At 45.8% G+C, this 230,686-nt stretch carries 190 protein-coding genes and 3 pseudogenes (1 of these 193 cut by a window edge); 116 read left to right on the top strand and 77 right to left on the bottom strand.

Features of this window, described 5'->3' with window-relative positions; genetic code table 11:
* The 4 genes from L4C42_RS10430 to L4C42_RS10415 all read left to right on the top strand — a co-directional run.
* A protein-coding gene (locus L4C42_RS10430) for a ParA family protein (protein WP_353500034.1) crosses the window boundary here: on the top strand, positions 1 to 512 show its 3' portion. It extends 706 nt beyond the left edge of the window; only the last 512 of its 1,218 coding nucleotides appear in the window; its start codon lies beyond the left edge, outside the window; the stop codon is at positions 510 to 512.
* Between the two features lie 8 nt (positions 513 to 520).
* Entirely contained in the window at positions 521 to 1,492 is a 972-nt protein-coding gene (locus tag L4C42_RS10425) for a ParB/RepB/Spo0J family partition protein (RefSeq protein WP_353500033.1), read from the top strand.
* Between the two features lie 78 nt (positions 1,493 to 1,570).
* Positions 1,571 to 3,658 carry a tRNA(Met) cytidine acetyltransferase TmcA domain-containing protein gene (locus tag L4C42_RS10420; protein ID WP_429760411.1) on the top strand — a complete coding sequence of 696 codons (2,088 nt, stop codon included), beginning with the start codon at positions 1,571 to 1,573 and terminating at the stop codon, positions 3,656 to 3,658.
* A gap of 310 nt (positions 3,659 to 3,968) precedes the next feature.
* Positions 3,969 to 5,642 (top strand): flagellar assembly protein A, encoded by a 1,674-nt coding sequence (locus tag L4C42_RS10415; protein WP_429760409.1) that lies wholly within the window; start codon positions 3,969 to 3,971, stop codon positions 5,640 to 5,642.
* A gap of 50 nt (positions 5,643 to 5,692) precedes the next feature.
* Here the strand turns inward: L4C42_RS10415 and soxR are convergent, their stop codons facing one another.
* A complete protein-coding gene (gene soxR, locus L4C42_RS10410; protein ID WP_353500030.1) occupies positions 5,693 to 6,130 on the bottom strand; it encodes a redox-sensitive transcriptional activator SoxR in 438 nt (145 codons plus the stop codon).
* A 95-nt stretch (positions 6,131 to 6,225) separates the two neighbouring features.
* Between soxR and L4C42_RS10405 the strand changes: the two genes are divergently transcribed.
* Positions 6,226 to 7,467, top strand: coding sequence for an MFS transporter (locus L4C42_RS10405; RefSeq protein WP_429760407.1), 1,242 nt, complete (start codon positions 6,226 to 6,228; stop codon positions 7,465 to 7,467).
* A gap of 8 nt (positions 7,468 to 7,475) precedes the next feature.
* On the opposite strand, the gene L4C42_RS10400 is transcribed toward L4C42_RS10405, so the two are convergent.
* The gene (locus L4C42_RS10400; RefSeq protein ID WP_353500028.1) at positions 7,476 to 7,838 is read right to left on the bottom strand and encodes a hypothetical protein; all 363 of its coding nucleotides are present in this window, start codon (positions 7,836 to 7,838) and stop codon (positions 7,476 to 7,478) included.
* A 194-nt stretch (positions 7,839 to 8,032) separates the two neighbouring features.
* On the opposite strand from L4C42_RS10400, the gene lpdA reads away from it, so the two are divergent.
* Positions 8,033 to 9,442 carry a dihydrolipoyl dehydrogenase gene (gene lpdA, locus L4C42_RS10395; protein ID WP_429760405.1) on the top strand — a complete coding sequence of 470 codons (1,410 nt, stop codon included), beginning with the start codon at positions 8,033 to 8,035 and terminating at the stop codon, positions 9,440 to 9,442.
* Between the two features lie 47 nt (positions 9,443 to 9,489).
* Here the strand turns inward: lpdA and L4C42_RS10390 are convergent, their stop codons facing one another.
* On the bottom strand, positions 9,490 to 10,536 hold the full coding sequence (locus tag L4C42_RS10390) for an alcohol dehydrogenase family protein (protein ID WP_353500026.1): 1,047 nt from the start codon (positions 10,534 to 10,536) through the stop codon (positions 9,490 to 9,492).
* Positions 10,533 to 11,078: a TetR/AcrR family transcriptional regulator gene (locus L4C42_RS10385; protein WP_353500025.1), complete on the bottom strand. Its 546-nt coding sequence runs from the start codon at positions 11,076 to 11,078 to the stop codon at positions 10,533 to 10,535. The genes L4C42_RS10390 and L4C42_RS10385 overlap by 4 nt, the downstream gene beginning before the upstream one ends.
* 231 nt (positions 11,079 to 11,309) lie before the next feature.
* Here L4C42_RS10385 and L4C42_RS10380 point away from each other — a divergent pair, with 231 nt between their 5' ends.
* Together L4C42_RS10380 and yegD are read left to right on the top strand one after the other, a co-directional pair.
* On the top strand, positions 11,310 to 12,110 hold the full coding sequence (locus tag L4C42_RS10380; protein ID WP_353500024.1) for an acyl-CoA thioesterase: 801 nt from the start codon (positions 11,310 to 11,312) through the stop codon (positions 12,108 to 12,110).
* 178 nt (positions 12,111 to 12,288) lie between these two features.
* The gene (yegD, locus tag L4C42_RS10375) at positions 12,289 to 13,641 is read left to right on the top strand and encodes a molecular chaperone (RefSeq protein ID WP_429760402.1); all 1,353 of its coding nucleotides are present in this window, start codon (positions 12,289 to 12,291) and stop codon (positions 13,639 to 13,641) included.
* A gap of 65 nt (positions 13,642 to 13,706) precedes the next feature.
* Here yegD and L4C42_RS10370 read toward each other — a convergent pair whose 3' ends face one another.
* Positions 13,707 to 15,725 (bottom strand): alkyl/aryl-sulfatase, encoded by a 2,019-nt coding sequence (locus tag L4C42_RS10370; protein WP_353500022.1) that lies wholly within the window; start codon positions 15,723 to 15,725, stop codon positions 13,707 to 13,709.
* 107 nt (positions 15,726 to 15,832) lie between these two features.
* Here L4C42_RS10370 and L4C42_RS10365 point away from each other — a divergent pair, with 107 nt between their 5' ends.
* A complete protein-coding gene (locus tag L4C42_RS10365) occupies positions 15,833 to 16,732 on the top strand; it encodes a LysR family transcriptional regulator (protein ID WP_353500021.1) in 900 nt (299 codons plus the stop codon).
* Between the two features lie 20 nt (positions 16,733 to 16,752).
* On the opposite strand, the gene L4C42_RS10360 is transcribed toward L4C42_RS10365, so the two are convergent.
* The 4 genes from L4C42_RS10360 to L4C42_RS10345 all read right to left on the bottom strand — a co-directional run bounded on the left by L4C42_RS10360 (position 16,753) and on the right by L4C42_RS10345 (position 22,782).
* Positions 16,753 to 18,093, bottom strand: a complete 1,341-nt coding sequence (locus L4C42_RS10360; protein ID WP_429760399.1) for an MATE family efflux transporter — start codon at positions 18,091 to 18,093, stop codon at positions 16,753 to 16,755.
* 99 nt (positions 18,094 to 18,192) lie between these two features.
* The gene (locus L4C42_RS10355) at positions 18,193 to 19,029 is read right to left on the bottom strand and encodes a helix-turn-helix domain-containing protein (protein ID WP_353500019.1); all 837 of its coding nucleotides are present in this window, start codon (positions 19,027 to 19,029) and stop codon (positions 18,193 to 18,195) included.
* Positions 19,030 to 19,219: 190 nt separating this feature from the next.
* Positions 19,220 to 19,924 (bottom strand): DUF445 domain-containing protein, encoded by a 705-nt coding sequence (locus L4C42_RS10350; protein ID WP_418642692.1) that lies wholly within the window; start codon positions 19,922 to 19,924, stop codon positions 19,220 to 19,222.
* A 98-nt stretch (positions 19,925 to 20,022) separates the two neighbouring features.
* Entirely contained in the window at positions 20,023 to 22,782 is a 2,760-nt protein-coding gene (locus L4C42_RS10345; protein WP_429760396.1) for a hybrid sensor histidine kinase/response regulator, read from the bottom strand.
* A gap of 141 nt (positions 22,783 to 22,923) precedes the next feature.
* Between L4C42_RS10345 and L4C42_RS10340 the strand changes: the two genes are divergently transcribed.
* The 4 genes from L4C42_RS10340 to L4C42_RS10325 all read left to right on the top strand — a co-directional run bounded on the left by L4C42_RS10340 (position 22,924) and on the right by L4C42_RS10325 (position 26,130).
* The gene (locus tag L4C42_RS10340; protein WP_418642693.1) at positions 22,924 to 23,364 is read left to right on the top strand and encodes a hypothetical protein; all 441 of its coding nucleotides are present in this window, start codon (positions 22,924 to 22,926) and stop codon (positions 23,362 to 23,364) included.
* Positions 23,365 to 23,366: 2 nt separating this feature from the next.
* Positions 23,367 to 24,479: a porin gene (locus L4C42_RS10335; RefSeq protein ID WP_418643021.1), complete on the top strand. Its 1,113-nt coding sequence runs from the start codon at positions 23,367 to 23,369 to the stop codon at positions 24,477 to 24,479.
* A 116-nt stretch (positions 24,480 to 24,595) separates the two neighbouring features.
* On the top strand, positions 24,596 to 25,027 hold the full coding sequence (locus L4C42_RS10330) for a hypothetical protein (protein WP_418643022.1): 432 nt from the start codon (positions 24,596 to 24,598) through the stop codon (positions 25,025 to 25,027).
* Between the two features lie 2 nt (positions 25,028 to 25,029).
* On the top strand, positions 25,030 to 26,130 hold the full coding sequence (locus L4C42_RS10325; protein ID WP_353500015.1) for a porin: 1,101 nt from the start codon (positions 25,030 to 25,032) through the stop codon (positions 26,128 to 26,130).
* A 63-nt stretch (positions 26,131 to 26,193) separates the two neighbouring features.
* Here the strand turns inward: L4C42_RS10325 and L4C42_RS10320 are convergent, their stop codons facing one another.
* The 3 genes from L4C42_RS10320 to L4C42_RS10310 form a co-directional block, all read right to left on the bottom strand.
* Positions 26,194 to 27,117, bottom strand: a complete 924-nt coding sequence (locus L4C42_RS10320) for a polyprenyl-phosphate transporter (protein ID WP_353500014.1) — start codon at positions 27,115 to 27,117, stop codon at positions 26,194 to 26,196.
* 208 nt (positions 27,118 to 27,325) lie between these two features.
* The gene (locus tag L4C42_RS10315) at positions 27,326 to 28,657 is read right to left on the bottom strand and encodes a pyridoxal phosphate-dependent decarboxylase family protein (RefSeq protein WP_418642694.1); all 1,332 of its coding nucleotides are present in this window, start codon (positions 28,655 to 28,657) and stop codon (positions 27,326 to 27,328) included.
* Positions 28,658 to 28,666: 9 nt separating this feature from the next.
* Positions 28,667 to 29,620 (bottom strand): arginase family protein, encoded by a 954-nt coding sequence (locus tag L4C42_RS10310; protein ID WP_418642695.1) that lies wholly within the window; start codon positions 29,618 to 29,620, stop codon positions 28,667 to 28,669.
* A 124-nt stretch (positions 29,621 to 29,744) separates the two neighbouring features.
* On the opposite strand from L4C42_RS10310, the gene L4C42_RS10305 reads away from it, so the two are divergent.
* On the top strand, positions 29,745 to 30,770 hold the full coding sequence (locus L4C42_RS10305; RefSeq protein ID WP_429760393.1) for an AraC family transcriptional regulator: 1,026 nt from the start codon (positions 29,745 to 29,747) through the stop codon (positions 30,768 to 30,770).
* A 54-nt stretch (positions 30,771 to 30,824) separates the two neighbouring features.
* Here L4C42_RS10305 and L4C42_RS10300 read toward each other — a convergent pair whose 3' ends face one another.
* Entirely contained in the window at positions 30,825 to 32,315 is a 1,491-nt protein-coding gene (locus L4C42_RS10300) for a UxaA family hydrolase (protein WP_353500010.1), read from the bottom strand.
* Positions 32,316 to 32,651: 336 nt separating this feature from the next.
* Between L4C42_RS10300 and L4C42_RS10295 the strand changes: the two genes are divergently transcribed.
* From L4C42_RS10295 to L4C42_RS10280, 4 genes are read left to right on the top strand one after another with little or no spacing between them, the layout of a single operon-like run.
* Entirely contained in the window at positions 32,652 to 34,091 is a 1,440-nt protein-coding gene (locus L4C42_RS10295) for a tagaturonate reductase (protein WP_429760391.1), read from the top strand.
* 44 nt (positions 34,092 to 34,135) lie between these two features.
* Positions 34,136 to 35,128 carry a C4-dicarboxylate TRAP transporter substrate-binding protein gene (locus L4C42_RS10290; RefSeq protein ID WP_353500008.1) on the top strand — a complete coding sequence of 331 codons (993 nt, stop codon included), beginning with the start codon at positions 34,136 to 34,138 and terminating at the stop codon, positions 35,126 to 35,128.
* A 49-nt stretch (positions 35,129 to 35,177) separates the two neighbouring features.
* Positions 35,178 to 35,708: a TRAP transporter small permease gene (locus L4C42_RS10285; RefSeq protein WP_353500007.1), complete on the top strand. Its 531-nt coding sequence runs from the start codon at positions 35,178 to 35,180 to the stop codon at positions 35,706 to 35,708.
* 2 nt (positions 35,709 to 35,710) lie between these two features.
* On the top strand, positions 35,711 to 37,000 hold the full coding sequence (locus L4C42_RS10280) for a TRAP transporter large permease (protein ID WP_353500006.1): 1,290 nt from the start codon (positions 35,711 to 35,713) through the stop codon (positions 36,998 to 37,000).
* A 28-nt stretch (positions 37,001 to 37,028) separates the two neighbouring features.
* Here L4C42_RS10280 and L4C42_RS10275 read toward each other — a convergent pair whose 3' ends face one another.
* Positions 37,029 to 37,937, bottom strand: a complete 909-nt coding sequence (locus tag L4C42_RS10275) for a GntR family transcriptional regulator (protein WP_042500034.1) — start codon at positions 37,935 to 37,937, stop codon at positions 37,029 to 37,031.
* A gap of 150 nt (positions 37,938 to 38,087) precedes the next feature.
* Here L4C42_RS10275 and L4C42_RS10270 point away from each other — a divergent pair, with 150 nt between their 5' ends.
* A complete protein-coding gene (locus L4C42_RS10270; protein WP_353500005.1) occupies positions 38,088 to 39,107 on the top strand; it encodes a zinc-binding alcohol dehydrogenase family protein in 1,020 nt (339 codons plus the stop codon).
* Between the two features lie 80 nt (positions 39,108 to 39,187).
* On the opposite strand, the gene L4C42_RS10265 is transcribed toward L4C42_RS10270, so the two are convergent.
* From L4C42_RS10265 to msrP, 3 genes are all read right to left on the bottom strand, one after another.
* Entirely contained in the window at positions 39,188 to 39,499 is a 312-nt protein-coding gene (locus tag L4C42_RS10265) for a DUF2244 domain-containing protein (RefSeq protein WP_353500004.1), read from the bottom strand.
* A 172-nt stretch (positions 39,500 to 39,671) separates the two neighbouring features.
* On the bottom strand, positions 39,672 to 40,277 hold the full coding sequence (msrQ, locus tag L4C42_RS10260; RefSeq protein ID WP_353500003.1) for a protein-methionine-sulfoxide reductase heme-binding subunit MsrQ: 606 nt from the start codon (positions 40,275 to 40,277) through the stop codon (positions 39,672 to 39,674).
* A complete protein-coding gene (gene msrP / locus L4C42_RS10255) occupies positions 40,277 to 41,284 on the bottom strand; it encodes a protein-methionine-sulfoxide reductase catalytic subunit MsrP (RefSeq protein ID WP_353500002.1) in 1,008 nt (335 codons plus the stop codon). Before msrP ends, msrQ begins: the two co-directional genes overlap by 1 nt.
* 228 nt (positions 41,285 to 41,512) lie before the next feature.
* On the opposite strand from msrP, the gene L4C42_RS10250 reads away from it, so the two are divergent.
* The gene (locus tag L4C42_RS10250; RefSeq protein ID WP_418642697.1) at positions 41,513 to 41,875 is read left to right on the top strand and encodes a permease; all 363 of its coding nucleotides are present in this window, start codon (positions 41,513 to 41,515) and stop codon (positions 41,873 to 41,875) included.
* A pseudogene (locus L4C42_RS10245) lies at positions 41,808 to 42,098 on the top strand (permease); the annotation flags it as partial. The gene L4C42_RS10250 and the pseudogene L4C42_RS10245, both read left to right, overlap by 68 nt.
* Here the strand turns inward: L4C42_RS10245 and L4C42_RS10240 are convergent.
* Positions 42,042 to 42,536: a hypothetical protein gene (locus tag L4C42_RS10240; RefSeq protein WP_353500167.1), complete on the bottom strand. Its 495-nt coding sequence runs from the start codon at positions 42,534 to 42,536 to the stop codon at positions 42,042 to 42,044. The pseudogene L4C42_RS10245 and the gene L4C42_RS10240 overlap by 57 nt on opposite strands.
* Positions 42,537 to 42,859: 323 nt before the next feature.
* On the opposite strand from L4C42_RS10240, the gene ahpC (L4C42_RS10235) reads away from it, so the two are divergent.
* The 5 genes from ahpC (L4C42_RS10235) (at position 42,860) to L4C42_RS10215 (ending at position 50,313) form a co-directional block, all read left to right on the top strand.
* Positions 42,860 to 43,417, top strand: coding sequence for an alkyl hydroperoxide reductase subunit C (gene ahpC / locus L4C42_RS10235; protein WP_353500001.1), 558 nt, complete (start codon positions 42,860 to 42,862; stop codon positions 43,415 to 43,417).
* Between the two features lie 510 nt (positions 43,418 to 43,927).
* Complete coding sequence (locus L4C42_RS10230; RefSeq protein WP_429760386.1) at positions 43,928 to 46,894, top strand: polysaccharide lyase family 8 super-sandwich domain-containing protein; 2,967 nt, start codon at positions 43,928 to 43,930, stop codon at positions 46,892 to 46,894.
* A gap of 211 nt (positions 46,895 to 47,105) precedes the next feature.
* Positions 47,106 to 47,663: an alkyl hydroperoxide reductase subunit C gene (gene ahpC, locus L4C42_RS10225; RefSeq protein ID WP_429760384.1), complete on the top strand. Its 558-nt coding sequence runs from the start codon at positions 47,106 to 47,108 to the stop codon at positions 47,661 to 47,663.
* 216 nt (positions 47,664 to 47,879) lie between these two features.
* A complete protein-coding gene (gene ahpF / locus L4C42_RS10220; protein ID WP_429760382.1) occupies positions 47,880 to 49,472 on the top strand; it encodes an alkyl hydroperoxide reductase subunit F in 1,593 nt (530 codons plus the stop codon).
* A gap of 163 nt (positions 49,473 to 49,635) precedes the next feature.
* Positions 49,636 to 50,313, top strand: a complete 678-nt coding sequence (locus tag L4C42_RS10215; RefSeq protein ID WP_353499997.1) for an SDR family oxidoreductase — start codon at positions 49,636 to 49,638, stop codon at positions 50,311 to 50,313.
* Between the two features lie 136 nt (positions 50,314 to 50,449).
* On the opposite strand, the gene L4C42_RS10210 is transcribed toward L4C42_RS10215, so the two are convergent.
* Together L4C42_RS10210 and L4C42_RS10205 are read right to left on the bottom strand one after the other, a co-directional pair.
* Entirely contained in the window at positions 50,450 to 51,415 is a 966-nt protein-coding gene (locus L4C42_RS10210; protein ID WP_429760379.1) for a chromosome partitioning protein ParA, read from the bottom strand.
* A complete protein-coding gene (locus L4C42_RS10205) occupies positions 51,412 to 52,737 on the bottom strand; it encodes a sphingomyelin phosphodiesterase (protein WP_353499995.1) in 1,326 nt (441 codons plus the stop codon). Before L4C42_RS10205 ends, L4C42_RS10210 begins: the two co-directional genes overlap by 4 nt.
* 263 nt (positions 52,738 to 53,000) lie before the next feature.
* On the opposite strand from L4C42_RS10205, the gene L4C42_RS10200 reads away from it, so the two are divergent.
* Both L4C42_RS10200 and L4C42_RS10195 read left to right on the top strand, forming a co-directional pair.
* Positions 53,001 to 53,897, top strand: coding sequence for a lipase family alpha/beta hydrolase (locus L4C42_RS10200; protein ID WP_353500166.1), 897 nt, complete (start codon positions 53,001 to 53,003; stop codon positions 53,895 to 53,897).
* Positions 53,898 to 53,899: 2 nt separating this feature from the next.
* On the top strand, positions 53,900 to 54,748 hold the full coding sequence (locus tag L4C42_RS10195) for a lipase secretion chaperone (protein ID WP_429760377.1): 849 nt from the start codon (positions 53,900 to 53,902) through the stop codon (positions 54,746 to 54,748).
* Between the two features lie 61 nt (positions 54,749 to 54,809).
* Here L4C42_RS10195 and L4C42_RS10190 read toward each other — a convergent pair whose 3' ends face one another.
* The 3 genes from L4C42_RS10190 to L4C42_RS10180 form a co-directional block, all read right to left on the bottom strand.
* Complete coding sequence (locus tag L4C42_RS10190; protein WP_353499993.1) at positions 54,810 to 55,574, bottom strand: hydratase; 765 nt, start codon at positions 55,572 to 55,574, stop codon at positions 54,810 to 54,812.
* 99 nt (positions 55,575 to 55,673) lie between these two features.
* A complete protein-coding gene (locus L4C42_RS10185) occupies positions 55,674 to 55,919 on the bottom strand; it encodes a LysR substrate-binding domain-containing protein (RefSeq protein WP_429760375.1) in 246 nt (81 codons plus the stop codon).
* A gap of 106 nt (positions 55,920 to 56,025) precedes the next feature.
* Positions 56,026 to 56,544, bottom strand: a complete 519-nt coding sequence (locus L4C42_RS10180; protein ID WP_353499991.1) for a phosphoribosyltransferase — start codon at positions 56,542 to 56,544, stop codon at positions 56,026 to 56,028.
* A 253-nt stretch (positions 56,545 to 56,797) separates the two neighbouring features.
* On the opposite strand from L4C42_RS10180, the gene L4C42_RS10175 reads away from it, so the two are divergent.
* Positions 56,798 to 57,271, top strand: a complete 474-nt coding sequence (locus L4C42_RS10175; RefSeq protein WP_353499990.1) for a peptide-methionine (S)-S-oxide reductase — start codon at positions 56,798 to 56,800, stop codon at positions 57,269 to 57,271.
* A 41-nt stretch (positions 57,272 to 57,312) separates the two neighbouring features.
* Here the strand turns inward: L4C42_RS10175 and L4C42_RS10170 are convergent, their stop codons facing one another.
* Positions 57,313 to 58,518 carry a multidrug effflux MFS transporter gene (locus L4C42_RS10170; RefSeq protein ID WP_429760372.1) on the bottom strand — a complete coding sequence of 402 codons (1,206 nt, stop codon included), beginning with the start codon at positions 58,516 to 58,518 and terminating at the stop codon, positions 57,313 to 57,315.
* Positions 58,519 to 58,896: 378 nt separating this feature from the next.
* On the opposite strand from L4C42_RS10170, the gene L4C42_RS10165 reads away from it, so the two are divergent.
* Complete coding sequence (locus tag L4C42_RS10165) at positions 58,897 to 59,568, top strand: Qnr family pentapeptide repeat protein (protein WP_429760370.1); 672 nt, start codon at positions 58,897 to 58,899, stop codon at positions 59,566 to 59,568.
* A 79-nt stretch (positions 59,569 to 59,647) separates the two neighbouring features.
* Positions 59,648 to 60,124 (top strand): hypothetical protein, encoded by a 477-nt coding sequence (locus tag L4C42_RS10160; protein ID WP_429760368.1) that lies wholly within the window; start codon positions 59,648 to 59,650, stop codon positions 60,122 to 60,124.
* A gap of 86 nt (positions 60,125 to 60,210) precedes the next feature.
* Here the strand turns inward: L4C42_RS10160 and malT are convergent, their stop codons facing one another.
* Positions 60,211 to 62,919, bottom strand: a complete 2,709-nt coding sequence (gene malT, locus L4C42_RS10155; protein ID WP_429760366.1) for an HTH-type transcriptional regulator MalT — start codon at positions 62,917 to 62,919, stop codon at positions 60,211 to 60,213.
* 542 nt (positions 62,920 to 63,461) lie between these two features.
* Between malT and L4C42_RS10150 the strand changes: the two genes are divergently transcribed.
* The 4 genes from L4C42_RS10150 (at position 63,462) to L4C42_RS10135 (ending at position 71,420) form a co-directional block, all read left to right on the top strand.
* On the top strand, positions 63,462 to 65,915 hold the full coding sequence (locus tag L4C42_RS10150) for a glycogen/starch/alpha-glucan phosphorylase (RefSeq protein WP_353499985.1): 2,454 nt from the start codon (positions 63,462 to 63,464) through the stop codon (positions 65,913 to 65,915).
* Between the two features lie 114 nt (positions 65,916 to 66,029).
* On the top strand, positions 66,030 to 68,204 hold the full coding sequence (malQ, locus tag L4C42_RS10145; RefSeq protein WP_353499984.1) for a 4-alpha-glucanotransferase: 2,175 nt from the start codon (positions 66,030 to 66,032) through the stop codon (positions 68,202 to 68,204).
* 323 nt (positions 68,205 to 68,527) lie between these two features.
* The gene (gene glgB / locus L4C42_RS10140) at positions 68,528 to 70,711 is read left to right on the top strand and encodes a 1,4-alpha-glucan branching protein GlgB (protein ID WP_353499983.1); all 2,184 of its coding nucleotides are present in this window, start codon (positions 68,528 to 68,530) and stop codon (positions 70,709 to 70,711) included.
* 76 nt (positions 70,712 to 70,787) lie between these two features.
* Positions 70,788 to 71,420, top strand: coding sequence for a TetR/AcrR family transcriptional regulator (locus L4C42_RS10135; RefSeq protein WP_353499982.1), 633 nt, complete (start codon positions 70,788 to 70,790; stop codon positions 71,418 to 71,420).
* Between the two features lie 184 nt (positions 71,421 to 71,604).
* Here the strand turns inward: L4C42_RS10135 and L4C42_RS10130 are convergent, their stop codons facing one another.
* From L4C42_RS10130 to L4C42_RS10115, 4 genes are all read right to left on the bottom strand, one after another.
* On the bottom strand, positions 71,605 to 72,204 hold the full coding sequence (locus L4C42_RS10130; RefSeq protein ID WP_418642719.1) for a fructose PTS transporter subunit IIA: 600 nt from the start codon (positions 72,202 to 72,204) through the stop codon (positions 71,605 to 71,607).
* Between the two features lie 10 nt (positions 72,205 to 72,214).
* Positions 72,215 to 73,912, bottom strand: a complete 1,698-nt coding sequence (locus tag L4C42_RS10125) for a sugar phosphorylase (RefSeq protein ID WP_353499980.1) — start codon at positions 73,910 to 73,912, stop codon at positions 72,215 to 72,217.
* 9 nt (positions 73,913 to 73,921) lie between these two features.
* Positions 73,922 to 76,549 (bottom strand): glycoside hydrolase family 38 N-terminal domain-containing protein, encoded by a 2,628-nt coding sequence (locus L4C42_RS10120; RefSeq protein ID WP_353499979.1) that lies wholly within the window; start codon positions 76,547 to 76,549, stop codon positions 73,922 to 73,924.
* A 68-nt stretch (positions 76,550 to 76,617) separates the two neighbouring features.
* Positions 76,618 to 78,024 carry a PTS fructose transporter subunit IIC gene (locus L4C42_RS10115; RefSeq protein ID WP_353499978.1) on the bottom strand — a complete coding sequence of 469 codons (1,407 nt, stop codon included), beginning with the start codon at positions 78,022 to 78,024 and terminating at the stop codon, positions 76,618 to 76,620.
* 172 nt (positions 78,025 to 78,196) lie between these two features.
* Between L4C42_RS10115 and L4C42_RS10110 the strand changes: the two genes are divergently transcribed.
* Positions 78,197 to 78,844 carry a MurR/RpiR family transcriptional regulator gene (locus L4C42_RS10110; RefSeq protein WP_353499977.1) on the top strand — a complete coding sequence of 216 codons (648 nt, stop codon included), beginning with the start codon at positions 78,197 to 78,199 and terminating at the stop codon, positions 78,842 to 78,844.
* 67 nt (positions 78,845 to 78,911) lie between these two features.
* Here L4C42_RS10110 and L4C42_RS10105 read toward each other — a convergent pair whose 3' ends face one another.
* Positions 78,912 to 79,517: an oligogalacturonate-specific porin KdgM family protein gene (locus L4C42_RS10105; protein WP_429760361.1), complete on the bottom strand. Its 606-nt coding sequence runs from the start codon at positions 79,515 to 79,517 to the stop codon at positions 78,912 to 78,914.
* Between the two features lie 268 nt (positions 79,518 to 79,785).
* Here L4C42_RS10105 and L4C42_RS10100 point away from each other — a divergent pair.
* The 7 genes and pseudogenes from L4C42_RS10100 to L4C42_RS10070 form a co-directional block, all read left to right on the top strand.
* Positions 79,786 to 79,914, top strand: a pseudogene (locus L4C42_RS10100) (multidrug transporter subunit MdtL); the annotation flags it as partial.
* A 51-nt stretch (positions 79,915 to 79,965) separates the two neighbouring features.
* The gene (locus L4C42_RS10095; RefSeq protein WP_429760423.1) at positions 79,966 to 80,415 is read left to right on the top strand and encodes an HAD family hydrolase; all 450 of its coding nucleotides are present in this window, start codon (positions 79,966 to 79,968) and stop codon (positions 80,413 to 80,415) included.
* Positions 80,416 to 80,833: 418 nt separating this feature from the next.
* The gene (locus L4C42_RS10090) at positions 80,834 to 81,736 is read left to right on the top strand and encodes a hypothetical protein (protein ID WP_042500209.1); all 903 of its coding nucleotides are present in this window, start codon (positions 80,834 to 80,836) and stop codon (positions 81,734 to 81,736) included.
* 87 nt (positions 81,737 to 81,823) lie between these two features.
* Entirely contained in the window at positions 81,824 to 82,990 is a 1,167-nt protein-coding gene (locus L4C42_RS10085; protein WP_429760359.1) for a DUF5692 family protein, read from the top strand.
* 59 nt (positions 82,991 to 83,049) lie between these two features.
* Positions 83,050 to 83,910, top strand: coding sequence for a hypothetical protein (locus L4C42_RS10080; RefSeq protein ID WP_353499974.1), 861 nt, complete (start codon positions 83,050 to 83,052; stop codon positions 83,908 to 83,910).
* A 59-nt stretch (positions 83,911 to 83,969) separates the two neighbouring features.
* Complete coding sequence (locus L4C42_RS10075; protein ID WP_429760357.1) at positions 83,970 to 84,530, top strand: chalcone isomerase family protein; 561 nt, start codon at positions 83,970 to 83,972, stop codon at positions 84,528 to 84,530.
* Positions 84,531 to 84,587: 57 nt separating this feature from the next.
* Positions 84,588 to 85,418, top strand: a complete 831-nt coding sequence (locus L4C42_RS10070; RefSeq protein ID WP_429760355.1) for an alpha/beta fold hydrolase — start codon at positions 84,588 to 84,590, stop codon at positions 85,416 to 85,418.
* A 306-nt stretch (positions 85,419 to 85,724) separates the two neighbouring features.
* Here L4C42_RS10070 and L4C42_RS10065 read toward each other — a convergent pair whose 3' ends face one another.
* Positions 85,725 to 86,369, bottom strand: a complete 645-nt coding sequence (locus tag L4C42_RS10065) for a hypothetical protein (protein WP_429760353.1) — start codon at positions 86,367 to 86,369, stop codon at positions 85,725 to 85,727.
* A gap of 149 nt (positions 86,370 to 86,518) precedes the next feature.
* On the opposite strand from L4C42_RS10065, the gene L4C42_RS10060 reads away from it, so the two are divergent.
* The 3 genes from L4C42_RS10060 to L4C42_RS10050 all read left to right on the top strand — a co-directional run bounded on the left by L4C42_RS10060 (position 86,519) and on the right by L4C42_RS10050 (position 89,186).
* On the top strand, positions 86,519 to 87,046 hold the full coding sequence (locus L4C42_RS10060) for a DNA mismatch repair protein (protein ID WP_429760351.1): 528 nt from the start codon (positions 86,519 to 86,521) through the stop codon (positions 87,044 to 87,046).
* A gap of 40 nt (positions 87,047 to 87,086) precedes the next feature.
* Positions 87,087 to 87,968, top strand: a complete 882-nt coding sequence (locus tag L4C42_RS10055) for a LysR family transcriptional regulator (protein WP_429760349.1) — start codon at positions 87,087 to 87,089, stop codon at positions 87,966 to 87,968.
* Between the two features lie 126 nt (positions 87,969 to 88,094).
* Positions 88,095 to 89,186 (top strand): alkene reductase, encoded by a 1,092-nt coding sequence (locus L4C42_RS10050; RefSeq protein ID WP_429760347.1) that lies wholly within the window; start codon positions 88,095 to 88,097, stop codon positions 89,184 to 89,186.
* A gap of 38 nt (positions 89,187 to 89,224) precedes the next feature.
* On the opposite strand, the gene L4C42_RS10045 is transcribed toward L4C42_RS10050, so the two are convergent.
* From L4C42_RS10045 to L4C42_RS10030, 4 genes are all read right to left on the bottom strand, one after another.
* Complete coding sequence (locus tag L4C42_RS10045; RefSeq protein WP_353499967.1) at positions 89,225 to 90,271, bottom strand: S66 family peptidase; 1,047 nt, start codon at positions 90,269 to 90,271, stop codon at positions 89,225 to 89,227.
* A 117-nt stretch (positions 90,272 to 90,388) separates the two neighbouring features.
* Positions 90,389 to 92,428 (bottom strand): heparinase II/III domain-containing protein, encoded by a 2,040-nt coding sequence (locus tag L4C42_RS10040; protein WP_418642726.1) that lies wholly within the window; start codon positions 92,426 to 92,428, stop codon positions 90,389 to 90,391.
* The gene (gene uxaC, locus L4C42_RS10035) at positions 92,425 to 93,858 is read right to left on the bottom strand and encodes a glucuronate isomerase (protein WP_353499965.1); all 1,434 of its coding nucleotides are present in this window, start codon (positions 93,856 to 93,858) and stop codon (positions 92,425 to 92,427) included. Before uxaC ends, L4C42_RS10040 begins: the two co-directional genes overlap by 4 nt.
* A gap of 95 nt (positions 93,859 to 93,953) precedes the next feature.
* Complete coding sequence (locus tag L4C42_RS10030; RefSeq protein WP_353499964.1) at positions 93,954 to 95,720, bottom strand: sodium:solute symporter family protein; 1,767 nt, start codon at positions 95,718 to 95,720, stop codon at positions 93,954 to 93,956.
* Between the two features lie 592 nt (positions 95,721 to 96,312).
* Here L4C42_RS10030 and L4C42_RS10025 point away from each other — a divergent pair.
* The 5 genes from L4C42_RS10025 (at position 96,313) to L4C42_RS10005 (ending at position 103,927) form a co-directional block, all read left to right on the top strand.
* Complete coding sequence (locus tag L4C42_RS10025; protein ID WP_353499963.1) at positions 96,313 to 98,079, top strand: sodium:solute symporter family protein; 1,767 nt, start codon at positions 96,313 to 96,315, stop codon at positions 98,077 to 98,079.
* 112 nt (positions 98,080 to 98,191) lie between these two features.
* Positions 98,192 to 100,186: a glycosyl hydrolase family 28-related protein gene (locus L4C42_RS10020; RefSeq protein ID WP_353500165.1), complete on the top strand. Its 1,995-nt coding sequence runs from the start codon at positions 98,192 to 98,194 to the stop codon at positions 100,184 to 100,186.
* Positions 100,187 to 100,397: 211 nt separating this feature from the next.
* Positions 100,398 to 101,576 (top strand): alginate lyase family protein, encoded by a 1,179-nt coding sequence (locus tag L4C42_RS10015; RefSeq protein WP_429760343.1) that lies wholly within the window; start codon positions 100,398 to 100,400, stop codon positions 101,574 to 101,576.
* A 13-nt stretch (positions 101,577 to 101,589) separates the two neighbouring features.
* A complete protein-coding gene (locus L4C42_RS10010; protein ID WP_353499961.1) occupies positions 101,590 to 102,264 on the top strand; it encodes an oligogalacturonate-specific porin KdgM family protein in 675 nt (224 codons plus the stop codon).
* 73 nt (positions 102,265 to 102,337) lie between these two features.
* Positions 102,338 to 103,927 (top strand): methyl-accepting chemotaxis protein, encoded by a 1,590-nt coding sequence (locus L4C42_RS10005; protein WP_353499960.1) that lies wholly within the window; start codon positions 102,338 to 102,340, stop codon positions 103,925 to 103,927.
* 19 nt (positions 103,928 to 103,946) lie between these two features.
* Here L4C42_RS10005 and L4C42_RS10000 read toward each other — a convergent pair whose 3' ends face one another.
* From L4C42_RS10000 to kdgR (L4C42_RS09990), 3 genes are all read right to left on the bottom strand, one after another.
* Entirely contained in the window at positions 103,947 to 104,666 is a 720-nt protein-coding gene (locus L4C42_RS10000; RefSeq protein ID WP_353499959.1) for a 3'-5' exonuclease, read from the bottom strand.
* Position 104,667: 1 nt separating this feature from the next.
* Complete coding sequence (locus L4C42_RS09995; RefSeq protein WP_353499958.1) at positions 104,668 to 106,536, bottom strand: DUF294 nucleotidyltransferase-like domain-containing protein; 1,869 nt, start codon at positions 106,534 to 106,536, stop codon at positions 104,668 to 104,670.
* Between the two features lie 87 nt (positions 106,537 to 106,623).
* On the bottom strand, positions 106,624 to 107,406 hold the full coding sequence (gene kdgR / locus L4C42_RS09990) for a DNA-binding transcriptional regulator KdgR (protein ID WP_353499957.1): 783 nt from the start codon (positions 107,404 to 107,406) through the stop codon (positions 106,624 to 106,626).
* 258 nt (positions 107,407 to 107,664) lie between these two features.
* Here kdgR (L4C42_RS09990) and kduD point away from each other — a divergent pair, with 258 nt between their 5' ends.
* From kduD to L4C42_RS09960, 6 genes are all read left to right on the top strand, one after another.
* Positions 107,665 to 108,426 carry a 2-dehydro-3-deoxy-D-gluconate 5-dehydrogenase KduD gene (gene kduD, locus L4C42_RS09985; protein WP_268678337.1) on the top strand — a complete coding sequence of 254 codons (762 nt, stop codon included), beginning with the start codon at positions 107,665 to 107,667 and terminating at the stop codon, positions 108,424 to 108,426.
* A 15-nt stretch (positions 108,427 to 108,441) separates the two neighbouring features.
* On the top strand, positions 108,442 to 108,966 hold the full coding sequence (locus L4C42_RS09980; RefSeq protein ID WP_353499956.1) for a YgjV family protein: 525 nt from the start codon (positions 108,442 to 108,444) through the stop codon (positions 108,964 to 108,966).
* A 10-nt stretch (positions 108,967 to 108,976) separates the two neighbouring features.
* Positions 108,977 to 109,297, top strand: a complete 321-nt coding sequence (locus L4C42_RS09975) for a cupin domain-containing protein (protein WP_353499955.1) — start codon at positions 108,977 to 108,979, stop codon at positions 109,295 to 109,297.
* A gap of 39 nt (positions 109,298 to 109,336) precedes the next feature.
* Complete coding sequence (locus tag L4C42_RS09970; RefSeq protein ID WP_112477805.1) at positions 109,337 to 109,972, top strand: RpiB/LacA/LacB family sugar-phosphate isomerase; 636 nt, start codon at positions 109,337 to 109,339, stop codon at positions 109,970 to 109,972.
* Between the two features lie 303 nt (positions 109,973 to 110,275).
* The gene (locus tag L4C42_RS09965; RefSeq protein WP_429760338.1) at positions 110,276 to 111,298 is read left to right on the top strand and encodes a LysM peptidoglycan-binding domain-containing protein; all 1,023 of its coding nucleotides are present in this window, start codon (positions 110,276 to 110,278) and stop codon (positions 111,296 to 111,298) included.
* Between the two features lie 441 nt (positions 111,299 to 111,739).
* Positions 111,740 to 112,114: a hypothetical protein gene (locus tag L4C42_RS09960; RefSeq protein WP_429760336.1), complete on the top strand. Its 375-nt coding sequence runs from the start codon at positions 111,740 to 111,742 to the stop codon at positions 112,112 to 112,114.
* A 220-nt stretch (positions 112,115 to 112,334) separates the two neighbouring features.
* On the opposite strand, the gene L4C42_RS09955 is transcribed toward L4C42_RS09960, so the two are convergent.
* The gene (locus L4C42_RS09955; protein WP_429760334.1) at positions 112,335 to 112,640 is read right to left on the bottom strand and encodes a ferric iron reductase; all 306 of its coding nucleotides are present in this window, start codon (positions 112,638 to 112,640) and stop codon (positions 112,335 to 112,337) included.
* Between the two features lie 67 nt (positions 112,641 to 112,707).
* Between L4C42_RS09955 and L4C42_RS09950 the strand changes: the two genes are divergently transcribed.
* Positions 112,708 to 112,905: a hypothetical protein gene (locus tag L4C42_RS09950; protein WP_429760332.1), complete on the top strand. Its 198-nt coding sequence runs from the start codon at positions 112,708 to 112,710 to the stop codon at positions 112,903 to 112,905.
* 72 nt (positions 112,906 to 112,977) lie between these two features.
* Here the strand turns inward: L4C42_RS09950 and L4C42_RS09945 are convergent, their stop codons facing one another.
* Both L4C42_RS09945 and kdgK read right to left on the bottom strand, forming a co-directional pair.
* Positions 112,978 to 113,601, bottom strand: a complete 624-nt coding sequence (locus tag L4C42_RS09945) for a bifunctional 4-hydroxy-2-oxoglutarate aldolase/2-dehydro-3-deoxy-phosphogluconate aldolase (protein ID WP_418642729.1) — start codon at positions 113,599 to 113,601, stop codon at positions 112,978 to 112,980.
* Between the two features lie 14 nt (positions 113,602 to 113,615).
* Positions 113,616 to 114,545, bottom strand: a complete 930-nt coding sequence (gene kdgK / locus L4C42_RS09940; RefSeq protein ID WP_429760330.1) for a 2-dehydro-3-deoxygluconokinase — start codon at positions 114,543 to 114,545, stop codon at positions 113,616 to 113,618.
* 411 nt (positions 114,546 to 114,956) lie between these two features.
* On the opposite strand from kdgK, the gene L4C42_RS09935 reads away from it, so the two are divergent.
* The 4 genes from L4C42_RS09935 to L4C42_RS09920 all read left to right on the top strand — a co-directional run bounded on the left by L4C42_RS09935 (position 114,957) and on the right by L4C42_RS09920 (position 120,748).
* Positions 114,957 to 116,714 carry a sodium:solute symporter family transporter gene (locus L4C42_RS09935; RefSeq protein ID WP_429760328.1) on the top strand — a complete coding sequence of 586 codons (1,758 nt, stop codon included), beginning with the start codon at positions 114,957 to 114,959 and terminating at the stop codon, positions 116,712 to 116,714.
* A gap of 182 nt (positions 116,715 to 116,896) precedes the next feature.
* Positions 116,897 to 118,009, top strand: coding sequence for an AI-2E family transporter (locus L4C42_RS09930; RefSeq protein WP_353499947.1), 1,113 nt, complete (start codon positions 116,897 to 116,899; stop codon positions 118,007 to 118,009).
* Between the two features lie 401 nt (positions 118,010 to 118,410).
* Entirely contained in the window at positions 118,411 to 119,262 is an 852-nt protein-coding gene (locus L4C42_RS09925; protein ID WP_429760326.1) for an ABC transporter substrate-binding protein, read from the top strand.
* Between the two features lie 13 nt (positions 119,263 to 119,275).
* A complete protein-coding gene (locus L4C42_RS09920) occupies positions 119,276 to 120,748 on the top strand; it encodes a methyl-accepting chemotaxis protein (RefSeq protein ID WP_353499945.1) in 1,473 nt (490 codons plus the stop codon).
* Between the two features lie 69 nt (positions 120,749 to 120,817).
* Here the strand turns inward: L4C42_RS09920 and L4C42_RS09915 are convergent, their stop codons facing one another.
* Genes L4C42_RS09915 through L4C42_RS09905 form a run of 3 tightly spaced genes read right to left on the bottom strand, consistent with a single transcriptional unit; the run spans position 120,818 to position 124,798 of the window.
* Positions 120,818 to 122,380 carry a hydantoinase/oxoprolinase N-terminal domain-containing protein gene (locus L4C42_RS09915; protein WP_353499944.1) on the bottom strand — a complete coding sequence of 521 codons (1,563 nt, stop codon included), beginning with the start codon at positions 122,378 to 122,380 and terminating at the stop codon, positions 120,818 to 120,820.
* Between the two features lie 2 nt (positions 122,381 to 122,382).
* The gene (locus L4C42_RS09910; protein WP_429760323.1) at positions 122,383 to 123,510 is read right to left on the bottom strand and encodes an S-methyl thiohydantoin desulfurase family protein; all 1,128 of its coding nucleotides are present in this window, start codon (positions 123,508 to 123,510) and stop codon (positions 122,383 to 122,385) included.
* On the bottom strand, positions 123,497 to 124,798 hold the full coding sequence (locus L4C42_RS09905) for a cytosine permease (protein ID WP_353499942.1): 1,302 nt from the start codon (positions 124,796 to 124,798) through the stop codon (positions 123,497 to 123,499). The genes L4C42_RS09910 and L4C42_RS09905 overlap by 14 nt, the downstream gene beginning before the upstream one ends.
* A gap of 117 nt (positions 124,799 to 124,915) precedes the next feature.
* On the opposite strand from L4C42_RS09905, the gene L4C42_RS09900 reads away from it, so the two are divergent.
* The 4 genes and pseudogenes from L4C42_RS09900 (at position 124,916) to L4C42_RS09885 (ending at position 129,637) form a co-directional block, all read left to right on the top strand.
* Positions 124,916 to 125,842, top strand: a complete 927-nt coding sequence (locus L4C42_RS09900) for a LysR family transcriptional regulator (protein WP_418642734.1) — start codon at positions 124,916 to 124,918, stop codon at positions 125,840 to 125,842.
* Between the two features lie 88 nt (positions 125,843 to 125,930).
* Positions 125,931 to 126,681 (top strand): annotated as a pseudogene (locus L4C42_RS09895) (LysR family transcriptional regulator).
* A gap of 120 nt (positions 126,682 to 126,801) precedes the next feature.
* Positions 126,802 to 128,712, top strand: coding sequence for a TonB-dependent receptor domain-containing protein (locus L4C42_RS09890; protein ID WP_429760320.1), 1,911 nt, complete (start codon positions 126,802 to 126,804; stop codon positions 128,710 to 128,712).
* A 61-nt stretch (positions 128,713 to 128,773) separates the two neighbouring features.
* The gene (locus L4C42_RS09885) at positions 128,774 to 129,637 is read left to right on the top strand and encodes an alpha/beta hydrolase fold domain-containing protein (protein WP_429760318.1); all 864 of its coding nucleotides are present in this window, start codon (positions 128,774 to 128,776) and stop codon (positions 129,635 to 129,637) included.
* Between the two features lie 50 nt (positions 129,638 to 129,687).
* Here L4C42_RS09885 and L4C42_RS09880 read toward each other — a convergent pair whose 3' ends face one another.
* Positions 129,688 to 131,382, bottom strand: a complete 1,695-nt coding sequence (locus tag L4C42_RS09880) for a phospho-sugar mutase (RefSeq protein ID WP_429760316.1) — start codon at positions 131,380 to 131,382, stop codon at positions 129,688 to 129,690.
* Between the two features lie 316 nt (positions 131,383 to 131,698).
* Here L4C42_RS09880 and L4C42_RS09875 point away from each other — a divergent pair, with 316 nt between their 5' ends.
* Positions 131,699 to 131,941 (top strand): YfgJ family double zinc ribbon protein, encoded by a 243-nt coding sequence (locus L4C42_RS09875; RefSeq protein WP_353499939.1) that lies wholly within the window; start codon positions 131,699 to 131,701, stop codon positions 131,939 to 131,941.
* A 91-nt stretch (positions 131,942 to 132,032) separates the two neighbouring features.
* Here L4C42_RS09875 and L4C42_RS09870 read toward each other — a convergent pair whose 3' ends face one another.
* Complete coding sequence (locus L4C42_RS09870) at positions 132,033 to 132,434, bottom strand: MaoP family protein (RefSeq protein WP_353499938.1); 402 nt, start codon at positions 132,432 to 132,434, stop codon at positions 132,033 to 132,035.
* 275 nt (positions 132,435 to 132,709) lie between these two features.
* Between L4C42_RS09870 and L4C42_RS09865 the strand changes: the two genes are divergently transcribed.
* Positions 132,710 to 134,068 carry a DNA-3-methyladenine glycosylase 2 family protein gene (locus L4C42_RS09865; RefSeq protein WP_353499937.1) on the top strand — a complete coding sequence of 453 codons (1,359 nt, stop codon included), beginning with the start codon at positions 132,710 to 132,712 and terminating at the stop codon, positions 134,066 to 134,068.
* Positions 134,065 to 134,541 (top strand): methylated-DNA--[protein]-cysteine S-methyltransferase, encoded by a 477-nt coding sequence (locus L4C42_RS09860; protein WP_353499936.1) that lies wholly within the window; start codon positions 134,065 to 134,067, stop codon positions 134,539 to 134,541. Before L4C42_RS09865 ends, L4C42_RS09860 begins: the two co-directional genes overlap by 4 nt.
* A 481-nt stretch (positions 134,542 to 135,022) precedes the next feature.
* Here the strand turns inward: L4C42_RS09860 and L4C42_RS09855 are convergent, their stop codons facing one another.
* Positions 135,023 to 136,570 carry a DUF3612 domain-containing protein gene (locus L4C42_RS09855; RefSeq protein ID WP_418642738.1) on the bottom strand — a complete coding sequence of 516 codons (1,548 nt, stop codon included), beginning with the start codon at positions 136,568 to 136,570 and terminating at the stop codon, positions 135,023 to 135,025.
* 156 nt (positions 136,571 to 136,726) lie between these two features.
* Between L4C42_RS09855 and L4C42_RS09850 the strand changes: the two genes are divergently transcribed.
* Positions 136,727 to 137,299 (top strand): aldolase/citrate lyase/malate synthase family protein, encoded by a 573-nt coding sequence (locus tag L4C42_RS09850; RefSeq protein ID WP_353499934.1) that lies wholly within the window; start codon positions 136,727 to 136,729, stop codon positions 137,297 to 137,299.
* A gap of 74 nt (positions 137,300 to 137,373) precedes the next feature.
* Here the strand turns inward: L4C42_RS09850 and L4C42_RS09845 are convergent, their stop codons facing one another.
* Both L4C42_RS09845 and L4C42_RS09840 read right to left on the bottom strand, forming a co-directional pair.
* On the bottom strand, positions 137,374 to 138,396 hold the full coding sequence (locus L4C42_RS09845; RefSeq protein WP_353499933.1) for a GGDEF domain-containing protein: 1,023 nt from the start codon (positions 138,394 to 138,396) through the stop codon (positions 137,374 to 137,376).
* A gap of 221 nt (positions 138,397 to 138,617) precedes the next feature.
* Positions 138,618 to 139,868: an NADH:ubiquinone reductase (Na(+)-transporting) subunit B gene (locus L4C42_RS09840; RefSeq protein ID WP_353499932.1), complete on the bottom strand. Its 1,251-nt coding sequence runs from the start codon at positions 139,866 to 139,868 to the stop codon at positions 138,618 to 138,620.
* 142 nt (positions 139,869 to 140,010) lie between these two features.
* On the opposite strand from L4C42_RS09840, the gene L4C42_RS09835 reads away from it, so the two are divergent.
* From L4C42_RS09835 to L4C42_RS09825, 3 genes are all read left to right on the top strand, one after another.
* A complete protein-coding gene (locus L4C42_RS09835; protein WP_353499931.1) occupies positions 140,011 to 141,357 on the top strand; it encodes a DASH family cryptochrome in 1,347 nt (448 codons plus the stop codon).
* 91 nt (positions 141,358 to 141,448) lie between these two features.
* The gene (locus L4C42_RS09830) at positions 141,449 to 142,999 is read left to right on the top strand and encodes a cryptochrome/photolyase family protein (protein ID WP_353499930.1); all 1,551 of its coding nucleotides are present in this window, start codon (positions 141,449 to 141,451) and stop codon (positions 142,997 to 142,999) included.
* A 41-nt stretch (positions 143,000 to 143,040) separates the two neighbouring features.
* On the top strand, positions 143,041 to 143,796 hold the full coding sequence (locus L4C42_RS09825; protein WP_353500163.1) for an SDR family NAD(P)-dependent oxidoreductase: 756 nt from the start codon (positions 143,041 to 143,043) through the stop codon (positions 143,794 to 143,796).
* Here the strand turns inward: L4C42_RS09825 and L4C42_RS09820 are convergent.
* Positions 143,779 to 143,931, bottom strand: coding sequence for a DUF2256 domain-containing protein (locus L4C42_RS09820; RefSeq protein WP_353499929.1), 153 nt, complete (start codon positions 143,929 to 143,931; stop codon positions 143,779 to 143,781). The two genes, L4C42_RS09825 and L4C42_RS09820, sit on opposite strands and share 18 nt — an antisense overlap.
* Positions 143,932 to 144,088: 157 nt before the next feature.
* Here L4C42_RS09820 and L4C42_RS09815 point away from each other — a divergent pair, with 157 nt between their 5' ends.
* Together L4C42_RS09815 and L4C42_RS09810 are read left to right on the top strand one after the other, a co-directional pair.
* Positions 144,089 to 144,889, top strand: coding sequence for a PhzF family phenazine biosynthesis protein (locus L4C42_RS09815; RefSeq protein ID WP_353499928.1), 801 nt, complete (start codon positions 144,089 to 144,091; stop codon positions 144,887 to 144,889).
* A gap of 78 nt (positions 144,890 to 144,967) precedes the next feature.
* Positions 144,968 to 145,204 carry a GNAT family N-acetyltransferase gene (locus tag L4C42_RS09810; RefSeq protein ID WP_353499927.1) on the top strand — a complete coding sequence of 79 codons (237 nt, stop codon included), beginning with the start codon at positions 144,968 to 144,970 and terminating at the stop codon, positions 145,202 to 145,204.
* Positions 145,205 to 145,296: 92 nt separating this feature from the next.
* On the opposite strand, the gene L4C42_RS09805 is transcribed toward L4C42_RS09810, so the two are convergent.
* On the bottom strand, positions 145,297 to 147,135 hold the full coding sequence (locus L4C42_RS09805; protein WP_429760310.1) for a heparin lyase I family protein: 1,839 nt from the start codon (positions 147,133 to 147,135) through the stop codon (positions 145,297 to 145,299).
* Between the two features lie 552 nt (positions 147,136 to 147,687).
* On the opposite strand from L4C42_RS09805, the gene L4C42_RS09800 reads away from it, so the two are divergent.
* Positions 147,688 to 148,530, top strand: a complete 843-nt coding sequence (locus tag L4C42_RS09800) for an alpha/beta fold hydrolase (RefSeq protein ID WP_353499925.1) — start codon at positions 147,688 to 147,690, stop codon at positions 148,528 to 148,530.
* A gap of 24 nt (positions 148,531 to 148,554) precedes the next feature.
* Here L4C42_RS09800 and L4C42_RS09795 read toward each other — a convergent pair whose 3' ends face one another.
* On the bottom strand, positions 148,555 to 149,649 hold the full coding sequence (locus tag L4C42_RS09795; RefSeq protein WP_429760307.1) for a DUF3541 domain-containing protein: 1,095 nt from the start codon (positions 149,647 to 149,649) through the stop codon (positions 148,555 to 148,557).
* Positions 149,650 to 149,945: 296 nt separating this feature from the next.
* Here L4C42_RS09795 and L4C42_RS09790 point away from each other — a divergent pair, with 296 nt between their 5' ends.
* A complete protein-coding gene (locus L4C42_RS09790; protein ID WP_353499923.1) occupies positions 149,946 to 150,101 on the top strand; it encodes a hypothetical protein in 156 nt (51 codons plus the stop codon).
* 686 nt (positions 150,102 to 150,787) lie between these two features.
* Positions 150,788 to 152,044: an MFS transporter gene (locus L4C42_RS09785; RefSeq protein ID WP_353499922.1), complete on the top strand. Its 1,257-nt coding sequence runs from the start codon at positions 150,788 to 150,790 to the stop codon at positions 152,042 to 152,044.
* 93 nt (positions 152,045 to 152,137) lie between these two features.
* Here the strand turns inward: L4C42_RS09785 and L4C42_RS09780 are convergent, their stop codons facing one another.
* The 3 genes from L4C42_RS09780 to L4C42_RS09770 all read right to left on the bottom strand — a co-directional run bounded on the left by L4C42_RS09780 (position 152,138) and on the right by L4C42_RS09770 (position 154,283).
* Positions 152,138 to 152,863, bottom strand: coding sequence for a sulfite exporter TauE/SafE family protein (locus L4C42_RS09780; protein WP_429760304.1), 726 nt, complete (start codon positions 152,861 to 152,863; stop codon positions 152,138 to 152,140).
* A 252-nt stretch (positions 152,864 to 153,115) separates the two neighbouring features.
* Positions 153,116 to 153,256, bottom strand: coding sequence for a hypothetical protein (locus L4C42_RS09775; RefSeq protein WP_353499920.1), 141 nt, complete (start codon positions 153,254 to 153,256; stop codon positions 153,116 to 153,118).
* A 307-nt stretch (positions 153,257 to 153,563) separates the two neighbouring features.
* A complete protein-coding gene (locus L4C42_RS09770) occupies positions 153,564 to 154,283 on the bottom strand; it encodes an SDR family oxidoreductase (RefSeq protein WP_353499919.1) in 720 nt (239 codons plus the stop codon).
* A gap of 302 nt (positions 154,284 to 154,585) precedes the next feature.
* Between L4C42_RS09770 and L4C42_RS09765 the strand changes: the two genes are divergently transcribed.
* The gene (locus tag L4C42_RS09765) at positions 154,586 to 155,062 is read left to right on the top strand and encodes a L,D-transpeptidase family protein (protein WP_353500162.1); all 477 of its coding nucleotides are present in this window, start codon (positions 154,586 to 154,588) and stop codon (positions 155,060 to 155,062) included.
* 119 nt (positions 155,063 to 155,181) lie between these two features.
* Here L4C42_RS09765 and L4C42_RS09760 read toward each other — a convergent pair whose 3' ends face one another.
* Positions 155,182 to 156,312, bottom strand: a complete 1,131-nt coding sequence (locus L4C42_RS09760) for an OmpP1/FadL family transporter (RefSeq protein WP_429760301.1) — start codon at positions 156,310 to 156,312, stop codon at positions 155,182 to 155,184.
* A 709-nt stretch (positions 156,313 to 157,021) separates the two neighbouring features.
* Between L4C42_RS09760 and L4C42_RS09755 the strand changes: the two genes are divergently transcribed.
* On the top strand, positions 157,022 to 158,803 hold the full coding sequence (locus L4C42_RS09755) for an SgrR family transcriptional regulator (RefSeq protein WP_418642743.1): 1,782 nt from the start codon (positions 157,022 to 157,024) through the stop codon (positions 158,801 to 158,803).
* Here L4C42_RS09755 and L4C42_RS09750 read toward each other — a convergent pair.
* Positions 158,773 to 159,423 carry a hypothetical protein gene (locus tag L4C42_RS09750; protein ID WP_353499916.1) on the bottom strand — a complete coding sequence of 217 codons (651 nt, stop codon included), beginning with the start codon at positions 159,421 to 159,423 and terminating at the stop codon, positions 158,773 to 158,775. The genes L4C42_RS09755 and L4C42_RS09750 overlap by 31 nt on opposite strands.
* A gap of 116 nt (positions 159,424 to 159,539) precedes the next feature.
* Entirely contained in the window at positions 159,540 to 160,439 is a 900-nt protein-coding gene (locus L4C42_RS09745; RefSeq protein WP_418642744.1) for a DMT family transporter, read from the bottom strand.
* Positions 160,440 to 160,583: 144 nt separating this feature from the next.
* On the opposite strand from L4C42_RS09745, the gene L4C42_RS09740 reads away from it, so the two are divergent.
* Complete coding sequence (locus L4C42_RS09740; protein ID WP_418642745.1) at positions 160,584 to 161,066, top strand: GNAT family N-acetyltransferase; 483 nt, start codon at positions 160,584 to 160,586, stop codon at positions 161,064 to 161,066.
* 29 nt (positions 161,067 to 161,095) lie between these two features.
* Here L4C42_RS09740 and L4C42_RS09735 read toward each other — a convergent pair whose 3' ends face one another.
* From L4C42_RS09735 to L4C42_RS09720, 4 genes are all read right to left on the bottom strand, one after another.
* Positions 161,096 to 161,572, bottom strand: a complete 477-nt coding sequence (locus tag L4C42_RS09735) for an SRPBCC domain-containing protein (protein WP_418642746.1) — start codon at positions 161,570 to 161,572, stop codon at positions 161,096 to 161,098.
* A 68-nt stretch (positions 161,573 to 161,640) separates the two neighbouring features.
* Entirely contained in the window at positions 161,641 to 162,405 is a 765-nt protein-coding gene (locus tag L4C42_RS09730) for a hypothetical protein (protein WP_418642747.1), read from the bottom strand.
* Positions 162,405 to 162,971 carry a hypothetical protein gene (locus L4C42_RS09725; RefSeq protein ID WP_429760297.1) on the bottom strand — a complete coding sequence of 189 codons (567 nt, stop codon included), beginning with the start codon at positions 162,969 to 162,971 and terminating at the stop codon, positions 162,405 to 162,407. The genes L4C42_RS09730 and L4C42_RS09725 overlap by 1 nt, the downstream gene beginning before the upstream one ends.
* Positions 162,972 to 163,229: 258 nt before the next feature.
* Positions 163,230 to 165,860 (bottom strand): PAAR domain-containing protein, encoded by a 2,631-nt coding sequence (locus L4C42_RS09720; protein ID WP_429760295.1) that lies wholly within the window; start codon positions 165,858 to 165,860, stop codon positions 163,230 to 163,232.
* A 262-nt stretch (positions 165,861 to 166,122) separates the two neighbouring features.
* Here L4C42_RS09720 and L4C42_RS09715 point away from each other — a divergent pair, with 262 nt between their 5' ends.
* On the top strand, positions 166,123 to 167,187 hold the full coding sequence (locus tag L4C42_RS09715) for an MBL fold metallo-hydrolase (protein WP_418642750.1): 1,065 nt from the start codon (positions 166,123 to 166,125) through the stop codon (positions 167,185 to 167,187).
* 49 nt (positions 167,188 to 167,236) lie between these two features.
* Here L4C42_RS09715 and L4C42_RS09710 read toward each other — a convergent pair whose 3' ends face one another.
* Positions 167,237 to 168,682 (bottom strand): sucrose-specific PTS transporter subunit IIBC, encoded by a 1,446-nt coding sequence (locus tag L4C42_RS09710; protein WP_429760292.1) that lies wholly within the window; start codon positions 168,680 to 168,682, stop codon positions 167,237 to 167,239.
* 310 nt (positions 168,683 to 168,992) lie between these two features.
* On the opposite strand from L4C42_RS09710, the gene L4C42_RS09705 reads away from it, so the two are divergent.
* Positions 168,993 to 169,982, top strand: coding sequence for a LacI family DNA-binding transcriptional regulator (locus L4C42_RS09705; protein WP_353499909.1), 990 nt, complete (start codon positions 168,993 to 168,995; stop codon positions 169,980 to 169,982).
* A 194-nt stretch (positions 169,983 to 170,176) separates the two neighbouring features.
* On the top strand, positions 170,177 to 171,814 hold the full coding sequence (locus L4C42_RS09700; RefSeq protein WP_429760289.1) for a glycoside hydrolase family 32 protein: 1,638 nt from the start codon (positions 170,177 to 170,179) through the stop codon (positions 171,812 to 171,814).
* An 82-nt stretch (positions 171,815 to 171,896) separates the two neighbouring features.
* Here L4C42_RS09700 and L4C42_RS09695 read toward each other — a convergent pair whose 3' ends face one another.
* Positions 171,897 to 172,547, bottom strand: a complete 651-nt coding sequence (locus tag L4C42_RS09695; RefSeq protein ID WP_353499907.1) for an HAD family hydrolase — start codon at positions 172,545 to 172,547, stop codon at positions 171,897 to 171,899.
* A gap of 465 nt (positions 172,548 to 173,012) precedes the next feature.
* On the opposite strand from L4C42_RS09695, the gene L4C42_RS09690 reads away from it, so the two are divergent.
* The 3 genes from L4C42_RS09690 to L4C42_RS09680 all read left to right on the top strand — a co-directional run bounded on the left by L4C42_RS09690 (position 173,013) and on the right by L4C42_RS09680 (position 176,772).
* Positions 173,013 to 174,908 carry a PTS mannitol transporter subunit IICBA gene (locus tag L4C42_RS09690; protein ID WP_418642752.1) on the top strand — a complete coding sequence of 632 codons (1,896 nt, stop codon included), beginning with the start codon at positions 173,013 to 173,015 and terminating at the stop codon, positions 174,906 to 174,908.
* Positions 174,909 to 175,039: 131 nt separating this feature from the next.
* Positions 175,040 to 176,188 carry a mannitol-1-phosphate 5-dehydrogenase gene (locus L4C42_RS09685; RefSeq protein ID WP_418642753.1) on the top strand — a complete coding sequence of 383 codons (1,149 nt, stop codon included), beginning with the start codon at positions 175,040 to 175,042 and terminating at the stop codon, positions 176,186 to 176,188.
* Positions 176,189 to 176,238: 50 nt separating this feature from the next.
* The gene (locus L4C42_RS09680) at positions 176,239 to 176,772 is read left to right on the top strand and encodes an MltR family transcriptional regulator (RefSeq protein WP_353499904.1); all 534 of its coding nucleotides are present in this window, start codon (positions 176,239 to 176,241) and stop codon (positions 176,770 to 176,772) included.
* An 82-nt stretch (positions 176,773 to 176,854) separates the two neighbouring features.
* On the opposite strand, the gene L4C42_RS09675 is transcribed toward L4C42_RS09680, so the two are convergent.
* The 3 genes from L4C42_RS09675 to aguB are packed head-to-tail and all read right to left on the bottom strand — an operon-like array spanning position 176,855 to position 180,239.
* Positions 176,855 to 178,258 carry an APC family permease gene (locus tag L4C42_RS09675; protein ID WP_353499903.1) on the bottom strand — a complete coding sequence of 468 codons (1,404 nt, stop codon included), beginning with the start codon at positions 178,256 to 178,258 and terminating at the stop codon, positions 176,855 to 176,857.
* Positions 178,259 to 178,266: 8 nt separating this feature from the next.
* Positions 178,267 to 179,352: an agmatine deiminase gene (aguA, locus tag L4C42_RS09670; RefSeq protein ID WP_353499902.1), complete on the bottom strand. Its 1,086-nt coding sequence runs from the start codon at positions 179,350 to 179,352 to the stop codon at positions 178,267 to 178,269.
* Positions 179,349 to 180,239 (bottom strand): N-carbamoylputrescine amidase, encoded by an 891-nt coding sequence (gene aguB, locus L4C42_RS09665; RefSeq protein ID WP_429760284.1) that lies wholly within the window; start codon positions 180,237 to 180,239, stop codon positions 179,349 to 179,351. The genes aguA and aguB overlap by 4 nt, the downstream gene beginning before the upstream one ends.
* Positions 180,240 to 180,294: 55 nt before the next feature.
* Here aguB and L4C42_RS09660 point away from each other — a divergent pair, with 55 nt between their 5' ends.
* The 4 genes from L4C42_RS09660 (at position 180,295) to L4C42_RS09645 (ending at position 185,635) form a co-directional block, all read left to right on the top strand.
* Positions 180,295 to 181,254, top strand: coding sequence for a LysR family transcriptional regulator (locus L4C42_RS09660; protein WP_353499900.1), 960 nt, complete (start codon positions 180,295 to 180,297; stop codon positions 181,252 to 181,254).
* Positions 181,255 to 181,425: 171 nt separating this feature from the next.
* Positions 181,426 to 182,193: a DeoR/GlpR family DNA-binding transcription regulator gene (locus L4C42_RS09655; RefSeq protein ID WP_353499899.1), complete on the top strand. Its 768-nt coding sequence runs from the start codon at positions 181,426 to 181,428 to the stop codon at positions 182,191 to 182,193.
* Positions 182,194 to 182,265: 72 nt separating this feature from the next.
* Positions 182,266 to 184,098 carry a glutamine--fructose-6-phosphate transaminase (isomerizing) gene (glmS, locus tag L4C42_RS09650; protein WP_353499898.1) on the top strand — a complete coding sequence of 611 codons (1,833 nt, stop codon included), beginning with the start codon at positions 182,266 to 182,268 and terminating at the stop codon, positions 184,096 to 184,098.
* Between the two features lie 370 nt (positions 184,099 to 184,468).
* Positions 184,469 to 185,635, top strand: coding sequence for a hypothetical protein (locus L4C42_RS09645; protein WP_418642755.1), 1,167 nt, complete (start codon positions 184,469 to 184,471; stop codon positions 185,633 to 185,635).
* Between the two features lie 168 nt (positions 185,636 to 185,803).
* Here the strand turns inward: L4C42_RS09645 and L4C42_RS09640 are convergent, their stop codons facing one another.
* Entirely contained in the window at positions 185,804 to 186,763 is a 960-nt protein-coding gene (locus L4C42_RS09640) for an AraC family transcriptional regulator (protein ID WP_353499896.1), read from the bottom strand.
* A 338-nt stretch (positions 186,764 to 187,101) separates the two neighbouring features.
* On the opposite strand from L4C42_RS09640, the gene rhaB (L4C42_RS09635) reads away from it, so the two are divergent.
* Complete coding sequence (gene rhaB / locus L4C42_RS09635) at positions 187,102 to 188,478, top strand: rhamnulokinase (protein WP_353499895.1); 1,377 nt, start codon at positions 187,102 to 187,104, stop codon at positions 188,476 to 188,478.
* A gap of 298 nt (positions 188,479 to 188,776) precedes the next feature.
* Here the strand turns inward: rhaB (L4C42_RS09635) and L4C42_RS09630 are convergent, their stop codons facing one another.
* Positions 188,777 to 189,373 carry a DJ-1/PfpI family protein gene (locus L4C42_RS09630; RefSeq protein ID WP_418642756.1) on the bottom strand — a complete coding sequence of 199 codons (597 nt, stop codon included), beginning with the start codon at positions 189,371 to 189,373 and terminating at the stop codon, positions 188,777 to 188,779.
* Between the two features lie 714 nt (positions 189,374 to 190,087).
* Here L4C42_RS09630 and rhaB (L4C42_RS09625) point away from each other — a divergent pair.
* The 5 genes from rhaB (L4C42_RS09625) to L4C42_RS09605 are packed head-to-tail and all read left to right on the top strand — an operon-like array spanning position 190,088 to position 195,298.
* Positions 190,088 to 191,461: a rhamnulokinase gene (rhaB, locus tag L4C42_RS09625; RefSeq protein ID WP_429760279.1), complete on the top strand. Its 1,374-nt coding sequence runs from the start codon at positions 190,088 to 190,090 to the stop codon at positions 191,459 to 191,461.
* A gap of 12 nt (positions 191,462 to 191,473) precedes the next feature.
* Positions 191,474 to 192,739 (top strand): L-rhamnose isomerase, encoded by a 1,266-nt coding sequence (locus tag L4C42_RS09620; RefSeq protein WP_353499892.1) that lies wholly within the window; start codon positions 191,474 to 191,476, stop codon positions 192,737 to 192,739.
* Entirely contained in the window at positions 192,739 to 193,551 is an 813-nt protein-coding gene (gene rhaD / locus L4C42_RS09615) for a rhamnulose-1-phosphate aldolase (RefSeq protein ID WP_353499891.1), read from the top strand. The genes L4C42_RS09620 and rhaD overlap by 1 nt, the downstream gene beginning before the upstream one ends.
* A gap of 11 nt (positions 193,552 to 193,562) precedes the next feature.
* Positions 193,563 to 193,877 (top strand): L-rhamnose mutarotase, encoded by a 315-nt coding sequence (rhaM, locus tag L4C42_RS09610; RefSeq protein ID WP_353499890.1) that lies wholly within the window; start codon positions 193,563 to 193,565, stop codon positions 193,875 to 193,877.
* A 47-nt stretch (positions 193,878 to 193,924) separates the two neighbouring features.
* A complete protein-coding gene (locus tag L4C42_RS09605; protein ID WP_418642758.1) occupies positions 193,925 to 195,298 on the top strand; it encodes a sulfatase family protein in 1,374 nt (457 codons plus the stop codon).
* A gap of 171 nt (positions 195,299 to 195,469) precedes the next feature.
* Here L4C42_RS09605 and L4C42_RS09600 read toward each other — a convergent pair whose 3' ends face one another.
* From L4C42_RS09600 to L4C42_RS09585, 4 genes are read right to left on the bottom strand one after another with little or no spacing between them, the layout of a single operon-like run.
* Complete coding sequence (locus L4C42_RS09600; RefSeq protein WP_353499888.1) at positions 195,470 to 196,756, bottom strand: anaerobic sulfatase maturase; 1,287 nt, start codon at positions 196,754 to 196,756, stop codon at positions 195,470 to 195,472.
* Positions 196,757 to 196,766: 10 nt separating this feature from the next.
* Positions 196,767 to 197,036: a DUF202 domain-containing protein gene (locus L4C42_RS09595; RefSeq protein ID WP_353499887.1), complete on the bottom strand. Its 270-nt coding sequence runs from the start codon at positions 197,034 to 197,036 to the stop codon at positions 196,767 to 196,769.
* Positions 197,033 to 197,398 carry a YidH family protein gene (locus tag L4C42_RS09590; protein ID WP_353499886.1) on the bottom strand — a complete coding sequence of 122 codons (366 nt, stop codon included), beginning with the start codon at positions 197,396 to 197,398 and terminating at the stop codon, positions 197,033 to 197,035. The genes L4C42_RS09595 and L4C42_RS09590 overlap by 4 nt, the downstream gene beginning before the upstream one ends.
* Positions 197,395 to 198,024 carry a Crp/Fnr family transcriptional regulator gene (locus L4C42_RS09585; RefSeq protein WP_353499885.1) on the bottom strand — a complete coding sequence of 210 codons (630 nt, stop codon included), beginning with the start codon at positions 198,022 to 198,024 and terminating at the stop codon, positions 197,395 to 197,397. The genes L4C42_RS09590 and L4C42_RS09585 overlap by 4 nt, the downstream gene beginning before the upstream one ends.
* Before the next feature lie 150 nt (positions 198,025 to 198,174).
* Between L4C42_RS09585 and L4C42_RS09580 the strand changes: the two genes are divergently transcribed.
* The 4 genes from L4C42_RS09580 (at position 198,175) to L4C42_RS09565 (ending at position 203,960) form a co-directional block, all read left to right on the top strand.
* On the top strand, positions 198,175 to 198,993 hold the full coding sequence (locus tag L4C42_RS09580; protein ID WP_353499884.1) for a sulfite exporter TauE/SafE family protein: 819 nt from the start codon (positions 198,175 to 198,177) through the stop codon (positions 198,991 to 198,993).
* Positions 198,994 to 199,123: 130 nt separating this feature from the next.
* Positions 199,124 to 200,275, top strand: a complete 1,152-nt coding sequence (locus L4C42_RS09575; protein ID WP_353499883.1) for an iron-containing alcohol dehydrogenase — start codon at positions 199,124 to 199,126, stop codon at positions 200,273 to 200,275.
* 426 nt (positions 200,276 to 200,701) lie between these two features.
* Positions 200,702 to 202,486, top strand: a complete 1,785-nt coding sequence (locus L4C42_RS09570; RefSeq protein WP_418642759.1) for a sodium:solute symporter family transporter — start codon at positions 200,702 to 200,704, stop codon at positions 202,484 to 202,486.
* A 259-nt stretch (positions 202,487 to 202,745) separates the two neighbouring features.
* Complete coding sequence (locus L4C42_RS09565) at positions 202,746 to 203,960, top strand: right-handed parallel beta-helix repeat-containing protein (RefSeq protein WP_429760273.1); 1,215 nt, start codon at positions 202,746 to 202,748, stop codon at positions 203,958 to 203,960.
* A gap of 71 nt (positions 203,961 to 204,031) precedes the next feature.
* On the opposite strand, the gene kdgR (L4C42_RS09560) is transcribed toward L4C42_RS09565, so the two are convergent.
* Together kdgR (L4C42_RS09560) and L4C42_RS09555 are read right to left on the bottom strand one after the other, a co-directional pair.
* On the bottom strand, positions 204,032 to 204,814 hold the full coding sequence (gene kdgR, locus L4C42_RS09560; protein WP_353499880.1) for a DNA-binding transcriptional regulator KdgR: 783 nt from the start codon (positions 204,812 to 204,814) through the stop codon (positions 204,032 to 204,034).
* Between the two features lie 449 nt (positions 204,815 to 205,263).
* Positions 205,264 to 205,761: a DUF3299 domain-containing protein gene (locus L4C42_RS09555; RefSeq protein WP_429760271.1), complete on the bottom strand. Its 498-nt coding sequence runs from the start codon at positions 205,759 to 205,761 to the stop codon at positions 205,264 to 205,266.
* Positions 205,762 to 206,046: 285 nt separating this feature from the next.
* Between L4C42_RS09555 and L4C42_RS09550 the strand changes: the two genes are divergently transcribed.
* From L4C42_RS09550 to L4C42_RS09510, 9 genes are all read left to right on the top strand, one after another.
* Positions 206,047 to 206,787 carry a hypothetical protein gene (locus tag L4C42_RS09550; protein ID WP_353499878.1) on the top strand — a complete coding sequence of 247 codons (741 nt, stop codon included), beginning with the start codon at positions 206,047 to 206,049 and terminating at the stop codon, positions 206,785 to 206,787.
* Positions 206,788 to 207,035: 248 nt separating this feature from the next.
* A complete protein-coding gene (locus L4C42_RS09545; protein ID WP_353499877.1) occupies positions 207,036 to 208,601 on the top strand; it encodes an amidohydrolase family protein in 1,566 nt (521 codons plus the stop codon).
* Positions 208,602 to 208,781: 180 nt separating this feature from the next.
* Positions 208,782 to 209,423 carry a trimeric intracellular cation channel family protein gene (locus tag L4C42_RS09540; protein WP_418642760.1) on the top strand — a complete coding sequence of 214 codons (642 nt, stop codon included), beginning with the start codon at positions 208,782 to 208,784 and terminating at the stop codon, positions 209,421 to 209,423.
* Positions 209,424 to 209,510: 87 nt separating this feature from the next.
* Complete coding sequence (locus L4C42_RS09535; RefSeq protein WP_353499875.1) at positions 209,511 to 210,701, top strand: BamA/TamA family outer membrane protein; 1,191 nt, start codon at positions 209,511 to 209,513, stop codon at positions 210,699 to 210,701.
* Positions 210,702 to 210,876: 175 nt separating this feature from the next.
* A complete protein-coding gene (locus L4C42_RS09530; RefSeq protein ID WP_429760268.1) occupies positions 210,877 to 212,865 on the top strand; it encodes a carboxylesterase family protein in 1,989 nt (662 codons plus the stop codon).
* Between the two features lie 289 nt (positions 212,866 to 213,154).
* The gene (locus L4C42_RS09525; protein WP_353499873.1) at positions 213,155 to 213,358 is read left to right on the top strand and encodes a DUF1656 domain-containing protein; all 204 of its coding nucleotides are present in this window, start codon (positions 213,155 to 213,157) and stop codon (positions 213,356 to 213,358) included.
* Between the two features lie 9 nt (positions 213,359 to 213,367).
* Complete coding sequence (locus L4C42_RS09520) at positions 213,368 to 214,228, top strand: HlyD family secretion protein (protein ID WP_353500161.1); 861 nt, start codon at positions 213,368 to 213,370, stop codon at positions 214,226 to 214,228.
* A 25-nt stretch (positions 214,229 to 214,253) separates the two neighbouring features.
* Positions 214,254 to 215,588, top strand: coding sequence for an FUSC family protein (locus tag L4C42_RS09515; protein WP_353499872.1), 1,335 nt, complete (start codon positions 214,254 to 214,256; stop codon positions 215,586 to 215,588).
* Between the two features lie 204 nt (positions 215,589 to 215,792).
* Positions 215,793 to 217,238, top strand: a complete 1,446-nt coding sequence (locus L4C42_RS09510; RefSeq protein ID WP_353499871.1) for an amidohydrolase — start codon at positions 215,793 to 215,795, stop codon at positions 217,236 to 217,238.
* Positions 217,239 to 217,341: 103 nt separating this feature from the next.
* Here the strand turns inward: L4C42_RS09510 and L4C42_RS09505 are convergent, their stop codons facing one another.
* Positions 217,342 to 218,256, bottom strand: coding sequence for a LysR family transcriptional regulator (locus L4C42_RS09505; RefSeq protein WP_353499870.1), 915 nt, complete (start codon positions 218,254 to 218,256; stop codon positions 217,342 to 217,344).
* Between the two features lie 1,073 nt (positions 218,257 to 219,329).
* Between L4C42_RS09505 and L4C42_RS09500 the strand changes: the two genes are divergently transcribed.
* From L4C42_RS09500 to L4C42_RS09480, 5 genes are all read left to right on the top strand, one after another.
* The gene (locus tag L4C42_RS09500) at positions 219,330 to 220,970 is read left to right on the top strand and encodes a hypothetical protein (RefSeq protein ID WP_353499869.1); all 1,641 of its coding nucleotides are present in this window, start codon (positions 219,330 to 219,332) and stop codon (positions 220,968 to 220,970) included.
* 66 nt (positions 220,971 to 221,036) lie between these two features.
* On the top strand, positions 221,037 to 222,194 hold the full coding sequence (locus L4C42_RS09495; RefSeq protein WP_353499868.1) for a patatin-like phospholipase family protein: 1,158 nt from the start codon (positions 221,037 to 221,039) through the stop codon (positions 222,192 to 222,194).
* Positions 222,195 to 222,255: 61 nt separating this feature from the next.
* The gene (locus L4C42_RS09490; protein ID WP_353499867.1) at positions 222,256 to 222,471 is read left to right on the top strand and encodes a hypothetical protein; all 216 of its coding nucleotides are present in this window, start codon (positions 222,256 to 222,258) and stop codon (positions 222,469 to 222,471) included.
* A gap of 245 nt (positions 222,472 to 222,716) precedes the next feature.
* Positions 222,717 to 223,898 (top strand): C45 family autoproteolytic acyltransferase/hydrolase, encoded by a 1,182-nt coding sequence (locus L4C42_RS09485; protein ID WP_353499866.1) that lies wholly within the window; start codon positions 222,717 to 222,719, stop codon positions 223,896 to 223,898.
* Positions 223,899 to 224,036: 138 nt separating this feature from the next.
* Positions 224,037 to 225,494 carry a phospholipase D family protein gene (locus L4C42_RS09480; RefSeq protein WP_418642766.1) on the top strand — a complete coding sequence of 486 codons (1,458 nt, stop codon included), beginning with the start codon at positions 224,037 to 224,039 and terminating at the stop codon, positions 225,492 to 225,494.
* A gap of 564 nt (positions 225,495 to 226,058) precedes the next feature.
* Here L4C42_RS09480 and L4C42_RS09475 read toward each other — a convergent pair.
* Entirely contained in the window at positions 226,059 to 226,979 is a 921-nt protein-coding gene (locus L4C42_RS09475) for an IS5 family transposase (protein WP_353499865.1), read from the bottom strand.
* Positions 226,980 to 227,160: 181 nt separating this feature from the next.
* On the opposite strand from L4C42_RS09475, the gene L4C42_RS09470 reads away from it, so the two are divergent.
* On the top strand, positions 227,161 to 230,686 hold a 3,526-nt coding region (locus L4C42_RS09470), incomplete at its 3' end, for a VCBS domain-containing protein (RefSeq protein WP_429760263.1).

Here is a 230,686-nt window from a genome sequence, read left to right as displayed (position 1 = left end):
TTCTAAAAGAGAAGCTGATCGACAAGATTGCTGAAGACTTCGATGTCATTATGATTGATACCGGTCCTCACGTAGATCCATTAGTATGGAATGCAATGTACGCATCGAATGCACTGCTAATTCCATGTGCCGCAAAGCGCCTTGACTGGGCGTCGACAGTCAACTTCTTCCAGCATTTGCCAACGGTTTATGAGATGTTCCCTGAAGACTGGAAGGGGTTAGAGTTTGTTCGTCTAATGCCTACTATGTTTGAAGATGACAACAAGAAGCAAGTGTCGGTACTAACTGAAATGAATTACTTACTTGGCGACCAAGTGATGATGGCCACCATCCCAAGAAGCCGCGCATTTGAGACTTGTGCTGACACCTACAGCACGGTTTTCGATTTGACGGCGTCTGATTTTGAGGGTGGTAAGAAAACGTTGGCGGTTGCTCAAGACGCTGTTCAAAAAAGTGCACTAGAGTTAGAAAGAGTATTGCACAGCAACTGGGCTTCACTGAATCAAGGGTAATGTAAGAAATGGCAATTAAAACTTCAGAATTAAACGCCAAGCTATTTGGTAAAGCAAATAAACGACGTGCAACGACACCACAAGAAGCACAAACGGCTGCAAAAGAGCAGGCACAAGTGATTGAACTGTCTGTAGCGGGTGAAGAACTTGTGTCGTTTGAATTGGTTCGCGTTCCAGCAAATGAAGTAGAAGCTAACACGTTTGTTTTCCAAGAAAATGCGCGTGAGCAATCCTTTCTAAACGAGCATGCACTGTCAGATGTATTGGCAACATTGCGCGACAAAGGTCAGCAATACCCAGCAGTTGGTCGCCGTCAAGCTGACGGTACCATCGAGGTATTGGATGGTAGTCGCCGTCGTATGTCATGTATTTTGGCGCAAAAAGAGTTTTTGATTTACGTTGCGGAAAACATTAACTCTGAACACGCTAAGTTCCTTTCTGACGTCGCAAATGCTCATAAGCCTCTTTCACTTTATGAGAAAGGAAAAGAGATGCTTGCTAAACTTGAAAATGGTGAAGCAGATGATCAGAAAGCATTAGCAAAAATGTTCCAGTGTAGCGAAGCACTAGTCAGTGGTGCTCTAAAGGCCGCCGACTTGCCATTAGAACTACTTCAAGCGTATCCAAATGTGAGCGACTTGGGTCGCCCAACGATTGTTAGACTACACAAGCAATTCAGTGAACTCGACAAAGACAACCAGACTAAACTCATTGATCGTTGTCAGCAGTCGGATGGTTTCGTTTGGCAAACTAGCCACGCGCAGGGCGTCGCTCGTATCACTAAAGATGTGTCTGAAACACTAGAAAACTGGATCCATGAGCTGTCGCCACCAAAGCGTGCCAAAGTGACTAAGATTGATTTAGTTAAAGGCCGTGCAAGCTATACGCGCAAGGGGCCAAACCTAGCGATTAACCTGAAAAAGGTCGATGACCAGACCATGGAACAAATCCTAGAGTTTCTGAAACAAAAGATGCAATAAATTCAACAACAATACCCCGCAAGAGCGGGGTATTTTTTTGTGCTAAGATTGGCCAAGGTTTTTAACAATGACTTCGCCATGGCAAATCACTCTTTATCCTATCGTATTAACTCACAGCTAAGCTCGATAACTCAATTACAGCAGCTCGCTCAGGCTCAATTTGTACGCGCTGTAACGGTATTAAAAGGCGAGTCACAATGGCAGCAAACTTTGCTCTCCCATTTTGTTGACCACTTTCCTTTGCCATCTCGATTCCATATCGGTTCAACGAAAATTGATGGGCTAGTTAATATTCCTCCCAATCAAGGTAAACGTCTTTTAGGGCAAGATACGCAGCTGTTAGTGGTCACCATTGATAAGCAGTTTGACGCTAACAGTTTTAATGCTGCGCTTGGGACTTTGGTTGGCGGTGGATTGCTTATTTTGCTTCAGTCTGAACAGTCGTCACTCCATCCTTGGCTTGTAGGTGCAATATCTGAGTTGCCAACGCTTGAAGAAAGCAGCTTAGAAGTGGCACAGCCGAGTTGTTTTTGTTTAGACGATGAAACCCGTCTTACATCGCTTGCATCTAAAAGCGCTATTAATCGATTCGAACAGCAAGAAGAAGCCGTTGAGCTTATTCATCATGTTGTCTCGGGACACAGAAAACGCCCGCTTGTTCTAACGGCAGATCGCGGCCGCGGGAAAAGCAGCGCCCTGGGTATTGCTGCTGCAAGGTTCAATGGTTACCGGCCTCTTCGCGTTTTGATTACCGCACCAAGCAAATCGGCGGTGGTATCGGCGCTAGCGCATTTTAACAGTGAGTTGGCTGGACAGAGTTTATCTGCTTCTAGCGTTACACTTGAGTTTATCGCGCCAGATGAACTGCTACAGACTAAGCCAAACTGTGATTTGTTGTACGTGGATGAAGCTGCTGCACTACCCATCTCGATGTTAAAGCAGATGGTGGAGCACTATCACCGAATGGTCATTAGTACCACCATACATGGGTATGAAGGATGTGGTCGCGGTTTCAGTGTTAAGTTTCTGCCGTGGTTAACTGAGAATCGAAAAGGGACTAAGAGCTACCATCTCGACACGCCAATCCGTTGGAGCCAGTTTGATTTGTTGGAGCCGTGGGCTTCATCAACGTTTTTGCTAAATGCAGAGCTTACTTCTTTGCCAAAGCCTATGGTTACAGAACCGATCCGACGAGAAGCTCTAACTTGGGAATCTTTCGATTCAGCAAGCGCGTCTTCTAATCGTAAGTGTCTCGATGCGGCTTTCGCTTTGCTGGTTAATGCACATTATCAAACTTCGCCGAATGACCTAATGTGGTTGCTAAACAATAAAACCATGAAGCTGTATATCATGAGCTACGATGATATCGTTGTTGGCAGTCTCTTGGTGAACAGGGAAGGGGAGCTAGACACCGAACTCATCGAGCGTGTTCAGTTAGGTCGAGCTCGTCCGGCCGGGCACCTGGTTCCAATGGAATTATCAAACCACCTAGGACTATCGGCTGCTGCGTTGCAAACTTGCTTTCGCGTAATGCGTATTGCGGTTCACCCATTGTTGCAAGGTAAAGGGTTAGGAACCGAAATGTTGAGCGCCTTGTCTCAAGTGGCGAAAGGCGATGTTGATTATCTAGCTACAAACTTTGGCGCGACAACAGAGCTTGTCCGTTTCTGGAAAGCAAATGAGTTTGGCCCTGTTCGAATTGGTAGCGCGAAAGATAAAGCAAGCGGCACTTTCAGCAGTACTTTCATTCGGCCTCTATCTGCAGATAGTGTTGAATGGATAGATGAAGCTCGCAATCAGTTTAATGGCTCCCTATATTTTGCTCTTCGCTCGCATGCCCAAGATGTTGAACCATCGCTTGCACTATCTTTAATGAATAGCGCAGAGTCTAAGTCTTTGTCGTCTATCTCTGTTTCCCCTTTGGTATCAAACTATGCAAGAGGAGGGAACAGTTTTAATTCGGTTCGGCCGTTCTTGGCGCCGTTGCTTCCGTTGGCATTGTCATTTAACGCTGGTCATCTGAGTCTGCTCATTGTCGCAGTTGTTGCTCAAGAGTGGAGCTGGACTGCGATTGCGGAGTATTTTGGTTTTGCTGGCAAGAAACAAGCCGAGCAAGCATTTCGTGAAGAGCTCTCTCAACTGTTGACTGTTTTACAGTGTAAATAGACTCAGTGCTTTCGACCGCCAGATTTACACTGTAAACGACAAGACTGTTTACAGTGTAAATTCATCATTGCTCATTTTTACACTGTAAATTGCATCAAACAATCTACACAGTCCTATTCGATAGAGCATCTCATTCTAGAATCACGTTCAAGTTATTGAACAATTTACCGTGAGCACTCCCGAAGTTTTCGTTGATAAAGGTAGTCTCAGTAGTGAGACTTCACTAAGATAGAATGAGTTATTGAAGCATGATCACACTCGCAACTAGTTTCTGCGAGCGTGAGTTCGCATAAGGAAGTGGTCGTCAGTCATGTGGAAAAGTGTTCTATCTCTCTCTTCAGATAAGCAACAAATTATCGCTCGATTGCCTAAAGAGTACGAACAAGGTTTGGCGTTGGAGTTCACTTTGCTTGGCAATGCGCTGCAGGAAATCAACGCACAAGATTTCTGGGTAGATGACAGCGCTGTGAACCAATTTATCAAATCGGCGCAAGCGGCAAAGGGGGAAGCATTCTCGGGCATGACGCTCGCGGAAATACGTAACGCAACCGCAGAAGTGGTACTCACTGAGCAAGATATGCTGGCGAGTATTAAGGTAACTGGTGCGTACGCAGGCGAAGCTTTAACCCCGAATGACATTATCTCTGCTTTAACCAACGCTCGAGTCGTGAAAGGCCTCAATAAGAAAGCGCTTAAAAAGGTACTGTTGCTCAGTCAGCAGTTGAAAAAAGGCGAAACGTACACCCAGCCCGTTGCGATAGGTAAGCGTCCCAAAGAAGGCAAAGATGCCCAGTTCATTCCTTTGGTTGCCGATCCCAAGCAGCGAGTTTTAAAACCTCAACAAGCAGGCCCCAACGGCAAAGTCGATATGCGTGACTTGGGCGCTGTCGTCACCGTTGGTGAAAATGAACAAGTGATGCGACGTATTCCTGCGATATCTGGAGAAAATGGCTATACCGTCACTGGCGCCATTATCCCACCAAGGGCGGTAAAAGACTTACCTCTAAAACCTGGTGCAGGCACTCGTTTCTCACCAGACAACCCGAACACTTTATTGTCTACGATGTCCGGTATGCCAATCATCAAAGCCTCCGGTGTTGAAATAGACGAGGCGCTTTGTCTAAGTAACGTTGATATCTCAACAGGCCACATTAAGTTTAAAGGCAGCGTCGTGATTTCTGGCAATGTAGAGCCTAACATGGAAGTGACAGCCACTGGCACAATCACCGTCGGCGGTTTTGTTGAATCGGCATTTCTTAAAGCAAAAGGCGATATTACTGTCGCGAAAGGTATTATCGGCCACAATGTTAATGATGGTGAGCAGAAATCTTGTAGACTGGAGTCTGGAGGTGACGTCGTTGCCAACTACGCACAGTTTGCGGATATCACGGCCAAGGGCGACATTCACTTCACTGTACATAGTCTGAATAACGACATACGTTGCTCTGGCGATTTGTTGGTGATTGGTAGTAACAAGAAGCAGGGCACATTGAGTGGCGGTGAGGCAAAAGTTGGCGGTAAGGTTCAATGTCATCACCTTGGTGTTGAAGGCGATACAGCAACCTACATTCAAGCGTTTGCTAACTATGAACATTACGCTAAGAAGCTTGAGCAATTGCAAGATCGCTACACAGAGCTACAAGAGCGTAAAATGATCGCCATCAGGCGTGAGATTGAGCTTAAGAAAATCCCTAAATCTAGCCGAAGTGATGAGCAAAATGCCGAGCTTGCAGCGCTTAATAGTGCCGATACTGAGGCATTAGATGCGCTAAATGAAGAGAAAGAACGCATCGAGCTCGAGCTGTATGCGAAACTAGAGCTAAATACCGTCGAGTCAATGATGCAAACTCATACCCGCGTTACTGTTCAGTTTGATGACGAGAAGGTGACGACTCGCTCCACACACGGGCCGGCAACTTTTAGCTTTAACAAACAAACCATTACCTTCGCGCCTAAATTGAAAGAAGAAGATATCTTGGTGTAACTTAATCAGATGCGAATGCGTAAGACTTCTGCAATTCAGTCAAGCGCATCTCACTTTTGCTGCTTCCATAGCGTGGCGCCGTTCCCTAACGTATCAGCTAGGGCATCTTGTGGGTTGCGCAGTCGACACTTAGACAATGATAAGCAGCCACAGCCAATACATTCGCCAAGCTCATCTCTGAGTTTTGTCATTAGCCAAATCTTTTCATCCAGTATGGATCGCCAGACTTGTCCCATTTGTTGCCATTCTTCCTGACTCGGTGCTCGATTGAGCGGTAAACTGGATAGCGCCTGTTTAATTTCTTCCAAACTAAGCCCTAATTGCTGACCCGTTTTTATCACGGCTATTCGCCTCAGTACCGAACTGTCATACCGTCTTTGATTGCCTTGATTACGCCAACTGGTGATCATCCCTTTTTGCTCGTAAAAGTGCAGCGCAGAAACGGCGACTTCCGCGCGCTTTGCAACTTGTCCTACGGAAAGCTCCATAATTACTCCTTATCTTTTAGGTAATTATAGCTTGACCTCAAGTTATATTGAGCTTTTAACCTTGAGATCAGTCACAAGGTTAGGGAAGAAACAGAATGGAAAAGAATAGAAGACTACACCTACTAGGGTTGATGTTTGATGGTATCGCATCGGGAATGATGTTGATGGCGTTACCATGGTTTATTCTCAAGCAGGGAAGTAATGGAACGTTTTTGGCTGTCGTGACCTTGGTCTGTACGATAATGTCATTTGTACTAACCCCGCTTATTGCTACGGCAATAGACCGTTATCCCCGAAAGCGTATTTTAGCGCTGACCCAATTGATACAACTGCTTGCGGGCAGCAGTGTCGTGATAGCTGGTACTGTGATTAGCCGTTCGCATTTAGGTAATGACCACAGCGTATCTTCAGTTTGGGTACTCGCTTTTTGCCTAGTCGCGTTTTGGATCGCGAGCGATCTTGCATGGGCAACAAATGGTGCGTTTACTCAAGAGCTTTATGTTCCGAGCGAATATGGCCGTATCTCCAGTCAGCAAGAGATCGTCATGCAGATCACGACCTTGAGTGCTGGCGGTATGGGTGTTTGGTTGTTGGAACTGTGGTCACTGAAGAAGTTTGCTCTGCTAGCTGCATCGTTGTCCCTCGTCGCCTTGATGTGTTTTGTTGCTATCCGGCATCGATCTTTTTCGTCGAAGCAGAAAAGGACTCCGTACCACCTGCAACTGCGTGAATCAACGAGTATATTCCGCCAATCTCCGCGATTCTTCGCTTTCATTGCATTATCGTGTGTGGGCTATCCCATGATGACGTATTTGGCAAAATTGGTTCCTATCTACCTTTCAGAGAATCAACAATCCGGTGAGTGGTTTGCTTGGTGGCAGATAAACTACGGCGTAGGAGCCATGGTTTGTGGACTGATGATCGTCAAAGTAATGAATAAAGTAAGCCATCAACAGCTTATGTTGGTGAGTATGGCATCCATCAGCGTGCTGCTTTGTGTGATGACAATGACATTGTCACCGTTATCCATTGTGTTAGTGGCTCTGCTTATCGGAGTGTTTAACGCGACTAACCGTATTGCAAGAGTCAATAAACTCCATCATGAGGTTGATAATTCAGTCAGAGGCCGAGTTGATGGCGGAATGAAATTGTTTTCGACCGCTTTGCAAAGCGCGAGTTACGTTGTTATTGCGTATCTAGCGAACTATCAACTTACAGAGCTAGGTTTTGCCATCGGCGCACTGGTCATCATGCTTGCAACATTCGCAATGTGGTTGCTACGTCGCACAATTATCGTAAGCACAAGCCAACCTCGTTTCATTAAACCTGCATCTTGACAATGGCACTATTGAGGTTTGGCTACGGGTTGTGGTAGAGGCTTGGCTGGCAGAGGTGTCGGGACGGGCTCTGCTGGCGTTTCTGGACGGGTGATCTTAATGCTCTTAATGAAACGGCTGAAATAGAGTTCTTTGACTAGTTCGTCACAACGATCATGGGTCAGTCCTCGCTTTGATTGTTCGCTTCCTACCGAAACGATGGTTTGGTTGGTAGGGCGGTAACCGTTCGCGACCTCACAAAGCTCAATCGTATCCATATAGTTTGGGTAAACATTAACGGGAGATGATCGAAACCCTAGTTGGTTCATTTGATAGGAAGAGCAACCAGAAAGGGTAAGCGCCGCAATAGTGATGAGTGCTTTGATTCGCATTGTTAATCGTGTGATTCTTTTGCCATTGATGGGAGCGCTAATACTAGCGACTATTTATGACAGATAAAGCGAAGTTTGAAACCTAGGTCACTTAGCCGAAAGATTTAACACTGCTCAGACATTTAACCAGTCTATACTGGGGCTCACTTAGCAAATTCCCAGCAAATCCAACCAGATATTCAAGGAGAAACAGCATGACGGAATCTATCAACGTAGATGTTGCAGTACTCGGTGGTGGACCCGGCGGTTATACCGCAGCCTTTCGAGCCGCAGATTTGGGCTTGTCAGTGTGTATTATCGAAAGTAGAGAAACTTTGGGTGGCGTGTGCGTCAATGTGGGCTGTATCCCGTCAAAGGCTCTATTGCATGCGACATCACTGATTGAGCAAGCGAAACTTGGTCAATCTATGGGGATAACCTTTGCCGAGCCCCAAATCGACCTCGGGGCGTTACGTGAACATAAGCAATCAAAGATCAACGAACTTACCAAAGGCATCGCTGGCCTAGCAAAAGCACGCAAAGTGACGCGACTTCAAGGGCAAGGGCAGTTTACCTCTACCAATACACTCGCGGTTACGGGGGAGAACGATCAAATTGTTGAGTTTAAGCACGCCATCATTGCGACGGGATCCCACTCGATCTCACTGGCTATCGCGCCAAATGATCCGCGTATCTGGGATTCAACCGATGCTCTGGCAATGGAGTCTATTCCAGAACGTTTGCTTATCGTAGGTGGCGGCATCATTGGACTTGAAATGGCACAAGTCTACGCAGCGCTTGGATCGAACATTACAATCGTAGAAGCACAAGACCACATCATTCCAAGTGCGGATAAAGATCTAGTCCAACCTTTGCAACGTGCAACTAAGAAAACGTATCAAACGCTAACCAAAACTTTAGTGACCCAAATGGACGCTCAACCAGATGGTATCTTAGTGTCATTCGAAGGAAAAAAAGCCCCAGAACCTAGCTTGTTTGATGCAGTGTTGATTGCAGTAGGTCGAGCACCGAATACAGGCAACCTTGGTTTAGATCTGCTTGGTGTTGAACTTGACGCAAAAGAGCGCGTTAAAGTTAACGATAGAATGCAAACCAATGTGGGTCATGTGTATGCCATTGGCGATATTGTTGATGGACCAATGCTTGCACATAAAGCCACTCATGAAGGCAAGGTTGCAGCTGAAAACATCGCTGGCTTAGATTCAACGTTCTGCCCTGCGGCCATTCCGTCTGTTGCTTACACACACCCAGAACTTGCTTGGGTCGGTTTAACCGAGACAGAGGCCAAAGAACAAGGTGTGCAATACAGTGTGGGCAAGGTGCCTTGGTTGGTGAGCGGGCGTGCCCAGAGTGTGAATGCTACCAATGGTGTGACGAAAGCGTTGTTTGATGCAGAGACAGGGACACTAATTGGTGCTGGTATCTGCGGCGAAAACGCGGGTGAGTTGATTCACGAAGCCGGCGCAGTGTTAGAACTAGGCGGTCGAGCGAAAGATATTGCCCATACGGTTCATGCTCACCCTACACTGGCCGAGACGTTTGCTTTTGCGGCTGAAGTTGTGGAAGGCTCTATGACGGATATGCTTCCAGCCAGAAAGAAATAATTAAATAAAGAGGGCGCAGAAGCGCCCTTATGTACTCTTAGACGCGATTAAGATGCACTCACATTGAGAACAATCTTGCCAATGTGGTTTTTTTCAACAAACTCAGTTTGTGCCTGCTTAATCTCTGCAAGCTCAAGTGTTTTGCCGACAAGTGGCTTAATCTGCTCCTCTTCGATGCGGCTGATTAGATTCGGGAACACTTCATCTTCGAGTCCAGTGCAGCCAAAGAATGACAAATCCTTGAGGTACAGGGTACGAACATCGAGCTCAACCAGAGGGCCTCCGATCGCACCAGAGACGGCATAGCGTCCTTTTGGTGCCATGACTTCTAGAAGCTCAGGCCATTGTGGTCCCGCAACAAGGTCAATCACGACATTAACACTGTTATTGCCAAGCGCTTCCACTAAGTTTTGACCCCGAGATACCGTCTTGTCCGCGCCAATCTCAAGCAGTGTCCCAGCTTTGGATTCACTCGTAACTGCAACAACGGTTGCCCCCCGCGCTTTGGCTAGCTGAACAGCTGCGGAGCCCACCCCACCAGAGGCACCAGTAACTAATACAACATCGCCTGAGGTAACATTTGCACGCGTTAGCATGTTCTCAGCAGTGGAGTATGAACATGGAAATGAGGCAAGCTCAATGTCCTTGTAGCTTGAATTTACACTGTAAGCCTGGCGGGCATCTACGGTCGTATACTCCGCAAAACCGCCATCACACTCAGAGCCAAAGTACCAGAAATGCTCAAGCTTTTGACCGTCGACATAACGCAAACATGGGTCAATCAGTACGCGTTCGCCGATGCGACTAGCGTCGATATTAGAACCTACTGCGACGATATGACCACACACATCAGCACCTTGAATACGAGGTAAACTGAGCGCATTGCCAGCCCACCCAGCATCTTCACTGTCGTTGTCGCCTTTTGAGTACCAGCCGATACGCGTATTGATATCGGTATTATTCACGCCAGCTGCACTGACTTTAATTAAAACCTCATCTTCTTTTGGCGAAGGTAACGGAATATTGCTGCGGAGTTCTAGCTGGTCTAGATCGCCATGACCAATCAGCTGTACGCCTGTCATTACCGTGCTCATTGTTGAATTCCTTTCTTGTTGCTTGTTGAATGGGTAGAAAACAAAGTAGTGATAGCTACTTTGGCAGCGGTAATCGCCGATTCACCTAAAATGGGATAAGCGGTTGTTGTTCCCTCATGCAGAACAAATAGAGCATCTGAAAGACCCTCGTGTCCACTCAGTTTGGCAAGAGAGTCGATAACCTGTTGTTTGTGTTGTTCAACGGTTGAATTTATCTCCACGTTGTCAGGAAAAGCAGCAAGCGCGTTGACCGATAGGCAACCTTTCGGCGCGTGCTCTTTCATCCAGCCACCAAGAACGTCAAAGGCAGAAAGGGTAGCATCTAGCCCACTTTGCTGTGCGCACTCTTCTAACAGTGCGATGTAGCGTTGGTGTCGATGGTTTAAAGCACCAACGACCATACTCTCTTTGGAAGGGAAGTATTTGTATAAGGTGCGCATACTCACACCAGACAGTGTTTTTAGCTCAGCGACACTTGGCTCTGCGAATCCTTTTTGCGCAAAAGCAAGTTCAAGGTTTTCTGCGATTTGTTGTTGTGACATTACAAGTCCTATACAGGTAGAATGTTTATACTACCTGTAGTGTAGAATGATTGTTCTACTCTCGTCAATAAAGAGCCGCCTATTGATTCTTGTTAATGGATTGTTTGTTGTGGTAACGGAATGTTATTTCCTTTTGTGTGTAAAATGTAACAAAATCAGGTAACACCTCTTGCAGCAACCCATCCGACCAGTTATTGTTAAGTAACAAGGTGTTAACATAAGGTGGTAGGGATGCACTTCGACGAATTAATCGCAACAGCCAAGCTGTGTGCGAAAACCAGTGAACATATGTCGATCCCGGCGTCATGGGGACAGGGGAGAACCGTTTTTGGTGGGTTATCCGCTTCATTGCTGTATACCGTGATGCAGTCTCACTTGACTGGCGAGCGTGTGCTGCGCTCGCTTAACACCAATTTTGTTGGCCCGCTTTTGGTGGATGTGCCGTTCACTTTTGAAGTCGAGGTTCTTAGGGAAGGCAAAAGCGTTTCTCAGCTCAGTGCGCGTTTGGTGCAAAATGGTCAAGTGGCGGTGTTCCAACAGGGCTGTTTTGGTGCCGATCGTGAGTCCAAAATTGTAGTGAACAACAACGATAACCACATCATGCCAGTACCCGATGACCTACCAAGATTTCCATCGATTGAGCAAGGTGCACCGAACTACACGTCACACATTGACCTAGCACTTGCCCGTGGCCACCTGCCTTTTACTGCAAGTAAAGACTCACATACATGGGGTTGGATGCGATTTAAGGTTTCTCCTGAATCCATCTCAGACGCGCATTTAATCTGTCTGGTTGATGCCTGGCCTCCCGGCGTATTGCAGATGATGGGAACGCCAGCACCAGCCAGCACCATGATGTGGAACTTGGAGTTTATTCATCCCCACCGCTCAGTGCAGCCTGAAGATTGGTTTGCATATCAGTCCCACACAAGGCAAGCCGCAGAAGGCTATGCTCACGCGCAAGCCAATATTTGGAATAATCGCGGCGATCTTGTTGCGGTTAGTCGTCAAAGTATCGCTATCTTTGACTAGGTACTTTGGCTAAGCGCGTTTTACAGTGTAAACAAAGCGAATGGGGCTCCGACGACAGATCGTAGCCCCATTTTTGTGTTTGACCTGTCTATTGGTGCAGGGTTTACGGTTTGGCGCTTGAAGTTCATTGTCAGGCTGCTATTCTTTGCGGCCTTTTTCACGTGTTGAGGTAATTCTTATGGCTATCGGTTTTGATTACGGAACCGCAAACTGCTCCGTAGCGCATTTAAACAATGGCAGCGTTGAGCAAATCCCGCTTGTAGGGGATAACTGCTACATTGCATCAACACTCTGTGCACCAACAGCAGAAACCGTATCAGAATACTTATTTCGCTGTTTAGACATTCGTCCATCCAATGACATTGGTGAGTCTGTATTGCGCCGTGCCGTCAAGATGAACCGTGAAGAAGGTATTGAGGTGATCCCAAGCGATGTGCTGTTTGGTGAGCAAGCTCTGAATCTCTATTTAGAAGATCCGAAAGATGTCTATTACATTAAGTCCCCAAAATCCTTCTTAGGTGCAATGGGGCTGCGTGATATGCAGCTTTCATTCTTTGAAGATCTGGTTTGCGCCATGATGAGTAACGTCAAACGTAAAGCGGAAGCAAATCTAGAGAGGACAATTGAGCAAACTGTCATCGGTCGCCCGGTGAACTTTCTAGGACGAGGTGGCGATGCATCTAACTTCCAAGCAGAAGGAATTTTGCTGCGAGCGGCAAATCGCGCTGGCTTTAAAGATGTCGAATTTCAATATGAGCCAGTCGCCGCTGGGCTTGAATTCGAATCTACCCTGACAGAGAACAAAAACGTACTGGTAGTTGATATTGGCGGTGGTACAACTGACTGCTCTTACATTCAGATGGGACCATCCTGGGTTGGAAAAGACGACAGACAGCAATCGCTGATTGCCCATACAGGTCAGCTCGTCGGCGGTAACGATTTGGATATTTACATCGCATTTCGCCGTTTTATGCATGCCTTTGGTATGGGGACGAAACGTCTTTCTGGCTTAGATATCCCCGTGACTCAGTTCTGGAATCCTATTGCAATCAACGACGTACAAGCGCAAAGAAAGTTCTATGCTCACGACAACTTGAAAGAGCTAAGGTTACTGGCAAAAGAGGCGTTGGAGCCTGAAAAAGTGAATCGGCTGATTGCTTTGCACCAAGAAACTTTAGGCTATGCGGTGATTCGTGAGGCTGAAAAAGCCAAGATTGCGCTCGAAGAAAATGCCGAATACAAAGCGATGCTCGATCTCTACAGCGAACATGTAGGTATTGAAATCAACCAATCAGATATGGCGGCGGCGATTGATAATCCGACCAAGAAAATTCAAGATCTAGTTAAAGAAGCGGCGCAACAAGCGGGCACGTTACCGGATGTGATTTACATGACGGGAGGATCGGCACGTTCTTCTGTTCTTCGCAAAGCGGTTCAAGATGTGCTGCCAAATATTCCAGTAGTCTCGGGTAACTACTTTGGCTCGGTTACAGCAGGGTTGGCACGATGGGCAGATGTTTGTTTTAGATAACAAGAGCCCTGCGCAGATAGACAAAACCCAGAGCGTTGCTCTGGGTTTTTCGTTTGTGATTCGTCTTACTTATTCGGCATAGGTAAGATTTCAAACATGCCATCAAACTCATCGAGTGAAGCCGCGAGCTTGCCAATGAGTTCAGCGTCGCCCTTGATACCGGCTTGACCTGATTTCAGCAGCTCATCAAGTGATGTCTGGCCAAGTGCCACTCGGGTAAGATCCGATTTGTGGATGATAAGTTCTACATTGGTTTCCGGTAGAGTATCGACTTCGATGTTACTCATATTGGCATTAGACACTTCGCCGTAGTATCGCTCTTCCACATCTGGATGATACAAACCAAAGTTAAAGTCTAAACCTGCTTGCTCGGCTTTTTCTGCATTAAGCCTAACAGCAATGAAGTCTAGGAACATTCCCGTTGGTGTATTGGCAATCACGTCTGCTGAGGCCAGCTTGATAGAAGGTTGGATCTCGCCAGTTCTAAGCTCAACCGCACCTTGTAGGTAAGAGTTTCGCCAAGCCATGGTTTCAGATTGATAGCCTTGCTGCTCGAAGCTGTCTGCAAGCGCATAGCGGTAGGTCACATTGTTTGGGTCACATTGCACCAGGTCGTTAAACAGCTGAGAAGCTTCTTGATACTCCCCATGTTTAAAGTGCTCCATGCCCGCGTTGAATAGAACATCTGCCCCGGCTGCTTGCACATACACACATGACTTGTCTTGTGTTTGCAGTGGGTTGGTGTTCACTGGGTTCATGTCATGATATCCCAGGTATAGGTTTACAACGGCACGAGCGTTATGGCTGTATGAGCCGTGATAACCGTTAGTGTGCCAAGTTTGCTTTTGAGACTCAGGAACCAGATTTTCTATTTCGCGTCCCACATCGTGGATAGTTACCCCGTGGTTTGCGAGACGCATGGCTTGGTTATGAATAAAGCCGTAGTTGTCACGCTGGAGTGTCATGTAATCGGCAATTTCATTTTGCGGCGTATTCGCATCATTCCAAACTGGCGCAGAGTGCGCAGCGTGGATGTTGTCGACCAGACCCGTATCAACGTAACGCATTTTTAGTTCTGTCAGGTATTTAGTCCACACCAGCGCGTCACGAACTTTAGCGCCGCGGAAGGTGTAGATATTGTGCATACCATCGTAAGTCAGCTCAGCAGTGTTTAGAGAGCGATATTGAGGCACATAAAGCACGATCTCAGCTGGTGCTTCTGCGCCAGGCATGTTGATGGCATGGAAATCGAGACCATCGATTGTGATCACTTTCTCGCGTTCTTGGATTTCAGTGGTAGGTGCTACCAACGTGACCTCTCCACGTGATGTACCCAGACCAAGTGCGTTGTCGACAATGCCTTTTTCGTCGTTATCCAACGTTGTGCCGTACTGATAGTTGGCGCGGCGTCCCATCGCGGTACCTGCTATCACGTTCTCGTCAGCAAGTTCCTTGATGAAATCTTTTGGCGCATAGATTGGCGCACCTTCGCTGAAGTCACCAGACTCATAGACACCACGAGAGCCTCCAAAGTGATCCGCGTGCATGTGAGAGTAAATCATGCCTGTGATTTTGTGCTCACCGTTGATTTTTGGTAGATGCTGTTTGGCAAAGTCCCAAGAGGCCGCAGCCGCTTCCTTCGATAGTAAAGGATCGTGAATCACATAACCATTGTCTGTACGGTAGATGGTCATGTTGGAGAGATCAGCGCCGCGGATTTGGTACACGCCATCAGTCACTTCATAAAGGCCGCCAGCTGCATAGTTGAGCATACCTTGGCGCCAGATTGATGGATTGACTGTCGGTGGAATCTCATCGACAGAAAGCTCTGCCATAAACTCAAATCGGTTTTTAAGCTCACCCGCAGCATGGGTACCAAATTCAGCGATAAGGCCACGTTTGGTGCGGTCAAATGCAGACGTGTCTTGCCACGGTAGTGTAGAAGCAAGCGTCTGATTGGCCTCCAGCGTATGGGAGCTTGCAGGTTTACCTTGGTAGTCCTCAAGGCCTGCATAATCAGCGTTAGCAGCGAATGACGCCATAACAGCGATAGCGATAGTTGAAGGAGTAAGCGTTCGAAGCATAGAAAACCTCATCACAGTATTAACAGGAAACAAGGTCACTATATCGGCTTGACTCATAACCAAACATGCATATAAATTTAGTTAAAACATAACTATTGGCTATATATATGAAACTGTCTGATTTTGATCTCAATCTAATGCGCGTGTTTTTAACTGTGTATCGCTTTCAATCCATTACCGTAGCGGCAGAAGTACTCGACCTTACCCAGCCTGGTGTTAGCGGTGCTCTTAAGCGGCTGCAGAACCAGTTAGGCCAACAACTGTTTGTTCGAGATGGGAGAGGAATTGCCCCAACGCATTTGGCGCATGAGATGGCTCGTCAAATAGAACCTGCATTGGAAGCCATCGAAAACACATTGAATGACGCCCAAGAGTTTTCTGTTGAGGGAAAGCGTCGTTTCGTGGTGTACGCCACGGAACCTGTGATGCTTAATCTAGTTCCGAAAATCGAAGCCGATAAAAGTTTAGGGAACTGTGAAATTGTGCTGTCTCCGACAACTGTTACCGAAGCGCAACTACGTGAAAAGCTCAATCTAAGGCAGGCCGATTTAGCGATTGAGTTTTCTGAGTCCTCGACATCAAGCTATTTTACTCAGCCGTTCTTCTCAGACCAGATTTGTGTGATAGCCAGCAAGCAGCATCCTCGAATTCAGGGGGCGATCAGTGCTGTGGAGTATTACCAAGAAAAACACATCACACTAAAACTGCGCCGCGAAGAGATTTTTCTGGTGGACTATTTTACCAAGGAACATATTCAGCCGCGCAAAGTCGCCGCAGAATGTGAGTCGCTTCTCGCTCTAATGGCGTTAGTCGGGAGCAGCGAAAGCATTGGTATGACAAGCTTGAATATGGCTAAGCAGTTTTCCGAGCAGTTTGGATTGCAGATCTTGCCGGTTCCATTTAGCTCATTGCCGGTAAGCTATGTTCTGATGGGGCATAAGAGAGAGCAGAATAGCAAAGCCAATTTATGGCTACGTGAAAAATTGCTCTCTTACGTTCAAGGTTGATAGTAAGAGAGCTGCACTCGTTATGCTTCAGACAGGTTCATCTGTTGCCTTTTAAGGAAGGCAAACAGTAAGACTAAACTGATTAGTGCTGTAGCGGCCTCGGCAAACAGGATACTTGCCCAAATACCATTGGCAGGAAACAGACCTGGCAGAATAACCACCCCTAGCGCGACAAACACAAAACCGCGTGCCAGCGAAATAATGGTGGCTTGATTCGGTTTGGCAATGGCTTGAAATAGATTGGCAACGACCAGGTTAAGCCCCATAAGCGGCGTGGCATAAAAGAAAAACAGCAGAGCTGTGGCGGAAAGCTCTAGTAATTCACTCTCTGCACCCAAATAGAACTGTGCCACGTCTTGCGCTGTGAACCAGATAATCGACAGGAATAACAGTCCACTGCCAATGGAAGTTACCAGTCCAAGCTTGAGTGTGCTGTATACGCGCTCGGTTTTGCTGGCACCGTAGTTAAAACTGATGATTGGCTGACAAGCTTGGTTGATACCAACGATGACAAACAGCGCAAACACACCGACGTTAGCTGTTAAGCCGTAAGCGATGATATGACTCTCGCCAAACTGGCTAAGTAGCACATAGTTAAATAGCAAAATGGTCAGTGCAGAGGTGATCTCGATAAAGAATGTCGGAACGCCGATTTTCAAGATTTGACCGACTTTATCTAGCCCTAAACCTTCCAAGCTCAAGCGTAGCTGTCCTTTTTGCTGCCAAAAATGCGTCAGTAGAACAATTGCAATGACACCTTGTGAAATAGCCGTCGCGTAGGCGGCACCTTTCATGCCCCAACCAAACTCAAGTACAAAGAAGTAATCAAGAACTAGGTTTGTTACTGCGCCCAGTGACATGGCATACATGGCCAGTTTCGGGTTGGTATCGTTGCGCACAAAGCAAGACATGACCCAAGCCAACGCATAGAGCACGAAGAACTTAAGCATAACGTCTAAATAATCGTGCGCGAGCTGCGCCATGTAGCCGCTGGCACCCATGAGCGCAATGATCTCATCTAGCCAAATCAACGCAGACACGACAGTAATCGTGGTAATAATTGCCGTTGCTAGCATCGATTGGCTAAACAAGGTTTGACCGATTTTGAGGTTGCCCTTGCCAAATTCAATCGACATCAGCGCTGCGCCACCAATACCAATCATCATGGCGATAGCAGAAAAAAGAGAGTACGCCGGAATTGTGAGAGCGATGGCACCCAGACCTTCAGCACCAACGCCTTTGCCCACAAACCAAGCGTCACCCATTATGAAGATGGATTTGATGACCATGCCCGATAATGCAGGCAACAAATACTGAATAAACGATTTCTGAATCGGATCAGACTTTAGATTTATGCTCATGGATAACCAAAATACGTTGAAAGTAATACAAACACTATTACTGGTATTATCGTTACCAAAACTGGGCTAAGAAAGGGATATACTGACCTTTATCTGGTACTATTTTGACGTCCGTTTTCGAAATTCTGCCGGAGACTCACCCATTAGACCTCGATAAAAGCGTCCAAAATAAGAAGGATCATCAAAGCCTAAGTCCAAAGCGATGGTTTTTACCGTTTTAGTGGAAAATAGTAGGTCTCGGTTCGCTTCTAATAGGATTCGGTCATGCAAAAGGCGGGTAATGGTCTTACCGACATGCTTCTTGGTTAACTCGTTGAGGCGTTTGCTGGTAATGGATAGTTCGTCGGCATAAAACTGAACGTGGCGTTGTGAGCGATAGTGGCTTTCAATCAGCCCAAGTACCTTGGTAATACGAGCATCTTTTACCACCTGTGTGTCTTCGGTGTCGATGGAAAATCTTAGCAAGTAGCGCAAAAAACTGGTAAGCAGTGACTCAATCAGATCCCAATCGGCTTGTGGTTGGTGGAATTCATCCAGTAGCAGGCTAAAGAGTGGCTCGAAATAGGCGAGTCCTTCATCAGAGGTATCAAAGTAGGGCTGTTGGTCATCGTGAGAGCGAAAGACGGCATTGAACATACGCTGGTGGCGCGGACGGTTCTCAAGAAAATCGGTTGAGAAAATCATCATACGATAATTGTCAGTGAGCTCGGCTGTCTCGTGAACTTGTCCCGGTGCGATGGTGAAAAAGCGCCCTTTTTTACTCGGATACTCGACAAAATCGATGCCCTGTTTGCCTACATCATCTAAGCACCAAATGATTTCAAAGTAGTCATGTCGATGAGCACCAATAATCCCGCCTTCGTCATCGAAGGCACTGTCGATGATCTGACAGGGGTTTCCCTTAGGGAGGGTGATGACGTTTATCTTATTGCTCATGTTGATTGACCAAGTGCACTAGTTTCTCAATTATGGCAGTCATGATATGTGAATGCTATGGCTATGTATTTATTCAAACAACGTGACTGGTAATCTATTACGTCGTCGTTGATAGGTTATCGAAAATAAAAAAATTCGAGCCATTTCTAGCTCGAATTTTTTTATTTTCGATAACTGATTTGAAGCTGCGTTACATCATCAACGAAGAAATAACGCCTATCACACCACCAAATACGCCGCCCCAGACGACAAGCCAGCCTAGATGCTCTTTAATCATCTTCTGAACGATTTCTTTTACTAGCTTTGGTGTTAGCTCGCTAAGGCGTTGGTCGATAATGGCTTCTACATTGCCTTTTACTTCATCAAGCATAGCTGGGGATTCAAGTTGCTCAATCAGCGCCTGTTTGACCGAGTCACTTTGGCTAATGTCGATGACAGCTTGCTGCATTTTCTCGACGAATGGCTCTTTCATTGGCTGAAGCGCTTCTGAGCCGCCAAGCATGGCGAGCATGCCGCCAAATTGAGAGTTTTCGATAACTTCAACCAGTGAATCAAAGGCAGGGTTGAAGTCGACTTTTTCTAGTACTGGCTCAAGGTTGATATTGATTCCCGAGCCCATCTCTTTATTAAGAAAGCGGTCGATGTTCTCGCTGGTAAAAAACTGCTCCATCATTAGGTTCTTGATGGCCAGTTTGAAATCTTCAAAGCGAGCTGGGATGACGCCTGAGCCATAAAGCCCGGGCACCTTCTCAAACAGCATGTGAATGGCTAGCCAATTGGTAACGGCACCGGAGAACGCGAAAAGACCCGCGTATAGCAGTAGGCTATTATCCAGTTGATAACCCGCGCCAAGTAGCGCAAGTGCGATGACATTAGTAATGAAGCTCTTGTTCATGATTTGATCTTGATAGAAAACGTTGCGCTGATTTTAGAGAAAAAGTCAGCGCATAAAAAGCCTCATGTTGAATCGATGTGTTAGATAAGAATCAAGTGCTACTCTGGTTGCTCTCGAATGGTTTTTATTTTCTCTAGCAGCACAGACTTGTTGAAGGGTTTAGAGACGTAATCGTCCATCCCGCTATTGGTACAGCGTTGTATGTCGTCATCGAGCACGCTAGCCGTGAGTGCGATAATAGGCGTTCGAGCCTTATTATACTGCTCTTCATACAGTCGAAACTCTTCTGACGCGGTAAAACCGTCCTTCACTGGCATCATGCAATCCATCAGCACCACGTGATAGTAATTGCTGTCATCGCATAGGAAGTTCAAGGCTTCTTGTCCGTTGTTGGCGATATCTACGTGATAGCCGGATTTTTTGAGTAGTAACGAGGCCACCTTCTGGTTAACCAGATTATCTTCTACCAGCAAGATGGATTGGTTATCGGGACTTTTTGCCATCTCTTGCAGTGTCGGTTGTGTCGGCTTGACCCTGATATGTTCTGCTGGGTTACCGTTTCCGACTACCTCGAGTTTTGGCTCCCTCGTTTTGCCCAGTGCTTGGTGTTGTTTTGGCGCGTTAGAGAGTGCATCAATTAATCGAGCGCCGAGTAGCGGATAGGTGACAAGCCCGGCTATAAGCCCTTGATAATCCCCTGCGGGAGCATTTTGTGGTTGAACCAAAACAATAGGGGTTGAAGACCAGGTGACGCCAAGTTTCATCAAGTCAGTACGAGCATTTTGGCTATCATCCATGCAATAGATGATGATGCTGTTGCTTGTAACATCCGTAATTTCACCCAACTGCGTGTGTATCACATGGTGCTGTAAACCAAAATGGGTGAGCTCATCGGTTACCGATTGCGCGAAGCCTTGTTGATTGGTGATGACAACAAACTGAGTTTGATTCAATAGTGGTGACGTTGGCGCTTTCTCTTGAGCAATACCTGACTCTATAGTGAAGAAGAAGCGGCTGCCTTTGCCTTTTTCTGAGTCGATCTCTATTCGTCCTCCCATAAGCTCAACCAGTTGAGAGGAAATCGCCAATCCTAAACCGGTTCCTCCGAACTGGCGGGTGACTGAGCTGTCTTCTTGAGTAAAGGGCTTAAAGATTGAATCTTGTTTTTCTTTATCGATACCAATCCCTGTGTCCTCGATAGACATCGTCAGCGCACATCGCTCCCCACCAATATGCTCAACATCGATGCTAATACCCACATGACCCTCGCTAGTAAATTTGACGGCATTGGACATGAGGTTCATTAAAATCTGGCGCAGACGGTGATCATCGATAATGAGCATATGTGGCATGCCACGTTTGAAGCGCACTTGAAGATCGAGATCTTTTTCCTTGGCTTTTGACATCACGATGGCGATCGTGTCGTAGGCGATCTCACGTAAGTTTGAGCTGTGAAGCGAGATGAGCAGGTTACCAGACTCGATCTTAGATATGTCTAAGATATCGTTGATCAAGATCAGCAGCGTCTGTGATGAGGTTTCTATGGTGTTGAGATAGTCGCGTTGCACGGGATCGAGCTGGGAATCCGACAAGATCCCTGACATGCCGATAATGCCATTTAACGGGGTGCGTATTTCGTGGGACATGTTGGCTAAGAAAGAGCTTTTCGCGACATTGGCGCGTTCGGCTTCATCTTTGGCCGCTATCATGCGGCGCTCGTTTTCACGTCGCTCTTCTATTAGACGATTCATCTGTCCGCCAAAATGGCTAAATTCGTCGTGTCCTTCTGTAGAAGCTAGTACGTTAGCACCATCATGTTTCTCAATCTTCTCAAATGTCTCTAGAGTATTGTTCAAGAAAAAGATGATGCGGCGAGCGATGTTAAAGCTAAGGATAAGTAGCGCTAGCATCACAGATAAGGTAATCCCTATGGTGAGCCATAACCGAGTTTCGAGAGCACTGATGTCCATGCTCATTTCATTGGAAAGTTGCTGGTTGATCTGTTCCGTGGCTTGTTGAATAAGCTCTAAGCGACGATCCAGGGCTTCCACTCCTTCTACGATCTCTACAAGTTTGGGCTTTGGTCCCGATTCGCTCAGTACACGGTCTCGAAATTGAATGCTCTTGATGAAGGATTCATCAGAGAAGGTTTTAAGAAGTAAACTGACTTGCGAAGCATCAGCATTGATGTTCAAGAATCGGTCGATGAGGTATTGTTGCCTCTCGAACAGCGTACTGAGTGTTTGATGGTTTCCCTCTTGGTGTTCATGGCTAGAACCATGTCCTTCATAGATGTCGATGTGAATAAGCCAGTTTTCTTCGGTTGCCCAAAAACGTATCCATTCCAGAGTGAATAGTGCGCTAAGGTGAGATTCAATCGAGCGTGAACCTGTATCGACTTTGACGCCTTCAAGCTTGGCAATAAGAACAGAGACCAACTCCTCAACCCAAGAACTCCATTCCTCGAGCTCCTCAATATCCGCAACAAACTCTATTTCTGCCTGTGCTTCTCTAAGTTCATCAAGTGTATTTTGGACGCTTTCTATATCGGTCAGGTAATAGGCTTTGCCGAGTACAAGTTGTAATTTATCGAGGCATTCATCTAACTTGGGAAATATGACAGTTTTGTTGCTGTTAAATGTTCGTTGGAGCTTCTCCAAGCGCGCATTGTGGAGGATGGCGCTGTATTTTTCTAAAAAGCCAAGTGCCTGTGATTGATGAGAAAGTACCGACATTTGTTGCAGGTTTCGCTGTGTTCGGAACGCTTCCCAAGCGGAAAAGACTAAAATCACAATTAAGGGCAAAACAGCCATTAAAATGATTCGAGTTTTGATCGACATCTTGTTTAACGCATTCATATCCCGGATTCCTAGCGAATATTCTTGAACATCACTGTTCGTAAACTAATCTAACCTAAGTCTAGGAAAGGAATTCGCTAGAGTGTAATAATAATGATTAAAAAACGTCATTCGCTAAAATGCACAAACCTTGGAAATATCATGGGCTTGCTAGTGGTAGCCTTAATGATATTCGCAGCCTCTTTTTACACGCCCAAAGTGAGCGCGTCAGACTCTTACGCCATCTTTTCAATGAACTCAAGCTTCAGCGAGCTTAGCCGAAGTAAAGCGCGCATGCTTTACCGAGGTAAAACCAAGTCACTGCAAGGCAAACGGGTTGAGTTATCGGACTGGCCTGAAAGCTCATCTGAACGTGCAGATTTCTATCAATCGCTACTAGGAAAAGATGTGGCGCAGATGAACGCTTACTGGGCAAGCCTCTCATTCTCCGGTAAAGCCCGCCCTCCGAAAGAAATCGATGCCGCTAATATTGATGCTATGGTTGAATGGGTAAGCCAGAAACCTGAGCGTATTGGCTATGCACCTCTTGGCGCGCTGCCAGATGGTGCCAATGTGTTATACGTGGTCGAGGGGGGCAAGTAATGATGAAGAAACTGTCTCACACGCTTATTCTAGCCGCACTTTGCGCACCGGCTCACGCTGTCATTGAACTCACCGATACGCTTTCATTTAGTGGCTTTGGCTCTGCGTCATGGGCTCGCTCTGATAACGATACTCCACTATTTATCAATCGCTTCATCAAAGATGAGAATTGCTTTGATTGTGACACCACCTTTGGTTTGCAGCTGGACTATTACAACAGCGGGTTTAAAGCATCGGTTCAAGGCGTCAAACGACCACAGGATAATTGGAGCAACCCTTCCCTAGAGTGGGCGTACGTTGGTTATGAAGTGGGGGATTTTGATATCCGAGCTGGCCGCCAGCGTCTTCCGCTGTATTTAGCATCTGAATACTTCTATGTAGGGCAAGCCTACACCCTTGCGAGGCTGCCTACTGAAGTGTATGGCGCCTTTCTCGGCATAACCGGCTATAACGGCTTCGCTGTTACTTGGAATCATTACTTAACGGATGAACTCCAGCTCTCCTTAACTCCTTATGTAGGTTTTAATGACAACAACAAGGTCGAGTTTAGCCCAACCTTTGCGTTAGATTTTGAAACCGATCGTCTTTACGGATTGAACGCCAAGCTGATTGGTGATTTTTATCGCTGGAACTTTTCGGTGATGGATGGCGAGTTTGATGTGACCTCTTCGGGTACGGGGTTTGTATCCATACCATTTCCTCCTTTCGAGTCTACATTTCCGATAGAGGGTACCGATCGGAACACCGTTAAAATATATTCTATCGGTACTGAATATGAGTTCGGTGCTCTCAAAACAACCTTTGAATTCCAAAAGACAGAATCGCGGCGTATGGATTGGTATGGCTTGGCTAGCTATCGAATGGCGCCGTTTACTCCTTACATAGCATACGGACAGCTGTATCAAGATGGAGAGCGCTCAAATATGACGTCGACACTGGGCGTTAGATACGATTTGTTGAGTAATGTGTCTATTAATGCCGAATATCAGTACGTCCAAGTACTGAACGATGGCACAGGTCCATTCGCTCCAGAAAGAACGATTACTATTCCGTCTACACCATTACCTGATAACAGCGCCAGCGTGTACACGTTAATGGTTAACTTTGTGTTCTAACGTCATTTAGGTTGTAAGAAAGCGCAGCCCTATTTGAGAAATAGTCAACTTACGAGGTGATGATGCGGTTAGTCAGTTCTTCTCCAAAAGCTCGGCCAATTAGAGTACTGGTCACCATGACCATGCTCTTTGTTGGTCTTGCACTTGTCCCACCGGATAGTCGTGCTTTTGCTGCGACTGACTACGCCGTTTTTACTTTCAATCAAGATTTTGATGAACTTAGCCGCAGTAAGGCAAGGATGCTGTATCGAGGCAAGGCCAAGTCACTGCAAGGCAAACGGGTGGAACTCTCTGACTGGCCAGAGGCCTCTAGCGAACGCTCTGAGTTCTATCAATCCTTACTTGGCAAAGATGTGGCACAAATGAATGCCTATTGGGCAAGTCTATCTTTCTCTGGTAAAGCAAGACCGCCAAAAGAAATCGGCAATGCTAACGTCATCACGCTGGTGGCATGGCTGACTGAAAAGCCGAATCGAATTGGTTATGCGCCGCTGGATGCAGTACCGAGTGAAGCGAAAGTACTCTATGTGGTGAGTGAGGATAAATAATAATGAAAAAACAACTTCTTACAATGAGCTTAGCAGCGGTATCAATACCAGCATTCTCCGCGGTGGATATTACCGAAAACTTTTCGATTAGTGGGTTTGGTTCCACTTCTTGGGCACGCTCTGACAACGATATGCCAGTGATGATCAATCGTAATGTCAGTGATGAAAACTGCTTTGATTGTGATACTACGTTTGGCGTGCAGTTAGATTATTTTTACGAGGCTTTCAAAGCGTCGGTACAGGTTGTTAAACGCCCTCAAGATCACTGGAGCGAACCTCAGTTGGAGTGGGCCTATTTAGGTTACTCAATTGGAGACTTTGAGTTTAGAGGAGGACGCCTTCGGTTGCCTCTGTTTTTGGCGTCTGAGTATTACTATGTCGGTCACGCTTACACAATGGCCAGACCAAATGAAGAGGTATACAACAGCATACTCGGTATCACCGCGTTTAATGGCGCTAGTGTGACTTGGAACTATGGTATTAATGATGAGTTGCAACTGGCTCTCACGCCGTTTGTTGGGTTTAAAGACAATAATGAAGTTGATTTTAATCCTTCCGTGACGTTGGAGTTTGAAACTAAAAATATGTGGGGGGCAAATCTACAGCTTATTGGTGATAGTTTTAGAGTGAACTTTGCTTATCTAGATTCCAATTTTGACCAGATAATAAAGCTCCACCAGGTTCCAGCGCCATGGAATGAGCAAAGGCAGCCGGATCAAAATATAAAGCTCTATTCACTCGGTGGTGAGTATGACTTTGGTCAGTTGAAGTTAACGGCTGAAGGGCAGCAAAATGACTTAGGCTCGTCTTGGTATGGCAGTGCTGCTTATCGAGTGCAGAAATTTACGCCTTACATAGCTTACGGTCAGACTTATCGTGAGGCTTCTGATGACAACGCTTATGATGGAAAGACAGGCGATAGTTGGACTCTCGGCCTGAGGTACGATGTTTTATACAACGTATCGATTAATGCAGAATGGCAGCGATTTGAGAGTTTTGGGTTGGATAATAACGGTCGACCGATCAGTGGACCATTTATCGACTCACCAGGCTCGGACACCGACGCGAACATGTACACCATCATGGTTAACTTTGTGTTCTAACTTACGTTCCAATACGATCAAAAAAGGCTCACTAAGTGAGCCTTTTCTTTCTAGCCGGTGGGATTATTTCTCACCTTTCTCCGCAACCTTTTCAAGCGCTAGTACTAGGCCAATACCCACTAACATTAGAACAACGGCAGTTGCCAGTTGCGAAGGTTGACCTGTCACAGATTCAAAGTTGAATGGTGATAGGTTTTCTTGGATTAGTGGTACTTGCTCACCTTTTGAGTTGGTACGCCATGAAATGGTTTCTTTCCAAGGCCAAAGCTTAGGTAAGGTGCCAAGCATTAGACCCGTAAGGAACACTAGAGCGAAATCACGGAAACGCTTCAGTAACCAAGACAGCACGTGTGAGAACGATAGTAGACCAATCAAACAGCCCATCGCAAAGATCACCATAACGTCTAGTTGAAGACCTTTAACCGCACCTAATACAGGTGTGTACATGCCAAGCAATAGAAGAATAAAGCTGCCCGAGATACCAGGTAGAATCATCGCACAAATCGCGATACAGCCCGCGAAGAAGATGTTTAGGCTGGTTGGATCCATTTGCAGCGGTTTAAGAACCGTGATGCTGTAGGCAAAGACCGCGCCGAGTAGCAAGAACACGAAGCGAGACAGCGTCTTTTGCTCGACCTGTTTAATCATGTGGTAGACCGAGACCAAGATAAGGCCGAAGAAGAATGACCATACTGGAACAGGGTGGGTTTCTAGAGCCCAAGAGATGAACTTCGCCAATGACAGGATTGACGTTAGGATGCCGCCAAATAGAGCGATAAGGAAAAAGCCATTGATATGGTCAAATGCCGCTTTAAAGCCATCACGTTTCCAGATGCCCAGTATACTTGGGTTTACGCGGCGAATACTCTCAAGTAGCGTATCGTAAATACCAGTAATAAAGGCGATCGTACCTCCCGATACCCCAGGTACAACGTCCGCTGCACCCATCGCCATTCCTTTTAAGAATGTAGTCAGATAGTTCTTCATGGTTTCTTCTTGGTTTAAAAAGTTGATGCAGAGTATATATGCATGCAGGTAGAAGTGCACTAGTCATTCGTGAGTGTGTTCGCAAGGGCTTTCAGCTCATACTAATAGCTAGTAAGGTGTCACTACGGCCTGTGTCAATTTAAACCGTTATGGAATCATTTGAGGCAAAGGCAGCTCACTGCACTTGAGCTACCTTTAACTTTAGGGGTTACTTAGAGAGCTTTTTAGGTAGTATCTCCAGCACTTGTCTCACCCACTTAGGTGTGTAGCTTTGCCCATGGCCTCCTGAATACGAAAGGGAGCCTTGCTGTTCCCCCTCCCCAGATCTCACCTCTTCGACCACATCATAAAAGTCGATAAGCATACGTTCGACTTGTTCATCCGAAATTGGATCAATAGCCAGATGAATAGCTGGTGGCTGAGCGTTGCCTAGCAAACTCCAACCTCGCTGAGACATACCAGCAACGACTTTAGTGATGTCCAAGGTAGGAGAGTCAATAATGAGCAGTGACAAATCCGTGTTGGCGGTGCGAAGATCATTTGACTGCGCTAAGCCATCAATCATCATTTGCTTAATGGTCATAATGCGTTTCGCATTTTCGACATAGCCATCTTCACCTAGGTAGTTCATCACTGCCCACGCACCTGCGGTTGAGGCGAAGGTACGGCTACCCCCCAATGACTGGGTAAAGTACGCACCACAAGGCCAGTCATCAACGACGGTATAGTGATGAAACTGCTCATCTCCCCCGCGATACATCACAGTCGACATTGGTTTAGGAGCATAGCCATATTTGTGCATATCAGCAGAAATAGAGCGCACGCCCGGTACGGTAAAATCCCAGTTCGGAAGCTCGTAGCCTGCTTTCTTAACGAAGGGGGCGAGATAGCCACCCACACAGGCATCGACGTGAAGCCACAGACCTTTCTCTGCTGCTAGCTCAGATAACTCTTCAATACGATCGTAAACACCAAATGGCCAGCAAGGTGCAGAGCCAACAAGACCGATGGTGTTTTCGTTGATCGCGGCTTTGGTGGCTTCGATATCAACGCGATTGTCTGCTGCGACTGGAGTTCGAACAATCTTGATGCCGAAGTACTTGCCTCCGCGCGAGAATGCGGAGTGTGCGGAATACGGCATCACTAATTCGGGCTCTTTGATGTGCGGCATGGTTTCACGAGCCCAATCTCGCATTGCTTTCATTGCACAGTAAATGGACTCAGACCCGCCGGTGGTGAAGTTGGCGCGCATGTCGTCACTGCCATGGAATATTTCACGAATCATTTCAATGAGCTCGTCTTCGATTTGTCCCGCTGGCTTGTTCATAAATGTAAAAAGCGCGTTGAACGAGAAGAATTTCAGCGCGGCTTGCTCCACGATATCTTGGATATCCTCATTGCCTTTTAGTGAATACATACCAAAACGACCGCCCTCAACAGGTACCATGCCTTGCTTGAGTTCATCGAGCTTGTTGAGTACGTCCTCTTTGCCGTACCCAGTCTTAGGAAAATAGGATTGGCTGAGTTTCATGATTGGCATAATGTTGACCTACTTATTCAAAAAATGGCTGCGGTAGCCCATCATCAGGGCCGTGAGTTTAGATGCGGTGAGGGCGGTGATGTGATTGACGTCATTAGCAGGACAAAGCTCGACAATATCAAAACCACAAATATTGCCCTCTGCGGCCTTGTTGAGTTCGAACAGTAGATCTTTTTGCTGTTTGAACGTTATTCCGCCAGATTCTGGGTGGGTTGTGCCCGGAACGTAAACCGCGTCCATACCATCGATATCGAGTGATACATAGGTTGGTACATTGGCATCAATCACTTCTTGCATGATCGCCTTTGCGCCGCACGCGTCGACTTCGCTAACGGGTATGATTCGAATCCCCGCCTGTTTCGCTCGCCTAAATTCTGCGGCGGTAGAGTTACGTGCACCTATAACGGTAATGTTTCGCACAAAAGGGAACTTACGGATATGTGTGGTTTGAGTACCGTGATTAAACTCAGACTGCAGCGGCATGTCCGCAAAGTCGAGGTGAGCATCAAAGTAGACAAAATCGATTTGGTGCCCGCAGTCTTCAAAACCACGAACCAGCGGGTAAGTGATGGAGTGATCGCCTCCTACAGTGATAGGTACGGCACCTGACTTTAAAATCTCTTTGACGCTATTTGTGATGCGGTTTCTGTTTAACTCTCCCTCTCCTGGGCTAATTACGACGTCACCGATATCGCCGATTTTAATGCCTTCAAGTAGGGTTAAATCGGTATCGACGTCGTAGAGCCCGACATCACCAATATCAAAGAAAATGGTCACAGGGTTATCACGAAGGGCATTAGGCATTTCTGCTTGTCCCGCCTGAATATAAGGGGCGAATGTACCTTCAGCGTAAGGAACGCCAAGCATCGCATAGTCGAGATTGTGTTCAGCTAAGTTGTGAATGCGTTCTGCGCCCATAAAGGTGCGCCGAGAGGCATAGAAATTAGGGATCTTCTCAGACATAGAATAGCCTATAGTGTTGTCGCGCTTTAAAGCCCTAATCGTTGCAGTTTCCGATGTTCAATAATTGACTTTTTTAAATGAAATTGACATTTTAGACATGAAGAGATTGATTTATGAGACATGGATGAACTTACGCGAACAGAACCACTATTTTGCTAAAGTGATCGTTCAGTACTTAATAGAAGTGCTTGAAAGCGAGCGCCCGTCAATGGCTCTGTCACTTAAACGCCAACTGACAGAGCGTGTTACCAAGCAGGCGGATATGGACTTAATACAAGCTGAGCAGTGGGCGCGCCATTACAATAAATTCATACCTGGCCTGTATTTAAAGCTGTATGAGCGCGTAACCGTGCAAGACTTTGGTTTATATGGCTACGTCGTTGCTGCCAGTTCAAGTGTTCGTATGGGGTTGACACTTTCTCAGCAGTTTTTGGCGATGACGACGACATACTATGAAGAGTCGCTGGTGGAAGCGTCTGACTATTTAACGATAGTGCCAGGTATTAATGCTGACGATGATGCGGTGCAGCTACTCAGTGAAGACTTTGCCGCTGGATATTGGGCTTTGCTGATCCGCATCATCATTGGTCATCGGGCGGATATGGATAAGCTGGTGCTCGATTTTTGCTATCCCGCGCCGCATTACGTTGCGCAGTATCGAGCTCTCTTTTCAGGTTGCACTCTGCGTTTCAATCAGCCGCAAACACTCATCAAACTACCCACTAGTTGGCTTAATGAGCCGATTTCACTCGAACATTCATGTATCGATCTTTTACTATCAAATCAACTGATATCGAATGATGGCCTTGAGGGTGATAAGTTGAGTGATATTGAACGAAAGGTGTCTGAAGTTGTGATTAGCTCGCACTTTACTAAAAGTACGGTGCCAGATGTTGCTATGGAGTTTTCTATTACTTCGAGGCAACTGCGTTTTTACCTCCAACGCAATGGACTTAGTCTTCGAGATATCGTACTGCGCGCACGTATGGCGGTGGCATCCAAATTGCTGGAAAATACTGAACTTGATATCGGCACCATTGCTGAAACTCTCAACTACAGTGAGGCGAGCGCTTTTGTGCGTAGCTTTAAGCGCTATTACGTTATTTCTCCGTTGCAATATCGTCTGCAAAAGCTCGATCCATTTACCTAAAGGTCACAAGGCTCTACCAAATGGTTGAGCCTTGTTTTGATGGGCGGTTAATGGCTATAGCGTCACGCCAGACTTAAATATCGCCAACTCACGAATACCATTGCGCTCATTGTTGGTTTTCTCACCGCTGGCGATCGTAATCACTTTATCGATAAACTGCTCAACCAAGGCGTCCATAGAAATCTCTTCCACTAATTGACCGGCATTAAAGTCAATCCAATGCGGCTTATTGGCAGCAAGCTCTGAGTTGGTCGAGATTTTCATGGTAGGGACAAAACCGCCATAAGGGGTGCCGCGACCTGTGGTGAACAGCACCATATGACAGCCGCTTGCCGCCAAGGCAGACGTTGCAACCGCATCGTTGCCTGGTGCACTTAATAGGTTAAGGCCAGGTTTTGCCAACACTTCTCCATATTCAAGTACGTCAATGACTGGGCTGGTGCCTGCTTTTTGAGTACAACCCATGGATTTATCTTCCAGCGTAGAAATGCCGCCTTTCTTGTTGCCCGGTGATGGGTTCTCGTAGATTGGCTGATTGTGGTCGATAAAGTACTGCTTGAATCCATTGACCATCTCGACGGCTTTATCAAAGGTTTGTTTATCAATACAGCGCTCAAACAAGATGTGTTCTGCTCCAAACATCTCTGGTACTTCGGTGAGTACAGAGGTGCCACCAAAGTGGATGAGAAAATCTGAAAATTCGCCCAGCATTGGGTTGGCGGTGATGCCAGATAAGCCGTCGGAGCCACCACATTCAAGGCCAACTTTGAGTTTGCCTAATGGAATATCAAAGCGTTGGTCTTGGCGAACTGTGTCATAAATAGCCTCTAGGTGCTCAAGGGCGACGGCGACTTCATCTTGCTCATTTTGGGCAATCATGTATCGGATACGGCTATCGTCGACGTCACCGACTAGCTCCTTGAAAGGGGCAATTTGGTTGTTTTCGCAACCTAGCCCAATGACCAACGCGCCTCCCGCATTTGGGTGGCGAACCATATTGGCGAGGATTTGGCGAGTGTTTTCATGGTCGTCGCCAAGCTGTGAGCAGCCATAGTTATGCGGAAACAAAAACAGGCCATCGCAATCAACAGCAGGGTGCTTTTGTTTAAAGCAGTTAATCGCTTGCTGAGCAATACCATTGACGCAACCAACGGTAGGAATGACCCAGATTTCATTGCGGATCGCCACATCACCATTGGCTCTTTCGTAGCCTTTAAACGTTGGCATGGCTTGCTCATAGCGGCGCGGACGAACGAAGTTCGGGGTGTATTGGTAGTCATTGGTGTCAGATAGCGTGGTCTTCATGTTGTGAGTATGTACCCACTCGCCACGCTTAATAGGCTGAGTCGCTGTACCTATGATGCTGCCGTATTTGTATATGGCATCGCCAGTATTCAGATCGCTCAGAGCAACCTTACTGCCGCGATCCATGTCTTGCTTCAACGTGAGTTCGGTTGTGTCGACATCTAACGTGAGATTGCTCGTTAGTGCTTGTAAGCAAACAATAACATTGTCTGTTGAGTGAATTTTGATAAAAGCTTTCATGGGTATCCCAGTCATGTGATTCCCGTCCGACGCAAACATTCTAACGCTAGAGTTGTATTTTAATCAATTAAAAACAGCGCCTCCCCCAACGATATATAAAATAATCAGTCATCAGGCCTGATATAGAGAATGTGTTGTATTAATGAACGGGTGTTTGAAATGAAATAGCAAATAAAAAACAGATAAAAAACAGATAACGATGATCACTTACACGTTTGCGATTAATTTGTCGCGTGTTAGTGAAAAGCCCGGCTTACACTCAATCCCACAATCGATAACACCTGTCCGACAACAGCGTTTACCTATCGTTTATTACCTATCGTTTAGGGACTAAGAATGACACTACTCACAAGAGATCCATCCATCCACGCCATCAGACCTGAAAAAGTGGTTCAGTTTGGCGAAGGCAATTTTCTACGCGCTTTTGTAGATTGGCAATTTGACTTACTTAATGAACACACTGACTTTAATGCGGGTATTACCGTAGTTAGACCAATTGATGCTGGCCACCCAAAACTGGATACCCAAGGAGGCGTTTACACAGCGCTTATCCGAGGCATCAACGAACAAGGTGAAAGTGTTGCCGAGCCTCGTGTGATCACTTCTGTTAATCGCGAAGTGATGGCGTACGGTGAGTATGAAGAAGTCCTAAAGATTGCTGAAAACCCAGAGCTTGAGTGGGTGGTCTCGAACACCACGGAAGCGGGTATCGTTTACAACGATCAAGACACCTTTGATGCGTTTCCTCCCGTTAGCTTCCCTGCCAAAGTGACGCAGTTTTTGTTTAGACGTTTTGAGTTCTTCAATGGCGCGCAAGACATGGGACTTATCTTCCTACCTTGTGAGCTGATTGATGCCAATGGCGAAGCGCTAAAGGAGATTGTGCTGAAATACGCTAACGAATGGCAACTTGGCGAAACATTTTGTGATTGGATTATGACAGCCAACACATTTTGTTCCACGTTAGTTGATAGAATAGTCACCGGTAACCCAAAAGACGAACTCAGCGAACTTGAAACGGCATTGGGCTATCAAGACAATTTCGTCGTTGCTGCAGAGTATTTCTACTTGTTCGTTATCCAAGGTCCGAAATGGCTTGAGAGTAAACTCAAGCTAGACCAACTCGATCTCAACATAAAGGTCGTTGAAGACATTACCCCTTACAAACAACGTAAGGTTGGCATTCTTAATGGTGCACACACCGCAATGGTGGCGGTTGCCTATCTATGCGGTATTGATACCGTTAGCGAAGCCATCAATGATAACGACGTCTATCCATTCCTAAATCGCTTGCTTGAAGACGAAGTGATTCCATCTCTGGATATGGATAAAGATGAGCTGCTTGCGTTTAAAGACAGCGTTATCGACCGTTTTAAAAACCCATACATCAAACACTACCTACTTTCTATCGCGCTGAACTCAATGACAAAGTTCAAAACGCGCTTATTACCACAGCTTCTAACGTTCACTGAGCAAGAAGGCACGGCACCTAAGCACCTTAGCTTTAGTTTAGCGGCGCTGTACTGCTTCTATCTTGGTAAGCGTGGTGATGAAGAGATTCCACTCAGTGATGACCAACATCTTCTAGACCCTTTCACCGCATGGCGTGCTCACCCTGAAACGCAGGCGAGCAATGTGAAGGCATTCTTGTCGATGAGTCAGCATTGGGGATGCGACCTAACTGAGTTACCAAACCTTGAGGCCATGGTGACAGGTTATGTAAGCAACATCCAAACGCTCGGTATGAGAGCCGCGATTCAGCAGCTTTCGAAGTAAACAGCCGGCCACTAAAAGCAAAAATATAAAAAGGAACAAAAGCAATGACTACCCTACAAACCACTGTGAAAAAACTCTCTTGTGCTGTCGGTATGACGCTAGCGATGGCGTTTGGCGCCAACGCAGCGACGGAAGTGATGATCGCTTACGGCAACCAACCGGGTGAGCCTATCGACAAAGCGATGCACTACTGGGCTGACCAAGTAAAAGAGAAATCAAACGGTGAAATCCAATTCCGTCTGTTCCCATCGAGCCAATTGGGCAGCGAAACAGAGGTGATGGAGCAAGCGAAATTTGGTGCCAACATCATTACCATCAGCTCTTACGGCTACCTAATGGATACGGTGCCAGATCTTGGCATCATCAATGCGCCTTACCTGTCTCAATCTTTCGAGAAGAAATCGAAGCTGCTTCACACCGAGTGGTTTGAAGGCTTGAACGATGATTTGGCGGATAAAGGACTGAAAATCGTAGTGCCAGATGTGGTGTACGGTACCCGCCATCTGCTTTCTAAAGGTTCGGTGAAAACACCGGCTGATTTAGATGGTGTGAAAGTGCGTGTTCAACACTCTCGCTTGTTTGTTGCAACGGTGAAAGCGATGGGCGGCGTTCCAACGCCAATGTCTCTAGCGGATGTCTATCCAGGTCTTTCTCAAGGTGTGATTGAAGGGGTAGAGAATCCAGCCGTGGTGCTACATGGCGGTAAATTCCATGAAGTAGTGAAAAACCTCAACCTAACAACACACACTAAGCATATGTCGCCATTTGTGGCCGGCACTATGTTCTGGGAATCACTCTCTGATGAAGAGAAGCGCATCATCCTTGAAACCAGCCGCGATATGGTGAGCTATGGCGCGACACTGATTGCCGAGAGCGAGCAGCAAGCGATTGACCAGCTAAAAGCTGAAGGCGTGACGATCAACGAAGTGGACATCACTGCGTTTGAAGAATCAGCACGTAAAGTGGTGCAAAGCGAGTTCCCTGAGTGGACTCCAAATCTATATCAAGACGTTCAAGACAAGTTAGAACAGCTGTAACCAATGTGGGGCTCTTTGAGCCCCCTTATTTCAGCTTTTGGAGCACATCATGGAAACTCAAGTTTCACTCAATCACACCGAGCTGTCGCCAAAAAACAAAATCATGGCAACACTTGACCGAATCAGTCAGCTCGACACCGCTGTTGCAGCCTCATTCTTAGCCATTATCGTTGTACTGATGAGCTATGGCGTGGTGACACGATACGTATTTAACGCGCCAAGTGCCTGGGTTGAAGAAGTCTGTCTAGCCCTATTTGTTTGGATGACCTTTATGGGCGCGAGCGCCTTGATGCGTACAGATGAAGTGGTCAGAATCGATTTTCTGGTTCACAAAATCCCAGCGTCGGCGGCGAACGTGTTGGATAACTTAATTAGACCGCTATTGGTGATTTTTGCATTAGTGTTCATGGTGTATTGGGGTTGGAAACTGCTGCCGTTTTCTCAAGTGAGATTTACACCTGCGCTTAAAATTCCATATATCTATATCTACGCAGCAGTTCCTGTGAGCGGCATGTTTATGCTTTATCACCAACTTAAGCACCTTTACTCGTTCTTCGCTTCTCGCAATAAGGAAGACTAATCATGTCAGTCATTCTGCCGATTTCCGCCCTGCTTTTCCTATTTACATTGGGTATTCCTGTCGCATTTTGTATTTTCCTTGCGACCTTGGCTTATTTCCTTCTTAACGACCATTTGCCAATGATGATGATGGTTCAGCGACTGGCTGGTGGTTTAGAATCAGTGACATTGCTCGCTATCCCATTCTTTGTTATGGCGGGTGTGTTCATGAACCACTCTGGCATCAGCCAGCGCTTGCTGAAGTTCTCTGAAGTACTGACGGGTCACATGAACGGCGGACTAGCACAGGTCAACGTTGTGTTGAGTACTTTGATGGGCGGCCTTTCCGGTTCTAATATCGCCGATGCGGCAATGAGCTCGAAACTTCTAGTACCTCAAATGGTGGCTCGTGGTTACAGCGCGTCATTTTCTTCTGCGGTAACGGCAGCATCATCACTGATCACACCAATCATTCCACCGGGTATTGCTCTTATTATCTACGGTTACGTCAATAACGTATCGATTGGTAAGTTATTCTTAGCCGGTGTGGTTCCTGGGGTCATGTTGTGTGGGATGATGATGGGGCTGGTTTCGGTCATCTCGAAAAAACGCAACTATGCGCCAATCCGTGAAAAGCGTGCCTCTGCGAAGGAAATCGCTATCTCTGCGAAAGATGCGTTCTTGGCACTGTTGCTGCCTGTCATCATCATCGGTGGTATTCGCTTTGGTGTGTTTACGCCAACAGAAGCGGGCGCAGCTGCAGTGCTTTATGCGCTGGTATTGGGTATGTTTGTTTATAAGCAGATGAATACGTCTTTGCTTTGGAGTGCGACGAAAGAGTCGGTGCTTGCTTCTGCAAACGTCTTGTTGATCATCTGTGTGGCAGTGGGTTTCTCTAAGTTCCTGACTTGGGAGCGTGTACCGCAAAACCTAGCGACATGGCTGACTGGCGCCGTTGAAAGTCCGTTTACCTTCTTACTGCTGGTTAACCTTTTCCTACTGATCATTGGTATGTTCCTAGAAGGCAACGCGGTGATGATTGTATTGGCTCCGCTGCTAGCGCCTGTGGCTGCGTCTTACGGCATCGACCCTGTACACTTTGGTATTATCTTTATCTTCAATAGTGCGATTGGCACTATTACCCCGCCACTCGGTACGGTGATGTTTACGACCTGTTCGATTACCAAGGTGTCGATAGAGGACTTTGTGAAAGAAGTGATGCCATTCTGGATGTTACTGATTGTCGCCTTACTAATGATTACTTACATCCCGATGATTTCGATTGGTCTGCCAAATATGGTGTTTGGCTCGTAATCAAGATGACGAAATAATTAAGCCAGCATTACGCTGGCTTTTCCATTATTAGACTGTTTTCCATCGTTCGCTTGGCGGTTTGAAGGTGCCGTCTTAGCTCGCCCATCGCCCCAATGTCATCTCGGCTCAGCATCTTGCTTAAGATGGCCATGTGCTCTTCAATCGCCACCATGTTACGTTTGCGCAAGTCAGTATTATCCCATTGATAATGGTAGTGAAATATCATCGAGATGATGTCATAGAACTGATCCATAAATGGATTGTTGGACGCTGAAAGCAGCAGCGAGTGAAACTTCTGGTCGAGCTCGGAAAACGCGCGAAATTCACTGACCATAGTATCGCGAAGCTCTCTATGCTCATGCAGTAAATATTGCGCTTTTTGCCATCGTTCATCACTTAAAGGCAAGTTCATAAAGCGGCTTAAGGCATGGCACTCCAACATCTCGCGCAGCTCAAATAAGCTAGCCGCATAACCTTTTTCAAACTGAACCATGCGCCAGCGGCCGCGGTGGATGTTCTCAATCAGACTAAAGCGTGAGAAGCGAATGAGGTGTTCACGTACCACAGTGGTCGAGCATTTGGACTGTTTTGACAGCTCTAGCTCGGTAAATTCCTGCCCTGGCATCATCTGCTTGGATTTGATGGCGTTATTAAAGAACACCTCGAACTGTGCCCGCTGGAGCTCGTTCTCTGATAGCGGAGTGTTGTAGCCATCTTGCTCAGAAGGTGAGCGTTTAATTGTCCATTCAGCGTCCTCTTGCTCAAGCACGCCTTTATCACACAAGTCATTCATAACGTGTCGAATCGTGGTTCGGCTAACGCTAAACAGATCGGCCAGCGCTGCTTGTGACGGTAACGGTGAATCGATGTGGCCAAGCTTGATTGCATCGAGTAACTGGTTGGTGGTGGTTTCGCGAAGATTCTTATTGCGCGCCATGATTGACGTCCTAGTCGTTGCCTTGATTGCAATAAAATACCATTAAAAACCCATCAACATTGATAGAAAGCACATATTTTAGTGAAAAAAAACCAATAAAAACCCGTTTAAATACAATTGAGCTATTCAAAATACGTAAGAGACAAGACAATGAAAACACTAGTATGTGAACAGCCTCATCAAATGCGCTATACCGAAAAAGCGATGCCAACAGTGCTCCCTAATGAGCTATTGGTTAAGGTGGCTGCAGTGGGAATTTGCGGCACGGATATTCACGCATTTACTGGTAACCAGCCTTTCTTCAGCTATCCGCGCGTTTTGGGCCACGAGCTTTGTGGTGAAGTGACTGAAATGGGCGCGAGCGTCTCAGGCGATTTCCAAATTGGCGATAAAGTTGCGTTAATCCCTTATGTGGCTTGTTTTGAGTGCCCATCGTGCCTGAGCGGCAAAACCAACTGCTGTGAAAACATTTCTGTGATTGGTGTGCATCAAGATGGTGGCTTCTGTGAGTACCTTTCAGTGCCGCAATCGAACGTGCTAAAGGTCAATGGCGTTGATAATGAAACCGCAGCCTTGATTGAGCCGTTTGCAATCAGTGCTCATGCAGTCAGACGTGCTGCGCTATCGGCAGACGATGCTGTCTTAGTAGTCGGCGCAGGGCCAATTGGTCTTGGCGCAGCTGCTATCGCAGCAGCGGATGGTGCACGTGTTGTCGTGGCAGATACGCAAGCTGAGCGTCGCGCGCATGTGGAAAGTGAACTTAAGCTAGCAACGCTTAACCCGATGGATGCGGATTTCCATGAGCAGCTCAAAGCGCAATTTAACGGTGCGTTGGCTCAAGTAGTGATTGATGCCACAGGTAACCCTCATGCGATGAACGGTGCGGTGAATCATATTCGTCATAGTGGCAAGATTGTTTTCGTTGGTTTGTTTAAAGGCAACCTAGAGATCAGCGACCCTGATTTCCATAAAAAAGAAACCACACTGATGGGCAGTCGCAATGCGACCATGGAAGACTTTAGCAAAGTGCAGCAGTTGATGGAGCAGGGTAAATTGACGGCCAATATGATGCTTACACATCGCTTTGACTTTGCCACAGTCGGATTGGATTATCAGAATTCCGTTGTCGACAACAAAGAGTTACTAAAGGGTGTTATCCACTTTGAATAAGAGGAAGGTCTTCACCTTCAAGCGTCATTAAATATAACATCAAAGGTTCAAACGCAGTGTTTGAACCTTTTTATAAGTGACTACTTAACTAAATATAGATTTGGTCGTCTACGTGGCGGCGCTTTTTGTGGCGGCGTTGGTTGCTCAGTGACAGTGACGCTTTCAACGGATCCGGTGGTCACTTTGATTTCTTCAGTATCTGTTTTTGGCTGAACAAACAGATGGCGTAAGTTCGCGATGCAAGCGACTGACGCGACAAGAGCAAAGAGTATTGATGGGGTGCCACCCATTATATCCATAAAGAAGATTGCGACTGCGACCACGACGAGAGAGCCGAGAGCGGCATTGATGTGTGCTTGGCGAGGCGTACAGCTTGTACTTATTAATTCCATTTTCTATCACCATCTGTGTCAGTGTTAAAACGACTGCGGACAACGCAATGTTAAAACATTTGATTCACAAAAAACTCCTGGCTAATCAACAAATACAGAATTCAAATGGCTCGATCGCACACTTTAGCCAAACGGTCATCGTTTTTGTTCAAACCATCCGATAAGTACTCAGTCAAGCCTTTACACCAAGCCGCTTTTTGAGCACTTTCCACCGCGCCGCTAAGAGTAATACAGCGATGAGCATGTAGACGATTGGCTCTGCCACCTCTGATTTAACTGACCAATAAAAGTGTATAGGCGCTAGTATCGCCGCCAAATAAACCCAGTTGTGCAGCTTTTGCCACTTTGAACCGAGCTTGCGCATCATGGCTTGGGTTGATGTAACCGATAGCAGTAGCAAAATAACCCAAACAGCAGCACCGACAGTGAGGTACGGTCGTTTTACTATTTCTGAGGCGAGTAGGCTCCAGTCTAGCCCAAGATCTAGCGTCGCAAAGGCGATGAGGTGCAATACAGCCCAAAAGAAACAGTAAAGGCCGAGTAGCCGTCTCACTCGTACTAATAGACCTTGTTTGCTCCATCGTGCTAACGGTGAGACGAGAAGGGTTATGAACAGAGTATTAAGCGCACTGATGCCAGTGAAATGAATAATGCTCTGCACTGGATCGCCACCCAAGCTGTCATTGTTGATGGCTATGACTAGTAGAGCAAAAAAGCCAAGTGACACGGTATGAATGAGTACCTTTAGCGCGACTATGGATTTAGGAGAGAGCTTCATTAATAGAACTTCCTCAAGTCCATATCTTTATATAGGTGCGCGACCTCTTCTTCATAACCATTAAACATCAAGGTAGGCTGCCTGCGACTGCTCAGTAGGCTTCCTTCACCAATAAAGCGCTCGCTCGCTTGGCTCCATCTTGGGTGATCGACTTGTGGGTTGACGTTGGCAAAGAAGCCATACTCACTTGGTGCAGAACGATTCCAGGTTGTTGGCGGCTCTTTGTCAGTAAGGCGAATACGAACAATCGACTTAATGCTTTTAAAGCCGTATTTCCATGGCACGACAAGCCTTAGTGGTGCGCCGTTTTGTGGGGCGAGCGTTTTGCCATAAAGCCCAACTGAGATGAGCGCGAGTGGGTTCATTGCTTCATCGAGTCTTAGCCCCTCAACATAAGGGTAATCAATACTGCTCCACGAGCGCTGTGCTGGAAACTGTTTTGGATCGTAAAGCGTTTCGAATGCCACGTATTTCGCTCCGCTTTGAGGGTCTGCCATTTTAATCAGGTCGGCAAGCGGAAAACCAATCCAAGGGATATTCATCGACCAAGCTTCTACACAGCGCAGTCTGTAGATGCGCTCCTCAAGCGTATACTTGTTAAAAATGTCATCGTAGTCGAGCTTGATTGGGTTGTTAACCAAGCCGTCGATCTCAACTGTCCATGGATCAGTGATAAACTCAGAAGAGTTGTTAGTAGGGTCGCCTTTGTCAGTGCCAAACTCGTAAAAGTTATTGTATTTTAGTACCTTACTTTCTGGAGTGAGTGAAAGGCTAGCTTGATATTGCTCGGGTTTGGTGGCATCAAGATTTACCCTAGGGTCGGTTGTTGCTGTCGTCTCTTTAGAGGAGAAGATATCAAATATCCCAGCTTGAGCATTGGCAGCTAGTGGCATTCCTACAACAGCAATCCCAAGCTTTTTTAAGATCTCTCGTCGTTCTTTGTAAACCGACTCTGGCGTCGCGTCGTTCTCAGATAATGCCCAGCGATGATTCTTCTTGATTAACATACTCTTCCCCTGATGATGCCTGCGTGTTCGCAGGCGACTAACTTGTCGTTTATAGAGTTAATCAGACCGAGTTAGAGCAAAATGTCTTTCATTTTTTGTGGCGCCTATCGAATTAGAGTGCAGCTGATAGATGTTTTTTAGGTCGCGACGAGTTTTTTTGAATTAAAAAAGCATCCTTTTTGCACCTCATACGTGATGTCTATAGAGACTTATCTATAGGATCACATAATGTTGGATGTTTTCACCCGGCTAGCAGACTGGCTTGCCTATTCTTTACTTGGACTTTCTCCATCGACCTCGGTAGGTATTGGCGTTCATTTTTTCATTGAAGACACCAGTAAGATTTTGGTGCTTCTTGTTGTGCTGATTTACGTTATCTCTCTGATACGGGCTGCGCTAAGTACAGAAAAAGTCGGAGATTACCTCCAAGGTAAACATAGAGGAGTGGGGTATGGTTTAGGGGGGATGTTTGGCGCTGTGACGCCTTTTTGCTCCTGCAGCTCAATTCCACTGTTTATGGGGTCTGTATCTGCTCGCATACCCTATTGGTATCACTATCGCTTTTCTGATCACCTCACCGCCTATCAATGAAGTGGTCGTCATCATGCTTGGCAGCATTCTTGGTATTAAGTTTACGGTGCTTTATGTCGTGACTGGACTCTCTCTAGGCATTCTCGCAGGCGTTCTGGTGGACGCCCTAAAAGCGCACCGCTGGCTGCAACTTTTTTTCTCACAGGTTTACCTTCAAGAGGGGCCATCAATTGAACCCAATAGCACAGCTCAAAGTACGCCTAAGATGACCTTTCAACAGCGACATCAGTTTGCAGCCAATGAGACCGGCACCATCGTTAAACGCATTTGGAGCTTGCTTTTGCAGATAGCGATGAAGTTCATGAGTACGCTGCCCAAATGGCCCCATACCTGCTGCAATACTATTAAACTCAATAAGTTGCGGCCCTAGCTCTTGGTCATCCATAAAATCTGTACGCATCATGAGCAGCGGCGTACGTTTGGCATTGCCTTTCTGGTGAATGACTTTGTGCATCGCAAGTAGCTCACGGAAAAACGCATCTCCTTGGGCAACGGGCTCAATTGCTTCTTGAAGAAACTGATGATTTTCAGCCACCGCGTTGATCAATTGACCAAAAATAGGCACTGATTTACGAAGTGCATTGAAGCGGGCTTCGGAAATCGTTGCTGGCGTGAGGCTAATTGCGGCGTGTTTGCTGCTTCCTGGTGTCGCTTTTAACATGACATTGTGGGTCATCATCCAGTTGATGGCATCTTGGATAGCAAGTGTTGGGGTGTTCATTATTCGTACCTATAACCTGGCAGTGGTTGACGGCGCCAGTCGAGAAACTAAGGTTGACCATACTTCCAATAAAGTCGAAATAACACTTCCAGTTTTTATGTTGTCAACATCGATAGGTAAAGCCAATCGCTATTGATAGAAAATACCAATTGAATAGATAGGCACAGACGAATTTTCAAAAACGCGCTCGCATTGCAATATGTATCCATCGGCGCAGGACAGTGTCACACCAGATAACAAGACCATATTGAGAGAGTAAAATTATGATCAACACGACTATCAAGCCATTTTCAGCAACTGCATTCAAACAAGGCGAATTCGTAGAAATCACAGAGCAAGACGTGAAAGGCAAATGGGCTGTATTCTTCTTCTACCCAGCTGATTTCACATTCGTTTGCCCAACAGAGCTTGGTGACCTTGCTGACCATTACGCAGAGCTTCAAGAGCGCGGTGTTGAAGTTTACTCAGTATCAACAGACACGCACTTTACGCATAAAGCGTGGCACGATAGCTCAGACACTATCGGCAAGATCAACTACTACATGCTTGGCGACCAAACAGGTACTATCACTAACAACTTCGGTGTAATGCGTGAAGGTCAAGGTCTAGCAGACCGTGCGACGTTCTTAGTTGACCCAGAAGGTGTCATCCAAGCAATGGAAATCACAGCAGAAGGCATCGGCCGTGACGCAGAAGACCTAATGCGTAAAGTGAAAGCAGCACAATACGTAGCGGCTAACCCAGGTGAAGTTTGCCCTGCGAAATGGAAAGAAGGTGAAGAAACACTGGCACCATCTCTAGACCTAGTGGGTAAAATCTAAGCGTATCGCTTGATGTAAACCGGATTATCGAGTCCGTGTTGCACGCCCCAATAGCTCTATATTGCTTCTACCATTGGCAATTTAGAGTAGGGGCGTGCAACCTTTTGTACCTCTGAAATTCTCACTTCCTCAGTATTGATGTCTATTCATTAGATTGATGCATTATGAATTGTTCACCTTTTGTAAAATCGGGACTTGGCTTCCGACTTAGCATGCAATTTATCAGCTTTCTTTGGTAAATTGAGCTGGTCATATCTGTTACTTATTGATGTTCGTAGGCTGGTAACTTTTTCCTTACAGCGACGGGTAGCTTTCAAGTTAGAAATCCATAAACTCTATGAATAGTGACCTTTACAATAAAAAGTTAACTTAAATCTTCACCTATGAGCCATTAGATTCGTCGCTCCTGTTCCTCCTAATTAGAGAATCTCAATGCTCAACAAAACTCGATTGACATGCCTTGTCTTGCTCGGTTTCAATTCCCCTCTTCATGCTTCTGATCTGCCTTTTATGGAATTACTTGAAGCGCGAACGTCAGTGTCGTCCCAGACCCAAGCTCTCGCAGTTGCCAGTTATGATCATGAATACTTTGATATTAGCGTCGACGCCAAGGCTGGCGACATGGTCGTTGGTCGCCTCAATCACCCACTGAACTACAAGCCAAGCCAATTAAGCGACGCTCTGCACTACGAAATTGCAGGAGGTCAACATTCACCATTTATGCTAAGAAATCAGCGTGATGAAAACGGTAGATTGTTTGGTGAGTTCGTACTTAGTGAAGACGCAGGTTTGTCTATGGGTCAATATCCTATTGACGTGGTGTTGAAACATGGAGAGGCTCAAGTAGAGAAGCGGACTATTACGATTAATGTGGTTCATCAGACGCAGTGGGATCTTTTGCATCAACGTGCCATGTCTTTCCTTGAGGGCAGCAGGCGTCTGCAAGGCGCTTTTGTGTATACCGACGGCGAGATAGAAGATTACATTCAAGAGCTCAACGACAACGATGGTGCGTTTGAAGGTATGGAGTTCTACCATGCAAGAAACGAAGATGAGCTTTTGGATATTCGACCGCGCGTGCTTGGCAAGGAACTGATGCTAGCAGCTAATCAAATTAATGCGTTGGCTTATGCGTTAACTTACAGTGACCAGTTCGGCTATCAAGGGGAAGCGTTTGAACGTCAGCGTTTACTGAGCGCGCTATACAAAGCGATCAGTCGTTACACGGCGCACTTCCCGCTGAAGGATTTCGCGAATACGCCTACTCTGATGCACAATATGGTGACCCACCAATGGCGATTTACCGATCCTATCAGTGCTGCGGGCTTTGTGATGTCACCCGTGATGAATCGAGATATTTCTCGAGGCGATACCCAAGCGAAGCAAGCTAAAGAGAGCTTTCAAGCGCTGCTGCAAATCGCATTTGATCTTCCCTATCGTCAGCGCCAACCAGAATATAACCGCTACTATCTACAACAGGATTTAAAACACAGCCCTGGTGCTTGGGCGGATGCAAACCGTCATCACCGTATGCGAACTTGGCTCATGATGAGTGTATTGTGGAGTGATTATAATCAGCCGCTGACGTACCAGCCTTGGTGGTATGGCGACTATGCTCCGTTTGCTGCGCAAAACACCTCATTGTTACCGGAATGGACACCCAAAGGAGCCTTGTACGACCTAAAAATGTGGCTAGAGACCAATACTCGTTATGCCTTTAAATACGGTCAATCGGGGATTTTACCTGATGGTACGGTCTCCCATCACGTTGGGGCGAGACAAGACATGGCGTTCTTTGCGTATGGCTTTGAGTGGATGGCGGGAACGCCTTCGGAAGTGGTTGGTATCCTTGCTGACACGCCGTGGAAGCTGAGCAATGCCACTTACAATCAGTTGGCAGATTTCGTACTCGATAGTTACCCAAATTTCGTCTATCGCGGTGGCCTAGATTTTCAGACGGCTGGTCGTAGTCATGCCTCGGATATCACGCCTATTTTCGGATTTACCAAGCTTATCAAAGGGATTGATACCGTTTTGGAGGCGAAAAGCAGTGATACAGAGATCCGCCGCGAAACAGAACTGGTGAACTTTCGCAATAACCTAGAAAACAATACCCATGAAGCGACGGTGAATCGTGCTTACTGGAACAGCGATTTCATGGTGCAAAGACAGTCTGGACAGCAAACGCCGGCGTACTATATGTCGTTCAAAATGAATTCATCGCGTTCTATGGGGGCAGAGAGTTTTGAACCGGATGTCGGTTATCACAATGGTGGTGGTGTTCTGCAATTGCTTGTTGATGGTGATGAGTACTCTAAGGTCATGGACAGCTGGGATTGGCATGCTTTACCTGGTCTAACAGAGGAGCTTAGAGTCAATGAACTGCCAATGAAGAGTGATTTCAAACTCTTTAACCCTAAACATTACTCCGGCGTGGTCTCTAATGGCAATCATGGTTTTGCCTCATTTAAGTACGACAGCGAAGCGCCTTATAACTCTGCCTCTGCGAATAAGTCGGTAGCGTTTATCGATAACATGGCAGTGGCGCTGGGATCTAAGGTGACAAGAACCAAAAATGGCGACGGCTGGGAAGTCGGCAACATCATTACTACCTTAGATCAGGCGGCATGGGATACGCCACTGACCTATCAAATTGATGGTGGCGATCAACAAAGCGTTGATGAAGGCGACTACCTCGACGACACATTGTCGGTTCAAGATAGCGCTTGGTTCCATCAGGATAAAATGGGTTATGTAGTTCTAGCGAGCTCAGAAACGTCTGTGATGCTGCGTGGTGGCGATGCCATTAATAGTACTCATGGTGACGGTGAGCCGGTGTTCCATATTGCGATTGACCATGGTCAGCACCCAAGTGGCGAAGGCGTCGGTTCAAGCTATCAATACATTGCGATTCCGAACGTCTCTGCTGAGCAAATGCCAGAGTTGGTCGAGCAGCTTAAACATCAATTGTTTGTTAGAACTAATGAATCGAGCCATGTGGTTTACTACTCACAAGATGCGAGTAGAGAAATCGTCGCTATGGCCTTTCATCAAGCAGGTAGCGAAAGTGTCGCAACACAAGGTGGTGAGCCACTTAACGTGAGCGTCGACAAACCGGCGTTGGTTCTCCTAGAGCGCAATGGTGATAGCTGGTCTGTATCGGTGCAAGATCCGCTGCATCATGTTGATCGCAATGCGATGGAAGAGAATGATAGACGCCGTTTGCGCTTCTTCACTCGCAATGACCGTAATACGTTAAACCTTACCATCAATCGCGGTCTTCGCTCTGGTCAGTATGATTACCAAACTCAGGGTCATCGTATCGAGCATTTAGCGGGGCAAACCGTGACAGTGAATGGTTATGGCAATCAATCGGAGTTGACTATCGAACTCCCAGACCAGCAGGACAAAGCGTATCAAGGCAGGCACGACCTTTTCACAGGGATGCCAGCAACGGTAGTGATTGCTGCCGAGTAACCTCTTCAGCTTCGTTTAAACATATGAAATATCAGCCCCCTCAACTCTGGAGGGGGCTTTTTTATGTCGTTGATAATACCCGCACAAACTTAATAGGAATCTCCTATCAAATGAATAGGAAAGGACGAATTTTCAAAAACAAGCGGCTGTTGCAAACTATCTACATCGGCGCAGGACAGCGCAACACAAACACTTTGAGAGAGTAGAAATTATGATTAACACCACTATCAAGCCATTTTCAGCAACAGCATTCAAACAGGGCGACTTTGTAGAAATCACAGAGCAAGACGTGAAAGGCAAATGGGCAGTATTCTTCTTTTACCCAGCGGACTTCACGTTTGTTTGTCCAACAGAGCTTGGTGACCTTGCAGACCACTATGCAGAGCTTCAAGAGCGCGGTGTTGAGGTTTACTCAGTATCAACAGATACGCACTTCACGCATAAAGCGTGGCACGACAGCTCAGACACTATCGGCAAAATCAACTACTACATGGTTGGCGACCAAACAGGCACTATCACTAGCAACTTCGGTGTAATGCGTGAAGGTCAAGGTCTAGCAGACCGTGCAACGTTCCTTGTTGACCCAGAAGGCGTTATCCAAGCAATGGAAATCACAGCAGAAGGTATTGGCCGTGACGCAGAAGACCTAATGCGTAAAGTGAAAGCAGCACAATACGTAGCGGCTAACCCAGGTGAAGTTTGCCCAGCGAAATGGAAAGAAGGTGAAGAAACACTAGCACCATCTCTAGACCTAGTTGGCAAAATCTAAGGGCTCGTAGAGCTTAATAAAACGCAGCAATAAACGGCATTCGTGTCCGTGTTGCACGCCCCGTAGTCACTTTTATGGCTTCTACCATTGGCTTGTAAAAGTGGGGGCGTGCACCCTTTAAATACATTATTAATTCAACATCAAAAGGGTTCCCTTTTCGTTATCCCTTTTTAAATTCCTTCTGATGTTAAGCAGTCTTATAGAATAGGTATCAGTATGTTAGATCAAGCAATGAAGCAGCAATTAAAAGCGTATCTAGAAAACGTTAAAACCCAAGTTCAATTGGTTCTAAGTCTTGATGACAGTGATACGGCAAGCAAGATCGAACCTCTTGCTAATGATATCGCATCACTTAGCAGCAAAATTGACGTCGTTCGCGACGACGCTGCAAGCCCGCGCAAGCCAGTCATGCGCGTTGTAAACCCAGAGAAGGGCACTGCAATCGGTTTTGCCGGCCTGCCAATGGGTCACGAATTTACATCACTGGTGCTAGCGCTACTGCACACAGGTGGTCACCCAATCAAGCTAGAATCCGAAACCATTGAGCAAATCGCACAGCTGAACTCACCATTAGATGTTGAGATCTTTATCTCGCTGTCATGCCAGAACTGTCCAGAAGTGGTTCAAGCCTTCAACATGATGGCAGCAATTAACCCACTGGTAAACGTCACTATGATCGACGGTGCTGCATTCCAAGATGAAGTAAAACAGCGCGATATTATGGCGGTACCAAGCGTGTTCATTAACGGTGAACTGTTCGGCCAAGGCCGCATGTCACTGAATGAAATTCTAAACAAAGTCGACACAGGTGCAGCGGAGAAAAAAGCCAATCAGCTAAACGAAACCGCACCGTTTGATGTACTGGTTGTAGGCGGTGGCCCTGCGGGCTCTTCTGCCGCTATCTATGCAGCGCGTAAAGGTATTCGCACTGGTGTAGTTGCCGATCGTTTCGGTGGTCAGGTGATGGATACCATGGCAATCGAGAACTTTATTTCAGTGAAAGCGACCACAGGACCTAAGCTGGTGGCTAGTTTAGAAGAGCACGTTAAAGAGTACGGTGTTGAAGTCATTACTGAGCAGCGTGCAGCAAATATCATTGACGCAGAAGACACCGATGACGGTTACACTCACGTAGTTTTAGAAAGTGGCGCGGTGCTAAAAGCTCGCTCTGTCATAACAAGTACTGGTGCACGCTGGCGTGAAATGAACGTTCCTGGTGAGCAAGAGTACCGCAACAAAGGCGTGGCTTACTGCCCACACTGTGATGGCCCACTATTCAAAGGCAAGCGCACAGCCGTTATCGGTGGTGGTAACTCAGGCATTGAAGCAGCGATTGACTTAGCGGGTATTGTTGAGCACGTTACGGTTCTGGAATTTGCGGATGTACTTCGTGCAGACCAAGTGCTTATCGACAAAGCCAACAGCATGCCAAACATCGATATCATCACGATGGCTCAAACCACGAAAGTGTTAGGTGATGGCACTCGAGTGACAGGTCTTGAGTATAAAGATCGCAACACAGATCAAATCAAGCAAATCGAGCTTGCTGGTATCTTTGTTCAAATCGGTCTAGTGCCAAACAGTGAATGGCTAAAAGGTACAAAGGTAGCACTATCGCCACGCGGTGAGATTGAAGTCGATGCCCACGGCGCAACCAGCTTGAAAGGTGTGTTTGCTGCAGGTGATGTGACGACTGTGCCTTACAAGCAAATCATCATTGCGATGGGTGAAGGGGCGAAAGCGAGCTTGGGCGCTTTTGACTTCTTGATTCGTAATCCGGCGCCAGTGAAGGAAACTGAAGTTGCTTAAGTAGTATTCAACCTTAAAAGCGCTACCAGAACGGTGGCGCTTTTGTATTTTCGGTGCTTAGAGGATTTTCGAGCCTTTACAGGTTCAGTTACAGTAAATAACTACTGATTTGAAACTAACTTTGTTATGTTGGTCTTAACATAGGCTATCACTGGAACTGACAATGAAAACTATCCTAATTACAGGCGCGACGAGCGGCATTGGTTACGAGCTTACTAAACAACTGTCTGAAAAGGGCTTTAAGGTTGTTGCGTCAGGGCGCAGCGAAGACAAGCTGGCTCAGTTGAAACAGCAAACCGGTTGCGAGGTTGTTGTTGCGGATCTCAGTGACGCAAGTGAAACGGTAGCTCTGTTTGACAAAGCAATCGCACTTGTTGGTGGTGTTGATGTACTGATCAACAATGCGGGCATGATTTCTCGTAAATGCTCGATTGAAGAGTTCACGTTAGAAGAGTTTGAAGAGCAATACGCTATCAACCTTCGTGCGCCGGCACTACTAAGCCGTGAAGCGCTTAAAGTGATGAAGCCAAAAAAATCAGGTCAAATCATCAATGTAGTGAGCACAGCTGCGAAACGTGCCAACGAAACCATGAGTATCTACTCAGCAATGAAACAAGGGTTCGCAGGTTTTAGCGCCATCTTGATGAAAGAGGCGCAGCCTCATGGCATTAAAGTAACCTCACTGTTCCCTGGTGGCACCGATACGAATTTCCGCGAGGCAGAGCGCCCTGAGTATATGCATCCAGCAAGTGTTGCTAAAGCGGTGATTCAGGTACTAGAGCTGCCAGCTGATGTAGTGATGCATGAAATGACGTTTAGACCTATGGTTGAAATCGAGTAACAAAGCCACTTAAAAAAACGAAGGCACGACCCAAAGTAGTGCCTTCGTTGCGTATAGCAGGCAATATCACTCATATCCGTTCGTTTCTTTCCTTGCTTTATAGACTTCATCAAGACCAAAACCTATCGCTTACTCGCTAAAAGCTATCAAAAAATTCGTGTCGAAACTCACTGACTTTTTGTTGGTAGAGCGTTTGCCATTGAGCGTCAGTTAGCCCTGCATAGTCAGTTTTTCTTTGCTGCGAAAGACTATTTTCAAGCTGATTCAATTCAACGTGATAGTCTCGGACCATGTTTTGCTGCGTGGTGACTTGCCGATCTCTGGCTCGAATTTCCTCGCTCTGTGCCGGCGACAAATAGGTGTGTTCAAGCTCGTCAATAAATGCGCTTTTTTCGTCCTGGTTCATTATGTCTGGTAAGGAGCTTACCGCTTTTTCGAACTTGGCTACATCGGTATTTAAGCCTAAATCATGTTCTTGGGACGCCTCTAAAAGCACCTCAAACGCCTCACGATATTGCTCTGGACTTTCTAGTGGTAGGTTTTGCTGATTTAGTTCGAAATCATAAGCCGCAAATTCATCGCTCAACAAAACCTCTGCCCACTCTCCCCAAACAAGTTTCGCTTGGTGTTTAAATTGAGCGATACGTGATATCAGTGACTGTTCGTTTTCAAAGAGCAAGGTGCCAAGCCTTTGTTGCCAAAGACGACTAAGCTCTGGGTAGTTTTTTGTAAGCTCGAAGTAGTTTGGGGTTATGATTTGCTTTAGGGCGATAAGGCTGTCCTCGCAGTTACTCTGAGACAAGCAGCTGCGCCAGAATGACTCGAGTGAATCAATAAGTCTTTTACCTTTTTCAGATTGAAGCTGATGAGCGTAATGTTCAAGGCTTGTAGTTAGCCCATCTTTTTTTCTAGTCATTGGTAATGCAGATCTGCCAGCAGAGACCCTACTCGTTGAATCAGTAATCAGAACGGCATTGTTTGTGTCTGCTTCTGCCTTTTCTGGAGTCGCGTCTTGCACTTGGGACGGGGTATTACCGCTAACATACAGCATCACGGTGCCCGCCAAAATGACGGACACAGTTAATAAGGTCAGGCGCTTCATGGCTTAATCGCCGCCACAACTGGAAAGTGGTCCGACAGATTGTAGTGTTTCCACAAACTATCATCGGTTGAGCGAGAGACATCGACTCGGTTGTCGTTAGAGGCACGCTGACCAAACTCGCTACTCACCATGACGTAATCGAGGTATTCGACATTCTCGCCACCAGATAGCGCTTCACCCGCAAAGTCATTGATGCGCGGATCAAATGTCGATTCGGTGTAGCCAGAATACGCGGGCTCGATAGCGCTCAGGTTGGTAATCATCTGCTGGTAATCTTCTGGGAACTTGAGCTTGTTAACGTTGAAGTCACCGCTGTAGACCACGGTCTCGTGAGCGGGAATTTGTAATGAATGCGCGAGAGCCTTGATTTGCTGAAACTGCTTCTGTCTAAATGCACGCGCCGTGTCTGTGTCAAACGAAGCGGTGTGCGTAGCGAAGACATGGTATGCCTCACCGCCTTTAATGATTTCGGCATAGTTGACCCCTTTGTCTGCGAAGCAATCGGTGCCAGAACAATCCGGAAACACATATTGTGCCTCATTGACGATAGGGTAACGGCTGACAATGATGACGCCACCGTCGTAGATGTTGATGCCTTCCTTATCCAACATCTTGGTTTGGTAAGGGTACTCTTTGGCCAACTCCCTCAAAAAAGCATCGCGGCCACTGGCAAATACCTCCTGCAGTGCGAGCACATCATAACCTTTGACATAATTGGGCAGTAGCTCGTAGCGATCGCCGATATGTGAAGCGATAGCCGGCAGAGCCCAAATGTTGTAGGTCATCAGTTTTAAGTGCTGATCGTTGTTGTCGATAGTTTCATCGACCTTTTTTGGGGTAATGGTGTAATACAAATCGTCGTAGCGTGCGGTTTTGACGGACTTAAATGCGAGCTCGGTGCCGCTATCAAAGGCGTCGGTCATTGATCTGTGTATGTCGCGATCCTCTTTGAGTACGAGACCAACATCCGCCGAAGATACTCCATATTCGATGGTTGAATTGTACCAATGACCTTTCATCACCTGACTTAGGGTGACACTCTCCCCTTTTGGGTTAGAAACCACGGTTTCAAACTGATAAGTGTGATTGGATTTCACGCCCTCCCAGCGATTAAAACTGAGCACAGACTTGGTTTCCCAAGGCCCCAGTGTTTCGATGTGCTGCTGCCATTCTTCACCGTAATTCAGCTCTGCTGTTCCCTGATGTTGTACCTGAATGGTCAATGGCTTATCGGAGTTATTAGTGAGGTAGACGTCTGTGTCTGCGACGCTTGGTAGTGCGAATAAGCTACCAACTAAAAGGATTAACTTGTTGTAATTCATTTTGATATCCGTGGTTTAGGGTGGAGTAATTATTCTTATTTATCTTTATGACTTGCACGTTAAAACCGTATGACAATAGTTGCTTATTCGATGGATGTGATCATTGCAAATGAGGTTGATATGCAAATATGGGCACAAATTCACATTTTTTAAATGCACTTTGGCGACCTCAAATTTGCTCTACTACGCTAATCGACTCATCGGAGGTCTGACAAGGAAAGATAACAATGAAACACATGTCACTGGTTTTTTTGTGCGCGGCTATGGCGCTCAATGTTCAAGCTAAACTGTTTGGTCATCAGTCTGGATACACACAAACCCAATACCCCATCGTGTTGGTTCATGGGCTGTTTGGTTTTGATTCTCTAGCGGGTTTTGATTACTTCTACGGCATTCCGCAAACCTTGAGTAAGGATGGAGCAACAGTGTTCGTCGCGCAGATTTCAGCAACCAACAGCTCTGAAGTTCGAGGTGAGCAACTACTTACTCAGGTAGAGAACGTACTCGCAGTCACTGGCGCGAAAAAGGTCAATCTTATCGGTCATAGTCACGGTGCGCCGACTGCCAGATATGTTGCTTCGGTAGCGCCGGAAATGGTGGCCTCCGTGACAAGTATTGGTGGTGTAAACAAAGGCTCTAAAGTGGCAGATCTGGTGCGCAGCACCGTCCCTGAAGGCTCTGCCGCTGAAGCAATCGCAGTAAAACTGGCGGGTGGATTGACCACACTGATTGGTTTGCTCTCTGGTGGCTCCGATTTACCTCAAAACGGACTGAGCTCACTTGAAGCGCTCACAACACAGGGGTCACTGGCGTTTAATGCCCATTATCCAGAAGGTGTGCCTACCGCCACTTGTGGTGATGGTGACTGGCAAGCAGACAATGGCGTTTATTATTACTCTTGGACAGGCACTTCAACCTACACTAATGTGCTCGATCCCGCTGATCCGGCAATGCTTATCCTAGGGCTTGCCTTTGATGAGCCTAACGATGGCCTGGTGGGTCAGTGCAGCACCCACTTAGGCAAGGTAATTGGCGACGATTACAAAATGAATCACCTTGATGAAATCAATGGCCTGCTTGGTATCCACCACTTATTCGAAACCGACCCGAAAACCTTATACCGACAACATGCTAATCGACTCCAACTTCAAGGACTCTAGCCATGCGAATGACAACCAAAGGGCTGATGCTCTTGTCCGTAGTTAGCATTGTTGCTGCGGGCGCTTGGATTTGGACGGTAGCCCGAGATAGTTCGAATTTGGCAATACAGGCGTCCTCTCAACAGGACACTCAAGTTGATGAGGCGTCACTTCGTGATACCTTCGATTACTTTCTGTCTGATGCTAGTCAAACAGACGTGAAGACAATCGAGCAAAGATTTGAACACTATAGCGACAGCTCAACTGGTATGGATCCTGTGCTCTTTAAGAAATTCATCCAATACAAAGCAGCATTGGCAGAACTGGGTGCAACCGATGACTTTAGTGCTTTGCATCAGCAAATATTAGCACTTCAAGCGCACTTTTTTACTGTTGAGGAGCTGCAAAGATTATTTGCAGAAGAAAACCAAATGCGAGAGCTTGCGCTTAGGCAAAAAGAGCTAAAACAGATAGCTCAAAGCCCAGCAGAGTACCAGCAGATGTGGCAACAAGAACTAGCACAACTGTCCCCGGAGCTTCAGGAAAGCTATCACAACGCCAACTTACTGACAGCGCTCAATGAGACAAACTCTATGGATGCGCAAAGTCAGTTTTTAGTTCGAGAGTCATTAGTTGGTGCTGAAGCGAGCCAAAGGTTGGCGGCACTGGATGAGAAAAGGGCGCAGTTTGAGCAAAGCGTTCAAAGCTATATGTTGGCGCGAGCCGAGATCATCGAGAATGAGTCGTTGTCGGAGTATGACAGAAAGCAAGCCATCGCCGAACTCAGAGAGCCTTTGTTTGACAGCCGTCAGATCCGTCGAGTCGAGGCGTTGGAGCGAATACATGATCAGAAAAGTGCGTTGACCCCTTAAAATAGAGAGCTATGGAGTCGTTCAAGCGCGCAGAGCTGCGCGCATTCACTCTTGCTAAGGCTTAACCTTTAGCCTTAAATGTGACTTGGTATTCACCAAAACCTTCATACTGAATCGTAGTAGGCTTATCAAACGCCACTTCAACGATGCCACAGTAAGAACCTGTGATGATTGCTTCACCTGCTTGGAAGTCAACACCACGACGAGTCATGGTATTGATTAGCCAGTAAATTGGCGTTTGAGCGAGTTTGTTTGGGTGCTCACCTGCGAAGGTTTGCACATCGTCGCCTTGAGAGACGTTAATGTTGATATTTGCTGCATCAAATGCCTTCTCACGAGGAAGCTCAGGACCAATGAATAGCCCTTGGTTAACCAAACAGTCAGCCAGCTTTTCATAGAACTCAGCACCGCTGTCGTCCGCAAAACGTGACTGCATTAGCTCTAGCGCCATGTGGCAGGAGCCGATAGCATCGTTGATTTGCTCTTCGCTATAGCCTTCAGGGTTAGCGGGCAGCGCTTTGTTGAGTACGAAGGCGATTTCTGGCTCGACTCGAGCGATATTATTGTCCGCAAACAGCTTACACACTTCACCAGTTTGCACACTGTCGGCAAAAATCGGCGCAACGACGAACTTATCGTCTGCGAGAGGAAGTAAACACTTCCAGCCACCCACCTTGTCACTGTGGATATCAATCATCGATGATTGAATTTGCAGTGCATCGTCGAGTGTTTTCGGGCGCTGCGATTCATCAAGGCGTGGCGCTTTAGTGCCTGGCACTCTGCGCCCTAGTAGCTCAGAGGCCGCTAACTTAAAATTACTTGTCATACAATATCACCTAAATTGAATTTTGGACGATAATAGCTGATTTTTGGGTGATTGGATAGTGGTCGAGATTAGTGAATGAGATGCCTGTCACTCACCGCTTTAAGTTTGGGAAATCCCTGACAGTTTTTCTCTAAATTCGGCGCGCTTCTCTCTTATGAACTCGATAAATAACTGAGACTTAAGCGGTAAATGTCGTTTGTCTGAGTAGACAAGTAGCATGGTTCGATCTTGGGGGATCCAAGGCTCAAGTATGGGTGTGGCATCGCCCGTATTTAGCTCATCACGCAACAGGGAGTAGGGTAGATAGCAGATGCCCACATGGCTTAGATCGAGTGCTTTTGTCACAGGTCAAAAGCCAAGAACCTTTAGAGCGTTTGCAGAAGAGTTCGCCGCAGTCGTTGAAAAGTAAAGGACAAAACAAAGGGGCTATACACGCCCCTTTGTGTTTTGGTTATTTTACAAGCTTGGAGACGTAAGGAACGTTTCTTAGCTTGTCGTTCCAAGGCAGTCCGTAACCGACGAGCAAATCATCGTTTTCCATCTCATAGGCATAAAGCTGCGGGAATGGGATATCCGCTCTGCCCGGTTTGACAAATAGGGTGGCGATAGACAGAGATTTCGGTTGATAGTTTTTGGACAAATACTCAACCAGACGTTTCATGGTACCGCCGGACTCAATGGCATCATCAATAACGATGACATCTTTGCCTTCAATTTCGATATTCTGATGATAAACAATTTCGGATTTGTTGTTGCGATCACCCGGTGTATGAGGGCATGAGATGGTATCCATACTCACATCAATCGTCAGCTGTCTTACCAGGTCAGCGGTGAATAAGATACCACCCGGCACTACAGAGATGACGACCACCTCTTGGAATTGATTGCTGATAAGCTCAGCAACTTTCTTTGTGCCAGCTTGGATCTGCGCTTCACTCAATACGAGCTCGCCTAAATGCCGATTACGCATAGTTTTTCTCCATTAAGCCGCGATTCCCATAATGCGGAATACATTTGTGTCTTGATATCCTAGCACCGAGAGCATTTGTCTTCGTTCGCTTTGTCTCGAGTTTGAATCAAAATTTTTGACTACATCTCATATCCGACCTTGATTTAGCGACCGAGTACCTTCCATTCATGTTAGACCTTGTCAGCATAGTCCCATCTTGTCCTAAACTGTGATACCTTGCTTGCCTTCAAGTGTGTTTTGGTTGCGATACAAGATGGAAAAGATCTACTTTGCTGGTGGCTGCTTATGGGGTGTACAAGAATTTATGCGCCACTTACCCGGTGTGGCAAAAACCCAAGCTGGCAGAGCCAATGGCACAACGGATACCACTACAAGCGACTACGATGGCTATGCTGAGTGTGTTCTCACTGAGTTTGACCCAGATAAAGTGACCTTCGAGCAACTGATGGATTTCTTTTTTGAAATCATCGACCCGTACAGCCTCAACAAGCAAGGAGACGATGTTGGGACTAAATACCGAACTGGAGTTTACAGTGTGAATCCTAAGCATCTTGAACTTGTTAGACAGTATATCGCGGCGCGTCCAGACTCAGGTAAAATCGCGGTTGAAGTACTGCCGCTCAGCAACTATGTCAAGAGCGATGAAGAGCATCAAGATCGATTGACGCTACATCCGAATGACTATTGCCACATTCCTAAAAACATACTCCATAAGTACAAGAGCTAATTTGCGTAATTTTTTAAAGGGGCAAGACGCCCCTTCACTGGTCAATGCGCCTTTACAAGGTTATCGACAACAAAACCTCGATTTCTCACCATCAGCCACATCAAGCCGCCAATCACGCCAATACACAATTGAATCATGCCAAGATTGGCAATCAGCGATTCTGGTCTAATCGATACCAACAACATGCCCGCAGAGCCACAAATCATGGCAAAGAACTGAATTAACGCGACAGCGGAGCCGGTGTCTTTGTCTTGTTGATCAAGCATTAGGTTGGTCGCTGGAACACGCATCATAATTACCATGAGCGTTGCAGGGGCGCAAAGTAGCGCGAATGCCCATGGAGACGTATCTCCAAAGGTGACTGTCATTACGCCGACGGCAACCAATACAGCAAAGCATCCTGAGATGACGTTCTGCACCGCGATGTGGCGTGAAAGCTTCATATAAATGGTTGGGCCAAAAGAGGCGACGATGGCATTGAACGAGAAGAAATAGCTAAACTGCTGCTCGGTCAGACCAAACCCGTTGATGTAGATGTAAGAACCCGCCGCGAGAAAACCCATCAAAGCCATAGGTGCGATAGAAAAAATGCACAACAGAATCACAAAGCGCGGGTTTTGAATCACGACACCAAGACGAGTCCAAGATCGCACTAATGAACCTGTGTAGCGGCTTTCTAAGGTCTCTTTGTAGCAAAACGCTAACAGTGATGCACATGCACCAAAAATCGCGAGCGTAACAAACATCATTCGCCAAGAGGCGATTTGCAGCAAAAATGCCCCTAATACGGGCGCTACCATAGGAGCGATGATCACTAGCGACATAATGGTGGCCATAATGCGCTCGCGCTCGCGGCCTTCGAACATATCTTTAACGATGGCGGTCGATACCACGGTGATGGCGCTTCCAGCAAAGGCTTGCACAACGCGTGAGGCGATAAGGTGTTCAATGCTGCCAGAAAACGCACACAGAATACTGGCCAGCATATAGCTACCAATACCAACCAGCAAAATGGGCTTGCGGCCAAACTTTTCACTCAGTGGTCCCCAAAACAGAAGACCAACGGCGTAGGTGATGAAATAGCTACTTAATGTCAGGTTGACCATGGACTCGGTGGTATTAAAGACATCGACCATAGTAGGCAGGGCAGGCAGGTACAAATCAATCGTCAGAGGGGGAAAGGCGCTGATAATAACGAGGAAAAATAGGGTTCCTTTTGATCCCAGCACGGGTTGAGGTTGTTTCAAGCTTAAATCCTTCAAGTTGAGAATATATTGAAGAGCGATAGAACGCATGCGTCAACTAAGGCTGTGAAAGGAATTTAGTTGACTAAGTCAACCAATTCTATCGTTATTCATTGTTAAGTCAACTAACGTATTGGAAAGCTTATCTATCGCTCTCTCCGGCTCTAAATTATTTTTTTGATATGAGCGTGCGCTCATCGAAGTTTGTTGGGGTTAGCATGCTGAAATGACCCCTTAAATTCGCTATTTTGCTTGTGTTTAAATTGTTGTTTTTAATGGATATTTATTGTTAGTTTCAGGTTGCCCTCAATGTTATGCTCCGTAAACCAATCGTGAGGAACACAGTGCCTTTTGGGGCAGCAGCACATATATCGAGAAACTATGTATCAAAGTAATTCGCACTACCAAGACAAAACCTTTCATCAACACGACTTTTCACGGCAGGATTTATCGCAGTCTTCGTTTTCCAACTGCCAGTTCTACCAATGTGACTTTTCTCGTGCTGACTTATCTGATGCGAGCTTCGAGCATTGTAAGTTTATTGATCGTAGCGACTTGGAAGGCTGTCACTTCGATTACGCTAACCTCAAGGATGCCAGTTTCAAGAACTGTCAGTTGGCGATGAGCAATTTTGAGGGAGCGGAGTGTTTTGGAGCCGAGTTTAGAGAGTGTGACCTCAAAGGTGCTAATTTTGCGAGGGCGAGATTTGCCAATCAAGTCAGCAATACCATGTATTTTTGCTCGGTGTTCATTACTGGTTGTAACTTGTCTTACACCAATTTTGAGCGTCAAGTCATTGAGAAATGTGATTTGTTTGAGAATCGTTGGATTGGCGCAAATTTGCAAGGTGCGTCGCTGAAAGGTTCCGATTTAAGTCGCGGCGTATTTTCGCCTGATTGCTGGGATCAATGTCGCCTCCAAGGTGCCGATCTATGCCATGTGGATCTAGAGGGACTCGATCCAAGGCGCATCGATTTAACCGGTGTAAAGATCTGTGATTGGCAGCAAGCCCAGTTGCTCGAACCGCTCGGTTTAATTGTGATGCCAGCCTAAAAGCCTTGAAGCAAATCAGCCAATAAACAATGGATTAACTACAATTATAGTGACAATCGGTCCAGTACAAGGATGCAGTATGAAAAGAGTGATCGTCGCGGCCATCACCGCATTGACGGTAGCGGGGTGCAGTCAGCCAGAGAGCCAAGCCAAGCAGTCGCTAGCCATTACACCGCAAAATATCGCCGGAGCGTGGCAGTGCGAATATAAGCTAACGGACATCAAATCCAAGGTGCATGTCGCATATGGAGAGAATGGTGAGTTTAGTGGTCGGGTGTTCCTAAATTATCCTGTGACGACAGGCAAGGGAGCGGTTAAGGTTGAACTGGTTACAGGGGGCTCATGGCAACTTGACGGGACAACACTGACCGAGCACTTTGAGGTGCTTAGCATGGCGACAGCCAACGCCAACGGTAATGAGCTATCTGAGCCATTGGCAGAGGCACTACGAGAGTATCAACAACTGACTACCGAAGTGCTTGAGCTGTCGGCGACCACCATGACACTCAAAGAAGTGACGGGTGAACACACTCGGTGTACTCGACGTGCAAGTTAGTTGGGTTTTGAGTTAGGTAAGTTTGATAAGTGAAAAGCCCGAGCGTCTGAGACTTTCGGGCTTTGTTTTTGGTTGATAATCTTGAACTAGTAACCCATCAACTGCAACAAGTTCTCGGCGGTGCTGATCGCCTCTTTACGGTTAGCAATGTTGAGCTTTTGGTACAGGTTACGAATGTGGGTTTTAATCGTTGTGCCTGCAACATCCAACTCTTGAGCAATTTGCTCGTTGCTGAATCCAGAGTAAATCAACCCTAGAACCTGCCATTCACGCTGGGTCAGTGGGCTAGTGCGTACTAACTCAGGGATGTTCGGGTGGTTGACCAGCTTCTCAACAAACTCTTCGTTAAAGTGCACTGAGCGGCTACGCTGAGTGGTGTTGATGTCTTTCATTAGCAGTTGAGCACGGTGACGCTCAAGATCGCCAAGATCGGACTTCGACACTAGATTAGCCAGCAAGTGCCCAATGGTTGCGCCATCAATCAGGAAGTTGCCAATCATGCCTGTTTGGTTAGTCAGTACTAACGCTTCTTTCAGAAGTTGTTTGGCCTGGTCTTCATTCTTGCTGTGCACATTGAGGATCGCTTCGACAATCAGGTTACGATTGCGATCGGTCACCAATTGATGCGTACTCGCTTCTTGCTCTAGGAAGTTCAGCGTGCTTTGCGCTTGATCATACTGTCCCAACTGAATCTGCGCACGGGCAATATTGCGCCACTGCAACTGAGAGAAGTGATTGCATGCTTCGTCTGGACGAGTAGCGGTTTCTAGCCACTGTTCAATCGATTCCATGTCGTTTCGTGCTTGCCAGTACAGCAGTAATGACAATGAAGCATTCGCCGTCCAATCAACGTGATAGGTAGATTGTTTGATGAGGTGTTGAATTTGCTCAATCACCTTCGAGGCTTTGTCTAGCTCACCACGACCGATAGCAATACGCGCAATCATGGAGTAGCTGTGCAGATGTTTACTTGGGTCGATGTTACCCAGTACGTCAATGCCCTTGTAAGCACACTCTTCGGCCTCATCAAGGCGATTCCAACACCAAAGCACTTGTGCACGAACGCGCAATAGAAACTCGTGCAGTGGGACTTGGTGCAGTTGCTGCTCTTCAATGAGTTTAAAGGCGCTTTCTTGGATCTCGAACGCGGCTTGTACATAACCTTGAGCGATCAAGATTTCACTTTGTTGTAGCTGCGCCCACAAGGCTTGATGATACACGTGATATTGACGCGCCAGCTTTTCAGTCTGCTGCATCATCGACAGTGCGCGGCTGAGATTACCAATCACGTGGTTCACCTCACCAACGACTGAGGTAGCGACAATACGACTGCGATATTCCGAATGGTCGAGCTCGCTCAGTGCGAGTTCAGCTAGCTCGATGGCTTGGTCTGGTGAGTTTTGGTTGATTGCCACCTGAGCACGAAGCGCGTGGAATTCGCCTTCTTCTTTTTTGCTCAAATTGACTTTGCGCGCGGCCATTTCTTCACCAGCTTTGGCAATCAGCTCGCCCACTTCATTGTATCGGTGTTGGCTCTGTGCCAACCAAGCTTGCAATACACATAGCTTCGGCTGACTGTAAAGCTGATCAGCACTTAACACACCAATGGCATCTTCCAGGGTGGTTAATTCACCGTGGTTAAACATCTTCCAGCCAAACTCCAGCAAGATACTCGCCACCAAATCTGCGTTGTTAGCAAGGCGCGCGTGGCGTAGTGCTTGGTGAGGGACTTTCTGTTCTAGCCAAGCGTTAGCCGCGGCTAGGTGCAAGTCGTGCTCTTGCTGTGGAATTCGTGCTTTACGTTCGTGCGATAAGAACTCAGCAAATAAGTTATGGAACCTAAACCAGTTGTTCTCTCCCTCTAATGGATAGATGAACAGACCAAAGCGGTTGAGTGACTCGATCATACTGAGTGCGTCGTCACGTTTGGTCAGTGCGGTGACTAAGTTGTCATTGAAGTGATCAAGCACCGAGCACTGCATTAAGAAATGACGGGTTTCTTTATCAAGTAGATCAAACACTTCTTCAACAAGGTAGTCCCAAAGGTGTGCGTGATTGAACTGAGAGATAGTCTCTACCGATTGGGCCAGTGTGCGCTTTTGATGTTGTGCTTGAAGGGCGAAAAGCTGCAGTGCCGATGGCCAGCCTTCCACATAGGTGCGAAGCGTATTCGCGGTTTCGTTATCGATCTCACTGGCAAGGCGCTGGCTAAAGAAACGCGTGGTTTCTTCAGTATCGAAGGCAAGCAACTCGTTACCAATTTCAATCATGAGATCGCGAACGCGCAGGTTCGCTGTACCCAGTGGTGGGTTACCTCGGCTGGTGACGACCAAAGTAATGTTGTCTGGCATGTGCTTTAGGAAAAAGCGCATTGCTTCATGGATGTCTTCGTCGCTGATGAGGTGGTAGTCATCCAGAACGATATAACACTCATGGTGGTAGCTGGTTAGTTCAGCGAACACCTCGCTAAACAGGGAATGCAAAGAAGAAAACTGTCGGCGCTCTGCCAACTTTTGCGCATTTGGGCAACTGTTGCTGGTGGCTTTGTTGATGGCTTGCAGCAGGTAGTTGACGAAGCGAAATGGGTCATTATCACTTTCATCAATGCTGTACCAACCTACATGAGGTTTGTCCGAGAGCCATTGAGCGGCCATGGTGGTTTTGCCGTAACCGGCTGGCGAGCGAAATAATACCAGTTTATAGAAAGGCGCCTGTGCAAGCAGGTCTAAAACTCGAGGACGAACAATGGCATTGTGTAAGCGGCCAGGTCGAGTCAACTTTGAAGGAATCCACATGAGTTATTTCCTACGATTATTATTTTCAATGCCCTTGGGGTGGAGGGCGTGTTTACCACAGCTTTGTTGAGCCAGCTCGAAGATATAAAACAGTAGGTTATACAGTTTTTGATCAAGCGCTCGGTTTTGATTATTGTGTGGTCAATCCCTCGACTACGCCTTGGATTTGTGATCTTTGTCACTATATCCTTGATGTGGAAGGGGAGATTGGTCTGCCATGTATACAAAATTTTGGGAAATTTTGATTCTTTTTTGCGGGTAACTGTGATCTTCACAACAATTTTTGTAATTAGTTATCCGCCGGATAGTATTTCTTTCTTAGTTCGTGGCTAGATTAAAAACTGAGCTTGGCGTGATCGCAATCACCTGAAAAAACCGAATCAGAGAGCGGAATGGGAGATCGATCACTAAGTGGAGGGGAGTACGCCCTCTACGCCCTCCTCACTCATCCTCCAGGGAGTCGGACTTAGGAGGATGTTTATGGATACGTCACCATGCACGATATGTGACAGATGGATAAAACTTGAAAGTGAGATTTCGTAATGAAACCTGCGCAACAGAAAAAATTTGATAAAGCTTCTTTCCAAGAAAGTGTTAAAAAACACCTATCAGCAACGTATGCAACGACAGTAGAAACTGCGACAGAACGTCAGTGGTATCTAGCAATGGGTCGTGCGCTTGCTGAGCTAACGACTTTTGACCTGCTTGAAACTGAAGCGGACGAGCGCATCAAGGGCGCGAAAAGTGTTAACTACCTATCTCTAGAATTCCTAATCGGTCGTCTAACAGGTAACAACCTAATCAGCATGGGTCTGTACGAGCAAGTGACAGATGCAATGGCTGAACTAGGTCACAACCTAACTGACCTTCTAGAAGAAGAGCGTGACCCATCACTTGGTAACGGTGGTCTAGGTCGTCTAGCAGCATGTTTCATGGATTCATGTGCAGCTCAAGAATTCCCAACTGTAGGCTATGGTCTTCACTACGAATACGGTCTATTCAAGCAGTCATTCGAAGATGGTCGTCAAAAAGAAGCGCCTGATGCATGGCGTGCTGTTGAAGGCTACCCGTGGGAAGTCGCTCGTCCAGAGCTTGCACAAGAGATTGGTTTCTTTGGTCACGTTGAAGTTGTAAACGTTGATGGCAAAGAAGTACGTCAATGGGTTCCTGGTATGTCTGTAAAAGCAATGCCTTGGGATCTTCCAATTGTTGGTTACGAGTCAGATACAGTTTACCCACTGCGTCTTTGGGAATGTCAGGCAATTGCTCCATTCTCTCTAGAGAGCTTCAACAACGGTGATTACTTCGAAGCACAGCACGCGCTAATCGATGCGGGTAACATCACTAAGGTTCTATACCCGAACGATAACCACGAGAAAGGTAAGACTCTGCGTCTAATGCAGCAGTACTTCCACTCAGCGGCGTCTGTACGTGACATCCTACGTCGTCACGAAGCAGCAGGTTACACGCTAGCGGATCTTCCTAAGCAAGAAACCATTCAGCTTAACGATACGCACCCAACCATTGCTATCCCTGAACTCATGCGCATCCTTCTAGATGAGAAAGGTTTGAGCTGGGATGAGGCGTGGGCGATTTCTTCTAAGACTTTCGCATACACAAACCACACTCTACTTCCAGAAGCACTAGAGACTTGGTCTGAGTCGCTAATCCAGCGTCTACTTCCACGTCACATGGAAATCATCTTTGAAATCAACCACCGCTTCCTACAAGAAGTACGTGCAATGTGGCCTGGTGATGGTGAGAAACAAGCGAAGCTTTCTATCATCCAAGAAGGTTTCCACCGCATGGTTCGTATGGCTAACCTATGTGTTATCGGTTCATACGCAGTGAACGGTGTAGCAGCACTTCACTCTCAGCTAGTGAAAACAGATCTGTTCCCTGAATTCCACGAGATGTACCCAACTCGTCTACATAATGTAACGAACGGTGTGACACCACGTCGTTGGTTGAAGTTCTGTAACCCAGGTCTATCGGCTCTTATCACTGAGAAGATTGGTTCTGAGTGGCCAGCTAAGCTTGAGCAGCTGGAAGGTATCGCGAAATTCGCTGATGACGCTAAGTTCCAGAAAGACTACATGGCTGTTAAGAAGCAGAACAAACAGCGTCTAGCTGACTGGGTTAAAGCGAACATGGGTATCGAGCTAGATACGAATGCTATCTTTGATGTGATGATCAAGCGCCTACACGAGTACAAGCGCCAGCAGCTTGATTTGCTACACGTGTTGTCTCTGTACCACCGTTTATTGAATGACCCAACATTTGATATGACGCCACGCGTTGTATTCTTCGGCTCTAAAGCTGCACCGGGTTACCACCTAGCGAAAGAGATCATCTTTGCGATTAACAAGGTTGCTGAGAAAGTAAACAACGACCCACGCCTAGGCGGTAAGCTGAAAGTGGTATTCATTCCTGACTACCGTGTAAGTATGGCTGAAATGTTGATTCCAGCTGCTGACGTTTCTCAGCAAATCTCTATGGCAGGTAAAGAAGCATCAGGTACAGGTAACATGAAGATGGCGCTTAACGGCGCACTAACTATCGGTACGATGGACGGTGCTAACGTTGAGATCCGTGAAGAAGTCGGTGACGAGAACATCTACATCTTCGGTCTAGAGGTTGATGGTGTGAAACGCACGCAAGCGGCAGGTTACAACCCATACGACTTCTACAACGCTGATCCACTACTGAAGGCATCTCTAGATCTACTGCTAGGTGAAGAGTTTACTCCAGGTCAACCAGGTCTACTACGTGCAACATACGACAGCCTACTAGATGGTGGTGACCCGTACTTATGTCTTGCTGACTTCGCATCTTACGTGAAGGCACATGAAGACATGGACGCGCAATACCGTGACCAAGCGGGTTGGGCGAAGAAAGCGATTCTAAACACGGCGCTAGTTGGCAAGTTCAGCTCAGACCGTTCGATTCGCGATTACGTGAATAACATTTGGAAGCTTGAATCAGTTTCACGCTAACAAATTTAACCAAGGTACCTCAGTTCCTCAAGGGATAGAGGTACCTTGGTTTTTACTTGAATTAATAATAACCCTACCGATTTGAAGGTTAAGAGAAGTCCTTCGGAGAGAGCGATGACAGAACAAACAGCATTAAAACAAGTTGCTGAGATGGCAAGAATAGCCGACAGCTACGTAAGTGCGTGGGGCGATGAAGCCAAAGTTGAGGACGAAACCATTCTTCGTCTGCTTGCGTCTTTAGGCTACGACACGACAAATGATGAATCACTACTAAAATCTGCCGAGAAAAAGCACAAGAAAGAAGTGCTGGATCCAGTACTGGTTGTTAAAGACGGTGATGCAGTAGAAGTAGAACTTCATTTAGGTGTGAGCGCGAGAGAAAGCGATTTCAGCTGGCGTCTAGAGACCGAGCAAGGAGAAGTACTTGAAGGCTATCTTCAATCTCAGATCGTTCGTGATGAACGTGCTGAGGGTGGCCCTTTAGTATTTGCGTTACCAAACAACCTTCCATGGGGTTATCACAAGCTTTACCTAGAGCGTAAGCGCCGCAAAGCGCCTTACGAGATGACACTTATTCGCACACCTCGTGCATGTTACAAGCAAAGCGCATTTGACGAAGGCAAAAAGCTTTGGGGTCCAAGTATCCAGCTTTACACGCTTCGTACTCAGCACAACTGGGGTATCGGTGATTTTGGCGACCTTAAACAGTTGGTTGCTGATATCGCTGCACGCGGTGGTGACTTTGTGGGTCTTAACCCAATTCACTCGCTTTTCCCTGCGAACCCAGAAGGCGCGAGCCCATACAGCCCATCTTCACGTCGCTGGCTAAATATTCTTTATATCGACGTAAGCTCTGTCGCGGAGTTTGCATTGAGCGCAGACGCACAACAAATCGTTGGTGGTTCTGAGTTCCAAGTACGTCTACAAAAAGCGCGTGAGTCACACTGGGTGAACTACACCGAAGTGGCTGAGCTTAAGATGAACGTATTGCCGCTGCTTTTCGATGAGTTCAAATCTCGTCATCTAGACAAACAGTCTGAGCGCGCGAAACTGTTCCTAGACTTCATTGAAGCAGGTGGTGAGAGCCTACTGCATCAAGCCGCATTCGATGCGATCCACGCTGAGCTTCATGCAGAAGACAGCAACATGTGGGGCTGGCCAGTATTCCCAGAGAAGTACCGCCGTTTCGAAAACGCAGCAACACAGAAGTTCATTGCAGATAACCAAGACAAAGTTCAGCTTTACATGTACTTGCAGTGGATCGCTGATGTTCAAATCAATGAAGCTCAAGCACTAGCTGAAGAGAAGGGTATGGCAGTAGGTCTGTACCGTGACCTAGCTGTAGGTGTTGCGGATTCTGGCTCTGAAACTTGGGCAGACAATGGCAACCTAGTGATGGATGCGAGCATCGGTGCGCCACCAGATATCTTGGGTCCTCTGGGTCAAAACTGGGGTCTACCTCCACTAAACCCACAGGTATTGCAAGCCACATCGTACGATGCATATATTCAGTTGCTACGTGCGAACATGAAGCACTGTGGTTCACTTCGCATTGACCACGTTCTTGGTCTTCTGCGCCTTTGGTGGATTCCAAAAGGTGAGAACGCAACGAAAGGTGCTTACATCTACTACCCAGTAGAAGACATGCTAGCAATTCTAGCGCTTGAGTCACACCGTCATCAATGTAGCGTTATTGGTGAAGACTTGGGTACTGTGCCAGATGAAATCGTAGAAATTCTGCGTGACGCTGGCGTGCACTCCTACAAGGTGTTCTTCTTCGAAACAGCAGAAGATGGCGGCTTTATCTCTCCTGAGCACTATGCGGATCAATCAATGTCTGCACTATGTACTCACGATATGCCAACGCTACGTGGCTTCTGGCACTGTGATGACCTGAAGATGGGCCGCGAGATTGGTCTGTATCCAAATGAAGAACAGCTAGCGGGTCTATTTGATGACCGCCTAGTGTGCAAACAAGGCATTATTGATAGCGTCGCATGGCATGGTTATCTACCTGAAGGTGTGGGTCGCGATGCAAGTCTTGTCCCTATGGACGCGCATTTGAGCGAAGCGCTACAGCTTCACGTAGCCGCGGGTTCTTCTGCACTACTCAGTGTTCAGCTAGAAGACTGGCTAGAGATGGATAAGCCAGTAAACATTCCTGGTACGGTTAATGAGTACCCAAACTGGCGTCGTAAACTGTCGATGAATCTTGAAGAAATCTTCGTTCAAGAAGGGGTGAATCGCATCGCTAAACGCCTTACGGAAGTACGCGCGAAAGCCAGCTAATCATAGATTATTGAATCGCTAACAAAGCACGACTCTTTTGGATATTTGTTCTGTCATTTCCAAAGAGTCGTGCTTTTCTTCGTTTTGGCGGCTGGGTTATATCATTCTCAAATTTATATTGTAAATTGTCGGTGAAATAGGCCGATTGCAATGCAAAATTGGGCGCTTGTCACTTCCCGTACAGGATGTTTCCAGTACAATGAAATCTTAAAGATAGCCCGCATATCGCGGGCTTTTTATTTTGTGCCTCCGACGTCTTTGCCATTGGCTGGGACTCAACAATAAAAAGGGGGGGTACAGTGTTAGGTCGAGGGAGATGAACGTTGAACAAAAAAGGGCTTAAAAGACAACAACAGGCGTACGATCGACTCTCGAGTGCATCGTTTGCTGACCCATTCTCATTCCTAGGTCCATACCTACAAGATGAGACTCATGCGCTAAGGGTTTGGATGCCCGGTGCGGACGCCGCTGCGGTTGTTTTAAAAGATGGCACCAGAATGCCAATGGTTCGAGACAAAGCATCTGGATTTATCCTTGAATCGGATCTCGATTTACGATTTACCCACTATCAGTTGGCTGTTGACTGGAATGGTACCGAGCAGATGCTCGATGATCCGTACCAATATCACGGTTTGTATGCGGAATATGAAGAACTGCATACACCAAAAGAGATGTATCACCACATGGGGGCGCAATTTATTACCCAAGAACGTGATGGTGAAAACATCGAAGGTACGCGTTTCTTAGTGTATGCACCGCATGCAACAGCGGTAAGTATAGTCGGCGACTTTAACGCTTGGGATGGTCGTCGTAACCCAATGCAGCGACTTGATTACGGTATTTGGGGACTGTTTGTTCCAAACCTACCAGAAGGCACTCAATACAAGTTTGAGCTCAAAGGACCTGATGGTGAAGGTCTGCCGCACAAAGCGGATCCATGGGGCTTTTATTCTGAACAATACCCATCGTTTTCTTCTGTTACCTATAACCATGACCGCTATGACTGGCAAGATACCAACTGGCAGCAGCGTCCGGTAACAGAAAAACGCAAAGAAGCACTGTCATTCTACGAACTGCACGCAGGCTCTTGGAAACGTAATGACAATGGCGACTTCCTAAATTATCGCGAACTTGCTGATGAACTTATCCCTTACTTAACCGATATGGGCTACACCCATGTTGAATTGATGCCAGTTTCTGAGCACCCGTTCTACGGTTCATGGGGCTATCAGCCAGTAGGTTTGTTTGCACCGACTAGCCGTTTTGGCTCACCCGATGACTTCAAGTACTTTGTTGATCAGTGTCACCAAGCTGGCCTTGGTGTTGTGCTTGACTGGGTTCCGGCGCACTTCCCATCGGACGATCACGGCTTAGCGAACTTTGACGGCACGCCGCTGTTCCACGATCCAGATCCACGTCGCGGTTGGCACCAAGATTGGAACTCTTACATCTACGATCTTGGACGCGAGCACGTTCGTCGCTTCTTGGTATCTAACGCCCTTTACTGGTTTGAGCAATTCCATATCGATGGCATCCGCGTGGATGCGGTGGCTTCTATGCTGTATCTCGATTACTCACGTAGTCATGACCAGTGGATCCCGAATGTCGATGGCGGCCGTGAAAACTACGATGCGATTGCAACTTTGAAATGGATGAACGAAGAAGTGTACAAACACTTCCCGAATGCCATGACGATCGCCGAAGAATCGACGGCCTTCCCAGGTGTTTCTGCGCCAACCTTTGCTGGTGGCTTAGGCTTTGGGTTTAAGTGGAATATGGGTTGGATGCATGACAGCTTGTCCTACATTCAAGAAGATCCAATTAATCGTAAATACCACCACGATACCATCACGTTCCCGCTTGTTTATGCACATAGTGAAAATTATGTTCTGTCGCTATCACACGATGAAGTGGTATACGGCAAACACTCTATCCATAACAAAATGCCGGGTGATGAGTGGCAACAAACAGCGAACCTTCGTGCTTACTTGGGTTACATGTATGCTCAGCCGGGTAAGAAGCTGAACTTCATGGGTGCGGAATTTGGTCAAACGGGTGAGTGGAACCACGATGACCAGCTTCAATGGTTCTTGCTTGATTTTGAACGTCACCAAGGTGTGAAAGCACTGACTAAAGACTTGAACTTATTGTATCGCAGTGAAAAAGCGTTGTTTGATCAAGACTCAGATCCGCAAGGTTTTGAGTGGCGATTACAAGATGCCGCAGAAGCGAGTATTTTGGCGCACGAGCGCATTAGTGAAGATGGCGAACGTGTGCTGGTTGTCAGCAACTTTACACCAGTACCACACGAAGCATTCCGATTGGGTGTGCCGTTAGCGGGTCGTTATGAGCTATTGCTAAATACCGATGACAGCCTCTATGCCGGCAGTGGTTTTGGTGTCGCTCAGGTAGCAGAAACGGAGACTGTTGAGAGTGAAGCGCAACCTCAGTCTCTCTCGCTGCGTCTGCCGCCGCTTTCAACGGTATTCTACAAGTACCAAGGCTAAATGAGTTGAAGCCCCAGCATTTTGCTGGGGCTTTTGTTTATTAAGCTCTTCGATAGAGGTAGATTCGTTAACTAGTATGAAGACCCGAGATAAAATCATTCAAGCCAGCTTGAAGCTATTTAATGAGAAAGGCGAACGCGCCATTACTACTAACCATATTGCTGCCCACCTAGGGATGAGTCCTGGCAATCTCTATTACTACTTTCGCAATAAAGAAGACATTATCAAGTCGATATTTTCCGACTATATCGCTTACGTCCGTGAGTCCTTTGTTCCGGTATCCAGTGACACTCCGGCGGAGGTGTACCTGCAGCGCTATTGCGAAGAAGTGTTTGGCAGTATCTGGCGTTTTCGTTTTTTCCACGCCAGCATGCCCGAAATCGTGATGCGCGATAAAGCCCTGCATCAAGCCTATTTGCAAGCGCATGATGTATTGGTTGCCAGAGCTCACGAGTCGGTGCTCAATCTGCGCCGCGACGAATTTATTGTCATCGACGACGATCAAATCGATGAGCTAATTGAATTGATGCGCGTAGTTGGTGGCTTTTGGGTGAGTTACTTAATGGCAAACTCAGTGGGCAAGTCGATAACCAAAGCTGATGTGAATCGCGGCGTGGGTAAGTTTATCGTTTTATTGTGGCCTTATAGTACCGATAAGGGTAAAGAAGTGCTGACTAAGTTGAAATTGAAGTATAAGACGGTGGCGTAGTAGTACCGACGCACCCAACTTGAGAGTCGCAGCGATATTTCTAGCACCACCGTCGTTAGTTGTACTTCCACCTAGGCTCCCTCGCCAACATCGGCGAGGGGAAGGTGTTTGTATTAATCCTGCGGATATACTTGAGCAAAGCCTTTCTCAATGCACCCACAAACCTGCTTGGCAGTGCACCAATCTAAAGCAGTAAGAACAAAAATGCTGAGATGATGACACCAATGCCGAGCACTGCCGGGTAAGCAATATGGCTGATGTCTTTTGCGACGTTGTCTTGTTGCGCTGATTCAGTTTCTGATTTATCAACTTGGGGCTCGCTAGCAGCATCACCTTTTTCAAATAACGCCATGATCTCTTCAGTATTTCGCGCAGCGAGTAACTGGTCACGGAAATCGTCATCAACCAGCGATGACGTCAACGTAGTCAGAACCTCCATGTGTGTCGAACCTGCCTCTGCTGGCGGTATCGCTAACAAGAAAATCATGTTGACTGGCTCATCGCCATCTAGGCCTTTCCACATCAGCTCATCTTTCACAAATGCACATGCGAAGACAGGCTCTTTCACTGCCTCTGATTTACCATGAGGCACGGCTAAGTATTCGCCAAGGGCAGTCGGTCCCTCTTCTTCGCGCTTTAATACTGCCTCAAGAAATTGTGCTTTGTTAGTAAGTTTGCCTGTTTGTTCAAGCTTGTCCGTCAGTGCATTGATGGCGTCGAAGCGATCTCCAAACACAGCATCAAGCATGATCAGCTCAGGAGTTGTAAGTTGGGCAAGTTTCATGATGTGCTCCTTATTTTTGCTGTGTCAGCCAAACAAATTGGTATGGTGCCAACTCAAATTCTGTTGGCATAAACTGTTCACTAATGAGGTCAAAGCCGGAATCCGCTAACACTACAGCTTGAGCTTGTGATGTCAGGTTAACCGCAAATCGAATGGCTTCTTCACCATCGCCACGCTGCAATGCAAAGATACCATCACCCAAATTCAGGACTTGTTGAGAAGCCTGTGGTGAGAACGCGACGTACTGCTGACGAAGGCTCAATAAGCGCGTCATTGGGTTGAATACTTTTGAACGCAGTGAGTCTTCGTCTGCCAGCTCACTTTCTAGCTTCGCTAAATCCAATTTTTCACGGTTGATGCGTCGGTTAATCCCTGAATCGAGCATACCTTGTACGTCATTTTCGCTACCCAACAAGCTGTGGTAATAAATCGCTGGAACACCTATGAATGACAGCAAGATAGATTGAGCTGCGATGAATTTCTTCGCTTTGTCGTCAATGCTATCGGTCGGCTCTGTAATCGCGCTGAGGTAGTTAATATTCAGCTCATAAGGTGATTGGGTACCATCACCGTTATTTTTGTAGTTCACTCGACCGCTTTTGCGTTCGACTTGCGCGCACATCATTTGGCGGTCTTCGTCCGTCAGGATGCCTTCTGTTGGACGAACCCCGATCCCATCGTGACTGGCAAGGAAGTTAAAGTAGGTAGTTTTATCACCTTGAGCGAGTTGCGCCATTGCTTCATTTGTCAGCGAAGTCGCCCATTGCGTCAATGTCTCGCTATTTTCGCTCATCAAGGCGTGCAGCGTTAATGGCGGTAGTGGGAACTGATAAACCATATACGCTTCATCGCCGCTCCCAAAGTAAGATACGTTCTCTTTGTGCGGCACATTGGTCTCAGTGATCAACAGCGTCCCTGGCATCACTTCATCCAAAATGATTCGCCACAGCTTGATGATTTCATGTGCTTCTTCTAAGTGGATACATGTAGTTCCGAGCTTTTTCCAGATAAAACCAATCGCATCAAGGCGAATCGAACGTCCACCATTTGCCGCGTACATCAACAAGATATCGATGCTTTCCAAAAGCACTTTCGGACTGTGAAAGTTAATGTCGATTTGATCGTCCGAGAAAGTCGTCCATACATGTACAGCCTCACCCGATGCCTTGCTAAACCGAGTGTGGAGCGGCAACGCACGGGGGCGCGTTACACTTGAATAGTCAAGGCTCGGATCCGACTCTACAAAGTAGTCTTGATATTTCGCATCACCTGCTAGGTAACCTTGGAACCAATCACTGCTCTTCGAGATATGGTTGATGACACAGTCGTACATCAGGTCAAAGTTCTCAGATAGTGCATTCAATTGCTCCCAATTACCGAGATTAGAATCCACTTGACGGTAGTCGACCACACTAAAACCATCATCCGAGGTATAAGGAAACATTGGCAAAATATGAATGTTGCTCAATGCCGCCTTCAAGTGGCGATCAGCGAATGTCTTCATCGTCGTTAGCGTCGGTTCTCCTTGATTAGAAAAACTGTCGCCATAAGTGATCAAGTAAGAGGTACGTTGATCAACCCAATTCTGATATTGCGGTGCTTTGTCTTGCCACTTTTTCATTAGAGCAAGAATATCATCGGTAATTTCTGTCGCGTCGGCGTTGCCATATAGCTTGGCAACTTTGTTATAAATCGCATTAGCAATCATGACTCTCTCCTACTTCTCTTTGTGACCAAGCGTTAAACGCACATCTAAGCTGTTGTTAGGGCGCACAATGTAAGCGCCATCGAGTGGCTGCTCTCGATAGTTCACCAATTCAACGTCAGCAAAGTGCTTTAGCGAATCAAGGTCAAGCTCGATTGGGCTCCCAGTTGGGTTGAACACGCGTAGAATGATCGCATTATCGCGGTAGAAGGCGTGTCCTAAGCTAGATAGTTCCAGCGCTTGCGGTAATGAGAACAGACTGAATGAAGATGAATGCTGTCTCGGCTCAAAGCGAACTTGGAAGCGTTCAAGACGATTTTCAAAGCTGTTCAGCGATTGTTTTTGGTACCCAAAAGGTTGGTCTAAATACCGGCGCTCTAACTGACGAATGGTCTTGTGCTGTGCGTTATCACACAGAGCCAGAGCAAAGCTAAAGCTCATCGCTTTTTGCAGTTGAGCATCGGGTGTATATACCACTGTGTTGTTGATGCCAGATGCACGCCCTGGACGCCATAACAAGTCATCCTTACCAAGTCGTCCGGTCGACTTAAACAAAGTCAGTGCGATCTTATCGCTCTCTGAGCCTTTCAATATCTGAAACTCTTTAAGGCCACGACCCGTTAAAATCAGAGATCGCTCCGATTCCGCAATCGCGACAGAACCATCTGTGGTTTCAATATCGACAGGACACTCTCGGTACTTTTCGCGCCATTGCGCTAGGTCAGGGGCAACAGGACGCTCCATCAGTGCGAAAGGTTGAGTACTAATTGAAGTATCAGTCTGAAGATCTGAGTTAATCAAAACGCGAACACGGTGGTCGCAAGTGTTGTTCAAGGTGTTGATATCAAACAGAAGCTGGGACTCACCACTAACCAGACTCATCGTGATGTCGAATACCGCTTGTCTATTTTGCTGACCACTTTGGCGTGCCGTCAGATCTTGTGGCACCACTAATGTTGCTCGAACAGATAAGCTTTGTTGCGTTTCACCAACGGTACATGACAACCACTCAAGCGAAGTGCTGTAGTTTGGTGTATCACCTTCCAGTGGTGAGAAGTCGTAGGAGTCGCCATCGTCGGCTTGCTCTTCAAACGTCAGCAATTGTTCGATAACGCGACCATTGAGTTTGTCTTCTAAGTGCAGTTGACCTTGCTCTAGAGAAACTCGTAACGCTTGGTTTTCAATTACCGTCTGCTCGCTGTTCACTTGCTCCATATTAGCTTGCTTACACGCTTGAACTTCAAATACGCGATAACCCATTGCAGGTAATTCTGAAACAAGCACATTCAGCTCAAATCGGTAGTATGGTGGTACGTCGACCTCTTTCTCGCCGTCTTTCGTTACTTCAATGATCTTACCGCCACTTAACGTTTCTTTATTAAGAACTTCAATAGGCAGGGGTAGACCCGATTCCAGAACCGCAATATTCTCACTCGCACTAAATACAACCGCCTTAACCATCCCGTTATAAGGTGTCATTTGACCGTTGAATAGCATCAACTCATCGTCGTTACATGCGCTGGCAATCTCTTTAATAACAAGGTTGTAAAGGCCGTGACAAATCTCTTCCGCTTGTTTGAGGCGATGCATGATATCGGCGTTTGTGGCATCGCTATTACATCCACCCATGCTGTCATGGGCATGACACTCAAGGATTTTTTTCCAAGCAATATCGATTAACTCAGTGTGTACAGTAATACCTTGCGCCTTAGCGATAGCAACCACTACTTCAAGTTTCTTCAATAAGAACTGTTCTATTTCAAAGTTGAGTTTTTTGATGTCATAACGCACTGAACCAATGGTTTTATGAATGCGTGTGTAACGTGGCAATTTGAACTCACCTTGGTATGTCTCAAACGTGTGACCATTCTCACGTAATACATCAACAAATGCTTCCATTGACGAAATCACGTAGACATCTTTACCTGATCGCTCAGTCGCGGCTTGTAAGGTTTTCGGTAACTCAGGGTCGATATTAACTTGGTCACCACCCGATGGAATCAACACTTCATCTAAACCTGAGAGTGATTTGATCTTCTCTACCATCGGGAAGATTTTCTTATCTAGATGATCAGGTGTTGCGTTGATATTCTTTGCTGCGCCATAACCGTGAACTAGGTTGTAAGCGTAGATCTCATCTCCCCCCATAGAACGCCAGAAGAAGTGTGATTTTTCAACTTGCTGGTCATAATCAATGCCGCGCCAGAAGATAATGTTATCTATACCCATGCCTTTAAAAATGGTTGGCATTTGCGCGTTATGACCGAAGGTATCTGGTAAATACCCCACCTTCATACAGTGGCCAAGCCCCTCAGCGATATGCATACCGTATTTCAAGTTACGGATGATCGACTCTACGGCGACGTTGTAGGTATCTGTTTGTGTGTACCAAGGTCCAATAAATAGTTTTTTCCCTGAAACCAATTTAGCCATGCGCTCCTGCATGTAAGGTAGGACTTTAAGATAGTCTTCCACAATAGAGGACTGGCCATCTAAGTGGTAACAGGTGTAAGTCTCGGTGTTTTCGAGCGTTTCAATCACTTTTGTAAAATTGTAAGTCGCGAGTACATCACTATCCTGTTGGGTGAAATACCACTCACGGTCCCAGTGAGTGTGAGGAATTACGTGTACTTTAGCCATTGGCGTTGTCTCTAAATCTTGGTCTGAATTTTATTGGAGGAAGACGCATCTTCCTCCGTTGAAAATGGTTAAGCTTGAGTAGGCTCAGGTTTAGTGCAAAGCAGTAGAGCAACAGCAATAAACATCGAACCTGCAAGAACGGAAATGGTATAGCTCACAGGGTCGGACGATAGGAACCATCCCCATACAGCTGGTAATGGCAAGCTTTGGAATACGTTAAGCAATACACCTAGTTGCGTTCCGATAATCGAACCCAAGATCATGATAGGAATCATCTTCGGATTCTTAAGGATGAATGGAATTGCCCCCTCTGAAATGCCAATTAAGCCCAGCATTAAAGAGGTTTTACCGACAGTCTGCTCTTCAGAAGAGAACACGCGTGGGCGGAATTTGCCATCGAGCAAAGCTGCCAGGCCAACACCGATAGGCGGGATAACGATGCCTAATTCACGAGCGAGCAAGTCAAACCCTTCACCCATGCCATTAAGACCCAGTGCCACTGAACCTGCAGCTTTATTAATAGGCCCACCTAAGTCAAATGCAGTACCAGCAGCAATTACCATCGAGTAAATACCACGACCAGCATCACCCGCTTCGGTAAACAGGTTGATCATTGCTATGTTCAAAGCGCCAAAGAATGGATTAATTAGATACTCCATCGTTAGCACCATCACCACTCCAGTAATCGCGGGTACGACAAGCATGGTTTTCAATGTCGTGAAATCTGGTTTCACCTTGATAGTATCGTTTAAAAAACGGACAAGGTAACCGACAAGAAAACCTATCGCGATGGCTCCGAAGAAACCAGAAGGCGCCCAACCCTCTAGGTCGAAAAAGCGTTTGTATACTTCATCGCTCATTACACCGCCAATAAAGGCCGGAATCAAAGCGGGTTTACCAGCGATAGAATAGGCAAGGTATGCTGCAAAGATTGGGTACATGAACTTTATGGTCATGAAGCCCAACTTATCTAGGGTTTGAATCGGTGTGTCAGAGATATCAATGAACTCACCTGTGATCTTCGCTACCGCCATTAAAAGGCCGCCTAAAACCACCACTGGGAGCATGTAACTGATGCCCGTCATGATATGGCCGATCGCAACTTGATACGCCGAGCGTTTTTCTTCGAGTGGTAATTCACTCAATGTCGCCGACTTTTCTTTGCCACGTTGAAAAACCGATGGCAACAAAGCATCTACATGTTTGATTAGCTCTTGAGTTCTTACTTTTAAAGGATTGGCATTGTCAAAACGTTCCATGTCCATGATCGGTACGTCAACGGCTAGCACGACGCCGTCAGCGGTTGCGATATCATGAGCAGTTAGACGGTTTTTCACACCATCGCTGCCTTGGGTTTCTACTTTGACTTCGTAGCCATGCTTGTCAGCCCAGCTTTTGATTTTTTTAGCTGCCATAAAGGTATGTGCAATGCCTGTAGGGCAGGCAGTTACTGCAACCAGCTTCTTTTTACTCATGGGTATCTACCTTGTTATTTCTTACTGTGGACAGTATATGAGCCTCGATTCGGATCAGATATTGTTTCCTCATACAACTCACGTATCACGATACATCTGTGATCCGACGCAAAGACAACGCGGCCATTTTCAAGCGTAATACCGACAGTTTCCTCAATAATAGTCAAAAGCGATGAATACTTTTCGAGGCATAGAGCGCGTTATTTACGAGTATCTGATTGGGCACGCCAGTCAGTTACATGAGATCTCGGCAAAGACCATAGCCAACAAGGCACTTACTACGACAACTTCGGTCAATCGAGTTTGTAAAAAAATGGGATATGCCAGCTACACAGAATTGCGATATAAGTTGGCAAATGAGTTAAAAGAACAGGCACAGAACCTAGAGGGTGAAAAGTGCGAGCAAAGTGTCATTTCACAAGTGGCAAAGACACTGAGTGGCTCTCCCGTAGTGTATCTATACTCTCGCGGCGCATCGATTGTGAGTGTGAACTATTTGTCGCGCTTCCTCTCTCTGGCTAATGTTCCTCACTTGGTGATCACTGATATTCACCAGTTAACGAGAGCTGAACTCGGGACGGTGTTGTTAATCAGTAAATCCGGGGAAACACAAGCCGTCGTAGAAATGGCGCACAACGCCAAAAGAAAAGGTTTGAAGGTGATGGGGATAAGTCGGAAAGGTTCTACTTTAGCGCAATCTAGCCACCTGAATGTCCCATTGGAAGAGCAAGTGGATGGTATATCTCTCTATAGTCGAGAGTCGCAAATCCATATCCTTAATATTGTTGATAAAATCGGCAAAGTGCTGCTCGGTTTTTAGTTCACCTCTGCTCTTATTTTGATCAGAAAAAGCGGTCAATGACCGCTTTTTCTGATTTCTTTCGTTACTACAGGTTCATCACAAAACCTAAGCGCACTGCGTAATCGTTCTCACGGTTACCTTGTTCATCCACATAGGTTTCATCTACAGAAACAAGCTCTATGTATGGCATCCAAGTTTCATTCAACTTGTAGTTAACCATGATCGTGTGCTCCCAGTAATCATCTCGACCAGTGCCTTGATCCACGCCATCTTGATAACGGTAACGAGGGTTGTACATCAGACCTACATCTCCAAAGTTTTTCGAGATCCAAAGATCAAACTGGTTAGAGGCTCCACGAGTGGTGCCAGAACCATCAAGGTAGTTTTTGCCATTCGTATCGTTTGACCAGTTGTAGCGGTAACTACCCGTTAGAGACACGCCATTGTCAAATGTGGTACCAAGCTTTAAGTAAGGTCGGTATTCCGTCCAGTTCGGAGCCGTTACCATCACCAAACCCGGCGCCCAATACCAATCTTCACCAAGATCAAACTTATAAGTTGCTTCAAATTCCTGAGCCGCTGCCTTCAAGCCATTCTTATCTGGATCATCAGAGTCATTGCCAGCAAAGTAACCATCATTGTGGATTTGCGCGGCTTCGGCACTAAACAAGTACAACGTATGGTGATACATTCATTGTATTACCGTTCGAGTTGAATATTGGTCACATATAAAAATTGCGCACACTATGTTCTATTACAGAAATAGAGCATCATCTTTATTAGTTTTTATCGATTCCGAATTTAACTCAAATTATACAAGGTTTTGCATAAATATCAGGAATGCCAAATCGCATGAGGGAGATGCTATGTCGTCAGCGGACATTACTGTTGTCCTATTTCTCACTCGCTAGTGGTCTGTCGAGTCATTAGTATTCTGAGAACCAATTTATGAGGTTCTCATGTCCAGATTTATCGTTTGCAGTTTTTTCCTAGTCTTGCTTTATCCAACAGCCATCGATCTCTACTTGGTCGGTTTGCCAAAATACCTACGTGATGAAGAGGCTTACCATGAAGCCAATCATGGAGCAAAAAATTGGCAGGAGTTGTATGTCGATTACTATGGGCTGACTCACGACGAAATGATCTTAGCCGGCAGTATGTGGGCAGAGCATCAGGAAAAAAACGAAACAGAAGTGACTCTGTTTAAAGGTATTAAAAATATCGTCGAAGCGTTTTCAGCGCGGCCGCATGGTATTTGCTCTCAGAACTCACAGAACAATATTCGTCGCATGCTGATTAATAATGGTATTGATGCACCATTTAAGGCGATTGTCGGATACGACGATGTATCAAATGACAAACAAAAGCCTCATCAATTTGGCGGTATTAAATGCATCGAGTCAATCTTGGGTCACTTGGATAACCCATTTGTTTGTATATTGGTGACCATGAGGCGGATACAAAGTTTGCTCGCAACATACAAGAAGCTATTGGTGATGGCGCTAGGGTTATTTCTGTGGCAGCGGCATACAGCCGCAGTGAACCAAAACTATGGGATACCAAGCCTGACCATGTTGCTTACTCAGTAGAAGATTTGCAGGATATCATTAGCCAATACACATAGTTTAATCAATGAAGATTATGGTTGCTCAGCAGTATGTAGAGCAGCTGCAATAGAAATTGGACTTTGATTTTTAAAGCGAGCTTAGTGCTCGTTTTTTGGATCTTATGCTCCCAAAGTACCCACCTCGCACATTCTGTGATCGCCCTCATAGGATTCTAAAAACCATACCTAAAATGTGTGATTAGTTTAAAAAATCGCCACCAATCTTATCTTCCAATTTTGAAAACGTGAAAAGGATCCCAACACGTTGAGTAAAATAAAATTAGAGTAATTACTCAAACATAGAGTATTTGCTCTATTATAAGATTTTGAAAAATAAAAAGAACATTTCGTGTGTGTTAGCTGAATTTTGATTAAAACCAATAATTTAACGTGGAGGTATCATGGACATACCAACCTGGCAATACGTGGCATCTATGTCTTCTTACATAGTGTTTTTGTTACTACTCATCGAGGGCATGCGCCGGACTCCCCGGTTGACCGCCTTTATTTGGATCGCAACTTTATTTACCGCGCCGTTGTGGGCTGATCAGTTGGATGGCTGGTTCCGCTGGGCGAAAACCGTGAGCGTACTGATTCCGACAGCTTTGGTCGTCGGTCTTGCTCGACTAGCTTGGTACTACCGAGAAAACCCGAACGCGATATTGCGTTTCTTCCGCGGCGACTGGGTACTGAAAGTGTTGTACGGTGTGTTATTTCTGAACATTGCCGAAGCGACACTCAAAGATCTAGTTACGGGCAACTACTTCAACTTCATTTGTGGCGTGATCTTATGTATCACCATTCCGTTCCCGCGCTACAAGAACGGCGTGCGTCAGTACTGGCTTATTTCTAAAGACAAGCCGAATGACTTGCTGTTCTATTCCACGGCGGCTTGGAACTTCCTATACACCACATGGAACCTAGCGTTTGTGTATGGCGAAAACACCGGCTTCTTCGCGAGTTCGTTCTGTATTTTGATTGCTGCCGAGCTCTACCCGGTCATCAAAAAACGTCCAGAGCTCTACATCATTGCACGTGTTTACACGCTAGCGTTCCACATTTTCGTGCGTGCTATCCACGATGTGTTCACCCCGGTCATGGACTCCAGCGCATGGCGTAACGAGAGCGTGCTCTATTGGTGGGGCGCTATCAACCTTGCGATGCACATTCCATTTGTCATCTGGTACTTCAAAAAGCAGCGCGAGCAGAAAGAACCACCGTATGGCGACAACCAGCCTCCGCTGAAAACGGACTGCGTCAATGAGTATGACGAAGCACCCGACAAAGTAGCGCTAGCCAAATAGGCAAATAGCTTAAAGGCTCTCCCCCGGTGGCCTAGTTGATGACGACGTCATTAGGCCACCACTTCAAAACCTGACACAGGTGATGGTATGAAAAGATTAACAGCACAGATTTTGGCGTTGTTGGTAACACTGTGCGCGGCGTTTATGTCTCCGCTTGCAGCTGCCGATCAAGGCTATAACGAACAACAACTTATTGGTGAAACTTGGCAAGGGACGTTTGATGGCGACCCTGGCGAGGGCAGTCTGTTTTATCGCCTTGATTTCCTGGCGGACGGTAAAGTCAAAGTGCTTAGACAGTCTGGTGGTTTTAACAAGACTGAAGTTCAAAACTGGTACATCGAAGAGGGTCAAGTTGTGATCCGTAGCAATGCTGGCGATGATATCACTGACTTTGATAACGCGACTTTTGCGTATACCGATCGCGATCAGATGCGCTTTACCAAGGATGGCAGTCATTGCAACTTCCATAAACTGTATCAAACCCGTGCTTATCTGCATGTGTTGTTTGTCCTAGTTGGCTTGATTGCACTCAATGAGCTTTGCCGTCATGTGAAATGGGCGAACTACCTACTTTGGTTCGTGCTACCGATTGCTCTTATTCCACTGTTCAGCAGCTACGGTGTCACGTACTGGTTCAAGTGGGTCAAGCTTTACTCGGTAGTCGGTGCCGCTGCGCTGTTTACCCTTATCCGATTTACCCCTATTGGCGATAAAAAGTGGGCACGTTTTGGCGCTGCTGCGTTCTTGGCGCTGAATATTTCAGAAGCGGTGCTGCAAGACTTCACCATGGGCAACATGGCCAACATTCTTAATGCGACCGGTGGCTTGCTCTCCATTATCACTTTGGCGGGCTGGGCACAGATCCAAGCAGACAAATCGAAACAAAGAGACATGGTGTGGCCTGCAATGACCACGTTCTGGATCATCGCTTACGACATCTGGAACATTGTGTTTGTTTACCTCAACTTCCCTGGCAGTGCCACAGCGCAGGCCATGGTTCTGGTGGCGGCAACTCTGCCATCACTGTTTATCAAGAAAGGTACTTGGCTGCAGGCGCGCGCCTTCACGCTGGCGGGTTCCTTTATGTATTACTTCAGTTGTCCATTTATGTACGAAAGCAACGTGGTGGTGCTGCCGCGCAACGATGAGCTCATGTTATTAGCGGGATTGGCGAGCTTTGTGGCAAACGGCATCTATGCCTGGTTGTTCTTTAGAAAAACGCGCGAACAGCGCATGGCGTCAGTTCTCTCTTAATACTAATAAATTTGTAATAAAAACAGTTATATGTCTCATTATTGTAGTGGAGCCAAATTATGAAATCTTACCTAATTCCAATGACCTCAATCGCCCTTGTTTGTTCTGGTGCTGCTCTTGCTAACGAGGAAGCTGAGCAACAAATTGACATGTCGAGCCCAACTGAAGCCTATACCGCGTTAGGCGTAGGCTACGGTAACGAAGGGATGAACCTAAAAGCGATGTACATGCTGTCTGAGCCCGACTCAGACCGTAAATCCGGTTTCATCCTAGAGTTCAACGATGTGTTTGATGAAAAGGGCGGCGATCCAAAATTCTCAGGCACTAAAGTCATGGGTGGGATGGTCGTGCCTCAAATGAACGATAAGACCACCAACCGCAACTATCGTTTCCGCTATGGCTCGGTGAATACCACTAACGGCCTTGGACATATGGTGGATGCGGTGGTTAAAGACCATCCTTTTTACGGTCAGACCGCAGTAATTCAAGCTGGCGCAGTCGCGACGCTACCGATTGGTGATAATGCGTTTATCTGGCCGGTATTGATGGCGGGTGGCGTCATTATGGAGGACAACACCAGTAAACTCGCAAGCTATGACCCCGCAATGGCCGCCGCCAACAATCTTAGCAGTAGCGGTATTGATTGGGCGTCGACTATCTATTCGGTTAAGGTCTATGGCCGTTACAAGTTCAATGACTCTTGGTGGGTGTTGGGTGCTTGGACTTACACCGATGAGTTTGGCGGAAAGAGCTGGGATAAACCTGTCGCTGAGGGCGGTTTAGAGCTGAGCCCTCAGCAAATCGAGTTGACGCTCGGTTACCAGATCACCAACCGTCAAAACCTACGTCTTAACTACCATAACTTCTCTGACAGTGATGCTCCGGACAAAGTATGGCTTGAATACAACTACGCCTTCTAACGTTTGAGCATTCATTGACAATACATGACCCCTAAATTTAGGGGTCATAAGGAGAAACCATGAAATTACCGTTACTAATGACGTTACTCGCTGCTGTCTCTGTTACTGCACAAGCAAAAACGATCAGTGGTATCGACGTGCCCGATACCTTGACCACACAGCAGCAAGAACTCACCTTGAATGGTGCCGGTGTGCGCAGCAAGTTCTTTATGGACTTGTATGTTGGCTCACTGTTTACCGCTTTACCTGCGACCGAGGCCGCGCCATTGATTGGTGGCGAACAGGCATCCGCAATCCGTCTTAACATTACTTCTAGCATGATCACCAAAGAAAAATTGGCCGATGCGCTCAACGAAGGTTTTGATAGTGCGACGGGCGGCAACACGGCGCCAATTGATGCCAGTATTGCTAAGTTTGTTGAGTTGACCTTTGCTGATGAAGTGACGGAGGGTGATCAGTTCACCTTAATGAGCGTTCCCGGTGAAGGCATTTATAGTTATAAAAATGGTGAGCTGCGCGTATTGGTCGAAGATGATGCGTTTCGCCAAGCACTGCTCGCGGTTTGGCTAGGTGCTAAACCGACGGATAAGTCGCTGAAGAAAGCCATGCTGTCTCATTAAGTCGCTGTACTATAGACGGAATCAATAACTGACCCTAACGTAAGGTGGGAGGTAACAATGGAACAACGACGGGTTATTGAAGACATTGATGTTCATATTGAAGGCGATGGCGAGCACACCATAGTGATGATTCATGGCTGGCCGGATACCTATCGTTTGTGGGATAGCCAAGTTGAGCAGCTTAAGTCGCGCTATCGCTGTGTTAGATTTTCGCTGCCGGGTTATGAGCTTGGGCAGCCACGCCAATATCATGACTTAGACTCTATGTTGACTCTGTTCGATACCATCATAGAGTCCATTTCAAAGGGCAAGCCGGTGACCTTGTTGCTTCATGACTGGGGCTGCGTGTTTGGCTACCAATATGCGATGCGCCATCCTGAAAAGGTGAATCGTATTGTTGGCGTGGATATCGGTGATGCGAGCTCAAAAGACTTAGTGCTCTCGGCGAAAGCTAAAGCAATTTTACTGGGTTACCAGCTATGGTTGATGCTGGCATGGAATCTAGGAGGAAAAGTTGGCGATTGGATGACGCGAAAAATGGCGACAATTTTCGGCGCTCCTGGCGAAATCTCTCGTATCCATTCTGGTATGAATTATCCCTATCATTGGCGCTGGAGTAGTGTGTTCATGAAGCGCGAACTGGGAACGAAGCCGCTTGATATTCAGGTACCTTTCTTGTTTATCTACGGAAAAGACAAAGTAGGTATGTTTCACTCAAGTCCATGGCAGAGAAAAATGGCTGACATTGAAGGCAACAAAGTGGTGGGATTGTCCACTCATCACTGGGTGATGGCCGAACAGCCTGAGGAGTTCAACCGCATCGTTGGGCAATGGCTTGTCGAATCGGATGCTTTATTGGCGCCATTAGATCTGCAAAATACAGCCTAGCGAACGAAGTTACTATTCCATTTAAATAACTAAATCCCCTGTCTTTAACGCCGCTGCTCCTGAGTTTCGCGGCGTTTTTTTATTTGAGTCTTGTTTCAGGAGGAGGGTGTTGTCTGTGGAGATACCGAGATTCTTGTCTACACTCAATAGACTTAACTTAATAAACGATTCAAAGGCTGGCTAAAGGGAATGCAATTCACTATTTTTGCGATGGCGGGGCTTATTGTCTCAAACCTTGTGTACCTTCCTTTTGATAAGCTTTGGTAATGCAGCGATGCTTACTGTCCATTTCTGGATGATAAGAAGCTAAAAACCAGTCGAGTACTTAGCCTCAATCTCGGCAATTTTCTTTTCTATATCTTTAAGTTGCTGTTTGAGCCGAATAAGCTCAGCCTTGTCATTTGGAGTGACGGCGAGCTTGATCGTTCCAACCCCACAGGCATCTCTGGTGGCTTGGCTAAATCGGGTAAACCCAGTGAGCGATACCGAGTATTCAATAAACTGACTTTGGTCTTTGTTGGCGGCTCGGATATCCACCGTGCGGCCTTCCTTACTTTGTAATATCAGTCGATTGATTAGCGCCAAGTTTTGCTTGTCGGCTCTCACAAATCCAGACTCTTTGCTGTTTGAGAACAGTTGCCCTTCAAAAGCCAGCGGTTTGTTATTGTCGACTTTAAATACCAAATCTACTTTGGCGTTTTCTTCATCCAAGTCTTGAGCAAGGCCGAAGGTGATGAGCAACTTCGAACGATCATCGCAGCGAATACCGTAAGTGGTAAATTTATCTTCAACCAGATCACCAAACCCCCACACCCTGTGGGTTTCGATGCGGTCAAACTTATCAATATTGTGCTCGTTGAACCAGCTTGCGCTAGCTGCGAAAGGGGTAGAAGCAACAATGATGAACAGTAGTTGATATAGGGTCAGTTGGTACATTTTTAATTGATGCATAGACACTTGATACATGGCCACTCGGTTGGTCTCACTCGGTGAAATCGCGGTTACGCTGTTATAAGGTTAGGTACCTGATTGATTTTATGCCAGTTGTGTGACGAATCACGATTGTTGCCTACACTGAATAAAAACGGAGGGAGATAAGGATGACACGAACATTACTGCCGCCAGCTTGGGTGATGGTCTCCATTGGTCTTATCCTTAATGTGATGGCGATTGTGCTTTCAAGCCAAGTGCTGGACAAAATGTCGAGCGATATTGCTTTAATACAGGAGCGTAAAGAGGCAAATCTATATTCGATGCAGCTCGCGTGGAACCAAGTAGAAACTCTGGAAAGAAAGCGCGAAGCATTGCTTCTGCACCTTGATGGTGATGATATTGATACTGATATTTCGGATATGTTGAGAGGGCACCTATCTCAATGGGTGACCGCTCAAGTTCCGCCGATTCATCGTAAGCACCTGCCTGAATTGATGGCTGTGATTAATAGCGCGCAAGATACGCAAAGGGATTTGATTGATGGGCTCTATCTAGACAATTTGGAGCTCTCAGAAACGTTAGCAAGCGTCGAAGAAGACATGGCGTATTACAAAAACATCGCAGTGTTTCTGCAAATTCTCGGACTGGCGTTGATTTTAGCCCGTGATCTTTCTCGCCGATCATTGCCGAATTGATATACTCTAAGGCATCACTTTTGCAATTTATGAAATAAACATGCTTACTCGTTCTGATGATCTGGAAATATTACTCTCTGTTGTCGATAGTGGTGGTTTTTCTGCTGCGGCAGAGGTGCTCGACATTCAAGTTGCGAAGGTGTCTCGCAGTGTGAGTAAGCTTGAGACCCAACTTGGGGTGACGCTTTTAAACCGTACCACTCGCCGTATTGAACTCACCGACGAAGGTCGTCAGTTTGTCGAGGGTGTCCGTGAAGGACTGCGTATTCTTCAGCAGACCGAAGAGGAGATTGTGGCTAGAGGTGAGCTGCCAAAAGGGCGATTGAGAGTGGATGCTGCAAGTCCATTTGTACTGCATCAACTGGTGCCACTTATCGCTGAGTTTAATAAAGACTATCCAGATATTGAGCTTGAGCTCACCTCCAACGAAGGGTTTGTTGATTTGCTTGAGAAGCGCACCGATGTTGCGATTCGTATTGGTAAATTAACTGACTCAACGTTGCATGCTAAACCGCTAGGAAAGAGCCTGTTGTATCTCGTCGCGTCACCCGATTACCTTGCACAGCGTGGCTACCCTAAATCGACTGCTGATCTGAGCACTCACAGTTTAATCGGCTTTGTCGGTGCAAAGGTACTTAATCAATGGCCATTACCGGGCAACCCTACGATTCAGCCAAGTATGGTATCGAGTAACGGTGAGACGGTGCGCCAACTTGCTTTAGCAGGTAATGGAATTGCGTGTATGTCGGGCTTTATGGTCAAACAAGATATTGAAGAAGGGCGCTTGGTGCCACTTTTTGAGTCAGAAAAACTCACTACGACGGGGCGCGAGCAAGTCAACGCCGTCTACTACCGCTCATCGTCGGTCGCGCGCCGCATTACGGCGTTTATTGAGTTTATCCAGCCTAGACTATCGCTGTAGTTTTTATTCCCTTCTTTTTTCTGGTGGCTTTTGCATTTTTGACAAAAGCCATTTGCGATTATTGCTCTCAATCTAGAGGTCACTCGCCGTTAAAATGTCCCCATTACGATATTGAGGGCATACGACATGATCTTTTCTGATTTCAACTACGGCCAACTTGAGCTAAGCAATCGCATCGCGATGGCACCGATGACCCGTTCTCGCACCACTCAACCGGGTGATGTGCCGAATGACATGATGGCGACTTACTACGCACAGCGCGCGAATGCAGGTCTTATCATCACTGAAGGTGCGCCGATCTCGGCCATTGGTCGTGGTTACTCGATGACCCCGGGTATCTATACCCAAGCGCACATCGATGGTTGGAAAAAAGTCACGAAAGCGATCCACGACCAAGGCAGCAAAGTATTCATTCAGCTTTGGCACGTAGGTCGTCGTAGCCATGAATCCATCACGGGTGAACAGGTTTTGTCTGCGTCGGCGATTAAAGAAGCTGACCAAGTATTCGGTCCGCTACCAGAAGGTGGCTTCGGTATGATTGAAACTGGCGAACCTCGTGCAATGACTGAGCAAGATATTCAGCAAACTATTGCCGATTATGTGCAAGCCGCGAAAAACGCGATTGAAGCGGGCTTCGACGGTATTGAAATCCATGCAGCGCACGGTTACTTGCTTGATCAGTTTATGCGACTTTCTAGCAACCAACGTACTGACCAATATGGTGGTTCTCAAGAAAACCGTATCCGTTTACTCGTTGAAGTGATGCAAACGGTGGTGAATGAAATCGGTGGTGATAAAGTCGCGATTCGTGTTTCGCCACACGTCATGGAAGGCTTTGCCGAAGAAGATCCAGAGATTGTCGAAGTGGTGAAAAAGGCACTTGTTGCGCTGGCTCCAATGAATCTTGCTTATGTGCATTTCTCTGAAAATATCTCGCGTTATGTTGAAGCGCCAGAGTCTTTCCGTAAAGAGGTGCGCGACATTTACCCGAACCCAATTATGATTGCAGGCAAGTTGACGAAAGAGAGTGCTACGGTTCTGCTTGAAAAGAACTACGCCGACCTTGTGGCATTTGGCACACCGTATGTGACCAATCCAGATCTTGTGGCGCGTTTCAAAAACAACTGGCCACTGGCTGAGTTTGATGCCGATGCAAGGCTGAGCTTGTATGGCGGTGATGAGAAAGGGTATATCGATTATCCAGAATACAGCGCTTAAACGTGTTTAGAGCCTCTTTGTGAGGCTCTTTTGCTATTTTATGGTGCTAAAGTCTGGGTAATTGAGCCAATGTGTTCCTCTGACTTGGCGCTAAGCGATACGGATGCCAGTGCCCCATTGATTAGCGTTAAGTTAGGCGGCTTGTGGCCAATATCGAGATCAATCATTACTGGAATAGGGAGATCGCCGAGGTATTGTCTTAGACACTCGTAATAGCTGAGGCGATTCGAATCGGTTTCATCTGGTGCTGCACTACGGCCGATAAGTAAGCCGTTAATGCATTCAAAGACGCCGCGATATTCCATGCTTAGAATGCTTCTAGCCACTTCCGTTGGCGGCATTTCTGCATTCTCTAAGTAAAGAATAAGACCCTCAGGCTCGCGTTCTGACATCGCTTTAAGATCGAGGTACTCCGTGCCAAAAAGATGTGAGAGAGTATCCCAGCACCCGCCAATGAGTCGCCCTTGAATAGTGTCCCCGTGGGAAGGCTTTGTCAGCCATTTCCAACATGTTTTTGTGTCTAGCTCAAGGCCAGATTCCGGAGCGTTTACGAAGTCAGGCCAACAACTCGCATAGTGCTCAAGCGCCTCTTGAGTGAAATTGCCTCCACTCGGCGTTGCAAAATGTTGAAGCGTACTTGAAGTGAGAGGATCGATAGCATTGGGCGCGAGATCCATCAGGTTTGAACAATGCCCAGTTGCCCAGCCAAGTTTGCAAGCAAAGGTCGCCGATATTGTGCTGACATCGGAAAATCCCAGAATCCATTTAGGGCGAGCCAGCTTGAGTCTTTCAAAATCAATCAGCGGCAGTAGCTCCATCGCAATCTCGCCGCCCCAAGGTGGGTAGATCGCATCAATGCTGTCATCAAGTAGCATCGACATCAGTTCTTCGGCTCTTTGTTTTGCCGAGCCACTGACATGTTTTCCTTGGTCGTATAAGCAGTCTCCAACCACTATGTTAAAGCCCTGCGACTTGAGGTGATTGGTGACGCATTCAAAACGAGCATTGTGTTTGGGTGAAATACCGGATGAGAATGCGGTGATACCGAAGGTACTGCCTTTGGTTAGAGGGTTGGGGTATTTCATTGATGGCTCCAGCTTAGATGTATTAAAAACCAGAGTAGCGATTTTGTGTATTGGTCACAAATAGTTAGCGGGTTTTCTAGGATGAAGCCAGCTCTCGTTAAAGAGCTGGCCTTAGTATTACTCGCTGAGTGCTAAATTGTCGCTTTCAGGCTGCCAACTGCGAGTTCGCAAAGAATGAGAATGTAAGTTGTAGGTGATTGTGGTTTTGTTGCCACTTTGGTTGATACTGAATGTAATTTCGGTGTCGCTCCAAGAGACGTCCTCAAGTAGAAGCTCTCCATTTTCCGATAGGTCGTGAAGTACCATGGTGTTTAATGCGGTCGCATTGGAGCGAATCAAGGTGTATGCAAGGTTTGATGTTGCTGGGTTATCTGGCGCTTCACCAATCAAGACATCGCACGACGAACTGAACACCATCTTCTGGTTAAATGGTGTTTGTCCTTCAATGGCATAGCGATGGGAGTGTGCTGAAACCGAACTTAACTGACGTGTATTTGTCATCCGGTTCAGTGCGCCCGGCAGCGGGTTGGAGCAATTGTTAAAGCCATCCGTGTCGGTGTGCTCACCACGAATGTGGTAGGTCAAATCCAACTGTTGCTGATGTGGGTTGGCAATCAGGTTTGCTTCTACATACGCTTCTCCAACACAGAACAAGACACGTCGGAACATAATGTTCTGATAGGCCTTGCTATCCCACTGCTCGATAGTGTGACTATCTACTTCTGCTGGCGGTTGGTTCCAATCGGCAAGCGTATCTATGACTTTGCAAATAGGTGAGTCAGAGAAGTGAAGCAACGTAGGGTCGATTGGCGATTGGTTCTGTTGATTCACAACGAGGGTGTTATGCGTGGCGGTATTCTTGTAATAGCCGTAATGCAGCTCTGCGCCATATCCGGTGGTGCCGAGATCGGGCAGGATCTCTTTGCCATTGCGAACAATGATCAAGCCTAATCGATCGTAGTGATCGTGTTCGCCACCATATGGGCTGTGCTTGAGAAGCAGTGAATGATCATTGATTTGGTCGTAATGAATTGTCACGCCCGCCTGAGCTGTGTGGATAGATTGACATTGCAGTGGTGCACCATCTGGAAGTTCATCCACACCGTAAAGTAGTGCATCGATGTTATCCCTAGAGATATTTTGATAGATGCTGGTTAGAACACTCGCAAACTCATCACAAGGGTACTGCGCGTAGGCAAACTCAAACAGATGTGAATGTGTAATGCGTTCTTGGCCAGCAATACAGTCATTAAGACGCGGGAAGTCACCGGTATTCAGCACCAAGTTAAGTGGGAACTTGAGCATCTTCAGAAAGTTAGGGTTAGAGCTTACAGAATGAGGCGTCGAGTAGGCGATCTTTTCAAAGTTCAACAACGCCTGTAAGGCATAGTAATGATAGTGAATCGAGCCTTCAAACCACATTCCTTCTTCTGAACAGCCGTGGTTTAGCTGATAGTGGATACCGTAGTCAGTATTCAGAGCAAAATCGATGTAGCGGCTTTCTTCCAAGATAAGCCCAATCACACCAATCGTGGCGTTGATTTTCATCTCATGGTTGTGGAGCTGATCAGTTCGGTACTTCATCAAAAACTCAGCCCCTTCGCGAAGTAGGCGCTGTTCGATATACGACTGCTCGTCTGGCGTCAGTTGCTCACGAACAAAGTCATAACCGCGAGCAAGATCTAAGTGACAGTTTGCCTCGCATAGGGTTTGCGCATTGGCTTTACCTGGGCCGTTGTAAGGGATACCACCATGGACTTCGTAATCCGGATAGTATTTAGCGGATTGAAGTAGGATGTCTTTTACCTTATCGAAGAAACGTTGCTCACCGGTTAGATTCCACAGCAAGCCTAGATCGTAGCACGCTTTTGCATTCAGGCCATTTAGCCATCGCCACCAAGCGCCGTCATAAGGTTCCCCTGTGAACTCTTTGCCGTCAACAGGGCAGCAGTGCGAGAGGGGCTTTTCACGATCCCACGTTAGGCGGACGCCATGTTCAGGGCAAAAGTAATAGAGGTTCCAAGTCGCACGGCCATCAGGCGGAACCAAGGTGTCACTATTAAGCACAACACGATTGTCGTCGATAAGTTGGGCGATGGTTTGCTCAGAGGCGTGCTGTTTGATGGATTGAATTTGTTGTTCGCTAAACTGGATCATTGAGCATCTCCTGTGAGTTTAGATTGAGGAAAATTAAAGTAGCGCTCTGCGTTGTAATAACAGATGTTTTCGATGGTTTCTTTGAGCAGACCGTCACTACTTGGAAGCTCGCCATTTTCAACCCATGATGCGAGTTGGTTGCAGAGTACACGGCGGAAATACTCGTGACGACTCATGGAAAATACGTTGCGAGAGTCGGTTAACATACCGATGAATCGACCCAATGCGCCCAAGTTCTTTAATGTGGTCAGCTGCGCTTCCATGCCGTCTTTATGGTCGTTAAACCACCATGCCGCGCCAAATTGGATTTTTCCAGCGGCGGAGTCACTGTCTTGAAAAGCGCCAGCAATACAACTGAGTAACGCATTGTGATTCGGATTGATGCTGTAGAGCACTGTCTTCGGTAGCTGGTTGGTTAAGTCTAATTGACTGAGAAGCTGGGTTAGATTTTCGGCAATGAGGCGATCATTCATCACGCTAAACCCAGTACCACCGCCAAGCTCCTGTTTTCTGCGCTCGTTGACATTCACCAGCACACCAATGTGGAGCTGCATTGCCCAGCCACGGTTGTGATAGTGTTGACCCAGTTGGTTGAACAGATAAGAGCTAAGCTGTGTGGTTTCGGTATCTTTGAGGACTTGCCCGGATAGCAGCTTCTCAAACAGTTGTTGAGCTGCTTTGTGTGAGCAAGGAACAAAATTTACCTGAGTGAGCCCAATATCGGACAATCGGCAGCCTGCGGTATGAAATGCTTCGATTCGCTTTGAAATCGCGTTGAGGAAGTCATTGATGGAGGCAATATGAAGAGCGGTGATTGTGCTCAGTTTATCAATCATACTGCGAAAAGCACTTGGCGAGCCAAAGGCAAATAGGTCGTCTGCTCTGAAAGTCGGGAGTACTTCAACGTCAAAATCGGACTCGGCAATCAGTTTGTGATAGCCAAGATCGGAGAGCGGCGAGTCTGTCGTGCAAAGGGTGGTGACGTTGCACTGCTTCAACACACTTTGGGTCGTGAGTCTTGATGTAGCAAGCTCGGCTTCACAGTGCGACCAGATAGCATCGCAATTGTCTGGGTTTAATAGGTGTGAGCAGTTGAAGAATCGCTCCAGCTCTAGGTGAGACCACTGATAAAGCGGGTTTCCGAGCAGATAAGTAGCCGTTTGACACCACTTTTCGAACTTTTCCTTATCGGACGCTTCGCCTGTTATGTAATGTTCTTCAATCCCATTGCTGCGCATCGCTCGCCATAAATAGTGATCACTATGCAGCCAGCATTCAGCGATGTTCTCCGCACGATGATTTTCCCATATCTGTTTTGCATCTAGGTGATTGTGATAATCAATAATCGGCATAGCTTTGGCGTAGTCATGGAACAAGCGGCGAGCCAAATCTGAGGTTAAAAGAAAATCGTCGTGGATGTATTGGTTCATGGGTTTGATCTCGAAATACTTTTTTAAAACGTAGTGGTGACTAGTGGATTGCTAAACGCAAAATAGGGGCTGGTGGCCAGCCCCTTGTCACTACGTTAACTCTGAGTTTGCAGGTTAAGTACTTTGGTTTCCTTGGCGCTTTTTAGCAGCAAAGCACCTACGGTCAGTACCACGCCGCCACAGAACAAGAATGCCATGCGACCCCAGAATGGATTTGGTATCAGTACCATAGTGGTAACCAGCACACCGAAGATCAAGATTAGCTTACCAAGCATGCTGCGCTGTTGGCGATCGACTGCATCTTGTCCTTCTTCCTCGATGACAGGCGTTGCAACGTCAGTCCAAAACTCGTTGAGTTCCGTTTTACGCTCGCCTTGTGGCTCTTTGTAGAACTTAGTGGTTAGGCAGAAGAAACCGCCAGTGAATACAAGGTGGCCGATGATGCCATTCATTACCATCAAGTCTGATGCCTCACGACTAGTGAAGCCGCCCTCGATACCTAGAAGGTTTGCGATAACATCTGGTGTGATGACAAAACTCACCATGTAAGAGACCACCATACCGACAGCTAGCGTAGCCCAAGCTGCCCAATCCGGCGTCTTCTTAATGAACATGCCAAAGAAAAGCGGTACTAGGATAGGCATTTGTAGCAATGTACTTACGTACATCATGGCATCAAATAGGCTCAATCCACGGAGTGAGTTGATGAATAAAGCAACTGCGATAATCAGCGCGCCAAACACCATAGTGACGCCTTGGCTTACACGCATCAGTTTTTTCTCAGATGCATTCTTGTTGATGATTGGGCTGTAGAAGTTACGAACAAATACCCCTGCGTTACGGTTTAGACCTGAGTCCATTGAAGACATGGTCGCGGCAAATACAGCAGACATAAGTAAGCCAACCATACCCACTGGCATAACTCGCTCAACGAACACGAGATAAACGGCATCAGCGGCTTTACCGCCAAGAGCGTCAGCGTGTGCAAGTGCTGCATCAGGGTAAAGGACTGCTGTTACCCATGGCGGCATAAACCAAATAGCAGGACCAATCAGCATAAGAGCAAACGCAAGCAGCGCTGCTTTACGCGCATTGGTTGAGTCCTTTGCAGTCAAGAACCTGTAAGAATCTTGCATATTGTTAATGTTTTGAAGCTGCTTAACAAACATGAAGATGAACCAAGCGACGAACAGTAGCGGGTAGTTCATGTTCGGCCCCATAACAGAGTCTGCTGGGAACTGCTCAATTAAGTTACTTGGACCTCCAATCTTGATGAGAGCTGCAACCGCACACACGACCGTCACCGCCATGATCACGACCATTTGAACAAAGTCCGACGCAACCACACCCCAAGAACCACCGATCACGGAAATAAATAGAACAATCAGGCCGGTGATGACGATGGTCGTTTCGATGTCGACATTGAACACGGCACTAACAAACAGCGCTAGACCGTTTAGCCAAATACCGGTGTAAACGATGCTGGTTGGCATCGTTGCCCATGTAAATACCTGTTCATTTGTCGTACCAAAGCGGCGACGAACCCCTTCTACTGGTGTCACAACACGCATTTGACGGAAACGGTAGGAGAAAAACAGCCAAGACAGCAAAAAGCCAAATGCGTTGGCCATGAAAATGACCATAATAGGGAAGCCATCGGTAAAGGCTTTACCTGCTGCCCCAGTGAATGTCCAAGCACTAAACTGGGTCATGAAGGCTGTTGAGCCCACCATCCACCACAGCATTTTGCCGCCCCCGCGAAAGTAATCACTGGTGGAGCTACCTGCTAGACGCTTGAATATGACACCTACAGCGATCATGAAGACGAAGTAGACACCGACAACAACAATGTCAATATTCATTACACTTACCTCTAAAATGAAATTACTTAAATCAAAAATTAAAACACTGGTTCATTATTGCTTTAAGTGTGTCTCTATTGCCAAAAAACTGTGCGTTTTTGTGATGAATGAAACGGTTTTTCATTTTTTTAGTTCGTGGATGATGTTTTGAATGTTGGATTTTGCTCTTCGTAGGGTCTTCTCTTCTCATAAGTCGCTAAAGTCACAGTGTGTTTGAGGTGTTCAACAGCAAAAGTTCATTAATCCGTAACGTTGTAATACATATCGTTTGACGTTTTTGTGGGCCTGCGCCTATTCAAGATTTGGAAGCCTTCAGTGGCGTTGATTCTGAGGGGACACTCATCTAACAAAGCGAGTACAAGTGCCCCAATGGCCATTAGTTTGACCTACCTGTAACTATATCAGTAACTATCTTTCACCCCTTCTGCACATTCTTTGATCGCGTTAACACAAAACTACTTCGTCAGACATAATTAGTTACATAGGTCACATAATGGCCGGAATGATCTTTATAAAAACAGTATTTGCCAAATAATGAAACGGAGTTTTAAAAAATTAATCTTAGAAAAATAAAGTGTAAAAGGAGTTCAGAATGAATGTCGATATGCTCGTCGTGGGCGTTTACTTTATCTTTATGATAGCGATAGGCGTGATCTTTAAACGTTTCGCGGGTAGTTCTACCAGTGACTACTTTAGAGGCGGCGGTAAAATGCTCTGGTGGATGGTGGGTTCAACAGCCTTCATGACCCAGTTTAGTGCGTGGACTTTTACTGGAGCCGCAGGTAAAGCTTTTACCGATGGCTTCCCAATTATGGTTGTATTTATGGCCAACGCATTTGGTTTCCTGCTTTCTTGGTTATTTTTTTCGTACCGTTTCCGCCAAATGCGTGTAGTAACACCGATTGAAGGCGTTCGTCGTCGCTTTGGTGCTACAAACGAGCAGGTATTTACTTGGGCGACTATGCCAACCAGCATCGTTTACACCGGTATTTGGTTGAATGGTTTGGCACTGTTTGTTAGCGCGGTATTCAAAGTAGATATCGAGACAACCATTGTTGTCACCGGTCTAATCGTTCTGTTTATCTCTGTTATCGGCGGGGCTTGGGGTGTTGTAGCATCCGATTTCGTTCAGATGGTGGTCATCATGGCGGTAACGGTCGTGTGTGCGGTTGCAGCCCTGATTAAGATTGGTGGTCCAACCAACCTTATCGAGCAGTTCCCGGCAGATTCGATCATGGGTTCAAACATGAACTACCCACTGCTGTTCGTGGCATGGTTCATCTTCATGTTTGTTAAGCAGCTCCAAAACATCAACAACATGCAAGACTCTTATCGCTTTCTGACGGCTAAAGATTCGACCAATGCGCGCAAAGCAGCATTACTTGCATTTGTTCTTATGCTGATTGGTCCAGCGATTTGGTTCCTACCGCCTTGGGTAACGGCAGTCATGTACCCAGACGCAGCAACTGTTCACGCAGCAGAACTGGGTAGCAAAGCAGCGGATGCGGTTTACTTGGTATTCGTTGAGAATGCAATGCCAGTTGGTATGGTTGGTCTGCTTATGTCAGCGGTATTTGCGGCAACCATGTCTTCAATGGACTCAGGCCTTAACCGTAACTCTGGTGTCTTTGTTCGCAACTTCTATGCGCCAATCCTGGATAAAAATGCTGACGACAAGAAACTGATGCGCGTGAGCCAAATCGTCACTATGTGTTTCGGTGGTCTGATTATTCTCGTTGCACTGTTCATCAACTCGCTTCGAGGATTGAGCCTATTTGATGCCATGATGTACGTTAGTACATTGCTGCAGATGCCAATTCTGGTACCACTGTTCTTCGGTATCTTCATTAAGAAGACGCCAGATTGGGCCGCATGGGCAACACTGGCCGTCGGTATCGTAGTGTCTTATCTTGTTAGCTTTGTGATTACTGCAGATGTGGTAGCAAACTGGCTGAACTTAGACACGCCATTTACAGGCCGTGAAGCGAAAGACCTTAAGGTTCTGCTAGGCATCATGGGTCACCTATTTATTACTGGCGGTTTCTTCTGCCTAACAACTCGATTCTACAAAGAACCTGCTGGCGAGCGAGAGTCTGAACTCACTGAGTTCTGGAATGATGTCGCGACGCCAGTAGTAGAGGAAGAAGGTCAAGATGAGCTAGATCGTCAACAGCGCAACATGCTAGGTAAACTGATTCTTGTCTTCGGTGTTCTAGTGACTCTGATGGTGCTGATCCCGAATCCATTCTGGGGACGTATGGCCTTTGTCTTCTGTGGTGCGGTTATTGTTACGGTAGGTAGTTTACTTCTCAAGAGTGCAAAGCAAGCAGATAAACTAGCAGCCAGCACCGCCACTTAGCCTTTTAATACCCCTATTGAGGAGCTACGCAGTTCACAGTAGCTTCTCTTTTTTTAAAACCACCAATCAAGAAATAAATCTATAAACACGGAAGGGAGATCCAAACGTGAAAATGAACGTGAACACACTTGCCATACTTATTCCTCTAACCCTATATAGCGCCTCTGGTCTTTCTGCTCCAGGATATAAACAAGGCGCAGTGTTACCTACGACATTTCAAAATACTATCTACGCAGTTGAACACGGTGTCATCGCCGATGATGGCATTGATGATTCTGCTGCGCTACAAGCCATCATCGACCACGAGGTTAACGCTTCTACGAGTAACAATACGGTGATAGTACTGCCAAAGGGTACTATCAACCTTAGTGATGAAATCCATATCGACAAGTCAGGGCTGGTTATCAAGGGAGCGGGAAGCGATCCTGCTACGGGGACTGAAATTGTCGTCAAGTCTTGGTCACCTTATGGTGTGGATGCGAGCAATGCGCCTGACTTTGATAAGAAATACTGGCCTGGTTTTGGCGTATTTCGTGTCGAAACTCGAGAGAAGCATGTTAAAGAACCTGCTTACGAAGGGAGCGTCAACTTTCACTGGAAACACAGTATTGAGTTTGCACAACCTGCAAAAATGGGTGACACCACTATTTTCTTAGAATCCGGAAAGGCTGGTGAGTTTAGTCAAGGAGATCTTATTTATGTCGGTGCCGCTAGTGACAAAGCATTTTTGGATAAAGGGCAAGTACCAGAATCGAGAAGAAGCGGTAGTCATATAAAAACCGGTCACATGCGTACACAGATTTTTAAAGTGGCGGCGGTGAATACTGGCAACAATACCGTCACCCTTGATGGCGCTTTGGAGTTCGATATCCCGCTAAACAATGAGAGTGGTTATAACAGCCGAGTTATGCCAATCAGTGCGGTAGAAAACTTTGGCCTGCAAGACTTCTTCCTGATTATGGATACAAAAGGCAGTCATTGTGAAGGCTACAACCGCAACCAATTTTCGGCTAGTAACCCCAATGGCGTCTTGTATCGATATGAGAATGTATGTGCACAAGATGCAATTCACGGCATCATTCTCAAGTGGGCATACAACGGCTGGGTTGATAATGTCCATATCGACATGATTGGCTCACACCCTATTGTTAGTGAGTTTGCTAAAGCGGTAACTATCTCCAATAACATGATTGACGGGTCGTGGAATAAAGGTGCTGGTGGCAATGGGTATGTTCGTGGCTCTAAGCTATACAACAGCTGGATTCATAATAACGATATTCGCAACATTCGACACCTAGCCCTCCAGTGGTCTGCGACCGGAAATGTTGTTGAGAACAATACACTCAATGTTGATATGAACTTCCATGGGGGCTGGGAGCGCAACAACTTAGTTCGTTATAATGACATTGCCGTACCGTATGAGCATCGCAGTTGGTCAAATGGGACGCCAGAGTCGGGAGCAACCTGGCAACCCATTTGGGTTGGGTCGGGCGACCATGCAAGTAAGTGGTCAGGGCCAACCGGACCAAACAATGTTCTAGTTAACAATACGCTGAAGAAGGCAAAGAACTCGGGTGCCAGTATTACTCGCTGGGGGCTGTTTGATGAGCCTGATGTAGAGTATGCGCTCAATTGGGATGGAAGCAATTACCAGCATCTCAATATTAATGGAGAGCCAATAGCAACTTGGAATCAAACATTGGCAGAGGGCGTGCATCAACAGATACCAACCTCTGGTGTCACTGTTGCTGGAGGTTCTTGGCCTCCAGAGGGGGTTGACCCAGAAGAGCCGGTTGAGCCCGTTGATCCACCCGTATCTGAAGGGTGTGATGCCGTAGCCCAATACAGTTGGGGGCAGAAAATGGAGTTGGATCTATCCCAAGCAGCCTGTTTAGCGATTGATAGAGATCTCACAGGGAAAACCGTACAAGTATGGGATAGTGATGCAAATAGTAACTGTGATTTCAGGGGGACGTTATCCAGTGTTGATGGCAGCGGTTCAATTAGCGTGACATCAAACTATGTGAGCGGTAACACTCTCTCAGGCAAGTTAGTGAAATTTAGTGCAAGAAATAACTGTCAGTATGTGAAATTTAGATCTTATTAGGTTTTATTTATCTAAAGTAATATAAATCATGGGGTTCTTTTGGAGCCCTTTTTTTATTTATATTGGCCAAAATTAACGTGGTGTTGGTAATTTTGATTGAAATCACAATTATCACTTTTTCTATGTGCTCTACCTAATAAGATGATCTCGATCTTACTTTTGAACCGATGTTTCAATTAACATAAGTTCAGTTCTAATAAGGAGATTAATGATGATTAGTAAAAGTATGATTGCTATTTCCCTCGCTCTATCCTGGGGAGCAGTAGCGGGTAATGTCGACTTTATTTCATATGATTCATCGGCGCTTGAATATAACAAGCAACATCTAACGATGAAACAAGGTTCTATAGATACATTAGTTGCAAAAGCAGATAAGGCGCTTAATGCCGCAATAGATCCGGTGACGAATAAAACTCTATTACCAGCCAGTGGTGACAAACACGATTATTTTAGCTTTGGCCCATACTGGTGGCCGAACCCAGATACTGAAGATGGCTTACCCTATGTGCGCCGTGATGGTGAATATAATATGGCCACTAAAAGCGCAGCGACGGACAAACAGCGTTTTATCCGCTTTGCCAAAGACGTGACAGACCTGAGTCTCGCCTATTACTTCACGGATAATCAAGCATATGCAGACAAAGCGAAAGCTCAGCTTAGCGCATGGTTTGTTGATCCAAAAACACGAATGAACCCTAACCTCAACCATGCTCAAGCAATCCCTGGAATTGTTGATGGGCGTGGTATTGGCATTATTGATAGTCGCTTACTTATCCCAGTGCTGGATAGTATCAACATCTTGCAAGAGCAACTGGATCCAAAAGACTATCAGGCCATGGTTGTTTGGTTTAGTGAATTTAACCAATGGCTTCTAACCAGTAATCATGGTTTCGAAGAGGATAATTGGCACAACAATCATGGTACGTGGTATGACGCACAAGTGGCTGCTTTTGCCATTTTTGTCGGGCAAGAAGATATTGCAAAGCAGCGCTTGAGAATCACGCAAATGCGCCGAATCGGCAGTCAATTTGATATGAATGGTCGTCAACACGGAGAGTTAGAACGGACTCGCCCTTGGCATTATTCAAACTTTAACCTAGAAGCCTACAGTCATCTTGGTCACTTTGGAGACAAGCTTGGCATCGACGTTTGGAATTATGAAGTTGATAAGCACTCTTTAGCAAAAGGTTATCAATATATCGCTAAACATGCTAATCAACCTGATAAGTGGCAATACAAAGAATTAAAAGGCTTTGATGGTTCCAAAGCCTATGTGAATTTGCTTTATGCGCAGAAAGCATATGGTGAGTCGGTATTTACCAACGCTATTTCTGAGCTGAGTAAAGAAAAAGTAAATAGCAAAAAAGTTGCAAATCTACTATTCAAATAAAAGGAATTAAACTGTGTCTAAGGTCTATAAAATAGCTACAACTGCGGTTGTGGCATTGCTTGCTAGTGCCTCTATTTCTGCGGCATCTCTCGATTTTCGTCAAGAATATAAACACGAAAGTGAAACATACGCTAGTCGCGTGAAGCTTGGGGCTGGCGTTGGGAATATGTATTTTGGCGTTGAAGCGATGCAGAAGGGGAAACCATTTTCAGAATGGCAATCGAAAGGCAATGAATTCGACTTCGGCTACAAATACAAAATTGATGATCATTGGATGCTTATACCAGGTATGCCAATTACGTTCTTCCCAGGTCACGTGACTTATAAGCCTCAGCTTCGTGCTCAGTACTCTTTTGATTCAGGGTTTGTTACTAAGCTTCGCTATCGGCATGAGTTCCGTAATTTCTCTGATGATCGTTCTTCTGAACAGAAGAGTAAAGTCACGGCTAACCTTGACTACAAATACAATGGTTTTCAGTTTGGTCTAGAGGCGAACTATGAGAAAGGTTTGGATGATCAAGTGTTATTCGACAACGGTGACACCAACTGGGATGCAGTATTCAAACTTGGCTACAAAGGCGAAGACTGGAGTTGGCGCCCATATGTTGAGTTCGCCAATGTTTCGGTATCGAGCTCTTCAAGCGATCGTCAGCTACGAAGCCGTATCGGCATTACTTATAGCTTCTAGACGTATGCTGTAATTGATTGTCTGTATGGCCACGCTAGATTGTTAGTGTGGCCATTTTTTATAGTGAGGGATCATGACATTGATAAAAAAGGGCGCACTGCTGCTGATTACAGCGATGTTGGGTATCGCGTTGATTGTGTTTGTAAGTTTGGATTCCATAAAAACATCTTTAGTCGAAACCAAAAAGCATGAGGTAGCATCGTTACTCTCGTTTGCAAAGAAACAAGCATCGGATGCCATCAAGCAAAGCCGCTCCCCGGAAGAGGCTGAGCAACGCGTCATTGCAGCGTTGTCTACCTACCGTTTGGGCAACGCTTACATTTGGGCTAATGACCACAATGCTATCGCCCGCGTGCATGTGCGTGGCGACAAACTTGGGGCGTTCCAAAGCTCTTATGCTAGGCATGTAAACCTGCTGAAGGATAAAGCGTTCAACTATGTTGTCGGCGAGGTGAGTAAGCCAAACTCGTCGGAAAAGGTGACCAAGGTGAGTGCGATTACCATGATCCCAGAGCTGAAGTGGGTGATGGGGCTGGGGATATACATGGACGATGTTGAAGAGAGTTATCAGCAGCTTGTGACACGCCTTTTGATCTATAGCAGCGGTATCTTAGTGGTGATATTGCTGATAAGCGGTCTCATTGCGCGTAGTATTTATCGGTCTGTAGGCGGTGAGCCGAGTGTCGTTGTTTCGTTAACCAAGCGTATAGCAGATGGGCACTTATCTCAGCCTGTTACACAGTCTGTACCACAAGGCAGTATTTTGGAGTCGGTTCGCCAGATGCAGGCTTCATTGAAGCGGTTTGTCGATAAAATCAGTTCGGTTTCGGTGATGATCAACCAGTCTACCGATAGCCTAGATCGCAATATCGGCGCGACGACGGAAAGCTTAGGTCAAATCCGTTCGATTTCAGATGACACTCTCAACTCTATGAAGGCTCTCGAACTTAGTATCGAGGAAATCAATATAGGTATTGATAAGGCACAATCGAATAGCTTTCAGTCTCAATCATTGTCGGAGGAGGGAGCCGAGGCGATTCAATCCATGGACGGCTCGGTGGAGGACATTCGTACTAGCCTAGATGGTTCGCTGCACAGTTTTGGTCTTTTAGAAGCCAAATACGAGCAGATAACAGGGGTTGTTGAGGTGATCCAAGGTATCGCTGAACAGACTAACTTGTTGGCGCTCAACGCAGCCATAGAAGCCGCGAGAGCGGGCGAACAAGGGCGTGGTTTTGCTGTGGTCGCTGATGAGGTTCGAAGCCTAGCGGCTAGGACATCTGATGCAACGGTGGAAATATCTAAAATGAGTGAGCATATCTTGTCGGAGTCTGAACATGTTTCCAATGACTTGAGAGGGCTACTCGAAAAAATCTCGCAAAGCGAGGCCAAATCTGAACAGGTTGGTGTGATTTTCAGTCAAGTTAAGCAAGGTGCGAGTGATGTTCAGAGTATTGTAGCTGATTTAAAACAGTCGACGAAAAATGAGTTGGCCATTTCTGAGCAGGTTTATCTATACATTGAGCAACTGCTCAAAGTTCAAGAAGCAAACTTGAATCGAATTGAGCAGTTTTCATTGAGCTCCATTGAACTCAAGCGGTTATCTGACGACCTACAATCTAACAGCCATGGATTTGAAAAAGAGCGTGTAGTGGCACGTTAAAAAACAGCTGCGTTGTATTTTAAGGTCGATAAATTACCTCACTGAGCGGACGATGGCAGAGCTTTAGCCTTTTGACTTGTGCTAAAAATAGCTCTGCACATCCTAGTGCATCACTGGCCGCTGAGTGAGCGTAATAATCTGGTAAATTATAATGTTGCCGTAGGTCATCGAGTTGAAAGCTGGAATGTCCTCGATTTTTCCCTAAGTAGCTAAATCGTTTCTCAAGCAGCAATGTGTCTACCATGTAACAAGGTAGCTTTTCAATTTGGTAGCACCTTTTGAGATATGACGACAAAAAGCCATACTCAATACCTGCGCTATGGGCAATGATGGTTTTACCCCGAAGATGTTCGATCAATCGATCGAGCGCAAGCTCAGCATCAACGCCTTGTTCTCGAACTTGGGTTGGCATAATTTCATGAACGACGGCGCTTTCTGGGCGAATAGTCACATCTTGTCGCAAAATCACTTCATTGACACTGGTTAAATCAATTTCTTCGTAGTTTAACTCCACCGTTCCAATAGACAGGATCCTATCAGAGTCTGGTTCTAGCCCCGTCGTTTCAAAATCTAGGGCGACAAATTGTTGCTCGGACACTGGGCGCTGTGCGTTAGGGAGAGGATAGGCAAAGTAATGCTCTAGTGCATGAGAAGGCCAGTGTTTAGCCTGCATGGATTGGTGCAGAGCTTCGATGTTATCGCCTTTAGAGAAGAGCTTTTGTAGGGTTTTGGCCAACATATTAGAACCCGCTTACAAATTTGAGTTTAGCGACATCCTGCAACTCACTAATGATCTTGAACGCGTCTTTTAGGTGCTTACGTTCAAAACTGCTGAACTCATCAGGGCGGATGTTGTTGTCTGGGGTATCGCCACGCACTTGGGCGTTGAGTTGGTGTCTAAACCTAACCTGCATCAGAAAACGGTAAGCGCCAATGATGTTATCGCAGCTGTCTTGAGACAATGTACCTTGCTCGACGGCATATCGAAAACGCTCTTCAGTTCCTGTTAAAGAGCCTCCGGCGGCTAGGCTGTATATGCGAGCGAGATCGATAATAAGGTTCAGAGCAAACTTTTTGATGTTGAGTGACTTGGTATTGTTGCCACTTTTCTCTAGAACTAGGCTGTTAAAAATACCAAGTGGTGGTGAGGTTTCGATGGCATCGCGTGTCAATGCTGGGATAAATCGAGGGTTTGCATGAATAGTCTGGTGTAGGTGGTTTTGAAGCGTATCGACAAGTTCCGCATTGCCGTAGACGCAGCGTATCTCCATGAAGACACTGATACTGAGCAGTTTGTTGTATTCAGGACTGGCCACCCATTTCGTATAGTAGTCCTTCCAGCGACCTACGTTCTGGTTCCATTTGGCTGTAGCGGCCATGTATTTACCGCTGCATAAAGGGTAGCCAACGGCGGCGAGTCCATTACATACGCGCATAGCAAAGTAAGCGAAGTAGAACCGGTCACTCTCGGTTGCATCTTCTGCGAGAACCAAAGCATTGTCTTGATCCGACAGCATGTGCACTTCGTTTCTCGCATGGGAGCCAGCAACCATCCATGCATAGTCACATGGTGGTGGCCCGAGCACCTCTTCGGTTAGTTGGATTATTCGCCTATTGAACGCATCCATGATCATCGACATGACCTGTCCATGAATCTCGGCACTCACGCCACTTTCTACTAAGGCTTGGAAAATGGTTTCCTTTTCATCTCGAAGATTTGCAAGGGCAGTTATCGAGTTCGCATACTTGATCTTTTCAATCAAAAATAGTGACTGAGTTCGATGGTTGTGAACTAAGTGAGTGGTAGTCAATAAGCCCTTTACTTCGTGATTGGCAATGACAGGTAGACAGCGAATGTTGTACTGCAGCATAAGTGAAATCGCTTGAATTACTTTGTCTTCGCTGTTTATCAAGATTGGATTGCGAGTCATGACTTCATGTATCGGTCGATGGGTATCCACCTCTTGGGCAACAACATGTTGTGTCATATCTCGGTCTGTGACTAAGCCAACAATTTCACGTTCTTTTAGTACGACAGCACATGAACTGCGGCGTTTGCCACACATGCCTTTGGCGACATCAATGATTGAGTCGTTATAGTCAGAGACTGTGATATTTTCGCTAGCTACTTCACCAACAGTACGAAAAAACAGGCTTTTGTCTTCTTTATTGACGATCGAGCGTATCGCAGAGTGTAAACGTGTTTTGGCCGTAGCCGCAAAGTAGTCTTTGATCTCGGGGTGCTGTTCGCACGTTTCTTGGATGTTGGCGTGCGGTATGAGATAAAGCAGCGAGTCTTCAATCGCTTCTGCTCGATAGCCATCTTCAGCTTCTTTAAGCGGCTCTAGGAAAGTGAATCCAAATTGATCTTCCTCTCCAAGGCGAGCTCGTAACTTATTGATCTGGGTTCGCTGCTCAATAGCACCTTTTCGAATCACATAGAGGTAACGTTTCTCGCACATGGAATGAAATTCAATACTTTCTCCCTTGGCGAGGTATTTGACGGTCACCGCGCTGGCCAATGATTCAACGACGGGTTTTGGAAGAAGATCGAAAGGGTCGAGATGAATCAAGAAATCAAGAATATTGTTTGAAGCTGAGGTTCCCATGTTAATCCCTTAAATGAAATGGCGTTTCAATAAAATATCTGATGGCAAAAAAAGCAGCACGTGTGCTGCTTTTCTTCTTTATCAATGTCAAATAGGGTACTTATGGTAGCCTAAATGCTCAGAGACGTTACGTCCTGCTGTATGAAGAAGAGCGATATACTCTTGTTTACGGCTTTCCTCGAATCGAATAGTAGGGAATGAAACTGAGATAGCCGCAATAGGAGCGCCAAATCGGTCGTAAACCGGAACCGCAATACAGCGTAGTCCTGGCTCTTGCTCTTCATTGTCTTCACCAAAGTGTTGCTCACGAACGAGGTTCAACTCTTTAAGCAACTGGTCTACGTTTTCGTGCGTATGTTGCGTGTGTTTCTTAAACTCAACGTCAGCCAATAGATTTCGCACTTCCTGCTCATCCATATGAGACATGAGTACTTTACCAATTGCCGTGCTGTAAAGCGGATTGCGGCGACCGATGCGTGAGTGCATACGCAGATGGTAACTAGAGTCAATTTTGTGCAGGTAGATAATGGAATCTTCGTCAATGGAGCCTAGGTGAACAGTCTCATTGATTATCTTAGAGATTTTTGCCATCTCAGTATTGGCAAGGTCAATAAGATCGACATGCTCTAAAGCCTTTGAACCTAGCTCAAACAATTTTAATGTCAGTGCGTATTTATCGGCTTCCCCTTCCTGCTCAACAAAACCGAGTGTCTTCATCGTTTGCAAAAAGCGATAGGTTGTCGCTTTGGACATCATCAAACGTTGAGAGAGCTCTGATACACCGATTTCTTTTTGATCAGCCAGCGCTGAGAGAATGTTAAATACTTTTAGTACTGACGATACGGCTTCTGGTTGAGTTGATTTTTCCATTTCACGCTCTGAGTCATTTTCAATAGTTGCAGATTATACCTGACATACTTGAGTGAGTCAGTAGTTTCGAAAAGGCTTTTCATTAATTTAAAACCAGTATGTGAGACGACCGTCACATTCAAGAGAACTAAATTAAAAAAATAAAACGCAATTTCAAAAATAACTTTAAGGTGTGTCATTTTTTGTGTAATGTAGATTTCAACAGAGTGAACACCCCCTTTATTTGTTCACCACACATTTATTACAAAGGAACAGACTATGATTCTTGATTCGTTTAGCCTTGAAGGCAAAGTAGCAGTAGTAACTGGTTGTGATACTGGCCTTGGTCAAGGTATGGCTCTTGGACTTGCTAAAGCAGGTTGCGACATCGTTGGTGTTAACATTGTTGAACCGTCAGAAACGATTGCGATGATGGCGGAGACAGGTCGTAAGTTTATTGATATTCGCGCCAACTTAATGAAGCTAGACGACATTCCAGGCATCGTTGATCGAGCTGTTACTGAGTTGGGTCGCATTGACATCTTGGTAAACAATGCAGGCATCATTCGTCGCAATGACGCCATCGACTTCTCAGAGCAAGATTGGGATGACGTGATGAATATCAATATTAAGTCGGTGTTCTTTATGTCACAAGCGGTTGCAAAACAATTTATTGCTCAAGGCCAAGGCGGAAAAATCATCAACGTGGCTTCAATGCTGTCATTCCAAGGTGGTATTCGCGTACCGTCTTACACCGCTTCAAAGAGTGGTGTGATGGGAGTGACTCGCTTGATGGCCAACGAGTGGGCAAAAGAAGGCATCAATGTTAATGCGATTGCACCAGGTTACATGGCGACAAACAACACAGCAGCGCTTCGCGCCGATGAGAAGCGTAACGCTGAAATTCTAGAGCGAATTCCGGCTGACCGTTGGGGCACGCCTGAAGACTTAGCTGGCCCATGTGTATTCTTGGCATCGAAAGCATCTGACTATATCAATGGCTACACTATTGCCGTTGATGGTGGTTGGCTGTCTCGTTAACTGGATTGAGAGAAGATGATTGACCTATTTTCTGTCGGTCAGGCATTGGGTTTTTTGAGTTTTGGGTTAGGAATCTCCACCTTTTACCAAAAAGATGACAGGCAGCTCAAAATTTCGATGTTGGCTTTTAATATCAATCATCTTCTCCACTTTTTATTACTAGGTTCAACCGTTTCAGCTGCCGCCGCGGGACTGTCGGCAGCCAGAACGTTGGCGTCGATACACACTCGCTCCAAACTTGTGGCGGTGTTTTTCATTGTTGTTGCTGGTGGCTTTGGGTACTGGATTGCTGATGGTATAGGGCAATTGTGGTCAATATTTGGCACTGTGATTGGAACATTTTCTATGTTTGTTCTCAGCGGTGTGGCAATGCGTATTGGCTTTTTGCTGGGCGCCACATGTTGGCTTATCAACAACATACTGGTTGGCTCAATTGGTGGCACGTTACTGGAAGCGACGATTATAGTGACGAACCTAGTGACCATTTATCGTTTACGTAAATCAAGTGATTTAGTGGTTAGCAAATCACAAACACAATAGGCTTTTACACATGTTCGTATTTAACAAAGATATACAGTTAGAAGATTTAGGTGAAGGTGTAAGTCGCAAGGTACTTGCACACAACGACAACATGATGTCGGTTGAAGTCCACTTTGAGAAAGGTGCGGTTGGTGCTATGCACTCTCATCCTCATGAGCAGCTAACATATGTACTGTCAGGTGCTTTTGAGTTTACGATTGGTGAGGAAAAGCACATCGTCAAGGCGGGCGACACTATGTATAAGCAGCCAGATATTGAACACGGCTGTGTGTGTGTTGAAGCGGGTGTGTTAATTGATACGTTCACACCAATGCGCAAAGATTTTGTTTAAGATTTAACTATTGACGAACCTTTTCGTCGGGGAATTACTATGAAAATTGCACTAATGATGGAAAACAGCCAAGCACCTAAGAATGCTATGGTTGCAGCGGAACTGAACTCTGTAGCAGGTGGCCTAGGTCACGACGTATACAACGTTGGTATGACAGATGAAAACGACCATCACCTGACTTACATTCACCTTGGTATCATGGCGAGCATTCTTTTGAATTCAAAAGCAGTGGACTTTGTCGTTACTGGTTGTGGCACAGGCCAAGGCGCGTTGATGGCAAGCAACCTTCACCCTGGCGTGGTATGCGGTTACTGCCTAGAACCCTCTGATGCATTCCTTTTCAACCAAATCAACAATGGTAATGCTATTTCATTGGCCTTTGCGAAAGGCTTTGGCTGGGCTGGTGAGCTGAACGTTCGTTACATTTTCGAAAAGGCATTTACTGGTGCTCGCGGCGAAGGCTACCCAGTTGAGCGAGTTGTACCTCAGCAGCAAAACGCTGCGATCCTTAATGATGTTAAGGCTGCTGTTTGCAAAGACGTTGTAGCGTCACTAAAAGCGATTGATCAAGATCTCGTTAAGCAAGCTGTTGGCAGCGCTCAGTTCCAAGAGTGTTTCTTTGCAAATTGCCAAGTGACTGAGATTGCTGAATACGTTCGCACTTTGATTGACTAGTTTGATTTGATTCCAAGTAACCTCAGAACTCCTTGAATCCTTGTCTCTGGGGTTACTTTTATCAAACATTGCACCACCTAGTAACTATTTTATTATTTGTTTTGATGTCCATATCGGGATTTCTCCAGCCAGTGTTATCACTGGCTTTTTTTGTCGACAATAATGAACTGATTTTATTGTCAATTTCTCACCATTTCATCGGTAATCCTTGCTCACTCTCAAAACCAAAATCTGATATTGAACTACAAAAAAGCACTCTTAAAGTTGCATATTAAGTTTACTTTTTGAAATGGTATGTTCAGCATGAATAGTGAGTATTTTAACAGCGTCAATCGCTATCGATATTTTTACAACATTCGCCCCGGAGACACATTAAGCAAGGTTATTCTCAAAATCTACCAATACCGTTATGGCAGTGATGGCTATCGTCAGGTGCTTGATCAAATCCTCACTGACAATCCAGAAATTAAACACCCTGACAAAGTCAGCATCGGCCAAGCGATTTCACTTCGCCCTCTTAATAGCAAGCCCGCCTCCATCTCTCCAGTGGCGAGTCAATTCGCGCCAAACCCGGCCATTTCAAATGAAGATAAAGCGCAGTTTGAGCGCACGATGAAACAGATGCCTCAACAGCAGCAAGATTTGTTTTGGGCTCTGTCGTGGTTAGAGGATGCCTGGGGGCCAGCGAGTACGGGTGCTGGGGTGACGTTTGCGTCTATGGGGATACTGTTGGGAGGCAAAGGGAAAGGAAATATAGTTAAACTCGCGGAGATTGAGAAAGTCTACCAACAGTACAAATTAGGTGTGTTGACAAAAGGTCAATATGATTATCGTCGCAGCAAGATTCTGAAATCCGTTGCCAGAAACTTTGGACCTATTGAAAAAGTACTGTTTAAAGGGAAAAAGGCACGCGAAGCTATGCGGATATCAAGAGCTGGTGGAGTCTCTAGCACAGTTGCATTACGCAAGAATACACAGAGATTAGCAGCACTATCATCTGGAGCAGCACGAGGCGGTACGCTTCTTACAGCTGTTAGCCTGGGAGTTTCCTGTCAACAGATCTCACAATCGGGTTCTACAGCGGAGAAAAACAAAATTTTCGCTGAGATGGTAGCGAGTACTGTTGTTGGAATAGCAGCTGGCACTGCAATATCACTCGTAGTTGGTGTCGCTTCGATTGGTTGGTTTGCTGCACTGAGCATAGCCGCTGTCTCTGCAGGTATAGGTTATGTAGGTGGTAAAATGGGAGTCTATATATACAAGGAGAATATTCCCTATTTCAATCTTGTTTCGAAAACCGGTGTAGATAAAGTATGTTCTCAGTAGCTCAGACTCTTACTATCACTTTTTTTTTCGTGGGTATATTCATGGCCGTTTGGTTCGTGGTTGTCGGAGCAATATTATGTTTTTTTACTCCCAAAAGTATAAAAGAGTACGCATTTACCAAAGATCATTATACCGAGGTAGAGCTGGCAGTCGTTTCGGGCTTTCATTTTGTGGCCTTAATACATGGTATCGCATTGATGACAGTGATCGTAATGCCTAAGACAGCGAAACGCAGAGGGCTAACAGGAATAAGATCTGTTTGTCCTTCAGGCTTTGTTAGGATTTGCTATTGCTATATTGGCATTTTATGGACGTCAACTATAACAACCATTTTGTCTTTCGTTTTAGTGATAGTGCTTGATCAATTGTTCCTCCCAGAGACGTAGTTAATGGTTCCTTATGGTGATTTCTTGTTTTCAGTACTCTCGGGGTGAGTCAAATATGCAGATTTTAGAATGGGCATTTATTTTGTTCTTTGTATTTGGTGGGCTGCTATTTGTATGGTTTATATTGGTTGGCGGAGCTTTAAATTCTTTTACCCCAAAGCGTGTCATTCAATACGCTTTCTCTTTAGAGCATTACAGAAGAGGAGAGCTTGCGCTGGTGAGAGGATTCCATTTCGTAGCACTAATACACGGTGTAGCTTTGCTTACTGCTGTCACCTTCCCCAAATGGGCTAAAAAGCGGCGATTGACGGAAATACGCTCCGTATGTTCTCCTATCTTCATAAAACTTTCCGTCACATATATATACGTCCTGTGGATTTTGACGATTTCAGTCCTTATTTGTTTGGTAACGATGACGATTCTACAGTGATCGTGTTTATTGCAATTCACTGCTTTGTCGTTTGAGTTTAAGGTAGTATTTTTCAATTGCACTGACCCTCTGTCACTGCAATCGAGCACATCAATTTGTTCTTAGTTACGTTTCAAGCCCAATCACCAAAGGGTTCCGTATCGGCTCGCCAAGTTCTGGCAGTGGCCTTTGATTGCTTTCCCCATATCCAATTTTAAACTTCACTCGGTTAAGGCAAACCTTATCTATGTGCTAAATGAGAGTGCTCTGCTTGGTAGCGTAGAATCTCGTTAGCGAGTAGGCCGTAGAACTCAGCCTCACTGATTCCCTGATGTTCGAGTCCATTTGATTCTAACCAAGGGGAAACAAACCTTAGTACTGTAACGACATGAACTAGGTACTTAGCTGGTAGGCGTGTCAGGTTCTGTTTGATGGCACCATCGAGTGAGTCCAGTTCAGGGAGTTCTTCGTCTACCAACCTTAAGTCCCCATGAAAGTCCTTGATGATGCAGCCGACAGGTTGATTATCTTCAAGAGTTAATGTCACATTTTGCCCATGGTCGACGAGCCCAACACCATATTGGAAGCTGCCTTGTGATAACAAGTTGTTTGTCGTGAATTCAGGTACTCATAACCATGGAATCATTGAACCACAATTGAGCCTAGCGGCGTGGCGAGCAGCGAAAATTCTCAATCATGCTAATGGCGATGAGCTGTATCATCATGGCGATAGTAGCAACGTGATGGTGTGGGGCTTAAACTCAGTTCAAGAGGACAGGGCTAAGGTAGCCGAGATGGATTTATCGAATTAGCCGCCCTGCAGATAACAAGCAGCCCCACAAGCTAATGCTTGTGGGGCTGCTTTTACTTAGTTAAATGTTGGATTAGTTAACGTGAGCAACCGCGTCTTTAACCAACTGACCAAGCTCTTCCCAACGACCTTCGTCGATAAGATTTGTTGGAACCATCCAAGTACCACCACATGCCAATACAGACTTGATGGATAGGTAGTCATCTACATTGTTCAGACTTACACCACCTGTTGGCATAAATTTCACAGGGTAAACGGCTGTAAGCGCTTTTAGCATACCTACACCACCAGATGGCTCTGCTGGGAAGAACTTTAATGTACGCAGACCCATTTCCATTGCTTGCTCAACTAGGCTTGGGTTATTAACACCCGGTACGATTGGTACGTTTTTGTCGATGCAGTATTGAACTGTGCGTGGGTTGAAGCCTGGACTTACAATAAAATCGACACCTGCTTCAATCGCTTGATCGACTTGCTCGTTAGTAAGAACGGTACCAGCGCCAATCAGCATCTCTGGGTACGCTTGACGCATCGCAGCAATCGCGTCGGCTGCACATTCGGTACGGAACGTGATTTCTGCACATGGCATACCGTTGTCTACCAGTGCTTTACCTAGAGGAATAGCATCTTCAACTTTGTTGATGGCAATTACTGGAATTACTTTAAGGCTTGCTAGCTGTTCGTTTAGGGTTGTCATTTGTCTTTGTCCTACTAATCAAGAGTTGGCGTTGCTGTGTTAGGAATAATAGCACCGCGGTATTGAATTACTGTGCCTGCAACTTTGTGCCCCATTGCGGCTGAGTTAAACGCGTCGCCGCCGGTTAGTCGCTTGGCAAGATAACCTGCGCTGAAGGAGTCACCTGCGGCTGTGGTATCAATCACGGAGTCGACTGGCTCCGGTGCAACATACTCTGCGCGACCTTCGCTAAGTACGAGACACTCTTTCGCGCCACGTTTAATGGCAATTTCGCTGACACCAGCGTGTTGAGTGCGTTCGATACAATCTTCTAGGCATGTGTCGCCAAACAAGTCTTGGTCATCTTCGAAGGTAAGTAGTGCGGTGTCGGTAAAACCAAGCATCGCAAGGTACGTGCGCTGAGCGGTATCACGGCTCGCCCAAAGCTTTGGACGATAGTTGTTGTCAAAGAAGACGCTGCCGCCTTTGGCTTTGAATTTCTCGAGGAAGCTAAACAGAGTGTCACGTCCAGAGTCAGTCAAAATAGCCAAAGTAATACCGCTTAGGTAAACCGCATCGTAATCCATCAAAGAATCGACGAGTGATTGGCTTTCTGGTTGATCAAACACGAACTTAGCTGCTGCGTCGCTGCGCCAGTAAAAGAAGGTGCGCTCACCGGTATCATCTGTCTCGATGTGGTACAGGCCGGGCATTTTGTCGTTTAGGCGCAACACTTGGTCGGTGTCGATGCCTTCTTCCGACCACGCTTTTAGCATTTCAGATGAGAAAGGGTCGTTGCCTAGTGCGGTAATGTAGCTTACTGAAATGTTGTAATTTTTCGTCAAACGAGAAAGATACAGCGCTGTGTTTAATGTATCACCACCGAAACTTTGCTTCAGGAGATCTTCTTTGCGTTGTAGCTCCACCATGCATTCGCCGATGATCGCTATTTTATATTGGCTCATAGTCAAATATCCAGCTTGAGAGTGACCAACTTCATCTGTTTTTTCTGAGATAAAAGTGGGCGATAAGAGTCTGATTTAGTGTAACTAACTGATTCTATAGTGATGGCCTTGCTGTGGAGGTAAACCTACAACATAGATGTTGAACAAGGGAGGCTCTGATTACAATGACCCTACTATTCCTCACGCCTTTCAAGAAACAAATAGATAACTAAATTTTATTTGAAACGTCGTTTTAATATGTTCTAATTTACCAGCATAAATTGAAGTTATGGTAGTAATATTTCTACTTTAAATGACTAAGTGTGATTTAGGTCGAGTTTCATCATTGCGAGCTCTTGAGCTCTTTGTGGACGACGAAACCATTGGAACCAATCGCAGAAAATGAATAAGCCAAGATGCATAAGGAGCGGTATGGAACTCATTGATGGTGCAATTGTTATTGGTTACTTTACTTTCGTGTTGTTCGCCGCTCTGGCGTTTAAGCGTTTTACCACGGATAGCTCGGGATTCATTCGCGGCGGCGGAGCAATGATGTGGTGGATGGCTGGTGCTACCGCGTTCATGACTCAGTTTTCGGCGTGGACATTTACCGGTGCTGCTGCGAAGGCCTATGAAGATGGGCTAACAGTACTGTTCATCTTTTGGGGTAATGCCTTGGGCTTCTTGGTGGCGGCTTGGTATTTTGCTGCTCGCTATCGCAAGATGCGTGTTGAGACTGCGATGGAAGCTATCAAGGTTCGCTTCGGACGCGTATCAGAGCAAGTGTATACTTGGCTTTCTTTTCCTTTGACTATCATGTCTGCGGCAATTTGGTTAAATGGCTTAGCCCTCTTCACAGCCGCGGTATTTAACATTGATCTAGTGGTGACGATTGTTGGCGTTGGCTTATTGGTTACCTTTATTGCTGCGAGCGGCGGGTCGTGGACGGTGTCTGCGACCAATGTCATTCAACTCATTTTGTTGGTTGCGATTACCATGTCAGTAGGAGCTTTTGCTTTGCTCGAGGTTGGTGGGCCGGTGACACTCATTGAAAGTTATCCAACCGATAGTTACATGGGTAGCAACATGAGCTACTGGCAAGTGTTTTGGCTTTGGGTTGTGATGATGATACTCAAGCAAACAATGAACACGAACAATGCGCTTTCTTGCTATCGATTTTTGGTGACGACGAACGAAAGAGAGGCAAAAAAAGCGGCTTTGTTTGCTGGCATCCTATTTATTTTGGGGCCTGTCATGTGGTTTGTTCCTCCATGGGTGACTGCGACGTTGGGCGTGGATCTGATGGCGTACTACCCAAAGCTTGCTGAGAGTGCCAATAACGCCGCTTATGTTTACTACATTGATCACTACCTGCCTGCTGGCATGCTTGGTTTGGTGCTTGCGGCAATGCTTGCAGCGACTATCGCTCCTATGACGACAGCCCTGAATCGGAATGCTGGTATCTTTGTGCGAAATGTTTATCAAGCGGTGCTCAACCCCAAAGCAACTGAGCACAAGCAACTCGTAGTTGGGAAGGTTTCCACCGTGATTAATGGCTTGCTCTGCATCTTGGCTGCTTTGTTATTTGCATCAATCGATGAATACAGCTTCTTTGATATCATGATGCTATTCGGCGCACTATTGCAAACACCACTGACAATCCCATCTTTGCTGGCTCTTGTGACGCTAAAAACACCGGACTGGTCCGGTTGGGCGACGATTGCCGTCGGACTATCTGTGTCGTTCTTTATGCAGTTTGTATTTCAAGTAGATTGGCTATTGCCTTTGTTTGATGCCGCTAGCTTCACCAATCGCGAGTCGGTTGACCTACTCGTTTCGATTACACTGCTCGCTCATATTGTGATAACCGGTGGTTTCTTTCTTTCTACGCGTTGGTTCTATCAGGAATCTTCTGGTGAACGTGGTAAAGAAATTACTCAGCTAAAAGTGAATTTGCAATCACCTATTGGTTTGTCCGAAGAGGCAAAAGTTGATACTCGACAAGGTGCTTACCTTGGACGCATGTGTCAGATACTAGGTGTCCTTGTGGCGTCGATCGCGATGACTACGGATTCTATGTCTGACGCTAGCGTGTTTATTTCAATCGGCCTGGCCATTTTGCTGGCGGGCACTCACCTCTATCGACAAAGGAATGTGCTGGCTACCTCGCCAAATCCTATCACTGACTGATCTCACCCTTTAGCCAGCTTAAATAGCTGGCTTTATTTTTGACAAGTCTTGAGAGTTGATTTTCGTAGACTATATTTGATATATGCCCTTTGTTCAGTGGGTTAGATAAGAAGGTCATGGATAATTAGCATCGATGATCATCAAAATGTCATCCTTAATTGTGTCAAAGAACGGAGTCTTACGTGAGCAATGACAAGGACAATCTAAAGCTAGCGCTATCGCAGGCCTTTACGGCCTCTCTAATACGTTTTTCTACCATAGCCTTCATTGTATTGATGTGCTGGTGGGCATTCGCTCCTTTCTTACCTATTTTGCTCTGGGCGTTGGTTCTAGCGATAGCTTTGTTTCCAGTACGAAACTTTTTAAAAGCCAAGTTTGGTTGGACGACTAAACGAAGTTCGACCGCTATCGCTTTGATCGGTGTGTTGGTACTCGGTACGCCTGTCGCTTTGGTGGGCAACTCACTCGCGGTAAAAACGCTACAGACCTACCAAAATTATGAGCAAGGTGAGCTTCACATTCCAGCACCTCCTCAAAAGGTGAAAGAATGGCCGCTGATTGGTGAAGATACATATTCTGCGTGGAGTGAAGCGGCGAGGGACTTACCGAACTTTATCGATAAGTATCAGCCACAGCTTAAAAATGCATCTGCTTGGTTTGTTGATAAAGCCAGCGGTGCTGCGGGGAGTGTCTTTTTGTTGATTGGTGCAGTGATCATTGCAGGTATTATGCTTGCCTGGGCAGAAGACGGCACCAAAGCGATGCGCCGGATTTTCAATAGCTTTTCCGATGAGCACAAAGGGCCAGAGCTGCATCATTTGACCACGGCAACCATTCGCCAAGTGGCAGTGGGCGTTATTGGTATCGCATTTCTAACGGCAACCATTTTTGGTGCAGTCATCGCACTTGCTGGCGTCCCCGCTGCGGCATTTTTAACGGTGATTGCTTTAGTCTTTGCGATTACACAACTGCCTGTCACCATCATTGCCATTGTTGCGGTAGCGATGTTGTGGTCGAGTAGTGATGGTTCAACCGTACATAACACTATCTTTTCTGTTTTAATTATCGCCGCTAGCTTGGTTGATAACATACTCAAACCTATGGTGCTTGGGCGAGGTTTAAGTGTCCCTATGCCCGTGGTACTTATTGGTGCGATTGGCGGCATGATGTCTGGCGGTATTCTCGGCATGTTTATAGGTGCAGCATTTTTGACTGCGGGATATCAAGTATTTATGAAGTGGGTAGACGGTGAAAATGACGATGCGTCACCTGAGAACAAACCAGATTCGCCTTAACATTAACCATTGTTCGCCGGGGCGCCTCATGCTCAATACTAAAGGTGCCTCGCATATTTATGTTGGTTGGATGAAATTTAGCCAGATATGGCAGGGCGATTATTGTGACTAATACTTAGCCTTGTTTGGTTTATTGTTTTGGCCTATGTCTAATGAGTGAAATAATAACTGGGCTACTGTCTGTGATGGCAGTCATAAAGTCCGATTGACCTCTCTTTGCTGCCTCAGCGAATGATTGACTGTATATCGTTCTATCGTTACATTTCGTCACAATAAAAAGCCAGTGGCATACTGCGGCGTAGATCGTAAATGCGACGAATCCCTCCCCCTACAAACCCGTTGTACCGCTGTTGTTCATAAATGGCGGTGGTTGTTATTAGTATCAGAATGTTAGGTGCACCATGAAGAAGTTGCTATTAGCTATTTTGTGTGGGGTATTGTCGCTGTCGTCTGTTGCCCAGCCGCTTAGGCTTGCTGGTAAGCCTGACGACGATAAACTCCATTTAACCTTATTGAAAGAGATCATTTCTCGTTCCGAGCAGTACTCTTCCATCGATTTTATCTACGCCAAATCCGGCGAACCCGCAGGAACTCGATTACTAGCTGATTTAGAAAGCGGCACGTTAGATGTGGTGTGGACTGCGACAAACCAGGATCTTGAAACGCGCTTTGACGCCATTCCATTTCCTATTTATCGCGGCATGTTGGGCATGCGAATTGGTTTGGTGAGTCAAGAACGCGCCAACAAGCTGGCCTCGGTCAACTCCGTTTCCGATCTCAAGCGTCTATCGCTGTGCTCTGGTAAAACATGGGCCGATACACAGATATTGGAAGCAAATGGACTTTCTATCGCTAAGTCGCTCAAGTACCCAAATATTTTCGATATGTTGGTCGCGGGCAATCGCTGCGATGCATTTATGCGTGGTGTCATGGAGCCTTGGGCTGAGGTGAAATCCCATCCAAATCTGCCACTAGAGGTAGATGAAAACGTCATGCTCCGCTACAAGATGCCGTATCTGTTGTTTGTTCGCAAAGGCAACGAAGAGTTAAAACAACATTTGTACGACATCATGCTCGAAATCCATAACGAAGGGCTCTATGAAACCATGTTCTTTGCCGACAATGAGATTAAAGCCGCGTTGAAGCAAGCGAACTTGAGCGAGCGCGTGGTTTTCGATTTAGATAATCCCAATGTCACCGCGGCAACGAAAGCCATTCCTGACCACTTTTTCTTTGATCCTTTAGCTAAGTAATCACAGGTGTAACATGAACAGACTAACCAAAAAAATTATTCTTGTGGTGACATTAGTCATGACGCTGGTGACCGCGATTGCCTTGTCGACGCAATATGTATTGACCAAGCAAAATGTGGAAGCGGACCTCGAAAAAGTCACTGCAGAAATTGAGCAGGAGTTGCAAGTTATCTTGCAAGAGCCGGTGTATGTGTATGACAAAGCTCTGATTGGCAGCATTCTTGAGGCCTACATCAAGAATGACACTATTTCGAGCATCGTGGTTCGCGATCAAAATGGCAAAGAGATGAGTCAAGTTCGCCAGAAAACGGCTGAGTTTGAATCTCGCATTAATATTGAGTGGGATGGTTTGCCAATTGGCTCTGTTTCGCTTGGATTTAATAGCGAGCAAGCGCGCAATGAGCTTAAAAGTTTGATGCTTCGCTCGATGTTAATGTTTGGTACCTTGTACTTAGTGGTTATCGTCTCTCTTGGGTACATTATGGATCGCCTAGTTGTGACGCCCATCAAGGGGATGGCGAGCAGCATGAATGATATTGCCGCTGGTGGCGGCGATCTAACATCAAGAGTACAAGCGACCTCAAACGATGAAGTGAGCGACTTAGCAAAAGCCTTCAATCGCTTTGTCGAAACAGTGCAGGAGATCGTTGTCGATACGGCTCGAACGACAGAAAGCTTAAAGCAGAATGGATCGGCCATTACTTCCGTGCGCGCTTCAGTAAGTCAACAAACTGAAAATCAGTTGGCGCTCACTCATGAAAGCCTGAGCAAGATTGAGCAGTTCAATCTGGCGACGAGTGAGATTGCGGCCAATACAGAGAATACTCTGTTTAAATCAAATGATGCCCTTTCTTTGGGGGCGTCAAGCGAACAAGCGATCACGCAAAATGTCTCAAACGTAGAAGATCTGTCCGCTAACCTTGAGACTGCCGCCGAGCGCGCCAACGCGCTTAAGAACCGAAGCGACGACATCGGCCGCGTAGTTGAAGTGATCAAAGCGATTGCAGAGCAAACCAATCTTCTGGCTCTAAACGCTGCCATTGAAGCTGCACGAGCAGGTGAAAGTGGCCGCGGATTTGCCGTTGTTGCTGATGAGGTTCGCGCGCTTGCAAGTAAGACTCACGACTCTACCAGCGAAATAGAATCCATTATTGAAAGCCTGCAACAAGAGGCAACTGAGTCGTTTAATGCGACTCAAGAATCTAAGCAATTGGTGGAACTCACCAAAGTGAGCTCAGATGAAGCGCAGCTTGCGCTGACTAAGATGATTGAAGCGGTGACCAGTATCAACGCCATGGTTGATTCTGTCGCAAGTGCTTGTGAAGAGCAGTCTAACGTGAGTAATACGGTAGCGCAAGACATGCGAGAGCTCGATACTAGCGCCGCTGACATGCGCACTGTCAACGATGAGCTTCAAGTACTTGCAGAGGCGATTACCTCAAATACCACAGAGTTAGATAGCCAGATTCGTCGCTTTAAGTATTAATCTTTTATAGATACTAAAACGCCTCGTCGACTTTTCGATGAGGCGTTTTTATTTATTAAAAGCAATAACCTAAGCGATTCTGCCTGCGGCTTTTATTTTGACATGTACCATGTTCCCTTGCAGGTAACTCAGCGGTATTTCACTGCGCTCAATCACCGACACACTGTTTGCGCACGCACCTGCCTCCATAGCGAGTTGGCAGGCTTCTTTCTCCAAGTCAGCCAATATCTCAGCTCGCTGGTTAGGTTCGATGGGGACAATCTTATCTAGCTGACCCGATATCTCTCCGAGCGCGACACCAATTGCATTGGCGACTTCAAAGTGCTCAGGACGAACGACAGAGCTGACACCTTCAAATTCGTTGGGCATTAGCGCGCTGCCACCGCCTACAAGGATGACCGGCACTTTAGTGGCAGAGGTCTTCATCCGGTCGATGGCATCTTCGACCTTTTCTACCATATGAGCGTAGATTTGATTGGCTGTTTCTAGCTCCAAATCAATAGGCTTTTGCTGTGCTTTACCTGTCCATGTCATCACTTGTTTAGTGAGTGCTACGTCGGTGAGGGTCAGTGTGTCTCCGCCAAAACTGAGCGCCTTCTGAGTCAGTTCATGACCGACACTTTCAGGACCTAACTGAATGTCGTCATCGGTGAGCGTTACTTTGGTACCACCACCAATGGCGATGGCTAAAATGTCGGGCATGCGAAAGTTAGTGCGCACTTCTCCAAGCTCGACTGCTACGCTAGATTCGCGAGGGTAGCCATGTGTCAGTGCACCTACATCTGACGTTGTACCGCCGACATCGACCACAATAGCATCATCAAGCTTAGTCAGATGGCTAGCCCCACGAATGGAGTTAGTAGGACCACACGCCACAGTAAGAATAGGGTACTTAAGCGCGAACTCTTGAGACATCAGTGTCCCATCGTTTTGCCCGAAATAGGGCGTAACAGCGATGCGATGTTTCTCTAGCGCGTGACAAAATCCTTCGACAAAGCGTTTTGCTGTGCCTTGCAAGGCCGCATTTAAAATAGTGGCGTTCTCACGCTCTAAAATACCCAGACTGCCAACCTTGTGCGAAAGGGAAATATTAACCTCTGGCAGTTCCTCTCTCACCCACTGTTCAACCAATAGCTCTTGCTCACCGTTAACGGGAGAAAACACACCACAAATCGCTATGGAATCAACCTTGCCCCTCATCTTCTGACATAGCTGACGGATCTCTTGCTCATCTACGTCTGCGATTTTTTGACCGTCGTACTCATAGCCACCGTGGGCTTGATAGAAATGCTCGCCAAGTAAGGTTTGCCAAGACGCGCTCCAACCGCAAAGAGGTGGTACAGCGCTGCCACTCGGCAGTGCTAGGCGAAGCATGCCTACGTTGTCGAGACCTCGCTTCTCAACAATGGCGTTGGTACATTGAGTTGTACCAAGCATGGCATGTTTGACACTCTCACCTGTCAAGTTTGCTTGACGCAGTAGTTCATCAATGGCGTTGTCGATGCCTGTCGAAATATCGTGCGTTGTGGCCACTTTGACCTTAGAGATAACTTTGAGCGACTCATCCAAAAGGACACCGTCTGTGTTGGTTCCACCGACATCAATACCGAGGCGATAAATAGCGGTTGTCATGGTCATGCCTCCGTATTTGTGCGTTTCGAAAGGTTTTCAATGGCGACATAGTCAACGCCATAGCCAAAGTAATCGGGACCTGCGACTTCGATACCTTTAGCAGTCCGCCATTTGGGAGCGCAAGGGTAAGCGATAAGCTCAATTCGCTGTCCGTATCTAAGCTGTTCAGTCGTTATGGGTTGCCCGGTTTCATGGTCTAGGATGCTGATTAAATCGGGTGTGCAAGCTAGAAGCGATTCTTGGCTCATATCACTCGCCTTAGTTCCCTTATGAGCGAGCAACAGTTCATTTTGGAAATGAACGTAGACGGGATACGCATTGCTTTCAGCGGCTTTAAGCGGCTCAATGACGACACCACCTGTCACGAAACCACCGCCGGTATTTCGGTCTATATCGACAATCTTGCCGCTAATAATTCGGTGCCCTTCTACAATGTCCAACACGGCATCGACCGCACTGTCACTGCGAGCATTGGCTTCACGAATGGCTTTACCTATCTGCATGGCTTTGGTCAGGGTCGCACCGAGTGCGCTGCGTTTGAGCTCTTTACCATACATAGGATAGTCACACATCGCTGCAGAGCCACCCATTTGCTCAGTGATTGGGCGAGCAAATCGTTCTGACCAGACACCGTCGATAGGATGTAAAGTCACGACGTTACCCTTTTCATCGGCAAGTGTGTTGGGCGCGGACGGCAAACCGTCCAAATAAAAGGTCACCATTTGTGACTCTGGGAATGCGCGTCCCATGGCATCACAGTCGATCACTGGGATTCCTTTTTGCGCAGCAACCAAAATTGGGATCAATGAGTTGAAACCGCCAACCTCAATAGGGAAGGTCGCTTCGATACGTTCACCGACGGCTTGTTCCATCGCTTCAAACGCTACCAACATTTGATCTTGAGAGTTGAGTTTCTCAATGGCGACGGTGGGTGCGCCGATCATAGACGAAGGCACTGTCATCCAGTCATCTTTCACCTCATCTAGCGAAATAAGCTCGACAGGCTTTTCCGCATTGGCGATGGCGACTTTTGCCATTAGCGCACCACTGTAGGGATCACCACCCCCTCCGGTGCCAAGTACAGTGGCACCTAGGGCAATATCATCAATCATTTGATCATTGAAAATCACGAACCGCTTCCTTATTTGATACTGACAGCTTTACAAGCACAATGTAGGCAACAAAGGACGCAAGAATACCGTCAATCGCAGAAATACTGGTTAATGAGAATAGGTTGAAGAACTCGCCTGCGGTGCATGCACTCACCGCGCTACCAAATGCCCAAGCAACCAAGCCTTTTAGCATCCAGTTTGGCGCACTTTGAATACGTTCAAACTCAAGTGCAGACTTATCTAAGAAGTAGTATTGAGCTAGGTAAACACCTGCTGAGGGCGCAATCGTCACCCCTAGAAGTGTGAGAAACGCAGTAAACATATCGATCATGCCAAGTTGCGCGATAGCGAGGCCAAGAATGGTCATCATGATGACCAAAATAGGACGCGGCACATTCGGCAACACAACCGACATACCCAAAGCGCCTGATACAAGGTTACTGCTGTTTGTCGTCCACTGAGCAAAAACCAGCACGATAATCGCTGCCATGCCCAAACCAATACCGAAGAACACGTTCACTAGGTCGTCGGAGCCGGTCATTTGTGTGAGCAGCAGGGCAACCACAATCGTTGCGCTGTTACCAAATAGGAAGCCAAAACCGGCACCGAGAATGGCGTCTTTGCGCGTTTTCGCGTAGCGGGCAATATCAGGAGCCGCGACAGCAGCGAGGATCCAAATCGACATGACATAGGAAATAGCTTCACCCATAGATAGTGGAGACTCAATAACCTTGTCACCTGCGCTTTGTGCACCTGCCGCCATAAATAGGCCAACGGTAATCAGTGTCACCATCAGTGGTACTGAATAGGCGCTAAGCTTACCGAGCGCTCTGACACCATAGATTGCGGTGATCATCATTAGTACGCCACCGCCAACAAGCGCAGCAAAGTGGGAAACGGCGATGTCATACTGCGCTAGCGCATCGACAAGTATGTAGGCGAAAAAGTCCGCCTGAAACGCGAACCAGCCAACAAGAGAAACACCATTGATGGCGCCGAGGACCTTACCACCATGACGACCAAATACAGAGCTACTCATTAATGGTGTTGAGACGCCAGATTGGAAACCAATATTGGCGCAAAGCATGGCGAGTACGGCGAGAATGGCAGAACCAGTGAAGGTCGCAAATAGGGCATCGTGAATAGTAAGCCCGGTACTTAGAAACGCACCCAAGAACAGGCCAGAGATATCAATACCAATTGCAAGCCAGATCAGGCTGATGACGTACCACGAGCGTTTTGCTCTCTCGGGTACGGGCTCTAACTCAAAGTCATCAATCTTCCGTGCTGTTTGTGTGTTCGCCATCCTAAGCTCCTAAATAATTATCCATAAAGTTCACATAAAAAAAGTTAGCAGCTTGTTACATGCAAATAAATACATATTATTAGATGCAAACATTCGTTTTTGGTTATGTATTAAGTTATGGCTATTCATATTGAGAAACTGGACAAGCGCGACCTGAGACGATTAGAGATTTTCTGCGAGATCGTTGAGCAGGGCGGCATCAGCAATGCTACCGTAAGTACTGGGCTGAGTCAGCCAGTGCTGAGTAATCAGTTGATAGAACTCGAAAAGAGCTTGGGCGTGACGCTTTGTAAGCGTGGTCGAAGTGGTTTTGATTTAACAAGTGAAGGACACACTGTGTATGGTTATGCAAATGAACTGAGTAATGTGCTTAGTGATTTTGCCTTTAAATTGAAGGGCGTACAGTCAATACTGACGGGGCAGGTGCGCGTTGGTATTCTCGATAATACGATTACGCTTCCTAGTAATCCTGTTCCGGCCGCCATCGAGAATTTTTATAAGTTGAGTGACAGCGTCGAGCTCACGCTCGAGGTTGGGGATTACACATTATTAAATGAAAAGCTGGCGAAGGGACAGCTAGACATGATGATAGTCGTTCTTGCTGAACATCAACTTGATGCCTTCAGTCATGCTGAGTTTCTGTTCACTGAGAAGAGTTATCTCTTTGCGCGCGAAGACGTTGCAAAGGAAATTGAAACTCGCAATCACTCGCTTGAGGGGCGACGCATTAACATTGGTGGCTACGCTTCTGAGGTAATGCGTAAGCTTTTGAATGTTGAGCAGTACCAACAACTAAAACTCATCGATGGCTGGAACGTTGAATCTGGCGCTTTGCTCGCGATGGCGGGGACGCATTTGAGTTTTCTTCCCAGTCATCTTATTGAAAGCAACCGTTCTCAACAGGCGCTGGTGGCTGTTAATCCAGAACAATGGTGGTTTACGAGTGACTTTTCGGTTGTATTAAAGGGAGCAAAGACCGCATTGTCTCCTGCTGCAAATGCATTTTATGAGTGTTTAACTAGCGTTAAGCAATCTCCGGTTTGAGAAGTCAGTTGTACAAGCTAGATATTTACGTTCGTCCGCAATTACTTGTACTATTTGAACGACAAGACATATAAAGACACCAAAGCTAATGAACTTATCTCAATTTGATATTAACTCTTTGACGATTCTAAAAACCTTGTTGGATGAAAAGCATGTCTCGAATACCGCTTTGGCAATGAATATTAGTCAATCTTCTGTAAGTCGCGCGCTGCAGAAAATGAGACTTTTGTTTTCAGATGAGCTACTTGTTTGAACTCATGCCGGTTATGAACTCACCCCAAAAGCGGTTAGTATCAAGGCGGACATTAACACCGTAATCAACAGCCTTGAGGTTTTGGTTCACAAACAGGCTTTTGAGCCAAAACAAGACGCCAGTGTTGTGAGGTTTTTCGGTCTTCTGCCGTAGGTCAATACCTTAATGCCAAGCATAGTCTCCGAGATTCGTGAGAGGGCACCAAATATGGTGGTGAGTATCGATACGACCGCACAACGCCATTTTGATGCGCTGGTGGCCGGAGATGTACATTTTGTTTTGTCATCCCATCAACCTCCGACATCGGAACAAAACCTTTACCGAATGTTAGTGGCTAAACGTGAATTTCAGTTCTGCGGCAAGTATTGCTGCTGAGTCAGATGTTATTTTCCACCTTCCCACGCCTTTCGCGCAAGAGGCCGCTAAAGATGAGAGACTTATCGTCCGTGACGTTCCTGAAGAGCTGAAATTGGACTTTCAATCTGTCTACCTATACTGGCACAAGCGATTTCATGAGGATTCAATGTGTGAGTGGATTCGAGATCTGTTTAAAAAACAATATTCTGATGGACAAGCAGTAGCATAAGTGTGGCAGATATTATGCACAATGCGGATAGCCACATTCGATGTTCTAGATACTGTAATGGTTGTGGTGAAACTGTTTTGATTGATAACGATTATCAATAACAAGAAAGTTTGCCAACCCATGTCGTCTATTCACCACCTCAACGTTTCTAGCTATGCTGGTGCCGTTTGCATCAGCTTGTTTACCTTATCTTTTCCTGCTGTTTCTGACGAGAAGGCTTCAGAAGCTATGGAGACCATGGTTGTCACTGCTTCTGGTCACGAACAACTCGTCACTCAGGCTCCGGCATCGATCAGCGTGATTGACCGAGAACAGATTGAAAACCGTTCATATCGTGATCTCACTGATGCTATTCGGGATCTTCCTGGCGTTGTCGTCACCGGTGGCGGTTCTAGGCAAGAGATTTCGCTGCGAGGTATGCCGTCAGATTACACGGCGATTCTTGTTGATGGACGCAAACAGTCAGGCCGTCAAACGCAAGTGAGCAGCGGTGGTGGTTTTGAACAAGATTGGCTCCCGCCTTTGAGCGCTATTGAGCGAATTGAAGTTGTGCGGGGACCCATGTCAACCTTGTATGGTTCCGATGCGATTGGTGGTGTGATTAATGTGATTACCCGCAAAGACTATCAAGAGTGGCACGGCAATTTGCGTGCTGAGGCGACTCTGCAAGAAAACCCGAAATTTGGTAACAAGTATCAAGGGGAGCTGCACTTAGCGGGGCCGATCATTAAAGATCTACTTAGTGCCTCTGTCACCGGCTTATATCAACAGCGGGTTGAAGATGAAATACTGTATGCCAACGGTGGTAAAGATCTAGAAAACTATCGCGCCTCTTTATACCTCACACCTACGGACACGGACACTTTTACGCTCGACTACGCGTATCACGACCAAAAGCGAGTGAATACAGAAGGTAAAACGCGAATCTCAACGTCAGAAACACAAAATAATCGTAATGCTATTGGCCTTGCTCACGATGGCAATTACCTTTGGGGTAGCGGCGCGTCCTATGTGAGTCAGGAGCGGGTAGAAAACGTTGGCCGAGAGCTAACAGTTGAAAATACCAATGTTAACTCTCAATGGTCGTTGCCTTTGAGCGGTCACTTCCTAACACTCGGCGCAGCCTTTGAACAGCAAGAGCTTGATAATACCCAGTATGTATTTAAGAACGCTCAGTGGTCACTGTTCGCCGAAGATGAATGGTATCTTCTCGATAATTTCACACTAACAGCTGGACTTCGTTACGACAATAATCAGCAGTTTGAATCACAGTTTAGTCCACGTCTATACGGGGTTTGGAGTGTGGACCAAGCTTGGACGGTAAAGGGCGGTGTTTCCACGGGTTATAAAGCGCCGAGTCTCACCGAGATGGAAGGAGATTGGGTTCAGGAGAGCTGTAACGGCCGATGTGATGTTTACGGCAACCCAGACCTAAAACCAGAAACGTCGGTGAATACCGAGCTCGGGGTTTATTTTGTTGGCAACGGCTCTTTAACATCGAACATCACGCTGTTTTATAACGACTTTAAGGACAAAATTGATAAGGTCAATATTGATGACAGCGGTACAGGGAGAGCATGTGATGCGACGTACGTCAATGTTGAGGATGCCGTCACCTATGGTACAGAAGCTGCGATAGCCAAACAGCTAACGGACTCAGTAAAAATTGCTGCCAGCTATACCTTTACGCATAGTGAGAAAAAATCGGGTGCGGATAAAGGACAGCCGTTGACTCAAATGCCTAGACACCTTGTTAATTTGAACGCTGACTGGGCTATTCGTCCAGATATCCGCTCTTGGATGCGTGTTTCATATCGTGACAAAGAAGCAGATACAATAACGAAAGACTCACGCAATAGTCTTGCTCCAGCGGCGACTTACGTTGATGTGGGTGGAAACTGGCAAGTTTCAAACAATGTACGTTTGATGGCGGGTATCTATAACCTACTTGATAAGCAAACGAATTATGAAGAGTACGGTTATGTTGAAGATGGGCGTCGTTACTGGTTAGCTATCAACACTTCGTTCTAAACCTGACTGTTTTGCTTTGGCGTGCGGCTTTGTTTCGCGCCTCTGAGATAGAGAACTATTGATGAAAAAAACACTGATAATCATGCTGCTTTTTCTGCTGCCCGTTAGCTTAGCGAACGCTAACTATACCGTTCGTAAAGAGATTGTTTTTAAACAGGTCGGTGACAAGACATTGGCTTTGGATTTGTACTTGCCAACCGTTACAACGACTCAACCTGCGCCGCTATTAATTTGGGTACATGGTGGTGCTTGGAAACGAGGCTCGAAAGATGCCATCCCGACCAAGAATCCACTGTTATTGAACTCGTTTCTAGAGCGCGGTTACGCGCTCGCTTCAGTGGATTACCGTCTGAGTGGAGAGGCTACTTTTCCAGCGCCAGTGGCGGACATCAACGATGCGCTCAACTATTTGTACGATAACGCTGCGCAATACCAAGTTGATGCCAGCAACATAGTGCTGATGGGGCGTTCTGCGGGTGGTCACTTGGCGGGGCTCGTCGGGGCTCTCAATGCGCATAAAGAAGTTGGTTTTATCTCTTCGCCAAAGTACCAAGTAGCGGCTGTGGTGAGTTTCTTTGGGCCGACGGATCTCTTGGCTCTAGGTAATAAAGGAAATAAAAAGGCGTCAGCGAAGTCTTCCGTATCACGTTTTTTAGGTGGGATTCCGAGTGGTATTCCTGATGTGGCGATTGAGGCCTCCACAACCACTTATATTGGTGCCGACTCGCCGGCGTACATACTCCTTCATGGTGATGAAGATAAGCGTGTGCCGCATTCACAAAGTGAGCAGCTCAAGGCTAAGCTTGATGAGTTTGGTGTTGAGAATGCGCTGTATATTGAAAAAGGGGTAGGTCACAGCGCTGACGTGTTCGACTCGCCAAAATACGTTTCTACCGTGGTCTCTTTTGTAGGCAAGTATTTGTAAGTCACTAAGGCAATCAAAACAGGGAGCGATGAGTCGCTCCTTGTTTATACTTATAGACTCTGTTGATGTGCCAAAATAAGCGCGTTCATTTTGTCTTCTGCATGTTGGTTGGCTGATGCGTAATCCATGCTGGTGGGAAAATCGCTGATCACTTCGTAGTAACACTTCAATTTAGGCTCGGTGCCAGAAGGGCGCACGATCACACGCGATTTATCCTCACGGATGTAAATAAGTACATCACTGGCAGGTAAATTGATGTGCTCAGTCGTACCGTTGGCTAACAAACGTGTTGAAGACTTAAGATCCTCAGTCACGATGACCTTTTGCCCTGCAATCTGTTTTGGTGGTTGCTTCCGTAACTTGTCACCGATAGGTGGCGAGTTTGGATCGAGCGCAATACTGCGCTGCGCATTGCAATAGAAGCCATGTTGTCGATACAAGGCTTCGATTTTGTCCCAGATGGTTTTGCCTTGCGCTTTTAGCTCGCTTGTTAGTTGGGCAAAGGCAACCAAAGCAGACAGACCATCTTTATCCCATACTTGACTTCCAATGGTATAGCCAAGCGCCTCTTCGTAGGCAAAGAGAAACGGATGGGCTTCGCTTTGTTGCTCCATAGCGATGTTGGTGAGCCACTTAAAGCCAGTGAGTGTTTGATAGTATTGCGCGCCGTGCGCTTTGGCTATCGCACTCAATAGTCTGGAAGACACAATCGTATTGCCAACCAGCGCATTTGGCTGATTTTCCAATAGGTAATCGGCAAACAGCGCGCCCACTTGGTCACCAGTTAACATCTGATACTCGCCATCTTCGCATCTTACCGCAACGGCAAAGCGATCAGCGTCTGGGTCATTCGCGCAGGCAATATCCGCATCGTGCGTTTTTCCAAGCGCCATCACCATATCCATAGCGCCCGCTTCTTCCGGATTTGGGAAGTTGACCGTGGGGAAGCTGCCATCAGGCTCGCGCTGCTCTGCAACGCTGGCTACGTTCTGAAATCCGGCATCGGCGAGTAAGGTTTCTGCCATTTCGGCGCCCACACCATGCATCGCGGTATAGGCAATGGAAACGTCCGTGCAATTGCTACGTTTAAGCAGTGGATTGCCATTCATCGCACTACGATAGGATTGGTAGTAGTCTTCTTTTAGCCATTCCAGCAGGCCTTGTTCGCTCGCTTGCTCTAGAGGCAATAAAGTGAGTGGTTTGGTCGTGGCTTGGTCAATTTTACTTGCGATGCCAGTGTCATGGGGCGGGATGATTTGCGCGCCATTTTCCCAATAGACTTTAAAGCCGTTATATTCTGGCGGATTGTGGCTCGCTGTGACCACGACCGCTGCGGCGGCGTTAAATTTTTTCACGCCATAGGCGACAATCGGCGTTGCCGCTACTTGGCTGGTCAAATAGACCTTGATACCCATTGCGGTAAGCACGCTGGCGGTATCGTGAGCAAACTGTTTTGAATCGATTCGACCATCATAGCCGACGATAACGCCTCGCGTGTCCGCATTATCTATTTGCTCAAGCAGATATTGCCCAAGCCCTGTTGCGGTTTCTTGGATGACGAGTCGATTCATTCGGTTGGGACCGGCGCCGACTTTGCCTCTGAGTCCTGCGGTACCAAAAGCTAGACGTGTACTGAATCTATCTTTCAGTTCTTGCTGACTGTTGCTATCGATAAGCTGTTGAAGCTCTTGACGAGTTTTTGAATCCGGATCTCGTGCTAACCATTGAGTGATGGCTGTGGTCATGGTGTTCTCCTTACCCGCAGTAAATAGGCATCTTAATGCCATTAATTGTAAATAACTCTTACTCTCATTTCCGGGGTGGCAATCGATAAAATTGTCTTTGTTCAATATTAGTTCAGTGGGCGTTAATGAGAACAGTGAACAGGGGTTAGGCTAATGAATCAAAGTATCAAATACTTGCTGACGGTATCTATGTGGAACTTTAATTGTCAGTGCGAGGTGGTTTTGTCTTCAATAGCGGTGAGGAATTATACTGAGCTATCTGTAGTTGTTTGCCTTCTTGAACAGGTTGAGAGAAGCGCTAAGTAAAAGGTAGAACATGGATCACGCAGCGATTCAAGCACTAAGGTTGACCTGCCCAACATGCAAGATTGAAGTGGAAAATGAGGAAGGTCGCACTTGCACTCAGTGCCAGGTGAGCTTCAATAAAACGCCATTTTGTCCTGATTGCGACACAAAGCTGGATGCCATGAAAGCGTGTGGCAACGTAAGCTATTATTGCAATGCTTGCAGAATGCCTAAATCGCGTTCAACCATTCGATGGGCTTTGATACCTGCTTGAACAATTGCCTCGTTAGTTTGAATACATAGACAAAGGCCCAACTGCCGTTGGGCGTAAGTCGCTTCAATGTCAGCGCGAATAACGCTGGCGATTAGTCGTCTGAGCGTGGCTCGTCATCGACGATGTCGTTACCAATATCGGCGTTGCTATCATCATAATCAGACTCGTCCTCGACGCTTTCGGTCGCGGCCGCCTTTTTCCCATTTAGAGTATGGAACTTCTTCCGGTCTCGAGCTAGATGGATGTATTTGATCCACGTTTTCTCAAGCTTGCTTTCCGCTTGCTGTTCATCGGCGACAGCTTGTAGAAAATGGCGCTCCTCTTCAGATTCAGGGGCGAGTTCGCCACCTTCAAGTAAGTTCATCGTATCTCCGAAGCGGATCAATATTTCCTCTTCGGCAATGGTAAAGTCTCCGGATTTTGCAAACCCACGTCGAAACCGCTTGTTGTCGTAGAACGGTTTCTTACCAAGACGAAAATCTACATTAGACATAGCCACCCTCATAAAATGACGTTTCTCATCAAACTCTGCCTCAGTATAGACAGAGCTTTGGCGTTTTTTGAAATTTTGCCAGACGATTAATTTAAGCATTTAGTAAGTCGTTACTTTCACGCGAAAATTTGAAACTTAGATGACAATGCTATGAAGCTTTCCTTGCGAAAATTAGCTTGTGTTGAGTTCCGAAAATGGCTAGTCACTGAACCAACTTGGTTTACACTGGACACTAACGACAAAAACAACGAGGCGACAAAGTGGCGGTAATCTCAATGACCAACGAACAGTATCAGCAGGCGAGGCTTGCGCGTGATGCCCGTTTTGATGGCGTGTTTTTTGTCGGTGTTAAAACGACAGGCATATTTTGTCGGCCGATCTGTCCTGCGAACTTGGCAAAAGAGCACAATGTAAGTTATTTCCAGCATGCTCATGCTGCCCTTGAGGCGGGGTATCGTCCTTGTCTGCGTTGTCGTCCAGAAAGTGCTCCCAATTCATGGGCTTGGCTTGGCGCAGAAACCAGTTTTCGCCGTGCTCTAACACTTATTGAGCAAGGGGCGCTACATCATTCCAGTTGCGAGGGACTGAGCGACCGTTTAGGTATTAGTAGCCGATATCTGCGTCAGTTATTTCAAGAGCACCTAGGGGTTTCGCCCAAGAAATACGCTCAGTACCATCAATTGATGTTTGCGAAGCAGCTTCTCCATCATAGTCATTTATCGATTTCGGATATTGGCTTTGCCTGCGGCTTTAATAGCGTAAGGCGTTTTAATGATGCATTTAGGAGGACGCTTAAGTTAACCCCATCGGAATTGCGACGTGGTGACGGAAAAGTCACTGCCCGGAACGAAGTCTATTTAGCTTATCGCGGCGCTTATGATTGGTCTGCAATGCTTGGCTTTCTTCAAAAGCGTGCGATCAGTGGGGTTGAGCGAGTGACCGAGCAAAGTTATGAACGCTACGTAGATATCGATGGGACGCTCGCATGGTTTCGTCTGTTTGCAGATTTTGAGGGGGCGCAGACGGTTAAAGTCGAGTTTGAATTGGAACAGGTCACCAAGTTGGCCAGTTTATTGAGTGGTATCAAGCGTGTATTCGATCTTGATACTGACATAACTGCCGTTGAATCCCATCTACATGCTGTTGATGAGGTGCTTATTCTAAAGCCGGGTCTTAGGTTACCTGGAGTTTGGTCCACTTGGGAAGCCGGCGCTAGGGCGGTACTTGGACAACAGGTATCTGTAAAAGCCGCGATAGGTCAGCTCAATCTTTTGACTGATACTATGGGTCAGTGTCTTTCTGGTCAGAAGGTGTTTCCGACACCCGATTTTATAGCAGGCAAAGACCTTAGTTTTTTGCGCATGCCTGAAAGCAGAAAAGAAACCTTATTGCGACTTGCTAGCCACCTATGCGAACACCCAGACGATCATCCCGATAACTGGTTGTCGCTAAAAGGTATCGGGCCGTGGACAGTCAACTATGCAAAAATGCGCGGTTTATCGGCGCCAGATCTACTACTTAGTTCAGATCTGATTGTTAAAAAGTACTTGGTTGATCATAGCGAAGTTAACGCAGAGCATACTGCACCGTGGGGCAGCTATGCCACTCTTCACTGTTGGAGTCATTTCTCATGAATTATTACACTGTGCTTGCAAGTGAGCTAGGGGCGATTACTGTTCAAGCGAATAGTGAAGGCTTACTGGGTATCTGGTTTGAGCAGCATACAACCTGCCCTGATGAGCTTGGGGAACACAACCCAAGCTATCCATTACTAAAACAAGCAGAAACTGAGCTAAAAGAGTATTTTGCTGGTGAGCGTCAAACGTTTACTTTGCCGCTAGCTGCTATCGGCACTGACTTTCAACGCAAGGTTTGGCAGGCTCTTTGCGAGATTCCGTATGGAGAAGCGATCAGCTATCAAGAACTGGCCAATCGGCTAGGCAACTCGAAAGCGGTGAGGGCGGTTGGGACGGCGAATGGTAAAAACCCACTCTCTATTGTTGTGCCATGTCACCGAGTGGTGGGTAAAAATGGAAAGTTGTCTGGTTACGCTGGTGGTGTGGAGCGAAAACTTAGGTTGCTCAATTTAGAGGCCGAAAATTGCTGAAATTTGGAAGGTTGTGTGTTGGGTGTCTTTAATCGAGCTGACCTAACGACAACTTAACTCTTTCATGCCCTAACCTATGCAACTGGTAACGCTTGTGGGGTACGTATTGAATCACTATTCCTACTATGAAAATCGTCGTGATTGCAAATTGCATTTACATTTGCATTTTGCAAGGGTTATATGAACGCTATTTCCCTGAAATTGGTGTAGATTTGGCCAAAATCAATTAAAAACAGACTTTAAAAAGTTGGCACGCATACTGCATTAACTATAGCGACCCTTTTTAAGCCGAGGGTCACCTAGCCAACTGACGTTGTTAGTGAACCTATTTTGTTCACACTTGTATATAGCCAGTCACACATGTTTTGTGGCTGGCTTTTTTTCTTTCTGAGGTCAGAAAGGCTATTTCCAAGCCTATTCCTTCCCTTTGTCTGATTAGCCTTCCATTGTTAAATCTTTCGCTTGCTACGCCTTGTACGTATCAAACAATGTCTCCAAGTGTTTGACCAGCGTCATCCTGACAACCTTCATAGCAACTTGGCTTACGTGGACAAACAGCGCCTCGAGAGCAGATTAATCGAGCATCGCCATCAATACCACGTTCCACCCAGTTGATATTCAGTATCTTAGCGACGGTTTGCAGATCTTTCTTGATATGGCGTGGAATGATGACACTGCCACCGCCTTCAACGCACGAGCGCTTAAGTTCGCTGGCGATGTCTAATGCATTGCCACCTTGAGCATCAATTGCTGGATTGAGATCGATACCTGCACACAGTACTCGATTATTACCCGCAGGATCGGTCATGTTGATGGACTCACAACAATAGATCCTTGGCTCATCACCGACATTCAATATAGATATTTGCGCCGATGAGCCATTTTGCGGCTCAGACAGTCTTCTAAATACTGCCCAGTGTTGGCAGGGGTCATTAACCATCCGCATATTTCCCCACGGAAGCGGAATACCATTTCCGCGATAGACCGCTTTTAGCTTCCCCGGCCCATAAGCATCGAAATAGTGCCAGTGTGGATATGGGGACACAACGGTCATGCGGCGCATGGCGACCGAAGGGGACACTCCGACACGTTTATGAACATCAATCTCATAGCCGCTTCGGTCGAGCAGTTGCCTAAATGGTACTTTGGGGCAGAGTAGAGCCCCTGCAAAGAAACTGGATTCAAAATCGCGCCATGCTTGGAGGATGTCCTGAGAGTTGAGTGCAGAAGAAGATTGATGAGCCGCACTGTCGTCCCAAGTATTTTGGTTGCCAACGCTGAGCACACTTTTTAATCCCTCATCGCGATGCAGAATGCGATGGCCAATATACACCGCCAAATCGTACTTTAGACGTGTTGGGTAGGCTTTAAGGATTTCGTTGAGGTAGATAGTACCAGGTGGCTCGAAAAACGACGTCACCAATTGTTTGGCGTTCACCCCGAGTTCATCCACCACATCTTTTGGTGTCCGGTTTACCCATTGCACGCGCAGCCCTAAATCGCTTGCAATATCAATGAGATCTTCAATCGAGAGGTTGAGTCGTTTCAAGCCAACGTCTTCTGCGGCACGCTCAAGATCGGGAAAGTGGTTCTGCAAACTTTCCTGATGAGCACGTATCAACAAGTGGGCAAATTGACGACCGGTGATCCCGGTTTGCGAGAGCATTTCGGGAATGGCGATTTGCAAAATGTCATTGGAGAACAAAAAGCTTGGCTCAAGTGCCATACCACTTATCCCGCCGCGATTTCCTTTTACTGGGGTAATTTCATCTGGTTCGGGTTCATTGTCGAGAAACCAAGCAGGATCTTTTTGAAATACTTCTGCGATCACCTCCAGCATGTCGATGCTAGGCACGCGCTTTCCACGCTCAATCATCGACAGGTAAGAGACGGAAGGCGCGTACTCGGGGTTGACTCGAATACAACGCGCAGACAGATCTTCCATGGTTAAGTGGTTACGTTTTCGTAGGTTACGAACTTTGGTGCCCAAAAAATGGGACTGGCGGATCAGACTTTTTGACACTGGCATTTTGTAAAATTCACATTGTAAAATTTTTGTTGTGAAATTGTAGTCAAAAACACGCTAGTCTACAAAGTATACAAATCACAAAACGAATATAAATTTAAACATCCGTTTGGGTTGATTACTCTAATTTGGATCTAGCAGCAGTAAGAGGGACAGACTATGAACATGCTGACATTCGATAAAACAGAACTTCATAAGAACCATTCAACCTTTATCGCAGAAGCCGTGTTCGCCGTCGAGATGGTTAAAGCTGATGAGCAGATGGAAAAACAAAAGATGGCGAAACAGCTGCTAGACACCCTGTTTCCATTAGAGAAAGGCTCACACGAAGATGTGGTGAGTTACGAAATTGATTATCGCCACGTACAGGCGTATTTCAAAAATGGTGAGCACACAGGACTCAAACGCGCTAAGCATTTTGTGGCTTACCTTGGCGATAAATGTGCACCAGAAGGTATTTTGCTTCGTGATGAAAGCGGCACTCACCTAGAGGTTACGATTGGTCGTCGTAAAGGTACTGGCAATTTAGAGCTGGTAGAAATTGAAGACATTCAATTGGAAACATGTACTACGTTTGGTCAGTCAGAAAACTGTCACGCCTCGGGAATTCGTCACTGGGTTAGTTTAGTGAAAGGTGATGAGCAAGGACGACCAAGCGCTTGTAGTGAGGACAAAGAGTACACCGCGAAAAATGGAGATGACTATACGCTAGGATTTAGCTTCGCATTTTAATTCACGCTAGCACGTTTATTATTACCGCATTTTCCTTTGGTAGTATTGCCCCGCCTTAACGGTGGGGCGTTTTTTTAGAACGGCATCACTCGGTTACGGCCAGAGCGTTTAGCGTCATAAAGCTGTTTGTCTGCACGGTCAACCAGCGACGCGTAGCTGTCACCGGCAATGAATTCTGCCACGCCAAAAGAGGCGGTAATGTTGCCGATCTTTTGGCCGTTCTTACGATCTTTAATCGTCATTTTCTCAATGGCTAAACGCAGGGCGTCAGCCATTTGTCTTGCTACACGTAGTGATTTGTTCGGTACAATCAGTGCGAATTCTTCTCCACCGAATCGATAGGCAGTAATGCCACCACGACAAGCTTGCTTCAGACGCTGAGAGATGCCTTTCAAAATGGTGTCGCCGAACAGGTGTCCCATTTCATCGTTGAATTTTTTAAAGTGGTCGATATCTAACAAAATCAAACTAAGTGGCTGCTTGGCTTCGCAAAACATGGTCAAGTCGGCATCGAAAGCACCGCGGTTATACAGCGAGGTTAAGCTGTCGAACATGGCGTTGCATTGGACTTTTGCTAGCTGAGATTTGAGTCGGCTGATCTCGTCGCTGGCGTTTTTTAGTTGTCCGTGTATAAAGTCTGTGGAGTGCCTAATGTCATTGGCTTCATCGACTAATTGTTTGATGAGAGGCATGACTTCATCAAGGGTAGGTGCGCGCTCGGCAACCAGGCTTGAAGACAAGCCGTCAAAGCTATCTTCAAGTGCTTGTGAAAAATCGCTGGTATCGTTAAGTGCGTCATCCATCGAGCTCGACATTTCAGTCACAATCGCTTCGAGGTTTTCTTTTAAACCTTGAAGATCTACTTCTGCTTTTTCAGCAATATGGTTTCGATAAAGTGAGGCAGAATTGACAGGCGGGAGGACTTCGTAATCTTTGAGTATGGCGTCCATATCGGCATTTAACTCAGGGATGGTTTGATCCACATAGGTATACCACAACGCGTAATTTGCCGGCGTCGCAGGTACGTGATGTTTAACCATCAGCGGCACCGCCTTTTTTAGGTTGGCGGCCGATTTCTGAAAATCGTTTCTCTTCATAGTCCCTTCGTTGTCCTTAGCTCATTCCGATAAATGCCATGATTTCTTGTAGTTATTTTTACTGTATAGCTATCCAATTATCCAATGAGATGAGTAAATTGTCACTTTCGGATCCTCAGTTTTTGAAAATAGACACTAAAAAAGGCGTGATCTTGCTTCCGCAACAGCATTCTTATAAATGCTGTTGCAGTTTACAATTTGCATTGGACGCTTTTTGAGCGTTATTGATTAAGCTTGTTCATCCTACGTGTTCGGCGTTTAACCATAGACTCTTTGACGACATGATCGAACAGCGGAGCAAACAGATTCGCGAACAAGATAGCGAGCATGATGCCTTCTGGGTAAGCAGGGTTGAGTACGCGTATAAATATTGTCATGACGCCTATCAACACACCATAAGCCAGTTTTCCCGAGTCAGTAAATGCAGCGGAAACTGGATCGGTCGCCATAAAGAAGGTACCAAACGCGACGCCACCAATCACAAAGTGCCACCATATCGGCATGGAGAACATAGGGTTGCTATCTGACCCAATCAAATTGAGTAAAGTCGCGGTAGCGGCTAGGCCAATCAATACGCCAAGCACAATACGCCAAGAGGCGATGCCTATCGCAATCAAGAATAGTCCAGCAAGCATGATGAACATCGTCGATACTTCGCCCATGGAGCCTGGCAGGTTGCCAATAAAGGCATCACTCCAAGATCGCGTTTCTCCGGTCATATTATTGATAAGCGCACTTTGACCACCTTCATACCATTGGCTCAGTGGCGTTGCGCCCGAATAACCATCAGCAGCCACCCACACCGTACCGCCAGACATTTGAGCGGGGTAGGCGAAATACAAAAAAGCCCGCCCGGCGAGCGCAGGGTTTAAGAAGTTACGTCCTGTTCCTCCAAACACTTCTTTTGCAACCACTATCCCGAAGGTGATGCCAAGCGCCGCCTGCCACAACGGAATCGTGGGGGGTAAGATGAGTGCAAACAGGATAGAGCTGACGAAGAAGCCCTCGTTGACTTCGTGTTTGCGGACGATAGAGAACAGCACTTCCCAAAAACCGCCGACGATAAATACTGTGGCATAGACAGGCAGAAAGAACAGTGCGCCGTAGAACATTTCACTGCCCCAACCAGCACTGGCCAGTGCCTCCGGTGACCCAAATGCAAGAGATAGACGCCAGCTTTGCTCAAAAACTGGTACCAGTTCATCGAGCGTGTAGGTGACACTAAGTGCCGCTGTCGCTTGATTACCTATGTTGTACATTCCCCAAAACATGGCTGGGAACACTGCGATCCACACCATGATCATGATGCGTTTTAAGTCGATGCTGTCTCGTAAATGAGTGCGGCCTTGGGTTACGTGGCCAGGTGTATAGAAAAGGGTGGCGACAGCTTCATACAGTGGATAGTAAGTTTGGTATTTTCCTCCTGGTTCAAAATGTGGGGCGAGATTGTCGAGTGTTTTTTTGAGTGCCATAACGCTAGCCTCTTATGGTTTAGACATACTTTTTACGTGTGTACTTCGCGAACCGCCCACTCATTGACTAAGCTAACAAGCGCGTCTGTACGTATGTGTAAAGACTGCCCACGCTTAACGCAACGAACATAGCGAGAAAAAGATGGCCATCAAACGAGGATTGTATTGGTTTTATAACGACTTGCGGCTGCATGACAACGCACTGCTTGCTAAAGCGGCTAGAGAGGTTACCTCTCTTCACTGTGTGTTTCTCCCGGAACTAAAAACGCAGTTTGAACGTCGATTTTTGCCAGTTGAAATCAATAATGATGCTAAGCAGCACTTTGCAATGCAGTCAGTTGGAGAGCTCAATCAGTCCCTCAGACAGATTGGGCAAGTGCTCCACAAGTTGGAGGCCGATAGCCTTGGGGAAGCATCGCAGCAGTTAAGCGAGTTGATTGGCCGCTACGACATTACTGACCTGTTCGTTGCACAAACAGCTAGCTGGTACGCTGAGACCGTGGTGGAGCATTTGGCTCGTCAGCACCCAAGACTCAATGTACATAGAGAAGAAAGCCACAGCTTGTTTAGTGCAAACACGCTCCCTTTCGGCTTATCTGATTTGCCCGATTCATTTTCAAAGTTTCGAAAACTGATAGAAAAGCAGCCCATTACCCTTCCCGGTAGTACGGTGACTGAGCTACCACCTCCGATTAATAACCGCCAAGGACTACCAGAAGCGTACGGGTGCTTCGAGCAGGCGTTAGATTTTGGAGAACAAGGCGTCCGTGGTGGTGAGCTTGCAGGACTGGCACATGTGCGAGGATATTTCGAGACGGATGCCGCGCTTAGTTACAAGCAAACACGCAATGCGCTGGATGACTGGCGAAGCTCGACTAAGTTTTCGTTGTGGCTTGCCAATGGCAATGTGTCACCGAGAACGATTGTCAGTCAACTGCATCGTTTTGAAAGGCGGTTTGGCGCGAACGAGTCGACCTACTGGATTGTGTTTGAGCTGCTGTGGCGTGAGTACTTTCATTGGTACGCTCGCTGTCATGGTGCAAGATTGTTTGCGTTTTCAGGTATTAAACACAAGTCACCTCTAACTTCATTTTATGCACAGCGATTTCGGCAGTGGGTAAACGGCACCACTCCTTATCCGGTTGTTAACGCTTGCATGCGTCAGCTCAAACAGACAGGTTATATGTCTAATCGTGGCCGCCAGCTGGTGGCCAGTTGTCTTGTCCACGAACTCGCCATTGATTGGCGACACGGCGCTAATTACTTCCAGCACACATTGATTGATTACGATGTGGCCTCGAATTGGGGGAATTGGCAATACTTGGCAGGTGTCGGGGCAGATCCCCGTGGTCATCGTAAGTTTGACTTACAAAAACAGACACAACTCTATGATCCTGATGAAGTTTTCATCCGTAAATGGGAGGGTGATGGCATATCTATGAGTGTAGATGCAGTAGATGTGGTGGATTGGCCACTCGATAACGGCTAAATGACACGAATAAGGTGTCGCATCATACAGACTGAGTCAGATATCACGGGCAAAACTGACTGCCACCATACAACAGAAAAGGAGAGTAGCGATGGCGTATCAGACGGTTCGACTCATATTGGGTGATCAACTCAACTTACAGCACTCTTGGTTTTCGGATGTTGAAAATGGCGTGCTCTATCTAATTGCCGAACTTAAACAAGAATCAGAATATGTAACACACCACATTCAAAAGCAGGTCGCTTTCTTCCTCGCCATGGAGTCCTTTGCTAATACGTTGGCAGAGCAAGGGCATCATGTGGAACATTTAACGCTTGATGACAGCGCTCGGTTTGAATCGCTAGACGAACTCATTTTCGCAAAGTGTCTACATCATGGCGCTGACTATTTTCAGTATCAAAGACCTGACGAATGGCGCTTGCTCAAGCAACTGAGACAAATCGCATTGCCAGATATTGCGGTGAAAGAGGTGGATACCGAGCACTTTCTGTTGCCGTTTTCAGAGATAAAAGCACTGTTTCCGAAAGGGAAAGCCATCGTTATGGATCGCTTTTATCGGAAAATGCGCAAGAAGCACGGCATGTTGATGGAAAGCGAAGATAAACCGCTTGGAGGAAAATGGAGCTTTGATGCAGACAACAGAAATAAGCTTAAAAGCAATGACTTAAATGACTTACCTGCGCCTCTCCTTTTTGCCAATTCGACGGACGATGTCATCGATCGCATGGTTCGACACGATATCGAGTCCATCGGAGAGATCGGCCAACAATTGCTGTGGCCTATTAATCGGGAGCAATCGCTCAACTTACTCGCCCATTTTTGCCAGATCTGCCTACCTAACTTTGGTCGCTTTCAAGATGCGATGACGGCGGAGCATGAGTCGATGTGGAGTTTGTATCACTGTCGGTTGTCTTTTTCACTCAACAGCAAAATGTTGTCTCCGTTGGAAGTGTTGTACGCCGCTATCAATACCTACTCCGAATCAGAGGGCTCGATTAGCCTAGCGCAGGTGGAAGGTTTCGTGCGTCAAATATTGGGTTGGCGAGAGTACATTCGTGGAATGTACTGGAGCAATATGCCGGAGTATCAGCACAAAAATGCCCTTGAAGCACATCGGGCTTTACCCAAGTTCTACTGGACTGGGGAAACGAAAATGCGCTGCATGCAGCATGCCATCTCTCAATCGCTAGAGTTTGCTTATGCGCATCATATTCAGCGCCTTATGGTCACGGGTAATTTTGCACTATTGACGGAAATTGACCCCGACAAAGTCGAGGAATGGTATCTCGGAATTTATGTCGATGCCATCGAATGGGTCGAAATGCCAAATACGCGGGGAATGGCCTTGTACGCCGATGGTGGGCTTATTGCGACAAAGCCGTATTGCTCAAGCGGTGGCTACATCAATAAGATGAGTGACTATTGTGGTGGCTGCTATTACAACGTAAAAGAGAGAAGCGGCGAGCAAGCTTGTCCGTTTAACGGCTTTTACTGGCGTTTTATGCACAAACATCGTGACAAACTAGCAAGAAACCCACGTGTTGCGATGATATATCGCACCTGGGATCGAATGGCGCCGGAAGTCCAAGACGAGCATCTGACGACCGCAGAAGCCAACTTAGCTCGAATTGATGAGCTATAAGTCGTGAAACTGTTTAGGAGCAAGGGATGTCAGATTTAGGGTTGAACGTTTTGATTGTTGGCGGCTCAGGAGGCATTGGATGGGCGCTATGTAAGACTCTGTCTACACTTCCCAACGTGACAGTAATGGCAACCTATCGACAAGGTGTCCCGAAAGAAGCGGAAGACTATAGTGACATTGTTTGGCTGCCTTTGGATGTTTGCGAGCCTTCACAATACGCGCCTCTGGTTGAAGGGATAACAGAGGTTCTATCCGGGGTGCAAGATAAGGGCGTTGAGCAGCCTGCTCGCCTAGATTGGGTCATAAACTGCGTTGGCCAGCTTTCTATCGACCAAGCGCAGCCAGAGAAAAATCTCAAATCTATTGAGGCTGAGCGGTTTGCAAAAGCGATGCAAGTCAACACATTGCCGACCCTGCTTCTTGCTCAGTATTTACAGTCTCTATTAAGGCGATCCACTGCGCCTCGTTTTGCAACGATTTCAGCTCGCGTTGGCAGTATTAGTGATAACGGTTTAGGGGGCTGGTATAGCTACCGCTGCTCGAAAGCTGCACTGAATATGGCGCTAAAAAATATCAGTATCGAGTGGGGGCGATTAATGCCCAATTCGTGCACGGTTGCTCTTCATCCGGGGACAACCGATACCTCTCTTTCAAAACCCTTTCAAGCTAATGTACCCGAGCACAAACTGTTTTCAACGGACAAAACTGCGCGATTGCTCATAGGTGTGTTGATGTCGCTGCAGCGCGAGAACAATGGCCAGTTTCTTGCCTTCGACGGTTCACTGATCGAGTGGTAATCGATGTTTGTTAGAAGCGCAGCGCTTTGAGCAATATTTTACATCATCCCAGCAGCTTCGCCATTTCTTGCGCCAGTTAAAGTGGCGACGACACACGGGGCACAATTTACTTGGGAGATGAGCTTTGCTGTGCATAGGGCACTCACGTCTAGCTAGGTAAGTTGATATACGAAACCTGGCCGCAGATAGGTGCAAATGTGACTATGATTCCGTGGTTGCGTCAGGTTTATTGAGATATTCGCTCGTTTATTATCTATTCTTTACACAGCAGTGGTGTAAAAGGGTCATTCTTATGAAACTCGATATTTATCAGGTAAACGCGTTTACCGCCGAGCCGTTTAAAGGCAACCCCGCAGGGGTTTGTGTTACGCAGCAGCCGCTGCCAGCATCATTGATGCTCAATATCGCAAAGGAAATGGCGATTTCAGAAACCGCATTTTTGTCGCTTAGCGATAACCGACTTCGCTGGTTTACACCGCAAGTCGAGGTCGCGCTATGTGGTCATGGCACTTTGGCTACGGTTAATGTATTAGATGAGCTTGGATTGCTAGGAGAAGGAGGGGAGTTTACTTTTCAAACTCTGTCTGGAGAGTTGTCTGCTCAAAAATCTGGTGCGCGGATTTCAATGGACTTTCCTTTGTACCCGCCGCTCCCGCGGGCATCCATCTCAGTCGAGCGTTTGGCAGCGTTAGGGCTAAGCAGCGATGATATTGAGTTTGTTGGAGAAGTAGAAGGCGGGAAAGATTTCCTAGTGTTGAAACATGAAGACAGCTTGCACCATCTTCGTCCAAACTTTAATGCGTTATTAGAATCGGATGGTCGGGCAGTGATCGCTACGGCGCAATCTTCGAGAAGCGATGTAGATTTTATTGCCCGTTACTTTGCTCCTTGGGTTGGGGTGAATGAAGACCCGGTCACGGGATCCGCCTACTGCGCTCTCGCCCCATACTGGGCAGAGAAACTCGGAAAGTGTTCCCTTGTGGGGTACCAGGATTCAGAGCGAGGTGGTTACGTCGGTATGATGGTGAAAGGCGAGCGCATTGAACTGTGTGGACAAGCTATGACCCTAATTAGGGGTACGATTGATGTCTAATACTGGTTTTCTATTTTCATGACGCGCTGATTTTCTGTAGTCTTTGCCTTTCTATCCCGGCGTGAATTTGGAGACTTTATGATTGAACACCAACAAGAGCGTCAACGTTTTGTGGTTGCGAAAGATGGCCACGAGAGTGTGTTGGAGTATAAATTAAACGGTAACAGCATCAACTTTACTCGTACTTATGTGCCTGAAGTATTTCGTGGGCAAGGTATCGCCAAACAATTGGTTGATAAGGGGCTGGAATGGGCTCGCGCGGAGCAGTTTGATATCGAAGCAGACTGTTGGTACGTGGCGAAGTTTTTAGATTAACTGAAATTTTTAGGCTCAATTAAGGCTGCAGAGCGACTTTGTTTTAGATCGGCGAATCGTCAGTGACGGTTCGCCGATCTGCTTATTATTGGTTATCGATTCGGATCAAAAGGATAGGGATCAAGCCCATTACTCTCCCCATCATTGTCACTATCGTTATAAATACCATCTACGGGTGCCCGTCCCCACTCTTCCAACGAGCGGTTAATGGCTTTAGACACAGAGACGTTGTCAAAATATACGGTTCTCGCGTCACGAATCTCAGTGTACATACCAAGCTTGGTATAACCGTTGTTGCCAATCAGCAGCGTTTTACCCGCACGATCGAGTTTCAACTCACCATTTACCCAGATCATCACACGACCATCAGCATCTAACGACTTTTTGAAATAGACCCGTATGTCCGTCCAAGTGTCTTGCGGCGCAACGCCAAGATCTACTGTGGGGTAATTTTTAGCGTGGTAGGTCAGTTTAAAGTCACCGTTGTTGCTCAGTCTAATAGCACCATGTGGCCCTGAACTAAAGGATTTCCACTGCGTAACGATGATGGAGTACTTAGTGATGTTTTGCCATGATGCATCAGGGCGAATGCTGGCACTATAGTAGTAGTCATCCCCCGGCGCGAAGTTGTAATCGCTGTTCATAAAGGCAATTTCACTACGATACGCGGGTGGCTCTCCATAAAATTTGAGCACATGCTCACCGGTTCTTGCCCAAGGGACGTTCTCTACTTGGTAATAGTGGTAGCTCGCTGGCTCTTTTGTCAGTGAGTCATAGCTACTTGAAAATGAAGCAGTCAGCGCTTGATTCAACCCAGATTGAGGGTCACCATTTTCGAAGCCGGCAGTGTAAATAGGGGCTGCATCCTCAATAGGTGTCGTGCGATCTATTTGGACGCTTACCCATTCTGATTCGGATAAATTGAAACCATCATCAACGCGGTAGCTAAATTCATCAAGACCGACAAAATCTACAGAAGGTGTATATAGGACTCTGCCTTCTGCGACACTAATGGTGCCGTAGGTTGGCTGTTCTGACAGAATGATGGTGAGTTGATCGTTTTCAGGATCACTATCATTGGCGAGCACGTCACACAGTAACTGCTGATTTTCAGCGCCTACGCATTGATCCGGCTGAGTGCTGGTGGTGATATTTTCTGAGCGTGTTGGGTCGAGTGGGTAATCATCATCGACATCGGGTACACCATCATTATCATCATCGGGATCTTGGTTGTCACCAATACCGTCTTTGTCTGAATCTTTAGTTTCTGTTGGGTCGTTAGGGAAGGCATCTTCGGCATCGACAACACCGTCACCATCAGAATCCTTTGATAGTGGTGACAGGTCGAATTGTATTCTATCGACGCGCACAGAGCCGTCTCGGGCAAATAAGGTGAAAGTGTGTTCGCCTGCAGTGAGGTAAATCGTGTACGGTTCGGTCTGCTCAAAATTTCGTACTACCCCTGAACTGGATAGGAAAGGCATTTCCACTAAGACATCCCCTCCCTCATGCAGCTCGACAGAGCGAACTGTTGTCGAGGTTGAACCAAGCCACGCTGAGAACTCATAGTAACCAGACTCTGAGACATTCACGGTATAGTTCATCCATTCATTTCGACCAAACCAGCCGACATGGACTTTGCCATCGTGAGTAGAGAAATCCACCCCTTCGTTTCGATAATTCTTTGAACCTAGGTTATCCACTTCTCGATCCGAGTAGGCAACACCTTGACCACCGAGATCGAAGTCTTCCGCTTCAATGACGGTAGGGAGCTCATGAAACGGCAGAGCCCATTTGGTTGGATCCCAAGGAAAAACATCCAAACTGTCATTGATACCATCTCCATCGGTATCGTTAGCCAACGCTGTTGTCGACGCACAGGCAAGCGCAACGGCCATCACCAGTGTTCGTTTTTTTATGGTTGTGGACATAATGCCACTCCTTATTTATAGGTAAGCAAAGCTTCACCGCCAAGCGTACTTGGCGGTGGATATTGAAAATAGGAGTGCACTCACCTTCAACATAGCGAAGTTAATTTATATATCAAACTGGGTTTATATTGGCCTGGTGAATGGTTTATTGAGTCGGGTAAGTAAATTGAATATCTATTGTCGCTTTTTATATTAACAACGAGAAAGTGACGGTTTTGACTATTTAGGCCTTGTCTCTCTGAGGGTTAAATGAAGTCGGAGCTAATCTAAGTGTGCAAAGCCAATGATCTCTGGAGCTAAAACTATGATTTTGGTTCCGCACTTGAGGGGGCTTATTGGGGTAAGTTGTATAGCGTTTAAGATAGCCCACCTTTCGCTATCTATCAGTTGTTAATAGTTTTTATATCAATAAGTTGTGCTACGCGTTTTCTCAATGTTCTATTGACCACTAATATGTCGTAATTTGGAACAAAAATCCCTTCATCCCCTTCTAGTACAGGTAGTACCAGTTTGATATGCTAAAAGCGGTTCGGTGGTTTGGAGAGAAGTAACATGATGCGGAAGAATTGGGCACTGTTTGTACCCGCAATATTACTTGTAGGATGTAGCAAACCCGAAATGGATGTCAGTGACGCGCAGTTTCAGTCTCATCATGGCGAGCAGGTCGTGATAGTGCATGGTTTAGCTCGCAGCGCTTGGTCGATGCAAAATATGTCGAAGGGCATTGCAGATCAGGGTTATCAAGTTTGTGTTGTAGACTATCCAACGCTGCGTCAGCCCATTGAAAATACTTTGGATAAAAGTGCCGATGAATTGTCACGCTGCATCTCAGAGTTTAATGACTCTACTCAGAAAAGAGATAATCAGGCATTGGCGCAGCATGCTTCTGGTGAGCACGTTCCTACCAATTTTGCGCTAAAAAATCACGCCAAAATCCATTTTGTTGGTCACTCGCTGGGTGGGTTGGTGATTCGCTCTTATCTTGCTGAGCACCCTGACTTTGTTCATTCTGAGCAAATGGGTAATGTGGTCTTTGTAGGCACACCTAATCATGGCAGTGATGTTGCTGATTTCTTTTCTGATACCTGGATGTTGTCATTAGTGGGTGGAACCGCAGAATCATTGACGACAAACCCAGAGAGCTTTCCGAACCGTCTTCCGCTTCCCAACTATAACTTTGGCGTTATCGCTGGCACACAAAGTTACCCGGTGTTCAATGGTATGTTTGCCAAAACCAATGATGGTTTGGTGTCCGTTGAATCAACAAAGTTAAAAGGCATGCAAGACTTTATCGAAGTCGACATTAAGCATGACAGGTTGCGCCGAGATCCTTATGTGACCGGGCTTATAGTGCAGTTTCTTCAGGTAGGACAATTTGAACCTAGCCGTGAATGAATTAACGGCTGACGCTTCTACTTTCTATGCTGCGGGTCGCACGCCGTAAGGCAACTGCTTGAAGAGCTTTGGATCCGATGACACATTCGGACCGATATAGGGTGCTCTCCAGTCAAGCAACATAATGGCGAGTACGTTGCGATGCTCGCCATAAGCAAAATCGAAATCGCCAGATACTGATGGGATCATGCCATGTTTCTTATCAACGGCACGAGCGATAGCGGCGCGAGCTTTCTTTACAACAGGATCATCATGAAGTCCTGCTAACAAAAAGCTGATCCCCACTTCAGCAACAATATCTTCCTTGGTGTGCTTGATAATGTCATCGATGTTGCGACGGAAATAATCATAAATCCATTGATGATCTTTTTCGTTGACGGGGCGTTGATAGTAACCCGAATCCGCCAAAATGATGTGTGTCATACCATAGAGTTTGTTGCCAAACTGCTGCTTGCTTAGGCGGTAGTCTTCGCTATCTGGGTAAGTGCGTTGGAACGCGTCGACAAACTCAGAAACCAAATCTTGCTCCCCGATCTGTCGCAACCAATACGTTTGGTTGGCAAGTTGCGCAGCCCATGCGGTAATCATTGTCTTGTCAGTCAGAACGCTTTCAAAATCGTAGCTTCGAAGTACTTTGCGTAGTTTTTGATCAGACTTATGAGTGACTCCATATTCTTGCAATCTGGCAAGATACCGTAAAAGGTCGAGCCCCATATAGAAGTAGTCTGGGTTGTTTTTGGTTGCGGCATAACGGCGCTGACTGCGCTCATCTTTACCTTTTTTGTATTCATTTAAGCGAGCAAGCGAGTGCTGACGAATTGTTTTGGGCGTGGTGACCTCTGCAGCTATTTGATTTAATCGATCAGTGACATTTGCAAGGTCGACCAAAATAGTAGTGTGGTATTTCTCGTCTTGAGTTTGGCGGTACATACGTAACCCAAAATGCCCTTGTTTATAGGGAGATAGAGAGAATAGCTTGGACTCGTAAGTATCTTTAACCACGTTCGCGTATGCCTGAAGCTGATGCTGGCTAGGAGAGTTGTTCAGATCAAAGATACTAGCACCGCTTACCAAAAAGGCACTCAGAATTAGAATCAGCAGTCTTTTATTCAATAGCATAGCGTTTACCCAGTGGATCGAGATCTTCCAAGTGTAGGAACAAACCGACAGTGCTGTGTAATGGTTGGGTTAGACTTATTATTGTTGTGAATGTGTGGTGTCAAAATGCGCGAAAGTGAATAGACAATCTTGATTTATTGAGTGGGTGAATGGGTTAGTCTTTGTTATTTGTGGTGGTTATTTATACAGTTAAATGATGCTAATTCTTTGCTGATCTTTGAAAATCTTGTCTATGCTGAAAAAGCGAGGCACGGAGACTGCCTCGTAGAACAAGACTTTAGTAAGGAGTTTTCATAATGAAGTCATTAATTGTGTTCGTGCTAAGCACGGTATGTTCGTTTTTTGCTTTTGCTGATGATGCAGGTGCACCAGGCAATATCTGTTTAACTGATACGGGGCTGGTGGTAACTACTCATCTCGATACCTGCCCGAAAGACATGAAAAAACTTTAATCCGATTGAACCAGCATTCTGCTGGTTCAACTTTTGTACATCTTCGATATTTATCCTTTGTTTTATTTTATCATTTTGAATATCTAGCTATAGAAATCAACTTATGAATAAATTCATTTCCCCAAGTGGAAAAATACCGCAGTAAATTACCCGGGTATTTTACTGCGGTATTTTTATTGGGAATTAAATTAGGTCGGAATTAAATTTGCCCACTTCTATTCGAATTTTTGCTGGATGACATATTGTTCTATTTTTCATCATTATAGGTCAATATGGCTATAAAAGATGCTTATTTTTAACCTTTTTAGAACGTTATTTGCCCCATTTAGATAATTATTTAACGTTTGTTTAGCAATTGGCTTTTTCAAATTAGAGGATTTTATAATTTTGAGACATTGAGCATGACTATTTTTTCAAAATATTGATTCAGGCTATTTCAATATTTAAGTTTGGTAGTAAGTTAATAATCAACAAGCAAAGCGATATGTTCTATAGATAACATAAATAAATGTTACACACGAAGTAACATTTAATCTGTCGTCGTAGGGTTATTGTACTTGTTTGATACCAGTCAGAATGAAAGGCCACGGTGGCCTACTTATTTACCAGAAGGATGCTTGCTGAAATTTTGCGGTATGAAAGCAAACAGTGCTTTCAGACAAGCAAGAGGGATGCGCAGAATAGTTATGCTAAAAAATCTATTTAACAAACTTGGGATCGAACTTTGGTTCTCTGCCCACCTTGCCTACGGCTTTGTACAGCTAGTTTTCATTCCGATTGTCATGCCTGCCTTTGTTGCAGAGCGCACAGGCAGCTTTGCAAACGCTGGTCTAGCAATGGGGTTCTTCGGTGTTGCAGGTCTTGCAGCTCCAGTCATTGGTTTATTGGCCGATAAATTTAAGGCGCATCGCCTAGCACAGTTCCTTGGTATGATTGCGTATATCGTTGCGGGTTTCTGCTACATCGCAGCGGGTACAGATTTCAACATGATGGCAATTGGTTCGGTGTTCTTTGGTTTAGGTTCGGCGACATTGCTAATGCTTAACCCAGTGTTTATCGCGTTTGCAGGTTATGACAATAAGACGGAAGCATTAAAGCTAGGACGTATGGCGCAAGCTGCAATCATTGGTACGCTATTGGGTGGCGGCGCACTGGCTGCCCTAACTGATGGTGGTTTTGGCTACGAGACAAGCTTCTACACTATGATGGCGACTGTTGCGGTGCTGTCAGTGATTACTTTTCTAACCAATAAAGAAGCGGGTCAGCGTGTGCTGGATACGGCAGAAGCGCGTGAAAAGGCGGCGGCAGAAGAAGCTCAAGAGAAAGTGAACCTAATCAAAGTGATTTTCTCTAAGTTTGGTCTGTTTCTATTTGCGGTAGCGGCATTGTGTGCGGGTCAAGGTGCATTCCAAGCCCAGTTCCCTAACCTAATGAAAAATGCCTTTACGGTTTCAGAAGCCTTGTCGGCAACCAGCCTGTCAATTTCAGCGGTACTAGGTCTGATTATTGTTGTCGCAGCAGAGCGTTTCTCTGCGAAGTTTGGTCCCACAGCACTATTTAAGCTATGTACTGTCGCATCGATTGTGGTTATCGTGGCGCTATACTTTATCGCAGAGCTTCAGTTTATCCCTACAGTGATTCTGCCAATGGCTTTGGTCATTATTTACCTGCAAGGCATTACCGTTACAGACATGTGTTCACCAGCGGTTGCATCACGTTTGACGCGTGTTGGTGCAGGTTACACACAAGGTCTAATGATGTTCTTCATCTCAATCGGTTTTGCTACAGGTAGCGCAATCAGTGGCTTTACCGTTGAAGAATTTAGCTGGAGCGCACTACCGGTCGCGATTGGTGTACTGACAGCGATAGCGTTTGTTGCCATTTGGATTGTAACGCGTGACAAGCAATCATCAGATCACTCTGCTGACGCAAAACATGCGTAATCTAGTTTGATTTGAGCGATGAAAAAGGAGCGATTTCGCTCCTTTTTTGTGCTTGTTGATTTGACAGCAACGAGTAAAAGTGGATAGGTGAATCTAAAAGCTCTGCCAAATGGCGGTGATGCCACTTAATGAACATAGCACTAGTGCTGCAAGGCGAATCTTCTCTTTCGGCAACGAGTCTGTGGTGAGCTTAGCTAACTGGTAGCCAAGCCATGCTGCTGGGATAAGTGGAACCGTAATAAACAAATGGTGCGTGGTTAAAAAACCAATGGGTGCTTGCATCAGGAGTGAAATAAACGAGCTAAACACAAAAAATGCAGAGAGGTTGCCGCGCAGCTGATTGGCTTCTTGGTGTTGAAGCAACAATGCCATTGGTGGGCCACCAATGCCGCTGCTGGTACCAAAAAAGCCCGAGAAGAAACCAGCGATCCCCATTCTTACAGGAGTCGGCTCAATGCGAACAGGAAGCAGGCTGACGACAACCGCAAAGACAACCATTAACCCTAACCAAAGTGACAATACTTGCGTTGATACATAAAGCAGAAGCCCAGCGCCAGCAATAGAACCCGGGATACGCCCAATGATGGCCATTTTGAGCCCACCAATGGCAATGCTGCTGCGATGCTTCATTGCGTTGAGGATCGAAATAAAGAGCGCAACTAAACAGATCGGCGCAGGCACGTAGTCGGGAGATACTTGGAAGAGCAAAGGCGCGGCTACAATGGCCAGCCCAAAACCGATGGCGGTTTGCACGTAGGAGCCAACAAAAATGAGCAGCATGGCAATAAGCGATGTTTGGCTAAACCAATCAGCGAACATGGGTTGTCCCTTTTCAAACAACAATGCGAATAAGTGGCCATTGTACCTGCAACTTAGTCCAAGCGGCATAGTAAGGTGAAGATAAATCTTGCGTTGTGAGAAGGTTGTGTAACGAGGTCAGGCTCTGTAAATGCCACGAGCAACGGCCAAAGTTCAATTGATATAAAAATGGGAGCAAAAGCTCCCAAATATAATATAAAGCAACGAAAAGTTTAAATAGAGGTCTGTCGCGATATATTCCCTACAAACCGCTTATTCAGAGTTTTCCATCCCTGTGTAAAGTAGCTCTGCTGCTATCACACCAGTACTGAATGTGATACCCGCCATTAAGAGCACGATAGCGTACTTACTTGCAATGATGCATAAACCTAAGGTATTGATAATTCTATCCATTTCACTTCTCCTTCATTCAGGAATCGTTATTGACTAACGCTATTTTACGCCAGGGAAGAGAAGGGATTTGCGATATGACGCTACTAATAATAAAGCTTTTGCAACTATATGCTGAAAAATCAGACAGCGTCATAGAATTACAACTGATTACAAAATAAACGTTTTGCAATACTTATATTCAAAGTGTTTCGATTCATTTATTTGCTGCTTTTCAGACGTATTTTTTAAATTGGATTGGCTTTAATGGCTAAAAAATGGTCATAAAAAAGGCGATGCTACTGAGCATCGCCACCGTTAAAAAAAGCGCCTATGGCTGCTGACGAGTTGGCGCCAGAACGATTTCTCGAACACACACATTTTGAGGCTGCGCGTAAGCGAACTCAACGGCTCTCGCCACATCATCAGCCGCTAGTACGCCGCCCATGACCTCTTTCCACTCATCGTAGCCGTCTTTGATCTCTTGAGAAGTTGTATGTGACAGCAGCTCGGTCTCAACGGCACCTGGAGCGATAGTGACAACACGTACATCAGATTCAGCCACTTCTTCACGCACGTTTTCAGAGATAGCATGCACGGCAAATTTAGTACCGCAGTATGCAGCGTGATTACCAAAGGTTTTACGTCCAGCAATGGAGCTGATGTTGATGATAGTACCAGCATTGCGTGCTTTCATTGGTGCCAGCACCGCTTGCATACCATTTAGAAGGCCAATCACGTTGACGTCGAACATGGCTTTCCACTCAGATGCCTCTTGAGTGTCGATTTGGCCAAGTAGCATGACACCTGCGTTGTTGATTAACGCGTCAGCAGGGCCAAAAGCTTGTTCCGCTTTTTGAATCGCTGCTTCGAAAGTCGCTTTGTCAGTAATGTCGACTTTTTCACACAAAGTGTTTGGTAATTCTAGTGCTTCAAGTTTTTCGACGCGACGAGCAAGCAGTAATAGAGGATGGCCAGCGTCACTTAGACGACGAGCAATAGCTTCACCAATACCAGAGCTGGCACCTGTAATAACAACGAGCTTTTTCATGTGTTCACCTTAACGATTGTTTGGACTTCTCTGTGAAGTTGCTAAGTAGTTTAGTCAATTTATTATTGTTGATATATGGGGATTTAATAAAAACAGTGTTGTCATATGACAACAAAAACAAGATGAATCTATTCCTATAATGTATTCAGTCGCTTGCATCAAATAGCGTTCAGAGCTCAACCCATAACTAGGACTTTTCGTTGGAACCTAGAGTGGGAAGGGGTAGAATCGGCCTCCCAAGGCTTGATTTGCTTGGGGTATGAGAGGAAAGACTGATGTATAAGTGGTTATTAGTTTTGGTGATGGTCATCGCGTTGCCTACGCAAGCTCAAGGTTTTGTGCTTGAAAAACAGGCAGTGGTTGATCGCGTGGAAGTGAAAAAGTCTGTCAGGCGAATGTATTTGATGGACGGTGACGTTGTGGTTCGGGAGTATCGTATTGCTCTGGGTAAGAGTCCACGCGGCCATAAGATCCAAGAAGGGGACAACCGCACGCCAGAAGGAAAGTATTACTTAGACTTCGTGATGGATGATTCGGCCTTTTATCGCTCAATGCACATCAGCTATCCCAACCTCAGAGACAAGAATCGAGCGGAGAGTTTGGGGGTCAGCCCAGGTGGTAACATCAAGATCCACGGTTTAAAAAATGGCGATCGCCGAGCGGCACAGTTTATTCAGAGTTTTGATTGGACGAATGGCTGTATCGCCATCACTAATGAAGAGATGGATGAACTCGTTTCTTTGGTGAAAATAGGCACCCCTATCTACATTCGTTGGTAACGATGAACAACTCTGACTGCAAATTAGGTGCTCTGAGATAGCAGAGCACCATGTATCGTAAAGCACCAATTATTTCAAAACACTTGTAGCTTCAAAACACTCGTTCTACTAAATGGTAGTTAGTAGCGATAAGTCATGCCCAAGCTGATGCCATAGCCTTGATTGAGTACGTCAACTTGAAGATCGTTAGTCACCTTTACGTTCTTTCTCGCGTAGTGCTCACTGAAACCGCTTAAATCTAAGGTTAGATTGTCACTGAACGAATAAGCGGCACCTAGGCGATAACGTACATCTTCGCCACCAAATGAATCAATCGCTTCATCGATGCTTACGCCACCACGCAGTGCCAAATCACCAATTCTGTATTCCATCGACGTTGCATAACGTTTGCTATGACGAGATCCCTTGAGTAGTTGGATAGGATCGCTGTAATCGGCATAAGTCACACCTTGTCCATCCCAACGCGACAAGCTGAAGGTGTTATGCCAAGACCAGTTGTCAGTGATTGCGATGGTGCCGTAGACGCTGGTTATAGATGGCAGGTCAAACTGAATATTACTGTCCCCGAAATAGCTCGCTAGTCTATGTGTAGCAGCCAGTGTTAACCACGAGTTAGCTTGCCATGTTGCACTTAGCGCACCGCTCCAACCATTAGTATTCCCTTCTGTTGCTTCTAGGCTACATTTGCCCCAGAAATTGCAGTCATTGCGCTCAAGAAGGTAGTCAGCGTATTGATATTCGAGAGTAACACCGAGACTCACATCTCCCATTTTGTACGCTACGCTTGGTGCAAAAGAGACCACAATAGGTCGAACACGAGCTTGATCCAAGATACGCAGGTTAAGAGGAGGTGGAAGTTTAAATTCTGAAATCGAAATATCTGCTGCCGTACGGCTGTATGCGGCCAATCCGACATACCAATTTGATTCAAGAGGTATCACCAAGAAACCAGCCGGGATGGGGTTGGCCTTAGAGTAGGAGGATTTGGTTCCCAAAATGTCGTAATCGGTGTCCACTTGGTAACGAGTCACACTCGCTGTTACCGTAGTCGACTCTAACTGCGTCATACTCGATGGCGCTGTCGCCAAGATACTGGCGTCGACCGCGGATGCACCGTTTGCACTGGCTAGGGCACTGTTAGAGGTAGATGATTCCCAAAAATTAAGCCCTGTAGCGCTTGAAGTTGGCGTTAGCATTATCGTTGACAGGCCAACAGAGGCTGTTATTGCAACACGTTGTGTGAAAGACATTTTCGTAATGGTTGAGTAAAAAAGATGCATAGTCTAGCACGTGGTTTTTTTGCCTAAGGACAGATTTGTGTGAATAAAGATGTCAAAGCGTGTGCATGTGGAGCCGGTGAACCAGTAATGGCAATATCGAACAACGTGAATATTAGCTAACTGTTTGATCGCTATAAAGCTCGTTGAGCTCACAGTTTTTTGTCATGAGTGGTAGCAAGAGATCTTCGAATCGTTTACCCGCTTGCCAAGGTGTCAGACTTTTCTTGTCTGAGCTGTTTTGTGGGAATGGCTGCTTTGTGCGAATAGTTGTTTTGCGGAGACGATAGCTGGGGAAATAGAAATGTTTAATTGGGGGGGAGCATAAACATGCTTCCCCAGCTATCGCAATTCGGTTTATTTCAGGAACTGACAAGTTTTAGCTAGTTGAACTAGCGCTTCAGTTTGCCAACGTGGACGATGCTTTTGGTTGGCAATCTGGTTTAGGTAATAGGTTGTCAATGGATGGGCTGACTTTGCGTGGCTATTGGATTTCATTTGCGGGCTCCGGCTGTGCTTGTCTTTGAACATGTACGTAGTATGAGTCTTTATAGGGAAGCGAAAAACAGAGCGATTAGATCTGAATTGGTGCCTTAATTTGGGCTATATAGCGAACTCATAGCTAAATCCTCCGCTTGGAGCTAAAATAAGGAACGCTACTTTTCGCTGGGAGTGCCTATTATTGGAATCTATTAATCTCTACCGCTATTATCAGCGCCTGTTAGGTTTGGAGTTGGGTAAAGAGCACGCGGTGACTCTAGGACAGGTGTCGGAGATGCTGTTCGCCAGTCCGCGGCATACAAGATCCATTCTCAAAATGATGACTGAAAAGCGCTGGATATCATGGCTTCCAAGAGTGGGGCGCAATCAACGCTCAACTCTAATTCGTGCGTTAAGCGATGACGAGGTCAAACGAGATGTGGCATCGGGCTGGGTGAAGTCGAGCCAATACGACAAGGCGTTAGAGTTTCTTCAACATGACCAAGTTGCCTTTGGGCAACTGTTGCAACAAAATGCCGGTGCTCAGGTCTCCGAAGGCAAAGTGCGAGTACAGTTGACCTACAATCGTTCTTTTACGGAGTTGTCACCACGGCGCCCACAACGCAACAGTGAGCGATTTTTGATTCGTCAGGTACACGCTGGGTTAGTGACGTTAAATGAGCAAGGAGACGTTGTCGCAGATATTGCTCATCATTGGGAGGCAGAACAAAACTTTCACGTTTGGCGATTCTACCTTCGCCCGTCGGTTTACTTCCACAATGGCGGCCGCGTGGATGCCAAAGCAGTGTCGGAAAGCTTGGCTTATGCACAATCGTTACCTTACTTTCGAAATGAGTTAGATCATGTGGTGAGTATCGAAGCGGTGGCAGAAAATACTCTTGAGGTAACGCTGACGCGGCAAGACAAAGGGTTTGCTGCATTACTTACTGATCTCAAATACTCCATTGAGCCGAGAGAGTCATTGAGTTCGGCATCGAGTTCAACAACCAAACCTGTGATTGGGTGCGGTGTATTTTCGCTGGCGGAACATACTTTGGAGAAGATGGAACTTACCGCCAATGACCGCTACCACGGCTTGCGCGCGTTGACCGATCAGGTATCAATATGGTCGCTTAAGAAGGATTTGTTTTCGGAAGAGTCCACCAGTTGCAATCATTCAGTCACCGACAGTGTAGGTCATGAAGCGACTCCCGTGATTTCACATCCAGAGCTCGACTATTTAGCGGACGAAGGTAAAAGTGAGGGGAGAACGGATTCGAAAGCTCGTATCGAACACGGATGTATGTTCATGATTTTTAATCAGCGGAACACCAACCTGAATCATGACCAACGCCGCTGGCTGAGCCAGGCGCTTAGTGGAGAACAAATTTGGAAGCAATTGCAACGGGACGACCAAAAGTTTGGCGCCCAAAATGCGACCAACTTTTTCCCTTTTTGGCAGCCGATTAAACGTCTTAGCTCTAATACCGTAATGCTACCCGATACGCTGAATATTGCTTTCTATCATCACCCAGGGATCACTCGCGGTGCTAAGGCGATGAAACGCCTTATACAACAGCAAGGGGTAGAGGTAATCCTGCATGATTATAGCTTTGATGAGTTTATTGATAAGTCATTCAACCAAGGGTTTGAAGAAGAGTTAGTGCTCAGCAGTCTCAACCTTGATGATAACTATCAGGTTTCGGCGCTCTTGTTCTTTTTGAGTGATCCTGTTCTTCATGCAACGATTGGTGACGAACTGAGTACTTGGCTTATTAAAGAGATCAACCAGATCCGTGCTAATAGTGAGGCCAAAGATTATCTCACTGAACTAGAGCCGTTTGGTTCTATGTTGATTCATGAAGGGGTGATAAGCCCAATGTTCCACCATAGGCAGACATTGAGCTTTGAAGGTGTGATAAAAGGCGTTGAGATCACCTCTTGGGGTTGGCCTCAACTAAGGGATGTTTGGTCAGCAGGTTGAGTGTGAATAGACTCAGTCTCATGCAGGTGCTGGGTGATGATTTTTTGGTTTTCGGTGGTCGTTTCAAGCGATTCAGCGGTTTTGTGAATCGCCGTCGCCATTTTGGAAACGTTGCGAGTTGCGTGCAAAATGGTGCCTTGCATTGGACGTAGCAATAGCCAGTATGCCGCTACCAATGCCAATACAATTGACAGCACCAACAGTGCTAACAGTAGCAGTACGTTAAAGCGAACATCATAAGCAAACTTTTTCGTGCTGTTGGCAATAGAGTTCTGAGATTGCTCAAGCGCTCCTGGTAAGGCTGCTAGAGACGACTTAGACATCTCCGTAAGTTCATTAATGTTATCTATGGTATCGACCAACACTTGGCGCTGTTCTTCGTTCAAGCTTTCATTTTGTGATAGTAAGGTTAGTGATGTTGCTAAGTTATCGATGGCAACACTAGAGCGATTGATTGACTGCTCGATGCCGTCGAGATCCAGCATCATGTTTATGTTTACCAAAGGCTGTTCAGTTTCGTCATCAGAAGGCTGAGCAGTAGCTATCGTGTCATCGCTGGCAGCGAATGTGGTTGTGATCGAAAGTAAGGTGGCGAGGGTGAGTAAAAATAGAGTTCTCATTGGCATCTCAATAGGCAGTTTGGACTAAGTTATCTTGGCTATAAGTTAGTGCAGATTGCGCTCAGATACCAATTAAGGTTTTGTATCTTATCTAGATTTCTATTTGGCAATCACAGCTATTTATCGATTTTCACAGACGAGCGCGACTTCGCCCATGTCGCAACGGCGATTCCGGTCAGAATCAATACGGTCGCCAGCAACGACAGGTGAGACGGCGTTTCTGCCAGCAATCCCCACCCAAGAAACATAGCGATTGCTGGCACGCTTAGTTGCATCAATGACGCTTGCAGTACGTCGATAGTTGGCAGAAGGCGGTACCAAAGATAATAGCCAAGCCCAGAAGCGATGACGCCAGAAAGCAGGGCATATAAGATGCCGGACGCAGTGAATGTACTTGGTAAAGCGAACAGTACCTGGCTTAGAATCGCAAAAGCGAAAACCATTACACTGGCGACGATGAAACCTTGCTTCGTTGCTATAACCGGTGAATTAACCTGCTTTCCTAGTAACGTAAAGCCACTCCAACAGAGCCCAGAGGCCACCATTAGACTTGCTCCCAACCAAGATGGCTGAGCTGCCCCCGGTAGTAGCAGCAAGATAAATCCGCCAACAGCGACGAACATGCCGACCATCTCGAGTGGGGTGAGGGTATGTCCAGTAAGACGATGATGGATGACAAGTGCAAACTGTACGGTACCGAATAAAATTAGGGCTCCAGTGCCAGTATCTAGCGTAATATAAGCCAAAGAAAACAGCAGTGCATAACCAAACAAAGTCGCACCGAGTACAATGGACTGTTTCAGTGGAATGGACACGTTTGGTGTTTTAGCTTTGGTTCCCTGCCTGCGGGCAATCAAGGTACTGAGGACAATAAGTGTTGCGGCTCCGCTGATAAGACGAATTGAGGTAAAACTCACCGGGTCGATAGCACTACTGCCAAGCGCTAGGCGACACAGTAGCGAGTTGAATGCAAACGCCGTCATGGCGGCAAAGGAGAGTGTAACGGTGCTATTCATGGTTAAAAACTCATGGTCAAAGCCTATCAAAATCAGTAGTAAATCCTAACCCGATGCCAACATTAGCTAAACAGAGAATTGTTCATAAGATATATTACTCAGAAGAGCGTCGTCGCTCCCCTCTTAATCACAATGGAAAATGCAATGGATGTACAAGTAGTAAAAGTGGCCGCAGAGCATGATGAAGCGCTTTGTGACGTGATTAAAACAGTTGGTGCAGAATATGGAGCGATTGGTGATGGTTTTGGTCCTTCGGATCCTGAAGTGTTGGCGATGAGTGAACACTACCATGAAGGAGAGGGAAGCCTCTACTTGGTCGCCTTATTGGATGGCGAAGTGGTTGGTGGCGGTGGTATTGCTCCGTTTGGTGAGCACGCTGGGGTTTGTGAGCTGAAGAAGCTATTTTTGCTGCCGACAAGTCGCGGGCATGGATTGGGGAAAAAGCTAACAGAGCAATGTTTGGCATTTGCCAAACAGCAGGGCTATCAAAGCTGCTACCTTGATACGCTGAGCTCAATGACGGCCGCTATCAAGCTTTATGAGCTTGCAGGCTTTGAGCACCTTTCGAAACCTTATCCGGGCACGCTACATAATGGCTGTGATGTTTGGATGCTGAAAACGTTATAAACATTAAACTCAGTTTGTACAATGTCCAATTAGCTTTTCTTTTGAGCCGCCAGTGTTTCTAACCAATGCTGGTGGTAGGCGTCGACTTGCTTTTTAACAAACAGGCCGGTTAGCCAGCGAAGTCCGCCTCGCTGTGTCGATTCTGTGATAATGTGGCACCCTTGGGTGCAAGGTGTAATCAACCAAGCGTGGTACATATCGACTCCACCTGTCTTGCCTCGCCATGCAATACGCTCAAACGGTTCATACTCAACTACCGTACATTCAAAATGCATGGTTTTAGTCACCCAGTTAAATACCGTCCCTTTGTGCAGCTCGCTACTGTCACCTTTAACAATTTGCACTTGTGTCCTACGATGCTGCCAGTTCGGCCAACAAGGCGCGCGAACTATCCAATTCCAGACTTGTTCACAGTCCGTAGGCACAATCTTCTCGTTTCTTACATGCACCGGCGCATTTTTGGGGTGGAAGTACTCGGGCCATTGTATTTGCTTTAACTCTTTCATAATCATCTCGCATGGCGTAGCGGGGATGTTTTAACTATATACGCGCTTTGCGAAGTAAGCTTAGTTTCTCATTGTCGAGGATTTGTAGGGAAGTCGAAGATAGGTCTAAGCTCATCGAGGTTTTCGACTTCTTTGGCTTCCTCAATTGAAGCAACGGTTTTGAGTGCTGAGATAAAAAGGTATAGCTTATTGGGTTCAATAAAAAAGTAGTACGGTGACATATGATCGTAGTACACGGACTGTCGCGTCTCAGTCGGGAAGTGAGGATGGATCGACATGTACCAAGATTTGCGATGGTATTTGAATGAGACAACTTCATGGAAATGGAAAGAACTATACACGGTTTGTCTTTTAAACTGAGTAAACTTAGGTGCCATTAGAGCGAACGCCGCTCCACCTGCAAAAGCCAATGGGCCAATAGCGAAAAAGGCGATGATACATGCTATCCAAGCTGCTTTGCGGGTGGCGGAGTAGAATATCTCATGTGCGTTATCCGTAGTGCTAACCCGCACTCCGTATTTCGTGAGTTCAAAGTCATAGGTTTGAGGTTTGAACATCGTAAAATAAGGAACTAGAGAGATTAGCGACCACAATATGGTAGAAAATAGTACGAACCCTAGCGATGCATCATTAACAAACATATATACACCCAAAGAAATAGATAAGCACAGGTAAAATCCGACGATGAGATAATCACTGGTTACGCGGTTTGGGATAACGGTCCATGTAAAAATTGATTCGGCTTCGTTTAGTACATTCTGTCTCGCATTGTCACTTTGGTTACTAGCTTTGGATCGTTTTAGGTCTTTGTTTTTGAAGTCTGATTTGTACATTATGCACTCGCTAACGTGATGCCTTGGAGTTGAGTAGAGTTATTTTCGCTGGAAACGATAGTGACTTTATTTTGACTGTTTGCTGTGATGATGAACTCTGGTAAAGAACTCCCTTCATAGCCGACACGAAGTTTTACTTTGTTGAGCTTAGTGCTGATCCAACACCTGACCGATTGATATCCCTTAATGTTGACTATTTCACTGTGAGATAAGATAGCAGCGTTACTATCACAGAGTTCAACAAATGGAGCTTGACCTAGTTTGGTGAAAGAAATGTCGATAATGTAACTTTCTGGCTTTATTGGAATTTCGCCTATATAGCTGGAATCTTCAATGTATGGGGCATACTGTATATTGTGTATTTTTGCTATTGGCTGGAAGATCAAGCAGTAATAATCATTGAGCTCTCTTATTTCAGGCCAGTTTTTTGAGTGCGTTCCCCAGGTTGATTCACGTATCCATTTTTCAAGCGGCGTTTTCTCAAGCAGGTAAAGTAAAATCGATAGAACTAGAAAGACTAGACTTCCCCAAAAGAGCGTTGATGTAGCCCATATTGGAAGTGTCATGGAATAAGGAAGTTTCCGTACAAACGCGTTTATAAAATATGTCGTCCATGCTACTGATTGAGCTAAGATAGCTCCCACTCTAGCAGATAATAATGATCTGACTACAAGGTCATCCTCTTCACTTAGTATACGTTTTATATCTCTATAGGATTCCCATATGACGGCCGCTATCCCTGCGACGCACCCTACAGCAATGCCTTTTGCCAGTATGCTGGTTACTCTTCTAGTTGCTTTTGTATGACCACTTCTAACCGCGTCTTAGAGGCTAGATTCTAATAGATTGGCGCTTTTGTTGCGACCTAACCAATATTTGGCTGCACTCTCCGTAGTTGCCCCAATAGCATGCAGAGTCCACAAAAAACTGATACTCAGATCTTCCCATGCTTTTCTATATTGTTTCGATTCCTCCGGCAGTGATCGAAGAGTATCCATAGATGTTTGTAGATTGAGCAAGTTTATTAGAACAATAGTGGAATTAAGTAATCCTCCAACAGATTGAGCACCATGAGCAGCTTTTTCCTTAAAATTACTATAAGAAGCACTCACATACTGCTCAACTTGCCTACTCACCTCAGCCCTAAACTGAGTACTTCGGTCGTTGTTAACTATGGTGATGAAGTCAGTGTTTTGTAGTGTCTTAGCAAATCGCTTTTGTAGATTTAGCAGCACTAGGGCGCGTTGTTGATAGCGCTTTCGGCTCATGATTTTTTCATCGTATAGACGTTTTTTGTGCTCGATAATGTCGCGTAGCTGTTGGCGTGCTGTTTGTGAGGCTTGAATATAGTCGCGGTTGATTTTGAGGGTAAAGCGATTAACGGTTGCACCCCAAAGAGACATAAGTAGCAGCCGTTTGGACTGGGAACCGGTACTGGGTGTCAATGGGAAAAGGGCGAGCAAAATCCTATCAAAAGCACCTGAGGTCGAATCTACAACGGAGGAGGTAATTGCCTGCATGACTTTTTTAGAATGCTCGTCGAGAATACTTAACCAGTGTTGTTCTCTGACATCGGGCTGTTCAACCCAAGCGCTGAAGTTGTTGGTAACGCCTAGAAGATCCGAGAACCGAGACATACCAGCAAAATCAGCATCGTGATTGAAATCTCGCGCTATGGCTTGAGCAAGAGCTTTACTGCCTCCATAAGGGGCGTAGGCGAGTATAGTACGTTCACTCAACAAACTATTGACACTAGATTGGCTTTTTTCTCTATGCTCTGCTCCTGTTTTTAAAGTTGTGACCACAAGATCCATAAGGTCGAGATACTGATCGACACCTTGTTTAGTTTGGTTGTCGATCCCCAAAGAAATAGGATCGTCGTCGAGATCTCGAATTAGTGCGCATAGAAGGTCAATACTGAGCCCCAACAGCGCATCGACTCGATCGAGTTGTTGGTCTAACTGGGTAGAGAAGGCGTCGAGCCTTGACCAGTCAACGTATTTGTAGAGTGATTTCTTTTTCGCCCATTGCGCGTGGATATCACCGCTCGGCCGATACCCCCATACGTTTAAAAGTTTCTCTCGAGCTTTTGTTGAGTGTTGACTGCCATGTCTCATGGTGTTGGCGAGGTTAGTGTTTTTTACCTGCTTAGCCATCGTTTCCACATCGAGTGCCACGAGATACTGATGTAGATCTTGTTCAAACTGGACATAGTTCTCTTGAGTTACCTTCGATGGCCAGTGTTTTTGGTCTATTTGGACGCGAGCAAGGTTGCGCACTATCCCAGCCATCAATAGCTTGTGATGTGTCTCTTCATCTCCTTCAGTGATCATCAAATAATCTCGAACATGGTGGAGAATAGGATAAGTAAGGTCTTGAAGATCAGAATAAGGGTCATCAAGTGCAACGACTAGCTTGTCTGGGGTTGTTGCATTGGTTAGCCACTGTGCTGAGTCGAAGGCTGGTTTTACATGATTTAGTGGGTGCTCAGATTGTCCCGAAGCGGACGCCGAGCTGTGAGCGAATTGATGTTCTACATGATTATCCGCGAGTGAGTCTAAACTTTCTGCATTGCTGGTGTGCTTTTGAGGGGTTTGCTGACAGCGGATCCGACGCATAAAACGATTTCTAAGATACGCCTGCTCACTAAGCGTGTTTTTGATTCGCGGTGTCCATTGAAACAGAGAGAACGCGAGACTCAGTGTCGTGCCTTCAGGATATTGGATGCCACCGTTACTTATGACTGCTCCATCTATCTGATGCTCTTTGAGTTCTTTCGTGGTTTCGTTAAATACATATACCCAACCATCTCGGAGCTGGCGGGTGATTTTTGGTAGTACTTTATTAAGCTTATGCTGTGCGTAAGGTGCAGGCGGTGGATTGGCTAAGAACTCGGTGTCGTAAGCATAACGAATAGGGATAATTGAAATAGGTAGAGCGGCTTCTTCAGGCTCGTTCTGCGAGTGAGTTGCCGTGTTTATTTGATCCTGTGCGCTATCAGATTGCGATGCGCTGCTTTCAGCCTTAGAAGCTTCGCCACTGTTTTGCGATGAACCGCTTTGTGATGAAGGGGTTGATGACGACTTGGACTTAGATTCACTCTGTTTAGATTCAGATGTCTTAGCTTTACTACCAGAACTTGATGAAGCTGCAGGCGATTTCCCAGCATTGCCGATGAAGACATTTCCGCTGCCAGCGACAATCTGCCCGCCATGCGCGGTTCCATCTCCTATACGTGCTGCAGGTTTACCATCAATAAATACTGAAGAAGATCCTTCTTTAATCGTATCTGGTGGACCAACGCAAATCAGTTTGTCACCTTTACGGGCGGCAGGCATACCATTGACAGTGATGCTAGAAGAGCCAGCAGCGACGGGGCCACCGATGTGAGGTACTTTACTGGTTGTTTCAGGACACTGATGATTGTCGCCAATACGTGCGGCTGGCTTTCCCATTTCGAACTCTAACGTAGACTAAATATCGAGCGATGCTAGCATGGTGTAGGTAGTCATATAAGTTAGGTTGCATAAACTGCAAAGTGCCTCTTAGGGACTAGTACTTTTGATTCATTTACTGCAAAGACTGAGGTTAGTTTTGTGGCATCAAATGTGTCAGTATCTTCATGTTATCGACACATAGCTTTCGTCAAACTGGCATTGAAGTGTCACTTTGAGCCGCAACACTGGATGGGCACAATGACTCAATAGGAAGCTCACTATGCCAGCGTCTCTATCAAGGAATGTTAAGACTCGACTATTGCCCCTTTTCTCGGACACCAAGCTCAATAACACTACACCCCAACGCTTTACCAACTCAGAAGTCCTTTATAACCCAACGTTCAAAGATACGATTACCACACTACGCTCCTATCTTAATCTCGATAAAATCCTTAGTTTTCAAGCGCCCGCTATCCCGATTGAAACCATGTGTTCTCAGACGATAAAAGCTGAAACCCGCGATTGTGTTTACCGGTTAGGGCACTCCTCGGTACTAATGAAAGTCGATAGCCTCACCCTATTGACTGACCCGGTATTGGGTAATCGAGCCTCTCCTCTAGAGTGGGCTGGCCCAAAGCGCTATCACGACTTACCGATTACCATCAGTGAGCTGCCATTCATTGATGTGTGTTTAATAAGCCATGATCACTACGACCACTTGGATAAGCAAACCATTAAGCAGCTTCACAATAAGGTAGGGGTGTTTTTGGTGCCGAAATGTGTGGCGAGTCATTTGATAGAGTGGGGAGTCGCAGATGACAAGATCGTAGAGTTCGATTGGTGGCAGTCAATGGTGGTGAGTGGAGTTCGCTTTGCGTTTGCGCCAACACAGCATTTCTCGGGTCGATCGCTTAAACAGCGCGACAGTTCGTTGTGGGGAAGTTGGGTTATCTTGGGGAATGAGTCGAGGATTTACTTTAGTGGAGACTCGGGCTATTTCGGCGGGTTCAAACAGATTGGAGAGCGTTATGGTCCTTTTGACCTGACGCTTATGGAAACCGGAGCCTACGATGAGAACTGGGCTGACATCCATATGTTTCCTGAACAAAGTGTTCAGGCTCACTTGGATGTACAGGGCAGAGTGATGCTGCCAATCCATAATACGACGTTTGACCTTTCTTATCATGTTTGGAATGACCCACTACTTAGAGCAGAGCAAGAAGCCAGACGCTTAGGAGTCGATTTCCTATGTCCAAAGATTGGCCAAAAGGTGTTACTTCGTGAACTAAAAGTAAGTGGGCAAGAGCGCTGGTGGGATGAAAATGAAAAGGCTCACACTGTGTGAGCCTTTGGGTAGGTAGGGGGGCTATCTTTACAGGGTAAATTGGTGACGACTAAGCCGATGCCTCGGTTTGATTGCTAGCGGTTTGCTTGCTGCGCATCCCTAGAACAATCGTTAGACCAAACGCGATAGCAAATGAAATGGCCATACCTGCGACGTAGTAGCCGATATTCTCTGGTCGAATCGAGATGATGCCTGGTAGACCGGCCGCGCCTAGTGCTTGTGCTTTCACATTAAACATAGTGATGAAAGCACTTGAGATGGCTGCACCGATGATAGCTGCGATGAACGGGTAGCGAAGTTTTAGGTTAACACCAAACATTGCCGGCTCTGTGATACCTAGTAAAGCAGTCACACCAGAAGGCATTGCAATCCCTTTAAGCTTGATATCTTTCGTGGTTAGGCCGACCGCAAGTGCTGCACCGCCTTGTGCAATGTTAGACATTGCTGCAATTGGGAAGATGAACGTTCCGCCTGTAATCGCAATGTCAGTCAGAAGCTGAGTCTCGATAGCAATAAAGCTGTGGTGCATACCGGTAATAACAAACGGTGCGTAGATAAATCCAAATAGTGCGCCACCAACAAAACCTGCTGAGTCGTATAGCCAGTTAAGGCCATCACCAAGTAAGAAGCCAATATCACGAGTGAATGGACCGACAACCGTAAAGGTTAGGAAACCTGTGATAAAGATAGCGAGCATTGGTGTTAGCAGGTTATCCAAAACAGATGGGATAAACTTGCGCAGGCCATTTTCTACTTTAGCAAGAATGAACGCCGATACCAGTACAGGTAACACAGAGCCTTGGTAACCGACTTTTTGGATTTCAAAGCCTAAGATGTTCCAAGTTGGGATCGTACCTGATACTGCTGCGCCACCAAAGCCCCAGCCGTTCAATAGATCAGGGTGAACCATCAACATACCAAGGGCTGCGCCAAGGAAAGGGTTACCGCCAAATTTCTTCGAAGCTGAGAATGCGAGCAGAACAGGTAAGTAAACAAATGGTGCGTTCGCAAAGGTGTTAATCATGCTGGCCAGATCGGCAAGAGCTGGATTCGCATCAATCAGCGATTGTCCTTCGATAAACAGGCCTGGTGCGGTCAGCAAGTTGAAGATACCCATCAATAGACCACCGGCAACAATAGCAGGGATGATAGGTACAAAAATGTCTGATAAGCCTTTTACTGCACGTTGCAGCCAGTTTTGCTTTTGAGCACCCGCGGAGGCTACGTCTTTGGTTGACATTTCGGACATGCCAGTCAGTTTAGCGAGTTCAGCGTAAACTTGGTTAACGATCCCAGAGCCGAAAATGATCTGATACTGACCAGCGACTTTGAATTGTCCTTTCACGCCTTCTAGATCGTCGATTGCTTTTTCTTGGATCAGCGATTCATCTTTTACAGCGAGGCGTAAGCGAGTAGCGCAATGTGCCAAGGCAGAGAGGTTGTCCTTTCCCCCAAGCAGCGCGAGTAGTTGTTTGGCTATGACTGGATAGTTCATAACGAGCTCCGGTTACATTTTGTGCGTTATTATCTAATGTTGTTCTCAATAAAGTGTGTTGAATTCATTTTTGGGAACGTTTGCAAGATCGAATCATAAGCATGTTCGAATAAGTGTCAAAAGATAAAGTGCCACAATGTGATTGCGATCATCTCTTGTCATATAAGGCTCGATAAGAGTGTGCGCTCTGTAAGAATTTCGGTCGAAATGGGGTAATAAGCAAGTTGTTGATTGGTAGCTAAGCTTATTCAAACCTCGTTTTTCATGGTATTCTTTGCAAACATTCCCATAAATATCGGACATTTACCCCATGGCAAGCTTACATGATGTCGCCAAACTCGCTGGCGTTTCCAAATCTACTGTATCTCGAGTTGTGAATAACGAGTATGGGGTAAAGCAAGCAACGAAGGATAAGGTTCAGAAGGCCATTGATGAACTGGGGTATCAAACAAACCTAGTGGCGAAAGAGCTTAAGTCACAAAAGACCAACCTTATTGGTGTGATTGTGCCAAGGGTTGCGTCAAGCGCCACCTCACAAGGGGTCGACGGGTTAAGTCGTGTGTTTGACAATGCAGGTAAACAGGTATTGCTTGCCAGTACGCAGCAATCTTTTCAAAAAGAAATTGAGTTCATTCGCCTATTTAACCAAAAGCGCGTCGAGGGCATTATTCTGTATGCAACACACTTAGACGAAGAATTGGTTGAGGTGATTTTGCAATCCGCTGCACCTGTGGTGCTGGTGGGGCAGGATGGCTCACTGTTTAACATTCCAAGCATCGTTCATGATGATTTTAGAGTAGGATTTGAAGCTGGGAATCGTTTATTATCAAATGGTTGTAGAAATATTGGCTTTATTGGGGTGGCTAGTTCAGATATTGCGGTAGACAAACTTCGTTATCAAGGTCTTGAGCAGGCGCTGCAATTTAAGCGCAAAGGTGAGCCACTATTTCATAGCCGCGGCGAATTTACGATTGAGTCGGGCTACCTGCAAGCGAAACAGCTATTGGCAGAGCATGCTAATTTGGATGGCTTGTTTTGTGCAACCGACCGAATTGCGATTGGTGCGGTAAAGGCGATTCAAGAACTCGGTTTGACTGCGGGATTGGATATCAAAGTACTAGGAGTAGGTAATGATGAGCTTGGCTCTGTGTCGTCACCAAGTATTTCTACGTTTAACTATCCTTTTGATAAAGCAGGTGAAAGTGCCGCGAAGCTACTGATGGATTTGCTTAGTGGCGAGCCAGCGAGCATGAGTAAGATTGTCCTTACCTTCCAAACTATCGACCGCGAAACCTGCTAGTTTCGCCTCTTCACCAACCGTTCTAATCGCCTCTAAGTTCTGAGATTCGACTTAATACTAGGCGGAGGCGAGACGTGTTTCAGGTCACAAAACGAGTCACTCATCTTGAATGCGCTTGTATCAGTCCTGTTTTATAACTAATATTGCAAACGTTCCCAAAAAAAGAATTCTCAGTATTAAGGTGATAAGCCAACATGTTCTCAGTTAGCGATCTTGTAACAATGCTAGGTGGTCAAGCCAATATCACGCGTGTGTTATACCCCAACAAACAGTTGGTTATTGAAGTTGATGACCTATCACTCATTCATGACTCTTTGCCATCCTATAGCGTAGAGGAGGTGCTAGGTAAGCCGCAACTTACTTTCTCCATGCCTGAACATTTTGATGAGATGCGCTTACTTGAGTTAGGTGCTGTGATTGCGGAGCAACAAAAACGACTCGCTATTGACGCAAGTCAGCCTGCTGCCTGTGAACATCGTCCTACTTGGCACGTTTCACCTCCTAGAGGATTGTTGAATGACCCGAACGGCTTTATCTATCATCAAGGACAATATCACCTTTTCTACCAGTGGTATCCGCATGGCTGTGTTCACAAAGATAAATACTGGGCGCACCTGACGAGCCGTGACTTAGTCAATTGGGACTGGCAACCACTGGCACTAACACCGTCTGATTGGTTTGATAGTCATGGGGTATTTTCGGGGCATGCACTGAGCCAGGGTGAACAATTGATGTTGTTCTATACAGGCAACACCCGAATTGGTAACCAACGAGACCGTCATACCACCCAGTGCTTGGCAGTCTCTGATGACGGTATCCATTTTAAAAAATTGGGTCCAGTGATTCCTGATCTACCTGAAGGTGTCACACCACACATTCGCGATCCAAAAATTGTTCGACATGGCGATCATTGGCTGATGTTACTCGGCGCACAAACCACAGATCTAAAAGGTCGATTAGCCGTTTATCGTTCGCAGGATCTCCTTAAATGGGAGTTCGTTGCCTTGTGCGGTGATGAGATGGGGGACTTTGGCTACATGTGGGAGTGCCCAGATTTATTTGAGCTTGGCGGTGAGTATTTTGCTGTTGTTGGACCGCAGGGTATTGAATCGGAGAGTGCTCTTCATACCATTCCCCATCACAATGGCTATGCGAAAGCTCAGTTAGATGCAGAAGATAAAATGACCTTGTCGGAATTTGGAAATCTCGACAGAGGTTTTGATTTTTACGCGCCTCAAACCCTATTAACCGCTGATGGCCGACGCATCCTTTCTGGCTGGATGGGACTGCCGGATGAAATCGATCATCCTTCCACAGATAATGGTTGGGTGCATCAATTGACCGCACTACGTGAACTTAGCAGTAAAGCTGGACGCTTGATCCAAATGCCAATTGCAGAGATTGAGGGTTTGTATCAAGACAAACAGCGTTTCACCCTTGATAACGAGCGCTATCAGCAACTCAACAACAAAGCGTTTGATATGAGTGTTGAGTTAGATTGGGGGAGTGAGTTGCGACTGCACGCTAAAGATGAGCAGTTTGTTTCGATTCGATTAGATGAAGCAACTCGCACATTGCTGTTAGATAGAACTCATACCTTGATCCGCGAAGGTGACACAAAGCGAGAAGTGACTTTAACGAGTGATAAAGTGTCATTGCGCATTTTATCTGATGAGTCTTCGCTTGAGATCTTCGTAAATGGTGGTGAGCAAGTGCTGACAAGTCGAGTGTTTACCGATAAAGATGCAGCCGCTATTGAGCTTGTTGATGGCTTAGCGAACTTTGAGGTTTTCCCTCTCAACGCGGCAAGTGCGCCATTCGTAGTGAGCTAGTTATTGCCACACTCTATTAAAAAGCCCTGAACTGTCGATGATAGTTCAGGGCTTTGTTGTTTATGGCATTACTTCAGCGATATTACTTCTGCGATATAAGTAGTGCAGTTACTTGGTCGAGCGAATCAAAGATATAGTCAGCACTTTCCACTACGTCTTGGTGCGGAGGCACAATGTCGGGAATCATCGCGGCGTAGCATCCTGCAGCTTTACCAGAACGCATCCCATTGTTTGAATCCTCAAGTACTAAGCAATCTTTAGCCGACAGTCCAAGTTTTTCATGGGCCATAACGTAGCAGTCTGGCTCAGGTTTGCCGTTGGCAACATCTTCCGCTGTGATAACAAGGTCGAACTGGTTTAGGTAGTCGGTATTACCGAAGTTTAATTTGGTTTCGGGTAAGGCAGATGAAGTAACCAGTGCGATAGTCAGTTGTAGAGATTTCGCTTCGGCAAATAGTGTGTGGAATCCCTCTTTAAACGCAATTCCGGCTTTGCGAGCTTCGTGGTAATGCGCATCTCGGATTGTTCTGTATTCAGCGAGGTCAAAGCCCTCCCCAAAATGCTCAGCGAGCATTCTTTCACAGTCTGGGTCTTGAACCCCAATTAATCGCTGATAAAACTCGTCGGTTAAATCAAACCCCATCGTTTCGGCGGCATACTGCCAGCTAATTTTGTATACAGCTTCTGTATCAAAGATAAGCCCATCCATATCGAACAGTAGTGCTTTGAACATTGCTATGCTCCTTTTTATTTCACGTTATTTTATCCGCAATACTTTGTCAGAAGTTCTCTGAAATTGGAATGTCATTTCTGTAATTTTATTACAGAATGGGGGTTTGTTGGTTGGGTTTTGTTCTTTGTGTAGTCTTGAATTGCTCGTATGAATGGGTGTTGGAGTAGTGATTTGCTATTAGTGTGATTTATATCACTAACTATTTATGGGTGTCTTGTGTAAATGGTGATGAAGATCACTATTGAATAATAACTATTACCATTAAAGTGGCTGTGTAATTTATCAACGAGTGAATGATGTGACATGGATCACTGTTAATTTTGTTACTTTGAGTTGTGGTGGTGATCTAAGTCACAAAAGGTGCCGTTATGCGGACTTTTGGAAATCATGTGTTACTTTTTAATGGACTTTTGAATAAACATTTTTAGTCCTTTGGACATATTTTCTGATAACGAGGTTGATCTTATGCTATCTCCTGAAGCAAAAATCAAAGTACAAAACTTTGGTCGTTTCCTCTCCAACATGGTGATGCCAAACATTGGCGCATTTATCGCTTGGGGTTTGATTACTGCACTATTTATTCCGACTGGTTGGATTCCAAACGAAACGTTGGGTTCAATGGTTGGCCCAATGATCACTTACTTGCTACCACTACTGATTGGTTACACTGGTGGTAAGATGGTCGCTGGCGATCGCGGTGCGGTTGTGGGTGCAATCACTACAATGGGTGTGATTGTTGGTACCGACATCCCTATGTTTATGGGTGCGATGATTGTTGGTCCTCTAGGCGGTCTAGCGATTAAGAAATTCGACCAAGCGGTTGAAGGCAAAGTGAAGAGCGGCTTCGAGATGTTGGTGAACAACTTCTCTGCCGGTATCGTTGGTATGCTTTGTGCCATCCTTGCTTTCCTTGTGATTGGTCCTGCAGTGAAAGTGCTATCAACTGCGCTAGCAGCGGGTGTTGGCATGATGGTTAGCGCAGGTCTTCTGCCTCTAACTTCTATCTTTGTTGAACCTGCGAAAATTCTTTTCCTAAATAACGCAATCAACCACGGTATTTTCTCGCCACTGGGTATCCAACAAGCAGAAGAGATGGGCAAATCTATCTTCTTCTTGATTGAAGCAAACCCAGGTCCTGGTCTAGGTCTTCTACTTGCTTACATGTTCTTCGGTCGTGGCAATGCAAAACAGTCAGCACCGGGTGCAGCGATTATCCACTTCTTCGGTGGTATCCACGAAATTTACTTCCCATACGTACTGATGAACCCACGTCTAATCATCGCTGTAATCGCGGGTGGTATGACAGGTGTGTTCACTCTAACCATGTTTGATGCAGGTCTAGTATCTCCAGCATCACCAGGTTCAATCTTCGCGATTCTACTGATGACACCTAAGTCTTCTTTCATCGGTGTGATTCTGTCAGTGATTGCCTCTGCAACCGTTACTTTCTTCGTAGCATCTCTACTAATGAAAACGTCTAAACAGGATGACGAAGAAGAATCCCTAGAAAAAGCAGCAAGCCAAATGGCGAACATGAAAGCGGCGTCTAAAGGTCAAGCTGGTGCAGCTCTAGATCTAGCGGCAGTACGCAAAATCATCGTAGCGTGTGACGCTGGTATGGGTTCAAGCGCAATGGGCGCAAGCATGCTTCGTAAGAAAGTAGAAGCAGCAGGCCTTGGTATTGAAGTGACTAACCTAGCGATCAACAACCTACCTGATGGTGCGGACATTGTTATCACTCATAAAGACTTGACTGACCGTGCCCGTACTCACGCAGCAGATGCACACCACATTTCACTAGGTAACTTCCTAGATGGTGCTCTGTACGATGGTCTAGTTGCAGATTTAGTCAATGCACAACAAGCGGGTGCAGAGCCAAAAAAGCCTGAAGCACCAGCAAACACTAGCTCAAGTAATGAAGAAGGAACGCTTAAGCTATCAAATGAAAATATCTTCTTGGGCATGGAAGTGAAGACCAAAGAAGAAGTTATCAAGTTTGCTGGTGAGCAACTCGTAAAACTTGGTTATGTAGAACCGCAATATGTTGAAGGCATGTTGGCTCGTGAAGAGTTGGTTTCTACTTACCTAGGTGAGTCGATTGCAGTACCTCACGGCACTATTGAAGCAAAACAGTTCGTTAACAAGACAGGTATCGTGTTCTGTCAGTTCCCTGAGGGTGTTCAGTGGGGCGAGGACGAAGATGATGTCGCTAAGATGGTGATTGGTATCGCGGCGCAAGGTGATGAACACATTCAGGTTATCACGGCGATTACGAATTCACTTGATGACGACGAAGCTGTCGAATGTTTGAAGTCTACCACTAATGCAGAAGATGTCCTTCGCATCCTAAGTGGTAAGTAGCAGAAATGGTGATTATCACCTTGGCTTTGAGTCATAGCTCCTAAGTGAAACGAGACCAACAGCCCCCTTGTTGGTATCATTTTTGATTTTTTCTTTTTCTTTTTTTAATGAGTTATTTAGGAAGACGTCTTATGAAAGCATTACATTTTGGCGCAGGTAATATCGGTCGTGGCTTTATCGGAAAACTACTCGCAGATGCAGGCATTCACGTAACATTTGCTGATGTAAACGAAACCGTAGTTAACGCTCTGATTGAACGTCAATCCTACCCGGTAAAAATTGTTGGTGAAGATGTAGTAGTAGAAGAAGTGACAAACGTTACTGCAGTAAACTCAACCAGCAGCGATATCATTGACCTTATCGCTAACGTAGAGTTGGTAACGACAGCCGTTGGCCCAACGGTACTGAAGATCATCTCTAAGTCTGTCGCTCAAGGTATTGAAAAGCGCGCAGCAAATGGCAATACCACACCACTTAACATCATCGCATGTGAAAACATGGTACGCGGCACTAGCCAGCTAAAAGCGATGATCTTCGAGCACTTATCTGAAGATGTTCAAGCATTTGCAGAGGCGAATATTGGCTTCGTTGATTCTGCAGTAGACCGAATCGTACCGCCAGCAGAAGAGGGTGAAACGGATCCTCTAGCGGTAACCGTTGAAACGTTCAGTGAGTGGATCGTTGATCAAACTCAGTTTGTAGGTGACATTCCTGCGATTAAAGGCATGGAATGCACTGATAACTTAATGGCATTCGTTGAGCGTAAACTGTTCACGCTTAACACAGGGCACCTGATCACAGCTTACCTTGGTGTACTAGCTGGTCACGAAACCATTAAAGACTCTATTGAAGATGCAGCGATTCTAGCGGATGTGACTGCGGCCATGCAGGAAAGTGGTGAAGTATTGATCCGTCGTTACGGTTTTGATGTAGATGCGCATGCGGCTTACATTCAAAAAATTCTGGGTCGTTTTGCAAACCCATATTTACGCGATGAAGTGGATCGTGTTGGTCGTCAGCCAATCCGTAAGTTAAGCCCACAAGATCGCTTGATTAAGCCTCTTAACGGTACGCTAGAATATGGATTGCCAAATAGTTACCTACTAAAAGGTATCGCAGCAGCATTCCTTTACAAAAACGACGATGACCCACAAGCGGTTGAGCTTCAAGCTATGTTTGCGCAGCAAGGATTTGAAAAAACACTGGCTCATTATTCGGAGCTGAATGTTGATTCAGAAATTGTTACACTAGCGCACGAAGCGTATTTAGCGCTCAAATGATTCAAGCTGTTGGTGCCACGCAAGTGGCACCCTTTGTTTTAAGAGATGTTATGCCACTGCACCCGCCCAATGAAACTGAACTATTAGAAGCTCTGTCCGAAGCAAAGGACGCGAGTGAGTGTCTTATGGCCGCATATGATGCTATAGACGACACTCTCGATACCCTTATCAATAGTATTTTTCATAAAGACGACTACGCAGTGAAGTATGTTGTTGATCCTCTTCTTACCAGTGATGGTCCCTTAGGCGACATTCTTGTTCGCGCCAAACTGCTTCTCGGTCTTGGCGTAATTTCTAAAGAAGTGTTCGATGACATCGATATTTTTGTCACCTTGAGAGAGTGGACAAAACACCAAGAAAACAAGGTCAGCTTTACTGAAGTTGACGTTTTATTCGAGCTCAATAAAATCAGCGCCATTCAAAAGATGATGCCCATCGAATACGATGCCAGCATGACCGCAGGCCTTGATAAAGTGATGCTGGAAATGTATTTAGAGCGTCATTATCAGCGGGTGAAATCGACTATCATCCTTGCTATCACCGAAATGGTGAGCTCGCTGTGTAAAGATAACCCACTCGTTTGAGTGGGTTTTTATTTAAAGTGTCGAGCACTAATGATGTGATGATCTTAAGCTAGCTTTATTGAGTTATAGTCATTGAGTCATGTTAGCTCAATCTGGTCTCAGCAGCAGGCATCGACGCTACAGTTTTTTTTCGGTTGATGATTCCAAGTTCACCAATGAGTAGTGCGAGAAGAACGCCACTGCCGACTTGGGTAAGGAACGCCAGGTCAACGCCTTGAACTGGATGCCAAAAGAACGTTAGCACACCCAATCCTAAGAACACTGTTGGAACGATGCACGCGAGGGTAATCAGTAGCGGACTGCCTTTCATCCTATACACCCTTGGGGTGTTGTCTTTCATTCGAAGTCTCAAAAATGCTGGGAACATGATCATATATGACATGAGTAACGTGACCGCTCCAAGACTAAACACGTTCCAAAACAGATCTTCGTTGGCGCCTGTGGTAGCGATAATGGCATAAGCGATCATGACAATGGTAGAGACCACACCGTTCCATATAGCGGCTCCTTTTGCAACTCCGTATTTGTTGGTGGATTTAAAGCTTGCTGGCATGTCATTGTTCATAGCCGCATAACGTGCTACGTAGTTGACGCCCACAGACCAGTTGACGATATTTGAAATCAGCGTGAACAGAAACAGTACGCCCAGAACTTTCACTAATATCCCTGCAAACCCATCAACACCAAACAGTGCATCTAGCGACTCCATCAACCCAGCACTTGGATTGATGTCAGCCATTGGGATAACGGTAAGCACACCAAAGCTCGAGATAAGATAGAAGAAAGCAATCATCAGCCCGCCTAACATGGTAGCGCGAGGGATGTCCTTATCGGGATTTTTGAGAGCAGCCGCAGCGCCGCCAACCACCTCAAACCCTACCAGTCCGAACAGGGCTACAGAGATTAGCGATAAGCCAATATTGATATCTGGTACAAAGTGGGACAGTGATATTGGATTGGCACTGACGTTGCCGGTTGCCAAGTGATAGATGCCCGCTAAACCAATCATACCCATCACTGACACTTTGCAGGCTGCACCTGCGGTTGACACCCAACTGGATTCTGCCACTGGCTTCAACGATAGAATAACGGCAACCCAACTCATGGTGATAGAAACGGCTGCGATTTCGATGGGCGAAAATTCAATATTGAGTAATTGACCTAAGATTACGGCGAACAGATAGTATACGGCTGGGATCCACAGCGCAAAGTTTATCCAATAGATCCAGGCTGTTCTCGCTCCCCACTTGCGACCAAAAGCACGTTTTACCCAGTCATAGATGCCTCCATCCTGAGGGAAGGTGGTTGATAACTCAGCGGTGACTAATCCGTAGGGCAAAAAGAAACAAATTAGAATGATCAGCCACCAAACAAAGCCGCCTGGCCCTGCGGCGGCGGACGCAGCAACGGTGTCTATCACTAGTACCGTGCAGACTCCAAACAATACGGTTTCAAACAACCCCATTTTTTTCTCTTTGATATCCATATCAAACCTCAGATTTTAGGTATTTGTTGTGTAATACAGTGAATGTTGCCACCACCGAGTAATATCGCGCGAGCATCGATTCCTATGACCTGATGATCGGGGAACATTGCTGTTAGTTCTGTTTGGGCGCGTGGATCAGATCTTTCGCATAGCTTTGGATAGAGTACCAATTGGTTGGTTATCAAAAAGTTAGCGTAACTGGCGGCCAGTCGAGTACCGATTTGACGATCCATACCCTCGCAAGCGTCAAAGCCAAGCCCTTCTTGGTGTTGAATCGTTTGTGGTTCGGGCAGTGACAGCTTGTGCACTTTGATATTCCTTCCTCGTGCATCTTGGCTAGAGTTCAATAACTGGTATGCCTGTTGCGAGATTGCGTATTGGGGGTCACTCTCATCCTCAGTCCAGCTCAGTGCGATTTCTCCCGGTCGAACCACGTGCAATAAGTTGTCTACGTGTCCGTTGGTATCGTCATCCGCGTATAGTCCTTTATCTAACCAAATCACCTTTGTTGCACCAAGATATTGTTTGAGGTGGTGCTCTATTTGTTGTTGGCTGAGGTCGGGGTTACGGCTGGGATGCAGAAGGCACTCTTTGGTGGTATAGATTGTTCCTTCACCATCACAGTGGATAGACCCACCCTCAAGCACCAGTGGTGCTCGGTAAATCCTATCTTGATAACTGTTGGCGATTTTTCTGGCGACAGCATCATCCAGATCCCAAGGGAAATAAAGCCCATCGACGAGACCTCCCCAAGCGTTGAATTGCCAATCGACGGCACGTCTCTCTCCTGCGTTATTAACGAGATAAGTGGGGCCAATATCGCGAAACCAAGCGTCGTTCATACTCATTTCTGTGACGCGGACATTGTCATTTAATAGCAGTCGAGCGTGGTCAAATTGAGCAGCTGAGGCGCATACCGTCACATCGGTGTACTCGGCAATGGTGTTGGCCACATCGGCAAATGCTGTTTGAGCTGACTTCGCCCCCCAAGGCCAGGTGTCGGTTCTCTCTGGCCAACCCAACCAAACCGCTTCATGAGGTTGATGCTCTCCTGGCATATAGAAGCCATCTTGCTTTGGCGTGGTTAACATCATAGACGTGTCTCTTTAACTCGACCGTCTTGAGTCATAATTCGTTGATACTTCTCTGGCACTCGATCACGGAAGATCCCCCATGAGCCACGTTCACGCTCATAATCGGCAAGATCGAGAGTTTGGCATCGGTAGCCCGTCTCTGTTCGGTTTAATTCTTGGAGTTTCTCCCCAGTGTTGTCGGTAATAAATGATGAGCCAAAGAAAGTGATCTCTGTATCGGACGTAGTGCCCACTTCACGGCCAACTCGGTTTGAGGCGATAACCGGGATCTGGTTCGCAGCTGAGTGTCCTTGCATGACGCGTTGCCAGTGCGGTTGAGAGTCTAATTCTGGCTGTTTTGGTTCCGAGCCAATAGCCGTTGGGTAGAGCAGAAGTTCCGCCCCTTGCAGTGTCATGTCTCGTGCTGCCTCTGGGAACCATTGATCCCAGCATATGCCGACGCCTATCTTGGCATGTTTGGTGTCCCAAACCTTAAAGCCAGTATCTCCAGGTGAGAAATAGTACTTCTCTAGATAGCCAAAGGTATCAGGAATATGCGTCTTACGGTATACGCCAAGATTTGCACCGTCGGCATCGATTATCACGATGGAGTTATAGCGCACAGTGCCTGCTTTTTCATAGAAGCTAATCGGTAGCACCACGTTCAATTCTTTAGCAAGCTTAGAAAAGTGCTGTATGGCGGGGTTGTCGTCAACAGAGGTGGCTAGAGCAAAATGCTCTAGGTTTATATCGATACAGAAGTACGGCGTCTCAAACAACTCCTGCAATAGTATGATTTGTGCCCCATCTTTTGCAGCGGCGCGAACAAGTTGCTCTGCTTGGATGAGGTTTGTTTGCGCATCCCAACGACAAGCCATCTGTGTAATTGCAACGGTTACTTTTTTCATTGTTATTTATCTCCTTGATTAATAACAATGTAACTCCGGTACTATTATCAATATAATGTTATATTGTCATAAAGTTATGAGCCACATTCATAACAGAGAATGGATTTCTAATTGCTTAGCAAGGCACTCAATGGACATTAATCAACTAAAAATTCTTATAGCATTAGATGATGAGAGGAACATGACTCGAGCGGCCAAAAGGCTGTTTATTACTCAGTCGGCTGCAAGTCATTCCCTGTCAAAGTTGCGAGAACACTTTAACGATGAGTTGTTTGTGCGCACTAGCCATGGGATGAGTCCCACCCGATTTGTACAAACCTTGCTTCCAGCATTGAGGCAAGGGATACGCACCCTAGAGCGCTCCTTACAAACCGAAAAGGCGTTTGACCCTAGCATTGACTCGAAAACCTATTACATAGGTGCATGCGATTACTTTGAGTTCATCGCCATGCCAAAGCTAGCCAAGGATTTTTCCGCGAAGGCTCCGAATATTCGGGTTGCTGTTGATATCAATTCAGAGCATATAAAAATGGAGCGAGTAGAGAGTGGCCGCCTCGATCTCTACATAGGATTCGATGATGTACAAAAGGTACCACTTAACTTCAACAAGTACGCGTGGATAACCGATCCCTATGTTTGTTTGGCGCCAAAGGACAGTGATGTCGGCGATGAGCTTTCGTTGGTCGAGTTTGCCGCAAGCCCTCAAGTTCATCTACCAGTCGTCTCAAATGGCTCCGATGTGATCGACAATTGGTTGAAAGAACATGGACTGCATAGAAACATTCAGATGATAGCCCAGAGCTACGCAGTGGGGGGAATGATCTGTGCTGAAAGTGGTCTGCTATTCTGCGCCCCTTCGAATGTTGCTAAACAGCTTGTAAAAATGTTACCGCTAAAGATTATCTTATTGCCTGATGACGTTCCGCCTTTGCGGGTGAGTATCTTGTCACACAAGCTATATGATTATCATGACTCGACTCAATGGTTGATCAGCAAAATCCTAGACTTACGTTGACCATTAGCCATGGCACATACTGAATTCTCCATTTGTTTCGAAACGAAACTTATCTATACAAAAAATGGTCGTCCAAATGCGTTCTTATAAATAAAACACCGCAAATCTTGCTTGTTAACTTACGTTGTGAAATAATTTTCGCATCAGTTAAGTTTTGAAGCGAAAGTTAAAGTGAAAAAACGTAATACTCAGGTTCGACGCCATTCCATCGCCCAGCTTGTACAAGAACGCGGCGAAGTCAGTGTTGAAGAGCTATCGGCTCTTTTCGATACCTCTGAAGTGACGATTCGAAAAGATCTTACTTCGCTTGAAAAAAACGGTCAGCTACTGCGTCGCTATGGCGGTGCGGTTTCGCTTCCACAAGAGGCGGTCGACGAAGTGCTGAGTGAGTCGGTCGCTACCTCTGAAACGAAAGATAAGATTGCCGAAGCTGCTGTCGCTTTGATTAACGATCACTACCGCATTGTGGTCGACTGCGGCAGTACAACCGGCGCTTTGGTCTCTCGCTTGGGGGATAAAAAAGGTTTGGTTGTGATGACCAATTCACTTTCTCTTGCGAATGCGATTAATGAGCTGGAAAACGAACCTACGCTGCTGATGACAGGTGGTACGTGGGATGCGCATTCCGAGTCTTTCCAAGGCAAGGTCGCCGAATCCGTTCTGCGTTCCTACGATTTTGACCAGCTGTTTATCGGTGCAGATGGTGTCGACTTAGCCCGTGGCACAACGACGTTTAACGAGTTAATTGGCTTAAGTAATGTGATGGCCGAAGTCGCTCGCGAAGTCGTCGTCATGATTGAATCCGAGAAAATTGGCCGAAAAATTCCTAATCTAGAATTAGCGTGGGATGCCATTGATGTGCTGGTGACCGATCAAGGCTTAACAAAAGAGCAGAAAGCTCAAATTGAATCTAATGGCGTAAAGGTGATTTGCGCTTAAACGAATTATCCCTCTTTTATTGACTTGCTTGCGTTCATAGAGGGAAACAGAAACTAAAAATGGAGAATTGATATGTGTGGAATCGTAGGTGCGGTAGCACAACGAGACGTAGCGGAAATTTTGGTAGAGGGTCTACGCCGTCTGGAGTACCGTGGATATGATTCAGCGGGTGTAGCCGTTGTTGATGCTGATTTAGAGCTTAAGCGCGTTCGTCGCCTAGGTAAGGTTCAAGAGCTTGCTGATGCCGTTGATGCACAAGATGTGACAGGCGGTACAGGTATCGCACACACACGCTGGGCAACGCACGGTGAACCATCTGAAGCGAACGCTCACCCACACGAATCTGGTGATATCGCGGTTGTACACAACGGCATCATCGAAAACCACGAAGAACTGCGTGCAACGCTTCAAGAGCGTGGTTATGTGTTCCAATCTCAAACAGATACAGAAGTAATCGCTCACCTAGTTGAGTGGGAACGTCGCACGTCAGAAACACTGGTTGAAGCGCTACAAAAAACCGCAGCTCAACTTGACGGTGCTTACGGTACTGTTGTTGTTGACCGTAAAGACCCAAGCCGTATCGTTGCCGCTCGTTCTGGTAGCCCAATCGTTATCGGTTTTGGTGTTGGTGAAAACTTCCTAGCTTCTGACCAACTTGCGCTTCTTAGCGTGACTCGTCGCTTCATGTACCTAGAAGAAGGCGATGTCGCTGAGATCACTCGTCGCGACGTCAAGGTTCTTGATGTAGATGGTAACCCTGTAGAGCGCGAGATCACTGAATCTAATGCTGAACATGACGCAGGTGACAAAGGTCAATACCGCCACTTCATGCAAAAAGAGATCTTCGAGCAGCCTCGCGCGCTTATTAACACAATGGAAGGTCGTGTTACTGACAAAGCAGTAGTAACTGAAGCTATTGGTGTTAACGCGGTTGATATCCTTAAGAAGGTTGAGCACGTTCAAATCATCGCATGTGGTACTTCATACAACTCTGGTATGGCGGCTCGCTACTGGTTTGAGTCTATCGCTGGCGTAAGTTGTGACGTAGAAATCGCGTCTGAGTTCCGTTACCGTGACTTCGTTGTTCGTCCTAACAGCCTACTTGTGACGCTTTCACAGTCTGGTGAAACAGCCGATACGCTAGCAGCACTTCGCCTTGCGAAAGAGAAAGGTTACATGTCTGCAATGACTATCTGTAACGTAGCGGGCTCTTCTTTGGTTCGTGAGTCGGACTTTGCATTCATGACTCGCGCGGGTACAGAGATCGGTGTTGCTTCAACCAAAGCATTCACCACTCAGCTAGCAGCAATGCTGATGATGGTTGTGTCTATTGCTCGCCTTCAAGATCGCATGACAGAAGAGCGTGAAGCAGAAATCGTTAAGTCACTACACGAACTGCCTGCAAACATCGAGAAAGCGCTAGCGTTCGATAAAGAAATCGAAGCACTAGCAACAGACTTCGCCGACAAGCACCACACACTATTCTTAGGTCGTGGCGAGTACTACCCTATCGCGATGGAGGCATCTCTAAAACTTAAAGAGATTTCGTACATCCACGCTGAAGCATACGCAGCGGGTGAACTTAAGCACGGTCCCCTAGCGCTAATCGATGCAGACATGCCAGTTGTGGTTGTCGCACCAACTAACGATTTGCTAGAGAAGCTCAAGTCAAATATCGAAGAAGTACGTGCACGTGGCGGTCTGCTCTATGTATTTGCGGACGAGAAAGCGGGCTTCGAAGGCGACGAAAACATGAAGATCATTCAAATGCCTCATGTAGACGACATCATTGCGCCAATCTACTACACAGTGCCAATGCAGCTACTGTCTTACCATGTAGCATTGATCAAAGGTACTGACGTTGACCAACCACGTAACCTAGCGAAAGCGGTGACGGTTGAGTAAGGCTTCGAGAAATCTCTTTTTGATGTAGGAAGACAATAAAGTCTGATCATATACACAAAGATTGATCGTCTTTAACCTCCGGCTAAGTATATTTTAGTCGGAGGTTTTTTATATCAGATAGATAAGCCATTCAATAAGAAAGACCAAAAGTGTTTAGATTAAAAGTGGGGTAAAAGGACAGGGCAGGGCTATGGTTCTAAGGAGTGACCTATGCAGAAGTATTCTCCGATCTACTTAATCAAACACACCGACCATCGCAAAAATCATCCCTGATTACACCAAAAACAGACATGTTTTTTCCAAGGTGATTACCCTATATTTGACCTATAAACTTAATGCAATTATCACCGAAAGAAGTAGAGGGATAGCAATGGATTCAGAGAAAACGTGGGCAAATGATGCTTGGAAAAGTGTGTTTGAGAAAGTCAAATTTACCAGCGAAGACATTTCAGTACAGTTTCCTTCCATGACATCGGAAGGTTGTTATGAAGATACCCACGCACCTTGGGCGTGGGTTGTCGGCTTTTGGCCTGGCTTGCTGTGGTTGCTGTATGAGAAAGAGCACTACCAACCGTTCAAAGACATTGCCATAGCACGTGAGAAGACCATGGATGGCCCACTCGATGAATATGTTAATATCCACCATGATGTTGGCTTTATGTGGCAACTTACTTCGATCAAACAGTATGAATTGTTTGGCAACGAGCGCTCTAAAAATCGCGCACTTAGAGCCGCAAGCCATTTGGCAAGCCGATTTAATATCAATGGGCGTTTCTTAACTGCTTGGAACAAGAATGATGTAAGTGCTGCAGACCCGAGAGGTTTGAGTATTATCGACAGCATGATGAACTTGCCCCTTCTGTACTGGGCTGCCGATCAACTCGATGCACCGCGGTTCAAACTGATTGCCATGGCGCATGCTGATACAGTGCTTAAAGAGTTTATTCGGCCAGATGGTTCAGTAAGGCATATGGTTGAGTTTGACTATATGACTGGCGATGTAAAAAGTTACTACGGTGGTCAAGGTTACAATGAGGACTCAGCTTGGAGTAGAGGCGCATCGTGGGCAGTTCATGGCTGTGCACTGAGTTATAAATATACCAAAGAGCCAAGATACCTTGAAGCGGCCATGAGAACCGCTGATTTCTTTATTGATCAGTTACCAGAAGATTCAGTTCCACATTGGGACTTTAGAAGTCCAAGGGATGAAAATACGCCAAGAGATACCTCGGCCGCAGCGTGTGCTGCGAGCGGTATGCTTCTCATCTCTGAGCTTATTGAAGATGAAACAAAGAAAGCACATTACTTTGATGCCGCTAATCGAATCCTAAAGAGTCTTTATGACAACTACTGTACGGTAGGGGACGATGGCCAGCAAGGAATTTTGACTGGCGGGGCGTTTAATTGCCCTAAAGGCTTGGGTGTCAATTGCTCCTTGATTTATGGTGACTACTACTTTGTAGAAGCTTTATCGAAACTGGTGACAAAGCTATCGTCTGAGAAAGAAGCATCGATCGCAGAAGAAACAGCGATCTGATAATTAGTAATGAAAAGTAAACTCTAAATTAAGATACATGAACAAGAACGCCCGATATATAGTATCGGGCGTTCTTGTTTTCACTTTGATTTGAATGTGACTCTTAGTTGATTAGAAAGAACCGATTAAACAAAACCATAAAAAATAGGATTGTAGTAAAACTAAGAATCAATGAGTATTACGATACTCTCTAGGAGAGACTCCAAACTTGGCTTTAAACTTCTTATAGAAGTCACTGGTATTCGAAAAACCCACCTCTATTGCGAGATCGTTAATGCTTATATTCCGAATCTTAATAATCTCACAGAATTTATTGAACCTAATTTCCCTAAGCAGGTTGTTAAATGTCACTCCACTTTCTTTTTTAATTAGCTTGGACAAATTATAGTTTTTCATTTTTAGCTGATCAGAAATCTCATTCAAGTTGGCCGTTTTTAGGTTCCTCTCCATATAAGTAATGACTTTACAGAGAACACCTTGATCATAGGAAACCTTTTCAATTCTTTTCGGATCTTCTTGTGTTAGGTCAAGCACAAGGATACCAAGCAAGAACTTGACGCGAGGCTCCATTAAATCTTCATTACCATCAAGTTCTGATAGCATTTCATTAAGAGACCCCTCAAGTCGGCTTTTTCCTTTGGTAGAAAAAATAAGTGCTGAAGTAGCGGATTTCTTGAAGACTACATCGGTAAAGAAGTTAGATAAATTACAAGATTCATTGATGAATTCAAATATATAGCTGAAGAACTTCTTGTGAATTATAAAATTTACTATTATATCATCATCACCGGTCGGGTATATTTCGTGAGTGACACCGGGCCCCAAAAACAAGAGATCTCCCTTTAAAAGCTCTACTTCTTCATTTTCGACTACTTGCACTGACTTTCCGTTTAAGACATAACATATCTCAACATAGTCATGGCTGTGCGCAGGGTAGTGTATAAAACGAGTATGCTTCCTGATAGATATCATTTTTCCAGAAGGGCACACCTTATCAAAGGATATTACGTTACGGTATCTATCGGTAAAAATGCTACTATCGATACCAGATTTCTTATGGATGATACCCTCTTCCTCAAAATTGGTAGACTTCATTTTTTCCATGAAGTCATACAGCCCTCTATCCATAATCAACCTCACTCAGTGCTCAGTTCTACCCCTGTAGTGTGATGCAAACTTTGACTTACTTACGATCAAGATTTGCCACACATCGTATCCAATCCAAATATACACTCAAAACCAAAAAAAATTTGAACCAGTGGTTTAATTGTGATTTTGGTCAACAATAAGGAGACGAGAACGATAAATTATTGGGTGCTGGTCACGGTAGTGATAACGACAACATCGCATGTAAAAAATCGTCGTATATGTCGAGCAAAAAATGATGTTTTAGAGTGCAAACCTTTGTATTTATTGGTTAGATATTGCCAATTAAAATACACGATCAGTAAGCATCGGAGGTTGTAATGAATTACTTTTTGGCGGTTGATATTGGTGCATCAAGCGGACGACATCTGCTGGGTCATTTAGACAATGGCAAGCTAAAGGTAGAAGAAATTCATAGGTTTAACAATCAAATTTACCAAGTAGGTGTGCAGCTCTGTTGGGATCTAGACTATCTGTTTTCTGAAATAATCACTGGTCTGCGAAAGTGTGTAGAGCAGGGGAAACAACCCTCGGCATTGGGGGTTGACACTTGGGGAGTTGATTTCGTCCTTTTGGACGGTGAAGATAGCATGATCGGTCATGCGGTGTCTTATCGTGATAAGCGAACCAAAGGAGTGATGAAAGAGATTTGCTCACAAATTGGTAGTGAAGCACTCTATGCGAAAACTGGTATTCAATTCATGGACTTTAATACTATTTGCCAGTTAATGACACTCTCCGAAGAAGTTAAGTCCCAAGCCAAATCATTCCTTATGATCCCTGATTACTTGAACTACTTACTGACAGGGAAAAAAGTAAACGAATATACAAACGCGACAACAACACAACTGTACAACATAGAAGCAAACGGATGGGACGAGGAACTCATTGATTTTGTTGGATTAAAAAAAGAAGTATTCCATGAAGTTTTGCCTCCACTATCAAAAGTCGGCAATCTAAGGCAAGAATTAGTCGATGAACTCGGTTTTGATTGTGAAGTGATTTTACCACCCACCCATGATACTGGGGCGTCATTCATAGCGAGTAGTTTAAACATTGAAGATAGTGGCGTTATTCTTAGTTCGGGAACTTGGTCCTTATTGGGGAAAGAGCTGCTAGAGCCAATCGTGAATGAACAATCAAGACTTAAAAACTTTACTAACGAGGGTGGATTAGATAAACGGTATCGCTTTCTAAAGAATATAATGGGCTTATGGATTGTCCAAGAAGTGTCTCGAAATCTTGACTATAGATATTCGTTTTCGGAGTTAGTCAATCTAGCAAAAGAAGCTAAGAATTTCACATCAGTTATTGATGTCAATGATCAGAGGTTCTTTGTGAACGAAAACATGATTGAGGAAATCGTCAATTATTGCAGGGAGTCGGGTCAAAAACCACCATCGACAGTTGGGGAAGTCAGTTTGTGCGTCTACCGTAGTTTAGCTATTTGCTACAAGAAGTATGTTGATGAAATAGCAGAAGTAACAGGCCAAGAGATTAGAACCATCAACATTATTGGCGGCGGATGTAAGAACGAATTTCTCAATGAACTCATAGAGGAAGAAACAAACTGTAGTGTAATTGTCGGCCCAGTCGAGGCTACAGGGATCGGGAACATAGTTTCCCAAATGATAGCTATGGAAGAAGTTGCCGATATTTATAGTGCTAAGAAAATTATCGAACTCAGCGAAGTATAGATTTCTGACAATATAACGCAAGCGAAAAATTAACGTGTTGTAGAATACCTATGATAGCGATACTAATGACATGGTATCTTGGAGGCGAGCAAGACATGGCAAGCTAAGCCTCATGAAAATTCAGACAGATAGGGCCTGTGTTACTATCTAATTGGGCATTCGAAAGGAAAGCCTTGACCAACTTACTTTTTAGATAGCTAATTCGAAGAGAAGCAATAAAAGAAGCCAACAAGAGACTGTTCTTGCTAGCTTCTTTTATATGCTTGATTCTGAAAAATCTCGAGCTTCTAAACGACAGTTAAAGCCAATAATCAGTAAATCGGCGGTAGTTAATATGCTTTGCAACCCAATCTACATCACTCATCTCACTTGACCTTGTTCTCTTATCTCCGATTAGAATATCTGCTATCGCGAATGCAAAGTCCATGGTATATCCATAGTCTTGACCGGATATAAATTGACCATCAATCACGACGGGTTGGTTGATGTATGAACCATCAGCATAGTTTAAATGAAAGTCACCACAACACACATAGCGATGCAGACCCAATAGCGAGTTTTTCGCCAAGACCTTAGCGCCAGAGGAACATAGAGCAGCAATGTAAGCTCCTTTATCTATGTGTTTCTTAATGAACTGAACAACGGTACTATCGTTGCCGAGTTTATCTGTATTCGGTGGACCACCCACAAGAATCACTGCTTCATAATCACTATCAAGGTTGTTAGCGAACAGTTCATCAGCAACAATCTCTAGGCCATGGTAGGAAGTGAGTTTAAGCTCTAGTTCACAAGATAATAGAGTGACTGAAATCTGCAAACGCCGCAATATATCGACAACGTTTATTGCCTCGCCTTCTTCAAATCCATTGCTGAGCAATAGCGCAACTTTTTTCATATTGTATCACCTAATCGATATCATATAACCAAACATCGGTTAGTATTTATATAGTCATCTCAGTGAACAATAATTGTTTTTGCCTATCTAAGCATCATAAGTTGCCCAAAGTGCATCATTTGATGCGAAATAATATATTTTGCCGCGTCTTTGTTCGTGTTTTTTGATTGTTAATAGCGGTATATAAAGTCGAGTGTTCAGGTTTTTCAAAAATATAACATTTGGAGTATGTGGTTTTAAACAGTTGATAGACAAAAGTAGTTGTTCTAGATAATTATTTTTAACTTGGCAAAAATTAACCTTATGACTGGCAGGAAATCGCTATAGTTTATGTGTGACTATTAGAATATAATGATTAACAGATGGACTTAAGTATTTATCATCTTAATTAGGTCTTGATTGAACCCCCTCGTTTACGTTGACTCTAGTACACCAGTTGCCAATCTTGGTAACTGGTTTATTTTGTTTCAATCTATCAATCACTTTAACTTTAACTTTTTCTTTCGCTGAGCTTTCATTTCTATTCCCGACCGCCATATCCATTGAGTGTGAGCGCACACTAACCTCAACTCCTATTTTAATATGAAACCTTTATAGCAGACTTCCAGCAATGCCAAGGTAAGAGCTGCAAAAAATGACACCATTAAGGGCAATTTAGCGCATTTTGTTGGCCGTTGTTTCTTGTATGATTAATTCAAACACTGGGAGATGGTTATGAATTACTTTTTGGCAATCGATATAGGTGCTTCTAGTGGAAGGCACTTATTAGGTCATATTGAAAATGAACAAATAGTGCTTGAAGAAATATACCGTTTTGAGAACAAGCTTGCATCTGTCGACAATCAGTTATATTGGGAAGTCGATAAGCTATTTAGCCATATTATTAAGGGGCTAAAGCAATGTGTTTTTTTGGGGAAAATACCTAAAAGCATCGGTATTGATACCTGGGGTGTCGATTTTGTTCTTCTTGATAGTGACGATCACGTTATAGGTAACACAGTTTCGTATCGAGACAGTCGTACTAAAGGTGTTATGAATGACGTCTGCGATCAAGTTGGACATCGCGAAATATATCGTAAAACAGGCATTCAGTTTATGGAGTTCAACACTCTGTATCAGATGAGCTCTGTGGATTCAAAAAATAAGCAAGCAGCATGCTCTTTTTTGATGATCCCTGATTATATTAATTATCTCCTAACTGGTGTGAAAGCCAATGAGTATACCAATGCAACCACAACTCAAATGTTGAACGTTGATAGTGATGATTGGGATAGAGACTTGTTGGAAGTATGCGGTATTAGTAGAGATATTTTTTCTAAGCCTCAATATCCAGGTCATCGTCTTGGCAATCTGAAGTCAACAATACAAGAAGCGGTCGGATTTGACTGTGAAGTCGTGTTGCCAGCAACACACGATACCGCGTCTGCATTTATCGCGAGTGTTCTCGATCTAGATGATGATGGGGTGATTCTGAGTTCTGGAACCTGGTCACTATTAGGTACCGAGCTTGATAAGCCGATAGTCTCCGATATATCTCGTGAAAGTAATTTCACCAATGAAGGTGGATATAACAAGCGATATCGATTTTTGAAGAACATCATGGGACTTTGGATAGTTCAAGAAGTCTCAAGGATGCTGGATTACAAGTACTCCTACGCGGAGCTAGCTGATCTTGCTCGAGAGGCGAGTCATTTTAAATCCGTCATCGATGTCAACAATGAACGCTTTTTTGTCAGCGAAAATATGATTGAAGAAATTAGCGATTATTGTAAAGAAACAGGGCAGGACACCCCCAAAACAACGGGTGAAGTCTGCATGTGTGTTTATCGAAGTCTGGCTAAATCTTATAACCAGTATATTGAAGAACTTGTCAGTGTTACCGGTAAAAAGGTAGATAAGATTAATGTTATTGGCGGAGGTTGCAAGAACCTGTTGTTGAACGAGCTTATTGAACAGGAAACCAATAAAGAAATTATTGTCGGTCCAGTGGAGGCGACTGGAGTGGGAAATATCATTGTACAAATGTTATCCATGGGTGAGATTGCCCATTTAAAACAAGCAAAAAACTATATTAGAAACAGCATTTAATTAGGAATTATCATGGAACAGAGTTTAAAAGATAGATACGAACTGAGTAAATCACTTTACGCTAAATGGGGCATTGATGTTGATGCTGCGCTCGAGAAATTGAAGGACGTTAAAGTCTCTATTCACTGTTGGCAGGGCGACGATGTTACGGGTTTCGAGGAAGCGGCTCATGAACTGTCTGGTGGTATCTCCGCCACTGGTAGTTACCCTGGTAAAGCGACGAATGCTCAAGAGCTACGTGCAGACTTAGACAAGGCACTGAGCCTTATCCCTGGTAAGCATAAAATTAACCTCCATGCCTTATATGCAGAGACACATGGTGTGGCAGTTGATCGCGATGAGTTAAAGCCAGAGCACTTTGCAGGCTGGGTTGAATGGGCGAAAGAGCGCGACCTCGGCTTGGACTTTAACCCAAGCCTGTTCTCTCACCCAAATGCGAGTGAAGGTTTGACGCTGTCTCACCCTGATAAAGAGATCCGTGATTTTTGGATTAAGCACTGTATTGCTTCTCGTAAAATTGGCGAATACTTCGGTAAGGAGTTAGATCAAACTTGTCTAACGAATATCTGGATTCCAGACGGTTATAAAGATACCCCAAGCAATCGTTTGGAACCGCGCCAGCGCCTAAAAGAATCACTTGATGAGATCTTCGCAGTAGACGTTGACGAACAGTTCAACAAGGATTCTGTAGAGTCAAAGGTATTCGGTATCGGTGTTGAATCATACACGGTTGGTTCGCACGAGTTTTATATGGGGTACGCGATTGCGAACAATAAACTTTGCTTGTTAGATAATGGCCACTACCACCCGACGGAGTCAGTTGCTGACAAGATTTCATCTATGCTGCTTTATCAAGACGAGCTTGCTTTGCATGTGACTCGCCCTGTTCGTTGGGACAGTGATCATGTCGTAACGCTAAACGATGAAGTTAGAGAAATTGCAAAAGAGCTGGTTCGTACTGATAGCTTGGATAACGTTTACCTCGGCCTAGATTTCTTTGATGCCAGCATCAACCGCGTAGCTGCTTGGGTATTGGGCACACGCAATATGCAAAAAGCACTGCTTGAAGCCATGCTTATGCCGCATGACAAGTTGACCGAGTTACAAAATGAAGGTGACTTCACTCAGCGTCTAGTTCTAATGGAAGAGCTAAAAACCTACCCAATGGGTGATATTTGGAACTACTTCTGTGAGTCAAACGATGTACCAGCAAACGAAGATTGGTTTAGAGCGGTCGAACTATACGAGCAAGACGTTTTGTTTAAGCGAGGCAAATAATGGATAAGTTAGCATTTATACAAGAGTTTAAAAAAACGACCCACGATGCATGGCTAAAAGGGTGGCATGAGCGTAATGGTGGCAACTTGTCCTACCGTTTAACGGAATCCGAAGTCGAACAGGCTCGTCCATTTTTTGATGAGGCATCGCAATGGGCGGACATCGGTGTGACGGTCGCGAATCTGGCCAATGAATACTTTATCGTCACAGGTAGCGGTAAGTACTTTCGAAACGTAGAAGTGTGTATTGAAGAGAATGCGGGAATCATCCAAGTATCAGAAGATGGTACTCAGTACAGAACTCTCTGGGGGCTTATTAACAACGCGAAGCCAACGAGTGAGCTACCTGCGCATCTTATGAACCACTCAGTCAAATATGATGAAACGGGTGGTGCGCATCGAGTCGTGATGCACTCTCATACAACAAACTTAATCGCACTTACCTTTGTCTTGCCACTTGAAGCTGAGACATTTACTCGCGAATTGTGGGAAATGGCGACCGAGTGTCCGGTAGTATTCCCTGCTGGCGTGGGGATTGTTCCTTGGATGGTACCCGGTGGCCGCGCCATCGCAGAGTACACGAGTGAGTTGATGAAAACGTTCGATGTCGCTATTTGGGCTCACCATGGCACGTTCTGTTCTGCAGAAGACCTAAGCCTTGCGTTTGGCTTGATGGATACGGCAGAGAAGGCCGCTGAGATACTCGTTAAAGTTCTTGCTATGGGTGGTAAACGACAGACTATTCAACCCCAAGAATTCAAAGAACTAGAGTCTGCATTCAACGTAACGTTGAATGAAAAAGCATTGGCGTGAGGGGACGTTAGGTGATTAGAAAAGCGTTTAAACTCAAAGTTAATCCCGGTCAGTTTGAAGAATACAAAAAACGTCATGATAACGTTTTTCCTGAGTTAGTCGCGGTGCTTAAAGAAGCGGGAGCAAACAACTACTCTATCTTTCTAGATCAGGAGACCGGTTGTCTGTTTGGCTATGTCGAGTTAGAATCCTTAGAAAAATGGAACTGCGTTTCAAAAACTGAAGCTTGTCAGGAATGGTGGCGTTATATGGAAGATATCATGGAGACGAATCCTGATAGCAGCCCAAAATCGACAGAGTTAACAGAGATGTTTTATTTAGCGTAATGACGATCAGCTAAAGCTACGAAACAAATTAGTATCAAGAGGTAAATATGAACAAGCCGAACATCATTGTAATTTTTAGCGATCAACAGCGTTGGGATACGTTAGGTTGTTACGGTCAGGAATTGCCGGTGACCCCAAATCTCGATGAGCTTGCACGCGATGGTGTCATGTTCGAGAACGCATTTACAGTTAACCCTGTATGTGGCCCTACACGTTCGACAATGCAAACGGGGCTATATCCAACCGAAACAGGTTGCTTTCGAAATGACATTATTCTCCCTCAAGGTCAAAAAACCGTGGCTCACTTTCTTTCTGACGAGGGATACAGCGTCGGTTACGTAGGTAAGTGGCACCTAGCGTCAAACAACACTGCTCATGAAGGCTTTGTTGTAGCGGCACCAACAGAGAGTTCAGGTGAAACGATCGATAACTGTTTCACAGCAATACCAAAACAATATCGCGGTGGTTATAAAGACTTCTGGGTTGCATCAGATATCCTTGAGGGCACTTCACATGGCTACGGTGGACACATGTTCGACATCGATGGCAACAAAGTAAGTTGGGATGAAGATGTTTATCGTGCTGACTTTTTGACTGACTTGACTACAGATTACATCGGTAATTACCAAGAAGAGAAGCCGTTCTTCTTATTCTTGTCTTACCTAGAGCCGCATCATCAGAATGATCGTAAAACCTACGAAGGCCCACATGGGTCGCAAGAAAAATGGAGCAACTTTAAGGTGCCTGGTGATCTTGAACCATTTGTTGATGGAGATTGGGCTGAGGAGTATCCAGACTATCTAGGGTGTTGCAACAACCTAGACCAAAACGTGGGTAAAATCCGCCAAGCGGTGAAAGATAAAGGATTAGATGACAACACGGTCATCATCTATCTGAGTGATCACGGCTCTCACTTCAAGACACGTAACAGTGAATACAAGCGCTCATGCCATGACTCTTCGATCCGTATTCCATTCGTGATCTACGATCCACGAGCGAAAGCGGGTCAGGTGATTGACGATCACGCGAGTATTATCGATGTTGTTCCGACTCTGCTTAAGGCGGCTGGCATCAATGTACCGAGCTACATGCAAGGTCAACCGCTGCAAGATTTGTACATTGATAATGCCAAGAAAGACAATGTGAGCTTCATTCAGATCAGTGAGTCACAAATTGGCCGTGCCATTCGTACTGACACATGGACATACTCGGTATCGGCTCCGGACCAAAGTGGCTTGATTGAGAAAGAAAGTGCGGTTTATCAAGAAGAGTTCTTATACAACCTCGTAGACGATCCTAATCAGTTAGAAAACCTAGTTGCTAACGAGGATTTGAAACCGGTTAAAGAGAAGCTTAGACAACTTCTTCTTGACGAGATCTATCGCATCGAAGGAACGACCCCCGAAATTCTAGAAGTCTAGTTTTTAGGGATCCAGTTTTTTAGAAGCATAGTTAACGCGCAAATTGTCGCTATTATGCTAAAAGATAAAGTCCATAGTGTCGCCACTATGGACTTTTTTTGATACCGGGATTTTTAGTCAATTCGCCCGGTTACTTTATGTTCTCAATAACTTACGGTCACTCGATGTCATTTACGCACAACAGCGCTTATATTTCTTCCCGCTGCCACATGGACAGGCGTCATTGCTACCCACCCTTTCCATAGTGTTACTCGAGAACTGATCCATAATCTTGGCTGGTGATTGGCCACTTTTGATCAGCTTTGCCATGTAAGCCATCGCATGCTGAGAATGGTCGAAGAAGCTAAAGTATCCTTGACATAAATAGTTATGGTCGAGTTCACCTGTTGGTCCTGGCAAAAAGCGATGTTTCGGGCAACCACCATGGCATGCGAATCGATATCGGCATGACAGACACTTACTATTCAGTTGTTTAGATTTGTTGAGTCCGAAATTAATCGCTTCTTCGCTATTGTTCATCGACTTGATTGTACGGTCGTGGATATTGCCAAGTTTATATTCTGGATAGACGTAGTGGTCACATTGAAATAGGTCACCATTCGCCTCGATGGCAAATGCATGCCCGCACCTTGGCGAAAATACACATATTGGGCTCGACTGTCCAAGCCAGGTCGTTAAAGTGGTATCAAATTGCTGAACAAATACTCGTCCTACATCTTTGGTGACCCAGTAATCGAAGATGGTATTTAGGAATTGACCGTACTCATCGGGTTGGACTGACCAAGGCGTGACCTTGCCATCTTTTTGATCTGGGTTAACTAACCAGGTATCGTTTGTCTGCTGGTCGGATTCTTGTCGCTCTACCAGAGGAATGAACTGAATGAAGTTCGATCCAATGCTTTTTAAGTATTGGTAGACCTTAAGTGGGTGTTTGACGTTCTTATCGTTGACGACGGTAAGGGTATTAAATTCGACACCATATTTTTTTAATAACTCGATCGCATCGACAACTTTGCGATGGGTACCTTTGCCGCTCGTGTTGGTGCGATATGCATCATGAAGGTCCTCTGGCCCATCAATAGAAACACCAATCAAAAAGTCGTTTTGTTTGAACAGCTCACACCATTCGTCGTTGATCAAAATCCCATTAGTTTGAAAACCGTGTGAGATCTTTTTGTTGCCCCGATAACGTTCGCACAATTGAACTACGGTGCGATAAAAGTCCACACCGAGTAGTGTTGGCTCTCCTCCTTGCCAGGCAAATTGAACGGTATCGCCCTGCTGCGCATCGATGTATTGCTGAATAAACACCTCAAGCGTTTCCTCATCCATGCGCCAGTTCTTTTGCCTATCAGGGTAGAGTTTCTCTTTCTCTAGGTAAAAGCAGTAGTCACAGTCGATATTACATACCGAACCAGACGGTTTGGCCATCACATGACAGTTGGAAATTTGGTTCATTGTAGTTTTCCTATGAAAAGGCATCAGATAGCATAGTTAGGGCGTAGGCTGCTGCTATCAGCATTATTATTATTGAAGTAAAAAACTTGATCATTCTCGCGTGGGAGAGAGAACACATGATGGCAACCAGCATTGCCGTTGCACCACATAGATAAATGAGAGTGGCATCATGAGTGAGCGACACCTTTATCAATGCCACACCGATGGCAAATAGAACCAACTGTGTCCGCAGCCATGACAAGACAGTGCGTTCTAACTGCAGACCATTTACCGCACTCATAGAGTGATGGCCAACGCGATGATGAAAGTAAGCACCAAAATGGTGGTACTAATTATCTTCATGTTCGATGTGTATTGGAGCTCTTGGTTTAACCTCATCGCCTGTTCGTTGCGAGACCATCGTCGGTAAGCATAGATCCCAACCGCGCCTGAGCAGAGACACAGGAAACAAGAAAGCAGCAGCCGCACTAATGGGTTTGAAAGCTCTGGTGTAAGTTGGTCAAGAGCAATAGCACCGGCTAACAAGGCAAGCGATGTTCTAATCCACGCCAGATAGGTTCTTTCGTTGGCAAGTGAGAAACGATAATCAGGTGCGTTCCCCTCTTCACGCCATGGTGACTTCTTAGGACAGGGCTTTTTCATTCAACGTTTTCCTTGGACATCCAATGAGTGCTCCTCAGTTTTGATAGATCGAGCGGGTGGGGGTTGCGATGGTGTTTGCAAAGCACACCGGATTGTTTGAGTAACTTACAAAACCGAATCACCGTCGTGACGTCGGTAGCACTGTATTCGCTAATTTCGCGATAGGTCCAAGGATAGTGGGGATAGTGCGCAAAGAAATGCTGTATCGCATCGATGATTCTGTTTTTAGCGTTGAAAGCACTAAATTGAACGAGACGTCGCTCGGCTTCGCCCAACTCTTGACACACCTCGGTTGTGAGGGCTTTGGTCAGTGAGGGGGATAGGTGTTGCAAGTCTTCAAAAGAGTGGACATTCACCCGACTGATAACACTGTCTTCCATTGCCCTTGCCGTTGCGGGATAGCGCTGATAGGTAAATAGAGACCGATACCCAAAATACGAGCCCTTTCCATACAATCTTAGTAACGATTCTTTTCCGGTTTCTGCTACCTGGTAAAGCCCGATAAATCCACTTTCAACGCGATAAAACCCAGATGCCTTATCTTGACTAAAGTAGACGGCTTCTCGCTTGCCAACGGTGATTCTATTGGTCATCTCTTTTAGTGATGTTGGTATTGGTATCGTCATTCTGCCGTCATTGCGAGCTGTTGGAAGGATTAGTGTACTGCAAAAAAAACAGACGAAATATGATCAACACCATAAACCAAAAACAAATTGGCACGTTAGATTGTAAAAATTAAAAAGGGGTTTTGTTTTTGTTTGTTAAGGAGGTGGTTTATGCCATTCTATGAGCTGTTGACGAACGTGTGGTCTGCGGATGCAGTGGTATTGAAGCTGATTTTGGGAAGCATATTTGGTTTGTGTTTGGGACTAACGGGGGTTGGCGGAGGCGTGCTGTTAATACCCATGTTGCAGTTATTTTGTGGCATGTCTCCGGTGTTGGCGGTCGGCACCGCAAGTATGATTTCAGCGATGGTAAAAATCAACGCTTCCCTAGTACACATAAAAGCTCGTAACGTATCTTGGAACAAGATAGCGCTACTTTTTGTTGGAGCGGTTCCGGTTACCTTGATGGTTACTCAGTTAGTCGTTTACTTCAGCACACATCCGTTTTACTCACAAAGGACAGAGCAGATGGTTGCTTGGCTGGTGACTACTGTGATGGTTGGTTCCTTGATTTCTGTGTTCTCTAAATTCAAAAGCTCGTCTAAGGTCAAGCAGGGCATGACTTCTGAACCTAAAACGAACACTAAAAAGGCGATTGTATCTGGTATGTTTTGTGGCTCCGTTTTGGGCTCAACAGGCGTTGGTGGGGGCGTTTTGCTTCTCCCTGTCCTCAACAATGTGCTGCATGTGGATATTAAGAAAGCTGTTGGCTCTTCGGTAGTGTTGGCACTGTGTCTATCTGCCATTGCAGCAGCAGGGTATGCAAAAGGTGGGCAGTCAGATATTCATACAGCAATCCTGTTTTTTATCGGTTCATTTCTCGGTGTTCCTGTCGCTGCTCATTTGATGAAACGTATGTCTGAACGCCACGTTTATTCAGCGACCATGATCGTTATTTTGGTCAGTTTGATTGCGTATCTCACGCTTTAGATATCGAGCCTAGAATTTGCTTTAACTCTCTGTCGCTGGTGAATCAGCGCTCTAAAAGTTTGTGGTCGAGTTTCAATAATCGACCTGTGATTATTTGTAAATATATAGTTGTTAATTACAAGGAATAAATATGGCTTTTACTTTGGCACTACCAAAAATTAATATTTCAGGGGAACATGCGATCAATGAATTGGTTGGTCATCTAGTCTCGAAAGATGTTGGAGACGGCTTCGTTATCGCGGACAATGCGTTGAAGGAACTGGGTTTACTTGAGCCGCTGATTACTGCTCTTAAAGAGTCCAACTTATCGTTCACTTGCTTCACCGATACCGTTCCAAACCCTACTGTCGAAGTGGTTGATAAAGCGTATCAAGCCTACAAAAAGTCCGGTGCCAACTACATTATTGGTTTTGGCGGAGGTAGCGCTATTGATACCGCGAAGGCGGTAAAAATCCTGACTGCAAATCCACAACCCATCACTCTTTATACAGGGGTGAACAATGTAAAGAATCAAGGTGTACCGTTATTTGCTATCAATACTACCGCAGGCACGGCTGCAGAGGTGACCAGTAATGCTGTCATTACTGATGAAAGGAACAAAGTAAAGTGCGTTATTATTGATAGTAATATTATTCCGGATATCTCGGTGAATGATCCTAGCATTATGGTTGGCTTACCCGCGGATGTTACGGCAGCAACGGGTATGGATGCTCTGACGCATGCTATTGAAGCTTACGTTTCAGTGGGAGCACACACCTTAACCGACCACTCTGCGTTAGAGTCTGTTCGCGTGATTAGCCAGTACTTACCTCATGCCGTCGAGGATGGCTCAAATATCGAAGCGCGAGAGAAAATGGCATTAGGCCAGTTCCTAGCGGGTATGGCATTCAATAGTGCTGGATTGGGGATGGTTCATGCCATGGCACACCCTGCAGGCGCACATAAGAACCTACCGCACGGGGTCTGCAACGCGATTCTCTTACCATTAGTGTGTGAGTTTAACCGGCCACATAAAATAGAGAAGTTTGCTAAGCTGGCTGTTGCCCTAGGGTGCAACACTGATGGGATGTCTGAAGAGCAGGCGAGTCTTGAAGCTGTGAAGGCTATACGTGAACTCAGCTCGCGTGTTGGAATTCCCGCTGGGTTTGGCCAGTTAGGTGTCACAGAAGAAGACGTAAAAGCCTGGGTGGATAGTGCATTGGCAGACCCATGCGCAGGTGGAAATCCTGTCAGCATGACCCCTGATGAAGTGCTAGCGCTGTACATGAAGTCACTAGGGTAGTTTTACCCAATGAGTTAAATCGGTGAGCCCGTCATCCATGACGGGCTCTTTTTTCGAGCATTGAGAGATCTTAGAGGGGGAGCATCTTGGTGATTACCTTTTTAACCGACGTGGATTGCTCATCCAGTAACGCGATCAATTCTCAGTTATTTTAACTCACACACTATGCAAATTTTGCCCTCAAAATTACCAAAGATTATCATTTCACTAAGTCGGTATAGATTGTAACTTTACTATGTTGGTTTTAATTGATTGTGAAATTATTTCTCAAATGAAGAATTGGTGACTCATGAATAGATGGAATAGACTTTTTATTCTACATTCTTTTGTCACTTATCTATTCAGGTGAGATTGTGATTAATGTTCGGGTAGAACGAGCAAATTAGAATAAATTACGTTGAAATAAAATAATGAAAGGGAAGAAACATGGTTGATATAGCAATCGTACTGGTTTACTTTGGCTTCCTTGTGGCAATTGGGGTCTTATTCAAATCCTTCAGTAACTCCACAAGTGATTATTTTCGTGGGGGCGGTAAAATGCTCTGGTGGATGGTGGGTTCCACATCATTCATGACAGCAGTTAGTGCCATGACGTTTACTGGCCACATGGGTAAGGCACTAACAGGTGGATTTGCAGTAGCGACAACCGTTTTTTATGCAAACGCTCTTGGTTACCTGTGTAACTATTTGTTTTTTGCAGCAAAAGCACGTCAGATGCGAGTAGACACACCATTGGAAGGTGTTCGTATGCGACTTGGTCCAGTGAACGAGCAAGTTTTCACATGGGCAAATGTTCCACTGAGTGTTCTCCAGGCTGCGATTTGGATTAATGCACTGGCTGTGTTTACTAGTGCTGTAATTGGATTGCCGCTAGAGCTAACAATTATTGTTGCTGGTTCAGTGGTGTTGTTCATGTCTCTCGTTGGTGGCAGCTGGGCGGTGATTGCGTCAGACTTCATGCAGATGATCATCTTGACAACTATGACGTTAGTCACGGGCGCAGTCGCGATTTGGAAGTCTGGTGGTTTGACACCACTTCTTGAGGCCGGTCTTCCTGAACAGCCATTTATTGGAGACGGGTACAACCACGCTTACTTGTTTGTTGGCTGGTTTATCTTCATGTTTATTAAACAGTTCTTTAGCACCAACAATATGGTTGACTCCTACCGTTATATTGCGGCAAAAGATACCAAAAACGCTCGTAAAGCAGCGATCTTAGCGGGTACGTTAATGCTTATTGGCCCATTACTTTGGTTTGTGCCTGCGTGGTATGTAGCTGCACATTACCCAGATACAAGTACATGGGGCTTGGCTGGTCTAGGTCACAAAGTGGCTGACGCGACCTACTTTATGTTCGTTAGTCGTGAAATGCCTGTAGGTATGGTTGGCTTGATGCTTGCTGCGATGTTTGCTGCAACCATGTCTTCGATGGACTCAGCGTTAAACCGCAATGCAGGTATTATTCTGAAGAGTGTTTATCAACCATACTTCTGTAAAAACCACTCTGAGTCACACCTAATCTTTGTGAGTAAGCTACTAACGGCTCTGTTTGGTATCGTCATTATTGTTGCAGCGCTTTTCCTAACATCATTGAGAGAGTTTGGTCTGTTTGATTTAACGATGTTGGTGAGCACGCTTATCGGCTTCCCGATCCTCATTCCTTCGATCATGTGTTTCTTTGTTAGGAAAACACCTGATTGGGCAGGCTGGGGTACCGTGATCGTAGGTATGTGTGTATCAGGGTTTATCGCCTTTGTTCTAACACCGGAAGCGCTGCAATCGATTCTGGGTTTAGATCAACCGCTGACGTCACGTGAATATACAGAGATGAAATCGGTAACGCTAGGTTTGATCGGACACATGTCGATTACACTACCATTCTTTGTTTGTTCACAGTTCTTCTACAAGGGGCTGCCAGCACAACGAGAAGCTGAAGTTAAACAGTTCTTTACCAATGTGGACACAGAAGTTGTCGTTGAAGACTGCCCAGAAAGTGTTGCGATGGATAATAAGCAGAACAGTGTGCTTGGTAAGATGGTACTTATTGCGTCTGTCTTTATTCTCTGCCTGACTCTAGTACCAAACCCATTGTGGGGAAGAATGCTGTTTGTCATTATCGCTGCGATTCTCGCTCTGATCGGTACCTTGTTAGTTAGGTCTGAACGTAAACTTGAAAGCACTAAAGTCACAAAAGCGTCAGCAATCGCCTAATAAATAAGATGATACCATACCCTTAATGAGTTAATTCTCGTTAAGGGTTTTTTAGTTTATAGAGAACTATCATTAATTTCTTACTTTTAGGAGTCGAATATTACAGGCAAATGATGACGTGACTACGGGCAATAAATTACCTTGTTGGATCCCCATTTACATCAAATGATTAATTAACTCGCTAGGGCAGACGCCTTAGTTTTATAACTCTAATAGAGTGCTCATTTAAACAATAACTGAAACAAAACAAGAGAAATTTATGAACTGCAATCATTTGTCAAAAAAGCTTTCCTTCCTCATTCTATCCTTGGTATCTAGCGCAGCAGTCGCAGAAGACTGTACTTCCACTCCGATAAACCCCAAAGGTGATACAAGTAAACTCCAAGCCGCGCTCCAGCAAGCCACGAATACTGGTTCTGAGTTGGTACTTACGGGGACCTATTACATTAGCCAAGATACAAAAATCTACTTGAGAAACGATCTTAAAGTAGACGCTAGTGAGGCTCGTTTTATTGCTACCGAGCAGTTGGATGGAGATATGTTTAGTTTCGATACGCATTCATCAAAATCAGATGTGTGTAGTGGTGCGAGCGTGCTAGCAAATTTTGATTGGACTGGTGGCACGTTCAATATGTCAAAAGCCAAGGTTTCTACTGTTGTTCCTTTTCGTCATAAGACCCCGGAAGGAAGAGAAGGAACAAAGCAGACAGCAGATGCGCTCTCAATTCGTGGTGCGACAAGCTCAGGTAAGAGCAAACTAAATGAACTACTCATAGAGAATATTGTTTTCATAGGCACTCAAAATGATACGGATCCTTACTACTTAGCGGGTGGAGATAGTGGAATTCTCATGACGGGAGCACTAAAGGCAATCATTAGAAACAACAGCTTCTTTGGCGTTCGTGATGCAGCAATCTATGTCTCTGCTGGGGGCGAGTCCGGAGAGTATGGAGACCACTTCACGCTCGTCAATAACTACGTAGAAAGAGCCTATGATGGCATAACTAGTAAACGAGGCGCTGATAATATCAAAATGCAAAACAATGTTATGAACGATGTCGTTGTAGGTTTGAGTATCAAAAGAGTGTATGACGGTTGGACTGCAACTAACGTCAATATCTCTGAAAATAGTGTGTCAAACTCAGTCAGACCCATCAGTGTCGAGCGTGCTAACGATGTGGTGATAGACAGTAATCGCATCGATAACCTTGGTTCGATTGTTGCCGACTCTCCTACGCCGACAAACAAGTATGGAAAACAATACGAAGGTATTGCGCTCAATGGGGTTCAGGGCAGTAATCGTGTGACAAAAAATATAATAAACGGAATCACGCAAGACGGTTCACGGGAGAAAGACACAACGACATGGGGTATCGTCCTTCGTCCGGAGGATGGTAGAGAAACGACGAATGTTGTTATCGAGGATAATAGCTATTCTAGACTCGATAAGTGGGTGAATAGAATATCGCTTTAGTTAGCATTTAGGAGAGCCTCTCTTTTTCGGAGTGGCTCTTCAAAATGTGTGATCATTATAAAGCTCAAATACTATACAGGGTAATGATGATACCCGAGGTTCTTGGAAATGTTACGAGCAGCGTGTTGTAATGAGTTGAGGTAATCGTGTTTTCTTTTTTCATCAAATCGATTAGTCGGAAAAGAGATTGAAATCGCTGCGACAGCTTCTCCAAATCGGTCAAACACAGGTACAGCGACGCATCGTAACCCCGGTTCTTGCTCCTCAATATCTTCCGCATAATGTTGATGCTTGACCCAATCTAGCTCAGCCAGGAGTTGCTCAACATTTTTAAGTGTTTTGTCTGTGTGAGCTTTGAATTCCACAGTAGCGAGAAGCCTCCTGATTCCGGGCTCAGATAGGTAGCTCATGAGAACCTTGCCAATTGCGGTGCTGTAGAGAGGGTTTCGTCGACCAATTCTTGAATGCATTCGAAAGCGATAGTCTGAATCTATTTTGTGAAGGTAAATAATTGCGTCTTCATCAATGGCTCCTAAGTGAACAGTTTCATTAAAGGCACCGCAGACAACTGTCATTTCCTTGTTTGCCGCGTCGATTAAATCAACATGCTCAAGCGCTTTTGAACCAAGCTCAAATAGCTTCGATGTTAATAGGTACTTCTCTTCCCCTCTTTTTTGATGCACAAATCCTAAACTTCTCATTGTTTGTAAAAAACGCAAGGTCGTCGCTTTCGACATTCTCAATTGTTTTGAGAGGTCAGTTAGACAGGCCTCTTTTTGGTCAGCCAAGGCAGAGACGATAGTAAACACCTTTAGTACTGAAGAGACAGTTCCAGGCGGGGTTGTTTTTTCCATTTCATGCCCTCAGTATTGTTTAATTCAAAGAATAATTACATATTATCTTTCAAACTCTATAGTCTAATTTTGATGAACAATAGTTTTGAATTTAAGGCTTAGTTTTGCAGTCTTGACGGGCATATTTAGTACTGGTCTTTATGCGTTTGACCTAACAGGTGAATGCTCATAGGGGCGTTACGTTTGGATGTGTCTCTATGTGATCACTAAGCGACTCGGGTATAAATTTTTGATCAAACTTTATTGTCAAGCTATGACCTGTAGTTCGTGCAGTCTAATACAAAAATGATCAATCTATAGATATTAGTATCGTCATTGAAAGGCTAAAAGCTTAGTTTTTTGATCAGACTTTATTGTCCCCCGACACCTGTTGTCGGAAGACAATAAGGTTTGCTTTTGAATTACTAAACCCGGTTGGACTGGTTAACAGTCTAACGGTTTTTTTTAGCTCATTGATCCTCATACTGCTCAACTTTAATATCTTGTAGCACATATCCTGAATCCGCTATGTCTGTAGATTTATCTTCAATAGATAAAGTACCAGTCACATACACCACATCCCACAGTCCTTGGTTAGCAGTCCCCTCTGGTACTTCAACGAAGACTATTTGATTTATCGGTGGTGGTGGGACGTGAATACAGGCTCCGTAATATGGAACGAGCAAGAATTGGGTGGTTTTCTCGTTGTCGCCTTCTAAAGGGATAACAAAACCGGGAATACGAACGGTTTTGCCAGCGAGGTCTGTTTGAAAGCTACCTATTTTATTTTGTTCTGGTGCCTCTCCACTATGGTCGGATACAAATTGTACTGACGCTTGCTGAATCATTTCTTGCTGATCTTCAGGAACGAGATCTTTCCAGGTTAACGTTAACACTTCAGACGCGTTACCTGCCGTAGTCGCGAGTGCTGCGAAACATAAAAGTAGAGATTTGTAGACAGTTTTCATCATTGAACCTTCTAGGGTTGAGTGAGTTACCGCTCTCATCATAGGTATAGCTCTGCGCCACTCACAATCGCTTATGACGAATGGTATCCTCATCAACCCCTCTTTCCCGTGTTTAGTCAGCTTACAAAGCGGCACTACAGTCGACTTTTGATGTATTTCGTCCGTCATAGGCGAGTTTAGGGTTGTAGAGTTAATGGTGAAAATAGCGACCGATGGGCTGGATGCCGCCACTACTTTCGTTGAAGGAATAGCCACCATTGACTTAAAACCTTACAGGTAGCAAAAATGAATAAATTGACTCAACTGGCGCTGTCAGTTGCCGCTCTCGGGATGATCTCACCAGTAATGGCAGATGATGCTCCTAATCCTTCAGATTTAACGGAGACGAGTACTTCAGCGTATTTTGGTCTTAGTAACCAAGGGAGTTTAAAGGGCTCTATTTCCGGTGATTTCCACTTCGACAATGGTCAGACGGGTATGTTGACCGTAGAGGGAACCATGGATAATGAGGGTCATTACTCCGACAGTCGTATGCAGTATTTTCATGTTTTTACCACTAGTAATAATGTTGTGCCTCGTGCTGCGCTTAGTGTGGATATTATCGACAACTCAATGTTCACGTCAGCTTCAGTTGGTGGTGTGGCAGCGATTAATGCGGGAGTTAAAGGGTTACAACTTTTTCCAAGACTAGGTGTTCTCGCGGGTGAATACTCAAGTAATTCAACGGCTGCGATGGGCGTAACAGAGAAAGAGGCTTTTGGTGCTTCGGCGGCATTTTATGCCATGTATACATTGGGTGATGATGGTACTTATATTGGAGCTTGGCCGGAGTACAATTATCTAAACGGAGAGATAGAAACATCGCTACTCAAATCAACAGTTATGATCGCAACGCCATTTTCTAAAGACAAGACGCGATGGGGTCAGTTAAGAGTGGATAACACCTCGGGGTATATGAGGTCTGCGAGTCAATCGATCGACATCTCAGACACGGTGGTTTGGGCAAATTATAAATTCTACTTTTAGACTCACCTACTTAGAAAAGCAGCCTCTTCACAATTTTGTGACTGGCTGCTTTTTGTCTATAACAGACTGATATTTAAATTGTAATATTTTTTTGCTTCCTACTGCCTACTTTGATAGTCAGTTTTTTGAAGGATTTGATCCGTCATGTGAGAGTTATTAGTTGCATGAAAGTCGTCAATAATAGCCATCAGAGAAAGCAAGTCGCTTTTACTATTTACTGATTTTTAAATTGATGCAGGAAACAAAATATGAAGAAAGTTACCTCTACTAACACATTGAAGAAAACCGCTTTGGCATTAATGGTTGCCTTATCGCCGAGCGTTTTTGCCTACGATCTCGTCATTATGAATGGTCGTGTGATGGATCCTGAAACTGGCATGGATAAAGTGGCGAACGTAGCGATCGAGAACGGCCAAATTGCAGAGATCACTGACAAAGCGATCACGGGTGACAAAGTCATTGACGCGAGTGGCTTGGTTGTTGCCCCTGGTTTTATCGATACGCACTCTCACGTTGTCGCTATTCCTGTTATGCAAAAATTGCAATTACGTAATGGTGTGACGACACCACTCGCGTTGGAAGTTGGTGCCTATCCGGTAAGCAACTGGTACGCACGTCTGGAAGGTCGTTCACAAACTAACTTTGGTGCTAGCGTGTCAGCAGCGGGTATACGTACAAAGGTGCTTAACAAGGATTACCAGTCTCGTACGGGTACCATGGTTAATGATCTGTTTGATGCTGAAGAAATGAAAGCGTCTAAGATTAACTCCGTAGCCTTGACCGATATTGCGAGCTCAGAGCAGATTGAGCGGATCACTGAGTTAGTCGATCAGGAGTTGAGTGCTGGTGGTCTTGGTATTGGCGTACCAGTGGGTTACATGTCAAAAGCAACAACAATGATTGAAACGAAAGAGTGGCAACGCTTAGCTGGTGAATACGGTGTGTCCACGTATCTTCACGGTCGTTTCTCAAGTCAACTGCCACCGACCTCTGGTTTGTTGAGCGTGCAAGAAATGCTGTCGAACGTAGGCGTATATGGCGGTGGTTTGCTGGTTCAGCATATGCATCAGCAAACACTTAATGAAACGCCGGAAGCGCTAAAAATGCTTGATGATGCCAGACAAAAAGGGTATCGCGTAATGGCAGAAATCTATCCTTATAATTTTGGCGCCACCATTGCTGCCGCAGACTATCTAGATCCTGAAAACTATCAGCGTAATATGGGACGTGATTATTCTGACATCATTGAAACAGAGACAATGAAACCGCTGACCAAAGAGCGTTATGAGCAGTTACTGAAAGAGAATCCAGGTGCGAGTGTGATGTTCTATGGTGCAACGAACGAAGACTTGAAAAATGCGTTGTCTCATGAGTCCACAATCATTGGTAGTGACTCATTTCCGTTGATGACATCCAATGGCATGATGGCTTACAGCTGGAATACGCCATATGAAGGTTTGCAAGGACACCCAAGAGCAGCGGGAACTCAGGCACGTGTATTGAAAATGGTACGTGAAGAGAGTTTGATGCCACTCATGACCGCTATCTCAAAAATGTCTTACATGCCAGCCAAATTCCTAGAGGAAAATGGTGTTGATCAAATGAGTAAAAAAGGTCGTCTTCAAGTGGGTGCTGACGCAGACATCACCATGTTTGACCCTGCGACAGTACAAGATAACTCAACTCTGAAGGAGCCAGGCTTGCCAGCGACAGGTATCCCTTATGTTGTCGTTAACGGAACTGTCGTTGTCGAAGACTCAAAAGTATTGAAGGGAGTCTACCCAGGTAAAGCCATTCGCAATAGCGTGAAGTAGATGTAAAGGCCAGTAATAAAAGTACTAGTGAGAGCGTCAGAAATGACGCTCTTTTTTTTGGCTCAAATATCGCCTATTTCAAGAAGGGCTGATGATGTCCTGCATATGCGAGTTAGAGAGAAAGTGACCCCGCGATAAAATCATTCCATCAACTTCCCCTGTATTTTTGGAGCAACTTATATGTCTACTGGTGAATTCGTCATCGAATCGATAACCATACTTGGTACGGCCGCTTTTGCCCTTTCAGCGGTATTAGCCGCCCTAGACAAAAAGGTCGATATTTTTACGGTCATTGTTCTCGGTATTATCACTGCGGTTGGTGGTGGAACAATACGAGACTGCATCTTAGATGCACCGGTTTTTTGGTCTATCGATATCTCGTATATCACGATTGCGTGTGCGGCGAGTGTATTTGGTTTTTTCTTTTTTCCTTTAATGCAATTGAAAAGCATCAATAAGGTGTATCTCTATATCGACACACTCGCGATTGCGATGTTTGCTGTGCAAGGTACTTATAAAGCATGGTCAATGGGGTTTGGGTTACCAGTGGCTCCAGTCATTCTTGGAACCATCACCGCGGTAGGTGGGGGGATCGTAAGAGATGTTCTGCTTCAGCGCCCATCTTTATTACTCACTAAAGAGTTATACGCCATCCCGGTTGCGTTGGGATGCTTGACTTACAGCTTAGTTCTGTCTTTCGCCCCACAGTATTCTCAGATTGGTGCGCTCCTTTCAGCTGGCTTGATTGTTTATATCCGCCACCTATCGATTCAAAAGCAAATGGTGGTTCCTCGCTGGGCCATTATCAACCACGGCAAGTAATTTTAATCAGCCCTAACTTAGGGTAACCGATTCGAGCATGGATGCTTTTTATCAGAGGTAACTCTGACATGAATAAAAGGCAATATAATGCGAAATATAACTTCTTTATCGGCGTTGGCAGTGAGCTGCGCAGTGCTATCCACTCCAAGTCTTGGGTCGTTTTTTGATGACGCAGATGGTCAATTTGATATGGGGCATCATATCGCAGAGAACGCAGTGGGCTTTCTTCCTGTGCCCATTGTGATTACTGAACCCGCGGTAGGCTACGGTGGTGGTTTGGTTGGCGTCTTTATGCATGAAACCGAAGAGCAAAAGCAGCAGCGAAAACAGGCTGCACTGACCTCTTTAGATGGTGGTGCGCAGCTGATGCCTGCTGCGATAACCGCAGTAGGGGCTGCAGGCACACAAAATGGTTCTTGGTTCGCATTTGCAGGCCACCGCCATACATGGCATGGCGATACTATCCGCTACATCGGTGGAGTAGGTGGCGGTCAGATGAACCTTAATATTTATCAAGATATTGATTTTCCCGGCTTTGGGCCTGTATTACCTCCTATTCAGGATACCTTTAGTTTTAATACACAAACTTCTGGTGTCGCAATGCTCCAGCAGCTGCAATTTCGCATTGCTAAAACGCCCTTGATGTTGGGGGTGAAGCAGTTGGCTTCTTATACCACGGTTGAGTCGGATAATACGGTGGTTAGTAAATTACTGGATCTTACAATAGGCAATAAAGAGGTGACTTCGGGTTTAGGGCTGCTGGCTGAATACGATACTCGCAATAATCTGTTTTATCCTACCGATGGCTACAAGGTGAGCAGTGAATACATGGTGTATGACTCAAAACTGGGCAGTGACTCCAATTACACCAAGTGGAATGTGGCCGGCGAGGGGTATGTCCCGCTCAATGATAAATGGACATTGGGGTTTGCAGGTAATTACGACAAGTTCGACACTAAGGATGAGTTTGTTGCGCCGACGACAAAGCCCTACATTAAACTGCGTGGTGTCTCATCTTTTCGTTATCAAGGTGACCAGGTTGCGACCGCACAAACGCAGGTGACCTATGACATTGATCATCGCTGGAAAGTCTCGGCGTTCTATGGAGCAGGGGTCGCTAAAATGGATAGTCAATATTCTGATAATCAGAGCGTTGGTGCCTATGGTGCAGGCTTTCGATACCAGATAGCGCGTCGCTATGGCCTTCATATGGGCGTCGATATTGCACGCAGTGATGATGAAGGCGCTTTCTATATCACACTAGGCAGTGGCTTCTAAAGAAAACGGGATTGAGTGGATAGCGTCCGTCAAACGCGATTACTGCGTTGTCGACTATCTCCCTATAATTCATCACAAGTCAGCACAAACAGTCACAAGAAGTGGGTTAGCAAAAGGAAAGGCTTGCTTGAGCTAAATAACAGAATTTAGATATTAATTATAAGTGAGCAACTACATGTCTATACAGCCTAAACTTATCGCTGCGTCCATCGCCCTGCTACTTTCTGCTTGTAGCAATGAGAGCTCTGATGAACTGACAGGTCCGGTAGAGCCAACGCCGCTCAAGCCTGAGCCTGCTCAACCCGTGATGGTTGACCTTGGTTACGCCAATGTTCATGCCATGCAAGAGTCAGTAGTGATTAGAACATTGTCTGGTGAAGAGAAACTGGAAAGTATTGAAGTGATTAAGGGGATTACTTTTGCTTCCGCTGAACGTTTTGAACACAGTCAGGTTCAGTCACTAGAAGGTGACGTCGATGCGACTCAGTTTGGCGCCGCGTGCCCACAGCTGAAAAAAACCACTCAACCACAAAATGAAGACTGTCTAAATCTCAATGTGTGGCGACCAGCAGAGACTCAATCGGGAGACAGTCTCCCTGTTTATGTCTTTTTACACGGCGGTGATTTTGAGTATGGTGCAGGCTCTGAACCTTTGGTTCATGGTGACACTGTGGTGGCTCAAGGTATCGACGATAATACCCCATTTATCATGGTAACGCTGAACTACCGCTTGGGCGCTTTGGGCAGCCATTGGGTGAAAGGTGAAGGTGTCGATGGCAACTATGGCCTTGGCGATCAAGCTCGAGCGTTAGAGTGGGTACAAGAGTATATCGGTGACTTTGGTGGTGACTCAAACAACGTGACGATTATGGGGCAGGGCGCGGGCGCGATGTCGATTGGTTTGCTTCAGCAACAAATGTTGAACGGTGAGCTACCAAACCACTATTTCCAGCGCGCGATCATGCAAAGTAACCCTTACGGTTTTGAGTATCGCAGTTATAAAAGTGCGAAGAGTCAGGACAACGGCTTAGATTTAAAAGACGCGTCAACGGAAGAAGTCCTTGCCGCACAAAAAGAAGTCCTCAATCCTGTGAATCGCCTGACGGGCTGGTTGACTCAAAGTATTGACCCATTAGGCACGAGTGCTGAGCGTACACCGATGGCCCAATTTATGCCATTTTCACCTTACATGGCTTGCGAGAATATGGGGTTTGTCTCTTGTAGTGAATACGCTGCTCAGCCATTTTCTGAGGACTTTGCGGTGCCGACGGTCATTGGGGTGAATGATGATGACGCCAATACGATGACGATGTTACCGAGACTGACGTTTCTGATCCCTAAAATCTTAGAGTTGGTGCAAGAGTCGCAACCTGAGTCTTTGGAAATGATGACGCCTGTTGAGCTGACAGACACACTGCAAACCTGGTTACAAGATGAAGCAAACGTAACGGCTTTAACTCAGATGCTACAGCAAGAAGAAGATCGTCCTCAGTCAGCGATTGAGCTACCAAGCTTACCTGCTACGGCTTATGAAGCGGTTAATCACTTGTTCTTTGGGCTGGGAAATAGTGAACAGACGTCTCAGATTATGGCTTTCAATGACTTTGCCCCACATCGCGAAAATGACTTACTACTCGCGGTGAAGAACATGGCTCAGTTTAACACGCTGATGAATGACATGATGTTTATGGGACCTGCTCGTCAAAAGACGCAGGAGTCTCAACAGCCAGTGAGCCTCTACCACTTTGATTACAAGCCAAGTTTTAACGTATGGGCGTATAACACCAATGGTCAAGAAGGCGAAATGAGCCTCGGTGATTTGCTGAAAACGATCAGCTGTGTGAGCGGCTCATGTCATGGCTCTGAGCTACCATTTGTGTTCAATAAGCCTCTTCGATTGGACAGTACGCAAGTATCTCCATCGAAAAAAGATTTGGTACTGATGAACTCACTGTCACGCCTATGGTTCAGTGACAGCTTATTCGAAGACTACCAATATGAGCCGTCGACAGACAGTGTCATGGTCATCGACCAGCAGGGTGAACTGGCGCTGGAGCTTGATTGGGATCGATACAACCAGGCGGGCGATGACCCGACTCTCAGTCATGGTCGTCTTAATGGGCTTCAAGCTTCTGGCTTACTTAGCTATTACCTAGTCGATTAATATGATTTAGCTTAGCCGATTAATATAGGCGCTGAAACAAAACCACCTTTTAATCAACGACGACAGCCTCCTGAGTGCAAACTCAGGAGGTTTTTTTTGGTATATCACATGGTTTTGGTTGTTAGTTCTACCGCTCCCTAAACACGTGTGCAGAGAACAGTGAATCGTAGGATTTGATCCATCATAAGGCAGTTAGTGAAGGGAGAAAAGGTGGGTAAAATCATTCGCAAGTTCTCGAGAGACAAAGGCTAACGCTCTCGACATTCTTCTTTTAATTTTCGGAGCGGCTATGCCACATGAATTTACCTTGGGGGAGGTGTACTTACCCCCATTATTGTTTATCGCTTTTATCGCCTACCTCATCACTAATGGTTTGGTGATTGCGACAGCGAAACTCGGTGGGAATCGATGGATTGCTATCCCAGCCATTTTTGAACTGAGCCTATTTGTACTCGTTAGTGCATTTATTGGCTTATTTATCCCATTTGTTTAAGAGTTAGAGATTATGAAACGTTATTTGATTACAGCAATACTGACGGTAGCGGCCTGCACTGCTGGCTATGCTTCCTATTCCCACTATGAACAAAACCCTTGGACGCGCGATGGTCAGGTTCGTGCCGATATTATTCAAATCACTCCACGTGTGACGGGCACTATAGTCGACATAGCCGTAAAGGATAATCAGCGTGTCGCGCGTGGTGATCTACTGTTTGTTGTCGACCCGAAACCGTACCAAGTCGCGTTATTGCAAGCAAAAGCCGCACAAGAACAGGCACTAGCGCTGCTCAACAAAGCAGAGAATGAGCTCAGTCGAGCTACGGGGTTGGAAGCTCGCTCGCACGGTGCGGTATCAACGTTAACGTTAGACAACTTTAAGACAGCCGTAGAATCTGCCGCGGCGAATGTTTCGCTAGCGCATGCCCAAGTTGAACAAGCAGAGCTCAACCTAAGCTACACCCGAGTGGTTGCTCCAACGGACGGTTATATTACCAATCTGCGTCATCATATTGGCGCTCAAGTCATTGCGAATAGCCCTGTAGTGGCATTAATTGATGAAAACAGTTTTTGGGTGGAAGGCTTTTTTAAAGAGACCGATATTGCAGACTTAGATGTTGAACAACCTGCGCGAGTGGTGCTGTTATCGGATCAAAATGTCACATTAGAAGGCGAAGTAGAGAGCATAGGTTATGGCATATCCAAGACCGACGGTAGTACGGGTAATGCACTGCTTCCTAATGTAAACCCAAACTTTCAGTGGATTAGACTGGCTCAAAGAATCCCAGTCAAAGTGAAACTCAACGCTGTACCAGAAGATGTTCAGTTAAGAGTCGGGGCAACGGCCTCTGTTCAAGTCCATAAGTAATCCATTTGCTTACAGAGGTTAACCCATGTTGAAACATACCACGAAACAAGCAATAAAAACGGGGCTCGCACTGTCACTTTCGCTGCTCACAGTCCATTGGCTGGGGTGGCAGAAATCCTCTTGGGTCATGTTGACGGTTTTTGTTTTGTCGTTGACGGATAGTTATGGTTATTCGGCGCTAAAATCACAAAACCGTGCCATGGGTACTCTGCTAGGTGCTGTGACGGCATTTATCATTTTAGGATTGTTTTCGCAGCAGAGAATGGCCTTTTTGGCGTCTATCGTCGCCTTTTTGATGTTTTGCGTCTTTATGAACTTTGATAAGCGAAGAGGCTATCTTTACAACATTGCTATTACCGTGTGTCTGGTTATTTCCAGCGCAGGCATCGACAGTGGTGCTGCTGGCCTATCAACCGCCATACTGCGCTTTCAGGACACGGTGCTTGGGGTGGTGATTTTCTCGCTGGTCTATCGACTCGTATGGCCCACAACCAGTGAGAGTGAGTTTCATCGCTTGGCGGTAGCTACCTTTGATAGTTTGGAGCAAGAACTTAATGGTGAAACGCCGCAAGTGAGCCCAGAGGAAAGGAAGAAAAACATTCTTCTTATCAGCGATATACTGACACTGCCAGAGATTGATAAAACCGTCTTGGCAGAGCGCAAAGCAAAGTTAAAGTGCTTGGTTAATGGCTTGGTGTATGTGAGCCGAAAACTGGCGGCCGAAAATAATCGGGTAAGCCGTCAACAAGAACTGGCAGCGTTAATAACAGAAATGCGAGCACTACTTTCAGGGAGCTCGAATACCACTCAAGCCTTGATGTCGATCCCTGTGCAAACCATGAATACTCTCGAGAACGACCTTCGTACCAAGCAACTCAGAGGGATGTTAACTGCGTTGGGTTTATCGCTGTCTGTTATTGCGATGTGGATATTGATGCCAATTCCTGGTGGAGCCTCGTTTCCTGTATTTGGCTTGATCGTGGCTGCTAACGTTGCCACGGCTCCAGCAAAATTGGCAGCGCCAGTAATGCTGATTTATATGACATTTGCCGCATTGGTATTAGCGCAGTACGTATTCTTGTTTCCAATGCTGACCGCATCATGGCAGTTGGCTCTGGTATTTTTTCTCAATATTGTTGTGGGGTACTCGCTACTAGAGAAATGGCACCTTATGTCGGTGAGATTGCTGTTAGGAAATGCATTGATAAATATGGTGGGCAGTGCGACAGAGCTGGTACCAAGCTACAACGTCCTTTCCCCTCTGACGACGTTAGTGTTTTTATTTATCGTAATGGCGACATTTCAGTTTAATGCGTTGCTTTTTGAACGGGTTAGCTGGCCCCGTAAACTTACCGTTTAGTGATAATGAATAGACATATTTAAAGCGCCGAAAGGCGCTTTTTTTATTAGTGGAAAGCGTATTTTGTAGGATTTGGTCCGTCATATTGAAGTTATTGGAAGGTTTAGTGATGGGTATAATCATTTGCAAGTTCTCAGGGCAATTAGGCAAACGCTTTTCGTGCTGAGAAAGTAAATCTTCAATTTATTCAATAGGATTCAAGCAATGACTAATTACACAAAACTAGACAAAGAAGTAAAAAACCTAGAACAGGTGATTTGGAACATGGCTTCTAATGTATGGGACTTTGCCGAGTTAAGCTACGAAGAGTTTAAAAGCTCAGCACTAGAAAGCGCCGTTTTGGAACAGCATGGCTTTACAATTGAAAAACGAAATATAGCGGACCTTGCCACCTCTTGGGTAGCGAGCTGGGGGCAAGGTAAACCAGTGGTGGGGTATCTGGTTGAATTTGATGCGCTGCCAGACCTAGGGAATGATACTGTGCCTTATAAACAGCCTGCAAAAAGTGGCAACACTAATGGCCATGGCTGTGGTCATAATTTGATTGGTTCATCATCCATTGGTGCCGCTATCGCACTGAAGAACCACATGGAAAAAGAGAACATTCCTGGCACGATAAAAGTGTATGGTTGCCCGGCAGAAGAAGCTTTGAATGGCAAAAACTACATGGCAGCGACAGGACTATTTAATGAGCTTGATGTTTGCCTCCATAATCACCCTGCAATGGTTAACACGGCGATAAATTTCCACTCGGCAGCATCCATTGATCTTGTTTTTGAGTGGCATGGTGTGACCGCTCACGCAGGGGCTGCGCCATGGGAAGGTCGTAGTGCATTGCACGCCGCTGAAGTGTTCATTGTGGCAGCAAATATGATGCGTGAACAGCTAGAGCCAACCAGCCGCCTTCACTATCAGATCCTTAATGGTGGCTCGGCAGTGAACGTGGTTCCGGATTACGCCAAAGTGCTAGTTCGTTATCGTGGTAAGAGTGCCGATAATGTGCGTGAGCACAAAGATTGGTTGGAAGATATTGCTAAAGGTGCGGCAATGGCGACACAGACTCGCTCGGAAATGACTAACTTAGGGGGCATTTATGATTGCCTACCTAACGATGTGTTAGCAACGAGTATTACGCAACACCTCAATCGTTATTTCCCAATCGATTGGACAGAAGAAGAGCAACAATTTGCTAAATCGATCCAAAAAGAAATGGGTAAGCCAGAATTAGGCTTAGCAACAGACGTGATGGAGCCGCAGAAAGGTTTAGAAGTCGGTGGTTCGTCGGATGTGGGTGACATTAGTTGGAATGTACCAACGATGGGGGTGATTTTTGCTTCATGGCCAAAAGGCATTCCACCGCACCAATGGGGTTGTACCGCATGTAATGGTATGAGCATTGGTCAAAAATCAGGTTTACAAGCCGCGCATGTACTTGCTGCCCAGGGTCTTGAATTAATGACGGACAAAGAACTATTGCGTAAAACAAAGGAAGAATTTGTGGCTAAGAAACAAGGTAGAGAGTACGTCTCACTTAATGATACTGAGACTAATCCTCGCGGGATCTTAAATGATGAACAGTTGTCAAATTACGAATGCTGTTTACATACCGCGATGGAGCAGTTTTCTGATTGTGGGCATCATCACGGCTAGCAATATCCGTGTGTTGTATTAACAAAAAGCCGTTACTTCAACGAAGTGACGGCTTTCTTTTATATTGAAACTCAACCAGTGTTACTAGACAGTGTCGAGGCTACTACGAAGGATTTTGTAGGTGGAAAAAGTGTTTGATGTAGCGATCGATTGCTTTAGTGATGGATTTCTTAATCACCAATATCTGTTTTGAGTGTGGGTTCCAGAGCGAAATAGAGAACCTAAGTCCGTGTTTTAGTTCATCGAGCTTAATCGCCTCAAGGTTTTCGGTAACGTATTCGGATTCAGAGAGTACTTTGGGAAGCCATGCCCAACCCAGATCAGATTGAACTAACTTGATCACAAGCGCCAATTGGTCGATTTCTTCATTATTTGGAGAAACCACCACTTTCTCTTTTAACCCCTCATCGACGAATGCTCGAAGAACAAACTGTCGTGATGTACGCAGGCCGCTAAGGGCTTGGCTCTCAGAGAGTTGTGATAATGCCCCGCCTTTCTTAACAAACGGCAGAAATTCGATATGGCCAAGAAAAGTGGCGTCTTTGCCATACATCCCTTTGCCTTTATCAACATTCACGAGGCCGAAATGAATATCGCCGTTGTTAAGCCCTTCTTCAATTTGTTCTTTTGTCTTAACCAAGAAATTGACGCGCATATTGGGAAAATCCTCAGCCAATTGTTCTCTAATAGCGGCCAATGCGCCATGGGGAATGATACTGGAATAAGCGAAGTTAATTCCTTCCAGCCCACCATAGGATAAGCTGAGCGCGATTTTGTCGAAGATATTCGATTGATCCACGGTTGATTTGGCGTAATGGTAGAGTAAGTGCCCTTCTTCGGTCGGTTCGACGGTTCTACCTATACGTTCAAATAGTTCAACGGCCAACACATCTTCTAAGTTGGCGATAACCTGCCCGGTAGTGGTTCGGTGCTTGTTAAGTTTGGCTGCTGCTTTACTAAAAGATCGCTCTTCGTAAACCGTAACAAATGCCAATAACTGTTCAATGCTAAAGCTCATAAACTGCCACTCCTATTTCAGTCCAACCCACCGTGATTCAAAACCAACAGGTTGTCGAAAATATTGTTATAAGTTGAGAGATAAATATGGGCGAACAGCGGATGAAATGCGACAAAAATAGTTGCTAAGGTGGTTTAAGTCACAGAAATGTAGGGAGCTAACATTGAAGGGTTTGATTGGGTACTTTGCTTAACTATATGTAAATTATAACTTTAATTTGGTTTTTGTCGGTTGCATTTGGCTAGGGTGTTGACTAGGACAAGACGGATGTTGTCCGTCGTCAACGATTGATTCGTTTTGATGCATCACCGAAAATACACTATCAACTTCGGAGCAAACGACAGAATTAGATTTCACTCTATTATTGGTGATGTGTCTGTCACCTAGACCGACCTACGCCAAGTCATTATTAGCCAGTTTGCTTATGAGTATGCTTCCATAGTCTAGGTATTTTGAGTGATGGCTTTTTCACTTTTTTAGGTTCTAGGATTTCCCCGATCGCTACTGCATGACATGACTTTTCTTTCTGCTGCACAACATAAAAATAAATATCGTCATATACATAGTTACAGTAACGCAATTCCCCCTCGACAAAATTGTTCTCCAGTACTCCAAGCACCGATTTCGCGTTCATATTTTCAGCAAAGGAGTGGCAGGAAAGCCCCATCAGTAATAGACACCCAAGTAAACCGTTATTTCGCAATCTCATAGTTAACTCTTATTTCCCAAGTAATCAGGAAATCATATAGGCCCTACCGAAGTTTAAATAATCACATTTGATGGATCGAGTCCTCCATAAAGAGCTTCAATTACGACATCTCGATTGGTCAATCTGTGCCTATTTAAACTGAGGATCTATATGGTCATCGGGGTATGGGTGACAAGTCTTGTGAGGGTTACATCCGTCATATGAGATTAAATGGTTTTAAAAAAGCATCTTAAAATTTGCTCATCTTAACGAAACGACCAAAGGGTCGGATTGAATATCGATGGTGAAGCGGAGGCTTCATTTAATCTAAATAGTTGAAATCATGGGGTTATGAAATCAACTATGACGAATGGTTTCTCTACTTATGAAAACACTTTACACAAAAAGCAAACGTACACTGTTATCTGCAATTCTTGTGGCCTCTTTCTCAACAAGCGCTTTCGCGATTGAAGTAGAGGGAAGCGAGTTGGCGACTTATACAGGTAAACAAGTTTTTGCTCACTACAACGTAGATGACAACTTACCAAAGTTAGCGATGAGCTCTTTGCTGCAAGGTGAACATTTAGTCGAGTACGCAACTCGCACAGTGAAAGTGGGTGATGAGGTGCGGGAGTCTCAGGTCTACCTCGTTAAAGATACGGATACGAAAGGCAATATTGATCTTCGTATCAAGTACCGCAAAGACCAGCTCGATGAGCAAGAAGATGTGATTAGTGAGATCGAGGCCTTTACGCGCACTGAATATCGCTTAAGAAACTATGTAGACAGCTATGATGTAAACTCTGTCAAAGCGGTTGAAAAAGATGACGGTGAAGTGATCATCAGCTTTGACTACTCAAAGTACGGGCTGCCACAAGATATTGCCTACTTTCGTTTTCTAAGTGTGGAGCTAAAGCTCATCGATAACCAACCAGTATCGATGACTATTTATAATAGAAAGCCATTTGATTATGACAAATATAAAGTCACAAGCTACGAGCAAGTGATCCACTTTAATACACTACCGTCGGGTAAAGTGATTATCGCAGATAAGAAGACAACGATTAACGGTAACCACAAGAAAAAGCCAGTAACAATCACAAACTTTATTTCACCTGTCGCCATTTATGAAGACAAAACCGGGGTTAATATTATGGATCATGAACGTCTAGAGCAGGTGTCAGATCCAAGAATGATTGAGCAAAGTGTTGATTTGGATCGTATATTTCCATTAATGGGAGATATGGTGAGACGCCAAGGGATCGACGTACCACTTCCATTTGGTATTTCGGCCTCGTATCGTAGCCAGGATATGAATATTGCATTCAATGATTTTGTGATTCAAGACGTCAGACTGAATGATATTTTTGACCCATTTGGATCTATTGGCGTTGTGAATGCAGAGAGCTTCACATTGCGCGGTGATGTCAATATTCTACCTTTTTGGAACGTATTTGGATTAGTGGGAAAAATAAACGTTGATGCTAACGTAGACGCAGAATACACGGGGGAAGTGGGAGAGACTATCAGAGATAAGCTGAATAATAAGCTTCCTCATCTTGGTGATGCATTTTGTCGAGAAATAACCGTTTTGTGTGACACAGGGCGACTAAATGTACCGCTGCACCTGGAATACGACATGGCTGGCGTGGGCACGACGTTATCCGTCGGGTATAAAGAATTCTTTGCGTCAGTAACCGGTACTTATACCAAAACTCGCCTAAAAGGGAGTGGTCGTTGGGGTGACGGTATTGTGACTCTTCAACCGATGCTTGGTTACCAGTTAGTGGACTACCGCACACAAATCTTTGTGGGTGCGGAGTATCAAGGGTTAGACAGCCGTATGGACGGGCACGTGGTTGCCGGTGATATCGAGTTTGATTATGACGTTGGTGTAAAACTAAATAACTGGGCGTACTTGGTCGGATTTAATAAGCAGATTGGCAAAAACTATAACTTGAGCGTTCTTTATAACAAAGGTGAGACGAGAAATTCGATGACCTTGAACTTTGGCTATCGTTTCTAATGGAACTTAAATCACTTAAGTCATGCTTTTGTAATATATAGATGAGTTGGAGCTATGAAATTAAATATGAAGAGATTTATAACGGCTTTAGTACCCATATTAATGGTAAGCGCCTGTTCCACGACACACTCACTAGAAAATCGGGTGTCGATGGAAAATTATTATGATGCTCAAGTTGTCATAGACACAGAAGAGACACCAAGTGAACCGATTCGAGTATTTTCTGGAGAGGATACGAGTCTATTTTATGATGCGAAGACGAATCAGACACCAATACGTTCGAATACAGACTCACTCAACGTATTAGTTCTATCTGGCGGAGGCGCCAATGGTGCCTATGGAGCAGGGGTATTAAACGGCCTCTATGATTCCGGACAATTTGAAGACTACAGTGTCGTCACGGGGATCAGCGCTGGTGCATTGATGGCTCCGTTCGCTTTTGTTGGCAAAGAGATGGTGCCAGAGATGACCAATGTCATGTTGAATATCAGTGATAAGGACATTATTGGTAAGCGACATTTTTTGCAGACATTAACCAAAGATGCACTCTCAAATGGGGACGGTCTACAAACGTTTATTGCCAATACATATTCATCAGAACTGATTGAAGGTATAGCGGCGCAGCATCGTGCGGGGAAGCGTCTACTGATAGGGACGACGCAATTTGATTCGGCTGAACTTGTGGTTTGGAACTTAGGCGCAATTGCCAACAGTTCATCAAAAAACAAAGTTAGATTGATACACCAGATACTGGCTGCAAGCGCTTCAATTCCGGGGGTGTTTCCACCACAATTTATCCAGGTTGAAGAAAATGGAAAGTCGCGCGAAGAGCTGCATGTGGACGGTGGTCTTGCGAATCAAATGTTCTTATTTGCCGACCATATTGATTATCAGAAGATAAGCCTGGCGATGAGGATGACAAAACCGCCACAAGTTCATGTTATTCGCAATGGCCTGCTTGAGATGCCGTATCAACAAACCAAAGATAAGGGCATTGAATTGATCACTAGAACAGTGAAAGATCTGACGGTTCAGCAGAGTAAAGGGGATCTGTATCAAATCCTGTATTTTTCGCAGGTGCAGGGCCTAGATGTGCGTTTTACGGCGATGGGGCGTGATTTCCCTCAGGAGCGCGCCAGTAAAGCGATGTTTGATGCAGACTATATGCAGTCTCTATATCAATATGGCTATCAGAAAGTGATAGAGGGTCATGTGTGGGAGTAAATAGATCCTGATTCACAACATAAGCATGTTCTGTGCAAAATCTTCTGTCAATTTAGGGCGAATGGCTGATATCTCACGATATACAGTTATTCGCCTTACTCATTTCTCACACTATCATTTCTCACTGTTCTCACTGTTCTCACTGTTCTCACTGTTCTCACCTGCCGCTGGTGTACCCATGTTTATCGTTATTCGAACCGCTACAGCTTTAATTTTCCACAAGCTTGAAGAACAAGAACGAAGCACCAACGGGTTGTATGAGTTGATTGTTAGTTAAATGACGCTTATGGGAGCCTGTCTCTCTTACTTAATTATTTATCAATACTTTTAGGCACACTATCAACAGAAGCTGCCTAGCGTATTGGTGTCTATCTCGCTGTTTTTGCATGCTTTTAACCGTCGTAAGTGGAGGTTTGTTTGAATTGCGATGGGTTTGGTCCGTCATATGGAATTGTTGAGATAAGAAAATTCACCCTAAAATGGCCTCAATTCGAAACATAATCACATTTAATAGAGGCAATTATGACTACTCAAAATCTTATTAAAAAAGCGCAATTTGAAAACGGCACTATGTTTGAAACTGATCAAGACATGCTGTACGTACTTCAACTTAACGGCAGCTGGTTTGAAATGGGCAAACAGTATGGCCAGCTTTCTAAAGAACATATGGAAGCAATGTATCAGCGCATTGTTCAGCCAGAGTTCGACAACGGCCTTATTAGCCAGCAAGAAGCGTTTGAACTGTTTGGCGCACGCGTGCTCTCTACTTTGTCACTCCGCCGTAAACAGTATTTCATGGGGGTTGCAGAGGGCCTAGATTGGCCATTAGAAAAAGTCATTGTGCTTGACCAAAGTGGTCCAATGGCGATCTACCTTGGTAAGCTGCATTCATTCTCAGGCTGCTCTTCAATGGCATCTTGGGGTGATAACACGGTTGATGGCCACACGATTGTTGGTCGTAACATGGACTGGAATGAGCTGTTCTTGGATTTCCCAATTTACACCACAGTATACAATCCAACCGATGGCTCAAATGGTTTTGTTAACGTGAGCTGGCCTGGATGGCAGTGGATGGTAACAGGCTTTAATGACAAAGGCGTTTATACCGACCTACATGATGGTACTTCAATGGGTGGCAACATTGTTTCGATTGAAAAACCATCATTCTTGAACTCAGTGGTCGATTACATGACAGAGTCGGATACGGCTACAGCACTGAGCTCGCGTTTCCAAGCAGCTCGTACAGACATCGCTTCAATTTGGATGTTAGCAGACGAACAAGGCGAAGCATGTGCATACGAAAACACCATGCAGGAAAACCGCCTACGCGTATCAGACAAGGGTGCTCAATCGTTTGTAACGGTAAACACATTCCTGAATCCAGACTGGGGTTTGGGTATGCGCGAAACACAAAGTTTCTCGCTAAAACGTTTTGAGAATCTAAATGCTCGTCACGCAGAGCAAGCAGGAGGCATCGATGCTCAAGCGATGCGTGACATCTTCGATTTACCACTTTATGACGAGGAAGGTAACTTCAAAGAGAACGGCGGTGTGACAAAGCCTACTAACCAAGATGTTGATTTAACCAACTACCAAGTCGTTACAGACCTTAACGAGTTGCAATTGTGGGTAAAACTGCCAGCACTCGGCGGTGATACAGATTGGGCCCATATCGATGTACGTGCACTGTTCAGCAACAAGTAATGGAATGAGTCATTAGACGGGCATGGAAGCCCCTAATGTACTTTTCGTTGAAGCAATTCGAACTTTCTTTGTGTCGGCTAAGTGCATCCATTAAAGGGCCTTAGTCTGCGACCTTTTCAAATAAATATAGGTAACCTCATGTTTTTACAACCATTCAGACTATTGTTTCTGATGGTTGTCGTGTCTTTGGCTGCAGGATGTGCCACTTCATTTCCCGAAGTTGAGAGTGATTTTGAACAGAACTGGCAACCTAGCGAATATCAAGCGGAAGTGTATTTGATCCCGTCGGCCTCTGAAGCCCTAGCAAGAAGAATCGACATGATACGCAGTGCCAAGGTCTCAATCGATATGACCTACTTCTCCTGGGATAAAGATATCGTGGGGCTGATGCTGCTTGAGGAAGTCAAAATTGCGGCCGAACGCGGTGTTAAGGTTAGGCTGGTATTGGATGATTTGCTGGTATTTGATGAAAAGTGGTTAGCCGAAGTGTCGCAAAACCCAAATATGGAGGTGAGATTATTTAATCCATTCGATTCTCGTAAAGCAGGATGGCTTGGTAGAGTAGGTGACTTTGCAAGTCACAAACAAACGCTTGATCACCGTTTACATGAAAAATATTTCAATGTTGATCATGAGCATATGATTTTAGGTGGACGAAATATTGGCGCAGCTTACTTTGGCTACAGTGATGCGGCGAATTTCTTCGATACCGATGTGTTATTTCAAGGTGAGGTCATTGAGGCGTTTGCACACAATTATGACCAGCTGTGGGGGAGTGAGCATCTGGTAGCGATTGCAGATTTGATTCAGCCTGTTAAACCGGAGCAGACGATTGAATTTGAAAAAGCAAAACATAAAGAGTTTATGCAGCGTCAAGACGTGATCGAGGCCGTTGATGCATCAATAGAGGCGCTAAGAGAGGTGGAGACTCTATCTGTGGTCGTAACCCCGGTGTTTGACTCGGCAAAGAAGATCAATGACAGCAAGCCTTACTTTAGAGCGAGAGCAGAGCAGTTAGTGCAAGCACCTCTTGAGAAAGCGAAGACGGTCACTATTTCTACACCCTATGTGATAGCGCACAATGGTGAGTTTACATTCATTGATCAATTGATTGAAAACAACATCGATGTGACTTTGGTGACCAATTCGTCCAGCTCGAACGACTCGGCATTTATCCCGGCCTACTATGAACAATATCGCGAGCAGCTGTTGGATAAAGGGGTAAATATCTACGAATACAAAGACAATGCAGTGAATGAGGACAACTTCTATCAGGGCGACACTTATTATCATAATAAGACGGTCATCATAGACGACAAACTGACTTATATAGGTTCCTCGAATTTTGATCCAAGATCAGATTATCTAAATATGGAGTTTGGTGTCTTTATCCAGAGTAAGACGTTTGCAAAGCAAGTAAAGCGTCATCTTTTACAGAAGAAAGACGAGTTGTACTGGCAGGTTTCACGAGATCCCGAGGGTAAGACTCTATGGGTATCAGGCGAGCAAGTAGAAACATCTTCGCCAAACTACGGCGCTGTACATAAAGTACCTGATTGGTTGTTTAGAAAGCTGAATGTTGAATTGGAATTGTAATTGAAAAGGAAAGAGTGAGTGATAAAAACTGGTCATTAGGGCGTGTTGATCTTTGCTGTCTGCTTTATGTTCAGTAATGCGCCGGTAGCTACATTAACATGAATACTAACGATAACATGCAGGCGCGGATGATGTCCTGCATATACGAGTTAGAGAGAAAGTGACACCGCGATAAAATCATTTCATCGACTGCCCCTGTATTTTTGGAGCAACTTAAATATCTCCTGTTGAGTTCATCATTGAATCCTGGGTACGGCTGCTTTTGTTCTTTCAGCTGGCTTGATTGTTTATATCCGCCACCTATCGATTCAAAAGCAAATGGTGGTTCCTCGTTGGGCGATCATCAACCACGGTAAGTCATTTTAATCCGCCCTAGCTTAGGGTCACCGATTCGAGCATGGATGCTTTTTATCAGAAATCACTCTGACATGAATAAAAGGCAATATGATGCGAAATATAACTTCTTTATCGGCGCTAGCAATGAGCTGCGCAGTGCTATCTGCTCCAAGCGGCTTTGTTGCGTAATTCAGACGAGAAACTAAGCTGCCCAAAGTTGAGCGACTTTTAGACAATATACTGAGTTTCAGGCATACCAAGTCCTGTAAGCTTGTTCAACGCTTTAATCATTGCGTAAGTCTCGCCAACTTGAGCGTTGTAATTTCGGAGGCTGAGTTTCCCACCCAACAACTGTTTCACTCGGTGCATTGCTGTCTCTGATAGCGAGCGCTTATGATAACCATACCGCTTTTTCCACTTCTTGTTGGAGCCGTACAGCTTTTGGCAACCTACGGCCAGATCGCGAGGATGTCCCTGCTCCCAGAAGGCTGCTCCTTCCCTTGGCGGGATGAGCGGAACCGCTCGCTTTATACGTATTGCATCATGACAATGTCTTGTGTCATAAGCACCATCACCTGATATCTCAATGATTTTACGACGTGTCTGCTTGAGTAGGTTGGGAAGCACTTCGGCATCGGTAACGTTAGATAAACTCAGCTCTGCTGCGACTATTTCGTGGGTGCTAGTATCTACTGCTAAATGTAGCTTACGCCAGACTCTGCGCTTCCCATCAGTGCCATGCTTTTTGACCTTCCATTCACCTTCGCCATAAACCTTGAGACCAGTGGCATCGATGGCCAGATGCTGTATCACACCTCTGGTTTTGGTTTTAAATGAAACGTCAACGTCCTTAGCTCGACGGCTTATACAGGTGTAATGCGGACAATCAAGCGGTATCTTGGCCAGCTTAAATACGGAGTCTAGAAAACCTTGCAACGCTCTCAATGGCATAGAGAAAACGCGTTTTACCATGAGTGCTGTCGTAATGGCTAAGTCGCTGAATCGACGAGGCCTACCTCGCTTATTCTGTTTACTTTGCTTCCACTCTCTTATGGTCTCTTCATCAATCCAGAATGTAAGTGAGCCGCGGTTGACTAGGGCTTTGTTGTACTGTTTCCAGTTAGTTGTTTTATAACGAGGTTTCGGCATAAGGCTACGAAGATTAGCTGACTTAGCCGATCAGATCGTAACTTCCTGTTTTAGTTCAATCGAATTACGCAACAAAGCCAAACGGCGTCTAAAAAACCTAAGTTAAAATCCAAGATTAGTTAGCAAAACCGTGTTCTATATCCTTAACTTTAAAAGAGGTTTGTGAGTTAAGGCTGAGATCATGACTGAGAAAAAACAAAGTAGTGAAAATCAAACAAAAAAACAATCACCGCGACAGGTTTCTACACATCCAAGCGAAACGAAAACCAAGAAGAAGCAGCGGGAAAAACGTCGCCTTTTTAATACGTTAAGATATCAAGTAGGCATTCCGCCGACACTTGCTCTCATATTACCTTCTCTAGCCAACGCCAATGATGATACTGGTGATGAAGGTAATATCGCTGAAGGTCATGCTCTAACCCAAAAAGCGACTGGACCTCACGAAAGTACACAAGCTCCTGATTCAGAGACGCCCACGTCACCCTCTAGCGAGCTTCAAGAGCTAGCAGCAAACAGTGATGATACAGAAAGCGGTCATACACACGCATTACCGAGTAGACACCTTGCTCTGCATCACTACCCAATGCATGCATATACTGCGCATCATATTGTCAATCAATCTGGTACGGCGTCGTCGGCTACAGACAATCATGTGGACGGAATTGCCCCTTTTTCTGTATCCACCGAAAAAACACAGCAAACTGATAAAGTTCATAAATCGCCTCACTTCAATTCCGCACCGAAAATGTCGGAACAATCTCATGCGGTGAAAGAGGATGATGCCATTTTTCATGGAAAGATGGGGGCAACAGATGCTGATGGAGACACGCTGAGCTACGTAATATCAAAGCCTATCGATGGTTTGACGTTTCATTCTGACGGCAGCTACACTTTTGACCCTAGTCATGGTTCTTATCAACATTTAGCGCAAGGTACGACAGAAGTTGTGAGTACCACTGTGATCGTGACGGACAATATAGGTGGTACGCACAGTGAACAGCTTCAATTTACAGTAACGGGTACCAATGATGCTCCAAAAGTAACGGGGCAATTTACTGGCGCTTTAAAAGAGGATCTTAATGTTGATAGCTCGGGGTTAATGCATGTCCACGGTAAAGTGGACGTGGTGGATGTTGACCAAGGGGAGTCTCACACTCTTTCTGAAGTAGTTCAGGGAAAATTTGGTGTATTAGACATTGATTCAAATGGTCACTGGCACTATCAAGTCGATAATTCCTTGCCAGCCATTCAACAGCTTGCTTCCGGGAACGTCATTACCGAGCAAATAACAATTCATACGGCAGACCAAACCCCGCAATTGATCGAAATTGTTATTGGTGGCACGGCTGATTCTGCGGTTATTTCCGGAGTAGATTCTGGGTCGGTTACAGAAGATTTGAATGTCGTTAACGGCAGTGTCAAAACATCGGGCGATTTATCGGTAATCGATAGCGATCACGGGCAGAGTCACTTCTTGTCTCAAGTGTTAGTAGGGCAATTTGGTACGTTGACTATGGAGGCGAATGGTCATTGGCAGTATGAAGCGAATAATCAGCAAACAGCAATACAGGAACTTGCTAAGGGTACTCATTTGAGTGAAACCTTCACGGTTTCTTCTGTAGACGGCACCGCGCACAATATCGATGTTCAGATCGATGGCACCAACGATTTACCCGTGATGGCAGGACAATCGCAGTCGCTGAAGGAAGATGGTGCGGTTTTCCATGGTCAAATGGTAGCAACCGATGTTGACCACGATTTGCTCACGTACACCACTTCCAATCCAATTGATGGCCTGACCTTCAACCCAGATGGCAGCTACACGTTCGATCCAAGCCACGCTTCCTATCAGCATTTRGCAAAAGGTGAYACYCAAGTTGTGACCACSAYRGTCACKGTRACCGATACSGCTGGYGGMTCGCATCGAGAAGAGCTTAAGCTCACCATCACAGGCACCAATGATTTACCAGTGATGGCTGGCCAATCACAATCCGTGAAAGAAGATGGGCCAGTGTTCCACGGTCAAATGGTGGCCACCGATATTGATCAAGACTTACTCACATACACCACTTCAAATCCAATTGATGGTCTAACATTCAACCCAGACGGCAGTTATACGTTCGACCCAAGCCATGCGTCGTATCAGCATTTGGCGAAAGGTGACACTCAAGTCGTAACCACAATGGTGACGGTGACGGATACGGCAGGTGGCACACATCAAGAACAGCTGAAGTTCACGATTACGGGCACGAATGATTTGCCAGTGATGGCAGGTCAATCCCAACCAGTTAAAGAAGATGGGGCATTATTCCACGGTCAGATGGTGGCAACGGATGTAGACCAAGATTTGCTCAGTTACACCACCTCAAATTCAATTGATGGCCTGACGTTTAATCCAGACGGCAGTTATACCTTCGACCCAAGCCACGCTTCCTATCAGTATTTGGCAAAAGGTGATACCCAAGTTGTGACCACCATGGTCACCGTAACCGATACCGCTGGCGGGTCGCATCGAGAAGAGTTCAAATTCATCATCACAGGCACCAACGACTTACCCGTGATGGCAGGCCAATCACAATCCGTGAAAGAAGGTGGCGCAGTGTTCCACGGTCAAATGTTGGCAACCGATATTGATCAAGACCTACTCACGTACACCATTTCCAATCCAATTGATGGCCTGATATTCAACCCAGATGGCAGCTACACCTTCGATCCAAAACATGCTTCCTATCAGCATTTGGCAAAAGGTGACACCCAAGTTGTGACCACCATGGTCACTGTAACCGATACGGCTGGCGGCTCGCATCGAGAAGAGCTCAAGTTCACTATCACAGGCACCAATGATTTACCAGTGATGGCTAGCCAATCACAATCCGTGAAAGAAGATGGTGCAGTGTTCCACGGTCAAATGGTGGCAACCGATGTTGACCACGATTTGCTCACGTACACCACTTCCAATCCAATTGATGGCCTGACCTTCAACCCAGATGGCAGCTACACGTTCGATCCAAGCCATTCGTCCTATCAGCATTTGGCAAAAGGTGATACCCAAGTTGTGACCACCATGGTCACTGTAACCGATACGGCTGGCGGCTCGCATCGAGAAGAGCTGAAATTCACCATCACAGGCACCAACGACTTGCCAATGATGGCAGGCCAATCACAATCCGTGAAAGAAGATGGCGCAGTGTTCCACGGCCAAATGGTGGCGACAGACGTTGACCAAGACTTGTTAACCTACAGCACTTCAAATGCCATTGACGGCCTGACGTTCAACCCAGATGGCAGCTATACGTTCGACCCAAGCCACGCTTCCTATCAGCATTTGGCAAAAGGTGACACTCAAGTTGTGACCACGACAGTCACGGTAACCGATACCGCTGGTGGCTCGCATCGAGAAGAACTGAAGTTCACTATTACAGGCACCAACGACTTGCCAGTGATGGCAGGGCAATCGCAGTCATTGAAAGAAGACGGTGCGGTCTTCTATGGTCAAATGGTGGCAACCGATGTTGATCAAGACTTGTTAACCTACAGCACTTCAAATGCCATTGACGGCCTGACGTTCAACCCAGATGGCAGCTACACGTTCGACCCAAGCCACGCTTTCTATCAGCATTTGGCAAAAGGTGACACTCAAGTTGTGACCACGACAGTCACGGTAACCGATACCGCTGGTGGCTCGCATCGAGAAGAGCTTAAGCTCA

The organism is Vibrio wakamikoensis (assembly GCF_050337275.1).
Lineage (GTDB): Bacteria > Pseudomonadota > Gammaproteobacteria > Enterobacterales > Vibrionaceae > Vibrio > Vibrio chaetopteri.
The sequence above is the reverse complement of the archived record's forward strand: the minus strand, read 5'-3'. Positions and strand labels throughout refer to the sequence as shown.

Coding starts and splice junctions, on each gene's coding strand:
- L4C42_RS10125 (WP_353499980.1), bottom strand. CDS start 73,912: ATGATTGCTAATGCGATTTATAACAAAGTTGCCAAGCTATATGGCAAC.
- L4C42_RS09550 (WP_353499878.1), top strand. CDS start 206,047: ATGAATAAATTGACTCAACTGGCGCTGTCAGTTGCCGCTCTCGGGATG.
- msrP (WP_353500002.1), bottom strand. CDS start 41,284: ATGTTAATCAAGAAGAATCATCGCTGGGCATTATCTGAGAACGACGCG.
- yegD (WP_429760402.1), top strand. CDS start 12,289: ATGGCTATCGGTTTTGATTACGGAACCGCAAACTGCTCCGTAGCGCAT.
- L4C42_RS10005 (WP_353499960.1), top strand. CDS start 102,338: ATGACATTGATAAAAAAGGGCGCACTGCTGCTGATTACAGCGATGTTG.
- L4C42_RS10165 (WP_429760370.1), top strand. CDS start 58,897: ATGTATCAAAGTAATTCGCACTACCAAGACAAAACCTTTCATCAACAC.
- L4C42_RS10390 (WP_353500026.1), bottom strand. CDS start 10,536: ATGAGCACGGTAATGACAGGCGTACAGCTGATTGGTCATGGCGATCTA.
- L4C42_RS09585 (WP_353499885.1), bottom strand. CDS start 198,024: ATGACGATACCAATACCAACATCACTAAAAGAGATGACCAATAGAATC.
- L4C42_RS10285 (WP_353500007.1), top strand. CDS start 35,178: ATGGAAACTCAAGTTTCACTCAATCACACCGAGCTGTCGCCAAAAAAC.
- L4C42_RS09620 (WP_353499892.1), top strand. CDS start 191,474: ATGGAACAGAGTTTAAAAGATAGATACGAACTGAGTAAATCACTTTAC.
- L4C42_RS09870 (WP_353499938.1), bottom strand. CDS start 132,434: ATGTCTAATGTAGATTTTCGTCTTGGTAAGAAACCGTTCTACGACAAC.
- ahpC (WP_429760384.1), top strand. CDS start 47,106: ATGATTAACACCACTATCAAGCCATTTTCAGCAACAGCATTCAAACAG.
- L4C42_RS09725 (WP_429760297.1), bottom strand. CDS start 162,971: ATGACACTTCCAATATGGGCTACATCAACGCTCTTTTGGGGAAGTCTA.
- L4C42_RS09855 (WP_418642738.1), bottom strand. CDS start 136,570: ATGCCAGTGTCAAAAAGTCTGATCCGCCAGTCCCATTTTTTGGGCACC.
- L4C42_RS09770 (WP_353499919.1), bottom strand. CDS start 154,283: ATGAAAAAGCTCGTTGTTATTACAGGTGCCAGCTCTGGTATTGGTGAA.
- L4C42_RS09925 (WP_429760326.1), top strand. CDS start 118,411: ATGAAGAAGTTGCTATTAGCTATTTTGTGTGGGGTATTGTCGCTGTCG.
- L4C42_RS09480 (WP_418642766.1), top strand. CDS start 224,037: ATGTTTTTACAACCATTCAGACTATTGTTTCTGATGGTTGTCGTGTCT.
- L4C42_RS09810 (WP_353499927.1), top strand. CDS start 144,968: ATGATTGAACACCAACAAGAGCGTCAACGTTTTGTGGTTGCGAAAGAT.
- L4C42_RS10060 (WP_429760351.1), top strand. CDS start 86,519: ATGACACGAACATTACTGCCGCCAGCTTGGGTGATGGTCTCCATTGGT.
- lpdA (WP_429760405.1), top strand. CDS start 8,033: ATGACGGAATCTATCAACGTAGATGTTGCAGTACTCGGTGGTGGACCC.
- L4C42_RS09530 (WP_429760268.1), top strand. CDS start 210,877: ATGTCTATACAGCCTAAACTTATCGCTGCGTCCATCGCCCTGCTACTT.
- rhaD (WP_353499891.1), top strand. CDS start 192,739: ATGGATAAGTTAGCATTTATACAAGAGTTTAAAAAAACGACCCACGAT.
- L4C42_RS09745 (WP_418642744.1), bottom strand. CDS start 160,439: ATGAATAGCACCGTTACACTCTCCTTTGCCGCCATGACGGCGTTTGCA.
- L4C42_RS10135 (WP_353499982.1), top strand. CDS start 70,788: ATGAAGACCCGAGATAAAATCATTCAAGCCAGCTTGAAGCTATTTAAT.
- L4C42_RS10090 (WP_042500209.1), top strand. CDS start 80,834: ATGGACATACCAACCTGGCAATACGTGGCATCTATGTCTTCTTACATA.
- L4C42_RS09865 (WP_353499937.1), top strand. CDS start 132,710: ATGACCAACGAACAGTATCAGCAGGCGAGGCTTGCGCGTGATGCCCGT.
- L4C42_RS10110 (WP_353499977.1), top strand. CDS start 78,197: ATGAATACTTTTCGAGGCATAGAGCGCGTTATTTACGAGTATCTGATT.
- L4C42_RS10380 (WP_353500024.1), top strand. CDS start 11,310: ATGCACTTCGACGAATTAATCGCAACAGCCAAGCTGTGTGCGAAAACC.
- kduD (WP_268678337.1), top strand. CDS start 107,665: ATGATTCTTGATTCGTTTAGCCTTGAAGGCAAAGTAGCAGTAGTAACT.
- L4C42_RS10365 (WP_353500021.1), top strand. CDS start 15,833: ATGAAACTGTCTGATTTTGATCTCAATCTAATGCGCGTGTTTTTAACT.
- L4C42_RS09685 (WP_418642753.1), top strand. CDS start 175,040: ATGAAAGCATTACATTTTGGCGCAGGTAATATCGGTCGTGGCTTTATC.
- L4C42_RS10240 (WP_353500167.1), bottom strand. CDS start 42,536: ATGTTAAAAGCGACACCAGGAAGCAGCAAACACGCCGCAATTAGCCTC.
- L4C42_RS09875 (WP_353499939.1), top strand. CDS start 131,699: ATGGATCACGCAGCGATTCAAGCACTAAGGTTGACCTGCCCAACATGC.
- L4C42_RS09505 (WP_353499870.1), bottom strand. CDS start 218,256: ATGAGCTTTAGCATTGAACAGTTATTGGCATTTGTTACGGTTTACGAA.
- L4C42_RS09485 (WP_353499866.1), top strand. CDS start 222,717: ATGACTACTCAAAATCTTATTAAAAAAGCGCAATTTGAAAACGGCACT.
- L4C42_RS10130 (WP_418642719.1), bottom strand. CDS start 72,204: ATGAAACTTGCCCAACTTACAACTCCTGAGCTGATCATGCTTGATGCT.
- L4C42_RS10180 (WP_353499991.1), bottom strand. CDS start 56,544: ATGCGTAATCGGCATTTAGGCGAGCTCGTATTGAGTGAAGCGCAGATC.
- L4C42_RS09995 (WP_353499958.1), bottom strand. CDS start 106,536: ATGGGAACCTCAGCTTCAAACAATATTCTTGATTTCTTGATTCATCTC.
- L4C42_RS10330 (WP_418643022.1), top strand. CDS start 24,596: ATGACCATGCTCTTTGTTGGTCTTGCACTTGTCCCACCGGATAGTCGT.
- L4C42_RS10015 (WP_429760343.1), top strand. CDS start 100,398: ATGATTAGTAAAAGTATGATTGCTATTTCCCTCGCTCTATCCTGGGGA.
- L4C42_RS10290 (WP_353500008.1), top strand. CDS start 34,136: ATGACTACCCTACAAACCACTGTGAAAAAACTCTCTTGTGCTGTCGGT.
- L4C42_RS10400 (WP_353500028.1), bottom strand. CDS start 7,838: ATGCGAATCAAAGCACTCATCACTATTGCGGCGCTTACCCTTTCTGGT.
- L4C42_RS09660 (WP_353499900.1), top strand. CDS start 180,295: ATGTTATATTGTCATAAAGTTATGAGCCACATTCATAACAGAGAATGG.
- L4C42_RS09965 (WP_429760338.1), top strand. CDS start 110,276: ATGAATAGTGAGTATTTTAACAGCGTCAATCGCTATCGATATTTTTAC.
- L4C42_RS10080 (WP_353499974.1), top strand. CDS start 83,050: ATGAAATCTTACCTAATTCCAATGACCTCAATCGCCCTTGTTTGTTCT.
- L4C42_RS09570 (WP_418642759.1), top strand. CDS start 200,702: ATGGTTGATATAGCAATCGTACTGGTTTACTTTGGCTTCCTTGTGGCA.
- kdgR (WP_353499957.1), bottom strand. CDS start 107,406: ATGGAAAAATCAACTCAACCAGAAGCCGTATCGTCAGTACTAAAAGTA.
- rhaB (WP_353499895.1), top strand. CDS start 187,102: ATGAATTACTTTTTGGCGGTTGATATTGGTGCATCAAGCGGACGACAT.
- L4C42_RS09590 (WP_353499886.1), bottom strand. CDS start 197,398: ATGAAAAAGCCCTGTCCTAAGAAGTCACCATGGCGTGAAGAGGGGAAC.
- L4C42_RS09525 (WP_353499873.1), top strand. CDS start 213,155: ATGCCACATGAATTTACCTTGGGGGAGGTGTACTTACCCCCATTATTG.
- L4C42_RS09740 (WP_418642745.1), top strand. CDS start 160,584: ATGGATGTACAAGTAGTAAAAGTGGCCGCAGAGCATGATGAAGCGCTT.
- L4C42_RS10305 (WP_429760393.1), top strand. CDS start 29,745: ATGAACTTACGCGAACAGAACCACTATTTTGCTAAAGTGATCGTTCAG.
- L4C42_RS09935 (WP_429760328.1), top strand. CDS start 114,957: ATGGAACTCATTGATGGTGCAATTGTTATTGGTTACTTTACTTTCGTG.
- L4C42_RS09760 (WP_429760301.1), bottom strand. CDS start 156,312: ATGTCTTTCACACAACGTGTTGCAATAACAGCCTCTGTTGGCCTGTCA.
- L4C42_RS10055 (WP_429760349.1), top strand. CDS start 87,087: ATGCTTACTCGTTCTGATGATCTGGAAATATTACTCTCTGTTGTCGAT.
- uxaC (WP_353499965.1), bottom strand. CDS start 93,858: ATGAACCAATACATCCACGACGATTTTCTTTTAACCTCAGATTTGGCT.
- L4C42_RS10350 (WP_418642692.1), bottom strand. CDS start 19,924: ATGAACAAGAGCTTCATTACTAATGTCATCGCACTTGCGCTACTTGGC.
- L4C42_RS10115 (WP_353499978.1), bottom strand. CDS start 78,024: ATGAGTAAAAAGAAGCTGGTTGCAGTAACTGCCTGCCCTACAGGCATT.
- L4C42_RS10120 (WP_353499979.1), bottom strand. CDS start 76,549: ATGGCTAAAGTACACGTAATTCCTCACACTCACTGGGACCGTGAGTGG.
- L4C42_RS10000 (WP_353499959.1), bottom strand. CDS start 104,666: ATGTTGGCCAAAACCCTACAAAAGCTCTTCTCTAAAGGCGATAACATC.
- ahpC (WP_353500001.1), top strand. CDS start 42,860: ATGATCAACACGACTATCAAGCCATTTTCAGCAACTGCATTCAAACAA.
- L4C42_RS09580 (WP_353499884.1), top strand. CDS start 198,175: ATGCCATTCTATGAGCTGTTGACGAACGTGTGGTCTGCGGATGCAGTG.
- L4C42_RS09605 (WP_418642758.1), top strand. CDS start 193,925: ATGAACAAGCCGAACATCATTGTAATTTTTAGCGATCAACAGCGTTGG.
- L4C42_RS09675 (WP_353499903.1), bottom strand. CDS start 178,258: ATGGATATCAAAGAGAAAAAAATGGGGTTGTTTGAAACCGTATTGTTT.
- L4C42_RS09780 (WP_429760304.1), bottom strand. CDS start 152,863: ATGTTCGCTGATTGGTTTAGCCAAACATCGCTTATTGCCATGCTGCTC.
- L4C42_RS10025 (WP_353499963.1), top strand. CDS start 96,313: ATGAATGTCGATATGCTCGTCGTGGGCGTTTACTTTATCTTTATGATA.
- aguB (WP_429760284.1), bottom strand. CDS start 180,239: ATGAAAAAAGTAACCGTTGCAATTACACAGATGGCTTGTCGTTGGGAT.
- L4C42_RS09960 (WP_429760336.1), top strand. CDS start 111,740: ATGCAGATTTTAGAATGGGCATTTATTTTGTTCTTTGTATTTGGTGGG.
- L4C42_RS10300 (WP_353500010.1), bottom strand. CDS start 32,315: ATGAAAGCTTTTATCAAAATTCACTCAACAGACAATGTTATTGTTTGC.
- L4C42_RS09980 (WP_353499956.1), top strand. CDS start 108,442: ATGATTGACCTATTTTCTGTCGGTCAGGCATTGGGTTTTTTGAGTTTT.
- L4C42_RS09835 (WP_353499931.1), top strand. CDS start 140,011: ATGGCCATCAAACGAGGATTGTATTGGTTTTATAACGACTTGCGGCTG.
- L4C42_RS10105 (WP_429760361.1), bottom strand. CDS start 79,517: ATGTATCACCATACGTTGTACTTGTTTAGTGCCGAAGCCGCGCAAATC.
- L4C42_RS09975 (WP_353499955.1), top strand. CDS start 108,977: ATGTTCGTATTTAACAAAGATATACAGTTAGAAGATTTAGGTGAAGGT.
- L4C42_RS09730 (WP_418642747.1), bottom strand. CDS start 162,405: ATGTACAAATCAGACTTCAAAAACAAAGACCTAAAACGATCCAAAGCT.
- L4C42_RS10085 (WP_429760359.1), top strand. CDS start 81,824: ATGAAAAGATTAACAGCACAGATTTTGGCGTTGTTGGTAACACTGTGC.
- L4C42_RS10355 (WP_353500019.1), bottom strand. CDS start 19,029: ATGAGCAATAAGATAAACGTCATCACCCTCCCTAAGGGAAACCCCTGT.
- L4C42_RS09915 (WP_353499944.1), bottom strand. CDS start 122,380: ATGACAACCGCTATTTATCGCCTCGGTATTGATGTCGGTGGAACCAAC.
- L4C42_RS09905 (WP_353499942.1), bottom strand. CDS start 124,798: ATGGCGAACACACAAACAGCACGGAAGATTGATGACTTTGAGTTAGAG.
- L4C42_RS10315 (WP_418642694.1), bottom strand. CDS start 28,657: ATGCCAATCATGAAACTCAGCCAATCCTATTTTCCTAAGACTGGGTAC.
- L4C42_RS09640 (WP_353499896.1), bottom strand. CDS start 186,763: ATGGATAGAGGGCTGTATGACTTCATGGAAAAAATGAAGTCTACCAAT.
- L4C42_RS09690 (WP_418642752.1), top strand. CDS start 173,013: ATGCTATCTCCTGAAGCAAAAATCAAAGTACAAAACTTTGGTCGTTTC.
- L4C42_RS10045 (WP_353499967.1), bottom strand. CDS start 90,271: ATGAAATACCCCAACCCTCTAACCAAAGGCAGTACCTTCGGTATCACC.
- L4C42_RS10160 (WP_429760368.1), top strand. CDS start 59,648: ATGAAAAGAGTGATCGTCGCGGCCATCACCGCATTGACGGTAGCGGGG.
- soxR (WP_353500030.1), bottom strand. CDS start 6,130: ATGGAGCTTTCCGTAGGACAAGTTGCAAAGCGCGCGGAAGTCGCCGTT.
- malT (WP_429760366.1), bottom strand. CDS start 62,919: ATGTGGATTCCTTCAAAGTTGACTCGACCTGGCCGCTTACACAATGCC.
- L4C42_RS09795 (WP_429760307.1), bottom strand. CDS start 149,649: ATGCTATTGAATAAAAGACTGCTGATTCTAATTCTGAGTGCCTTTTTG.
- L4C42_RS10190 (WP_353499993.1), bottom strand. CDS start 55,574: ATGACAAGTAATTTTAAGTTAGCGGCCTCTGAGCTACTAGGGCGCAGA.
- L4C42_RS10070 (WP_429760355.1), top strand. CDS start 84,588: ATGGAACAACGACGGGTTATTGAAGACATTGATGTTCATATTGAAGGC.
- L4C42_RS10175 (WP_353499990.1), top strand. CDS start 56,798: ATGGAAAAGATCTACTTTGCTGGTGGCTGCTTATGGGGTGTACAAGAA.
- L4C42_RS09790 (WP_353499923.1), top strand. CDS start 149,946: ATGAAGTCATTAATTGTGTTCGTGCTAAGCACGGTATGTTCGTTTTTT.
- L4C42_RS09885 (WP_429760318.1), top strand. CDS start 128,774: ATGAAAAAAACACTGATAATCATGCTGCTTTTTCTGCTGCCCGTTAGC.
- L4C42_RS09680 (WP_353499904.1), top strand. CDS start 176,239: ATGCCACTGCACCCGCCCAATGAAACTGAACTATTAGAAGCTCTGTCC.
- L4C42_RS10280 (WP_353500006.1), top strand. CDS start 35,711: ATGTCAGTCATTCTGCCGATTTCCGCCCTGCTTTTCCTATTTACATTG.
- L4C42_RS09565 (WP_429760273.1), top strand. CDS start 202,746: ATGAACTGCAATCATTTGTCAAAAAAGCTTTCCTTCCTCATTCTATCC.
- L4C42_RS09775 (WP_353499920.1), bottom strand. CDS start 153,256: ATGGATAGAATTATCAATACCTTAGGTTTATGCATCATTGCAAGTAAG.
- L4C42_RS10340 (WP_418642693.1), top strand. CDS start 22,924: ATGGGCTTGCTAGTGGTAGCCTTAATGATATTCGCAGCCTCTTTTTAC.
- L4C42_RS10030 (WP_353499964.1), bottom strand. CDS start 95,720: ATGAATATTGACATTGTTGTTGTCGGTGTCTACTTCGTCTTCATGATC.
- L4C42_RS10415 (WP_429760409.1), top strand. CDS start 3,969: ATGTGGAAAAGTGTTCTATCTCTCTCTTCAGATAAGCAACAAATTATC.
- L4C42_RS10050 (WP_429760347.1), top strand. CDS start 88,095: ATGATCTTTTCTGATTTCAACTACGGCCAACTTGAGCTAAGCAATCGC.
- L4C42_RS09645 (WP_418642755.1), top strand. CDS start 184,469: ATGGATTCAGAGAAAACGTGGGCAAATGATGCTTGGAAAAGTGTGTTT.
- L4C42_RS10200 (WP_353500166.1), top strand. CDS start 53,001: ATGGCGCTCAATGTTCAAGCTAAACTGTTTGGTCATCAGTCTGGATAC.
- L4C42_RS09900 (WP_418642734.1), top strand. CDS start 124,916: ATGGCTATTCATATTGAGAAACTGGACAAGCGCGACCTGAGACGATTA.
- L4C42_RS09720 (WP_429760295.1), bottom strand. CDS start 165,860: ATGGGAAAGCCAGCCGCACGTATTGGCGACAATCATCAGTGTCCTGAA.
- L4C42_RS09705 (WP_353499909.1), top strand. CDS start 168,993: ATGGCAAGCTTACATGATGTCGCCAAACTCGCTGGCGTTTCCAAATCT.
- L4C42_RS09545 (WP_353499877.1), top strand. CDS start 207,036: ATGAAGAAAGTTACCTCTACTAACACATTGAAGAAAACCGCTTTGGCA.
- L4C42_RS09820 (WP_353499929.1), bottom strand. CDS start 143,931: ATGCACAGCAAAGCTCATCTCCCAAGTAAATTGTGCCCCGTGTGTCGT.
- L4C42_RS10020 (WP_353500165.1), top strand. CDS start 98,192: ATGAACGTGAACACACTTGCCATACTTATTCCTCTAACCCTATATAGC.
- L4C42_RS09535 (WP_353499875.1), top strand. CDS start 209,511: ATGCGAAATATAACTTCTTTATCGGCGTTGGCAGTGAGCTGCGCAGTG.
- L4C42_RS09700 (WP_429760289.1), top strand. CDS start 170,177: ATGTTCTCAGTTAGCGATCTTGTAACAATGCTAGGTGGTCAAGCCAAT.
- L4C42_RS10345 (WP_429760396.1), bottom strand. CDS start 22,782: ATGAATGCGTTAAACAAGATGTCGATCAAAACTCGAATCATTTTAATG.
- L4C42_RS09715 (WP_418642750.1), top strand. CDS start 166,123: ATGCCAGCGTCTCTATCAAGGAATGTTAAGACTCGACTATTGCCCCTT.
- msrQ (WP_353500003.1), bottom strand. CDS start 40,277: ATGAAGCTCTCTCCTAAATCCATAGTCGCGCTAAAGGTACTCATTCAT.
- L4C42_RS09805 (WP_429760310.1), bottom strand. CDS start 147,135: ATGTCCACAACCATAAAAAAACGAACACTGGTGATGGCCGTTGCGCTT.
- malQ (WP_353499984.1), top strand. CDS start 66,030: ATGACAGAACAAACAGCATTAAAACAAGTTGCTGAGATGGCAAGAATA.
- rhaB (WP_429760279.1), top strand. CDS start 190,088: ATGAATTACTTTTTGGCAATCGATATAGGTGCTTCTAGTGGAAGGCAC.
- L4C42_RS10230 (WP_429760386.1), top strand. CDS start 43,928: ATGGAATTACTTGAAGCGCGAACGTCAGTGTCGTCCCAGACCCAAGCT.
- L4C42_RS10275 (WP_042500034.1), bottom strand. CDS start 37,937: ATGGCGCGCAATAAGAATCTTCGCGAAACCACCACCAACCAGTTACTC.
- L4C42_RS10270 (WP_353500005.1), top strand. CDS start 38,088: ATGAAAACACTAGTATGTGAACAGCCTCATCAAATGCGCTATACCGAA.
- L4C42_RS09765 (WP_353500162.1), top strand. CDS start 154,586: ATGGTCATCGCGTTGCCTACGCAAGCTCAAGGTTTTGTGCTTGAAAAA.
- L4C42_RS10250 (WP_418642697.1), top strand. CDS start 41,513: ATGTTGGATGTTTTCACCCGGCTAGCAGACTGGCTTGCCTATTCTTTA.
- kdgR (WP_353499880.1), bottom strand. CDS start 204,814: ATGGAAAAAACAACCCCGCCTGGAACTGTCTCTTCAGTACTAAAGGTG.
- L4C42_RS09845 (WP_353499933.1), bottom strand. CDS start 138,396: ATGAAGAGAAACGATTTTCAGAAATCGGCCGCCAACCTAAAAAAGGCG.
- L4C42_RS09475 (WP_353499865.1), bottom strand. CDS start 226,979: ATGCCGAAACCTCGTTATAAAACAACTAACTGGAAACAGTACAACAAA.
- L4C42_RS09815 (WP_353499928.1), top strand. CDS start 144,089: ATGAAACTCGATATTTATCAGGTAAACGCGTTTACCGCCGAGCCGTTT.
- kdgK (WP_429760330.1), bottom strand. CDS start 114,545: ATGAGCCAATATAAAATAGCGATCATCGGCGAATGCATGGTGGAGCTA.
- L4C42_RS10295 (WP_429760391.1), top strand. CDS start 32,652: ATGACACTACTCACAAGAGATCCATCCATCCACGCCATCAGACCTGAA.
- L4C42_RS10065 (WP_429760353.1), bottom strand. CDS start 86,369: ATGCATCAATTAAAAATGTACCAACTGACCCTATATCAACTACTGTTC.
- L4C42_RS10210 (WP_429760379.1), bottom strand. CDS start 51,415: ATGAAGCGCCTGACCTTATTAACTGTGTCCGTCATTTTGGCGGGCACC.
- L4C42_RS10325 (WP_353500015.1), top strand. CDS start 25,030: ATGAAAAAACAACTTCTTACAATGAGCTTAGCAGCGGTATCAATACCA.
- L4C42_RS09840 (WP_353499932.1), bottom strand. CDS start 139,868: ATGGCACTCAAAAAAACACTCGACAATCTCGCCCCACATTTTGAACCA.
- L4C42_RS09920 (WP_353499945.1), top strand. CDS start 119,276: ATGAACAGACTAACCAAAAAAATTATTCTTGTGGTGACATTAGTCATG.
- L4C42_RS09515 (WP_353499872.1), top strand. CDS start 214,254: ATGTTGAAACATACCACGAAACAAGCAATAAAAACGGGGCTCGCACTG.
- L4C42_RS10150 (WP_353499985.1), top strand. CDS start 63,462: ATGAAACCTGCGCAACAGAAAAAATTTGATAAAGCTTCTTTCCAAGAA.
- L4C42_RS10195 (WP_429760377.1), top strand. CDS start 53,900: ATGCGAATGACAACCAAAGGGCTGATGCTCTTGTCCGTAGTTAGCATT.
- L4C42_RS10385 (WP_353500025.1), bottom strand. CDS start 11,078: ATGTCACAACAACAAATCGCAGAAAACCTTGAACTTGCTTTTGCGCAA.
- L4C42_RS09850 (WP_353499934.1), top strand. CDS start 136,727: ATGAACATGCTGACATTCGATAAAACAGAACTTCATAAGAACCATTCA.
- L4C42_RS10370 (WP_353500022.1), bottom strand. CDS start 15,725: ATGCTTCGAACGCTTACTCCTTCAACTATCGCTATCGCTGTTATGGCG.
- L4C42_RS09490 (WP_353499867.1), top strand. CDS start 222,256: ATGGCTGATATCTCACGATATACAGTTATTCGCCTTACTCATTTCTCA.
- L4C42_RS09575 (WP_353499883.1), top strand. CDS start 199,124: ATGGCTTTTACTTTGGCACTACCAAAAATTAATATTTCAGGGGAACAT.
- aguA (WP_353499902.1), bottom strand. CDS start 179,352: ATGATGTTAACCACGCCAAAGCAAGATGGCTTCTATATGCCAGGAGAG.
- L4C42_RS09970 (WP_112477805.1), top strand. CDS start 109,337: ATGAAAATTGCACTAATGATGGAAAACAGCCAAGCACCTAAGAATGCT.
- L4C42_RS10420 (WP_429760411.1), top strand. CDS start 1,571: ATGGCAAATCACTCTTTATCCTATCGTATTAACTCACAGCTAAGCTCG.
- L4C42_RS09540 (WP_418642760.1), top strand. CDS start 208,782: ATGTCTACTGGTGAATTCGTCATCGAATCGATAACCATACTTGGTACG.
- L4C42_RS09555 (WP_429760271.1), bottom strand. CDS start 205,761: ATGAAAACTGTCTACAAATCTCTACTTTTATGTTTCGCAGCACTCGCG.
- L4C42_RS10095 (WP_429760423.1), top strand. CDS start 79,966: ATGATCTTAGCCGGCAGTATGTGGGCAGAGCATCAGGAAAAAAACGAA.
- L4C42_RS09600 (WP_353499888.1), bottom strand. CDS start 196,756: ATGAACCAAATTTCCAACTGTCATGTGATGGCCAAACCGTCTGGTTCG.
- L4C42_RS10310 (WP_418642695.1), bottom strand. CDS start 29,620: ATGTCTGAGAAGATCCCTAATTTCTATGCCTCTCGGCGCACCTTTATG.
- L4C42_RS09945 (WP_418642729.1), bottom strand. CDS start 113,601: ATGACAACCCTAAACGAACAGCTAGCAAGCCTTAAAGTAATTCCAGTA.
- L4C42_RS09860 (WP_353499936.1), top strand. CDS start 134,065: ATGAATTATTACACTGTGCTTGCAAGTGAGCTAGGGGCGATTACTGTT.
- L4C42_RS10215 (WP_353499997.1), top strand. CDS start 49,636: ATGAAAACTATCCTAATTACAGGCGCGACGAGCGGCATTGGTTACGAG.
- L4C42_RS09495 (WP_353499868.1), top strand. CDS start 221,037: ATGAAGAGATTTATAACGGCTTTAGTACCCATATTAATGGTAAGCGCC.
- L4C42_RS09880 (WP_429760316.1), bottom strand. CDS start 131,382: ATGACCACAGCCATCACTCAATGGTTAGCACGAGATCCGGATTCAAAA.
- L4C42_RS09750 (WP_353499916.1), bottom strand. CDS start 159,423: ATGAGAACTCTATTTTTACTCACCCTCGCCACCTTACTTTCGATCACA.
- L4C42_RS10425 (WP_353500033.1), top strand. CDS start 521: ATGGCAATTAAAACTTCAGAATTAAACGCCAAGCTATTTGGTAAAGCA.
- L4C42_RS09830 (WP_353499930.1), top strand. CDS start 141,449: ATGGCGTATCAGACGGTTCGACTCATATTGGGTGATCAACTCAACTTA.
- L4C42_RS10075 (WP_429760357.1), top strand. CDS start 83,970: ATGAAATTACCGTTACTAATGACGTTACTCGCTGCTGTCTCTGTTACT.
- L4C42_RS09695 (WP_353499907.1), bottom strand. CDS start 172,547: ATGTTCAAAGCACTACTGTTCGATATGGATGGGCTTATCTTTGATACA.
- L4C42_RS10405 (WP_429760407.1), top strand. CDS start 6,226: ATGGAAAAGAATAGAAGACTACACCTACTAGGGTTGATGTTTGATGGT.
- ahpF (WP_429760382.1), top strand. CDS start 47,880: ATGTTAGATCAAGCAATGAAGCAGCAATTAAAAGCGTATCTAGAAAAC.
- L4C42_RS09890 (WP_429760320.1), top strand. CDS start 126,802: ATGTCGTCTATTCACCACCTCAACGTTTCTAGCTATGCTGGTGCCGTT.
- L4C42_RS10335 (WP_418643021.1), top strand. CDS start 23,367: ATGAAGAAACTGTCTCACACGCTTATTCTAGCCGCACTTTGCGCACCG.
- L4C42_RS10265 (WP_353500004.1), bottom strand. CDS start 39,499: ATGGAATTAATAAGTACAAGCTGTACGCCTCGCCAAGCACACATCAAT.
- L4C42_RS09510 (WP_353499871.1), top strand. CDS start 215,793: ATGACTAATTACACAAAACTAGACAAAGAAGTAAAAAACCTAGAACAG.
- L4C42_RS10205 (WP_353499995.1), bottom strand. CDS start 52,737: ATGAATTACAACAAGTTAATCCTTTTAGTTGGTAGCTTATTCGCACTA.
- L4C42_RS09785 (WP_353499922.1), top strand. CDS start 150,788: ATGCTAAAAAATCTATTTAACAAACTTGGGATCGAACTTTGGTTCTCT.
- L4C42_RS09595 (WP_353499887.1), bottom strand. CDS start 197,036: ATGAGTGCGGTAAATGGTCTGCAGTTAGAACGCACTGTCTTGTCATGG.
- L4C42_RS10040 (WP_418642726.1), bottom strand. CDS start 92,428: ATGATCCAGTTTAGCGAACAACAAATTCAATCCATCAAACAGCACGCC.
- L4C42_RS09500 (WP_353499869.1), top strand. CDS start 219,330: ATGAAAACACTTTACACAAAAAGCAAACGTACACTGTTATCTGCAATT.
- L4C42_RS10360 (WP_429760399.1), bottom strand. CDS start 18,093: ATGAGCATAAATCTAAAGTCTGATCCGATTCAGAAATCGTTTATTCAG.
- L4C42_RS09710 (WP_429760292.1), bottom strand. CDS start 168,682: ATGAACTATCCAGTCATAGCCAAACAACTACTCGCGCTGCTTGGGGGA.
- L4C42_RS09800 (WP_353499925.1), top strand. CDS start 147,688: ATGATGCGGAAGAATTGGGCACTGTTTGTACCCGCAATATTACTTGTA.
- glmS (WP_353499898.1), top strand. CDS start 182,266: ATGTGTGGAATCGTAGGTGCGGTAGCACAACGAGACGTAGCGGAAATT.
- L4C42_RS09630 (WP_418642756.1), bottom strand. CDS start 189,373: ATGAAAAAAGTTGCGCTATTGCTCAGCAATGGATTTGAAGAAGGCGAG.
- L4C42_RS09735 (WP_418642746.1), bottom strand. CDS start 161,572: ATGAAAGAGTTAAAGCAAATACAATGGCCCGAGTACTTCCACCCCAAA.
- L4C42_RS10320 (WP_353500014.1), bottom strand. CDS start 27,117: ATGAAGAACTATCTGACTACATTCTTAAAAGGAATGGCGATGGGTGCA.